This is a genomic window from Paenibacillus sp. FSL F4-0087, assembly GCF_038020215.1.
GTDB lineage: Bacteria > Bacillota > Bacilli > Paenibacillales > Paenibacillaceae > Paenibacillus > Paenibacillus taichungensis.
In genome coordinates this window covers 115,343-346,028 of sequence record NZ_JBBODJ010000001.1, presented here as the reverse complement: position 1 = coordinate 346,028, position 230,686 = coordinate 115,343, and the positions used below count along the sequence as shown (strand labels likewise).

Annotated in this window: 240 protein-coding genes and 2 pseudogenes (2 of these 242 cut by a window edge); 227 read left to right on the top strand and 15 right to left on the bottom strand. The window is 44.3% G+C overall.

Annotation, left to right across the window (positions count from 1 at the left end; translation table 11 throughout):
• The 11 genes from rnc to MHB84_RS01655 all read left to right on the top strand — a co-directional run.
• Positions 1–349: the 3' end of a ribonuclease III gene (gene rnc / locus MHB84_RS01705; protein WP_024630178.1), read on the top strand. Its footprint begins 350 nt before the window's first position; the window shows 349 of its 699 coding nt (coding positions 351–699); the start codon falls outside the window, past its left edge; its stop codon occupies positions 347–349.
• A gap of 376 nt (positions 350–725) precedes the next feature.
• Positions 726–4,295: a chromosome segregation protein SMC gene (smc, locus tag MHB84_RS01700; protein ID WP_076289480.1), complete on the top strand. Its 3,570-nt coding sequence runs from the start codon at positions 726–728 to the stop codon at positions 4,293–4,295.
• A gap of 75 nt (positions 4,296–4,370) precedes the next feature.
• Positions 4,371–5,384: a signal recognition particle-docking protein FtsY gene (ftsY, locus tag MHB84_RS01695; protein WP_076289481.1), complete on the top strand. Its 1,014-nt coding sequence runs from the start codon at positions 4,371–4,373 to the stop codon at positions 5,382–5,384.
• 144 nt (positions 5,385–5,528) lie between these two features.
• On the top strand, positions 5,529–6,176 hold the full coding sequence (gene trhA, locus MHB84_RS01690) for a PAQR family membrane homeostasis protein TrhA (protein ID WP_076289482.1): 648 nt from the start codon (positions 5,529–5,531) through the stop codon (positions 6,174–6,176).
• Between the two features lie 259 nt (positions 6,177–6,435).
• On the top strand, positions 6,436–6,786 hold the full coding sequence (locus MHB84_RS01685; RefSeq protein WP_076289483.1) for a putative DNA-binding protein: 351 nt from the start codon (positions 6,436–6,438) through the stop codon (positions 6,784–6,786).
• A gap of 65 nt (positions 6,787–6,851) precedes the next feature.
• Positions 6,852–8,228 carry a signal recognition particle protein gene (ffh, locus tag MHB84_RS01680; RefSeq protein ID WP_024630183.1) on the top strand — a complete coding sequence of 459 codons (1,377 nt, stop codon included), beginning with the start codon at positions 6,852–6,854 and terminating at the stop codon, positions 8,226–8,228.
• A gap of 54 nt (positions 8,229–8,282) precedes the next feature.
• Positions 8,283–8,555: a 30S ribosomal protein S16 gene (gene rpsP, locus MHB84_RS01675; RefSeq protein ID WP_024630184.1), complete on the top strand. Its 273-nt coding sequence runs from the start codon at positions 8,283–8,285 to the stop codon at positions 8,553–8,555.
• Positions 8,556–8,578: 23 nt separating this feature from the next.
• The gene (locus tag MHB84_RS01670; RefSeq protein WP_024630185.1) at positions 8,579–8,809 is read left to right on the top strand and encodes a KH domain-containing protein; all 231 of its coding nucleotides are present in this window, start codon (positions 8,579–8,581) and stop codon (positions 8,807–8,809) included.
• A 239-nt stretch (positions 8,810–9,048) separates the two neighbouring features.
• The gene (rimM, locus tag MHB84_RS01665) at positions 9,049–9,561 is read left to right on the top strand and encodes a ribosome maturation factor RimM (protein WP_076289484.1); all 513 of its coding nucleotides are present in this window, start codon (positions 9,049–9,051) and stop codon (positions 9,559–9,561) included.
• Between the two features lies 1 nt (position 9,562).
• Positions 9,563–10,330 carry a tRNA (guanosine(37)-N1)-methyltransferase TrmD gene (trmD, locus tag MHB84_RS01660; protein WP_076289485.1) on the top strand — a complete coding sequence of 256 codons (768 nt, stop codon included), beginning with the start codon at positions 9,563–9,565 and terminating at the stop codon, positions 10,328–10,330.
• 216 nt (positions 10,331–10,546) lie between these two features.
• Positions 10,547–11,803 (top strand): hypothetical protein, encoded by a 1,257-nt coding sequence (locus MHB84_RS01655; protein WP_076289486.1) that lies wholly within the window; start codon positions 10,547–10,549, stop codon positions 11,801–11,803.
• A gap of 1 nt (position 11,804) precedes the next feature.
• Here the strand turns inward: MHB84_RS01655 and MHB84_RS01650 are convergent, their stop codons facing one another.
• Positions 11,805–12,773, bottom strand: coding sequence for a polysaccharide deacetylase family protein (locus MHB84_RS01650; protein WP_076289487.1), 969 nt, complete (start codon positions 12,771–12,773; stop codon positions 11,805–11,807).
• Positions 12,774–13,291: 518 nt separating this feature from the next.
• Between MHB84_RS01650 and rplS the strand changes: the two genes are divergently transcribed.
• From rplS to MHB84_RS01600, 10 genes are all read left to right on the top strand, one after another.
• Positions 13,292–13,633 carry a 50S ribosomal protein L19 gene (gene rplS, locus MHB84_RS01645; RefSeq protein ID WP_024630190.1) on the top strand — a complete coding sequence of 114 codons (342 nt, stop codon included), beginning with the start codon at positions 13,292–13,294 and terminating at the stop codon, positions 13,631–13,633.
• Between the two features lie 256 nt (positions 13,634–13,889).
• A complete protein-coding gene (lepB, locus tag MHB84_RS01640; RefSeq protein WP_076289488.1) occupies positions 13,890–14,510 on the top strand; it encodes a signal peptidase I in 621 nt (206 codons plus the stop codon).
• A gap of 166 nt (positions 14,511–14,676) precedes the next feature.
• On the top strand, positions 14,677–15,540 hold the full coding sequence (gene ylqF, locus MHB84_RS01635) for a ribosome biogenesis GTPase YlqF (protein ID WP_076289489.1): 864 nt from the start codon (positions 14,677–14,679) through the stop codon (positions 15,538–15,540).
• Positions 15,541–15,939: 399 nt separating this feature from the next.
• Positions 15,940–16,644: a ribonuclease HII gene (locus MHB84_RS01630; RefSeq protein WP_083678918.1), complete on the top strand. Its 705-nt coding sequence runs from the start codon at positions 15,940–15,942 to the stop codon at positions 16,642–16,644.
• Between the two features lie 30 nt (positions 16,645–16,674).
• Complete coding sequence (locus MHB84_RS01625) at positions 16,675–18,720, top strand: hypothetical protein (protein ID WP_076289490.1); 2,046 nt, start codon at positions 16,675–16,677, stop codon at positions 18,718–18,720.
• Entirely contained in the window at positions 18,717–19,025 is a 309-nt protein-coding gene (locus tag MHB84_RS01620) for an EscU/YscU/HrcU family type III secretion system export apparatus switch protein (protein WP_076289491.1), read from the top strand. Before MHB84_RS01625 ends, MHB84_RS01620 begins: the two co-directional genes overlap by 4 nt.
• Positions 19,019–19,417, top strand: coding sequence for a YraN family protein (locus MHB84_RS01615; RefSeq protein WP_076289492.1), 399 nt, complete (start codon positions 19,019–19,021; stop codon positions 19,415–19,417). The genes MHB84_RS01620 and MHB84_RS01615 overlap by 7 nt, the downstream gene beginning before the upstream one ends.
• A gap of 502 nt (positions 19,418–19,919) precedes the next feature.
• A complete protein-coding gene (locus MHB84_RS01610; RefSeq protein ID WP_143764704.1) occupies positions 19,920–20,081 on the top strand; it encodes a paeninodin family lasso peptide in 162 nt (53 codons plus the stop codon).
• A 71-nt stretch (positions 20,082–20,152) separates the two neighbouring features.
• The gene (locus tag MHB84_RS01605; RefSeq protein ID WP_076289493.1) at positions 20,153–21,367 is read left to right on the top strand and encodes a carboxypeptidase-like regulatory domain-containing protein; all 1,215 of its coding nucleotides are present in this window, start codon (positions 20,153–20,155) and stop codon (positions 21,365–21,367) included.
• A gap of 268 nt (positions 21,368–21,635) precedes the next feature.
• A complete protein-coding gene (locus MHB84_RS01600) occupies positions 21,636–22,187 on the top strand; it encodes a nitroreductase family protein (RefSeq protein ID WP_076289494.1) in 552 nt (183 codons plus the stop codon).
• A 224-nt stretch (positions 22,188–22,411) separates the two neighbouring features.
• On the opposite strand, the gene MHB84_RS01595 is transcribed toward MHB84_RS01600, so the two are convergent.
• Positions 22,412–24,016 (bottom strand): YifB family Mg chelatase-like AAA ATPase, encoded by a 1,605-nt coding sequence (locus tag MHB84_RS01595; protein ID WP_076289495.1) that lies wholly within the window; start codon positions 24,014–24,016, stop codon positions 22,412–22,414.
• 525 nt (positions 24,017–24,541) lie between these two features.
• Here MHB84_RS01595 and MHB84_RS01590 point away from each other — a divergent pair.
• The 104 genes from MHB84_RS01590 (at position 24,542) to MHB84_RS01075 (ending at position 132,060) form a co-directional block, all read left to right on the top strand.
• Complete coding sequence (locus tag MHB84_RS01590; protein ID WP_076289496.1) at positions 24,542–24,997, top strand: MarR family winged helix-turn-helix transcriptional regulator; 456 nt, start codon at positions 24,542–24,544, stop codon at positions 24,995–24,997.
• A gap of 250 nt (positions 24,998–25,247) precedes the next feature.
• Positions 25,248–26,408: an ADP-forming succinate--CoA ligase subunit beta gene (gene sucC, locus MHB84_RS01585; RefSeq protein ID WP_053783785.1), complete on the top strand. Its 1,161-nt coding sequence runs from the start codon at positions 25,248–25,250 to the stop codon at positions 26,406–26,408.
• Between the two features lie 79 nt (positions 26,409–26,487).
• A complete protein-coding gene (gene sucD / locus MHB84_RS01580; protein ID WP_076289497.1) occupies positions 26,488–27,417 on the top strand; it encodes a succinate--CoA ligase subunit alpha in 930 nt (309 codons plus the stop codon).
• A gap of 246 nt (positions 27,418–27,663) precedes the next feature.
• Complete coding sequence (gene dprA / locus MHB84_RS01575; protein ID WP_076289498.1) at positions 27,664–28,794, top strand: DNA-processing protein DprA; 1,131 nt, start codon at positions 27,664–27,666, stop codon at positions 28,792–28,794.
• Between the two features lie 120 nt (positions 28,795–28,914).
• Positions 28,915–31,005 carry a type I DNA topoisomerase gene (gene topA, locus MHB84_RS01570; RefSeq protein WP_076289499.1) on the top strand — a complete coding sequence of 697 codons (2,091 nt, stop codon included), beginning with the start codon at positions 28,915–28,917 and terminating at the stop codon, positions 31,003–31,005.
• A gap of 23 nt (positions 31,006–31,028) precedes the next feature.
• Entirely contained in the window at positions 31,029–32,372 is a 1,344-nt protein-coding gene (trmFO, locus tag MHB84_RS01565; protein WP_373561667.1) for an FADH(2)-oxidizing methylenetetrahydrofolate--tRNA-(uracil(54)-C(5))-methyltransferase TrmFO, read from the top strand.
• A 26-nt stretch (positions 32,373–32,398) separates the two neighbouring features.
• A complete protein-coding gene (gene hslV / locus MHB84_RS01560; protein WP_076289501.1) occupies positions 32,399–32,941 on the top strand; it encodes an ATP-dependent protease subunit HslV in 543 nt (180 codons plus the stop codon).
• A 136-nt stretch (positions 32,942–33,077) separates the two neighbouring features.
• A complete protein-coding gene (hslU, locus tag MHB84_RS01555) occupies positions 33,078–34,478 on the top strand; it encodes an ATP-dependent protease ATPase subunit HslU (protein WP_076289502.1) in 1,401 nt (466 codons plus the stop codon).
• A 986-nt stretch (positions 34,479–35,464) separates the two neighbouring features.
• A complete protein-coding gene (gene flgB, locus MHB84_RS01550; RefSeq protein WP_053783790.1) occupies positions 35,465–35,872 on the top strand; it encodes a flagellar basal body rod protein FlgB in 408 nt (135 codons plus the stop codon).
• 5 nt (positions 35,873–35,877) lie between these two features.
• On the top strand, positions 35,878–36,330 hold the full coding sequence (gene flgC / locus MHB84_RS01545) for a flagellar basal body rod protein FlgC (protein ID WP_063566414.1): 453 nt from the start codon (positions 35,878–35,880) through the stop codon (positions 36,328–36,330).
• Positions 36,331–36,394: 64 nt separating this feature from the next.
• Positions 36,395–36,706 (top strand): flagellar hook-basal body complex protein FliE, encoded by a 312-nt coding sequence (fliE, locus tag MHB84_RS01540; RefSeq protein ID WP_024630209.1) that lies wholly within the window; start codon positions 36,395–36,397, stop codon positions 36,704–36,706.
• Positions 36,707–36,843: 137 nt separating this feature from the next.
• Entirely contained in the window at positions 36,844–38,427 is a 1,584-nt protein-coding gene (gene fliF / locus MHB84_RS01535) for a flagellar basal-body MS-ring/collar protein FliF (protein WP_076289503.1), read from the top strand.
• Between the two features lie 11 nt (positions 38,428–38,438).
• The gene (gene fliG, locus MHB84_RS01530; protein ID WP_063566412.1) at positions 38,439–39,455 is read left to right on the top strand and encodes a flagellar motor switch protein FliG; all 1,017 of its coding nucleotides are present in this window, start codon (positions 38,439–38,441) and stop codon (positions 39,453–39,455) included.
• A complete protein-coding gene (locus MHB84_RS01525; protein ID WP_076289504.1) occupies positions 39,448–40,308 on the top strand; it encodes a FliH/SctL family protein in 861 nt (286 codons plus the stop codon). Before fliG ends, MHB84_RS01525 begins: the two co-directional genes overlap by 8 nt.
• The gene (fliI, locus tag MHB84_RS01520; RefSeq protein WP_076289505.1) at positions 40,295–41,614 is read left to right on the top strand and encodes a flagellar protein export ATPase FliI; all 1,320 of its coding nucleotides are present in this window, start codon (positions 40,295–40,297) and stop codon (positions 41,612–41,614) included. Before MHB84_RS01525 ends, fliI begins: the two co-directional genes overlap by 14 nt.
• 11 nt (positions 41,615–41,625) lie before the next feature.
• Complete coding sequence (fliJ, locus tag MHB84_RS01515; protein ID WP_072732398.1) at positions 41,626–42,078, top strand: flagellar export protein FliJ; 453 nt, start codon at positions 41,626–41,628, stop codon at positions 42,076–42,078.
• 42 nt (positions 42,079–42,120) lie between these two features.
• The gene (locus tag MHB84_RS01510) at positions 42,121–43,056 is read left to right on the top strand and encodes a MotE family protein (protein WP_076289506.1); all 936 of its coding nucleotides are present in this window, start codon (positions 42,121–42,123) and stop codon (positions 43,054–43,056) included.
• A gap of 41 nt (positions 43,057–43,097) precedes the next feature.
• Entirely contained in the window at positions 43,098–44,468 is a 1,371-nt protein-coding gene (locus tag MHB84_RS01505; protein ID WP_076289507.1) for a flagellar hook-length control protein FliK, read from the top strand.
• Positions 44,469–44,487: 19 nt separating this feature from the next.
• Positions 44,488–45,033 carry a flagellar hook capping FlgD N-terminal domain-containing protein gene (locus MHB84_RS01500; RefSeq protein ID WP_076289508.1) on the top strand — a complete coding sequence of 182 codons (546 nt, stop codon included), beginning with the start codon at positions 44,488–44,490 and terminating at the stop codon, positions 45,031–45,033.
• Positions 45,030–45,413: a TIGR02530 family flagellar biosynthesis protein gene (locus MHB84_RS01495; protein WP_076289509.1), complete on the top strand. Its 384-nt coding sequence runs from the start codon at positions 45,030–45,032 to the stop codon at positions 45,411–45,413. Before MHB84_RS01500 ends, MHB84_RS01495 begins: the two co-directional genes overlap by 4 nt.
• A gap of 82 nt (positions 45,414–45,495) precedes the next feature.
• On the top strand, positions 45,496–46,311 hold the full coding sequence (gene flgG / locus MHB84_RS01490) for a flagellar basal body rod protein FlgG (RefSeq protein WP_076289510.1): 816 nt from the start codon (positions 45,496–45,498) through the stop codon (positions 46,309–46,311).
• Between the two features lie 65 nt (positions 46,312–46,376).
• Positions 46,377–46,598, top strand: a complete 222-nt coding sequence (locus MHB84_RS01485) for a flagellar FlbD family protein (protein WP_024630220.1) — start codon at positions 46,377–46,379, stop codon at positions 46,596–46,598.
• Positions 46,598–47,056, top strand: a complete 459-nt coding sequence (locus MHB84_RS01480) for a flagellar basal body-associated FliL family protein (RefSeq protein WP_076289511.1) — start codon at positions 46,598–46,600, stop codon at positions 47,054–47,056. Before MHB84_RS01485 ends, MHB84_RS01480 begins: the two co-directional genes overlap by 1 nt.
• A 39-nt stretch (positions 47,057–47,095) precedes the next feature.
• On the top strand, positions 47,096–48,094 hold the full coding sequence (gene fliM / locus MHB84_RS01475) for a flagellar motor switch protein FliM (protein WP_024630222.1): 999 nt from the start codon (positions 47,096–47,098) through the stop codon (positions 48,092–48,094).
• Positions 48,084–49,352, top strand: a complete 1,269-nt coding sequence (fliY, locus tag MHB84_RS01470; RefSeq protein WP_076289512.1) for a flagellar motor switch phosphatase FliY — start codon at positions 48,084–48,086, stop codon at positions 49,350–49,352. Before fliM ends, fliY begins: the two co-directional genes overlap by 11 nt.
• Positions 49,353–49,380: 28 nt before the next feature.
• Positions 49,381–49,746 (top strand): response regulator, encoded by a 366-nt coding sequence (locus MHB84_RS01465; protein WP_017689175.1) that lies wholly within the window; start codon positions 49,381–49,383, stop codon positions 49,744–49,746.
• Positions 49,747–49,754: 8 nt separating this feature from the next.
• Positions 49,755–50,294 (top strand): flagellar biosynthetic protein FliO, encoded by a 540-nt coding sequence (locus MHB84_RS01460; RefSeq protein WP_371121409.1) that lies wholly within the window; start codon positions 49,755–49,757, stop codon positions 50,292–50,294.
• Entirely contained in the window at positions 50,291–51,046 is a 756-nt protein-coding gene (fliP, locus tag MHB84_RS01455; RefSeq protein ID WP_063566400.1) for a flagellar type III secretion system pore protein FliP, read from the top strand. Before MHB84_RS01460 ends, fliP begins: the two co-directional genes overlap by 4 nt.
• Positions 51,047–51,071: 25 nt before the next feature.
• Positions 51,072–51,341 carry a flagellar biosynthesis protein FliQ gene (gene fliQ / locus MHB84_RS01450; RefSeq protein ID WP_024630226.1) on the top strand — a complete coding sequence of 90 codons (270 nt, stop codon included), beginning with the start codon at positions 51,072–51,074 and terminating at the stop codon, positions 51,339–51,341.
• 10 nt (positions 51,342–51,351) lie between these two features.
• Positions 51,352–52,140, top strand: coding sequence for a flagellar biosynthetic protein FliR (fliR, locus tag MHB84_RS01445; RefSeq protein WP_063566399.1), 789 nt, complete (start codon positions 51,352–51,354; stop codon positions 52,138–52,140).
• A gap of 23 nt (positions 52,141–52,163) precedes the next feature.
• Positions 52,164–53,246 (top strand): flagellar biosynthesis protein FlhB, encoded by a 1,083-nt coding sequence (flhB, locus tag MHB84_RS01440; protein ID WP_076289513.1) that lies wholly within the window; start codon positions 52,164–52,166, stop codon positions 53,244–53,246.
• 25 nt (positions 53,247–53,271) lie between these two features.
• Positions 53,272–55,305, top strand: coding sequence for a flagellar biosynthesis protein FlhA (gene flhA / locus MHB84_RS01435; RefSeq protein WP_076289514.1), 2,034 nt, complete (start codon positions 53,272–53,274; stop codon positions 55,303–55,305).
• On the top strand, positions 55,302–56,657 hold the full coding sequence (flhF, locus tag MHB84_RS01430; protein WP_076289515.1) for a flagellar biosynthesis protein FlhF: 1,356 nt from the start codon (positions 55,302–55,304) through the stop codon (positions 56,655–56,657). The genes flhA and flhF overlap by 4 nt, the downstream gene beginning before the upstream one ends.
• Positions 56,654–57,541, top strand: a complete 888-nt coding sequence (locus MHB84_RS01425; RefSeq protein ID WP_076289516.1) for a MinD/ParA family protein — start codon at positions 56,654–56,656, stop codon at positions 57,539–57,541. Before flhF ends, MHB84_RS01425 begins: the two co-directional genes overlap by 4 nt.
• Before the next feature lie 33 nt (positions 57,542–57,574).
• Positions 57,575–59,011 (top strand): protein-glutamate methylesterase/protein-glutamine glutaminase, encoded by a 1,437-nt coding sequence (locus tag MHB84_RS01420; protein ID WP_076289517.1) that lies wholly within the window; start codon positions 57,575–57,577, stop codon positions 59,009–59,011.
• Positions 59,012–59,043: 32 nt separating this feature from the next.
• The gene (locus MHB84_RS01415) at positions 59,044–61,116 is read left to right on the top strand and encodes a chemotaxis protein CheA (protein ID WP_076289518.1); all 2,073 of its coding nucleotides are present in this window, start codon (positions 59,044–59,046) and stop codon (positions 61,114–61,116) included.
• A 42-nt stretch (positions 61,117–61,158) separates the two neighbouring features.
• Positions 61,159–61,620 (top strand): chemotaxis protein CheW, encoded by a 462-nt coding sequence (locus MHB84_RS01410; RefSeq protein ID WP_063566392.1) that lies wholly within the window; start codon positions 61,159–61,161, stop codon positions 61,618–61,620.
• A gap of 37 nt (positions 61,621–61,657) precedes the next feature.
• Complete coding sequence (locus MHB84_RS01405; RefSeq protein WP_090807429.1) at positions 61,658–62,251, top strand: chemotaxis protein CheC; 594 nt, start codon at positions 61,658–61,660, stop codon at positions 62,249–62,251.
• Positions 62,244–62,741 carry a chemotaxis protein CheD gene (locus MHB84_RS01400; RefSeq protein ID WP_063566391.1) on the top strand — a complete coding sequence of 166 codons (498 nt, stop codon included), beginning with the start codon at positions 62,244–62,246 and terminating at the stop codon, positions 62,739–62,741. The genes MHB84_RS01405 and MHB84_RS01400 overlap by 8 nt, the downstream gene beginning before the upstream one ends.
• A 3-nt stretch (positions 62,742–62,744) precedes the next feature.
• Complete coding sequence (locus MHB84_RS01395) at positions 62,745–63,188, top strand: hypothetical protein (protein ID WP_076289519.1); 444 nt, start codon at positions 62,745–62,747, stop codon at positions 63,186–63,188.
• Positions 63,189–63,203: 15 nt separating this feature from the next.
• Positions 63,204–63,992, top strand: coding sequence for a FliA/WhiG family RNA polymerase sigma factor (locus MHB84_RS01390; RefSeq protein WP_072732409.1), 789 nt, complete (start codon positions 63,204–63,206; stop codon positions 63,990–63,992).
• Between the two features lie 75 nt (positions 63,993–64,067).
• Complete coding sequence (locus tag MHB84_RS01385; RefSeq protein ID WP_076289520.1) at positions 64,068–65,477, top strand: DUF342 domain-containing protein; 1,410 nt, start codon at positions 64,068–64,070, stop codon at positions 65,475–65,477.
• Positions 65,478–65,529: 52 nt separating this feature from the next.
• Positions 65,530–65,844, top strand: a complete 315-nt coding sequence (locus MHB84_RS01380) for a hypothetical protein (RefSeq protein ID WP_076289521.1) — start codon at positions 65,530–65,532, stop codon at positions 65,842–65,844.
• A gap of 66 nt (positions 65,845–65,910) precedes the next feature.
• Positions 65,911–66,483 (top strand): hypothetical protein, encoded by a 573-nt coding sequence (locus MHB84_RS01375; RefSeq protein ID WP_076289522.1) that lies wholly within the window; start codon positions 65,911–65,913, stop codon positions 66,481–66,483.
• Between the two features lie 3 nt (positions 66,484–66,486).
• Complete coding sequence (locus MHB84_RS01370) at positions 66,487–67,119, top strand: endolytic transglycosylase MltG (protein ID WP_076289523.1); 633 nt, start codon at positions 66,487–66,489, stop codon at positions 67,117–67,119.
• A 240-nt stretch (positions 67,120–67,359) separates the two neighbouring features.
• A complete protein-coding gene (gene rpsB, locus MHB84_RS01365; protein ID WP_024630243.1) occupies positions 67,360–68,058 on the top strand; it encodes a 30S ribosomal protein S2 in 699 nt (232 codons plus the stop codon).
• Between the two features lie 116 nt (positions 68,059–68,174).
• A complete protein-coding gene (tsf, locus tag MHB84_RS01360; RefSeq protein ID WP_062326078.1) occupies positions 68,175–68,825 on the top strand; it encodes a translation elongation factor Ts in 651 nt (216 codons plus the stop codon).
• Between the two features lie 229 nt (positions 68,826–69,054).
• Positions 69,055–69,783 carry a UMP kinase gene (gene pyrH, locus MHB84_RS01355; RefSeq protein ID WP_024630245.1) on the top strand — a complete coding sequence of 243 codons (729 nt, stop codon included), beginning with the start codon at positions 69,055–69,057 and terminating at the stop codon, positions 69,781–69,783.
• Complete coding sequence (gene frr, locus MHB84_RS01350) at positions 69,783–70,337, top strand: ribosome recycling factor (protein WP_024630246.1); 555 nt, start codon at positions 69,783–69,785, stop codon at positions 70,335–70,337. Before pyrH ends, frr begins: the two co-directional genes overlap by 1 nt.
• Before the next feature lie 89 nt (positions 70,338–70,426).
• Positions 70,427–71,194: an isoprenyl transferase gene (locus MHB84_RS01345; protein WP_063566384.1), complete on the top strand. Its 768-nt coding sequence runs from the start codon at positions 70,427–70,429 to the stop codon at positions 71,192–71,194.
• Positions 71,195–71,210: 16 nt separating this feature from the next.
• Entirely contained in the window at positions 71,211–72,005 is a 795-nt protein-coding gene (locus tag MHB84_RS01340; protein ID WP_076289524.1) for a phosphatidate cytidylyltransferase, read from the top strand.
• Between the two features lie 67 nt (positions 72,006–72,072).
• On the top strand, positions 72,073–73,212 hold the full coding sequence (locus MHB84_RS01335; RefSeq protein ID WP_076289525.1) for a 1-deoxy-D-xylulose-5-phosphate reductoisomerase: 1,140 nt from the start codon (positions 72,073–72,075) through the stop codon (positions 73,210–73,212).
• A gap of 113 nt (positions 73,213–73,325) precedes the next feature.
• The gene (rseP, locus tag MHB84_RS01330) at positions 73,326–74,597 is read left to right on the top strand and encodes an RIP metalloprotease RseP (protein ID WP_076289526.1); all 1,272 of its coding nucleotides are present in this window, start codon (positions 73,326–73,328) and stop codon (positions 74,595–74,597) included.
• Between the two features lie 62 nt (positions 74,598–74,659).
• Positions 74,660–76,114 (top strand): proline--tRNA ligase, encoded by a 1,455-nt coding sequence (gene proS, locus MHB84_RS01325; protein WP_076289527.1) that lies wholly within the window; start codon positions 74,660–74,662, stop codon positions 76,112–76,114.
• 152 nt (positions 76,115–76,266) lie between these two features.
• A complete protein-coding gene (locus MHB84_RS01320; protein WP_076289528.1) occupies positions 76,267–80,586 on the top strand; it encodes a PolC-type DNA polymerase III in 4,320 nt (1,439 codons plus the stop codon).
• 259 nt (positions 80,587–80,845) lie between these two features.
• A complete protein-coding gene (gene rimP / locus MHB84_RS01315) occupies positions 80,846–81,307 on the top strand; it encodes a ribosome maturation factor RimP (RefSeq protein WP_062326086.1) in 462 nt (153 codons plus the stop codon).
• Between the two features lie 123 nt (positions 81,308–81,430).
• Positions 81,431–82,528, top strand: a complete 1,098-nt coding sequence (gene nusA / locus MHB84_RS01310) for a transcription termination factor NusA (protein ID WP_062326087.1) — start codon at positions 81,431–81,433, stop codon at positions 82,526–82,528.
• Positions 82,529–82,554: 26 nt separating this feature from the next.
• Complete coding sequence (gene rnpM, locus MHB84_RS01305; RefSeq protein WP_053783828.1) at positions 82,555–82,863, top strand: RNase P modulator RnpM; 309 nt, start codon at positions 82,555–82,557, stop codon at positions 82,861–82,863.
• A complete protein-coding gene (locus tag MHB84_RS01300) occupies positions 82,853–83,182 on the top strand; it encodes a YlxQ family RNA-binding protein (RefSeq protein WP_029880929.1) in 330 nt (109 codons plus the stop codon). Before rnpM ends, MHB84_RS01300 begins: the two co-directional genes overlap by 11 nt.
• On the top strand, positions 83,175–85,757 hold the full coding sequence (infB, locus tag MHB84_RS01295) for a translation initiation factor IF-2 (protein ID WP_076289529.1): 2,583 nt from the start codon (positions 83,175–83,177) through the stop codon (positions 85,755–85,757). The genes MHB84_RS01300 and infB overlap by 8 nt, the downstream gene beginning before the upstream one ends.
• Before the next feature lie 25 nt (positions 85,758–85,782).
• On the top strand, positions 85,783–86,142 hold the full coding sequence (rbfA, locus tag MHB84_RS01290; RefSeq protein WP_062326091.1) for a 30S ribosome-binding factor RbfA: 360 nt from the start codon (positions 85,783–85,785) through the stop codon (positions 86,140–86,142).
• A gap of 19 nt (positions 86,143–86,161) precedes the next feature.
• Positions 86,162–87,139, top strand: coding sequence for a DHH family phosphoesterase (locus MHB84_RS01285; protein ID WP_076289530.1), 978 nt, complete (start codon positions 86,162–86,164; stop codon positions 87,137–87,139).
• Positions 87,133–88,056 (top strand): tRNA pseudouridine(55) synthase TruB, encoded by a 924-nt coding sequence (gene truB / locus MHB84_RS01280; RefSeq protein WP_076289531.1) that lies wholly within the window; start codon positions 87,133–87,135, stop codon positions 88,054–88,056. The genes MHB84_RS01285 and truB overlap by 7 nt, the downstream gene beginning before the upstream one ends.
• A 66-nt stretch (positions 88,057–88,122) precedes the next feature.
• Complete coding sequence (locus MHB84_RS01275; RefSeq protein WP_063566432.1) at positions 88,123–89,061, top strand: bifunctional riboflavin kinase/FAD synthetase; 939 nt, start codon at positions 88,123–88,125, stop codon at positions 89,059–89,061.
• 159 nt (positions 89,062–89,220) lie between these two features.
• Positions 89,221–89,490 carry a 30S ribosomal protein S15 gene (rpsO, locus tag MHB84_RS01270; RefSeq protein WP_056700672.1) on the top strand — a complete coding sequence of 90 codons (270 nt, stop codon included), beginning with the start codon at positions 89,221–89,223 and terminating at the stop codon, positions 89,488–89,490.
• A 252-nt stretch (positions 89,491–89,742) separates the two neighbouring features.
• Entirely contained in the window at positions 89,743–91,845 is a 2,103-nt protein-coding gene (gene pnp, locus MHB84_RS01265) for a polyribonucleotide nucleotidyltransferase (RefSeq protein WP_063566373.1), read from the top strand.
• 222 nt (positions 91,846–92,067) lie between these two features.
• Complete coding sequence (locus MHB84_RS01260; RefSeq protein ID WP_076289532.1) at positions 92,068–93,063, top strand: polysaccharide deacetylase family protein; 996 nt, start codon at positions 92,068–92,070, stop codon at positions 93,061–93,063.
• A gap of 98 nt (positions 93,064–93,161) precedes the next feature.
• Complete coding sequence (locus MHB84_RS01255; RefSeq protein WP_076289533.1) at positions 93,162–94,445, top strand: M16 family metallopeptidase; 1,284 nt, start codon at positions 93,162–93,164, stop codon at positions 94,443–94,445.
• Entirely contained in the window at positions 94,405–94,851 is a 447-nt protein-coding gene (dut, locus tag MHB84_RS01250) for a dUTP diphosphatase (protein WP_170867769.1), read from the top strand. The genes MHB84_RS01255 and dut overlap by 41 nt, the downstream gene beginning before the upstream one ends.
• 227 nt (positions 94,852–95,078) lie before the next feature.
• Positions 95,079–95,978 carry a dipicolinate synthase subunit DpsA gene (gene dpsA / locus MHB84_RS01245; protein WP_063566370.1) on the top strand — a complete coding sequence of 300 codons (900 nt, stop codon included), beginning with the start codon at positions 95,079–95,081 and terminating at the stop codon, positions 95,976–95,978.
• Positions 95,975–96,571, top strand: a complete 597-nt coding sequence (locus MHB84_RS01240; RefSeq protein ID WP_024630269.1) for a dipicolinate synthase subunit B — start codon at positions 95,975–95,977, stop codon at positions 96,569–96,571. Before dpsA ends, MHB84_RS01240 begins: the two co-directional genes overlap by 4 nt.
• 423 nt (positions 96,572–96,994) lie before the next feature.
• Complete coding sequence (dapG, locus tag MHB84_RS01235) at positions 96,995–98,212, top strand: aspartate kinase (RefSeq protein WP_076289534.1); 1,218 nt, start codon at positions 96,995–96,997, stop codon at positions 98,210–98,212.
• Between the two features lie 47 nt (positions 98,213–98,259).
• On the top strand, positions 98,260–99,135 hold the full coding sequence (gene dapA / locus MHB84_RS01230; RefSeq protein ID WP_076289535.1) for a 4-hydroxy-tetrahydrodipicolinate synthase: 876 nt from the start codon (positions 98,260–98,262) through the stop codon (positions 99,133–99,135).
• Between the two features lie 476 nt (positions 99,136–99,611).
• Complete coding sequence (locus MHB84_RS01225) at positions 99,612–101,291, top strand: ribonuclease J (RefSeq protein WP_053783840.1); 1,680 nt, start codon at positions 99,612–99,614, stop codon at positions 101,289–101,291.
• Positions 101,292–101,506: 215 nt separating this feature from the next.
• Positions 101,507–102,280, top strand: a complete 774-nt coding sequence (locus tag MHB84_RS01220; RefSeq protein ID WP_373561665.1) for a ClpP family protease — start codon at positions 101,507–101,509, stop codon at positions 102,278–102,280.
• The gene (locus MHB84_RS01215; RefSeq protein WP_076289536.1) at positions 102,277–102,507 is read left to right on the top strand and encodes a YlzJ-like family protein; all 231 of its coding nucleotides are present in this window, start codon (positions 102,277–102,279) and stop codon (positions 102,505–102,507) included. Before MHB84_RS01220 ends, MHB84_RS01215 begins: the two co-directional genes overlap by 4 nt.
• A gap of 90 nt (positions 102,508–102,597) precedes the next feature.
• On the top strand, positions 102,598–105,339 hold the full coding sequence (locus MHB84_RS01210; RefSeq protein ID WP_076289537.1) for an FtsK/SpoIIIE family DNA translocase: 2,742 nt from the start codon (positions 102,598–102,600) through the stop codon (positions 105,337–105,339).
• Between the two features lie 187 nt (positions 105,340–105,526).
• The gene (gene sleB / locus MHB84_RS01205) at positions 105,527–106,357 is read left to right on the top strand and encodes a spore cortex-lytic enzyme (RefSeq protein WP_076289538.1); all 831 of its coding nucleotides are present in this window, start codon (positions 105,527–105,529) and stop codon (positions 106,355–106,357) included.
• A 126-nt stretch (positions 106,358–106,483) separates the two neighbouring features.
• On the top strand, positions 106,484–107,764 hold the full coding sequence (gene yfmF / locus MHB84_RS01200; RefSeq protein ID WP_076289539.1) for an EF-P 5-aminopentanol modification-associated protein YfmF: 1,281 nt from the start codon (positions 106,484–106,486) through the stop codon (positions 107,762–107,764).
• 3 nt (positions 107,765–107,767) lie between these two features.
• On the top strand, positions 107,768–109,048 hold the full coding sequence (gene yfmH / locus MHB84_RS01195; protein WP_076289540.1) for an EF-P 5-aminopentanol modification-associated protein YfmH: 1,281 nt from the start codon (positions 107,768–107,770) through the stop codon (positions 109,046–109,048).
• 1 nt (position 109,049) lies between these two features.
• A complete protein-coding gene (gene ymfI, locus MHB84_RS01190; RefSeq protein ID WP_076289541.1) occupies positions 109,050–109,820 on the top strand; it encodes an elongation factor P 5-aminopentanone reductase in 771 nt (256 codons plus the stop codon).
• 175 nt (positions 109,821–109,995) lie between these two features.
• Positions 109,996–110,259 (top strand): DUF3243 domain-containing protein, encoded by a 264-nt coding sequence (locus tag MHB84_RS01185; protein ID WP_062833846.1) that lies wholly within the window; start codon positions 109,996–109,998, stop codon positions 110,257–110,259.
• A gap of 197 nt (positions 110,260–110,456) precedes the next feature.
• Positions 110,457–111,224, top strand: coding sequence for a DUF3388 domain-containing protein (locus MHB84_RS01180; protein ID WP_024630282.1), 768 nt, complete (start codon positions 110,457–110,459; stop codon positions 111,222–111,224).
• Positions 111,225–111,290: 66 nt separating this feature from the next.
• Positions 111,291–112,355: a helix-turn-helix domain-containing protein gene (locus tag MHB84_RS01175; RefSeq protein WP_076289542.1), complete on the top strand. Its 1,065-nt coding sequence runs from the start codon at positions 111,291–111,293 to the stop codon at positions 112,353–112,355.
• 38 nt (positions 112,356–112,393) lie between these two features.
• The gene (locus MHB84_RS01170; protein ID WP_143764708.1) at positions 112,394–112,594 is read left to right on the top strand and encodes a hypothetical protein; all 201 of its coding nucleotides are present in this window, start codon (positions 112,394–112,396) and stop codon (positions 112,592–112,594) included.
• Positions 112,595–112,747: 153 nt separating this feature from the next.
• Complete coding sequence (locus MHB84_RS01165; protein WP_017689115.1) at positions 112,748–113,239, top strand: YajQ family cyclic di-GMP-binding protein; 492 nt, start codon at positions 112,748–112,750, stop codon at positions 113,237–113,239.
• A gap of 321 nt (positions 113,240–113,560) precedes the next feature.
• A complete protein-coding gene (gene pgsA, locus MHB84_RS01160) occupies positions 113,561–114,148 on the top strand; it encodes a CDP-diacylglycerol--glycerol-3-phosphate 3-phosphatidyltransferase (RefSeq protein ID WP_063566359.1) in 588 nt (195 codons plus the stop codon).
• Positions 114,149–114,255: 107 nt separating this feature from the next.
• A complete protein-coding gene (locus MHB84_RS01155; RefSeq protein WP_076289543.1) occupies positions 114,256–115,512 on the top strand; it encodes a competence/damage-inducible protein A in 1,257 nt (418 codons plus the stop codon).
• 239 nt (positions 115,513–115,751) lie between these two features.
• Complete coding sequence (recA, locus tag MHB84_RS01150) at positions 115,752–116,816, top strand: recombinase RecA (protein WP_076289544.1); 1,065 nt, start codon at positions 115,752–115,754, stop codon at positions 116,814–116,816.
• A 336-nt stretch (positions 116,817–117,152) separates the two neighbouring features.
• A complete protein-coding gene (locus tag MHB84_RS01145; RefSeq protein WP_076289545.1) occupies positions 117,153–117,890 on the top strand; it encodes a regulatory protein RecX in 738 nt (245 codons plus the stop codon).
• Positions 117,891–118,200: 310 nt separating this feature from the next.
• Positions 118,201–119,742 carry a ribonuclease Y gene (gene rny, locus MHB84_RS01140; protein WP_062326115.1) on the top strand — a complete coding sequence of 514 codons (1,542 nt, stop codon included), beginning with the start codon at positions 118,201–118,203 and terminating at the stop codon, positions 119,740–119,742.
• A 162-nt stretch (positions 119,743–119,904) separates the two neighbouring features.
• Positions 119,905–120,699 (top strand): TIGR00282 family metallophosphoesterase, encoded by a 795-nt coding sequence (locus MHB84_RS01135; RefSeq protein WP_024630289.1) that lies wholly within the window; start codon positions 119,905–119,907, stop codon positions 120,697–120,699.
• Between the two features lie 117 nt (positions 120,700–120,816).
• A complete protein-coding gene (locus MHB84_RS01130; RefSeq protein WP_019005392.1) occupies positions 120,817–121,077 on the top strand; it encodes a stage V sporulation protein S in 261 nt (86 codons plus the stop codon).
• 93 nt (positions 121,078–121,170) lie between these two features.
• Positions 121,171–122,157, top strand: a complete 987-nt coding sequence (locus tag MHB84_RS01125; protein ID WP_076289546.1) for a dipeptidase — start codon at positions 121,171–121,173, stop codon at positions 122,155–122,157.
• A 212-nt stretch (positions 122,158–122,369) separates the two neighbouring features.
• Positions 122,370–122,942 carry a phosphate propanoyltransferase gene (gene pduL, locus MHB84_RS01120; RefSeq protein ID WP_053783855.1) on the top strand — a complete coding sequence of 191 codons (573 nt, stop codon included), beginning with the start codon at positions 122,370–122,372 and terminating at the stop codon, positions 122,940–122,942.
• 307 nt (positions 122,943–123,249) lie between these two features.
• Positions 123,250–124,806, top strand: a complete 1,557-nt coding sequence (miaB, locus tag MHB84_RS01115) for a tRNA (N6-isopentenyl adenosine(37)-C2)-methylthiotransferase MiaB (RefSeq protein WP_076289547.1) — start codon at positions 123,250–123,252, stop codon at positions 124,804–124,806.
• A gap of 302 nt (positions 124,807–125,108) precedes the next feature.
• Positions 125,109–125,522 carry a RicAFT regulatory complex protein RicA family protein gene (locus MHB84_RS01110; protein WP_373561674.1) on the top strand — a complete coding sequence of 138 codons (414 nt, stop codon included), beginning with the start codon at positions 125,109–125,111 and terminating at the stop codon, positions 125,520–125,522.
• A gap of 246 nt (positions 125,523–125,768) precedes the next feature.
• Positions 125,769–126,194 carry a PaaI family thioesterase gene (locus MHB84_RS01105; protein ID WP_076289549.1) on the top strand — a complete coding sequence of 142 codons (426 nt, stop codon included), beginning with the start codon at positions 125,769–125,771 and terminating at the stop codon, positions 126,192–126,194.
• 58 nt (positions 126,195–126,252) lie between these two features.
• Positions 126,253–127,056, top strand: coding sequence for an NUDIX hydrolase (locus MHB84_RS01100; protein WP_062326181.1), 804 nt, complete (start codon positions 126,253–126,255; stop codon positions 127,054–127,056).
• Between the two features lie 64 nt (positions 127,057–127,120).
• On the top strand, positions 127,121–127,690 hold the full coding sequence (locus MHB84_RS01095; RefSeq protein ID WP_076289550.1) for a cysteine hydrolase family protein: 570 nt from the start codon (positions 127,121–127,123) through the stop codon (positions 127,688–127,690).
• A 205-nt stretch (positions 127,691–127,895) separates the two neighbouring features.
• The gene (locus MHB84_RS01090) at positions 127,896–129,350 is read left to right on the top strand and encodes a nicotinate phosphoribosyltransferase (RefSeq protein ID WP_063566350.1); all 1,455 of its coding nucleotides are present in this window, start codon (positions 127,896–127,898) and stop codon (positions 129,348–129,350) included.
• Positions 129,351–129,664: 314 nt separating this feature from the next.
• Positions 129,665–130,312 carry a hypothetical protein gene (locus MHB84_RS01085; RefSeq protein WP_076289551.1) on the top strand — a complete coding sequence of 216 codons (648 nt, stop codon included), beginning with the start codon at positions 129,665–129,667 and terminating at the stop codon, positions 130,310–130,312.
• Between the two features lie 99 nt (positions 130,313–130,411).
• Positions 130,412–131,431 (top strand): acrylyl-CoA reductase family protein, encoded by a 1,020-nt coding sequence (locus tag MHB84_RS01080; RefSeq protein ID WP_076289552.1) that lies wholly within the window; start codon positions 130,412–130,414, stop codon positions 131,429–131,431.
• A 68-nt stretch (positions 131,432–131,499) separates the two neighbouring features.
• Complete coding sequence (locus tag MHB84_RS01075; RefSeq protein ID WP_341142993.1) at positions 131,500–132,060, top strand: hypothetical protein; 561 nt, start codon at positions 131,500–131,502, stop codon at positions 132,058–132,060.
• Positions 132,061–132,101: 41 nt separating this feature from the next.
• Here MHB84_RS01075 and MHB84_RS01070 read toward each other — a convergent pair whose 3' ends face one another.
• Complete coding sequence (locus tag MHB84_RS01070; protein ID WP_099853702.1) at positions 132,102–132,623, bottom strand: MogA/MoaB family molybdenum cofactor biosynthesis protein; 522 nt, start codon at positions 132,621–132,623, stop codon at positions 132,102–132,104.
• Positions 132,624–132,789: 166 nt separating this feature from the next.
• On the opposite strand from MHB84_RS01070, the gene MHB84_RS01065 reads away from it, so the two are divergent.
• From MHB84_RS01065 to MHB84_RS01035, 7 genes are all read left to right on the top strand, one after another.
• Positions 132,790–133,929: a CobW family GTP-binding protein gene (locus MHB84_RS01065; protein ID WP_076289554.1), complete on the top strand. Its 1,140-nt coding sequence runs from the start codon at positions 132,790–132,792 to the stop codon at positions 133,927–133,929.
• Between the two features lie 67 nt (positions 133,930–133,996).
• A complete protein-coding gene (locus MHB84_RS01060; RefSeq protein ID WP_076289555.1) occupies positions 133,997–134,332 on the top strand; it encodes a four-helix bundle copper-binding protein in 336 nt (111 codons plus the stop codon).
• A gap of 641 nt (positions 134,333–134,973) precedes the next feature.
• Positions 134,974–136,713 carry an arginine--tRNA ligase gene (gene argS / locus MHB84_RS01055; protein ID WP_076289556.1) on the top strand — a complete coding sequence of 580 codons (1,740 nt, stop codon included), beginning with the start codon at positions 134,974–134,976 and terminating at the stop codon, positions 136,711–136,713.
• Positions 136,714–136,717: 4 nt separating this feature from the next.
• Complete coding sequence (locus tag MHB84_RS01050; protein WP_076289557.1) at positions 136,718–137,761, top strand: ATP-binding cassette domain-containing protein; 1,044 nt, start codon at positions 136,718–136,720, stop codon at positions 137,759–137,761.
• Entirely contained in the window at positions 137,758–138,468 is a 711-nt protein-coding gene (locus tag MHB84_RS01045) for a hypothetical protein (RefSeq protein ID WP_076289558.1), read from the top strand. The genes MHB84_RS01050 and MHB84_RS01045 overlap by 4 nt, the downstream gene beginning before the upstream one ends.
• Positions 138,469–138,570: 102 nt before the next feature.
• Positions 138,571–139,122: a hypothetical protein gene (locus tag MHB84_RS01040; RefSeq protein ID WP_076289559.1), complete on the top strand. Its 552-nt coding sequence runs from the start codon at positions 138,571–138,573 to the stop codon at positions 139,120–139,122.
• Positions 139,122–139,751: a YdcF family protein gene (locus MHB84_RS01035; protein WP_076289560.1), complete on the top strand. Its 630-nt coding sequence runs from the start codon at positions 139,122–139,124 to the stop codon at positions 139,749–139,751. The genes MHB84_RS01040 and MHB84_RS01035 overlap by 1 nt, the downstream gene beginning before the upstream one ends.
• Positions 139,752–139,822: 71 nt before the next feature.
• On the opposite strand, the gene MHB84_RS01030 is transcribed toward MHB84_RS01035, so the two are convergent.
• From MHB84_RS01030 to MHB84_RS01010, 5 genes are all read right to left on the bottom strand, one after another.
• The gene (locus MHB84_RS01030; protein ID WP_167434745.1) at positions 139,823–139,996 is read right to left on the bottom strand and encodes a hypothetical protein; all 174 of its coding nucleotides are present in this window, start codon (positions 139,994–139,996) and stop codon (positions 139,823–139,825) included.
• A gap of 25 nt (positions 139,997–140,021) precedes the next feature.
• A complete protein-coding gene (locus MHB84_RS01025; RefSeq protein ID WP_076289561.1) occupies positions 140,022–140,801 on the bottom strand; it encodes a DUF4097 family beta strand repeat-containing protein in 780 nt (259 codons plus the stop codon).
• A gap of 5 nt (positions 140,802–140,806) precedes the next feature.
• Positions 140,807–141,490 (bottom strand): TetR/AcrR family transcriptional regulator, encoded by a 684-nt coding sequence (locus MHB84_RS01020; RefSeq protein ID WP_076289562.1) that lies wholly within the window; start codon positions 141,488–141,490, stop codon positions 140,807–140,809.
• 327 nt (positions 141,491–141,817) lie between these two features.
• Positions 141,818–143,908 (bottom strand): ABC transporter ATP-binding protein, encoded by a 2,091-nt coding sequence (locus MHB84_RS01015; RefSeq protein WP_076289563.1) that lies wholly within the window; start codon positions 143,906–143,908, stop codon positions 141,818–141,820.
• 12 nt (positions 143,909–143,920) lie between these two features.
• Positions 143,921–145,666: an ABC transporter ATP-binding protein gene (locus MHB84_RS01010; RefSeq protein ID WP_076289564.1), complete on the bottom strand. Its 1,746-nt coding sequence runs from the start codon at positions 145,664–145,666 to the stop codon at positions 143,921–143,923.
• Between the two features lie 531 nt (positions 145,667–146,197).
• On the opposite strand from MHB84_RS01010, the gene MHB84_RS01005 reads away from it, so the two are divergent.
• Together MHB84_RS01005 and MHB84_RS01000 are read left to right on the top strand one after the other, a co-directional pair.
• On the top strand, positions 146,198–146,494 hold the full coding sequence (locus MHB84_RS01005) for a HesB/YadR/YfhF family protein (protein ID WP_024630313.1): 297 nt from the start codon (positions 146,198–146,200) through the stop codon (positions 146,492–146,494).
• A gap of 71 nt (positions 146,495–146,565) precedes the next feature.
• On the top strand, positions 146,566–147,015 hold the full coding sequence (locus MHB84_RS01000) for an NUDIX domain-containing protein (RefSeq protein ID WP_076289565.1): 450 nt from the start codon (positions 146,566–146,568) through the stop codon (positions 147,013–147,015).
• Positions 147,016–147,140: 125 nt separating this feature from the next.
• On the opposite strand, the gene MHB84_RS00995 is transcribed toward MHB84_RS01000, so the two are convergent.
• From MHB84_RS00995 to MHB84_RS00985, 3 genes are all read right to left on the bottom strand, one after another.
• Positions 147,141–147,656: a hypothetical protein gene (locus MHB84_RS00995; RefSeq protein ID WP_063566333.1), complete on the bottom strand. Its 516-nt coding sequence runs from the start codon at positions 147,654–147,656 to the stop codon at positions 147,141–147,143.
• A gap of 185 nt (positions 147,657–147,841) precedes the next feature.
• Positions 147,842–148,285, bottom strand: a complete 444-nt coding sequence (locus MHB84_RS00990; RefSeq protein ID WP_076289566.1) for a DUF441 domain-containing protein — start codon at positions 148,283–148,285, stop codon at positions 147,842–147,844.
• 5 nt (positions 148,286–148,290) lie between these two features.
• On the bottom strand, positions 148,291–149,289 hold the full coding sequence (locus MHB84_RS00985) for a YpdA family putative bacillithiol disulfide reductase (protein ID WP_076289567.1): 999 nt from the start codon (positions 149,287–149,289) through the stop codon (positions 148,291–148,293).
• Positions 149,290–149,464: 175 nt separating this feature from the next.
• Between MHB84_RS00985 and MHB84_RS00980 the strand changes: the two genes are divergently transcribed.
• The 6 genes from MHB84_RS00980 to MHB84_RS00955 all read left to right on the top strand — a co-directional run bounded on the left by MHB84_RS00980 (position 149,465) and on the right by MHB84_RS00955 (position 154,678).
• Positions 149,465–150,058 carry a DUF2087 domain-containing protein gene (locus MHB84_RS00980; protein WP_076289568.1) on the top strand — a complete coding sequence of 198 codons (594 nt, stop codon included), beginning with the start codon at positions 149,465–149,467 and terminating at the stop codon, positions 150,056–150,058.
• 484 nt (positions 150,059–150,542) lie between these two features.
• A complete protein-coding gene (rsgA, locus tag MHB84_RS00975; RefSeq protein WP_256716830.1) occupies positions 150,543–151,634 on the top strand; it encodes a ribosome small subunit-dependent GTPase A in 1,092 nt (363 codons plus the stop codon).
• Positions 151,635–151,690: 56 nt separating this feature from the next.
• The gene (locus MHB84_RS00970; RefSeq protein ID WP_076289569.1) at positions 151,691–152,029 is read left to right on the top strand and encodes a L,D-transpeptidase; all 339 of its coding nucleotides are present in this window, start codon (positions 151,691–151,693) and stop codon (positions 152,027–152,029) included.
• A 66-nt stretch (positions 152,030–152,095) separates the two neighbouring features.
• Complete coding sequence (locus tag MHB84_RS00965; RefSeq protein ID WP_076289570.1) at positions 152,096–152,629, top strand: GNAT family N-acetyltransferase; 534 nt, start codon at positions 152,096–152,098, stop codon at positions 152,627–152,629.
• 172 nt (positions 152,630–152,801) lie between these two features.
• Positions 152,802–154,277 carry an aldehyde dehydrogenase family protein gene (locus tag MHB84_RS00960; protein WP_076289571.1) on the top strand — a complete coding sequence of 492 codons (1,476 nt, stop codon included), beginning with the start codon at positions 152,802–152,804 and terminating at the stop codon, positions 154,275–154,277.
• 248 nt (positions 154,278–154,525) lie between these two features.
• Positions 154,526–154,678, top strand: a complete 153-nt coding sequence (locus MHB84_RS00955; protein WP_170867771.1) for a hypothetical protein — start codon at positions 154,526–154,528, stop codon at positions 154,676–154,678.
• A 126-nt stretch (positions 154,679–154,804) separates the two neighbouring features.
• Here the strand turns inward: MHB84_RS00955 and MHB84_RS00950 are convergent, their stop codons facing one another.
• Positions 154,805–155,044 carry a hypothetical protein gene (locus MHB84_RS00950; protein ID WP_063566326.1) on the bottom strand — a complete coding sequence of 80 codons (240 nt, stop codon included), beginning with the start codon at positions 155,042–155,044 and terminating at the stop codon, positions 154,805–154,807.
• A 423-nt stretch (positions 155,045–155,467) separates the two neighbouring features.
• On the opposite strand from MHB84_RS00950, the gene MHB84_RS00945 reads away from it, so the two are divergent.
• From MHB84_RS00945 to MHB84_RS31325, 11 genes and pseudogenes are all read left to right on the top strand, one after another.
• A complete protein-coding gene (locus tag MHB84_RS00945; protein WP_053783884.1) occupies positions 155,468–155,788 on the top strand; it encodes a hypothetical protein in 321 nt (106 codons plus the stop codon).
• A 56-nt stretch (positions 155,789–155,844) separates the two neighbouring features.
• Positions 155,845–159,849, top strand: coding sequence for a type VII secretion protein EssC (gene essC, locus MHB84_RS00940; protein WP_076289572.1), 4,005 nt, complete (start codon positions 155,845–155,847; stop codon positions 159,847–159,849).
• A 16-nt stretch (positions 159,850–159,865) separates the two neighbouring features.
• Entirely contained in the window at positions 159,866–160,696 is an 831-nt protein-coding gene (locus MHB84_RS00935; RefSeq protein WP_076289573.1) for a hypothetical protein, read from the top strand.
• Positions 160,697–160,702: 6 nt separating this feature from the next.
• Positions 160,703–161,251 carry a hypothetical protein gene (locus MHB84_RS00930; protein WP_063566322.1) on the top strand — a complete coding sequence of 183 codons (549 nt, stop codon included), beginning with the start codon at positions 160,703–160,705 and terminating at the stop codon, positions 161,249–161,251.
• Positions 161,252–161,445: 194 nt separating this feature from the next.
• Positions 161,446–161,721: a WXG100 family type VII secretion target gene (locus MHB84_RS00925; RefSeq protein ID WP_017689071.1), complete on the top strand. Its 276-nt coding sequence runs from the start codon at positions 161,446–161,448 to the stop codon at positions 161,719–161,721.
• Positions 161,722–161,878: 157 nt separating this feature from the next.
• Positions 161,879–163,969 (top strand): hypothetical protein, encoded by a 2,091-nt coding sequence (locus tag MHB84_RS00920; RefSeq protein WP_076289574.1) that lies wholly within the window; start codon positions 161,879–161,881, stop codon positions 163,967–163,969.
• A gap of 33 nt (positions 163,970–164,002) precedes the next feature.
• Positions 164,003–164,755, top strand: coding sequence for a vWA domain-containing protein (locus MHB84_RS00915; RefSeq protein ID WP_064639011.1), 753 nt, complete (start codon positions 164,003–164,005; stop codon positions 164,753–164,755).
• Between the two features lie 11 nt (positions 164,756–164,766).
• Positions 164,767–165,609: a protein phosphatase 2C domain-containing protein gene (locus MHB84_RS00910; protein WP_076289575.1), complete on the top strand. Its 843-nt coding sequence runs from the start codon at positions 164,767–164,769 to the stop codon at positions 165,607–165,609.
• A gap of 189 nt (positions 165,610–165,798) precedes the next feature.
• Positions 165,799–166,605, top strand: a complete 807-nt coding sequence (locus MHB84_RS00905) for an SDR family oxidoreductase (protein ID WP_076289576.1) — start codon at positions 165,799–165,801, stop codon at positions 166,603–166,605.
• Between the two features lie 179 nt (positions 166,606–166,784).
• Complete coding sequence (gene hrpB, locus MHB84_RS00900; RefSeq protein WP_076289577.1) at positions 166,785–169,301, top strand: ATP-dependent helicase HrpB; 2,517 nt, start codon at positions 166,785–166,787, stop codon at positions 169,299–169,301.
• Positions 169,302–169,557: 256 nt separating this feature from the next.
• Positions 169,558–169,767: pseudogene (locus tag MHB84_RS31325) on the top strand (general stress protein); the annotation flags it as partial.
• A gap of 530 nt (positions 169,768–170,297) precedes the next feature.
• Here MHB84_RS31325 and MHB84_RS00890 read toward each other — a convergent pair.
• The gene (locus MHB84_RS00890; protein ID WP_076289579.1) at positions 170,298–170,708 is read right to left on the bottom strand and encodes a YidH family protein; all 411 of its coding nucleotides are present in this window, start codon (positions 170,706–170,708) and stop codon (positions 170,298–170,300) included.
• 61 nt (positions 170,709–170,769) lie between these two features.
• Between MHB84_RS00890 and MHB84_RS00885 the strand changes: the two genes are divergently transcribed.
• The 7 genes from MHB84_RS00885 to MHB84_RS00855 all read left to right on the top strand — a co-directional run bounded on the left by MHB84_RS00885 (position 170,770) and on the right by MHB84_RS00855 (position 176,910).
• Positions 170,770–171,915 carry an acyltransferase gene (locus MHB84_RS00885; RefSeq protein ID WP_076289580.1) on the top strand — a complete coding sequence of 382 codons (1,146 nt, stop codon included), beginning with the start codon at positions 170,770–170,772 and terminating at the stop codon, positions 171,913–171,915.
• Positions 171,916–172,235: 320 nt separating this feature from the next.
• On the top strand, positions 172,236–172,610 hold the full coding sequence (locus tag MHB84_RS00880) for a helix-turn-helix transcriptional regulator (protein WP_063563231.1): 375 nt from the start codon (positions 172,236–172,238) through the stop codon (positions 172,608–172,610).
• A 2-nt stretch (positions 172,611–172,612) separates the two neighbouring features.
• The gene (locus tag MHB84_RS00875; protein ID WP_076289581.1) at positions 172,613–173,614 is read left to right on the top strand and encodes a Gfo/Idh/MocA family protein; all 1,002 of its coding nucleotides are present in this window, start codon (positions 172,613–172,615) and stop codon (positions 173,612–173,614) included.
• A gap of 292 nt (positions 173,615–173,906) precedes the next feature.
• Positions 173,907–174,347: a ribonuclease gene (locus tag MHB84_RS00870; RefSeq protein WP_076289582.1), complete on the top strand. Its 441-nt coding sequence runs from the start codon at positions 173,907–173,909 to the stop codon at positions 174,345–174,347.
• Positions 174,348–174,364: 17 nt separating this feature from the next.
• Positions 174,365–174,640, top strand: coding sequence for a barstar family protein (locus tag MHB84_RS00865; protein WP_076289583.1), 276 nt, complete (start codon positions 174,365–174,367; stop codon positions 174,638–174,640).
• A 189-nt stretch (positions 174,641–174,829) separates the two neighbouring features.
• Positions 174,830–176,116, top strand: coding sequence for an MFS transporter (locus tag MHB84_RS00860; protein ID WP_076289584.1), 1,287 nt, complete (start codon positions 174,830–174,832; stop codon positions 176,114–176,116).
• A 71-nt stretch (positions 176,117–176,187) separates the two neighbouring features.
• Positions 176,188–176,910: an ArsR/SmtB family transcription factor gene (locus MHB84_RS00855; protein WP_341142992.1), complete on the top strand. Its 723-nt coding sequence runs from the start codon at positions 176,188–176,190 to the stop codon at positions 176,908–176,910.
• Between the two features lie 159 nt (positions 176,911–177,069).
• On the opposite strand, the gene MHB84_RS00850 is transcribed toward MHB84_RS00855, so the two are convergent.
• On the bottom strand, positions 177,070–177,636 hold the full coding sequence (locus MHB84_RS00850; RefSeq protein ID WP_076289586.1) for a TraR/DksA C4-type zinc finger protein: 567 nt from the start codon (positions 177,634–177,636) through the stop codon (positions 177,070–177,072).
• A 205-nt stretch (positions 177,637–177,841) separates the two neighbouring features.
• On the opposite strand from MHB84_RS00850, the gene MHB84_RS00845 reads away from it, so the two are divergent.
• The 53 genes and pseudogenes from MHB84_RS00845 to MHB84_RS00585 all read left to right on the top strand — a co-directional run bounded on the left by MHB84_RS00845 (position 177,842) and on the right by MHB84_RS00585 (position 217,004).
• Positions 177,842–178,219 (top strand): DivIVA domain-containing protein, encoded by a 378-nt coding sequence (locus MHB84_RS00845; RefSeq protein WP_024630343.1) that lies wholly within the window; start codon positions 177,842–177,844, stop codon positions 178,217–178,219.
• A gap of 62 nt (positions 178,220–178,281) precedes the next feature.
• The gene (locus MHB84_RS00840; RefSeq protein ID WP_076289587.1) at positions 178,282–178,716 is read left to right on the top strand and encodes an Rrf2 family transcriptional regulator; all 435 of its coding nucleotides are present in this window, start codon (positions 178,282–178,284) and stop codon (positions 178,714–178,716) included.
• 36 nt (positions 178,717–178,752) lie between these two features.
• Positions 178,753–179,250, top strand: coding sequence for a metallophosphoesterase family protein (locus MHB84_RS00835; RefSeq protein WP_076289588.1), 498 nt, complete (start codon positions 178,753–178,755; stop codon positions 179,248–179,250).
• Between the two features lie 231 nt (positions 179,251–179,481).
• Positions 179,482–180,396 carry a sugar phosphate isomerase/epimerase family protein gene (locus MHB84_RS00830; RefSeq protein ID WP_076289589.1) on the top strand — a complete coding sequence of 305 codons (915 nt, stop codon included), beginning with the start codon at positions 179,482–179,484 and terminating at the stop codon, positions 180,394–180,396.
• Positions 180,393–181,565, top strand: a complete 1,173-nt coding sequence (locus tag MHB84_RS00825; RefSeq protein WP_076289590.1) for a Gfo/Idh/MocA family protein — start codon at positions 180,393–180,395, stop codon at positions 181,563–181,565. Before MHB84_RS00830 ends, MHB84_RS00825 begins: the two co-directional genes overlap by 4 nt.
• A 53-nt stretch (positions 181,566–181,618) precedes the next feature.
• Positions 181,619–182,716, top strand: a complete 1,098-nt coding sequence (locus tag MHB84_RS00820) for a Gfo/Idh/MocA family protein (RefSeq protein WP_076289591.1) — start codon at positions 181,619–181,621, stop codon at positions 182,714–182,716.
• A gap of 218 nt (positions 182,717–182,934) precedes the next feature.
• Complete coding sequence (locus tag MHB84_RS00815; protein ID WP_076289592.1) at positions 182,935–183,462, top strand: hypothetical protein; 528 nt, start codon at positions 182,935–182,937, stop codon at positions 183,460–183,462.
• Between the two features lie 244 nt (positions 183,463–183,706).
• On the top strand, positions 183,707–184,252 hold the full coding sequence (locus MHB84_RS00810) for a GrpB family protein (protein WP_076289593.1): 546 nt from the start codon (positions 183,707–183,709) through the stop codon (positions 184,250–184,252).
• Positions 184,253–184,459: 207 nt separating this feature from the next.
• Positions 184,460–184,846: a hypothetical protein gene (locus MHB84_RS00805; RefSeq protein ID WP_076289594.1), complete on the top strand. Its 387-nt coding sequence runs from the start codon at positions 184,460–184,462 to the stop codon at positions 184,844–184,846.
• Between the two features lie 356 nt (positions 184,847–185,202).
• On the top strand, positions 185,203–185,523 hold the full coding sequence (locus MHB84_RS00800) for a hypothetical protein (protein WP_125477223.1): 321 nt from the start codon (positions 185,203–185,205) through the stop codon (positions 185,521–185,523).
• 205 nt (positions 185,524–185,728) lie between these two features.
• Entirely contained in the window at positions 185,729–186,511 is a 783-nt protein-coding gene (locus MHB84_RS00795; RefSeq protein WP_076289596.1) for a nucleoside phosphorylase, read from the top strand.
• A 224-nt stretch (positions 186,512–186,735) separates the two neighbouring features.
• Positions 186,736–187,389: a lysozyme inhibitor LprI family protein gene (locus MHB84_RS00790; RefSeq protein WP_076289597.1), complete on the top strand. Its 654-nt coding sequence runs from the start codon at positions 186,736–186,738 to the stop codon at positions 187,387–187,389.
• Positions 187,390–187,638: 249 nt separating this feature from the next.
• A complete protein-coding gene (locus MHB84_RS00785; RefSeq protein WP_076289598.1) occupies positions 187,639–188,016 on the top strand; it encodes a VOC family protein in 378 nt (125 codons plus the stop codon).
• 269 nt (positions 188,017–188,285) lie between these two features.
• Positions 188,286–188,714 carry an NUDIX hydrolase gene (locus MHB84_RS00780; protein WP_076289599.1) on the top strand — a complete coding sequence of 143 codons (429 nt, stop codon included), beginning with the start codon at positions 188,286–188,288 and terminating at the stop codon, positions 188,712–188,714.
• Positions 188,715–188,926: 212 nt separating this feature from the next.
• Complete coding sequence (locus MHB84_RS00775) at positions 188,927–189,520, top strand: hypothetical protein (RefSeq protein ID WP_076289600.1); 594 nt, start codon at positions 188,927–188,929, stop codon at positions 189,518–189,520.
• Between the two features lie 5 nt (positions 189,521–189,525).
• Entirely contained in the window at positions 189,526–189,720 is a 195-nt protein-coding gene (locus MHB84_RS00770; protein ID WP_125477222.1) for a hypothetical protein, read from the top strand.
• A gap of 266 nt (positions 189,721–189,986) precedes the next feature.
• Positions 189,987–190,430 (top strand): hypothetical protein, encoded by a 444-nt coding sequence (locus MHB84_RS00765; protein ID WP_076289601.1) that lies wholly within the window; start codon positions 189,987–189,989, stop codon positions 190,428–190,430.
• A gap of 215 nt (positions 190,431–190,645) precedes the next feature.
• Positions 190,646–191,581, top strand: coding sequence for an acetamidase/formamidase family protein (locus tag MHB84_RS00760; protein ID WP_143764711.1), 936 nt, complete (start codon positions 190,646–190,648; stop codon positions 191,579–191,581).
• A gap of 167 nt (positions 191,582–191,748) precedes the next feature.
• Positions 191,749–192,300: a 2'-5' RNA ligase family protein gene (locus MHB84_RS00755; protein WP_076289602.1), complete on the top strand. Its 552-nt coding sequence runs from the start codon at positions 191,749–191,751 to the stop codon at positions 192,298–192,300.
• Positions 192,301–192,475: 175 nt separating this feature from the next.
• Entirely contained in the window at positions 192,476–193,042 is a 567-nt protein-coding gene (locus tag MHB84_RS00750) for a histidine phosphatase family protein (RefSeq protein WP_076289603.1), read from the top strand.
• Between the two features lie 119 nt (positions 193,043–193,161).
• Positions 193,162–193,551, top strand: coding sequence for a hypothetical protein (locus tag MHB84_RS00745; protein WP_076289604.1), 390 nt, complete (start codon positions 193,162–193,164; stop codon positions 193,549–193,551).
• Between the two features lie 285 nt (positions 193,552–193,836).
• Positions 193,837–194,946, top strand: coding sequence for a DUF3626 domain-containing protein (locus MHB84_RS00740; RefSeq protein ID WP_256716831.1), 1,110 nt, complete (start codon positions 193,837–193,839; stop codon positions 194,944–194,946).
• 332 nt (positions 194,947–195,278) lie between these two features.
• Positions 195,279–195,794, top strand: coding sequence for a phosphotransferase-like protein (locus tag MHB84_RS00735; protein WP_076289606.1), 516 nt, complete (start codon positions 195,279–195,281; stop codon positions 195,792–195,794).
• Between the two features lie 80 nt (positions 195,795–195,874).
• Positions 195,875–196,495, top strand: coding sequence for a zinc dependent phospholipase C family protein (locus tag MHB84_RS00730; protein WP_076289607.1), 621 nt, complete (start codon positions 195,875–195,877; stop codon positions 196,493–196,495).
• A gap of 262 nt (positions 196,496–196,757) precedes the next feature.
• Complete coding sequence (locus MHB84_RS00725; RefSeq protein WP_076289749.1) at positions 196,758–197,537, top strand: phosphotransferase family protein; 780 nt, start codon at positions 196,758–196,760, stop codon at positions 197,535–197,537.
• 198 nt (positions 197,538–197,735) lie between these two features.
• On the top strand, positions 197,736–198,482 hold the full coding sequence (locus MHB84_RS00720; protein WP_143764713.1) for a methyltransferase domain-containing protein: 747 nt from the start codon (positions 197,736–197,738) through the stop codon (positions 198,480–198,482).
• Between the two features lie 45 nt (positions 198,483–198,527).
• Positions 198,528–198,929 carry a GNAT family N-acetyltransferase gene (locus MHB84_RS00715; protein ID WP_076289609.1) on the top strand — a complete coding sequence of 134 codons (402 nt, stop codon included), beginning with the start codon at positions 198,528–198,530 and terminating at the stop codon, positions 198,927–198,929.
• A 53-nt stretch (positions 198,930–198,982) separates the two neighbouring features.
• Positions 198,983–199,528, top strand: a complete 546-nt coding sequence (locus tag MHB84_RS00710) for a GNAT family N-acetyltransferase (protein ID WP_076289610.1) — start codon at positions 198,983–198,985, stop codon at positions 199,526–199,528.
• A 166-nt stretch (positions 199,529–199,694) separates the two neighbouring features.
• Positions 199,695–200,780, top strand: coding sequence for a CHAP domain-containing protein (locus MHB84_RS00705; RefSeq protein ID WP_256716832.1), 1,086 nt, complete (start codon positions 199,695–199,697; stop codon positions 200,778–200,780).
• A gap of 25 nt (positions 200,781–200,805) precedes the next feature.
• Entirely contained in the window at positions 200,806–201,276 is a 471-nt protein-coding gene (locus MHB84_RS00700) for a DUF5662 family protein (protein ID WP_143764715.1), read from the top strand.
• 5 nt (positions 201,277–201,281) lie between these two features.
• Positions 201,282–202,298 carry a serine hydrolase domain-containing protein gene (locus tag MHB84_RS00695; protein WP_341142991.1) on the top strand — a complete coding sequence of 339 codons (1,017 nt, stop codon included), beginning with the start codon at positions 201,282–201,284 and terminating at the stop codon, positions 202,296–202,298.
• Positions 202,299–202,454: 156 nt separating this feature from the next.
• A complete protein-coding gene (locus MHB84_RS00690) occupies positions 202,455–202,979 on the top strand; it encodes a GNAT family N-acetyltransferase (RefSeq protein ID WP_076289612.1) in 525 nt (174 codons plus the stop codon).
• Positions 202,980–203,222: 243 nt separating this feature from the next.
• Positions 203,223–203,771: a GNAT family N-acetyltransferase gene (locus tag MHB84_RS00685; protein WP_076289613.1), complete on the top strand. Its 549-nt coding sequence runs from the start codon at positions 203,223–203,225 to the stop codon at positions 203,769–203,771.
• Between the two features lie 24 nt (positions 203,772–203,795).
• On the top strand, positions 203,796–204,314 hold the full coding sequence (locus MHB84_RS00680) for a GNAT family N-acetyltransferase (RefSeq protein ID WP_076289614.1): 519 nt from the start codon (positions 203,796–203,798) through the stop codon (positions 204,312–204,314).
• Positions 204,315–204,839, top strand: coding sequence for an AAA family ATPase (locus tag MHB84_RS00675; RefSeq protein ID WP_076289615.1), 525 nt, complete (start codon positions 204,315–204,317; stop codon positions 204,837–204,839). It abuts the gene before it with no gap.
• 112 nt (positions 204,840–204,951) lie between these two features.
• Positions 204,952–205,553, top strand: a pseudogene (locus tag MHB84_RS00670) (DUF2441 domain-containing protein).
• 60 nt (positions 205,554–205,613) lie between these two features.
• A complete protein-coding gene (locus MHB84_RS00665; protein ID WP_076289616.1) occupies positions 205,614–206,453 on the top strand; it encodes a phosphotransferase family protein in 840 nt (279 codons plus the stop codon).
• 68 nt (positions 206,454–206,521) lie between these two features.
• Positions 206,522–206,929 carry an NUDIX hydrolase gene (locus MHB84_RS00660; RefSeq protein WP_076289617.1) on the top strand — a complete coding sequence of 136 codons (408 nt, stop codon included), beginning with the start codon at positions 206,522–206,524 and terminating at the stop codon, positions 206,927–206,929.
• A 368-nt stretch (positions 206,930–207,297) separates the two neighbouring features.
• Positions 207,298–207,771, top strand: coding sequence for a GNAT family N-acetyltransferase (locus MHB84_RS00655; protein ID WP_076289618.1), 474 nt, complete (start codon positions 207,298–207,300; stop codon positions 207,769–207,771).
• A gap of 207 nt (positions 207,772–207,978) precedes the next feature.
• A complete protein-coding gene (locus tag MHB84_RS00650; RefSeq protein WP_076289619.1) occupies positions 207,979–208,755 on the top strand; it encodes a class I SAM-dependent methyltransferase in 777 nt (258 codons plus the stop codon).
• A 77-nt stretch (positions 208,756–208,832) separates the two neighbouring features.
• Complete coding sequence (locus MHB84_RS00645) at positions 208,833–209,318, top strand: NUDIX hydrolase (RefSeq protein WP_076289620.1); 486 nt, start codon at positions 208,833–208,835, stop codon at positions 209,316–209,318.
• Positions 209,319–209,334: 16 nt separating this feature from the next.
• Positions 209,335–209,757, top strand: a complete 423-nt coding sequence (locus tag MHB84_RS00640; RefSeq protein WP_076289621.1) for a GNAT family N-acetyltransferase — start codon at positions 209,335–209,337, stop codon at positions 209,755–209,757.
• Positions 209,758–210,002: 245 nt separating this feature from the next.
• Positions 210,003–210,425 carry a DUF1801 domain-containing protein gene (locus MHB84_RS00635; protein ID WP_076289623.1) on the top strand — a complete coding sequence of 141 codons (423 nt, stop codon included), beginning with the start codon at positions 210,003–210,005 and terminating at the stop codon, positions 210,423–210,425.
• 33 nt (positions 210,426–210,458) lie between these two features.
• Complete coding sequence (locus tag MHB84_RS00630) at positions 210,459–210,890, top strand: GNAT family N-acetyltransferase (protein WP_076289624.1); 432 nt, start codon at positions 210,459–210,461, stop codon at positions 210,888–210,890.
• Positions 210,891–210,903: 13 nt separating this feature from the next.
• Complete coding sequence (locus MHB84_RS00625; RefSeq protein WP_076289625.1) at positions 210,904–211,788, top strand: class I SAM-dependent methyltransferase; 885 nt, start codon at positions 210,904–210,906, stop codon at positions 211,786–211,788.
• Between the two features lie 127 nt (positions 211,789–211,915).
• The gene (locus MHB84_RS00620; RefSeq protein WP_062324469.1) at positions 211,916–212,317 is read left to right on the top strand and encodes an NUDIX hydrolase; all 402 of its coding nucleotides are present in this window, start codon (positions 211,916–211,918) and stop codon (positions 212,315–212,317) included.
• A gap of 3 nt (positions 212,318–212,320) precedes the next feature.
• Positions 212,321–212,773, top strand: a complete 453-nt coding sequence (locus MHB84_RS00615; RefSeq protein ID WP_179087162.1) for an NUDIX domain-containing protein — start codon at positions 212,321–212,323, stop codon at positions 212,771–212,773.
• A 300-nt stretch (positions 212,774–213,073) separates the two neighbouring features.
• Positions 213,074–213,628: a GNAT family N-acetyltransferase gene (locus MHB84_RS00610; RefSeq protein ID WP_076289627.1), complete on the top strand. Its 555-nt coding sequence runs from the start codon at positions 213,074–213,076 to the stop codon at positions 213,626–213,628.
• 29 nt (positions 213,629–213,657) lie between these two features.
• The gene (locus tag MHB84_RS00605; protein WP_076289628.1) at positions 213,658–214,542 is read left to right on the top strand and encodes a hypothetical protein; all 885 of its coding nucleotides are present in this window, start codon (positions 213,658–213,660) and stop codon (positions 214,540–214,542) included.
• A gap of 47 nt (positions 214,543–214,589) precedes the next feature.
• The gene (locus tag MHB84_RS00600) at positions 214,590–215,396 is read left to right on the top strand and encodes an N-acetyltransferase (RefSeq protein ID WP_076289629.1); all 807 of its coding nucleotides are present in this window, start codon (positions 214,590–214,592) and stop codon (positions 215,394–215,396) included.
• A gap of 27 nt (positions 215,397–215,423) precedes the next feature.
• Positions 215,424–215,702 (top strand): hypothetical protein, encoded by a 279-nt coding sequence (locus tag MHB84_RS00595; RefSeq protein ID WP_063563283.1) that lies wholly within the window; start codon positions 215,424–215,426, stop codon positions 215,700–215,702.
• A 12-nt stretch (positions 215,703–215,714) separates the two neighbouring features.
• The gene (locus MHB84_RS00590) at positions 215,715–216,512 is read left to right on the top strand and encodes an aminoglycoside phosphotransferase family protein (protein WP_076289630.1); all 798 of its coding nucleotides are present in this window, start codon (positions 215,715–215,717) and stop codon (positions 216,510–216,512) included.
• Positions 216,513–216,542: 30 nt separating this feature from the next.
• Positions 216,543–217,004, top strand: coding sequence for a GNAT family N-acetyltransferase (locus tag MHB84_RS00585; RefSeq protein ID WP_076289631.1), 462 nt, complete (start codon positions 216,543–216,545; stop codon positions 217,002–217,004).
• 18 nt (positions 217,005–217,022) lie between these two features.
• Here the strand turns inward: MHB84_RS00585 and MHB84_RS00580 are convergent, their stop codons facing one another.
• The gene (locus MHB84_RS00580) at positions 217,023–217,190 is read right to left on the bottom strand and encodes an EamA family transporter (protein WP_341142990.1); all 168 of its coding nucleotides are present in this window, start codon (positions 217,188–217,190) and stop codon (positions 217,023–217,025) included.
• 485 nt (positions 217,191–217,675) lie between these two features.
• Between MHB84_RS00580 and MHB84_RS00575 the strand changes: the two genes are divergently transcribed.
• The 16 genes from MHB84_RS00575 to MHB84_RS00500 all read left to right on the top strand — a co-directional run.
• A complete protein-coding gene (locus tag MHB84_RS00575) occupies positions 217,676–218,212 on the top strand; it encodes a GNAT family N-acetyltransferase (protein WP_076289633.1) in 537 nt (178 codons plus the stop codon).
• A gap of 213 nt (positions 218,213–218,425) precedes the next feature.
• Complete coding sequence (locus tag MHB84_RS00570) at positions 218,426–218,980, top strand: GNAT family N-acetyltransferase (RefSeq protein ID WP_076289634.1); 555 nt, start codon at positions 218,426–218,428, stop codon at positions 218,978–218,980.
• Between the two features lie 63 nt (positions 218,981–219,043).
• Positions 219,044–219,520, top strand: a complete 477-nt coding sequence (locus MHB84_RS00565) for a GNAT family N-acetyltransferase (RefSeq protein ID WP_076289635.1) — start codon at positions 219,044–219,046, stop codon at positions 219,518–219,520.
• Positions 219,521–219,694: 174 nt separating this feature from the next.
• Positions 219,695–220,630 carry a cysteine synthase A gene (gene cysK, locus MHB84_RS00560; protein WP_076289636.1) on the top strand — a complete coding sequence of 312 codons (936 nt, stop codon included), beginning with the start codon at positions 219,695–219,697 and terminating at the stop codon, positions 220,628–220,630.
• Between the two features lie 135 nt (positions 220,631–220,765).
• On the top strand, positions 220,766–221,233 hold the full coding sequence (locus MHB84_RS00555; RefSeq protein WP_076289637.1) for a hypothetical protein: 468 nt from the start codon (positions 220,766–220,768) through the stop codon (positions 221,231–221,233).
• 73 nt (positions 221,234–221,306) lie between these two features.
• A complete protein-coding gene (locus MHB84_RS00550) occupies positions 221,307–222,365 on the top strand; it encodes an alpha/beta hydrolase (RefSeq protein WP_076289638.1) in 1,059 nt (352 codons plus the stop codon).
• A 60-nt stretch (positions 222,366–222,425) separates the two neighbouring features.
• On the top strand, positions 222,426–223,190 hold the full coding sequence (locus tag MHB84_RS00545) for a Nif3-like dinuclear metal center hexameric protein (RefSeq protein ID WP_076289639.1): 765 nt from the start codon (positions 222,426–222,428) through the stop codon (positions 223,188–223,190).
• A 56-nt stretch (positions 223,191–223,246) separates the two neighbouring features.
• On the top strand, positions 223,247–224,188 hold the full coding sequence (locus MHB84_RS00540) for a GNAT family N-acetyltransferase (protein ID WP_076289640.1): 942 nt from the start codon (positions 223,247–223,249) through the stop codon (positions 224,186–224,188).
• A 273-nt stretch (positions 224,189–224,461) separates the two neighbouring features.
• The gene (locus MHB84_RS00535; RefSeq protein ID WP_076289641.1) at positions 224,462–224,983 is read left to right on the top strand and encodes a DinB family protein; all 522 of its coding nucleotides are present in this window, start codon (positions 224,462–224,464) and stop codon (positions 224,981–224,983) included.
• 56 nt (positions 224,984–225,039) lie between these two features.
• On the top strand, positions 225,040–226,506 hold the full coding sequence (locus MHB84_RS00530; protein ID WP_076289642.1) for an amidase family protein: 1,467 nt from the start codon (positions 225,040–225,042) through the stop codon (positions 226,504–226,506).
• A gap of 168 nt (positions 226,507–226,674) precedes the next feature.
• Positions 226,675–227,532, top strand: coding sequence for an MBL fold metallo-hydrolase (locus tag MHB84_RS00525; RefSeq protein WP_076289643.1), 858 nt, complete (start codon positions 226,675–226,677; stop codon positions 227,530–227,532).
• 265 nt (positions 227,533–227,797) lie between these two features.
• Positions 227,798–228,439, top strand: coding sequence for a FusB/FusC family EF-G-binding protein (locus tag MHB84_RS00520; RefSeq protein WP_076289644.1), 642 nt, complete (start codon positions 227,798–227,800; stop codon positions 228,437–228,439).
• A 151-nt stretch (positions 228,440–228,590) separates the two neighbouring features.
• Positions 228,591–229,034 carry a GNAT family N-acetyltransferase gene (locus MHB84_RS00515; RefSeq protein WP_083678923.1) on the top strand — a complete coding sequence of 148 codons (444 nt, stop codon included), beginning with the start codon at positions 228,591–228,593 and terminating at the stop codon, positions 229,032–229,034.
• 53 nt (positions 229,035–229,087) lie between these two features.
• A complete protein-coding gene (locus MHB84_RS00510; protein ID WP_076289645.1) occupies positions 229,088–229,723 on the top strand; it encodes a hypothetical protein in 636 nt (211 codons plus the stop codon).
• 38 nt (positions 229,724–229,761) lie between these two features.
• Positions 229,762–230,262, top strand: coding sequence for a GNAT family N-acetyltransferase (locus MHB84_RS00505; RefSeq protein ID WP_076289646.1), 501 nt, complete (start codon positions 229,762–229,764; stop codon positions 230,260–230,262).
• A 50-nt stretch (positions 230,263–230,312) separates the two neighbouring features.
• Positions 230,313–230,686, top strand: the 5' portion of a protein-coding gene (locus tag MHB84_RS00500; protein ID WP_076289647.1) for a DUF6886 family protein. 139 nt of this gene lie beyond the right edge of the window; 374 of the gene's 513 nt are visible here — the first part of the coding sequence; its start codon is at positions 230,313–230,315; the stop codon falls past the right edge of the window.

Genomic DNA, 230,686 nt, shown 5'->3' with positions numbered 1-230,686 from the left:
GCTAGCGGATGTGTTTGAATCTTTCATTGGTGCATTATATCTGGATCAGGGATTGGCGCCTGTCCGGACATTTCTGGATCAGCATGTATTTCCGTTGATCGTTCTGGGCAGCAAATTGCAGATGAGCGATTACAAAACGGAATTGCAGGAACTCACTCAGCATCACAATATGGGAGCTCTGGAATACCGTATTGTTGAGGAACGGGGCCCTGCCCATGAACGGGAGTTTGTCTCCGAGGTCCATATGGGTCAAGAACGGCTTGGCAGAGGTACAGGACGTTCCAAAAAGGAAGCCGAACAACAGGCTGCATCTGCAGCGCTGGATCGACTGAAGCTTCCGGAAGCCTGAGCTTTACCGTAAGCGCATAGACAAACGAAGAGCAAAGAGCAGCCCGCGGGTCCGCCTGGCGGAATTTATCGGCCGGACTGCTTTTTGCTCTTTTTTTTGTAAAGAAGACCAGGGGAGGTTGCCTGATCTTAACTAAATAAGTTGGACCTTATTTTTACACAAAACGAAGAGTGCAGAACCAATCTGAAGAAGCGAAGCGTGCGCCTTTATCACCGGATTTTTCCCTCGGACCAATGGAATAAAGAAAATCTGGGGATAAGAGCGATCGAAAGATGGTACTGCAATTGAAGTGACAAGGTGTAACATTTCTAGCCCAACTTATATAGGCGCTGAATGCAACATTTGAAATTTGCAAGAGGAGGTGACGGGAAACCCTATGTTTTTGAAACGGATTGAACTGGGTGGATTCAAGTCATTCGCCGACAAAACGGAAATGGAGTTCGTTCGTGGCATAACCGCGGTTGTGGGCCCGAACGGAAGTGGCAAAAGTAACATTTCAGACGGCATACGCTGGGTTCTTGGGGAACAAAGTGCCAAATCACTGCGTGGTGGCAAGATGGAAGATATCATTTTTGCCGGCAGTGATGCACGGAAGGCTGTTAATTATGGTGAAGTTTCGTTGACGCTGGATAACGAAGATCATGCGCTTGCTTTGGATTTTGGCGAAGTAACGGTAACGCGTCGTGTACATCGCAGCGGAGACAGTGAATATTTTATCAACAAGCAGTCGTGTCGGTTGAAGGATATTACGGAATTGTTTATGGATACCGGAATCGGCAAGGAAGCTTACTCGATTATTGGACAGGGACGAATCGAAGAGATTCTGAGTACCCGTTCAGAGGATCGCAGGGGGATCTTTGAAGAGGCATCAGGTATTGTTAAATATAAATCTCGCAAACGGGATGCTACTCGCAAACTGGATGAGACGGAACAGAATTTATTGCGTATTCATGACCTGGTCACCGAATTGGAAGACCAGATTGGTCCGTTAAAGGAACAATCGGAGAAAGCAATCCACTACAAGGAATTGCGTGGACAGCTGAAGTCACAGGAAATCTCCATGTATGTGTATCAGATTGAACAAATTCATGCTTCCTGGAGCAAGGCGAACCAACGACTTGAATCATTGAAAGAGGAAGAAGTCGGATTGGCGGCAATCGTCTCCACTCATGATGCCAAGCTGGAAAGTGACCGCAATGCACTACGTACGCTGGAAACGGAGACGGAACAGCTGCAATCGGCCTTATTGCAATTCAGTGAAGCAACAGAGAAAAGCGAAGGACTTGGGGAACTGCTCAAGGAGCGTTCGCGTCATCTGCAGACAAATCAGGAACAGCTCAAAGTGACCCTTGCAGCGAGTGAAGAGAGACATCGGGAGCGTGAAGCCGAGTTACTTGCATTACGCGAAAAGTTTGCCAAGCTTGAACTGGAATTGAGTGACGTAAGAAATCGTCTGTCCGAAGAAGAAGCCAAACTTATCGGTGTCACTGGTGGTATTAGCCAACAGCAGGAGGAAAGCCTTAAGGGCAACTTGCTGGAACTGATGAATCAGATGGCTCAGACACGAAATGAAATTCGTTACGCGGACCAACAGAAAGAAACGCTGGAACGGCGAATGAACCGAGCGACTGAGGAATCCGGCAAGTGGGAAGGCCAGAAGGAAACGCTGGAAGCCCGCAAAACGGAGATTGAGAAAAAAGTTGTTCGTTTAGGCAAGGAAATCAGTGATCTGCGCGGTGGTTATATTACGGAAAGTGAACGTCTCCAATCGCTGCAGAAGCTGCTCGAAGAAAGCCGGGGCACTGTCCGTAAATGGGAACAGAAGCGTGAAGCCCAGGTCTCCCGTCGCGATACAATGAAAGAAATGCAGGATGATTTTGACGGTTTCATGTTGGGTGTCAAAGAAGTTCTTAAGGCATCACGCAAAGGTACACTGAACGGGGTTCATGGAGCTGTTGCAGAGCTCGTTAAAGTGCCTGAGAAGATTGAACTTGCGGTAGAGACGGCGATGGGCGCTTCCCTGCAGCATGTCGTCATGGAGAATGAATCGGTTTCCAGACAGGCGATCGCTTTTCTGAAACAACGTCAATTGGGTAGAGCTACGTTCCTCCCGCTGGATGTTATTCGTGCACGTACCATTGGTGCAGGGGAACGTTCGATGATCGAAGGCATGGATGGTTTTGTGGGAATTGGTGCGGATCTTGTACAATACGAATCCCGTTATGCTGCGATCATTGGAAGTCTGCTCGGAAATGTCATTATTGCAGAAAAGCTGGAGGATGCCAATAAGATCGCAGCTCGCTGCCAATATCGTTTCAGGGTCGTAACCCTGGAAGGCGATGTGGTTAATGCGGGTGGTTCGATGACCGGTGGTAGCCAGCATAAGAAAAATGGTAGTCTGCTCAGCCGCAAACGGCAGCTGGATCAGCTGGATCAAGATATTTTGGATACCGAAAATCAGATCGTAAAACTGCATCGCAGTGTGGAGGATGTAAAGACTCAGCTGGAGCAGTGCCAAGATAAGCTGGACGAGCTGCGTCAGTCTGGAGACGACACCCGGAATGCAGAACAGCAGGCTTCAATGGAAATGAAGCAGGTTGAGCATGAACTGCGTCACGTACTGGAACAGGTTGCCGTAGCCGGGCAGGAAAAGAGCGGCTTTACTGAAGAAATCAAAGAAATGGATACAGCCCGCGATGTTGCTGTGAAGAAGCTGGAGCAACTTGAGGAAGAAGAGAAGGCGACTCATCGTGCCATTCATGCCGCAGAATTTGCGCGTAAAGCGAATGAATCCGCGAAGGAGGAATTGCAGACCCAACTCACCGATCTGAAAGTCCGAGAGGGGAAACTGGATCAGGAGCGATTCTCCAACGAGGAGCAGTTACGGCGTCTGGAGCGCGAAGTGGATTCACTGGTGAAGGATCTTCGTCAAAATCGCACGTTGCTGGCCTCCATGGAAGCAGATCTGAAGAAAACAGAGACTGAGAGTGTTAAACAGATTGAAGATCTTAACCAGTACAAGCTGAAAAAAGCGGAATCTGCACAGGAGCTGGACTTCAAACGTGCTGCCCGAAGCGAGCTGTCGAAGAAGCTTGAGCTTGCCGAGAGTGAAACGAAGGAACAGCGCACACAGCTGAAAGCTGTGGAGGAACAGATGCGACAAACGGAAATTTCCGTGAACAGACTTGATGTTGAGTTGGAAAACATTCTGCGCAAACTGATGGATGAGTATGAGCTCGGCTATGAACTTGCCAAGGAGCGTTATCCAGTACCGGAAGATGTGGAGAGCACACAAGCTGAGGTTCAGAAACTGAAGCGCAGCATTGCGGCTCTCGGTGACGTCAATCTGGGAGCCATCGAGGAATTCCAGCGGGTTAACGAGCGGTATGAGTTCCTCAGCACGCAGAAGAATGACCTGGTCGAAGCCAAAACAACGTTGTATCAGGTTATTCGAGAAATGGAAGATGAGATGGCCAAACGATTCAAGGCAACATTTGATGCGATTCGCCGGGAGTTCGGCACGGTCTTCACCAAGCTGTTTGGCGGAGGGCGCGCGGATCTTGTATTGATGGACCCTGAGCGTTTGCTCGATACGGGCATAGATATCGTCGCCCAGCCACCAGGCAAAAAGCTGCAAAACCTGCAGCTATTATCCGGCGGGGAACGAGCGTTGACCGCAATGGCCCTTTTATTCGCTATACTGCATGTTAAGCCTGTACCGTTCTGCGTACTGGATGAAGTGGAAGCGGCACTGGATGAAGCCAACGTGGTGCGTTTTGCCCAGTATTTACGTGAGTTCTCGGAACAAACACAATTCATCGTTGTTACACATCGCAAAGGCACAATGGAAGAAGCGGATGTGCTGTATGGCGTCACGATGGAAGAGGGCGGAGTATCCAAGCTCGTTTCGGTTAAACTGGAAGATGAGGAAGCTGTCATTGCCTAATCTTTGAGTTGGTTGTCACACATGAACTCATCTAATATCATTTAAACTAAGAAATGTACACGATGGAGGGGCTTTATGAGTTTTTTTAAAAAGCTGAGAGACAGCATTGCAAGCAAAACGGAGTCGGTTACCAAACAGTTCAAGGACGGGTTGGAAAAGACACGTAAAGGCCTCGTAGAGAAAGTGTCGGATCTCGTTATCCGCCGCAAAAAAATCGACGAGGAATTCTATGAAGAATTGGAAGAGATTCTGATTGGAGCCGACGTAGGTGTCAATACGGTCATGAAACTGATTGAAGATCTGCGTGAAGAAGTCAAAAAACGCAAAATTGAGGATGCGGCTGAACTTCAGCCTGTATTGTCCGAAAAACTGACGGATTTGCTTCGTGGCGAGCAGAATAATGAACTGAAAATGAATCCGGATGGCATCACGGTCATTTTGTTTGTTGGTGTTAATGGTGTTGGTAAAACAACAACGATTGGCAAGCTGGCCCATCGCTTCAAACAGCAGGGTAAAAAGGTCATCATGGCAGCAGGAGATACGTTCCGTGCCGGAGCAATTGAACAACTTGAAGTATGGGGACAACGTGCCGGTGTGGAAGTGATCAAGCAACAATCAGGTTCTGACCCTGCCGCTGTAATGTATGATGCTGTACAGGCTGCGAAGCAACGGGGTGCTGATGTATTGCTCTGTGATACTGCGGGCCGTCTGCAAAATAAATCCAATCTGATGGACGAACTCAACAAAATCTATCGTGTCATTCAACGCGAAATTCCGGAAGCACCTCATGAAGTATTAATGGTGCTGGATGCAACTACAGGTCAGAATGCACTGAATCAGGCCAAACTCTTCGGAGAGAAGAGCGGGGTAACTGGACTTGTACTGACGAAACTGGATGGTACCGCCAAAGGTGGTATTGTTGTTGCGATTCGTCAGGAGTTGGATCTGCCTGTGAAGCTGGTCGGACTTGGTGAGAAAATTGATGATCTGCAGCCATTCGACTCGGAGCAATTCGTGCATGCGTTGTTTGCGGGACTGATTCAGGAACAGCCAGCTGAAAGTGCTGAAGAAGAGGAAGCTAATTCCTAGAACCATTAATAAATAGCATGAATGAATAGCGTTAACCGTATTGCCAGTGATATACGTGATAAGTGTCACGTGTAATGTCACTGGCAATACGTGTATAATGGGAATAAAGAAGGCAAGGCTAAAGGGCTAGAAAGGACGGTTGATATGGCCAATACCTATACCTATTCCCGTCGTGAGGAAGTCGCCAATGCGGTAACTCATGGAATCGGCGCTGCACTCAGTGTAGCTGCACTGGTGCTATTGATTGTATTTTCGAGTATGAAAGGCACGGCTTGGCATGTGGTCAGTTTCACGATCTACGGGATCACCATGCTGCTGCTCTATACGAGCTCCACACTCGTGCATGCATGGAAAGATGGGAAAGTGAAAGATTTATTTGAGATTTTTGACCATTCATCCATTTATTTGTTTATTGCCGGATCGTACACTCCGCTTTTGTTTATTGCTGTTCGTGGCACACTTGGTTGGACCCTGTTCGGTGTGATCTGGGGAATCGCATTATTCGGCGTGATCTTTAAGGCATTTTTCACGAAAAAGTTTCTATTCATGTCCACGATTTTCTATATTGCAATGGGCTGGCTCATCGTTATTGCTTGGCAACCGCTTATGGCTGCCATTCCTACAGGCGGAATCGTGTTGCTGGTTGCTGGAGGTCTGATGTATACACTGGGGACGCTTTTTTATGTGTGGCGTGGATTTCCATACCACCATGCGATTTGGCATCTCTTTGTGCTAGCAGGCAGTATTCTTCATTTCTTCATGGTACTGTTGTACCTGACACCACTTCGCTAGAACGGTAGATAGCGTTAAACGAATCGGCTCCATCTGTGGAGACCCATTCGTTTTTTTGTTTTATATAATGGTTGCAGCAGGTCGTATTCAGCTGTAGAGGAACGGCTAAGAGTAACCATGTAGGCAGGAAAAATGAGTGTAAAATGAACGTTTTTATTGTGACAAGTATTTTTGCTTGACAACCTGATTTGTTTTAGGTATTATTAGGAACGTTGCAAGAGTGTAAAGTGTTTTTCCTTGACGAAGGGAGTGCCCCGTTATGAGTCAAGAAAACCGGCTTGAGAAGACAAACCGGATTAACTTGCTGTTTGCTTTCTATGAACGGTTGCTTACCGAGAAACAGCAGACGTTTCTAAAGTATTACTTTCATGATGATTTCTCGCTGGGCGAGATTGCAGCCGAGTTCGAGATCAGCCGCCAGGCGGTATACGAGCATATCAAACGTGCCGAACAAGTGTTGGAAAATTACGAAAGCAAGCTAGGCTTGCTGGAGAAGCACGAACGGCGCAACCGTAATCTTGAAGATTTGCAAAATGCATTGGAGCGCGCAGGCGTTTCCATTGATAACAACCAACAAATAAACGATATTATTCAACAGCTCAGAGAGTAGTTTGTAAGAGTTGAACGAAACGTATCGGTCCTGAAAACAGTATTACAGCTTAAGGAGGTGGGATCATGGCATTTGAAGGATTAACGACCCGATTGCAGAATGTGTTCAGCAAGCTGCGCGGCAAAGGCAAGGTGTCTGATGAAGATGTTGCTGAAGCTATGCGCGAGGTACGTCTGGCATTGCTCGAAGCGGATGTAAACTTCAAAGTGGTCAAGGAATTCATCGCCAAGGTGAAAGAGAAGGCTGTCGGCAAAGAAGTGATGGAGAGCTTCACGCCCGGAATGGTCATTATCGACATCGTAAACAAGGAACTGACGGATTTGATGGGTGGAAGCCAGTCGAAACTGGCTAAAGCCAACAAACCGCCTACGGTACTGATGATGGTTGGTTTGCAGGGTGCAGGTAAAACGACTACATCCGGTAAACTGGCTAAGATGCTGCAAAAGCAAAATAGCAGACCGTTACTTGTTGCAGGAGATATTTATCGTCCAGCAGCGATCAAACAGTTGCAAGTTCTCGGCGAGCAGATCAAAGCGCCAGTATTTACACTGGGAGATCAGACAAGCCCTGTAGAGATCGCACGTCAGGGTCTGCAGCACGCCAAGGATAACGGTAATGACTATGTCATTATCGATACAGCTGGACGTCTGCATGTCGATGAAGAACTGATGGAAGAACTTCGTCAGATTCACAGCGTAGTGAACCCGGATGAAGTACTGCTTGTCGTAGATAGCATGACTGGTCAGGATGCAGTTAATGTGGCAGAACACTTTAACCAGCAACTTGATCTGACCGGGGTGGTTCTGACTAAGCTTGATGGAGATACTCGTGGTGGTGCTGCACTGTCTGTTAAAGCAGTCACTGGTTGTCCAATCAAATTTGCTTCCCTTGGAGAGAAACTGGACGCACTTGAGCCTTTCCATCCAGAACGTATGGCTTCACGTATTCTTGGTATGGGTGACATGCTTTCTCTGATTGAGAAGGCGCAGTCCAACATTGATACCGAAAAAGCTAAGGAAATGGAACGGAAGATGCGTAATGCAGAATTCACGTTCGAAGATTTCCTTGAGCAAATGGATCAAGTGAAAAAGCTGGGGCCAATCGATCAGATCATGGACATGATTCCTGGTATGGGCAAGATGAAACAAGCCAAGGACCTGAAGGTTGATGATAAACAGATGGGCCGGATCGAAGCGATTGTGTACTCCATGACGACCGAAGAGAAACGCAACCCGGATATGATCAACCATAGCCGCCGGAAGCGGATTGCTACAGGTAGTGGAACATCCTTGGCCGAAGTAAACCGTCTGATCAAGCAGTTTGATGAGATGCGTCGCATGATGAAACAGTTCTCAGATATGATGGGACCTAAAGGCGGCAAAAATAAAGCGATGAAGCAGCTTAAGGGTCTGGGTAAAGGAATGAAGTTTCCTTTCCGTTGATTCCAATGGCAGCTGAACGATATACAGATTTCATTGAAGGAGGTGAATTTTCAAATGGCAGTTCGTATTCGTCTGAAACGTATGGGTGCTCACAAAGCTCCTTTCTACCGCGTAGTGGTATCGGATTCCCGTTCCCCACGTGACGGTCGTTTTATCGAGGAGATCGGTTACTACAACCCGGTTGAACAACCGGCTGTTGTAAAGATCGATGAAGATAAAGCATTGCAATGGCTTCAAAACGGTGCACAAGCATCCGACACTGTCCGCAACTTGCTGAGCAAAGCGGGCGTGATGAAGAAGTTCCACGAGTCTAAATTGACTAAATAAGGTGCTGATTCGGAGGGTCATCTATGGAAGAATTAGTAAGCATAATTGCTAAGGCTTTGGTCGATCATCCGGAAGATGTGGCGGTTCGGACGGTTGAGAAAGACCGGCTTGTCGTTTATGAGTTAACCGTTCATCCTGACGATGTTGGGAAAGTGATTGGTAAACAGGGACGAATCGCAAAGTCTCTTCGTACGGTCGTCACATCAGCAGCAGTTAAGATGGATAAACGGGTAACCGTTGATATCATATCTTAAAGATATACGAAAGGGGGTTAGGATGCATGTCCTAGCCCCTTTTCGTGCATGCTGAAACTTAAATCATAGGATTGAAATAGCTCGTCAAGTATGATGTTCTGCGGAAGAAGTGAAGAGTACGGAATCGATTCTGAAGGAGCGTTAAGATAACAGCGATCCGAAGAACGATCCGTAACCGGAGGGGCGCAGGAAGATCATCACACATGAGTACCAATATGAATGGAGTGTAGGAGGAAAGTATGGCAGAGTTTATGAATGTAGGTAAAATTGTCAATACGCATGGAATTCGCGGCGAGGTGAGAATCATGCCTCTAACTGATTTCCCGGAAGTGCGTTTTGCGAAAAATGCAGAGTTGTTTTTCTTTACACCAGATAATCATCCAGTCATGGTTAACGTGGAATCTGCACGTTTGCATAAAAATATGTATATTCTTCGTCTGAAAGAGTATGGCAACATTAATGAAGTAGAGAAGTTTAAGGGCGGCATGGCCAAAGTGTTAAAAGAGAATCTGGCAGAGCTGGAGGAAGGTGAGTACTACTTCCATCAAATCGTTGGGTGTTCTGTCATCACCGAAGAGGGTGATACACTTGGAACCATCTCTGAGATTTTGACTCCTGGAGCGAATGATGTATGGGTTGTCAAAACGCCTGCAGGCAAAGAAATTCTGCTTCCGGTTATTGATGATGTTGTTCTTGACGTGGACGTTGCAGAGAAGCAAGTCAAGGTTCACCTGATGGAAGGGCTGCTGTAACATGAAAGTGGATGTATTAACCCTATTCCCGGAAATGTTTGACGGTGTGTTCGGAACCAGCATTCTGGGCAAAGCCCAAACCAAAGGACTTGTATCTTTGGGAGCAACAAACTTTCGAAATTTTGCGACCAACAAACATAATACAGTTGACGATGCACCTTACGGCGGAGGTGGGGGTATGGTATTGAAGCCAGATCCCATCTTTGCTGCTGTCGAGGATGTATTAGAACAACGGGGCGAAGCTGCGGCAACGATGAAACCCCCACGTATCATTCTAATGTGCCCGCAAGGTGAGACGTTCACACAGAAAAAAGCAGAGGAACTTGTACAAGAAGATCATCTGATTTTTATTTGCGGACATTATGAAGGCTACGATGAGCGTATCCGAGAGTTTCTCGTAACGGACGAATTGTCAATTGGTGATTACGTGCTGACGGGTGGCGAACTGCCTGCGATGGTGGCGATTGACAGTATTGTACGCCTTATTCCGGGTGTACTGGGTAATGAGACAAGTGCTGTAACGGATTCATTCAGTACCGGATTGCTTGAATACCCGCACTACACACGTCCTCCGGAATTCAGAGGTATGAAGGTTCCAGATATGCTGTTATCCGGACATCATCTGAATATTGAGGCATGGCGCAGGGAGCAATCCTTGCTTCGTACGCTGGAACGCAGACCGGATATGTTGGAGACGGCGGACTTGACGGACAAAGAACGGATTTGGCTAAATAAACTTCGTTCCGAACGTGAAAAGAATGTAGAGTAATTTGATGATATCTGCGTTTGAGCACGTAAATAATCTCTTTCGAAAGCCTGAAAGACCAGCCTTGTGTTATATAGGTTGGTCTTTTTCTATATTGAACATTTTTGGCCGCTTTGAACATTTTTGCATGTTCCGAAATAGGGTTGTATAAACTGAAAAATTTCTTTATGGTGATCTCAGCTAGAAGCGTATAAAGACGAAATGCTGAGGAGGAAGAATATGAATCATCAGCCGTATGAAGTTGGAAGAGTGAATATTAGCGAAGCTGGAGAGCGCTGCAAGATGCTTCTGGGAGATCTGAATGGAGATGGCAGGCTTGAGATGCTGTTGGTGCAGGCAGATGGTGGCATAGATGACCGTTACGTCCCGCATCAGGTATGCTGCTTGTCGGCATATGATCTGGATGGAGCTTTAATATGGCAGGTCGGGACACCGGACCCGAATGCTGGCGGTCCAGGATCAGACTATCCCGCTCAGATTGCAGATTGGGATGGGGACGGAAATAATGAAGTGCTGTGTGTAATGAACAAACAATTGCTTATCCTGGACGGAAGAACCGGAGAGATAAAGAAGCGTCATGAGTTGCCTGGAGAGCAAGCGCATGACTGTATTATTCTTGCAAATCTGACTGGTGACCAACACACAATGGATATCCTGCTGAAGGATCGGTATAAGACATTATGGGCATTAGATCATGATTTTAATTTGCTGTGGAAGCATGAAGGCAATATAGGTCATTTTCCGTGGGTCTACGATATCGATGGGGATGGTAAAGATGAAGTGATGGCCGGGTATGACATGCTGGATCATGATGGAGCATTATTATGGTCCTGTCAGAATCTTGATGATCACGCAGACTGTATATGGTTTGGCGATGTGGACGAGGACGGGGAGGTTGAAATTGTTATCGGTGGCAGTGTCACGGTGATGATGGATCGGCACGGTAATGAAAAATGGCGTTATGAGGATACGATTGAATCACAGCATATTGCATTGGGGAAATTTTATGGAGAAAGACAAGGATTACAGATTGCTGGCCTGGATCGGATTATTCGTGGAGATGAGAATGGTAAGGATGGAATGTTTATGCTGGATAGCGACGGAAAGGAACTTTGGAAAGAAGATCGTAAAACTCGTGGGTGGTTAACCATTATTGAGCCTGTACGCAACTGGGATGACAGCGGGCTTGACTATATCCTGGCTTATCGTCGAGGTGGAGGTGTCCTACCATCTTTGATTAATGGTAATATGCAAACGGTTGCAGCGTTTGGAAAAGAGGGCTACGCCGTACATGCAGACTTGTGTCAGAGCGGAAGGGAACAGGTCATCATCTATGATGCACATGAGGCGGTGATCTATTCCAACTCAGTGATGGAGGTAACCACTCCAACCTCTTTGGGCATAAAAAGAGCCCAGCTTCAGCCAAAAAGGCTGTATAGCTCGACTCTTTATCCAGGCGGGGAAGTTTCAATCTAGCTTAATGACTGATCTCTACGACAGGAAGGATTTCCTGTTGTTGGTCTGATTCAGGATGGAGCAATGCAGCCAAATCGGTTCCTGTCGTAACCGTTAATCGAGGGAGCTTCATAGGATTATCCCCAGGTCGAACAAATCCTGAACGTACGGAAAAGGCCATGCGATACCCATTTTGCTGCAGCTGATAGATCATCTGCGTGCTGGTATAACCGAAAGGGTAGGCAAGATACGGCGTATCAATACCAGTTTCTTTCATCAGCTTGACGTCATCATTGAGCAAGCTTGTATCGAGTCCGACGGGCACGTTGTCGCCGCAACGCATATATCCCTTGTGATGCAGATTATAGGTATGGCTGTTAAACTCAAAGACGTCTTTAGCGGCCTGCATCTCCTGTTTGGAGATAAACGTATTTTTGGCAGGATCAAAAGGTGAAGGCTGATCCTGAATTTTGCTGCCGATTACAAACAGGGAAGCATGGAAATTATATTTTTTGAGCACAGGGTAGGCTAAAGTATAATTGTTCTGATACCCATCATCAAAGGTGATGACAATCGATTTTTTTGGTAGAGAGATCTGTCCATTCACATATTGTTCAAGTTGCTCCAGTGTAATTGTGTTGTAGCCTTCTTCATGCAAATATTTCATATTTTCTTCGAAGTCTTCCAGATTAATGATCGATTTGTTGTTTGTTTCATGATTATTAATTTTGGGCTGTATGTAATGATACATCAGTACAGGTACTTCAGTAGCCGAATCTTGTGCGATGTGAAAGGTAGCCAGATCAAGTACAGGTTTGCTGGAATAATCGGAGTGAGACATTAGAAATGCCTTACGTTTGACCATATCCCAGGACGTGCATGCTTTGTGAGACATTGCATTGGTAGGATGAGTTACCGCATACGCATACATTGTAATGGTACAAGTGAGTAATGCGAGTGCAGCAAGAGCAATTTTTTTGAAGTATTTCATAATTCGTTTGGTTCTCCTTTTGCCATTTCATTTCTTCGTGGAATTACATTTTTAGATGCATCACCAAGTAATCCAACAAGCTATATCATAGACGATCTTTCTTGACAGAAAGTTACAGTATTTTTTCCGTCTAATACTTGACTTATTCAAGAATACTAATTATGACAATCCATAGGGCGAAGCTTTGATGTCCATAAAGGAATTGTGTAGAAAAGCGCATGGACAGGTGTGTTTTAATGGAATTGTAATGTGACTATAATAAAATTCAGGACGTATTTAAAATGAACGTTATAGCGGATAACGCCTATATTGGAGTAAAGGAAATTAATGAGAATTAAAGGGCATTGAAGAACCGAAGAGTTCTGTCAGCAATTTGTTTATTTTTCCTTGTGTTTTGTTATGGTGCGTGATACAATAAGTCTGTTATGTGGAATACGGCGGTCCTCTATGGATAATGAAGGAGACAAGGTGTTCTCTGGAAGAAGTATGAACGCCTGTACGGAAGGAGGGAGTCATAGATGAATATCGTTCAAGCGATTACACAAGAACAACTTCGTAAAGATATTCCGAGTTTTCGTCCTGGTGACACTTTGAAAGTGCACGTTAAGGTAATCGAGGGAACTCGTGAGCGTATCCAATTGTTCGAAGGTGTTGTGATTAAACGCCGTGGTGGTGGAATCAGTGAGACTTTTACAGTTCGTAAAATTTCTTACGGTGTAGGTGTGGAAAGAGCTTTCCCGCTTCATTCCCCTAAAATCGATAGAATCGAAGTGGCTCGCCGTGGTAAAGTGCGTCGTGCGAAGCTTTATTATCTTCGTGAACTACGCGGTAAAGCAGCGAGAATTAAAGAAATTCGTTAATATAACGGATACCGGGGAGGGCTTGGAGACAAGCCCTTTTCGTTTTTGTCCGGGAAAAGTTGAACCGGAGGTGCACTTCCGAGTAAAATGGTATGGCGGCACACGCGCGAATAGTCCGGGAGGCTTGTGAAATCAGTTATTGAAGGACATTTGAATTGTGGATTAAATGTACTGGTAATGCTTGCGTGTAAGATTACATAACTGATGATGTGTAAAAACTGCTATAACATGTACTGTGAAGAGAGGAAGATCATTAATGGAACAGGAAGTTCAACAGGACCAGGGCAATACTGCCGAAGAGAAAGGCAGTCGATCCAAAAAAGCCAAAAATGAAATTTTCGAATGGCTTAAAGCCATCGTGATCGCACTAGTACTTGTCATTTTAATTCGGTGGTTACTGTTCAAACCGTTTGTTGTGGACGGGCCTTCCATGCAGCCGAATTTTCATACAGGTGAACGTGTAATCGTCAATGAAATTTTATATGATATTAGGGAACCACAGCGCGGAGAAGTAATTGTATTCCACGTTCCTACCGAAGGCCGTGATTTCATTAAACGTGTCATTGCTGTCGCTGGTGATACCGTTGAGGTTCAGGACGATACAGTTCTCGTCAATGGTAAAAAAGTCGATGAGACTTACATTCAGGGAGCCATCGATGCTGCAGAAGCGAACGGTGGAACCTATAACGTGAAGGACTTCCCTAATGAACAATTCCCGGATGGGAAAGTACCTGAAGGTCATGTTTTTGTAATGGGGGATAACCGTCCGAACAGTACGGATAGCCGAATGATCGGTTATGTATCACTGAAGGATATTGTAGGTCGTGCAGATGTGATTTTCTGGCCGATCGGCGATATCAAATGGATTAACCATTAATATGAATGCAGGATATATAAGCAAAATATAAAATGTACACCAAAACGTAGAGGGTTGAACTAATCTGGGGATAATAGAGATCTAAGATGGTTTTACCAGCGAAGTGATGCGGTGTGCATGTTATAGAAAAAGTTTATATATCAACAAATAATGAGGTGAAGACAAGGTGACGATTCAATGGTTTCCAGGTCATATGACCCGAGCCAGACGCCAGATTCAGGATAAGTTAAAGCTGATTGACGTGGTCATCGAACTGCTGGATGCCCGTCTGCCTGTCTCCAGCCGCAACCCGATGATTGACGAGATTTTACAGGGCAAACCCCGGATGATTTTGTTGAATAAGTCCGACTTGGCGGATGCGAAAGTAACGCAAGAATGGATTGAATATTTCAAAAAAGAGGGAATCACTGCTTTCCCTGTAGATGCTTCAACAGGTACCAACGTGAAAGACATTCCAACACAAGCAAAGCTTCTCCTAAAAGAAAAAATTGACCGTCAAATAGCTAAAGGGATTAACCCTAGAGCGGTTCGTGGACTGATTGTTGGTATTCCAAACGTGGGTAAATCCACGCTGATTAACCGACTGGCTGGACGGAACATTGCGGCAACGGGAGATCGTCCTGGTGTGACAAAGGGACAACAGTGGATCAAAGTTGGTAAAGAGATGGAACTGTTGGATACCCCCGGTATTCTGTGGCCGAAATTTGAAGATCAAAACGTGGGTTATCGTCTTGCGGTAACAGGTGCAATTAAGGAAGAGATTCTGAATGCAGAAGACATCGCCTTTTTTGGCATCAGTTATCTAATGCGTTATTACTGGGAATCTCTTGAAGAACGATACGGACTTCAGGAGTTCTCCAAGGATGCGGATGATTCTGACAGCGTTGTTGCGATCATGGAACAGGTTGGTCGTATACGTGGTTGTGTGGTAAGTGGTGGGCGTATCGATTTGGAAAAGGCATCGCGAGCTTTTCTGCGTGAACTGCGTGCGGGCAAAATGGGACGTTTCTCTATGGAAGCTCCTTATTAAATAAGAGACAACTGCCGAAAGAAGCGGCCGTTACCGGATTACCGGGAGCGGTCGCTTTTTGTCGTACTGGAATTAAAGCAGAGGAACCTTGATTGATCTGGAAGGTGATTCTAGAAAATTGCACTTAATGGGATTGTATTGTACGTATATCTGGGTCTCTTAAATCATGCTATGATGAATGATGAAGATTTAGCCTGCTCAGTGCTGAATATCTTCAATTTAAGCCAACAGATACCGATAAAATAATAACTCATCATCGTATTATCATATATGCTTTACAGAAGTTTATTTCTTATTTAATAGGATCTGATAGAACAAAAATCGGGAATCTACGTCTATATAATAAAATGATATAAAGTGATGCGTTAAGCAAGAGTGGGCAGAGGAGATGACACCGTAATGAATGAAATGAATGAGTTAACTGAATTGACGCAACTGGATGCCCTGGTTGAACCGAAAAAGAAGAAAAAAGAATTGGTGGAGCCCAAAGATCTGCTGATCTATGAGCGTGAATATTGGGAAAGCGGATTTGAACATATTGCCGGAATTGATGAAGTGGGACGTGGTTGTTTATTTGGAGATGTAGTAGCGGCAGCCGTTATTTTACCTCGTGAGCTGATTCTGGAAGGCGTTAATGATTCCAAGAAATTAACGGAGAAAAAGCGCGACGCATTATATGACATCATAATGGAAAAGGCGTTGGCAGTGGGAATTGGTTATGCGGATGCGGAAACGATTGATCAACTGAATATTAAACAGGCTGCAAGGCTTGCCATGAAACGTGCGGTAGAGGCCCTTGAGGACGTGCCGGACTACCTGTTGGTGGATGCCGAAAAGGTAGATGTGAATATACCACAGTTATCCATTATTAAAGGTGATGCAAATAGTCAATCCATTGCGGCAGCATCCATTATTGCGAAGGTTACCCGGGATAGGCTTTGCAAGGAGGATTGGGATACGTTATATCCGGAATATGGTTTATCGATACATAAGGGATATGCAACGAAATTTCATCGTGAACAAATTATGGCTCTTGGTGCTACACCCATGCATCGTCGCAGTTTTCTCGGCAATCTGCTCGGAGAACAGCACACTTTATTTTAATTAGACCATACGCGGAGGGAGGGGAAGGTTATGAATATAAGTTCCGTGATTCGTGGGTTACTGGGGGATAGTAAACCGGGAAATGCCAAGCCATTGGAGTTAAAGGAAGGCCAGGTTGTACGTGGTTCTGTGGTTAGTGTATCCGATGATGGAGCAGATGCGGTTCTTCAGATTCAGGGTGTGCAGGTGCGTGCAAAACTAGAAACCCCGCTTCGCCCAGGTGAAACAACTCTGCTTCAGGTTCAGCCTCCAGGTGAAAATGGCGTAACGGTAATGAAACCACTGACGGGTACATTAGCAGAGCTGCCACAGGCATCTCTGAACAATTTGCTTCAGGAGGTAGGCTTGCCGGATACCAAGGGGAATCGGGAACTGTTGTTAGCTATGCAGCGAAGTGGATTACCTTTAACCAAGGATAATGTAGCCATGGTTCAAAATATGATAACAGCAAAACCTGCACAAGTGCCTGTCGAAGAATGGGTTCAGGCGACAGGTATTGCTTTTCAGCGTGGTCTTCCGGTTACAGCGGAAACGGTAAAGGGCTTGCATCAAGCTGTATTTGGCCCGCCACTACATCAGTTGTTGAAGGGTTTGGCTGAACAGCTGGAGTCCATGCTGACCCAAACCGCAGGTAAACCGCTGCCGACTGCTGAACAGGCAGCTACAGTGAAGAATAACATTACGGCTGGAGTGCCTATACCTTCAAACGGAGAGCAGACGGGAGGAAACTTAGCTGCGTCAGGCGGTAACCGTCAGGTAGGAGGAACAACCGGATTGTCCGGGCAACCCGTGCCTGGTGCGACTGCTGGTGGTACTCCAATGGCTGATGGATCTGTGGAAACAGCTGGTGGTGCGGTTAAAGGCAATGGGCAGACTGGAGCAGGGACTGCCGAGAGTGCTGGGATAAAAGCAGGGACTAGCCATGTTGAAACTGCTGGCAAGGTGGGTACAGGTATTCCGGCAGGAACCGGAATACCTGGTGAGAGCCCGCGTGCAGTTGACGCGGGTGTTGCTGGGAGCCGCCCAGGTACGCCGGGTGCTGCTGTGGATGTTACGGCTGGCCGAGTGATAGCGGGCCAGCCTGAGGGGGGCGCGGCCGGGCGAACTGACGGCCACGTTGAAACGCCTGCTGCTGCGGGGTCTACCGCTTCCGCAGCAGGGCAGGCGGCGCCAGCAGCTCCATCGGCAGCGCAGCTGGCGCCCAAGCTACTGGCGCTGCTGGACGCGCTGCGCAGCGCGTCCATAGCCGCACCGGCACAGCCAGGTGCGGCGACACAGGCCGCCCCTGCATCGCAGGGCGGCTCGGTGGCTGCGGCTGCCGGAGGCGTGCCGCAGCCTTTGCCAGCCGGCGCAGACGCGCTGCCGGCTGGCGGTAGTGCATCTGCGCCTGCGGGAGCTGCGGCGGCGCCCGTCACCCACGAGGGGGACCCGTGGGTGGGGCGTGTGCTGAAGCTGCTCGGTGCGGAGCACGAGCAGCAGGCAGTTCACGGCGCGGCTGCGCAGGCGCGCGTGGGGGATGTGGCGAGTCCGGGAACCGCGGACACGCTCAAGGGCTTGCTGCTGCAGCTTGCCAGCAGCGATGGTGCACCGGCGGCACTCAAGGATGTCGCCGGACAGGCTGTGCAATTTCTGACAGGTCAGCAGTTATTGCTGACAACAGATCGCAGTGCTACCTTTGCCCAGATGCACTGGTTTATCCCCATTACCGGACCTGACGGAGAAGAGACGGCTTCCGTTCAGATTCAATCACGCCGTGGGCAACGCGGTGAATTGGATGCATCCAACTGCCGCCTGTGGTTTGATCTGGACATGAAAAGTCTTGGTCCAACGTTGGTGGATGTGCATGTTGTTAATAATATCGTCAGTCTGCGTGTACTAAATGATGGCGAAGGAATGGGACCGCTCTTGGAAAGTGGACGCGAAGAGATCCATAAGGCGCTAGACAAGTTGGGTTATCAGTTGCTGACTTTCAAGGCGGAACCCTGGCCTGTGGGCCAGGAACCGGGTGCCGAACGGAAAATGACTGCCTCGGACTACAGTCCTGAACGATACAAAGGGGTGGACATGCGGGTATGAAAGAGGATTCGCAACCGGACCTAATGTCCAAAAAGGCCGTTGCTTTAAAATATGTACCTGGTGAGAGCGAAGCACCAGTGGTCGTAGCCAAAGGCCGTGGCAAAGTGGCGGAAGCCATTCTGGATAAAGCCAAGGAAAATGGTGTGCCTGTTCAGGAGGATGCCGCACTTGTCGAAGTGCTTTCTAAACTGGATTTGGACGAACAAATCCCGGCGGAACTGTATCAGCTGGTGGCGGAAGTGTTGACCTACATTTATCGTGCTGACCGTCTAGCTTCTGGACGAGAGGAAGAGGAATCATGGTAGAGCACAGATCAGAACAGAGTCCAGCTTCAAAACTGACACGTCAGCAAAAAGGACGATTGGGTGAAGAAGCTGCTTGCGACTGGCTTCGTGAGCATGATTATCGCATTTTGAAGCGCAATTGGCGCTGCAGACGCGGAGAGATTGATATCGTTGCTTCTCGTGAAGACATGATCATTTTTATTGAAGTCCGCAGTAGAAGCGGAACTGCGCAGTTTGGTACACCACAGGAGTCGGTAGATATTCGTAAAATGCAGCAGGTACGTGCAACGGCATCTGTATATTTGCAAATGACGGGAGAGACAAATCATCAAATCCGTTTTGATGTGATCGCAGTCATGCTGGATAAAGCAGGCGAAATTGTTTCAATTGATCATATTATGAATGCATTCTGAGTTTCTGCTACATAAACGATTCTTCTAAATGTGTTAACCCACAAGAAAGACACTTAAAATAGTGACTCTCTTGTGGGTTATTTTTTTGGACAAGTTATTGGTAAGAAAGAAATTAAGAAAACATAACTAATATACATGCGACAAACAACAATACATATTGTATCGTATTATGGATTATTAAAATTATCCTCGTTGTGATTATTTACTTTTTCGATTGTTAATGGACTACATTCTAATTATTAATTCTCTAATAGAAGCTCAAACGAGGTGTGTAAATCCAGTCTAAATTATAGAGTTACCTGTGATAAAATGCCCTTTTTCTCTTTATTATTCATATGTCCTTACTCAAATTCGTTTTAATTCCATAAACAATGAAGCCTTATGTGTTTTCTAACACTGTTGCTTGTCGACAAAAAGACTGGAGCACATAAAAAAGATAGATACAAAATGTATCATTTATAATAAAATGAGAAAAGAAAATATAAAAAAAGAGGTGTGAACTATGAAAGAAATTAAATCTGCTGCAGAAAAAAAAGAAAAACAGGTGTGGGAGACCCCTCGAATGGAAGTGTTGGATATTAGTGAAACCATGAACGGTGGCGAGGGAATTTGGCAATATGTGTGGCAAGGGGACTTCTGGAAGCTCGAAATGCTAGTCAGTTAAATTAATGTAATCTATTTTTTCATGTTTTAAAAGAATTAACTAATATATTTCGATGAGGTGAACTGTTGGTCATGAGTAATCATTGGAAATGGATAGTTCGTGTAAGTTTGTTTTTATTATTTTCTGGCGTATTTAGTTGGATGCATACTGAAACAACATATGCCTCTTCCAAAGGTGTTACTGGAAGAGAAGTCAGCACGAGTCTTGCTCAGGCTTCCAGTATTCTTGGACAAATTACGGATAAAGACGGTTTCCCAGTAAAAGATGCAGAGGTGACCATCACGCAGAAAACTGGTGGAACAATAGTGGAAACGGTAAAGACCGATTCGACGGGGAAGTTTTTGTTTGAAATCACGATAAGTGGAAGTACAAACTTCTCCATTAAAGCAGTTGCCAAGGGTTACTTGGTAGAATCGGGAGGGAATTCTAGTAATATTACCTTGAAGCCAGGGGATAAAAAAGAAGTGAATTTATTACTTTCTGAACCATTTACCCTTGTAGGAAGAATCACTAACGAATCAGGCAACCCTATTGAAGGTGCTTCTATAAAAATCGCGATTGCAAATAAGTTAGTGAAGACAGACAAGGATGGTAATTATGCCATCACAGGTATTGATATTTATCCTCCCAAAGATGTTGCGGTTCAGATTTTTGCAACGGACTATGGTTCTTATTTGCGTTATGTCACGGTGTCTTACGGGAATACAATAAAAATGAATTTAATACTACCAGACGTTTCTGATGTAAATGGCACAGTGGTGGATGAAGACGGGAGAGCGATCTCAGGGGCTAAAGTGACCATAGATAATTTCCAGACAACAACAGACAGTCAAGGCAAGTACTCTATGAAGCAGCTCTACCCGGGAAGGAGTACAATTTCTGTTGAAGCTAAGGACTATTTAAGACAAAGCATTGAGGTAATCTTGGTGAAGGGACCAAATAATAAATTTGATTTCATTCTGAAGAAACATTTAGACAAAACCCCGCCTGTAACCAAATATACTTTAGTTCCTTTGACAGAGGTATCCAACGGAAAGCAATATATTAATGGTTTTAATTTTAAGTTAAAGGCAACGGACGAAGTTAACGGATCAGGTTTGAAAATGACCCAGTACAGAATCAATGGGGGTGAATGGATCACGTTTACCGTACCAATAAAAATCTATGCTCCTGATGTCAAAACAGTGGAGTATTTCAGCACGGATGTCGCCGGCAACCAAGAAAAAATAAACAAAATGGATTTTGTGAATGGGAAATATGAAGGAGCAGGATCATACCCTTATTGATTAAATAGCTATTTATAATGAAGAAAGGCGACGTTGACTCTAAGAATCCCTCCGCGGGGGAAGAGTCGAAGTCGCCTTTTTGCATCCGAAATAATCAGAACGAAATAATGTTATCCGCATTCCTTTGAATCCAATGAACAGATCAGTGTATAATCAAGAGGGTAATCCAGTTTTGCTGCACCGTTTGATTTTTCATAAATGAGTCGATTCACATCGCAGGCTCGAACTGCGGTCACGGATAATTTTTTATAATCTGGGAGGCATGGTCATGAGTAAATCTACCCAAACGGGTAACGCCGTAAGAGAAGCCATTCAAAATCGTCGTACAGTCAAAAAGTTTAAAAAAGAAGCTGTTCCCACACAGCAGATTATTGATTTGTTGGACACAGCCGTATGGGCACCCAATCATAAATTGCGTGAGCCGTGGCGGTTTTTATTGTTTAGCGGAAATGGACTGAACAAGCTGGCAGACGCTATTGATGCAGAGATGGGAGAGGATAACAAGTTCTCTGCCAATATCAAGCAGATCCCTGCCGTCATGCTTGTCGTTATGGAAGAAGATCCACGCCAGAATATCTGGGATGAAGATTTTGCAGCAGTAAGTGCATTGGTGCAAAACTTCCTACTCGCGGCATGGAGTGAAGACATTGGAACGTTCTGGGTAACCAAGCCTTTCCTCTATGGACCCAAATTCCGTAAGACACTTGGGATTCAGGCTGGGGAAAAAATTATAGGCATGGTTTACATGGGGTATCCAGAGGTTATTCCTTCTTCCAAAGAACGTACACCAGCCAAAGACAAGTTGACTATATTTGAATAATTGATATCTTGTTCGCTATTCATTCGAACGTAATGCTCTATGCAAAGCCCCTGCACGTATGTCTCTTCTCTTATAAAGAGGATATATGTGCAGGGGTGTTTGATTTGTAAAATTATTTAGCCATGAATTTGAAATCTACAGATATCTCGATTGAACCTTTCATGAAGCTAAATGGCGAAGGCACGTATTTCACTTTATAGCCTTATTTCCTTGATGACCCTCGCTCAAAATAAATTCAAATCCAACTGCCGATACTGTATCGCTTCAGCCACATGAGCTGTCAAAATGACGCCTTCATGATCCAAGTCTGCGATCGTCTGGGCCATCTTAATAATTCGATCATGTGCACGCATGCTCAGGTTCAGTGCTTGCAGTGTCTGCTGGAGCAGTTGGTCTGCTTCTTCAGGAAGGCGGATTGTTCGACGCAGAAGGGTTCCTGAGAGCTGGCTATTCCAGCGAACTGAACTATTAGCATATCGTGCGGCCTGAATATGATGAGCATGAATGACTTTGGCCTGCATTTCCGCAGATGAAGGAGAAGCGCCAGCCTTGCGCCACTCGCTCGGGGGAGGAACTTCGACCTGAAGGTCGATGCGATCTAGCAGCGGACCCGAGATTTTGGCACGGTAGGCGGCAACACGGGCAGGACTGCATATACAGCGTTGATCCTCCGATTGAGCAGAGAGATATCCGCAAGGACAGGGATTCATAGAACAGGCGAGCATAAATTGTGCTGGAAATGTGAACGCGGCTCTCGCACGGCTAATGGTGACTTTGCGATCCTCCAAGGGTTGTCTCAACACTTCTAGGACTTGCCGCTGAAACTCTGGTAGCTCATCCAGAAACAATATCCCACGGTGAGCAAGACTTACTTCGCCAGGTTTGGGGATGCCGCCGCCTCCAATGAGACCTGATGTGGAGATCGTATGGTGTGGAGAGCGAAAGGGTCTGTCTGCGATGAGACCATTTGAAGTATCTTTAAGCTTGCCTGCGGCACTTAGCACTTTGGTTACTTCCAGCGCTTCGTCTTCGGACAATGGTGGGAGAATCGTAGGCAGCCGTTTAATTAACATGGTTTTCCCTGTGCCCGGAGGTCCGACCAGCAAAATATTGTGCATACCAGCTGCGGCAATCATGAGTGCACGCTTTACGTGATGCTGTCCCAGAACATCACTATAATCATCGTCCAACGACGGAGATCGCATTGGGCCCTCATGGCGCTCCATATCACCGACATTAGGATTCAGAGCAGAGAGATGGGCGTAATCTTTTAAAACAACAGGCCCCGTATTCTGCATCATTCCTTCCCTCTGCTTTGAATTCGTTTCCTGTTCAGGAACGATATCTTGCAAATGACGAATACCATATACCTGAATACCCCGAATCAACGAAGCCTCTTCCAGATTGTCGGCGGGCAGAAGAATGGAGGTAAAGCCTTGCCGTTTTGCCAAATCTACCATAGACAAAATACCAGGCACAGATCTCACTGAACCGTCCAATGCCAGCTCACCTACTACCAATGTCCGTTCCTCTACTGGAAGAACCAGCTGACCACTTGTTGAAAGTAAACCAATAGCGATGGCAAGATCGAAAGAAGATCCTTCCTTGCGCAGATCAGCAGGAGCCAGATTTATCGTAATCCGTTGCAACGGATACTGATAGCCACAGTTTTTTATAGCGGCACGAACGCGTTCAACCGCTTCACGAATAGCTGAATCCGGTAATCCAATAATTGAAGTCTGGGGTAAACCATTCGATAGATCTGTTTCCACTTCAATTAAAACGCCGTCAATTCCATATAAACAAGCACTATGCAGTTTTCCATACATAATAAAAGAAACACCTCACTTCGTCCTTGGCGCGCATAATACAGGCCAGTCTACGAATTAAGGTGCTTCCTCAGCTTCTAACAAGCATTTTATATAAAAGAAATCAGGGCGTCAACCCGTCATCGTCATAGCTGCTGTATATCTATCCCTGACTCCTGAATTGTTTACAGTTTCCGCATGTAGTTTCTAGCAGAAGTATAGAATGTTCAGTTCTGAATCAATGTCGCGCTGTTGTGAAAATGGATGTAGATGCTGGTTGCTGTTATAACATATAAAGAGATCTTTTTATTACGTTGTCATATGATATCGATCGTATATGCTCCAAATTATATTTTATACAATTAAATTTATCACTATTAAATAGAAAAGTAAAATCATTTGTGCTCAATTATTCTGTTTTTTTTATAATTTATGATAAGATAAATGAGGGGCTCCTAATAATTCGCAAATTCTAGCGATTATAACAGTTGTAAGCCTCTATTATTAAGGAATATAGAATGCACAATAGGTAGGTGGGACAGATCTATGCAGAATGAAAGTTTGAAGCTGGATAACCAATTATGCTTTGCCATATACGCTTGTTCACGTGAAATTACGAAGATGTACCAACCCTATCTTGAGGTGCTTGGGGTAACCTACTCTCAATATCTGGTCTTGATGGTATTGTGGGAACGTGAAGAATGTACGGTTAAGGAAATCGGAGAGGCACTTTACCTCGATTCAGGCACTTTGACGCCTCTTCTGAAACGTTTGCAGTCAGCAGGACTTATTCATCGCGAACGTTCAGCTCAGGACGAACGGAAAGTATTGATTACACTTACAGACGCTGGGCGGGAACTTCGCCATAAAGCCTTGTCTATACCTGAAGCGATCCAGGAAGATGCATGTCTGAACAGTACTGAGTTCGAATCTTTACTGGGACAGTTCAAGGGACTGCTGGAGAAAGTACATCAAACCAACACCAAAGAAGCCAAAAAATAAAATGTAACATCGTATTACTATTAAGAAACCTTGGCTTATTAGCTGAGGTTTTTTTCCATTAATATCCAAGCATTCACAATATGGGATCATACCCATATCAAAATACTGTCTATTAACCATTACTTTTTTAAGGAAAGCGTTTTAAAAACATGTTACAATGAATTGGGTTTAAGTGAAAATAGTCAACATTTGTCTTTTGTTAGTCTACCAACCCGCCTTGTTGCAGTCATGTTGATAGGAGGATTCGAGAATGAATATCCATGAATATCAAGGAAAAGAAGTACTGAAACAGTATGGAGTCACCGTTCCAAACGGAAAGGTTGCTTATACAGTCGATGAAGCGGTTGCGGCCGCAGAGGCACTGGGCAGTCCGGTGACTGTAGTCAAAGCGCAAATTCATGCAGGTGGCCGGGGGAAAGCCGGCGGCGTGAAAGTAGCGAAAAGTATCGACGAAGTTCGTGCTTACGCATCCGAAATTTTGGGAAAAGTATTGGTAACACACCAGACTGGACCTGAAGGTAAAGAAGTGAAGCGTCTTCTGATTGAAGAGGGATGCGATATCCGCAAAGAGTATTATGTGGGTGTTGTTGTGGACCGTGCCACAGGCCGCGTCGTAATGATGGCTTCCGAAGAAGGCGGTACAGAGATCGAAGAAGTAGCTGAAGCTACACCTGAGAAAATTTTCAAAGAAATTATTGACCCTGCAATTGGATTGCAAGTGTTCCAGGCGCGTAAACTGGCGTACAGCATTCGTATTCCGAATGAGTTGGTGAACAAAGCGGTTAAGTTTATGCTTGCGTTGTACAAAGCATTTGTCGAAAAAGATTGCTCCATTGCTGAGATCAATCCACTCGTTGTTACCGGAGATGGAAACGTTATCGCGCTGGATGCAAAATTGAATTTTGATTCCAACGCCTTGTTCCGTCACAAAGACATTTTGGAACTTCGTGATCTGGATGAAGAAGACGAAAAAGAAATCGAAGCTTCCAAATACGACCTGAGCTACATAGCACTTGATGGCAACATCGGCTGTATGGTCAATGGCGCGGGACTTGCGATGGCGACGATGGATATCATCAAATACTATGGCGGCGACCCTGCCAACTTCCTCGATGTTGGGGGCGGTGCGACAACAGAGAAAGTGACCGAAGCTTTCAAAATCATTTTGTCTGACGCCAAAGTGGCGGGTATCTTCGTTAACATTTTTGGCGGCATTATGCGTTGTGATGTCATTGCCAATGGTGTTGTTGAAGCCGCGAAGCAGCTTGGCCTGACTAAACCGCTGGTTGTTCGTCTTGAAGGAACTAACGTGGAGCTTGGTAAACGTATTTTGGGTGAATCCGGCCTGAATATCGTTCCTGCTGATTCCATGGCCGATGGTGCACAGAAAATTGTTGCCCTCGTAAAATAAGTTCATTCCTGGGCAAATTGCTGCCTTAGTTCCGGAGCTGTCCGGCACTTGAAAAATAACCGTAAGGATGTGAAGCAACGTGAGTATTTTGATTGATAAAAATACAAAAGTCATTACGCAAGGCATTACGGGTTCAACGGGAATGTTCCACACGAAGGGCGCATTGGACTACGGAACCCAGATGGTAGGCGGCGTTACACCGGGTAAAGGCGGAACCAATGTTGATATTACGCTGGAAGATGGCAAAGTAGTTAGTCTGCCGGTGTTTAATACAGTACAGGAAGCGAAGGAAGCTACTGGCGCAACAGCGAGCGTCATCTACGTTCCTCCGGCATTTGCAGCGGATTCCATCATGGAAGCCGTTGACGCAGAGCTGGATCTCGTGATCTGTATTACAGAAGGTATCCCGGTACTTGATATGGTCAAGGTTGACCGTTTCATGGAAGGCAAAGATACCGTTCTGATCGGACCAAACTGTCCGGGCGTTATTACACCAGGGGAATGCAAAATTGGCATCATGCCGGGTTATATTCATATGCCTGGCCACGTTGGCGTGGTCTCCCGTAGTGGAACACTCACGTATGAAGCCGTTCATCAATTGTCTGCGCGTGGAATTGGACAATCTTCTGCTGTGGGAATCGGGGGAGACCCGGTTAAAGGTTCTGAGTTCATTGATATCCTGAAACGGTTCAATGAAGACCCACAGACACATGCTGTAATCATGATTGGTGAAATCGGTGGTACGGCTGAAGAAGATGCTGCAGAGTGGGTACGCGAAAACATGACCAAACCGGTGGTTGGATTTATCGGTGGTGTTACGGCGCCTCCAGGCAAACGCATGGGTCATGCCGGTGCTATTATCTCTGGTGGTAAAGGTACAGCCAAAGAAAAAATTGCGAAATTGGAATCTTGCGGAATCAAAGTTGCTCCGACGCCAGCTGAAATGGGCTCGACTCTTGTGAGCGTACTTGAAGAACGTGGAATTCTGAATTTGTGCACGACACATTAATTCTTTTCCGTTATAATAGAAGAATCGGTGCAGGAAATTTATTTTTCTGGTGAGCCGACTATTGAAATGCGGAAAAGGTAAGCAACCTTTTGTCCTGAACAGGGCGAAGGGTTGCTTTTTTGCGTTTTTTTACAGGATGTAAAAGGGAGCTGTTGTCTGCCTGTATTGGTAAACGCTTGCAATCCGTTGTCACTTATCACACAATATGAGGGAAGATTTTCTTCCCGTTATGGGAGGTTTCTAATTATGGAAGAGAGATGGATTTTGATTGGACTGCATGAAACGGATGGTATTGGTAAGAAAACGATCTCCAAACTGCTATCAGGACAACATCAACTGACGGATTTTCTGGATTATAAAGAAGGGGATTGGACTGCCGCGGGTTTACGCAAGGATCAGGCTGTGCGTCTAACCAAGCAATTCAATATCGACTGGATTGAGCAGAGACAAGAGAGTGTTTATAAACAGGGCATTGAAGTCGTTACCTATTTGGATCATAATTACCCCATATTAATGAAGGAAACCGTTCAGCCACCCTGGGTGATGTATGGTCGCGGAGATCTGAATCTGTTGCACGCTCAATCCATTGCGATGGTAGGAACACGTATGCCTACGGTATATGGACGTAAAATTGGTGAGAAGCTGGCAGAGCAACTATGCAAGGCAGGGCTGACCATTGTAAGCGGGCTTGCCAGAGGAATAGATAGTGTGTGCCACGATGCGACTCTTCGTGCAAACGGCAAAACTATTGCGGTATTTGGGACAGGAATTGATAACATCTATCCGCCGGAAAATACAAGTCTTGCCGAACGAATTGCCGAAACAGGGCTGCTTTTGTCAGAATATCCTCCGGGTACACGTACACGTCAGGGATTATTCCCGGAACGTAATCGGATCATTGCAGGGTTAACCCTCGGTACGCTAGTTGTAGAGGCTGATATCCGAAGCGGATCACTCATTACAGCAGATGCTGCACTCGAAGCGGGAAGAGACGTGTTTGCAGTCCCAGGACCCATTACTTCTCCCAAAAGCCGAGGCTCGCACAATCTGATTCGTCAGGGGGCAAAATTGGTGACCTGTGCCACAGATTTATTGGAAGAGTTTCGATTGGACTTGCCAAATGCCGAACAACTTCCTTACAATAGAGGACGTTCGGCTGAAAGCAGTGAAACTTCTAATGAAGGAATTTTCCCAGGCGTGAAACTATCTTCAGATGAACAACGTGTTATTTATCTGCTAGAGCAGGAAGAGCAATCACTGGATCAACTTGTGGAACAGCTCAACTGGGATTTTGGACATTTGCATTCAGTTCTGTTATCTTTAATCATAAAAAAGCAGATTAGCCAATTACCTGGAACCAAATACGCAAGGGTATGACGATGCTGCGATCAAGGCAGCATGTGAAAATAGATTATTAGCGGAAGTTAGTCCTGCTGCTAATGAAGTATGAATTATAAAAACAAGCAGCAGTTTCATGACTGAGAGGAGGATGAACCTATGGCGGATGCACTCGTAATCGTGGAGTCGCCCTCAAAGGCGAAGACGATCGGCAAATATTTAGGCAGCAAGTTCATCGTAAAAGCTTCGATGGGACATGTACGCGATTTGCCAAAGAGTCAGATCGGCGTTGAGGTGGAGAATGATTTTAATCCGAAATATATTACGATCCGCGGCAAAGGTTCAATTTTGAAAGAACTGAAGGATGCACGAAAGAAAGTGAAAAAAGTGTATCTCGCAGCTGACCCAGATCGCGAAGGTGAGGCTATTGCTTGGCATTTGGCCCATGCACTTGAACTGGATGAAACTGCGGATTGCCGAGTGGTATTTAATGAAATTACGAAACAGGCTGTCAAAGATGCGTTCAAAACGCCGCGTAAGATCAATATGGATCTGGTTAACGCGCAGCAGGCCAGACGTATTCTGGATAGGCTTGTAGGATATAAAATTAGTCCGTTATTATGGAAGAAAGTCAAAAAAGGATTGTCCGCTGGCCGCGTTCAGTCCGTGGCCGTCAAAATCATTTTGGATCGTGAAAATGAAATTAATGATTTTGAACCGGAAGAGTACTGGAGCATTACTGCCAAACTGACAGCGGACGGAAATCCGTTTGAAGCCAAATTCCATCAGTTGAACGGTACCAAAACCGAACTTGGCAGTGAGGCAGAAGTACAGGCCATTTTAAAACAGATCGAAGGCGCTTCTTTTACAGTCAAAGAAGTTAAAGAGAAGGAACGTAGCCGTAACCCTTCTGCTCCTTTTACAACAAGTTCCTTGCAGCAGGAAGCCGCTCGTAAATTGAATTTCAGAGCTTCCAAGACGATGTCTGTCGCACAACAGCTGTATGAAGGTGTAGACCTCGGAAAAGAAGGCACAGTCGGTCTCATTACGTATATGCGTACAGACTCTACTCGAATTGCAGCATCGGCTCAGGAAGAAGCCAAGGAATATATTATTGGCAAGTACGGTGAGCCATTTGCACCGGAGACGCCTAGAAACTATTCCAAAAAAGCAGCCAATGCTCAAGACGCGCATGAAGCGATTCGTCCAACGTCGATTTTGCGTGATCCGGATTCCATTAAATCGTTTATGAGTCGTGATCAATTCCGGTTGTACAAACTGGTTTGGGAACGTTTTATAGCGAGCCAGATGTCATCTGCCGTTCTGGATACACTCTCCGTTGACATTGCTGCAGGAGATACAATTTTCCGTGCAGCGGGTTCAAAGGTTCGTTTCCAGGGATTCATGAAGGTATATGTAGAAGGTAATGATGACGGTACAACGGAAGAAGATCGTCTTCTGCCTCCGCTGAAAAATGGAGATGTGCTGGAGAATCGGGAGATCGAGCCGAAACAGCACTTTACACAGCCGCCACCACGTTATACGGAAGCAAGGTTAGTTAAAACGCTTGAGGAACTGGGCATAGGGCGTCCGAGTACATATGCGCCAACGCTGGAGACCATTCAGAAGCGCGGATATGTTGCCATTGAAGAGAAGAAATTCATGCCTACAGAACTGGGCGAACTTGTCATCGAACAGATGGAGGAGTTTTTCCCGGAGATCCTGAATGTGGAGTTCACCGCGAACATGGAAGGTGATCTTGACCATGTGGAGGAAGGGTCGGAAGATTGGGTCAAAGTACTCGCAGAATTCTACGAATCTTTTGAGAAGCGGCTTGAGTTTGCAGAAGAAGAAATGAAAGAAATCGAGATTGAAGATGAAGTATCGGATGAAATATGTGAGAAGTGCGGCAAACCGCTCGTTTATAAGCTAGGCCGTTTCGGCAAGTTTCTCGCATGTTCCGGGTTTCCGGATTGCCGGAATACCAAACCGATCATCAAGGATATAGGTGTGACTTGTCCGAAATGTAAAGAAGGGCATGTTGTTGAGCGCCGCAGTAAAAAGGGACGTATTTTCTATGGTTGCGACAAGTATCCTGAATGTGATTTTGTATCATGGGATAGACCGTCAGCGAAACCATGTCCAAGTTGCGGATCACTAATGATTGAGAAACGGAACAAACAGGGAACACGATTACAGTGTACTTCGTGTGATCATCAAGAACCGGTAGAGGAACCGGAAGAAGAATGAGCGGATTAGCTTAATGGGGGTAAATGATTTTGACGAATGAACAACAAGTAACCGTTATTGGCGCCGGGCTCGCAGGAACAGAAGCAGCTTGGCAGATCGCAAGTCGCGGTGTGCGCGTAAAACTATACGAGATGAGACCGGTTGTGAAAACGCCGGCTCACCATACAGATAAATTTGCAGAACTGGTGTGCAGCAACTCGCTTCGTGCCAATGGGTTGACTAACGCAGTTGGTGTTTTGAAGGAAGAAATGAGAATGCTTAATTCTCTGGTCTTGGGTGCAGCGGACCGTCACGCGGTTCCAGCGGGTGGAGCACTTGCAGTAGACCGGGACGGATTCTCAGGCGAGATCACATCTACGCTTCATCAGCATCCACTCATTGAAGTTGTTAACGAAGAGCTGACTTCTTTGCCGGAAGATGGAATCGTTGTAGTTGCAACGGGACCTTTGACTTCACCAGCATTGTCCGAGCAAATCAAAGCCCTTATGGGTGAAGAATACTTCTACTTCTATGATGCGGCTGCGCCAATTATCGAAAAAGATTCTATTGATATGAATAAAGTCTATCTGGCTTCACGTTATGATAAAGGCGAAGCGGCGTACTTGAACTGTCCTATGACAGAAGAGGAATTCGATGTGTTCTATGAAGCGTTGATCACAGCGGAAGTTGCTCAACTGAAAGAGTTTGAGAAAGAAATTTACTTCGAAGGCTGTATGCCGATTGAAGTCATGATGAAACGTGGCAAACAAACGGCTTTGTTTGGTCCGATGAAACCTGTAGGACTCGTCAATCCGCATACTGGGGAACTGCCGCATGCTGTTGTTCAGCTTAGACAGGACAATGCAGCAGGAACGCTGTACAATCTGGTCGGATTCCAGACGCATCTGAAATGGGGAGAACAAAAGCGGGTCTTTTCTTTGATCCCAGGACTTGAAAATGCGGAATTCGTTCGTTATGGCGTAATGCACCGTAACACATTTATCAATTCTCCCAAACTGCTTCGTCCAACGTATCAGTTCAAAGACCGTCCAAACCTGTTCTTTGCAGGTCAAATGACGGGAGTAGAAGGCTATGTAGAATCTGCGGCATCCGGTCTAATCGCGGGTATGAATGCGGCCAAAGCAGCGCTTGGACAGGAACTGGTGGTATTACCGGTGGAGACCACGCTGGGCAGTATGGCACAGTATATTACAACAGCTGATTTCAAACATTTCCAGCCAATGAACGCAAACTTTGGATTGCTGCCGAAGCTGGAAACTAAAATACGCAATAAAAAGGAAAAGAATGAAGCACTTGCGCAACGTGCACTGGATGGCATTGCCCGTTTTGCAGCAACAGAAGGTCTAACCGTTCCGGAACGCGTGTAAATTAATCGTGGGAGGAGGCTGATATCATGGATATGTCATTTCATGCTACAACGATCTGTGCAGTTCGTCATAATGGCAAAGCAGCCATTGCCGGTGATGGTCAGGTGACCATGGGGCAAAGTGTTGTGATGAAAAATACAGCCAAAAAGGTAAGACGTTTATATCGAGGACAGGTAGTGGCAGGTTTTGCAGGTTCCGTAGCGGATGCTATTACCTTGTTTGAGAAATTCGAAGGCAAGCTGGAGGAGCACCATGGTAATCTGCAGCGGGCAGCGGTAGAACTTGCCAAGGATTGGCGTCAGGATCGGATTTTGCGCAAACTCGAAGCACTCCTTATTGTAATGGATAAAACGGGTATGCTGCTGATTTCTGGTGGGGGAGAAATTATCGAGCCGGATGATGATGTTATCGCTATTGGCTCGGGAGGAAACTTCGCGTTGTCTGCTGCACGCGCGTTAAAACGTCATGCGCTGGATCTGGAAGCAAAAGACATTGCTCGTGAATCACTCCAGATTGCTTCAGAGTTATGTGTATATACCAACAATAATATTATTGTTGAAGAGTTGTAAGGAAAGCAATCTCCCGTGATGGGGCATGATGATTAAATCGGCTCCAGTTACTTCGTGGAGATTCTTTGTCCTTGTAGCTAATCTATAATGTTCTATCTCATAATCAAGGTTTGCATACTGTTAGGAGGGAAGCTATATGGATACTCAAGCGTTAACGCCAAGACAAATCGTTGCAGAGCTTGATAAGTACATTGTAGGTCAAAAACAGGCTAAAAAATCGGTAGCGGTCGCCCTTCGCAATCGTTATCGCCGTAGCCTTTTGCCAGAACATACCCAAGATGATATTGTACCAAAAAATATTCTGATGATTGGACCTACTGGTGTAGGTAAAACCGAGATTGCACGCCGACTGGCTAAGTTGGTAGGAGCCCCATTCGTAAAGGTGGAGGCTACGAAGTTCACAGAAGTGGGTTATGTTGGCCGTGACGTGGAATCTATGATTCGTGATTTGATTGAAACATCACTGCGGATGGTCAAGCTGGAACGTACAGAAAAGGTCAAAGACAAAGCGGAAGAGGCTGCCAATGAGCGGATCGTACATATTTTGGCCCCTTCACAATCCAAATCCAAAAATCAGCGGAATCCGTTCGAAATGATTTTTGGTAATAATGGCAACAACACGCCAGAAACCGATGAGCAAGAACCGGATACCGGAGTAGCCGAGCGGCGACGTAAAATCAAATTTGATTTGTTATCAGGCAAGCTGGAAGATGACGTTATCGAAATTGATGTGGAAGATACCACGCCTAACATGATGGACATGTTCGCTGGTCAAGGAAATGATCAGATGGGGATGAACATGCAGGAGATGTTTGGCAGTTTATTACCTCGTCGTACCAAAAAACGTAAACTGGCGATTAAGGAAGCTCGCAAAGTATTAATTCAGGAAGAAGCGGGCAAGTTGATCGATATGGATGATGTTACTCAGGAGTCCATTCGCCGGGCGGAACAAACAGGTATCATATTCATTGACGAAATTGATAAAGTGGCCAGTCAAGGACGCGGTAGCGGCCCAGACGTATCCCGTGAAGGGGTACAGCGTGATATTCTGCCAATCGTGGAAGGATCTACGGTAATGACCAAGTATGGCCCTGTCAAAACGGATTACATCCTGTTTATGGCAGCTGGCGCATTTCACGTAGCAAAGCCCTCAGATCTCATTCCAGAGCTCCAGGGGCGTTTCCCAATCCGTGTAGAACTGAACAGCCTGACGCTTGATGAATTTGTGTCGATTCTCACTGAACCTAAAAATGCGTTAACCAAGCAGTATGTGGATTTGCTGCGTACGGAGAATATTGAGATTGAGTTCTCGGATGATGCCATTCGTGAGATTGCCAATCTGGCTGAGTCCGTGAATCAGAATACCGAAAATATCGGTGCACGGCGCCTGCATACTATTCTGGAGAAACTTCTTGAGGATTTGTCTTTTGAAGCGCCAGAGCTTACGCTGGAGCGTATGGTAATCACTCCGGAATATGTACGTGAGAAATTGAATGACATTGCACTTGATCGTGATTTAAGTCAATATATCCTGTAACATAGGTGTAATGCGCTGTTAGAGCGATTGAAGTATAAATGACGGTATACAATGGATGAATAAAGATCAGACGACTACACGGAAATGGGATATTCGATCCTGGTTCGGACTGTAGTAGACTGTATTCAATCCATCTGTATACCGTTTATTTTTGTTTTAGCCTAATACAATGCTGTTTTTTAACCGATAAAAGAGATGGAGTTGTATAAGACGAAAGATAATCTAGGACTTGTGCCGCAGAGATAATGTATTTAAGCCCTAAAGTTGTGTTTACAACTCATATTTGATACTTCTATAAATACCAATAATAGGATTTTATTTTTCCAAGTCTGGTTATCGGTTTAATTAGAAGCTCGAGAAAAAATTGCATAAATGCGCAAAAAAATGAATGAGGTGGTATTGCGAATGTGACAATTTATTTTTGTGGAATATAAATGAGCTTGCTCAGTTTAAATGTTAAAAAAGTGTTTTAGATATGAAGCTGAAACAAGTAATCCGAAATGGATATTTTGTCAATTAGCAATTTCATTGAATAGAGAAGATTCCATGAAACATTATAAGAAAGCCTATTATATCGGTAAATATTTCTAATGAGAAATCGTTTGAAGCTTTTCGATAGATTCCTTGTTTGTATTATTATGATGTGCTCAAACGAGTTGATGCATAGTATAAATTTTAAGAATGTTTAAGAGCTCAATTCGAGCACTTAAGCTTATTTTTGTTTTGGGCCCCAACATTTACGAAAAAATTCATAATTTGCAGAAAATACACAAAAAGCTCTGTCTTTCAGAAAAGATAGGGCTTTTTTCTTATTGTAATATATCCCAATCTCGAAGAAACTTATGTTATACGACAACATCAGAGTTAATTCTACTTAAGTCCTAGAAAACCGTGTGAAAGTGAATGTTTTTTGTCGAAAAAACATAAGCATCCTGAGGGAAAAGATTGAATCTATTTCCATAATTTCTAAAGAGAGGAGGGCGATTATGAATCTTTTGAATGATATTAGTTTTCAAAGGCTGCAAGGTGCACTCGATGCCTCCAACATTAGACAACGAACAATTGCTGACAACATTGCGAATGCGGACACCCCGTATTTCAAGCGTTCGGACGTTGCTTTTGAAGAAATGCTACAGGAACAAATGAATGGAGATATGCCTGTTCTTAAAGGAAAAGTAACGGATTCAAGGCATTTTGTCATAGGTCCTTCCTCTTCCATACCTACACCAGTAGTTAATATGGACCAGTCAACATCCATGAATAACAACCAGAACAACGTCGATGTAGACAAAGAAATGAGTCTTCTGGCGGAGAATCAGCTGCGTTACAACGCTTATATTCAGCAAGTGAATGAACAGATCAAAATGATGCGTGTTGGAGTCGAAGGGAGATAACTTAGGTGAACATTAGTAACAGTTTCAGTATCAGTGCATCGGCTCTAACAGCTCAGCGTTTGCGGATGGACGTTATATCTTCCAACATTGCAAACGCGGAGACGACGCGCGCGAGTGTGACCAACGGCGAGGCGGTTCCTTACAAGCGCAAGATGGTTGTACTTGAACCCAACAAAACTTCATTTAATAGCTTGCTTCAAAATCAGATGAAAAGCAGTGGGTCTGGAGAGGGAGTTAGAGTATCGGAGATTCGTGAAGATCAGTCCCCTCTGAAGCCAGTCTACGACCCTACACATCCGGATGCCAACGCTGAGGGGTATGTGTATATGCCTAATGTGGATATCGCGAAAGAAATGGTGGACATGATTTCGGCTTCACGCTCATATGAAGCAAACGTCACAGCTTTGAACTCAACCAAAGCAATGATATCCAAGGCATTGGAGATTGGAAGAGCCTAATTAACGGCTTAAAGGTGGAAATATCCATAAAACCAAAGAACAGAAATGAAAGGGAGGGACATTAATGATTCAGAACAACATGTTTAGCACACAGGGGATTCAACCGCTTCAGATGCAAAGTACGGCACAAAGTAAACCATCTACACCAGCCGAAACCATCCAGAGCTTCGGTACATACCTACAGGATGCGCTAGGGTCTGTAGCTGCACAGGAGACCCAGGCACATGAAATGTCAAACCAATTCCTGGTTGGAAAAGTGAACGTTGATCAGGTGATGATCGCTTCTGAACAGGCCCTGTTGAGTCTGCAACTTACGACTCAAGTCCGAAACAAAGTAGTCGAAGCATATCAGGAGATTATGCGTACGCAATTATAAAATGTCTTAAATGCGCTTCGACAACAGCGCTGATTATTACAACAAGCAGCTGCGATGCTGCTCCTGACCGTTAAACTTTAGAACCTATAAAGATTGCGGAAGGACAGACCAAGCAAAGTTTCGGATGGGGTGACAGAGTGAATGAGAGAATTGCCCAATACAGGGATAAGGCATCCCAGTATTGGAATAGTTTTAGCAAAAAGCAAAAAGTATTATTTATTTCCACCTTCCTGTTTTTAATTTTGGCTGCAGTTGTACTAACCATGCAATTGTCAAAGACGGAATATGAAGTTGCTTTCACGGATTTGAATGCAAGTGACTCTGCAGGCGTCATTAATTATCTGGATTCATCAAGTATTCCATACAAATTAAGTGCAGACGGTAAGACCATATCTGTACCGAGCACGGATGTAGCTATTGCAAAAGTAAATATCGGATCACAAGGAATTATTCAAAATGGTTCATTAGGGTATAAGTCATTTGAGGAGTCATCATCTCCGATCGGGATGACGGATAAAGAGTTCGATGTGAAGTATAACAACGCATTGAACGGAGAAGTGGAGCAGTTGCTTCAACGAATGCAAGGCATACAGGGTGCTAAAGTGTTGGTCAATATGCCAAAAGATAATATCTTTGCTGGCCTAGAAGAGCAGGATAAAGCATCAGCATCAGTGGCCCTGCAGTTTAAACCGGGTTATCACCCCAATCAGGCTGCGGTAGATGGATATTTTAATTTGGTCAAGACAGCCATTCCCAATCTACCTATTGAAAATATAACGATTACGAACACGGATGAAGCGGAACTGATTCCGACCGCCCGAGGTGGTAGCGGGGGATTATCTTCTGAAGTCCAAGAAAATATGGCGTTACAGAAGAAATTCGAAAATGATGTTCGCAATAATGTGAAACAATTTCTTTCCCAGATTGTTGGTGACGAGAACGTCAATGTTCTGGTTGCTTCCAAGCTTAATTTTGACAAGGAAACACGGAAAGAAAACCTGGTTCAACCGGTCGATGTAGATAATATGAAAGGCATCGAGATCAGTGTGCAAGAGATTCAAAAAAGTTACACTGGGGCAAGCAATCCGACAGGTGGTGTTGCTGGCACAGGTCAAGAGGAAGTTCCCGGTTATCCATCATCGGATGCATCAGGCAACTCGACCTCGGAGGAAACATCCAGCACCAAAAACTACGATGTTAACCGAATTGTTAAAGATATTGTTTCCAGTCCGTATACTGTAAAAGATTTAACCATTAACGTTGCGGTTGAACCACCGGCAGGACAAACAGAAATACAAGCACCGGTTCAGGATGCGATTGAAAATATTTTGGTTAACATTGTTCGTGCATCATTGGCGGACTCAGGCACTGTAATAAGTGACGCAGACTTGGCCAAAAAAGTTTCGGTAATGTCTCAAGGATTCCAGACTGCAGCGGCAACAAATACAGGCTTCAAGCTTTCCACCGGAATGATGTGGGGCATAGGAGCACTGGTGGCAGCATTGATTGCAACGGTTGTTATTTTGTTAGTGCGCCGTCGTCGCAAACAAAACGAAATAGAAGAAGAGGACATTCCTCTTCCAGTAGCAACAGAGTTTCCGTCCATTACGTTGGACAGTGTAACGAACGAAAGTCAAGTGCGCAAACAATTGGAGAGTTTGGCAAAGAAAAAGCCAGACGAATTCGTCAATCTGCTGCGTACGTGGCTGGCTGACGAATAGAGGTGAACGCATTGGCGAAGGCAAGCAGTCAAGGTCTGACTGGAAGACAAAAAGCAGCAATTTTGTTGATTACATTAGGTCCGGAAGTATCCGCGCAAATCTTCAAACATTTGCGGGACGAGGAGATTGAACAACTAACGTTGGAAATTGCCAATGTTCGTAAAGTGGATGCTTCCGAAAAAGATATGATTATGTCTGAGTTTCACCAGATCTGTTTGGCACAGGAATATATCTCACAGGGCGGTATTACGTACGCGAGAGAAATTCTGGAGAAAGCACTCGGGTCGCAAAAAGCACTTGAAGTTATTAACCGTTTGACGGCTACGCTGCAAGTTAGACCCTTTGACTTTGCGCGTAAGGCGGATCCGAATCAAATATTGAACTTCATTCAGAACGAAAGCCCGCAAACAATTGCTCTGGTATTATCGTATCTGCAATTTGAGCAGGCAGCAGCAATTTTGTCCTCGTTACCACAAGAGAAGCAAGCCGATGTAGCACGCAGAGTTGCTGTTATGGACAGTACGTCTCCAGAAGTCATTTCTCAAGTGGAACGGGTGCTCGAGCAGAAATTATCTTCTACTGTTACGCAGGATTATACAAATGCGGGTGGTATCGAATCCATCGTTCAGATCTTGAACGGCGTCGACCGTGGTACGGAACGTACTATTCTCGACTCGTTAGAAATTCAAGATCCGGAACTTGCAGAAGAAATCAAAAAACGCATGTTTGTATTCGAAGATATCGTCAATGTCGACGATCGTTCGATCCAGCGTATTATCCGGGATATCGACAACGCAGATTTGCAGTTGGCACTCAAAGTGGCAAGCGAAGAAGTACGGGATGCTATATTCCGAAATATGTCGAAACGGATGTCCGAGACATTCAAGGAAGAAATGGAATTCATGGGACCTGTTCGGTTGCGTGATGTTGAGGAAGCTCAGACCCGTATCGTAGGAACGATCCGTAGATTGGAAGAAGCTGGTGAGATCATTATCGCTCGCGGTGGAGGAGATGATATCATTGTCTAATTTGATTAAATCTTTCCAGTATGTACCGGTCGATGACCACAAACGACTCGAAAATCATCATCATTATGGTGGATCGGAGTCTGATGCGGAGTTAGATGGTGAACGTGCTGAAGGTTCTGAAGCTGAGATGCTTCAGGCACGCGTGGACGAAGAAACACAACGTCTTACCGCGGAGATGCTGGAGGATGCCAAGGAGTTTGCAGAAAAGCAGGTACGTGATGCTTCGGAGGAAGCGGAACGATTGCTTCAAGAAGCCCGTGAACAGATAGATAGCTGGTGGCAGGAGCAGCGTCAGCAGGATGAACATCTGACTGAAGCGCTTCGTTCACAAGGTTTCCAGCAGGGTTTTGAAGAAGGCAAAGTACAGGCAGAACTGGATCTCCAGGTGAAGATCGAAGAGATGATGAAGGAAGCACGCGGGGTGCTTGAAGAAGCTTACATTGCCAAAGATCAGATTATACAGGAAGCAGAGCCTTTCCTTGTGGATCTCGCCTGTGGTATCGCTGAGAAGGTGATTGACAAACAACTCTCGGTTGAACCAGAACACACACTTGAACTGATTCGTCAGAGTTTGTCTCGCAAACGTGAACAGGGGATGATCACCTTATGTGTGGCACCTGATCAATTTGCTTTTGTGCAGGCCGCACGGGAAGAGTTGGCTATGGCAATTGACTCTCAGGCAGAATTGCAGATTTTGCCTGATGCTACGGTAAAAGACAAGGGATGTGTTATACGGTCGTCGTTTGGAAGCGTAGATGCCAGAATTGATACCCAGCTCGCTGAAATTAAAAAAGAACTGATCCGCATAGCACTTGAGGATGAGGGGCGAAAAAATCAACATGAAGATTCTTAGCTCACAGCGATACATGGAACATCTTAAGCAATTTGATCCCGTTCGTATTAACGGTAAGGTCACTCAGGTCATTGGTCTTATGGTTGAGTCGGAAGGTCCGGATGCAAGTATTGGCGATGTATGTTACATCTACCCTGGAAAATCTGCCAAGCCACTCCAGGCAGAGGTTGTTGGGTTCCGGGATAACAAAGTATTGCTCATGCCACTCGGTGAACTTCAATCTATTGGTCCTGGATGTGATGTGGTCGGAACGGGTAAACCACTTGGCGTTCAGGTTGGATCAGAATTGCTTGGTAAGGTGTTAGATGGATTGGGACAACCTTTGGACGGTTCCTTGTTACCCTCCAGAATGCCGATGTACTCCACATCCAATACGCCAGTGAATCCGATGGACCGACCACGTGTACTCGAAACGATGAGTGTAGGTGTGAGAGCCATTGACGGTCTGTTGACGGTAGGCAAAGGACAGAGGGTCGGCATATTTGCCGGATCGGGTGTTGGTAAAAGTACGCTGATGGGCATGATCGCCCGCAATACAGCAGCAGACGTCAATGTAATTGCTTTGGTAGGCGAGCGGGGCCGCGAGGTTCGTGACTTTATTGAACGGGATCTGGGTCCGGAAGGACTGGAACGATCTGTCGTTATTGTCGCTACCTCTGATCAACCTGCTCTGATTCGAATCAAGGGCGCGGTCATCGCAACTACGATTGCGGAGTATTTCAGAGACAGAGGCATGAATGTCATGTTGATGATGGACTCCGTTACACGTTATGCCATGGCACAGAGGGAAGTAGGACTTGCCGTGGGGGAACCTCCTGCAATGAGAGGATACACTCCTTCTGTTTTTGCGAGTTTGCCCAAGCTGCTTGAGCGAGCGGGGACTGGACCCACAGGCTCGATTACTGCTTTTTACACCGTCCTTGTCGACGGGGATGATATGAACGAACCGATTGCAGATGCGGTTAGAGGTATATTGGATGGTCATATTGTATTAAATCGGTCCATCGCAAATAAAGGTCATTTCCCTGCCATTGATGTGCTTGCGAGCATTAGTCGGGTTATGAAGGATATTGCTCCTGAAGAGCAGCTGGAAGCCGTTAATAATATGAAGAGACTGATGGCTGTGTACAAGGAATCAGAGGATTTAATCAACATTGGGGCTTATCAAAGAGGTTCAAATGCTGCCATTGATGAATCCATTGACCAGATTGATAGCATCTGGGACTTTACCAGGCAGAAAGTCGATGAAAAAGTAACGTTGAGTGAAGTGCAGGAACGTTTGATTCTTGAATTTGCAAGGAGATGAATGGGTAAACGATGAAATTTCGATATCATTTCCAGAAGGTTGTCGACCTGAAAAGCAATGAAAAAACGCAAGCGGAGTGGATGTTATCCACAGCCATCGGGAAACTTCAGACTGAGGAAGAGCATCTTTTACAACTATTGAATGATAAAAAGGAACTGATAGATGTCATTCAATCCGCTACGGAAAGTACGGCTTCCGTATCCAGCTTGCAAGAGATGCAGCGGTATGTCCATCACCTTGACGAGTGCATTTCACGCAAAAGTAGTGATGTCAGACATGCTGAGGTCAATGTGCAACGGAATCAGACGTTTCTGAACGGCAAAATGATGGACGAAAAAGTATGGCTTGGGGCGAGAGACAAGGCCAAAATCAAATTTCAGCAGGAGATGCTCCTCCGGGAACAGAACGATCTGGACGAGATGGCTACTGTACGCTTCGCTGCCAAAGCCGGACGCGCGAATTGATGTGGCCGGACGCGAAGTTGTCTCGTGAAGGAGGAAAGAACAATGGCTGTTAAAGACACAGATATGGAAAAAGAGTCGAGCGGCGGTTGGGAAAAGTTCTTGATGATTTCAATCCCAATTGTGTTCACTGTGGTTTTGTTAGGTGTATTGCTTACTCTATTTAATGTAGATATTCGCAACAACCTGCTTGATGTAGCTAACAAAATACCTGTCGTGAAGGACTGGGTACCTGATCCTGTGCTAGATCCAGAGAAAAAGAAACTGGAGAAGAGTGAGCAGCAGGTCGAGAGTGCAGAAGCGACAATAGATAAACTGAAGGCACAAGTAAGCGAGAAAGAAACAGAACTCAAAGCAGCGAAAGATGCCACGACCACAGAGGCGAAGAAAGCAAGCGATTTACAAAAGAAATTAGATGATGCGGAAAAAGCGGCTGAAACCGCTGCGCAGAATCCAGAGACAGAGTCTGATTATCAGAAACAAATTAAAGATTTGGCGAAGATGTATGCGGACATGAGTCCCAGTAAGGCCGCACCGATTTTGCAAAATATGACGAATGAAGAGATGGTGCTGCTTCTGAGTGCGATGCAATCAACTGCACGAACCAAGGTGCTGGAAAAGATGGACCCAAAAACAGCGGCTGATGTCACGATGATGATGAAGGATGCAAAACCATCCGGTGATCTGGCCCTGGATGCACTGCAATCCCGCTTAAAGAAAGAAACTGCATCGACATCAACGGCGACTACAACTAACTCCAAAAACTTGGATAAAAATCAGCTTAGTCAAACGTTTGCTTCCATGTCGGCCTCTAGTGGAGCTAAACTATTGCTCGAAACATATAAGCTGAGTCCGGATAAAACCTTGACCATTTTAAATTCTGTCGACGATGCTACACGGTCTCAATTGCTTGAAAATATGTCGACTGAAAATTCAGTTGAAACTGCAAAAATATTAAATAAACTAATGGGTAACAAGTAGAATAGTAGCGTCTGTTTACTCCGGAGAGGAGGTGAAAATAAATGTCGATTGTATATCAAATGACAACCACATCATCCGCTAAGACAACAGCAGCGCAGACAACTGGAACAGGATCCAAAGGTGCAACTGCTGGAAGCGGTGATTTTCTGCAAACTCTTGCCCAATCATTGAATGGTGGTGCAACGGCGGAGAATGACTCGGCTACAGCAACGAGCTTAACAGCGAATCCGCTGATGTTTACCTTTGCAGCTAGTGAAGATGGGGAACAAACATCGATCACCGATATCTTAAGTTCGTTATTCGCAGATTTGGATTCGCTAGATGAAGCTTTGGAAAATGATCCGTCACTACTTGCTGATTTACAAAGTCTGATTCAGCAGATGTACGCTCAATTAGATGCTAATCCTGGTATTCAAGCCGAAGGTTCTGATGAGCCTACAAGTGAAGCGGGAAATGCAGCATCAGCAATTGATTTGGCGGAACATCCAGCAGCAGTGCGCTTTGTATTACAGGATGTGCTTACACAGTTAATTGCGGGTATGAATGAGCCTAATAGTACTGTTGTCAAGAACGCTCCAGAATTCAAGCACCTGCTACAATCTCTTCAAAGTCAGTTGCAAGATGCTGGCGTTGACACCAGTCTTAACAAAGGGTGGACTGAACTTAAATCCATTCTGGATACATTAGCAGTGGCTAAGGATCAGTCTGTGCAAGTGGCTCCAACAAATCAAACGTCCAAGCAAGACTCAGTGGCATCACAAGTTCTTGTTGCGGCCGCTTCAAATACTGGACCTAAAGTTTCAGTTGAAACGGATTCAGCACCTACAGCGAATGAAGTAGGAGAAGTGGACCATTCAAGTATCATTACGGCAGGAGAGTTGTCCTTACGTTCATCAGGTACATCAGCAGGCAAACCGGCGGAACCTGTCATGCAAGCCTCCCAGTTTGCAAAAGAGATGACACAATTTGTTGTGAACAAGCTGGATATCGTGCAGCAAAAGGGATTTTCGGAGGCAACTATCTCACTACGTCCGGAGCATCTAGGTAAGCTGGATGTACAAATTACTTTGCAAAACGGACAATTGGTTGCACGGTTTATGACAGAGCATACGATGGCGAAAGACATGCTAGAACAGCAAATGATGCAACTGCGTAGCTCGCTTCAAGCTCAAGGCATTCAAGTGGAACGACTTGAAGTTACTCAGAACAGCTCACTTGGTTCACAAATGTACCAGGATGGGGGACGCCAACCAGGAAGCAATTCTCAGCAGCAACGTCGCTCACGTGAACGTGAAGAACAATCGGATGATGCTGTAACTACAGCAACTCTCCAGGAAGAGTTGCGCAACTGGCGTAGTGAGCATGAGGAAGGCAGCGACCTGCGGAGAGACACGTTTACAGCAGAAGCTTAAACAGAAATGAGGTGAAAATATGGCTAATGAAGCGATTTCTACCAATAATACCTGGCCTAACTATTCGGCAGCGAATAAAGCCACAACAAGCGCTGCAACAAAAGAGCTGGGCAAGGATCAGTTTCTTAAAATATTGATCACTCAGCTACAAAACCAGGATCCGATGCAGCCAATGGAAGATAAGGAATTTATCGCTCAGATGGCTCAGTTCAGTTCGGTAGAACAACTGGTGAATATCTCTTCTCAGCTAAAGACTTTGAATCAGTCTCTTGGGACAGTTTCGGGCATGATTGGCCGCGAGATTAGTTGGCTTTCTTCTAATAAAGAGGATAACGGAACCCTCCGTCAGGGTATTGTGGATTCCATTATTGTACGAGATGGTGTTCAGTACGCAAAAGTGGGCAATGACGAAATCAAGCTGGATGAAATTATTCAAGTAACTAATCCAACACAGGCTGAGGAAAATGAAACTCCAGTTCAGGACGCTGCAGATTCAGCTGTAACGAACGAAACCAAGGAACCAGAACCATCAGCACAGCCTGAAGACAATGGAAACCTGTTATGAGTGACCGCATAACAGTAGGCCAATTGTACACAGGTCCAATTACACCTAATTTGCTTAACCGTTCCAAAGCGGGAGAAGCATCCAATGTACCTGAACGCCCTTTTGCACAGGTATTGGAAGACAACCTCCTGAAATTGAGTAATCATGCTGCCAAAAGGTTGGAACAGCGCGGTATTGAACTCAAGACTGAGCAGATGCAGCAGATTGGAAATGCACTGGATAAGGCTGCTGCCAAAGGAGCCAAGGAATCCTTGATTTTGATGAAAGATATGGCTTTTATCGTTAATGTCAAAAATCGTACTGTTGTTACAGCCATGGATAGTGAAAGCATGAAGGATAATGTATTCACCCAGATTGATAGTGCTGTAATCATTTCTTGACCGGCTGGCCCTTCTCGGGAGCCGGAATGCCGCTGACCGACTGACGCGGTAACCAAACTAAGGCTGGGAGGATTTTTAAAAAATGTTGAAATCAATGTACTCAGGCGTTTCCGGGATGCGGGGTTTTCAAACGAAACTTGATGTAATCGGTAATAATATTGCGAACGTGAATACGGTTGGCTTTAAAGGTAGCCGTGTCATGTTCAAAGATATTATGAGCCAAACAACGGCGGGGGTAACAGCGCCAGGAGATGAAAACGGTGGTGTAAATGCAAAGCAGATTGGTTTGGGTGTATCGGTGGGATCGATTGATACGCTGCATCTCGCAGGCAGCCCAATGACAACTAATAATCCAACCGACCTGCGTCTAAATGGTGATGGTTTCTTCCTAGTTACCCTTGGTGGGGAACAAGAAGTTCCTTTTTTAACCCGTGCAGGAGATTTCCATGTGGATGCTAACCGTAACCTCGTGACATCCGATGGTTTGTTCGTTGTTGATAGTGGTGGAGAACCTATCACACTGGACGAAACAGTCGTTTCTTTCACGATTGGTCAAGATGGAATTATCAACCAAACGATGGATGATGGAACAACTGAAGCTGGAGCACAACTCGGCATAGGGAAAGTAACAAATCCGGAAGGCCTGGAAAAAATCGGTGGCAACTTGTATCGCATTACTGCAAATGCCAATGCTGATGGGGAATTTGAAATTGTCACTGCCAATAGTACTGAATTTGGTACAGGATCCGTTATTGCAGGACAACTTGAAATGTCCAACGTGGATCTAACTGGTGAATTCACAGAGATGATCGTTGCTCAGCGTGGATTCCAGGCGAACTCACGTATTATTACAACGTCCGATGAAGTGCTTCAGGAAGTTGTTAACCTGAAACGTTAATAACTGATTAGTAATTTTTAATGCGTGGGGGGCTTGCTCCTCCACTCTGATCGAGGGGGCTTAGCATGATTTCGGTTACGCGGTTAAACGGTTCTCCCATGTGGTTAAATGCGCTGATGGTTGAAATTGTGGAAGAGACACCAGACACGTATATTACTCTGGTAACCGGAAAGAGACTTATTGTGCTTGAGAAAGCCGATGAGGTTATTTCCAAAATTAAAGATTACAACCGTGAAATCGGGGTTCAGGCAGCCACTATTAAAGTGCAGCAAACGGAGGAGTCCTGATGAAAAAGATGTTGCCATGGCTTGCAACAAGCTTGCTAGCTATAACACTCATTGTGGTGGTTGTGTTTGTATTTATGCAAGGACAGAACGGGAATAAGGTTGACACACATACGGCAGCCGCGGCAGAGAAGAAGATGACTGCGGATGAGATTGTTGCAGTTTCCTCAGAGCTTGGAGAAATTAAAACCAATTTGGCTGATATAGACCATGTTGTAGTTGTAAGTTTTTCTTTCAAATTATCCGACAAAAAGGCTAAAGAAGATTTTGAGAAAATCAAGGAAATCACGGTGAAGCCTATTATCATCCAGACTTTTGCGGATACCAAGTCTGATGAGCTGGCTACAGCGAAAGGTCGCATTCAATTTAATAAAAAATTGACTGAGCTTATTAATGAAGCTTTACCAGAAGGTAAGCTGGCCAGCACTAGTTTTTCTGCTTTTGTGATGGCGCCAATGTAATGAACAGGACACGCTGTAAATCTGTAAGGGGGTGAGAACATGGTGGATGTATTATCACAAAATGAGATTGACGCCCTATTAGCTGCCCTTTCCTCTGGTGAGATGGATGCTGAGGAATTGAAAAAGGAAGAAACTCAAAAGAAAATTAGGTCGTACGATTTTAAGCGGGCAGTTCGTTTTTCCAAAGATCATATTCGAAGCTTGACCCGTATTCACGAAAATTTTGCACGCTTTCTCACCACTTATTTTTCAGCCCAACTGCGGACGTTCGTTCAGATCAATGTCGTTCAGGTTGAACAGTTGCCTTATGACGAGTTTATCCGTTCTATTCCGAAGATGACGATATTGAACATATTTGAGGCGGAGCCATTACAGGGACGGATGGTGATGGAGGTTCATCCCAACGTGGGTTATGCAATGCTGGATCGTCTGCTTGGCGGAACAGGAAATGCACCGACAAAGATCGCATCGATGACGGAAATTGAGACGACGATTATGGAGCGGATTTTCAGCCGTGCGTTTGAAAGTTTGCAGGAAGCATGGAAGACTGTGTTGGATATTTCTCCAAGGATGGAAGCACTGGAGACCAATCCGCAATTTATGCAGATTGTATCACCTAACGAGACCATCGCTTTGATCTCACTGAGTACCAAAATCGGTGACACCACAGGCATGATCAATTTGTGTATCCCACATGTCGTTCTTGAACCAATTATGTCCCGGTTGTCGACTCATCAGTGGTTTGTTTCGGAGAAAAAGACGAGAGCTCCTGAAGAATATGATGCTCTCAAAGAGCGTGTGAACAAAGCCAAATTGCCCGTCGTTGCGGAGTTGGGCGAATCCAGAATTTCAATTGCTGAATTTTTGGGTCTGTCTGTTGGCGATGTCATTACGTTGAACAAACCCGTTGATGAGGGACTGTCCATTAAAGTTGGAGACAGGCTGAAGTATATGGGTAGCCCGGGAACGATCAAGGATCGTGTGGCTGTGCAAATAGACAAGATTGTCACCGAAGGAGTTGAAGAATTTGACGAGTAAGGATTATTTATCCCAAGAAGAAATCGATGCTTTGCTCAGACAATCGGAATCGATGAACAGTTCGGAACCGGCTGTGAAAACAGTTGATGATTTTTTGACCGAGCTGGAACAGGATGCCTTGGGGGAGATTGGTAACATTACATTTGGTAGCGCGGCGACAGCTTTGTCCACGCTATTAGGCCTAAAAGTAGATATTACAACACCTAAAGTATCCATCATCAGCCGGACACAGTTTGATGAAGCATTTCCTAAGCCTCATGTTGCTGTTCATGTGAATTACGTAGATGGATTTGAAGGGATTAACTCACTAGTCATCAAAAAACGGGATGCTCAAGTCATAGCGGATCTGATGCTTGGCGGCGAAGGTAATCCGGTCGATGAAGAACTGAATGAAATCCATATCAGTGCAGTACAAGAAGCGATGAATCAGATGATGGGTTCGTCTGCTACTTCCATGTCTACCATCTTTAACCGTTTTGTGAATATTTCTCCTCCGGGGATTGATATTCTCAATATGGAAAGTGGCGAGGGAGTCAGCAATCTGCCAGAAGATGAGACGTTGATCCAAGTATCATTCCGTCTGTTGATTGGCGATCTGATTGATTCCAATCTCATGCAGCTGCTTCCAGTCCATTTTGCCAAAGAAATGGTAGAGATGTTGATTGGAGGAGCTCAAGAGTCTACTGCTAGTGCACCAGTTGCGTCAACACCTGAGCCAGCACCAGCACCGGTAGCAGCACCAGTTGCCCCTGAGCAACCTCCGGTTCAGCAACAGATACCACCACAGGCGCAGCAGCCGCCTGTTCAAGATTATAATGGCTATGGGCAGGGCCCGATGGGAATGCCTCAAGGAATGCCGCCACAGCAGCCGTATGGCATGCCTCCGCAGCAACCTTATGGTGTACCGCAGCATTACGGCGGTGTGCCGAATAGGAATGTAAACGTACAACCGGTTCAATTCGCCAATTTGCAAAATGGGGCGTTCGGCCAGGTAGACGAAAACAATTTGAATTTATTGATGGACATTCCCCTTAAAGTCACCGTAGAATTAGGAAGGACCCAGAAGCAAATTAAGGATATTTTAGAACTGTCACAAGGTTCAATTGTCGAGCTGGACAAACTGGCCGGTGAACCTGTCGATATTTTGGTAAATAACAAGTTGATTGCCAAAGGTGAGGTTGTCGTAATCGACGAAAACTTTGGTGTTCGTGTTATAGATATCGTAAGCCAATGGGACCGAATACAGAAATTACAATAAGCACAATTTAGGGAGGACTTGAATCAAGATGGCAAACCGAATTTTAGTCGTGGACGACGCTGCATTTATGAGAATGATGATCCGGGACATTTTGTCCAAAAACGGATACGAGGTCGTTGGCGAAGCACAGGATGGATCACAAGCAATTGAGAAGTTTAAGGAGCTTCGTCCTGATCTGATCACAATGGATATTACCATGCCTGAGATGGATGGTATTGCAGCTTTGAAAGAAATCAAAAAAATTGATGCTAACGCAAAAGTGATTATGTGCTCTGCGATGGGTCAACAAGCGATGGTTATTGATGCAATCCAAGCTGGAGCTAAAGATTTCATTGTGAAGCCGTTCCAATCTGACCGGGTTATCGAAGCAATCAGCAAAACGCTGGGCGTTTAAGAGACATGATGATGGCTCAGGATAAGATTCCAGATGATGTTGGCACGGGAGTCAATTATTATTTTCAGCTTGTATGGGTGATTGTTGTCCTGGCCGTCATTCTGGTTCTTATAGTCTATCTGATTCGTTTTCTAAACAAACGGAATCAGCGATGGTTCCGGAACGGCACAATTCGTATTTTGGGTGGAGTCGGACTGGGACCAAACAAGTCGCTGCAAATTATAGAAATTGGCGGTAGCGTTTATCTACTCGGTGTGGGTGATGACATACAGCTGGTGGATAAGGTTTCGGATCTTGAAGAGGCACAGCGAATCATTGATTCATTTGAACGGGATGCTTCAGCACAACAGGGAAGCCTTTCGCCTCTCATTGCAAAGCTGGCAGCCCGATTGCGCAAAGATGAACCGCCGCGGGAAATGGAACTCGAGGATACAACCTCTTTTCACGAACTGTTTGAATCTAAACTTCGGCAGATGCCTAACCGTAAAGAGAAGATGGAGAAGGTTCTGGAAGAAGACAATACTACAGATCGGTCGAGGGATTCATGAAGAAAAAGATTTGGTTAGCGTGTTTTTTCATAGGACTCATCAGTCTGGCATCCGTCACTGTTGCCTTTGCCGAACCGATTCCGAATATTGATATTCAAATTGGAAACGGGGATGGGGGCACACCAAGCACGAGTTCACTGTCCATTATCCTGCTGATCACGGTACTTAGTATCGCACCAGCTTTGCTTGTACTGATGACCAGCTTTACCCGAATTGTTATCGTTCTCGGTTTTGTGCGGACATCCTTGGGTACGCAGCAAATGCCACCCAATCAGGTGCTGGTCGGTTTGGCACTTTTTCTAACACTGTTCATCATGTCACCGACGTTGTCATCCATCAATCAGGTAGCGCTTCAGCCCTATCTCAAGGGTGACATCACACAAACCGAAGCGTTGGAAAAAGCTGCGGATCCCATGAAGAAGTTTATGTTCTCCCACACTAGGGAGAAAGACCTGCTGCTGTTTATGAAGTACAATCAAACCGAAAAGCCAAGCACATACCAGGATATTCCGATTACTGTGATGGTACCGGCATATGCAATCAGTGAGTTGAAGACAGCGTTCCAGATGGGATTCATGATCTTTATTCCATTCTTGGTTATAGACATTGTAGTTGCGAGTACACTCATGGCTATGGGCATGATGATGCTTCCACCTGTCATGATCTCATTACCTTTCAAAATACTGCTATTTGTACTTGTCGATGGCTGGTATCTGGTCGTGAAGTCACTGTTGCTGAGTTTTAACACTTGAGCCGGCATATTAAAGGAGGACGGTCATGACTTCGGAGTTTATTATCGGTCTGGCCGGGAAAGCGGTTTATACTTCACTGCTGGCCAGCGCACCTATGCTTATTCTAGCTCTGGTTGTAGGACTCATTATCAGTGTGTTTCAGGCAACCACTCAAATTCAGGAGCAAACCCTGGCCTTTGTGCCTAAAATCATTGCTGTACTTCTGGCAGTACTTTTGTTTGGTCCTTGGATATTGAATATACTGGTCGATTTCACGTATAACATTCTCGATAATTTATACAGATACATAGGGTAGGCTGTTGCAGATGGAGACATTGTTGCAAAGTTTTCCTGTCGCTCTGCTTATGTTTTGTCGAATAGCATCATTTTTTGTAACTGCACCAGTCTTCTCGGCTCGGAATGTGCCGAATTCTCTTAAAATTGGCTTATCGGCATTTGTAACCTTTACTGTGTATATGGTATACGGCATAGACCAGGTTGTACCTACAGATCTGAGTTATATCTTGCTGGTCATCCGAGAGATATTGATTGGCTTGCTCCTAGGCTTTGTTGCTTATCTGTTAATGACGGCTATACAGACCGCAGGAACATTTATTGATCTTCAGATTGGTTTTGGTATGGCCAACGTATATGATCCAATGACAGGTGCTTCTGCTCCGCTTACAGGTAACTTCAAATATGCTTTTGCGGTATTGCTTTTTCTGACAATGAACGGACATCATTATCTGCTCGATGCCATTGTATACAGCTATCGTTGGATTCCCTTGTCGAATGTATTCTTTCTACGATTGGCAGACGGAAGTATTGCTGAATTTTTGGTGCGTACCTTAGGTCAATCATTTATGTTGGCTTTTCAGATGTCTGCGCCGATTGTAGTCGCTCTGTTTTTGACAGATGTAGGATTGGGATTCTTAGCGAAGACGGCTCCTCAATTCAACGTATTTGCCGTCGGAATGCCACTTAAGGTACTCGTAGGGCTTGCTATTTTGCTTTTGCTGGTTCCCAGTTTTGCCTTTGTGTTTAGTCAATTGTTCGAAGTAATGTTCAGATCCATGGAAAACTTGCTTGGGACCATTGGACAGAGGCCGGGCTGAGTGAAACGGAGGACAAGATTCGAATGAAATATCAACTCGACCTCCAAATGTTTGCGGGGGAAAAAACAGAGAAGGCTACCCCGAAAAAAAGACAGGATACGCGAAAAAAAGGACAGGTTGTCAAAAGTATGGAGCTGTCCGGCGCATCCATTCTCCTATTCACGTTTTTGATTATGATGATGTTCAGTAACTTTTATAAAGAACGAATAGTTCGACTGTTTACGGACATCTTCATAAATCGACTGAGTATGGAGATCACCGGGGAGAATGTTGTCGCTCTGATGATGCGATATGGTATCGAGGTAATGCTGTTGCTTGCTCCTGCTTTGCTAGGTGCGGTACTTGTTGCGTTAATCGTTAATTACATGCAGGTTGGTTTTCTTCTTGTAGGGGAAGGTTTGAAGCCAAAACTTGAGAAATTGGATCCGATAAAAGGGTTCAAAAATATTTTTTCTCTACGTTCTTTGGTTGAATTCGCTAAATCGATTCTGAAAATGTCAATTATCGGTTTTCTCGTTTACAGTGCAATCACAAGTTACCAATCAGACATTGCTTCACTGTCACATTTTTCACTGGATGCGATTCTTCATTTTGCTGCTTCGATTACCTTAAGCTTAGGGATTAAAATTGCCGTAGCGCTCTTGGTGCTTGCAGTATTCGATTACATGTATCAGAAGTACGATTATGAGAAGAACATACGTATGTCCAAGCAAGATATCAAGGACGAATACAAAAAAATGGAAGGTGACCCACTGATCAAGGGGAAAATCAGGGAGCGTCAGCGTCGTATGGCTGTTCAGCGCATGATGCAGGAAGTTCCCAAAGCGGATGTAATTATCACCAACCCGACTCACTTTGCCGTTGCGCTTAAGTATGAAGGCTCGGAGATGGAAGCGCCGCAGATAATAGCCAAAGGTCAGGATTACGTTGCCTTGCGTATTAAGGAAATTGCCAAAGAGCACGGTGTCATTACTATGGAAAACAAGCCGCTGGCACGGGCATTGTTCCAGAGAGCCGAGATTGGTGACGCCATACCGGCTGATTTGTTTCAAGCGGTAGCCGAAGTGCTGGCTTATGTATATAAATTAAAGGGCAGAACGAAATAACAAGGGATCGGAGGCCGTACATTCATTGAAAACAAAAGATATAGCTGTCCTTGCGGGTATCATCGGCATCGTGTTGATGATGATTCTCCCGATCCCAACCTGGTTGTTGGACATGTTGCTTGTCATCAATATCTCAATTGCACTGATGATACTGCTTGTTGCAATGAACAGCAAAGAGGCACTGCAATTTTCTATCTTTCCTGCATTGTTGCTAATCACGACGTTGTTTCGATTGGCACTCAATATATCGACAACGAAACTGATTCTGGGAGAAGGAGACGCTGGTTCGGTAGTTGCTACCTTTGGTAGCTGGATAGCTGGTGGACAGATTGCAATTGGATTCATTGTGTTTCTGATTCTCGTCGTTGTTCAATTTATCGTTATTACGAAGGGTTCGGAGCGTGTAGCTGAAGTAGCAGCGCGATTTACCCTCGATGCGATGCCTGGTAAACAGATGAGTATCGACGCAGATTTGAATGCTGGTCTGATCAACGAGCAGCAAGCACGTGAACGTCGTTCCAAAATTGAACGCGAAGCTGACTTCTACGGAGCCATGGATGGAGCGAGTAAATTTGTAAAAGGAGACGCTATAGCGAGTATCATTATTCTCCTGATTAATCTCATTGGTGGATTTATCATCGGAATGACGGTTCATGGTCTCGATTTTGCAGAATCGCTTTCTACCTATTCTGTGTTAACGATCGGGGATGGACTGGTAAGCCAGATTCCTGCACTCCTGATATCTACAGCAGCAGGTCTTATCGTAACAAGAGCCTCATCGGAAGGGAATTTGGCCGATGACATTACGGGACAATTGTTTACATACCCGACGCTCCTTTATATTGTAGCTTTTGTAATAGCAATGCTCGGTTTTTTCACACCGATTCATGTTATTACAACGTTGCCGCTTGCAGGTTTGCTGGCTTTTGCCGGATGGAGGATGCAGAATAATCTGAATCAGAAGCAAGAGGCAGAGGAGCAAATGGAAGAGGAGCAGCAGATTGAAGAAGTTAGAAGTCCGGAGAGCGTAATCAACCTTCTTCAGGTTGACCCAATTGAGTTTGAATTTGGTTACGGTTTGATTCCTCTGGCTGACAATCAGCAGGGTGGAGACTTATTGGATCGGATCATTATGATTCGTAGGCAATGTGCTCTTGAACTGGGGTTAGTCGTTCCGGTTATCCGGATTCGGGATAATATCCAATTAAGACCGAATGAATATGTCATCAAAATTAAGGGTAATGTTGTTGGCGGCGGAGAACTGTTGTTGAATCATTATCTGGCCATGAGTCCGGGTTATGAAGAAGAATCTGTTACAGGGATCGAAACGACAGAACCAGCTTTTGGTCTTCCAGCGTTATGGATTGATGAAGTAACCAAAGATAGAGCTGAACTTGCAGGATATACGGTTGTAGATCCTCCTTCAGTTGTAGCTACACATCTGACTGAATTGATTAAGAAGCATGCGCATGAGTTACTTGGAAGACAAGAAACAAAAGCACTCGTGGATAATCTCAGAGAGAATTATGCTGCGCTGGTGGATGAACTCATCCCATCCGTCCTGTCCATCGGAGATGTACAGAAAGTGCTCGCCAAGTTGTTGCGTGAGAAAGTTTCCATTCGTGATATGGTTACAATTTTCGAGACACTGGCGGACTACGGAACGTACACCAAAGACCCGGATGTACTGACAGAATATGTGAGACAATCCCTTTCTCGTCAGATTACCCAGCAATTCTCCCAAAAAGGAGAGACGCTTAGAGTTATCACTGTTGGACCTGGCCTGGAGAAGAAAATTGCTGAGAGTGTACAGCAATCCGATCAAGGCAGTTATCTTGCACTGGATCCGGCTTCAACACAAAGTGTATATCAAAAGTTGACTGAACAAGTCAATCGATTGATCCAGTCGGGCCAGCAGCCTGTTGTATTAACTTCTCCAACTATTCGTATGTATCTGCGTCAGGTGATTGAGCGTACCATGCAGGATATACCAGTGCTTTCCTATAGTGAGTTGGAGCCGAATGTTGAAATTCAAAGTGTCGGGGTGGTGAACTTATGAGAGTAAAACAATACGTCGTTGAAACCATGCCCGAAGCTATGCTTCAAATTCGCAAAGACCTGGGAAGTGATGCCGTCATTCTGTCCACCAAGGAAATCAAGGTGGGGGGGGTGCTGGGGATGTTCCGTAAGAAAAGGATTGAAGTTGTAGCTGCTGTAGATAAGGAAGAAAAAAAACAGACTACAAATCAAGTTCAAAATCAATTTTCACCCGTACCTCGCGCATTTGTACCTGAAGCATATCGACAAACGGCTCGCTCGTTTGTCGTTGCTTCTGACGAATCAGCTGCGAGTATCGCTGAAAAAAATGTGCAAGAGAAAGCTACGGATGCCACAGCTGTATCTGAATCGAGTAAACTCGGTTCAGACATGAGCAACGGCAGATCTTCTTTGAGTATCGAGCATAAACCGCGACCGCAAGGGGCGGATTTTTCGGGTTTAACATCAGCCAGTGGGCAGCAGGAGCAGGCGAACGATCTGCAGCAGGGCCAACTAATGTCTGAATTGCAGGAGCTCAAACTGATGATGACCAAGTTGTCTAAGCAAGGAGCAACGGCAGATCCGTTATCAGAGAAGTTTCATGCTCTTCGAGAAAGGTTGATGGAGCAAGACATTTGGCCAGAAGTATGGGAATCTTGGTTTGAGGTTGTTCAGACAAATCTCTCTGAAAAAGAATTAGATGAAGTAGAAGCTGTTCAAGCAGTGCAATTGGAAATATCACATTTTTTGGAGAAACGTATCGACGTGGGCATTTTGCCAACCACACGCATTGTGTATGTAGCTGGGCCAACTGGCGTTGGTAAAACAACGACCATTGCCAAGCTGGCTGCTGAACAGATGTTCAACAAACAGCGAAAGGTAGGGTTCATCACTTCCGATACCTATCGTATCTCAGCTGTAGAACAACTTAGAACGTACGCATCCATTTTAAATGTCCCGCTTGAGGTCGTACAATCCCCAGGTGATACACAACGTGCGATCTCCCGTCTTGAGGAATGTGATCTGATCTTCATGGATACAGCCGGAAGAAACTACAGAAATGAGCTGCTTGTTTCAGAACTGCAAAGTTTACTCGCACCTGTGGAAAATAGTGAAACTTTTTTGGTTTTGAGCATGACTTCCAAAAGTTCCGATATGGTTCAAATAACCGAGCATTTCAGTAAATATGGGCTGGATAAGGTTATTTTTACGAAGATGGATGAGACCGGAAGCTGCGGCCCTATGTTTAACCTACTGCATCGTTTTCCACTTAAACTTGCTTATGTGGCGAACGGACAAAATGTGCCTGATGATCTACTCAAACCTGATGCGGATTCTCTGACCAAACAATTGTTAGGAGAGCTTGTACGATGAAGGACCAGGCAGCCTCACTCAGAAGTATGGTCTCCATGCCTAACGGAGTGGAGGGAAGAGGTCGTGATTCACGCTCCTCCAAAATCATAACCGTTGCCAGTGGAAAAGGAGGGGTTGGTAAATCCAACTTCACACTTAATTTTGCACTGAGCTTACAGGCAATGGGGCAGAAGGTATTGGTGTTTGATGCAGATATAGGGATGGCTAATATCGATGTCCTAATGGGAACCTCATCTCCCTATAATCTGTACCATCTGTTATACCGACAGAAATCCATACAGGAAATCATACAGCTTGGTGCAAGCGGGTTGCCTTATATCGCCGGAGGTTCGGGGATGAAAGAATTGTTCTCATTGTCAGATCGAGATCTGGAGTTTTTTGCTGGACAAGTTGAAGAAATTGCACAGGAGATGGACTATGTCATTTTTGATACTGGGGCAGGACTTTCCAGAGAAAATATGAAATTTATCTGTGCAGCCGATGAATGCCTGATCATCACCACACCTGAACCAACTTCAATAACCGATGCTTACGCTTTAGTTAAAGTTATGCATGGCCAGGAAAATGCCACACCCTTTCGGATGATCGTTAACCGGGTTGAAGACCAGCAAGAGGCGGAAAGGGTGGCGGATAAAATAGCTGGAGTGGCTAAGAGATTTTTACAGATCGATATCCCCCTGCTTGGATATATTTCCGAAGATGCCCAGGTTGTAAAGGCAGTTAAAAGGCAAGTGCCATACAGTCTGGCATATCCGAATGCAAAAGCTTCCAGGGATATATTGAAACTCGCACATCACTATTTAGCTGCACCTGCTGCTCCGGGATCCGAAACCTTGACAGGAATCAGAGGATTTATGAAAAAGTGGCTAAAGCGGACAACATGATTTCTGAATAAAGGAAACAGGGGTGGAAACAACATGGCGGTGTATCAAGTATTGGTTGTCGATGATTCCGCTTTTATGCGTAAAATTGTTTCAGATTTAATCGAAGCAGATTCGGAGTTTAAGGTTACGGCAACAGCGTCAAATGGTAAGGAAGCTATTCAAAAAGCAAAAGATTTGAAGCCCGATGTCATCACAATGGATGTTGAGATGCCTGAAATGAATGGGTTGGACGCATTAAAATCGATCATGAAGCAATCTTTCGTCCCGGTGATTATGCTTTCAGGTATCAATGAACAAGGTATGAAAGAGACCATCATGGCGCTTGAGGCCGGTGCGTTTGACTTCATTCGTAAGCCATCGATTGTGCATGATCAGGATATTGCCCAAGTCGGTAAAGCACTGGTTGAGCGGATGCGAGCAGCTATGGATGAAATCAAGCGAAAAGCCGATCGTGAAGCATCCATGAAGAAACGGGATGAAGCACAGAGCAAACTGCTGCAACAGTCTCAGCGAGTTCAGGTTGATCCTTCTTTACCAGATCGTAAAGGTCTTTTGAAGAAAACGATAGAACCTGCTCAGCCAGGAACACGTCTAGGTAGCGGACAAACTGAATCCTTACGAGCAAAACCGAAGCATCCCACTATTCCACTGACGAAGCAGAATACAGGACGCCTGGACAAAAAGCAGGAGCCTTTGCGAGATTCAAATCGAGCTTCGGATGCCAGCAATGACAAATTAGCAAAGCTAAACAAGCCAACGCAATCTCCTAAGGAAAAACGTTTGTCCAATATATCTCGATTGGCAGAACAGGAAACTGCTGCAGCTTCAGCTGATCCATCCAAAGATATTTCGAAGGTAATTCCTTCTCATAAGGGAGCAGGACCGGAAGGATCATTCAACAAACTTGTGGCTATCGGTTGTTCAACTGGTGGACCGAGAGCCCTCAAGACTTTGCTGGAGCAACTGCCAGGTGATTTACCTGCTCCAGTCATTATTGTACAGCATATGCCCCCTAACTTTACTCGATCCCTTGCCCAGCGATTGAATACGTTCAGTGAACTGCATGTGGTTGAAGCTGAGGAAGGCATGGTTTTACGAAAAGGAACGGCCTATATTGCTCCTGGCGGCTTCCATGTCAAAGTCAACAAAACTGCTGATGGAAGGTTCACCATAAAGCTGACAGAGGAAGAACCAGTCAATGGACACCGGCCCTCAGTAGATACGATGTTTGAGTCGCTGCTGCCGTACACGTCATTGCAACGACATTTGGTTTTGCTGACAGGGATGGGCAGTGATGGTGCTCGTATGATGAAAAAATTGTATGAAGCGGGTGTCACATCAACCTTTGCAGAGAATGAAGAAACTTGTGTTGTTTATGGTATGCCGCGTTCTGCTGTAGAGCTGCAATGCGTGCGTCATCTTCTACCCTTGCAGGAGATTGCGCCTAAACTTGTTCAAGCTGTGAAATAAACGGAGTAAACTCATGGAGGAGGTGCCTCACAATGGACATGAATCAATATTTATCTATGTTTATTGATGAGTCTAATGATCATCTGCAGTCCCTTAACGAAAATATGCTTCAACTCGAAGGCAGTCCGGAGGATCTGGGAATTGTTCAGGTCATATTCCGCTCTGCTCATACATTGAAGGGTATGGCTGCTACAATGGGGTTTGAGGATTTGGCATCATTGACGCACAAAATGGAAAATGTGCTGGATCTGGTGCGTAACGAAAAGTTGAAAATGCAGGATTTCATTTTTGATACCCTGTTCAAAAGTTTGGATGCCTTGGAGAATATGGTTCAGGATATTACCGGAGGTGGAGAGGGGAAAGCAGATGTCTCCTCCATCGTAGCTTCTCTCCAAGCCATTGAGAGTGGTGAATGGACGGGAGGTACTGCTCCAGTAGCCGAAGTAAATCAATCATCAAGTACAGTAACACCAAGTGCGGTTGAACTGGACGAATTCCAGTACTCCGTATTGGATCAGTCCATAGCTGAAGGTCACCGTGTGCTCTATATTGAAGTTCTTGTCAGCGAGCAGAGCCAGCTGAAGGGCGTACGTGCATATATGGTCTTCGATCTGTTAGAACGCTCGGGTGAAATTGTTAAATCGTTTCCAACCGTTCAGGATATTGAGCAAGAGAAGTTTGAGCGCAGTTTTTCGTTGTATTACATAACGACCAAAGAGGCGCAGGAACTTGAAAAAGGCATTATGAGCATCTCTGAAATTGAAAGTGCCAAGGTCATTCAGCTGGATCAAGAGACTCTTCAGCAAATGACCAATCAGGCAGCGGCAACAGCTGAAGTGGAAGCTGCACCTGTTCCTGCTCCAGTAGATGCATCCACGGAATCGGATTCTTCATCGAAAGAAGAACCAAAGAAACTGGCGGCCACTAAAACTGCACCTAAACAAGCTGCTGCACCTTCACGTACCATCCGTGTGGATATAGAACGTCTGGATGTACTGATGAATTTGTTCAGCGAGTTATTGATTGACCGTTCACGCCTGGAGCAGTTGGCCAGTGAGACGGGTAATAATGATTTATCGGATACTGTAGCTCATCTGAGCAGAGTCAGTACAGATTTGCAAAATATTGTACTGAAGTTGCGTATGGTCCCTGTAGATACCGTATTCAACCGTTTCCCGCGTATGATTCGTGACCTTGCTAAATCACTGGACAAAAAAATCGATCTGGTCATTACGGGTGCCGAAACGGAACTTGATCGGACGGTAATCGATGAGATCGGCGATCCGTTGGTACATTTGCTGCGTAACGCAGTTGACCATGGTGTTGAATCGATCGCAGAGCGTGTAGCAGCAGGTAAACCTGAATTGGGAACAGTTAACCTTCGGGCCTTCCATAGCGGGAATCATGTATTTATTGAGATCGAAGATGATGGTAAAGGTATTTACCGGGACAACCTTTTGAGAACAGCAGTCAAGCGTGGAGTTGTTACCGAAGAACAAGGTGCCAAGATGAGCGATGATGAAGTGAACCAGCTGCTGTTTGCACCAGGCTTCAGTACCGCTGATAAAATCTCGGATATCTCCGGCCGTGGAGTAGGCTTGGATGTTGTAAAATCCAAAATCACTTCTCTGGGTGGTAATGTAACCATTCATTCGACACCGGGTAAAGGGACCAACTTCTCTGTTCAATTACCATTGACCCTGTCCATTATCGCTGCGATGCTTGTTCGACTGGGATCCGAGAAATATGCCGTTCCTTTGTCTTCCATTGTGGAGACAGCCATTGTACAGCGTGAACAGGTTCGCAACATTCATGGTAATAAAATGATCACATTCCGTGAGTCTCTAATTCCGTACCTGTCGTTGAGCGAAGTTTTTGGAGTGCCTGATTTCAATGACGTGGATGAACAAGAAACTGAAATCGTGGTCATTCGCAAAGGTGAACGTCTTGCAGCTGTAGCCGTTGAAGAATTTATTGGACAGAGTGAGATTGTTCTTAAATCGATGGGTACTTATCTTCCTGCCATTGAAGGAATCTCTGGTGCAACGATTCTGGGAGACGGACAAGTAGCTCTGATTCTTGATCCTAATGCATTTATTAAATAAGCACACAAGATAAGTCTTACATTTAATAGGGAGGTTTTTTACATGGAAGAAGAGTTGAAAGTCATTGTCTTTAAATTAGGATCCGAAGAGTATGGTATCGAGGTAGACAAGGTTCAGACGATAGAGCGTATGATGCCTATTACCCGTGTTCCGAAGACCTTCTCTTTTGTAAAAGGAGTTATTAACTTACGCGGTGTTGTTATTCCCGTCATTGATCTGCGTGGTCGATTCTCTTTGCCGGAAACAGAATATACCGATCAAACACGTATTGTCATTGTAGGTGTAGACGACATGCAAGTTGGCTTTATCGTTGACTCTGCCAATGATGTTATTGACATCAAACGTGATGCAATTGATAGTCCGCCTGAAGTGGTTGGTGGAGTTAAAGCAAGATACCTGCGTGGTGTAGCCAAGCTGGAGGATGCTCGCTTGTTGATTATGCTTAACCTGAACGAAGTATTAAATAAAAGCGAGGTTGTACAGCTGGAAAGTATTGAGGGCTAACACCGTGGAACTGTTCAACCGATTTGAGGGATTCCAAATGGATGTGCTCAAAGAGGTCGGTAACATTGGAGCAGGCAACGCCGCAACGGCGTTGTCTCAGCTTCTTAATAGACCGATTGACATGGGTGTACCTACAGTGCAGATGCTTCCTTTTGAAGAAGTTGCTGAAAAAGTGGGCGGGGATGAACGTATTGTTGTTACTGTATTTCTTCGTGTTGAAGGCGAAGCGCCAGGCAATCTGTTCTTTATGATGGCACCTGAGGCTGCCAAAATGCTGTTGAACCGTCTTGCTGGTTTTGATCTGAAGGAAGGTCTTGCATTCACGGAAATGGAACAATCGGCTCTATCCGAAATCGGAAATATTTTGGCGGGTTCATACCTTTCTTCATTGGCAGATTTCACTAAACTATCTATGTATCCGACTGTTCCTGGACTTGCTATTGATATGGCAGGAGCCATTTTGAGTTATGGTTTGTTGCAGTTTGGTGAAATGGGCGACGATGCATTATTGATTGACACTTCTTTCTTTGAAGGCGAAGATCAGGTAGAGGGTCAATTTTTCCTGATTCCGGATCCGCCATCTTTTGCTAAGATATTTGAATCTCTAGGGGTGCCACTGGATCATGATTGAGGACAAAAGCGTCGTTAAAGTCGGTATGGCGGATTTGAACATTGCTCATCTTCCCGGCGTAATCCGTACGACTGGCTTGGGCTCTTGTGTAGGATTAACAATGTATGATCCGCATTTGAAGCTTGCCGGAATGGCGCATGTCATGCTCCCCACTTCAGAGATTGCTCGTGAAGGAACTTTGAACAAAGCCAAATATGCGGATACGGCATTGCCGGAATTGTTACAAAGAATGATACAACTCGGTGCATCTCGTTCACGTATTGTGTCCAAAATGGCTGGAGGGTCTCAGATGTTTGCCTTCGCGGGAGCAGGGGATACGATGCGTATCGGACCGAGGAATGCGGATTCTTGTCGTGAATGGTTAGAAAAGCTTGGGATTCCACTTCTTGCCGAAGACACCGGTGGGAATTACGGACGAACGATTGAAATGGACTGTGAAACTGGACTTTTGACTATTCGAAGTGTCCAAATGGGTGTAAAGGAACTATAAGACATGATAGGAAACTACCGTATTAATCTTGGAGCAGGCATAGTCGGATTTATTCTGACTTTTTTTGTAGCATACAGCAGCAATGTGTTGATGACCAGCTTAATACGCGGGTTGATCGGCTTTGTAGCCTGGTTTGTCCTTGCTTATGGTTTACGCTGGGGACTGGGATTGCTGCTGAACCCTTCAGTAGAGGGGAATGGGTATGGTTATGATTCACCGGGCGCTCAAGAACTAAGAGGTTCACAGGTGGACATTAAACTCGAAGACGATGGACAAGAACTGAATGACTTGCTCAAACATGGACAGAACGCCTCCTCTGGGGAGAACCTTCCACCATCTGAGACGAAAGCTCCAACGGGATTTGCCCCTTTGGATCCGCCTAAACTTGTCCGGACCAAAGAGCCGGAGGAGTTGGCGCAGGCCGTTCGTCACCTGACAGACAAATAAGGAGGGTGAAAGCAATTGAACGAGCGTAAAGCTTCACATTTGAACCACGCTGACTTGTGGGAAAAGTGGAAAGAACAAGGCGATCTTGAAGCCAAGAAAAGTTTGATCGAAAAGTATCTTCATATTGTAAACTATGTATCCGGGCGTTTGGCTGTTGGTCTGCCCAAAAATGTCCCGAAAGATGATCTGGAGAGCAATGGAGTTATGGGATTGATTGATGCGTTGGAGAAATTTGACTATGAACGTGGTCTGCAATTTGAGACGTACGCATCATGGCGTGTGCGCGGTGCAATTCTTGATGGTTTGCGTCAAGGAGATTGGGTTCCTCGTTCCGTGCGGGAGAAAGCAAAACGGATTGAAGATGCTTACCAGCAGCTAGAGCAAACATACTTGCGTTCTGTTAGTGATGAAGAAATGAGCCAGTATCTCGACGTGTCTACGAAAGACTTTCAACATATGCTTCAAGAAGTGGCAGTTATGTCGCTTTGCTCTCTGGAAGACCCAATCCGGGAAGAAGAGTCCGAGACTCGACTTTCATTAATGGTCGATGAAAAAGCCAAAAACCCGGATTACAAAGTAAATGAATTCTACTTAAAAGAAGCTTTAGTGCAGGGGCTTGAAAAATTGACGGTCAAAGAGAGAACGGTTGTTTCACTTTTATATTATGAAGATCTCTCTCTTAGTGAAATTGCTGAAGTAATGTCTCTTTCTCCGTCACGTATCTCGCAATTGCACTCAAAGGCCATTTTACGATTACGTGGAACACTGGATAAACAGAAAGACTTGCTTATGCGTAAAGATTAATATAGTAATATATGAATAGAGAGCATTAACATTGGATATTGGGGAGTGGAAAGTCTAAAAGGGGGAAGAAATGCATTGACACAGCAGACTGTTTTGGAACAGTGTTTGAGCATTGTTTTATCAGATGATAAAAGTACGGCCTACCTTGAATTTTCCAAACAGGAAGAAGGTTTTGCCTGTACACCGGATGAGCTCGAAAAATTTATAGCGAGTCAGGGTATTAAGTATGGTGTGCTGCGCGAAGCGTTGCTTGTTTTTGTGAGTCATCCTGAGACGTACGTGAAGGATCGATATAAGATTGCCGAAGGTATTAAACCAGTACCTGGAACTAATGGCTTTATTAAAGTGCTGGTGGGCATGGACGATTCCAATGAACGGCGACCTTTGGAAGCAGAGAACGGAACAGTCGATTACAAAGAAGTGACTCGCTTAAACAATGTTCGAACAGGTCAAATCATTGCCGAACGAATTCCTCCTGTGGATGGCACGATGGGAAGGGCTGTAACAGGTGAAGAAATACCGTTTCGTCCAGGGAAAGAAGCACGCTTCAAAGTGGGAAAAAATGTTGTCGTTAATCCTGATGGATCCGCGATGTATGCCGCTCTGGATGGATTGGTTACCAAAACAGAAGGCAACAAATTGAATGTGTTTCCGGTGTACGAGATCAATGGAGATGTGGATTATAACACTGGTAACATCGATTTTGTAGGTACAGTTGTCATCCGCGGCAATGTGCTTACCGGATTTAAAGTAAAAGCTGCGGGGGATATACGTGTCGTCGGAGGTGTCGAGGGGGCGGAGTTGGAAGCTGGTGGCTCAGTCGAAATTACCGGCGGTATTATTGGTTATAACAAAGGGCTTATACAAGCAGGGCATAACGTGAAATGTACCTTTATTCAAGAAGGCAACGTCGATGCGGCTGAAAATGTACTGGTATCCCAAAGTATTATGCATTCCACGATTCGTGCAGGTCATGCGGTAATCTGTGAAGGTACCAAAGGACTTATCGTCGGCGGGTCGATCCAGGCTGGAGAAAAGGTCTCAGCACGCGTCGTCGGCAACAGTATGTCTACTGTGACTTCCATTGAAGTAGGGGTACTGCCTAAGCTCCGTAATGAGTTGAGTGACTTACGTAAGGAAGTCAAAGAGCAGATGGATGCTTTGGATAAAACGAAAAAAGCTTTGACATTATTGGATCAGTTAGCTGCTGCAGGCCAACTGACCCCGGATAGAATGTCCATGCGAATCAAACTGAGTGCGACTCAAAAATCTGCCCTTCGTCTTAGCGAGGAAACGAAAACACGTATCTTTGAAATTGAGAAGGTTCTTGAAGATACAAGTAGGGCTCGCGTCGATATCCATAAGATGATTTATGGAGGCTCTAGAATAGTTATCGGCAGATACACCAAATTTATTAAAGATCCGGTAAGTCGAATATCTTTTTATTATCATGATGGGGATATAACGATGGTTCCATTCGTTTAAGTACAGCATTCAAGCACATAAAGAAATCCATTCGATACCGTGAGGTGAGCGTATGAGTTTCAAAGCAGTTGAGTTGCAGATTGCCGTACCTAGAACAAGTGAGGCGGGGCGTTATCAGAATGAAGCCCAGCAGAGACCGGTCATTGACCAGAACCTGCTAGCGGAACAAACGGCCAAAGAAGCAAATGAAGCAAGGCAACGAAGCGAGGCGCTGGATGAAACAGCGCACACAGATGTACGCGATGGTCAATCTAGAAACAAAGAGCAGCAGAGCGGCTCCAACGAACCTGAAGTTACTTCAGCGCTGGAAACTGTCAAACCTGCTGAGCATCCCTACAAAGGAAAACATATTGACCTGTCGTTGTAATGGATGACATGTGACTCACATGTAGTCTTAAACACCGATGGCTGCATTAAAAGGAGAGAACCCAAATTGTCACCATGGATCATTATTGTCATATTAGGAGCCTGCGCAATTGCATATGCGCTTATCATGCCCAAGAAAAACAAAGTGCAGGAGCCTGGGCATCACCTGGTGCAAGAGATGGAATCTACGCTTGAACATTATATGGCTGAGATAGAGAACGATAATGATGCTCTCATTCAGCGTGTTGCTGAAATGAAGGGTGAGGCGACGGCGGCAGATCAGCGTATGCAGTCACAGCTTCAGGAATTACAGCGGAGACTGGATCAACTGGAAGAAAGTAAAACGATAAAAACTGACATACCCTCCAATATAATTCCGGTACATAGCACAAGCGGATTGCAAGCACAGGCGCTTGTAGACAGTGTGCGAGCAGATTCGGCCCAACAGGTGTCAGAAGCAGAACAGCAGGCCGCTGTACAAGAACCTAAACCTGTACGTGAATCCATTAAGGACCGATATGCAGAGCTGTTTAATCTATATGCTGAAGGAAAGTCAGTGGATGCCATTGCCAAGCAGACGGGCATACAACGTGGAGAAGTTCAGCTGATTTTACAGCTGGCAGAACGGGAGGAGAGCTAACAGATGGACAAGCGCTCCTTATGGATTGGACTTGGAAGTGGCATGATTGTTGGTGCAGTATTGCTGCAGCTTGCAACGGTTGGACAAAACGCACTGTCTGAGAGTAATCTCGACCCTGAGTTGGCTACGGCCAATCTGACAATGGAACAGCTAGAAGCAGCTGCAAAGAGCATGGACATGAAGCTTGTAGCTTCTGATGATGAGTTGTTTACAGAAGCTGAGTGGGTAGCGAAGAAGAAACAAGAAGGCAGTGAACTACAGGGGAAAACGGCAACGGCACCTGAAGCGGCAGAATCAGCTGTGAAACCGGAGCAACCTGACGATCCAAAGCAACCTGTCACTAATGAAAGCGACAAACAGGACGAAGTCGATCAGCCAAAAACGACCGAACCGTCAAGTCCTAACAGTCCCGAAGCTGCGGCTACTGTATCGTTCAAAGTACGTTCAGGCAATAGTCTGGCCATCGTGGCCGGGAATCTGGAGAAAGCCGGGATTGTCGATAGTGCACAAGCTTTCATAAAGGCAGGCAGAGCAGAGCGAATTAACACTAAAATACAAGTTGGTACCTATGACTTGGAAAAAGGCGAAAGTTTCAAATCCATTATTGCCAAGATTACAAAAGAACCGTCAAACTGAGTGCGCTCAGGCAGGGCGGTTTTTTTGTATAAATAATGACAAGTTCTGTATCGCTATGAAGGAACGGAAATTTGCTTTGAAAGACTGTTGCATCAGGCAATCAGTTATGATATATTAGATAACGGTGTTAAAACACACGCATGTGCTAATTTTGTTGAGGGTGCTTTCCTGATGGAGAGTCTTGGCGAAAAATGATGCCGGCGGAGGACACAATAAAACCATATTAGGAGGTGTGTGAAGATGGCAGTAATCTCCATGAAGCAGCTTCTCGAAGCTGGGGTACACTTCGGTCACCAAACTCGTCGTTGGAACCCAAAAATGGATCGTTATATCTTCACTGAAAGAAACGGAATTTATATCATTGACTTGCAAAAGACAGTGAAAAAAGTCGAAGAGGCTTACAACTTCGTTAAAGGAATCGCAGGAGAGAATGGTACAATTCTTTTCGTGGGTACTAAGAAACAAGCTCAAGATTCAGTTAAAGAAGAAGCTGAACGCGCTGGTCAATTCTACATTAACCAACGTTGGCTCGGCGGTACCCTGACTAACTTCTCAACTATTCAAAAACGTATTGATCGTTTGAAACAGTTGGAAGCTTGGGAAGAAGACGGTACTTTCGCTGTATTGCCTAAAAAAGAAGTAATCTTGCTTCGCAAAGAGAAAGATCGTCTGGAGAAATTCCTCGGCGGTATTAAAAATATGAAAGGCCTGCCAAGCGCCCTGTTCATCATCGATCCACGCAAAGAGCGTATCGCTGTTGCGGAAGCTCGCAAATTGGGTATTCCAATTGTAGGTATCGTTGATACTAACTGCGATCCGGACGAGATCGATTATGTTATCCCGGGTAATGACGACGCAATCCGCGCCGTTAAGCTGTTGACAGGTAAAATGGCTGATGCCGTTATCGAAGCTAACCAAGGCGAAGAAACTTCCGCTTAATAGATTCGAACATATCTAATGAATTAAATGAAAAGGGTGGTTGGTAGGTGGATAACCTCTCACTGCCCTTTTTTTAGAGTGTACGTACAATTACTTATTTTTGGAGGGAATTAATAATGGCAGTTAATGCGAGTGCAGTAAAAGAACTCCGTGAAAAAACGGGCGCAGGTATGCTCGATTGCAAAAAAGCACTGGAAGAAGCAAACGGTGACATCACGAAAGCAGCTGAATTGCTGCGTGAAAAAGGGCTTTCAGCAGCAGCAAGCAAAGCTGGCCGTGCAGCAACTGAAGGCGTTGTAGAATCTTATATCCACGCTGGTGGCCGTATTGGTGTACTGGTAGAAGTGAACTGTGAAACTGACTTTGTTGGTAAAACAGATCAATTCAAAGATTTCGTTAAGGACATCGCTATGCAAATCGCAGCAGCGAGCCCGAAATTTGTTACTCGTGAAGAAGTTCCTACAGAAGAGCTGGAAAAAGAGAAAGAAATTCTGAAAGCTCAAGCTCTGAACGAAGGCAAACCAGAAAAAATCGTTGAGAAAATGGTTGAAGGCCGTATCGGTAAATATTACGAAGAATTCTGCCTGTTGGAGCAAACCTTTGTTAAAGATCCTGACAAAACGATCTCCCAACTGCTGAACGAAAAAATCAGCCAAATCGGTGAAAATATCTCCATCCGTCGTTTCGTTCGTTATGAACTGGGTGAAGGTCTTGAGAAAAAAGTAGACAACTTCGTAGAAGAAGTTATGTCCCAAGTGAACAAATAAGACGGTTTTCAAACCGGCAAGCAGGAATGATTTTCGAAGATATAAGAATGATGAAACTTCGAAGCGCTACTCCCTTATATCCCAGGAAAACTATGCCTTACCGGTTGAATGTTTTTCCTAAAAGAGCGGAACACAACTGTGTTCCTTTCTTTTTAAGCAGGAGGCCATGCGCGAGAAGTTTTGTTGGTTGAACGCCGAGGGTGTTCAATTCAAAGTGGAGGGTGAATAATTGGAACAGCCAGTATTTAAACGTGTTGTCTTAAAGGTCAGCGGAGAGTCTCTTTCCGGTCAAAATGGCTACGGTATTGATGCAGAGACGATCTCGTCGATTGCCCAGCAAGTAAAAGAAGTAGTTGAACTAGGTGTACAGGTTGCTATCGTGTGCGGCGGCGGAAACATCTGGCGCGGAATTGCCGGTAGCGAAAACGGCATCGACAGAGCAACTGCCGATTATATGGGGATGCTTGCGACGGTTATGAACTCGCTCGCCCTGCAAGATGCACTGGAACAGATTGAAGTGCCTACTCGCGTACAGACATCGATTGCCATGCAACAAATTGCGGAGCCTTATATTCGTCGTAGAGCTATCCGTCATCTGGAGAAAGGCCGGGTCGTTATTTTTGCAGCAGGTACAGGTAACCCGTTCTTCTCCACCGATACAACAGCAGCACTGCGCGCAGCAGAGATCGAAGCAGAAGTCATCTTAATGGCCAAAAATAAAGTTGATGGTGTATACTCAGCAGATCCGTTTAAAGACAGCACAGCTGTCAAGTTTGATCAGTTGACTTACATGGATATACTTAACAAAGATCTTGGTGTAATGGACTCAACGGCGTCCTCGCTGTGTAAGGACAACAACATTCCGTTGATCGTATTTGCCATTACGGAACAAGGTAACATCAAACGTGTTGTTCTTGGTGAACGCATCGGGACAATCGTTAAAGGGAGTGTAGATTAATGCCACAAGCGGTTAAAAAACATGCCGAAGAACGTATGGATAAAGCGATTCAAGCGTTACGACGTGATCTTGCCACTTTGCGTGCAGGTCGTGCAACTCCGGCTCTTCTCGACCGGATTCAAGTAGAGTATTACGGTGCAATGACTCCGCTCAACCAATTGGCTAATATCAGTACACCGGATTCCCGGACACTGATGATCCAGCCGTGGGATAAATCCTCCATGGGGGATATTGAGCGTGCAATTATGAAATCGGATCTTGGCCTTACGCCAGCGAACGACGGAACTATGATTCGTCTGTCCATTCCGGCACTTACGGAAGAACGCAGACAAGAACTTGTGAAGTTGACGAAAAAGTTCGGTGAAGAAGGCAAAGTAGCCATTCGTAATATTCGCCGTGATGCGAATGATGATATTAAAAAAATGGAGAAGTCAGACATTTCCGAGGACGAGTCCCGGAGACATCAAGACGACATCCAAAAATCGACCGATAAGTTTATTGCTGAAGTCGATAAGGTACTCGCTGCCAAAGAAAAAGAAATCATGGAAGTGTAAGACAAGCGCAGCCCCTCCAATACGGTGGGGTTTTGTCTCTTTTTCCAAGCTTCAGGTGAAGAAACTTCAGGGATTTTGGAGGAACAGGAATGATCAAACGGGTTCGGTCGTGGTGGAATGGGGCTGACAAGCAGGAAACGCTGACTATATCCGAGGATAATATCCCGCAGCACGTCGCCATCATTATGGACGGCAATGGACGATGGGCGAAACGTTTGGGTCTCCCACGAATAGCTGGCCACCAGAATGGGATGAAGGCGGTCAAACGTGCGACCATCGCGGCGGATGAACTGGGCATCAAATATCTGACGATGTACGCTTTTTCGACAGAAAACTGGACGCGTCCAAAAGAAGAAGTGGATTTTCTGATGCGGCTTCCGCAAGAATTTTTGGCGATAGAGCTGGATGAGCTTATAGAAAAAAATGTACGCATCCGTATGATGGGCCAGGAAGAACATTTGCCTTCCCATACCATTAATGCTTTGCGTGAAGCTATTCGTCTTACGGAACATAACACAGGGCTTGTTTTGAATTTTGCAATGAACTACGGAAGTCGTCGCGAAATGACGGACTGTGTCAAACAGATCGCTCTGCAGGTAAAGTCGGGGGAACTATCGGCAGACGACATTACGCCTGAACTCATTGACAGACATATGCTCACTGGGGATATGCCTGATCCGGATTTGCTGATCCGGACGAGCGGAGAGTTGAGATTAAGCAATTTCATGCTTTGGCAGCTCGCATATAGCGAACTATGGTTTACGGATATATACTGGCCCGAATTTGGCAAAAAGCATTTGCTTGAAGCAGTAGCCGAATATCAGCGCAGAACAAGGCGTTACGGCGGTTTGAAATAGATGGAGGATGAAGCCGTTGAAACAGCGATTAACGACAGGAATCATAGCAGGTGTGTTGTTTTTGGGTTTTTGCATGCTGGGCGGACCCTGGTACCATGGCTTGGTATTGCTCATGGCTCTCATCGGTTATTATGAATTTGTTAAAATGACCGGGGTACAGCCTTTTTCGGGTGTAGCCCTAATTGGTTATGCAGGTATCTTTGCGATTGTGTTTCCTTGGGAAATGATTTGGGAAGTTAGACCACTAACGTTATTCCAGATCGGATGGCTTGTGATGCTTGTATTAATGACTGCCTCTGTGGTAACTAAAAACAAGATTCCTGTAAACACTGTTGCCATGCTCTTTCTGGGAGTAATGTATATTGGAATCGGTTTTTATTACATCGCGGAATCCAGACATTTGCATCATGGGTTGTTCTGGACGTTTCTGCTTCTGGGCTCCATATGGGCAAGTGATGCAGGTGCCTATTTTGTAGGGAAACTTATCGGGAAGAACAAACTTTGGCCGTCGATCAGTCCTAATAAAACGGTGGAAGGTGCACTGGGTGGTATTGTGATCGCTGTAATCACTTCTGTTGTTTTTGCATTGGTGTCAGACGGCTTGTTGTCTTGGCAAAGAGCGGTATGGATTGGGATTGCATGTGCGGTTGTAGGACAAATGGGAGATCTGATTCAATCTGCTTACAAACGTGTGTATAACATCAAAGATTCCGGCACTTTGCTCCCGGGGCATGGCGGTATTCTGGATCGATGCGACAGCTGGATTGTCGTTTTTCCATTCGTACATATACTAATGCTTCTGCCCTATTAAAAATGAGCACAAGCCATATGACGAACTATTCGTCATAGGCTTTGGATAAATAAAGATGAGGTGCAGCATGAAAAAAATTGCGATTCTTGGGTCAACCGGTTCCATTGGAACTCAGACACTGGATGTAGTCGATATGCATCCCGAACGCTTTCAAGTAGAGGGACTGGCTGCTGGGAGCAATATAGAGTTGCTGATTGAGCAAGCGAAGCGTTATCGACCCAAAAAGGTATCAGTTGGCTCAAAGGAGCTAGCAGAGACAGTGGCACCGCACTTACCTATCGAAACACAGCTTTTTTATGGCAAAGAAGGACTGGTGGAAGTCGCTGCCGGAACGGAAGCAGATACGGTTGTCACTGCTGTAATGGGGAGTGTTGGGCTTGAGTCGACCCTGGCTGCTATTGATGCAGGCAAACAGATTGGGCTGGCTAACAAAGAGACGCTAATTACAGCGGGACATATTGTTACTGCCAGAGCGGCTGCGAAAGGGGTACCGATTCTGCCTGTGGATAGTGAGCACTCGGCTATCTTCCAATGCTTGAATGGAGAACCTCGTGAACGCGTGATGGGAATTACACTTACGGCTTCTGGAGGATCATTCCGTGATTTGACTCGTGAACAGCTGAAGGAAGTTACCGTAGAAGATGCACTCAAACATCCCAACTGGTCGATGGGGTCGAAGATTACGATAGACTCGGCGACGATGGTGAATAAAGGGCTGGAAGTTATTGAAGCGCATTGGCTGTTTGGACTAAGTTATGATCAGATTGATGTGTTGCTTCACCCGGAGAGCATCATTCATTCCTACGTGGAGTTTAATGATACAAGCATTATTGCCCAGCTTGGCAATCCGGACATGCGTGTTCCCATTCAGTATGCACTGACCTATCCTGACCGCTTACCATCGCCTTCACAACGTCTATCCCTAACACAAGTGGGCAAGCTGCATTTCCGTGAGATGGATATGGAACGGTTCCCTTGTTTAAGAATGGCATACGAGTGTGGTAAAATGGGAGGAACCGCAGCAACGGCGTTTAATGCAGCCAACGAGGTTGCTGTAGCACGTTTCTTGCGTAAAGAGATTTCGTTCCTTAAAATAGAGGATATTATTGCTTCTGTGCTGGAGGCACACCGCAATGTGGACGAGCCTGATCTGGAGGAAATCGCAAGATGTGATCAGGAGAGCCGTCAACTTGCGTTCAGTCTGTAATCTCTTTTTTCAAGATAAAATGGAAGAAGTGATTCTCTTGTGCGGCATCAGAGAATAATGATAATCTAAAGGGACAGACTGCGGTTCGTGCCGTGAAGGAGGATGGATAGGGATTGGAAACCATACAAGTGGTATTTCTAACGGTGCTCATGTTCTTTGTCATCGTGACGGTTCATGAATGGGGACATTATTATTTTGCCAAACGCGCCGGTATTCTTGTACGGGAATTTGCGATCGGTTTTGGTCCCAAATTGTTCTCATATAAAAGAAACGAGACCCAGTTCACACTGCGTCTGCTGCCTTTTGGCGGGTATGCACGTATGGCTGGGGAAGATCCGGAACTGGTAGAAATTCAAGAAGGTCAGACCATTGCGGTAAGATCAGCTGATGACCAAGTCAAAATGATCTACCTCGATCAATTGGATAATCGCAAAAATGTAATTCGAGGTGAAGTCATCTCCATTGATATGGAGAATGCACTGAAATTGCAACTCGATGTGGATGGCGAAATTCAGCAGTACCGGATTCATCCGCAAGCGATGTTGGTGAGTCGGGGCAAACAAACCCAAATTGCACCTAAAGATCGTCAATTCGGCAGTAAAACGGTTGGTCAGCGGGCAATGGCGATTTTTGCCGGACCACTCATGAATTTCATCCTGGCATTTGTTTTATTTGCAGTCTATGCACAAATGGCTGGGGTTCCAGTTGAGAATCCGAAAAATCTGGAAATTGGCGAAGTGCTTGAAGGTGGAGCTGCCTACCAAGCGAACCTGCAAAAGGGAGATATCATTGAGACAATCAATGGTACGGCCATCGGCACGGATTCGCAAAAAATGGTGAGCATGATAGCTGATTCCAAAGACAAGCCGATGGAATGGACACTGCGCCGGGGGAATGAAACGTTTAATATTACGATCACACCTCGCGCGGTAGAAGGCCAGGAAGGCGGTAAAGTTGGTATTGTACCTACCCTGCCAACTCGTTCTGTTGGATTCGTGGAAACATTTAAAGTGTCCGGAGTAGCTATGGTAGATACGACCAGAGTAATCTTTGAAGGATTCAGACATCTCATTAATCAATTTAACATGGACGATATCGGTGGTCCGGTGCGTACGTTTGAGGTTACGGGCCAGATTGCAAAACAGGGTATTGAGCAATTAACCAGATGGGCTGCCATTTTGAGCCTTTATCTCGGTATCTTCAACCTGTTGCCTATCCCTGCGCTTGACGGTAGCCGTTTGGTTTTCCTGGGGATTGAGGCGCTTCGTGGCAGACCTGTTGACCCGAACCGGGAAGGTATGGTTCATTTTGTCGGCTTCGCCATGTTGTTTGTACTGATGCTAGCAGTAACATATAATGATATATTACGATTAATTAACGGATAATTATGGTTTGACTACGCTCTGTTTATTCAGAGATAGTCGTAATGGGAGGACGCTGGAGTCTTATGTCAAAGGAAAATGATAAACAGTTCGTGACTGAAATTACACCTCAGGGCGAGGATTTCTCACGCTGGTACATTGATGTTATTAAAAAAGCTGATCTCATGGACTATGCACCCGTACGCGGTTGTATTGTTTTCAAACCAGACGGATTTGAGATCTGGGAACATATTAAGGATGAGTTGGATCGTCGTTTCCGTGAAACGGGCCATCGCAATGCTTACTTCCCGATGTTCATTCCTGAGAGCTTTTTCCAAAAAGAAAAAGAACATGTTGAAGGCTTCAATCCCGAATTGCCTTGGGTTACGGAAGCTGGGGGAGAGAAGCTGGAAGAACGTCTGGCAATCCGTCCTACATCCGAAACGATTATTGGTCACATGTATTCCAAGTGGATTCAGTCTTATCGGGATCTTCCGGTATTGATCAACCAGTGGGCTAACGTAGTCCGTTGGGAAAAAAGAACGTTGCCTTTCCTTCGCACAAGTGAGTTCCTGTGGCAGGAAGGTCACACTGCGCATGAGACCGAAGAAGAAGCACGTGAAGAAACAATGAAAATGCTTCAGATTTATCGTGAAGTGGTTGAAGAGTATTTGGCTATTCCGGTAATTGTGGGTCAGAAAACCAAATCCGAGAAGTTTGCGGGTGCGGTGGATACGTACTCGATCGAAGCCATGATGAAGGATGGACGTGCTGTACAAGCAGGTACATCACACTACATGGGAACTAACTTTGCAAAAGCATTTGAAATTCAGTATCTTAGCAGGAATAATGTGCTGGAGCTGGCTTACACCACTTCATGGGGGGTAAGCACACGTTTAATCGGTGCGTTAATTATGGTTCACGGAGATGACCGTGGTCTGGTTCTTCCTCCTAAAGTTGCACCAACGCAAGTGGTTATGATTCCAATTGGACCGCCAAAAACACGTGATGCCGTTGTAGGCCGTGCGGACGAGTTGTTCGCTGAACTGAAACAAGCGGGAATTCGTGTGAAAATGGATGATCGCAGTGATGTTCGTCCAGGCTGGAAATTCAACGAATATGAGATGCGTGGTGTTCCGATTCGTCTCGAAATTGGTCCGCGTGATATGGAGAACGGTGTATGTGTTCTCGTTTCCCGGATTACTGGAGAGAAGAAAGTCGTTGAACAAGCAAATCTGGTGGAAGAAATCCAGACTATGCTGACTCAAGTGCAAGCCGATATGCTACAACGTGCTCGCACGTTTATGTCGGACAACTTCTACTCTGTAGATACGCTTGATGAGATGAAGGAATTGATGGAAAACAAACGCGGGTTCACACTGGCTGGATGGTGCGGTTCTGAAGCTTGCGAAGATAAAGTAAGAGAAGTAACAGGTGCAACAAGCCGGAACATTCCGTTCCAGCCTGCGGAAGAAAAGCATACGTGCCTGGCTTGTGGTGAAGAGGCGAAACACACGGTAGTGTTTGCAAGAGCGTACTAAGTCAGGATAACCTGACTAACGGCACTTATTCACCGTAAGAGTAAGGAATGGAGAGCTTCTGTCGGATAAAATGAGTCGGTGCGGGTTCGGATCGGGGACATTTTTGAATGCAGAGGCTTTTCCTGTTTTAAGGGGGTACGAGGAGGAACACGATGAGTGGATTCGAGGAGAAGAGAAAACGGTTTGAGTTGTTGATGAAACAGACGGAACTTCCGGCTGGTCTAATAGAGCCCTACTTTTTGGATGGATGGATTGAACGGGTGGAGACAAGCCGTAGCAACCGCGACTGGACTATTGTGATTGCTAAAGATACCTTGGTTCCTGCTCCAATCTATCGAACATTTTGCCTGCACATCCAGGAGAAAATGAATCACATTTCCAAGATCACGTTTGGTTTCAAATATAGTGATCAGGTCGAGATTGGTGATATTGTCAGTGAATATTGGAACTTGTTCCTTGAATGGGTTACAAGGGAAATTCCATCTGTTAATGGTTGGATGAACCGCACCAAGTTCGAATGTGAAGCAGATCTGCTGCAATTGACCATGAGTGATGCCATGTCGATGGAGCTTGCGAAGAAGAAACAGATCGATCAAGCTATAACTACTTTTTATGATAAGTATTTTCAACTGCCCTTGCGGGTCAAATTGCTGGTTGGTGAGGTTGAAAGCAACAAAGAGGCGATGGAACAATTCCAGCTCAAGAAGCGGGAAGAAGAGCTTCAAGTTATTGAGCAGATGATGAGTGAAGTTGACTCGGAAATGCCTGAAGAGGAAGAACAGGGCGATGTTCGTTTACAGATGGGATATGATATCAAGGAACCACCTGTACCTATGCAGGAAATTCAGGATGAAGAGAAAAAGGTTACGTTGCAGGGAACGGTCTTCGGTCTGGATCGCAAGGAGTTGCGGAACGGGAATACGTTGTTTACTTTTTATCTGACGGATTTCACGGATTCCATGCAAATGAAGATGTTTGCCAAAACAAAAGAGGATGTCAAAATCCTGAGCTTGCTGGCCAATGGGAAATGGGTGAAAGTGCGTGGCCGTGTAGAATACGACCGGTTTATGCAAATTCCGGAACTTGCCATGATTCCTTCAGATTTGGTTGAAGTAAAGGCACCGCCATCCCGTAAGGACAATGCAGCTGAGAAACGGGTTGAGTTCCATCTGCACTCCACAATGAGTACAATGGATGCCGTAACTTCGATCGACAAATACGTAAAGACTGCAGCGGAATGGGGACACAAGGCAATCGCCGTAAGTGATCATGGCGGTGTGCAGGTGTATCCGGAGGCGTCCAAAGCGGCCAAGAAAAACGGAATTAAAATGATCTACGGCCTTGAGGCCAATGTGGTGAATGATTCGGTTGCTGTTGTTATGGCACCACAGCCGTTGGAACTCAAATCAGCGACATATATCGTGTTTGATATTGAGACCACAGGTCTGTCTGTAACCCAGAACAAGATCATCGAAATTGCGGCAGTGAAGGTAGAGGACGGTAAAGAAATTGACCGCTTTGCTACGTTTGTAAATCCGCATGAGCGCATCCCATATAACATTCAGCAGTTGACTAATATTAACGATGAAATGGTGAAGGATGCACCTGAGCTAGAACCGGTTATTCATGATTTTGTGAAGTTTGCCGGAGATGGCGTACTGGTTGCACATAATGCACGATTCGATATGGGCTTTATTCAGGCTTCGCTGAAACAGCTTGGCATGCCTGAGCTTCAGAACCCTGTACTCGATACTTTGGAACTGGCACGGTTGTTATATCCAAAAATGAAGAACCACCGTCTGAATACGCTGGCGGATAAATATAAAGTAGCACTGGAAAGTCATCACCGGGCGATTGATGATACGATTGCGCTCGCTGGTATACTGAATGGATTGGTTAATGATGCCGCTCAGATGAAAGGCCTGACCATGCTTGATCGGCTTAATGATTATGTCGGAGTTGATCTTTCGAATACGCGTCCATTCCATTGCGGCATCTATGCTTTGAATGATGTCGGCAAAAAGAATCTCTATAAACTGGTATCACTTTCTCATACAGAGCATTTCAAACGGGTGCCTTGTATTCCAAAATCGAAGCTGATCAATTTGCGTGAAGGTCTCATTATTTTATCGGGTTGTGAAAAAGGTGAGTTTTTCGAGGCTGTGTTGAACAAATCGCTTGAAGAGGCGGAAGAGATAGCGCATTTCTATGACATTCTGGAGATCCAGCCTTTGACAATGTATATGCATTTGGTGGACAAAGGGCTCGTGGCTACGCCAGAGGAATTGAAGCTCGCTGTTCGTAAAGTTGTTGACATTGGTCAAAAATTGGGGAAACCGGTAATAGCCACAGGTAACGTGCATTATCTCGAGCCGCGCGACAAGCTATATCGGGATATCACGATTCACGGAATTACGGGGTTCAGCCCGCTCAAAGATCAACGTAAACCGGATGCTCATCTAAGAACGACGGATGAAATGCTGGAAGAGTTCCAGTACCTGGGCCAAGATAAAGCCTACGAAGTCGTTGTTACGAATACGGTTGAATTGGCAGATCGGTTCGAGGAAATCAAGCTGTTCCCGGACAAGCTGTTCACTCCGATTTTGGAAGGCGCAGACGATGAGATCCGTAATACCTGCTATAATACCGCCAAGTCGATTTATGGTGAGGAACTGCCGGAAGTGATTGTGGCACGACTGGAGAAAGAATTGAATCCAATTATCAAATACGGTTTTTCTGCCAACTATCTGATCTCGGAACGTTTGGTTAAAAAATCGAATCAGGACGGGTACCTTGTCGGATCACGGGGATCAGTTGGTTCTTCTGTAGTTGCTACTTTCCTGGGGATTTCCGAGGTTAATCCGTTGCCAGCGCACTATATTTGTGTAAATCCGGAGTGTAAGCACAGTGAGTGGTTCCTCGACGGAAGTGTGCCGAGTGGATTTGACCTTCCTGAGAAAGAATGCCCTGATTGTGGAGGCCGGTTAAAAGGCGAAGGGCAAGATATTCCGTTTGAGACGTTCCTTGGTTTTAAAGGGGACAAGGTTCCCGATATTGACTTGAACTTCTCGGGTGATTATCAGCCGCATGCCCATAACTATACGAAGGTGCTTTTCAGCGAAAAGAGTGTGTTCCGTGCGGGCACAATTGGTACGGTAGCTGAAAAAACAGCATTTGGTTTTGCCAAGAAATATGAGGAGGAACATCATAAGAAATGGCGAGGAGCAGAACTGAACCGTTTGGCCTCCGGTTGTACCGGGGTTAAACGTAGTACAGGACAGCATCCCGGTGGTATTGTTGTTGTACCGGATTATATTGAAGTGGAAGATGTAACGCCTGTGCAATTCCCGGCGGATGACGTTAATGCGGAGTGGAAAACAACACACTTTGACTATCACGCCTTCGAAGAGAACTTGCTAAAACTCGATATTCTGGGGCACGATGATCCAACTATGATGCGGATGCTGCAGGATTTGACAGGTATCGATCCAACGACCATTCCGATGAATGATCCTAAGGTCATGAGCATGTTCAACTCTACCGAAGCACTCGGCGTTACGCCAGAGCAGATTCGTTCACCAGTTGCCACTTTTGGTGTACCAGAGATGGGGACTAAGTTTGTACGTCAGATGCTTATTGAATCCCAGCCTTCGTCTTTTGCCGATCTACTCCAAATCTCCGGATTGTCTCATGGTACGGGGGTATGGCTTGGTAATGCACAAGATCTAATCAAAAATGGAACTTGTAACATCAAAACGGTGATTGGTTGCCGGGATGATATCATGTTGTTCCTGATCTATAAGGCGGGCATGGACGCCAGTCTTGCCTTTAAAATTACGGAGAGTGTGCGTAAGGGACGTGGTTTGCCGCAAGAATGGATTGATGAGATGAAAAATTGCAAGGTGCCGCAATGGTACATTGATTCCTGTCTTAAAATCCAGTACATGTTTCCAAAGGCCCACGCGGCCGCTTATGTTATCTCAGCAGTGCGTACAGCTTTCTTTAAGCTGTACCACCCAATTGAATACTACGCGACATACTTCACAGTTCGTGCCGATGAGTTTGACATTGAACTGGTATGTCAGGGCTATGAGCCCATCTATCGGAAGATCGTAGAAATTGAACAATTAGGTTTCCAGGCACCGCCAAAAGAAAAAAACATGCTGCCTGTCCTTGAGATGGCATTGGAAATGGCAGCACGCGGATTCTCACTCAAGCCGATTGATCTGTATCGCTCGGAAGCAACGAAGTTTATTGTTGACGGAAATTCTCTTATTCCTCCGTTTTCGGCACTGGGAGGAATCGGGGATAATGCTGCACGCAATATCGCTGCGGCAAGAGAGCATGGAGAATTCCTTTCGATTGAAGATTTTCAGCAAAAGTCTAAAGCAAGTAAAACAATTGTTGAGTTGCTGACGGGCATGGGATGCTTCCGCGGTTTGCCGGAAAGCAATCAATTATCCTTGTTCTAAAATGGCATTTTGAGTATCTATTTATGGTCTGTAATGTGATTACGTAAATTTTTCTTCATTAGTGGTTAAAATGGCTGAGTGATCGCTTACTTGTCACTATTACCAGACTATGTTATAATTTTTGAAGTGAACGAGATAGTACGAATTTCTAAAGAGTGGGGAAACCCACTCTTTAGTCTTTGGTATACAAGAATCTTGGGTAATGAAGAAATTGCCAGCCATTATTTGCTGGTGTAACCTAAGTTGGAGGTTATCGGTTTTGAGCACAACGAACATTAAATCTACCGTGGAAGAAATGATCCAACCCTACTTGAACGAACAAGGCTTCGAGCTGGTTGACATCGAATACGTCAAAGAAGGCAGCAACTGGTTTTTACGGGTGTATGTCGACAAAGAGGGTGGCATCGACATCGATGATTGTGTCTTGATCAGCGAAAAGCTAAGCGCCAAGCTGGATGAGAACGATCCGATTCCGACCATCTATTTCCTTGAAGTGTCTTCTCCCGGTGCGGAGCGTCCACTGAAAAAACCGGAGGACGTTGCCAAATCCGTAGGTAAAAACGTATTTGTTACAACCTACGAGCCGGTAAATGGTATAAAGGAATTTGAAGGCAAGCTGCTTTCCTTTGATGACGGGGAACTTGTGATCGAAGCAGGCAAGAAACAGCATGCCATTCTTTATGACAAGGTTGCGAGTGCGCGCCTGGCCATTCTGTTTTAAGTGCCTTGTTCACTTATTAATGAAAAAAGACACATCTCACGATAACGGCAAGGTGCTCATGAGTTTAGAGCCTTTCGCCGTTTTACGTATGAGATGCCATGTTTGAAAGGGGGATCAACATTCATGAGTATGGATTTTATTGAAGCAATGAATGAATTGGAGCGGGAAAAAGGGATCAGCAAGGATGTGCTGTTTGAAGCGATCGAGGCAGCACTCATCTCCAGCTACAAGCGTAATTTCAACACCGCCCAGAATGTGCGTGTTGACATGAACCGTAATACGGGTGTTATCCGGGTGTATGCCCGCAAATTGATCGTGGAAGAAGTCCTGGATTCACGTACCGAAATTTCATTGCCTGCTGCACGAGAGATCAACCCACACTTCCAGCTGGAAGATATTGCGGAGATTGAAGTTACGCCGCGTGATTTCGGACGTATCGCCGCACAAACTGCCAAACAGGTAGTGACCCAGCGGATTCGTGAAGCCGAACGCGGCCTGATCTACAACGCTTTCGTTGATAAGGAAGAAGATATCGTTACGGGAGTGGTGCAGCGTCAGGATTTGCGCAATATCTACATCGATCTGGGCAAAATCGAAGCGGCATTGCCGCTGACCGAATTGATGCCGAACGAGAAGTTTGTTCATGGTGACCGTATTAAAGCGTACATCACCAAGGTCGAGAATACGACCAAAGGGCCGCAAATCATTTTGTCCCGTACACATCCGGGCTTGTTGAAACGTCTCTTTGAACTGGAAGTACCTGAAATTTTTGACGGTGTAGTCGAGATCCGCTCCGTCGCACGTGAAGCGGGCTTCCGCTCCAAAATTGCTGTTCATTCCCGCAATGAGGAAGTTGATCCAGTTGGATCATGTGTAGGTCCTAAGGGAATGCGCGTGCAGACCATTGTGGGTGAGCTGCGCGGTGAAAAAATTGACATCGTTCGTTTCTCCGACCAGGTAGACGAATATGTGGCAAATGCACTTAGTCCTTCCAAAGTATTGGAAGTTCAAGTATTCGAGGAAGAAAAGATGGCTCGGGTTATTGTTCCTGACTATCAGCTGTCCCTCGCCATTGGGATCAAAGGCCAAAATGCCCGATTGGCAGCCAAACTGACCGGCTGGAAAATCGACATTAAGAGCGAGAGCCAGGCGGAACAGGAATTCGGCAGAGAGAAAGATTCTTCTTCGGAAATGCACCAAGATTCCGTCTCCGTCGACTAAAGTAAAGCACGGGGGGGCGCTAACGTATGAAAACTAAAAAAGTACCGCTGCGCAAATGTGTGGCGTGTCAGGAAATGATGCCCAAAAAGCAGCTGATCCGTATCGTTAAAACGCCAGAGGATGAAGTGCTGATCGATTTGACTGGCAAAAAGTCCGGACGTGGTGCTTATTTATGCGGCAAAGAGTCCTGTTTTAAGCTTGCACTCAAAAACCGGTCTTTGGATCGGGCGCTCAAGGGCAAAGTCTCACCGGAAATTTATGAGCAATTGGCAGCTGATTTCGTTGCGGTAGAGGACGAATTCATAGCAGCACAGGAGCGTGAACATGATGAATAATAAAACATTGTCTTATCTGGGACTCTCCATGCGTGCAGGCAAACTTGTAACAGGTGAAGAAATTGTACTTAAAGCGATCCGTTCTTCCGAAGCTAAAATGGTTATTGTTGCGGGTGACGCCTCGGCCAATACACAAAAGAAATTTCGCGACAAATGCGGGACATATAAAGTTCCACTGGTGATCGGATTTGACCGGGATAGTCTGGGTTCAAGTATCGGTAAAGAAACGCGGGTTGTTCTTGCAGTAACGGATCGAGGGTTTGCAAAAATGATCTCCAAGCAAGTCGGTATAATGTCGGAGGTGGAGTATATTGAGTAAACAGGAAAACAAGGATAAATTGCGAGTTTATGAATATGCGAAGTCCCTTAATATGAGTAGTAAAGAAATTATAACCATTCTTAAAAAGCTGGATATTCCCGTAAACAATCATATGAGTGTCATGGAGAATGGTTCAGTCGGTAAGGTGGAACAATTTTTTAAAGATATAAAATCCACTGCCGCTTCCAAACAAAGTAACGAAGCAAAATCCGTTGCTACTTCGTCAGTGCGCAGTGACAAAACAGTGGACAGCAACAAGCCGGCCGGCGGAGTGAACACGCCGAATAGCAGCAACCCATCCGGTAGTCCCGTACAAACAAAAATACAACAGGAAAAGCAGGTAGGTATGAACAATAGACCAAATTCCAACAATAACAATGGCTCCCAAAGACCTAGCGGCCAAGACAGCCGCAACAGAACGAACTCTTCCCAAGGCTCAAGCCAAGGAGGACAATCAAGTAATCGTCCAAGACCAGCTCAAGGTGGACAAAGCAGTACAGCATCCCGTCCGCAAAGTACGGGTCAACGTCCAGCGAATAGTGGTGGCGGTCAAACAAGAAGCGCAGGACCGAACAGCGGTGGCAATACTGGCACTGGCGGCAACCGTACTGGTGGCCAAGGACAGAGCTCAGGACAAGGCCAACGCAGAGGCGGCCAAGGTAATTCCGGCAATAACAACAATAGCGGCAACCGTTCAAACAGCGGTGGCGGTGGACGTCGTTATGACGACAACCGTGGCGGCAACTTCCGCGGTAATCGTGGTGGCAAGAACAATCGCAACAGAAATCAACAACAGTACCAACAACGTGAGAAAATTGATAACACACCTAAGAAAATCATCGTACGTGGTGACATGACTGTTGGTGAAACAGCGAAGTTGCTCCATAAAGATGCTTCTGAAGTTATCAAAAAACTCATTGCAATGGGTGTAATGGCAACGATTAACCAAGAGCTTGATATCGAAACAATCCTGCTGCTTGCTGGAGAATTCGGTGTTGAGGTTGAAGTGAAAATTGTCCTTGAAGATGACCGCTTCGAAACACTTGAAGAGAATGATGATCCTGCTGACTTGCAGTCCCGTCCTCCGGTAGTTACGATCATGGGTCACGTTGACCATGGTAAAACAACATTGCTTGATGCGATTCGTTCAACGAATGTAACGGGTGGAGAAGCAGGCGGTATCACGCAGCATATCGGTGCTTATCAAGTTGAAATTAACAACAAAAAAATCACGTTCTTGGATACACCAGGTCACGAAGCGTTTACTGCTATGCGTGCACGTGGAGCACAGGTTACGGATATTACAATTATTGTTGTAGCTGCAGATGACGGTGTTATGCCACAAACGGTTGAGGCGATTAACCATGCCAAAGCTGCTGGACTGCCAATTATCGTAGCTGTCAACAAAATTGACAAGCCGGGTGCAGATGCGGATAAAGTAAAACAAGAATTGACCAACTATGAACTCGTTCCGGAAGAGTGGGGCGGTGACACCATCTTTGTTAACGTTTCGGCGAAACAAAGAATTGGTCTAGAAGGTCTGCTTGAAATGATCCTGCTCGTTGCAGAAGTGAACGAGTACAAAGCGAACCCGGACAAACGTGCCCGTGGTACAGTGATCGAAGCCGAGCTGGATAAAGGACGTGGCCCAGTTGCCCGTATTCTCGTGCAGCACGGTACATTGAAAGTCGGAGATGCTTTTGTTGCAGGTAACTGCTTCGGTCGTGTACGTGCGATGGTGAATGACAAAGGTCGCCGTTTAAAAGAAGCTGGACCTTCAACACCTGTAGAAATTACGGGTCTGACTGAAGTTCCAGGTGCGGGAGATCCGTTCATGGTGTTTGAAGATGAGCGTAAAGCGCGTTCTATCGCCGACAAACGTGCCATTACACAACGTGAATCCGATCTGGGTACAAACACACGTGTGACATTGGATGATTTGTTCCAACACATCAAAGACGGTGAAATCAAAGACTTGAACGTAATTATCAAAGGTGACGTACAAGGTTCGGTTGAAGCATTGAAAGGTTCCCTTGCGAAGATCGAAGTTGAAGGTGTACGCGTGAAGATTATTCATAGCGGCGCTGGTGCAATCACAGAGTCTGACATCATTTTGGCTGCAGCATCCAATGCCATCGTGATTGGTTTCAACGTTCGTCCTGATAATCAGGCGAAAGCGACTGCAGATCAAGAGCAAGTAGACATTCGTCTGCATCGCGTTATCTACAGCGTTATCGAAGAAATTGAACAAGCAATGAAAGGCATGCTTGATCCGATTTACAAAGAAAAAGTAATCGGTCATGCTGAAGTTCGGAGCACGTTCTCCATCAGTAAAGTCGGCACCATTGCTGGATGTATGGTTACCTCGGGTAAAATTACGCGTTCCGCGGAAGCACGCCTGATTCGTGATGGCATCGTCCTTTACGAAGGCAAGCTGGATTCCCTGAAACGTTACAAAGATGATGCCAAAGAAGTAGCCCAAGGTTACGAGTGCGGTATCACGCTGGATAAATACAATGATCTCAAAGAAGGCGACGTTATCGAAGCCTTCATTATGGAGACAGTACAACGATAAGCAAGGAAGCATGAGGTGAACAACGATGGCTAAGATTCGTACAGGTAGAGTGGGCGAGCAGATCAAGAAAGAATTAAGTCTACTCATCCAGTCTGAACTGAAAGATCCTCGTATCGGCTTTATTACCGTAACGGGAGTCGAAGTGACAGGCGACTTGTCGCAAGCCAAAGTTTATCTGAGTGTCTTTGGTGAACAGGAACAAAAGGATAACTCGCTTAAAGCGCTGGCAAAAGCAAATGGATTTTTGCGTTCAGAACTGGGCAAGCGTATCCGTTTTAGACACGTTCCCGAGTTGATATTCAAGATTGACGAATCTATTGCATATGGCAGCCGAATTGAGAAGCTGCTTGGTGATATCGGTACCGACAAGAACGAATCCGAGTAACAGAATAAAGGAGACGGCAATGCACACTTATGAACAGGCGCTTCAGGACGGAAAGCAATTTCTGCTGGAGCATGATGATTACCTGGTCGTGTCGCATGTACAGCCGGACGGTGACGCAGTCAGCTCGACGGTAACGGTGGGCTGGCTGCTGTCATGTCTGGGCAAGACATTCACGATGATTAATGAAGGTGAAATTCCACAACGCATGAACTTTCTGTGGGAAGCTGGCAAGATCGTGAACATGACCGAACAACCACCGGCGCGGAAATATAAAGCGATTATCTGTGTGGATTGTGCAGACTTTTCCAGAGTAGGCCTGACTCGTCATTATTTTGAAGATGATGCTGTTATTTTAAATATTGATCATCATCCAACCAATGACGCGTATGGAAAAGTAAACATCATTAAGCCAGACGCAGCAGCAACGGCTGAAATTCTGTTTGATTTCCTCAATCTTTTCCCAGTGAATTGGAATAAAGATGTGGCTACAGCAGTCTATACAGGATTGTTAACAGATACAGGTGGATTCCGCTATGCGAATACGAGTCCTAATGTGATGACCACTGCATCCAAATTGCTTGAACATGGTGTGAATGGACCTTATCTTGCACAGATTTTGCTTGAGCAGGTTACGCTCCCACAAGTCCGTATATTGAATCAGGCACTCTCAAGCCTGCAAATGACTGACGATGGCAAGATTGCCTGGGTGGTCATTACGCCTGAAGACATGATTGCTTGTGGAGCGGCTAATGAAGATCTTGAAGGGGTAGTCAATTACCCGCGTAACATTCAAGGTGTGGAAGTGGGCATCTTTTTTAAAGTAATCAATGACAATGCGGTGAAAGTATCTCTTCGGTCAGCTGGGAAGGTTGATGTCGCCTCGCTTGCACAGAACTTTGGTGGAGGCGGACATGTACTTGCAGCTGGATGTCGCGTAGAGGGCAAGTTGGAAGATATCGTCGAACTAGTGCTGAAGCAGGTGAATGCTCAATGGTAAAACCATTTGAAGGTGTACTTCCAGTGTATAAACCAGCGGGATTTACTTCTCATGATGTTGTGGCTAAAATGCGTCGCATTCTCAAAATGAAACGTATTGGTCATACAGGCACATTGGACCCGCAAGTTACTGGCGTACTACCGCTTTGCCTAGGACGGGCAACACGTGTGGTGGAGTACATGCAGGAGCTTCCCAAGGAATACCTGGCAACGCTACGACTGGGTCTGTCTACTGACACGGAGGATATGACAGGTGAAGTTATTGAACGGTCGGAGACAGCTGTTGAGGTGACACAGGAGCAGGTTCAGCAGGTGCTGGAGCAATTCCTGGGCACCATCTCACAGGTTCCACCTATGTATTCCGCGGTCAAAGTGGATGGGAAACGTCTCTACGAGCTTGCTCGTGAAGGAAAAACGGTAGAGCGTAAGAGTCGTGAAGTTACGATCTATGAACTGGAATTGACAGGAATTGAGAATCAAGGCGACACTACGGATATATCGTTCCGTGCTTTATGTTCCAAAGGAACCTATATTCGAACGTTATGCGTGGATATCGGCAAAAAATTGGGCTATCCGTCCACCATGCTACATCTGGAGCGTACGATATCGGCTGGAATCTCTGCTGATCATTGCCTTCATTTTGAAGAAGTGGAACAACGCATGATCGATGGAACGTTAGCCGAGGTGCTGATTCCGGTTGATGAAGCTATCTCTTCCATTCCAGCACATACGGTGGGTGCGGATCAGGCCAAGGGAGCCCTTCAGGGCCAGAAATTATCGGCGCGTTTGCTCGAACCGCCTGCAGAGCAACCTGGTCTACTGCGGTTATATGATCAGGATGGGACGTTTCTGGGGATATTTGAGCGGGATGAATTGAAAGCAACGGTGAGAGCTGTTAAAGTCTTTTTACCGGAATAAAGAGGTTCCTGGTTTGAGTGGTGGTACTCAAGCCTGGCCTATCAAGTGAAATGCAGGTGAATGATTGTGAAAACCGTAATGCTAACCTATCCGCAGACGTTACAATCGGCTGTTCAGGGCACACATCCCCAAGTGCTTGCGATCGGTCAATTTGACGGGCTGCATCTCGGACATGCAAGTGTCATTTTGTCAGCTGTCCGCATTGCACGCGAAACGGGCATGCAGGCAGCGGTGATGACCTTTCATCCTCATCCGAAGGAAGTTATGCGCAAAGGGGATTACGAGGGTTATTTAACTCCCTTGAGAGATAAAGAAGACATCCTGGCAGGGATGGGTGTAGACGTACTCTATGTGGTCGAATTCAATGAGGAGTTCTCAAGATTGACGCCACAGCAATTTGCACATGATCTGCTGCTTCCGCTTCAGACTCGAACAGCGGTAGTTGGTTTTGACTTCCGCTTCGGTCACAAGGGAGCAGGGGATGAGCAGCTTCTTCGCACATTGGGAGAAGGTGAAATGACGGTCGAAACTGTGCCTCCATTCCTGTTAAATGGTGAGAAGGTAAGCAGTTCTCTCATTCGTGGCCTGTTGAAGCGTGGAGAAATGGACGAAGCCAGCCAATGGCTCGGACGACCTTATAGTATCAGGGGAATTGTAATTCATGGAGAGAAACGTGGGCGAACCATTGGTTTTCCTACCGCTAACCTTGAACTTACGGATCATTATGTTACGCCAGCGAAAGGTGTTTACGCTGTTCGTGTGCAGTATGGGGAGCAGGAACTGCGCGGCGTCATGAACCTTGGTGTGAAACCTACCTTTCACGAAAACGGGATGAAACCTACGTTTGAGGTGCACTTGCTTGATTTTGATGGGCAGATATATGACCAGGAATTAAAGGTTGATCTCGTTCATTACATTCGTGCAGAGCGAAAATTTGACTCGATTGATGCCTTGATCAGTCAGATTCGTGAAGATGCATTAACCGCCGCCCGTCTGTTATCCTAAGGTCCAGGACAAAATACATGTTTACATTTACTTTGTCTTGGCAACTATGATATAATGTACTACGTTGTCGTTTGAGACAACACATAACCTTGGCTTGGTTACTTGCTCTCACCGGCGGTGACGAGGCTAATGGCGATTATAATGAAGGAGGTGAATAGGATGGCATTGACTCAAGAACGTAAACAACAACTGATCGACGAGCACAAAACTCATGAGTCCGATACTGGATCACCTGAGGTGCAAGTTGCTATCCTTACGGAAAACATCAGAAGTTTGACAGACCACTTGCGTACGCACAAGAAAGACCACCACTCACGTCGTGGACTTTTGAAAATGGTAGGTCAACGTCGTAAGCTTTTGGCTTACGTGAAAAACAAAGATGTTAAACGTTACAGCGCACTGATCGAAAAACTCGGATTGCGTCGTTAATTATCGTACATGTTTTCAAAATCAACCTGGCTGTTATCCGTCATTCCTTTGTCTAAAAGGACAAGCGGAGCTTACAGCCGGGTTGTTTTGTAGATGAACATGTTGCCATATATTTGTAGCTGATGGCTCCGCAAGGAGCTTTTGTTTTGCAAGTGAGCATGTTGCTGTGGAGTTAATGAATGCAGGACAAGCAGGAAATACTGTGAAAATGCAGAATCCATTGTGTTAGGAACGAATAAAAGGAGGGATTTCATGGAACAGCGTGTTGAAATGCAGCTTGGTGGAAGAACGCTTACGCTTGAAACAGGGCGTTTGGCCAAGCAGGCTAATGCTGCCGTTAAGGTAACATACGGGGATACCGTTGTATTGTGTACCGTGACAGCATCAAGTGAGCCTAAAGATCTGGACTTTTTCCCATTAACGGTAAACTATGAAGAAAGATTGTATGCCGTAGGTAAAATCCCAGGTGGATTTATTAAACGTGAAGGCAGACCAAGTGAGAAAGCGATTCTTTCGAGCCGTTTGACAGACCGTCCGATTCGTCCTTTGTTCCCTGAAGGTTTCCGGAATGATGTACAAGTTCTGAATATCGTTATGAGTGTGGATCAGGACTGCGAACCGCAAATTGCTGCCATGATCGGTACATCGGCTGCACTGAGCATTTCAGATGTTCCATTCAGCGGACCGATTGGTGGCGTAAAAGTTGGACGTATTAATGGTGAGTTCATCATCAACCCAACGATTGCACAGCTTGAGGTAAGTGAGATTGAACTCGTTGTTGCAGGAACCAAAGATGCCATTATGATGGTTGAAGCGGAAGCGAACGAAGTTCCGGAAGAAGTAATGCTGGAAGCAATCATGTTCGGACATGACGAGATCAAGAACATTGTTGCAGTCATTGAACAACTCGTACAAGTGGCCGGTAAAGAAAAAATGGCAGTTAAATTGCATGCCGTTAATGCTGAAGTTAACAGCAGTGTACGTGAGTTCGCCAGTGCTCGTCTGGTTGAAGCTGTTAAAATTGCTGAAAAACATGCACGTCAGGATGCAATCGATCTTGTGAATGACGAAACCGTTGCTCACTTCGAAGAGAAGTATATTGAGACTCCAGAACTGCTCAAAGATGTGAAAGAAGTGCTGCACGATATCGTTAAAGAAGAAGTGCGTCGCCTTATCACACATGATAAAGTTCGTCCGGATGGACGTGGACTCGCTGAGATCCGTCCAATTGAATGTGATACTTCCCTGCTGCCACGTACTCACGGTTCAGGTTTGTTCACTCGTGGTCAAACACAGGCGCTCAGCATTTGTACACTTGGTGCACTGGGTGATGTTCAAATTTTGGATGGAATCAGTCTTGAAGAAACGAAACGTTTCATGCATCACTATAACTTCCCACCGTTCAGCGTAGGTGAAGCTCGTCCATTGCGTGCTCCAGGCCGTCGTGAAATCGGACATGGTGCACTGGGTGAACGTGCTCTTTCTAAAGTAATTCCTTCCGAAACAGACTTCCCTTACACGATTCGTTTGGTATCCGAAGTATTGGAATCTAACGGTTCGACTTCACAGGCAAGTATCTGTGCCAGCACATTGGCTATGATGGATGCAGGTGTACCAATCAAAGCTCCGGTTGCGGGTGTAGCTATGGGTCTGATTAAAGACGGAGATCATGTATCCATCCTGAGTGACATTCAAGGTATGGAAGATCACCTCGGTGACATGGACTTCAAAGTAGCAGGAACACCTGATGGTGTAACAGCAATTCAAATGGACATCAAAATTGATGGAATTGATCGTCAAATTTTGTCTGAAGCATTGGCTCAAGCCAAAGAAGGTCGTATGCACATCTTGAGCAAAATGACCGAAGTGATGAAAACTCCACGTGAGCAGTTGTCACAATATGCTCCTAAAATTACAACCATGCATATCAATCCGGACAAAATCCGTGATGTTATCGGTGCAGGTGGTAAAATTATCAATAAAATCATCGAGGAAACCGGTGTTAAAATTGATATTGAACAGGATGGACGTGTCTTTATCGCCTCTTCTAACCAAGAGATGAATGATAAAGCTAAATCGATCATCGAAGGCATTGTACGTGAAGTACTGGTCGGCGAGATTTATGTAGGTAAAGTAAAACGTGTTGAGAAGTTTGGTGCATTCGTTGAAGTGCTGCCGAACAAAGAAGGTCTGGTACACATCTCACAATTGTCCACAGAGCGTGTTGCTAAAGTGGAAGATGTTGTTGCTATCGGTGATTCCATTACGGTAAAAGTAACGGAAATTGACCCACAAGGCCGTATCAACTTGTCCCGCAAAGCCGTATTGACTGCTGAAGCTCCAGCTCAATCATAGGCTGCGTGCCATCGTTTTTTTGAAAAGATAGATTGAATGAAGAGACAGAATGTGAATTTCTGGCTCTTTTTTTAACGTTTAAATATCTTTATGACATCGATTGTCTACTCATAAGGCCTTTGAATCCAGCTTTGAAGATACTTTACATGAACAGCTTGTTTTATTCATATTCTTGCACTTGTCCTCATAAGATGGGGACAAAGACGGCGGGAGGATGGAGCTGTGGGAAACCAATCCAAAAAGCTGGCGGCTGTTCTGGTAGGTATGGCAGCTGTCATACTGGTCGGACAAGTGGGCAGTGTACGTACATACATTACGGAAATTCGTGATGGACCAGGCACGCAAAATGCATTTGATATGTTCAAAGAGGCAACCGGAGAAGATCAGCTGTTGTCGGCGATCCGGGATAAAGCGGCCGAAACGAAAATCGCTCCGGTAAATGCCAGAGTGGATCGGGTCTGGAAAGCGATACCCGGGTATAACGGAATAGAAATTGATGTGGAAGCCACGTATCGCAAAGCACTTGGTGGCACGCTGAATACCAAGATAGCGTATGTCTATCGGCAGACTGTACCTGAAATCCAGCTTAAAGATTTGGGTGCACACCCGATTTACCGGGGGAATGCCGAGAAACCAATGGTATCTTTCATGATTAATGTAGCGTGGGGCAATGAATTCATTATCCCAATGCTAGATACGCTTGACGCCGAAAAAGTCAAAGCTACTTTTTTTCTGGATGGAAGCTGGTTGAGCAAAAACGAGGAACTGGCCAAGGAAATCCAAAAGCGTGGACATGAGTTATCGAATCATGCATACTCACATCCGAATATGAGTCGGTTGAGTACGGAGCGAGCCAAGCTGGAAATCAGTAAAACCCAGGACCTGCTCAAAGAAAAATTGGGTGTGGAGAACCACTGGTTTGCTCCACCTTCCGGTGATTTTAATCAACAAACAGTCGACATTGCTTCTGGCATGGGACTTCAAACGGTACTTTGGACACTGGATACGGTGGATTGGCGCAAACCAAGTTCTGCTTCTGTTGTAGCCAAGATCGCCAAAAACGTAGAAGCCGGTACATTAATTCTGATGCACCCCACGGCTGCTTCTTCAGGAGCTTTAAAAGGAATGATTGATTCCATACGGGCCAAGGGTTTGACGCTTGGAACCGTTAGCGAAACGTTGTCATCCGAGCGCGTGAAGGGATCAGCGGTTGAGTGAATGATGTTTTTTTGTTACTATCAAACAGTTGGAACCAAATGTCGATTTCAATTTCGCGTTGAAATCCAGGCAATTATAGAGATGTAGGAGGGCCAACCGTGAAAAAAATTCAGCTGGGCAATGGCCTCAGAGTTGTCATGGAACAGATTCCGACCTGTCGTTCCGTGTCATTTGGAATATGGGTCAAGACGGGTTCTCGCAATGAGCAGCCTGCAAGCAACGGAGTGTCCCATTTTATTGAGCACATGCTGTTCAAAGGAACGGATCGTTATGATGCCAAAGCGATTGCGGAGCAATTTGATGCCATTGGTGGTAACGTGAATGCGTTCACTTCGAAAGAATACACTTGTTATTACGCCAAAGTACTGGATGAACATCTGCCAATAGCTGTCGATGTGTTGTCCGATATGTTCTTCCGCTCTAAAATGGATGATGGTGAACTGCTCAAGGAGAAAAACGTCATTCTGGAAGAAATATCGATGTATGAGGATACGCCGGATGACATGGTCCATGATCTTATGGCTTTGGCCGCCTATGGTGAGCATCCGCTCGCTTATCCGATTCTGGGTACAGAAGAGCGTCTCAAGGCGATGGACTCCAGCCATTTGCGTGCATATATGAAGGAGCACTACACGATTGAGAATACCGTTATTAGTATCGCAGGTAACATTGATGACAGTGTGATCGATTTGATGGAAAAGCATTTTGGTGCTTTTGATGTCAACGGTGTAGCTGAACAAGTCACACTGCCTGCATTCCAGAGCGGACAACTCTTTCACAAAAAGAAAACGGAACAGAATCATATCTGCATCTCGTTCCCGGGATGTAAGATCGGAGATCCGCTCCAATTCGCCATGGTCGTGTTGAATAATGCGATTGGCGGAGGCATGAGCTCCAGACTCTTCCAGGAAATTCGGGAGAAACGCGGCCTTGCTTATTCCGTTTACTCGTATCATAGTTCCCATGCGGATAGTGGACTCTTCACCATCTATGCAGGTACAGCGCCGAAACAGACGAAAGAAGTTCTGGATCTGACCAAAGAGGTTCTACACGATCTGGCTGTAAATGGATTGTCTGAAGATGAACTTCGTAAAGGAAAAGAACAGCTGAAAGGAAGTCTGATCCTCAGTTTGGAAAGCACGGGCAGCCGGATGAACCGTCTGGGTAAAAACGAGCTGATGCTGGGCAGACATCACACGCTGGACGAAATGATTGCCAAAATTGAAGAAGTAACGATGGACGATGTTGATGCTGTGCTGGACCTGATGTTTGCAGAGCCATTTGCGCTTGCTATGGTCGGTGCTTCGGATCGTACGATCGCTGGATTAAGAAGGGATGATTTTGTTGCATTACGTTCAAATTCAAAAGTTACCGGGCAATGAAGATATTAAGTTGCCTCAAAAAATGTCAGAGCTGGCCTCCGGCTTTGATGTAGTTGCGGCATTACAAGAAGAGGTTGTATTGCAGCCGGGACAGCGTACGTTGATTCCTACGGGACTCGCGATGGCAATGCCTGCTGGATTGGAGGCACAGGTTCGCCCTCGCAGTGGTCTGGCTTTCAAACATGGGATTACGTGTCTGAACACACCTGGCACCATTGATGCTGATTATCGTGGTGAAGTTAAGGTACTTCTGATTAATCTGGGTCAGGAGCCATTCACCATTGTACGTGGGGAGCGAATTGCCCAAATCGTCTTTCAAACCGTTCCTGCAGTTGAATTAACCGAAGTCGCTGAACTGTCGGAAACTGTGCGTGGAGAAGGCGGATTCGGTCATACCGGAAAATAAATGCTCTGAAACTAAGTTGTAAATAGGAGCATCTTCTGTAATTAGAGCTTCACAGTTTAATTTACTGAGCATGTTCTCGAAGAGTCGTCCCCGAGGGGCGGCTCTTTTTTCTTTTTCTGAACGATAGAGACAATGTTTTCTTTGCATGCTTCAATTTTAATGTTTCACCCCCCTGTGGGCCACTGCATACGATAAGGCATACATGTGGTGAAAGGAGTGACGTCCCGATGCTGACCGGTGTCCGGATTATAGTCCTGGGCGGAGATGCGCGGCAGCTTGAAGTCATTCAAAAATGCGCAGAGCTGGATGCTACGGTAAGTGTGGTGGGCTTCGACAAGCTGGAGCGTTCCATACCGGGTATCGAACACCAGGAATTGGAGGACGATGTATTTGCTTCGGCAGATGTGCTGGTGCTTCCTGTGGTCGGGTGTGATGATCAGGGGAAAGTGAGCACTTCGTTCAGTGATACACCGATTTTTCTGAAAAAGGAACATGTTGCGGCATTGCCGGAGCATTGTATTGTGTTCACAGGTATGGCGAAGCCTTTTTTACGTGATTTGTGCCGGGAAAATGGTCTACGGCTTGTTGAAGTACTCGATCGTGATGACATCGCGCTCTACAACTCCATCCCGACTGCTGAAGGCGCAATTGCTATGGCGATTCGGGAGACGGACTTCACGATCCACGGCTCGGAATGCATTGTGCTTGGCTTGGGTCGAACAGGTTTCACAATGGCCAAAACGCTTCAGGGACTTGGGGCAAATGTACGGGTGGGAATCAGGCGCGAAGAGGATGCTGCTCGAGCAGCCATAATGGGCTGGAAGCCTTTCATGACAACGGATTTGGCCGCTCAAACCGGGGAAGTTGACTTGCTTTTTAATACGATACCGACTATGATAATCACAGCACAAATCCTGTCCAAAATGCCGCAAAAAGCAGTCATTATCGACCTCGCATCCGCTCCTGGCGGCTGTGATTTCCGATATGCCGAAAAACGCGGTATCAAAGCGCTACTTGCGCCTGGCCTCCCCGGCATTGTTGCTCCCAAAACGGCTGGCGGCATTATTGCCGACGTGTTAATCCGTTTGCTTTTGGAAGAACAAAACGCACGGGAGGTTGAACAATGAACTGGCAGGGAAAAACGGTAGGTTACGCAATTACAGGTTCTCATTGTACGTTTGAAGAGGTTATGCCGGTGATTAGCCGCTTCGTGGCCGAAGGTGCCAATGTTGTCCCGATTATTTCCAATTCGGTTCTGACTACGGATACACGCTTTGGGACCGCGCAAAATTGGCAAAAACAGTTGAAAGATATAACGGGGAATGATATCATTTCTACAATTGTTGAGGCAGAGCCGTTAGGGCCTTCCAAGTTGCTCGATGTGCTCGTAATTGCTCCATGCACAGGCAACACGACGAGTAAACTGGCTAACGCCATGACGGACAGTCCGGTTTTAATGGCAGCCAAAGCCCAGATGCGAAATCAGCGTCCGCTGGTACTCGCCATTTCCACCAATGATGGCCTTGGGTTGAATGCTGCGAACATCGCCAAACTGCTGGTGGCCAAATATCTGTATTTTGTGCCGTTTGGGCAGGATGATCCGGTGAAAAAACCAAACTCGTTAGTGGCCAAAATGGAGCTCATTCCGGAGGCATGCTGGAGTGCGCTTGAAGGCAAACAGTTACAGCCAATGATTGTGCAGCGTTCTGCACAGGCTTGATAGTTCTTGGGTCCGCCGTAACATTAGTTTGTTTATAGACATGGTTCTATACAGACTTAGTTAAGGGGATAACGGTTATTCGCTTGAAGAAATGAAGATGGTTCGAGAGACAAAGAAAATCATGAGGGACGTTATGCTGGCATAAACAGCTACCTGTGTCCACGTTCCTTTCATTAAAAGGGAATTCCTGCTTGCAACGATTAGGTTAGGCAAGCGGGATCAGTGCACGGGGAACGTGTGCGACATGATCTCGATAACAACCGCGGCCTTTATATGGGATTGTTTCACTAATCTTTGATGAGGAGCGGCATGAAATGCCGTATAAAATGCTGAAATTATCGCATCGGAACGCTCCCTAGGGTGATCCATTTGTTGATTTGACCCGTGTCCAGTCTTCTTGCGTACACAAATGGAGGAATAAAGATGCGCATCATGGTACAGAAATTCGGAGGTACATCTCTCTCTACCGTTCAGGCGAGAGAGCATGTGCTCCGTCATGTTAAACGTGAACTTGAAGCAGGATTTAGTCTGGTCATTGTTGTGTCAGCGATGGGTCGCCGTGGTGAGCCTTATGCGACTGATACGTTACTGGACTGGGCTGCACAGAACGGAAATGCACTCTCCGCACGCGAAAAGGATTTACTGCTGTGCTGTGGTGAAATTATTTCTGCGACGACTTTAAGCAGTCTGCTCGAACATGAAGGCATTCCAACTACAGTGCTGACCGGTGCACAAGCAGGTTTTGTGACGGACGACAATTTCGGGAATGCCCGAATTTTGGATGTCCGTCCTGTTCGTGTGCTGGAGCAGCTACAGAGTGGGCGTGTTGTCATTGTTACAGGGTTTCAGGGGCAGACCGAAAATGGTGACTTTACGACCCTTGGTCGTGGAGGAAGTGATACGTCAGCCACAGCTCTTGGTGCAGCATTACACGCTGAGATGGTGGACATATACACGGATGTAAATGGAATACTGACAGCAGATCCACGTATCGTGGAGGACGCTCGTCCGTTGACTGTTGTGAGTTATGCAGAGATTTGTAATATGGCCCATCAGGGAGCCAAAGTAATTCACCCACGTGCAGTCGAGATTGCGATGCAATCCCAGATTCCAGTGCGTGTGAGATCTACCTTTGCAGATAGTGAAGGGACGCTGGTAACGCATCCAGAAGGATTCCAGGATGTGCAGACAGGCATTGTCGACCGATATGTAACAGGGATTGCCTATGTAAGTAATGTTACGCAAATAACGGTGGAAGTGCCGGGTGGTGCAGATCGTTTGCAGCTGAAAGTGTTTAAAACGATGGCTGAAAATTCGATCAGCGTAGATTTTATTAATGTTACCCCTCTAGGGGTTGTCTATACCGTTTTCGATAGTGATTCCGAGAAAGCTATACAGGTACTGCAGGAAATTGGTCTTAAACCGCAAAGTCTCTCCGGTTGTGCCAAAGTTTCCGTCATCGGCGGAGGTATCAACGGAGTGCCAGGCATTATGGCACGGATCGTGGAATCCTTGACTCTTGCGGACATCCAGATCCTGCAATCTGCAGATTCCAATACAACGATTTGGGTACTTGTGAAAAAAGAAGATATGGTTCAAGCTCTGAGGGCACTTCACGCCTCATTCGAACTTCACTTGTAGTACTTTGAAGTCAGCGGAGCCGGACCTGTTTTGAAGGAGGAATCGAATTGGACTTTGGAAGATTGATTACAGCAATGGTCACTCCGTTCAACGAACAAGGGGAGATCCATTGGGAGGAAACTGCACGTCTGATTGATTATTTGATTGATGATCAAAAGTCAGAGACGCTCGTTATTTCAGGAACAACTGGAGAATCTCCCACGCTTAGCGACAAAGAAAAAGTAGAACTATTCGAATTCGCGGTAAAACATGCGGCTGGCCGGTGCAAAATCATTGCTGGAACGGGTAGCAATAACACCGCTCATTCAATCCATCTGACTCAGGACGCTGAACGTGCTGGTGTAGATGGTGTTTTGCTGGTTGTTCCTTATTACAACAAACCAAGTCAAGAGGGAATGTTTAGACATTTTGAAGCGATCGCGAACGCGACGAAACTGCCAATTATGTTGTATAACGTTCCTGGACGTACAGCAGCTAGTCTTTCGGCTGCAACAACGATTCGTTTGGCACAGATTCCTAACATAGTAGCTACGAAGGAATGTGTATCGTTGGAGCAAGTCACGCAGATTGCTGCGGGTGCACCGGGACGTTTCAGGGTGTATTCTGGTGACGATGCTGCTGGCTTGCCAGCCATTGCTGTTGGTGCTTACGGGATCGTTAGCGTTGCTAGCCATGTGGTAGGCGCTGAGATGAAACAAATGATTGATTCCTACTTCGGTGGTGCACCTGTACAGGCAGCTCAGATACATCAGAAGCTGTTTCCGGTGTTCAAAGGTCTATTTGAGTGCCCACAGCCTTTACCGAACCCTGTAGCGGTGAAATACGCTCTGACATTACGTGGTCTGAACGTAGGGTCTGTACGCCTGCCGCTTATAGCTGCAACAGAGGATGAGCAAGGCTTTATTCGTACCTTGTTCAACTAGCAATAATACGATATTGAACTGATTCGTTAACTTTTATAGACCCATAGAAATTGCAGAAGAACCGCTCCTCATTTAAGAGGAGGCGGTTCTTTTTTTTGACGATGATGGTTAGGTTTCTTTTCACAACTGGAGGCAAACCTAGAGGTTAACGAGAGAGTGACTTGTTTTTTTTGTTTTTAATCATGTATAATGATGTCAAGTGACTGGGTGCGGTATTTTTTTGAAATTGAAAGCGACATCGTTTCTTGGTGTAGCTTTGTGGTGAAAAGGAAGGAACGGCTAAGAAGGATCATTTCAAAATCCATCTTGTTGGTGAAGGGGAATAACTTCGAAGAACTTCTTCCAAATATCGTGAATAAAGGTGCTCTTTTGCATTCATCCCTATTTACGGGCATGGGTGTGATGGACTGCTTTTCTTAACTTACAATAAAATAATAAGGTACGACGTCCAACTACCATAGGAGGTTTAGATTCATTTGTCTAAGAAAAATAACAACGATAAACTGATGATTTTTGCTTTGGGCGGCGTAGGCGAGATTGGTAAAAATATGTACGTCATCCAATACGCGAACGACATTGTAGTCGTAGATGCTGGTCTTAAATTCCCGGAAGAAGATATGCTTGGAATCGACATTGTCATTCCTGACATCTCTTATCTAACTGAAAACCGTGACAAAGTAAGAGGTATTATTTTGACTCACGGACATGAGGATCATATTGGTGGTCTGCCATATGTTCTGAAACACTTGAATGTTCCTGTATACGGAACAAAGCTTACTCTCGGACTTGTGGAGAACAAGCTGAAAGAAGCCAATTTGCTGGGTGAAACAAAACGCATTCTGATTGATGCGGATTCCGAGATTCAACTCGGCTCTGTATTGAAAGCAACGTTCTTCGCTACTAACCATAGTATTCCGGATTCCGTCGGCGTATGTGTCGAAACACCGGAAGGCGCTGTTGTTCATACAGGTGACTTCAAATTTGATCACACTCCAGTAAATGGTCAATATGCAGATCTCCAGCGTATGGCACAGATCGGAACCAATGGCGTACTCGCCCTCTTGTCCGATAGTACCAACGCAGAGAAACCTGGATTTACACCTTCGGAGAAAAATGTGGGTATCGTTCTGGAAGATATCTTCCGTAAAGCAAGCCAACGTGTCGTTGTAGCAACATTTGCTTCCAACGTACACCGGATTCAACAGGTTATCAATGCAGCTGAAGTAACTGGACGTAAAGTCGCAGTTATTGGACGCAGTATGGTAAATGTGGTGGGTATTGCTTCTGAACTGGGTTACCTTGAGATTCCAGACGGCATGATCATTGAGCCTGAAGAAGTAGGGAAAATGGCTGCTGACCGTGTAGTAATTCTCTGCACAGGTAGCCAAGGCGAGCCAATGTCAGCATTGACACGTATGGCTCGTTCCACTCATCGTAAAGTAGATATTTTGCCTGGGGATACAGTAATTATTGCTGCAACTCCAGTTCCAGGTAATGAGAAATATGTAGGCCGTACGATTGACGAACTGTTCCGTCTGGGTGCCAACGTGCATTACAGCGGTGCAAACAGTGGCGTTCACGTATCCGGTCACGGTAGTCAGGAAGAGCTGAAACTGATGCTTAACCTGATGAAACCGAAATATTTCCTGCCGATTCACGGTGAATTCCGTATGCAGCGCCGTCACGCGGTATTGGCTGAATCTGTAGGAATTGATCCAGACAACATTTTCATTACGGATATCGGTGAAGTGGTTGAAATTCAAGGCGGAGCAGCACGCAAGGCAGGTAAAGTTACTGCAGGTAACGTGTTGATCGACGGCTTGGGTGTAGGCGATGTAGGTAACATCGTATTGCGTGACCGTAAATTGCTGTCACAGGATGGCATTCTGGTTGTCGTGGTAACACTGAGCAAACAGGATGGCAAAATTGTTTCCGGTCCGGACATCATCTCCCGTGGATTTGTCTATGTACGCGAATCGGAAGGACTGCTTGATGAAGCCAATCGCATTGTCAGCAGCACACTGCAGAAGTTGATGAGTGAGAACGTTAACGAATGGGCTTCACTCAAAACGAATGTTAAAGATGCACTCGGACGCTTCTTGTATGAGCAAACTCGTCGTAGACCGATGATTTTGCCAATCATTATGGAAGTTTAAAATAAATCAAACAAAAACATAAATTCAGGCACACAGTCGCCCCTTCTCTACGAGTAATATTGGACGGTTCCTCGTAGAGAAGGGGCTTTTTTTGTTGTTTTCTGGCCCTACACCAGATTGTGGAGAAATTGATGAATAATCGGGTATAAGTCAGCTGGAACATTCCCCATACTAAGGAAATACATTACATGTTTCTGGAGAAGGGGAGTAATCGAATGAGCGAATACATGAAAAACAAGCAAACACCGAAATCGGAACAACCGGGCACCGAGGCACCGGAAGTGCCTGCACAAGAGGAAAAGGGTATGTCACCTGTAACGGAGGCTATTCAGCAATTTGGACAGACGCAGTCACCTGCAGCTGAATCGAACATTTTCTGTATGACCATTATCGGTCAGGTGGAAGGGCATTTAATTTTACCTCCGCAAAACAAAACAACAAAGTATGAACACCTCATTCCTCAGCTGGTTGCAGCAGAGCAGAATCAGCGAATCGAAGGCATTTTGATCATTTTAAATACGGTAGGAGGAGATGTGGAGGCGGGCCTGGCTATTGCCGAAATGATTGCTTCACTTAGTAAACCTACGGTTACCGTCGTCATTGGAGGAGGGCACAGCATTGGGGTTCCGATCGCGGTTGCCTCAACCTATTCCCTGATTGCGGGTAGTGCAACAATGACCATTCATCCGATCCGTATGAACGGACTCGTGATAGGCGTGCCTCAGACGTTTGAGTACATGGAGAAGATGCAGGAACGTGTCGTAAGATTTGTTACATCGCACTCCAATATCTCTGAAGAAATGTTCAAGGAACTGATGTTTAAAACGGGTGAACTCAACCGCGATATCGGAACAGCTGTGGGTAGCGCTGATGCGGTTAAATATGGATTGATGGATGCCGTAGGCGGGATCGGGCAGGCCATCGCTCAGTTGAATCAACTCATAGGAGACAAAAGACAGACGCTGCAGGCAGGAGGCTATACCCAATGACACTTTACACAGTGATGCCACCTGAACTGCTGTGGTCAGGGATGTGGAATGAAGGAGAAGACACCCGTGAGATCAAGATGAACGGATTATTGATGCAGGTCAGACCTGTTAATGAAAATGAGGCTGTTATAGTACGTTTACTTGAATGCCCCTTGGAAGCTTATCTGAATCCCGCTAATATGCCCGGAACTATCGTTCCACTTTCGGGTAACCCGGGACCAACATAACGCGACCAAATAAGACAAATTGAGCAGAAAAAGAACATATGTACGGATTATATTTGTATGGTATAATATTCTTCTGGGGGTGACCTGATTTTGGCCAGAAGAAAAAAGAGGAAAAAAAAGGCCGCAGCTTTTAGCGGCGTTTTAAAATATGAAATTTACGGCATTGTGCTTATAACCCTTGCCGTCATTGCTTTGTCGGGTGAAGCAACCGTAGGGCGCTCGCTTTCCAAGATGTTTGGGTTGATGCTTGGCAAGTTCTATTTTGCGATTCCGCTTATAGGGATCTATTATGGCTTAATGGTGATGATTCATCGAAAATGGCCGAGCGGCTGGACAACGCGCAAGACAGGGCTCGTATTGCTGGTGTTTGCTTTAACACTGATGAGTACCGTCTCTGCCATGCACCAGAAACTTATACCAGTTGGAGCCCTGGAGCCAGGTGCTGTACTTACACAGATACATAATGATATGCAAACCGAGTTGCTCACGCCTGCTGCGCCAGGCGAACGGGATTCGATGCTCAATAAGGACATTAGCGGCGGTTATATAGGAGCGGCGCAGTTTGCCTTGTTCTTGTGGTTGTTTGGCAGCTTGGGAGCCCGATTGATTATGATCGTGATGTTCGTTATCAGTTTCATGTTGATTACCAATCTTTCTTATGTCGATCTGATTCGCATTTTCAGAACGAAGATATGGGATGCAGGTAGTGCGATGTACAAAAAGCTGGAGGCTAGACCAGCAGCACGTGCTACTTCAAGCTCTGCGAGCAAGAAAAACGGGAATGTTCGCAAAGCGGTACCTGTTCCAGTAGACGACGAGGAAGATGATGACGATTACGATGATCTGCAGAATCAACAGCTACCGAAACGAAAAGCACCGATTTTTTTCCAACTCTTTGGAAAATGGGGTTCTGATCGGGAACGGACGAAGGCTGAGCGTGGAGTGGACGAGGATGATTCTTTAGACGCGGAACATGTCGTCTACCGTGCGGAGCAGGAAACTCCTGCGGATTCATGGCATGATGAGCCAATCATCGCATCCGATGTAATAGCTCCTGCAGCAGTTCCTGTGCAATCAAGACCTAATTCGGCACCAATCATTCGTGACTTCTTTGAACATGTCAGATCCGAGGATGCTGGTAAAGATGATGATCTGGATGATGCGTATCCTTTCCCAGATGATCTAACGGATAACATGCAGGCAGAAGAGCCTCCAATCAAGATCTCAGATGAACTTGTGGATAACAATGAGTGGCCTGAAGCGGCGGATGCTGCAATAGCTACGATGGATGCTGTTGAGGGTAGTTCGGACGTTGGGTCTACGTTGAGTAATGGGGCTCAAGGTTCGGTTGTTTCAGATACGGAGGGGCAGGAAGTGCAGCCAGTTAAGCCACCACCACCTCCTCCGAAACCTTATAAACTTCCGTCATTCAGACTTCTTTCCAAGCCTAACAATGGAGGTAAGGGTGGCGACCAGAAGGATTACATGCAGACTGCACGCAAGCTGGAAGCAACGCTGGAAAGCTTCGGTGTTCGTGCCAAAGTACTTGAAGTAGTCAGAGGCCCTGCTGTTACACGGTATGAGATCCAACCGGATATTGGTGTGAAGGTTAGCAGAATTGTAAGTCTGACAGACGATATTGCTTTAGCCCTGGCGGCTAAGGATATCCGAATGGAAGCACCAATTCCCGGCAAATCCGCAATTGGTATTGAAGTACCTAATGGAGAGGTATCCGTAGTAACAATGCGGGAGGTTATGGAGACTGCCACATTCCAGGAAGCCGAATCCAAAGTGACCATTGCATTTGGACGAGATATCTCTGGACAGACGATCATCGGTAATCTGGCTCGTATGCCCCATCTGCTGGTGGCTGGTGCGACGGGTTCAGGTAAATCAGTATGTATCAATGGTATTATTACGAGCATCCTGTACAAAGCGAAGCCAGATGAAGTGAAATTTTTGATGGTCGATCCCAAAATGGTCGAGCTAAACGTATATAACGGTATTCCGCATCTGATGGCACCGGTCGTAACGGATCCTAAAAGGGCCTCACTTGCTCTCAAGAAGATCGTTGTTGAGATGGAGAAAAGATATGAGTTGTTCTCCAAATCCGGTACACGTAACGTTGAAGGTTATAACAATCTGATGAAAGACAACCCAGCGGCGGTTTTGCCTTACATCGTTGTTATTGTGGACGAGCTGGCTGACCTCATGATGGTTGCCGCCGGTGACGTGGAAGATGCGATTGCTCGATTGGCTCAGATGGCGCGTGCAGCGGGTATCCATCTGATCATTGCCACACAGCGCCCTTCTGTGGATGTTATCACTGGTGTAATCAAAGCCAACATTCCGTCCCGGATTGCCTTTGGTGTATCCTCTCAGGTGGATTCTCGAACCATTCTGGATATGGGTGGGGCCGAGAAGTTGTTGGGCCGAGGAGATATGCTGTTTATGCCTATGGGAGCTTCGAAGCCGGTTCGTGTACAAGGCGCTTTCATGAGTGATGAGGAAGTTGAAAATATCGTGAATTACGTGCGTGGTCAAGGTGAAGCGCAGTATGACGAATCCATTGTTCCTGAGGTGGATGATTCCGTTCAGGCAGCAGATGAAGTGCAGGATGAGTTATATGAACAAGCAGTACAGATTATTTTGGAGGCGAAGCAAGCTTCCGTTTCTCTATTGCAGCGCCGAATGCGAGTGGGTTACACCCGCGCAGCACGTTTGATTGACTCCATGGAGGCCCGAGGTGTGATTGGTCCTTACGAGGGCAGTAAACCAAGGGAAGTATTGATCTCACTGGAACAGTATCAACAGAATAAAATAAGCTCGTAATACACAGCATGTGTAAACGATCCAAGCCCTTAACCTTACTGGTTGAGGGCTTTTTGCATGCCATTTGACTGAAGATTTGCCATGATGTCCAATGATCGGAGGATTTGGTGCATAGGAACGAAGTATGCTTGTCATAATAACCTTAGCGATTCTGTTAATCCCACAAGAGAAAGGTAGAGCACAGTCGATGCGAAAAATGAACATATGGCTTTTCACTGCTATTTTGCTGATGTCCGCATTGGGAATTCGTTATTTGCTTCCTGGGAATACAGCAACCGAAAGTCCAAACCCAAGTACCCCGCAAGTCGAAGAGCAGTCGTTACCCACCTTTAGCACCAATGCTGTGAAATATGGAAGTTACGGTCAGGATGTATACGAGCTTCAAGGCCGGCTAAAATATTTGGGATTTTACAATGGTAAAATTGACAGTAATTTCGGCAGCACCACATTGAAATCAGTAAAATGGTTTCAATCGGAATTCGGCATGAAGGCAGATGGTGTGGTTGGAGCGAAAACCAAGTTGAAACTTTACAATGCTTCAAAACAATGGTCGCCAACAGAAACACCGTTGCATAAGGATCAAACCTCAGGAGATAGTGGCAACAATAACAATACTGCGGATAAAGAGCAGGACAATATGGGCTCTGCCAATTCCATGGGATTGTCAGAGAACGAAATCAAAATTATGGCTAACGCGGTATATGGTGAATCTCGCGGAGAGCCATTTGAAGGTCAAGTGGCAGTAGCGGCAGTTATCCTGAATCGTGTGAAATCGCCGAGTTTCCCGAACACACCATCAGGAGTGATTTTCCAGCCGGGTGCGTTTACTGCCGTTGCAGACGGCCAGATTTATCTGGAACCGAATGCTCAAGCTAAAAAAGCAGTTGAACAGGCGATGAATGGTTGGGACCCATCCGGTGGATGCCTCTATTATTTTAATCCGAAGACAGCTACATCCAAATGGATCTGGACACGTCCTCAGGTAAAAACAATTGGGCAGCATATATTCTGTATGTGATGATCTTGGAAGCAACCAGAAGGCGTGACTTCGGTTGCTTCTTGCCTTTTGAATGGGTTAAAATGGTTGTTACGTTTAAGCTTCACTTATTGCATGATAAATGACGCCGTAAAGGGGTTTTGACATTTGAATACATCAGGATTTGAACGAGGAAACCGGAAAGAATTCCGCATACATGTTCTTCCTACGAAACGTTTTAAGACATTTGCGATCTCGCTTTACGCAGGGGTTCCCCTGCAGGAAGATACGGTTACCAAAGTAGCCTTAACACCTTTCGTACTTCGGCGCGGGACCGAATCCTATCCGGAAACAACGCAATTTCGTGAACAATTGGAACATTTGTATGGAGCGGGTTTTGGCTTTGATGTCTATAAACGTGGCGATTACCAGATCGTACAGTTCCGTATGGATACCATTAATGATTCCTTTGTTGGCGGAGACGAGCAGCTGTTGGATCGTTCTTTTGCTTTTCTAGGTGAGGTCCTCACACGCCCTGCACAGGAAAATGGACATTTCAGAACCTCTTATGTACAAGCTGAGCGGGAGACTGTTCGCAAAATGCTGGAGTCCATCGTCAATGACAAGATGCGTTATGCTGCGGAACGTAGTATTGAGGAGATGTGTAAAAACGAACCTTACCGCTTGCACCCGCTTGGTGAACGCAAGGATTTGCCGGGCATTGATCCAGATATATTGACAGCTTCGTATCAGGAATGGTTGCAGCAGGCAAGTATGGACTTGTATGTGGTGGGCGACACCACGCTGGAAGAGGTAGAGAATCTGGTTCAGCGTTATTTCAATGTAGAACGAGCGACCTCTTCTGACTATCATACACAGGAAGCTATTCGTGGAGATAAAGAAGTAGAAACCGTTGTAGAACGGCTTAATGTTAATCAGGGTAAGCTCAATATGGGGCTTCGCACGTCTATCACTTATGGTGACCCTCAGTATGCAGCTGCTTTGATGTATAACGGCATTCTCGGAGGATATCCTCATTCCAAGCTGTTTGTTAATGTTCGTGAAAAAGAAAGTCTGGCGTACTATGCCTCTTCCCGTTATGACGGGCATAAAGGGATTGCAACGATCCAATCCGGGATAGAAATCCCCAATTACGAAAAAGCCGTCATGATTATCAAGCAGCAGCTGGATGAAATGAAGAATGGGAATATCACTGACCTGGAGATGTCCCAGACCAAGGCGATGATCCGTAATTTGCTCAAGGAAATGCAGGATTCTGCATTTGAGCTGATTGCTTATGATTTTAATCGACAATTATCCGGCAAAGAACGAACCGCCGAGGAACTGCTGGCCCAGGTAGAACAGATCAGCAAAGAAAATGTTCGTGAGGCGGCAGAGAAATTCCGTCTGGATACGATTTATTTCTTGCGTGATGAGAAGGGGGAATAGTCGGTGGAGAGCATAACATACGATCGTTTGCAGGAAACGCTATATTACGAAGTGATGGATAACGGGCTGCATGTTTATATTCTGCCTAAACCGGGTTTCCAGAAAACATATGCCACATTTGCAACCAAATACGGCTCGGTGGACAATCATTTTAAGGTTGAAGGACAAGAGGAAGTGAAGGTTCCGGACGGAATTGCCCATTTTCTGGAACACAAAATGTTTGAAGAACCAACAGGAGATATTTTCGCTACATTTGCTTCTCATGGAGCTTCTGCCAATGCTTTTACCAGTTTCGATCAGACGGTTTATTTGTTTTCGGCAACGGAACATGTCAATGAAAATATACAAACATTAGTTGATTTTGTGCAAAATCCTTACTTCACCGATCAGAATGTGGAAAAGGAAAAAGGGATCATCGCACAGGAAATTAATATGTATGCGGATAATCCGGATTGGCGCGTTTATTTTGGCCTGATTGAGGCGATGTATCAGAAACATCCTGTGCATATTGATATCGCCGGAACCGTTGAATCCATTGGTACTATAACCAAAGAAACGTTGTACACGTGTTACAACTCTTTTTATCATCCAAGCAATATGCTTCTGTTTGTCGTGGGTGGAGTAGATCCGCAGGAAGTGATCGATATGGTTCGTTCGAACCAGGCGAAGAAAAATTACAAGCCTCAAGGGAAAATCGAGCGGATTTTCGAACAAGAACCTAAGCAAGTGGGCGAAGCTAGACGTGAATCCAAATTGGCCGTTTCCCTGCCCAAATGTTTGTTTGGTTTTAAGGAAACTGAAGTGGGACTTACTGGAGAAGACCTGCTGCGCCGGGATATGACAACTAAACTAATGATGGATCTGTTATTTGGTTCCAGTACCCCGCTATTTCAAAAATTGTACGATGAAGACCTGATTTCGGACAGTTTTGGGCATGAATATAACAGTTCGCCGCAATATGCTTTTTCTGCTATTGGCGGGGATACCAAAGACCCGGATCAACTGCTTGCGCGTATTCGTGAAGAAGTCGATGCTATTGTGGAAAAGGGATTTGATGCAACCGACTTTGAGCGCGCACGCAAAAAGAAAATAGGTGGATATTTGCGTATGCTCAATTCACCAGAAAACATTGCGAATGAATTCACGCGTCAGCAATTCCGTGGTGGTAATTTTTTCAACATGCTCTCGATGTATGAATCGCTCACACTGGAAGAGGTAAACCGCAGATTGAAAGAGCATATTCGTTGGGATCAACTGGCGATATCGCTTGTCGTGAGTCCTTAATATGGAGAGGGGAACAGGACAATTGAAGCCAATTGGAGAAATGACAGTACTTGTAACAGGCGCGAGCGGAGGCATTGGAGCAGCTATCGCAGAGCGTTTTGCCAAGGTGGGCATGAATGTAGTGATTCACTATATGAAATCGCATGAAGCAGCTAATGAAGCGGCGAGAAGGTGCATGGAACAAGGCAGTGGTAAAGTCATGACGGTGTCTGCTGATCTACGCAGTCGGGAGCAAATTGAACGTATGCGTGAGAAGCTGGAATCACATGGGCTGATGCCGGATATTCTGGTGAATAATGCAGGGATATCTCATTATGGAATGCTGTCCGATGTTACTGAAGAAATCTGGGACGAAGTGATGGCGATCAATCTGAAGGGCACGTTCTTGTGCACACAGGAAATGATGCCTCACATGATCTCCCAAAGATATGGTCGAATTATTAACGTGTCGTCTATCTGGGGACTGTCGGGTGCCTCTTGTGAGGTGTTGTATTCTACAACCAAAGGCGGTGTAAATGCTTTCACCAAGGCTCTTGCCAAAGAGCTGGCTCCATCTGGCGTAACGGTGAATGCTGTAGCTCCTGGTGCAGTTCAAACATCCATGTTGAACCATCTGGACCAGGATGAACTAAAAATGCTGGAAGAGGAAATTCCGGCAGGAAGACTTGCCCAGCCAGATGAAATCTCATCACTGGTCTACTTCCTTGCACTTCCCGAGTCTGGATACATTAATGGGCAGATTATAAGTCCAAATGGTGGCTGGCTCACGTAATATATGGGGGCGCGCAATCAATTTTGTTTTAAATACGGGGTAGTTTCTTGATGGAAATTAATGATTTGTAGATGATCTTCGATTAATTCAAAAATGCTCGTATATAAAATGTCCGGGAAGCACATATTACAACTGTTGATTTTAAATCTCATGCGTCAGCTAAGGAGGATTTATCATGTCAACAGAAAAAACAGTGCTCTCAAGTTTTGACACATGGAAGAAGTTTTTGGGTGACCGCGTGCTGCAAGCAGAGAAGATGGGGATGAGTGAAGATACCATCAACAAACTTGCATACGAAATCGGTGACTTCCTGGATGAGAAAGTCGATCCGGCGAACCATTCCAACCGGGCATTGAAAGAATTATGGGATGTCGGCGATGCAGATGAGCGTCGTACGATCGCGTGCCTGATGGTCAAATTGGCCAAACAAAACGCATAAGATTACAGATGGAAAGCTCCCGCAAGGGGGCTTTTCTCTAATGATTACACATTGATTACAGACCTGTTCTTGTAATTCATTTTCATTTTATATATCATTAACGTGACCCATTTTTAGAAGATATCTCAGATTGTCGTCCAATGGACGCGTTCTGTTACTGTCGAATAATGTGGAATAATGCTTTACGGGGTGTTTAAATGGAATCTAAACAATGGTATATGGAGTATAAAATACATAAGAACAGACCCGGCCTTTTGGGGGATATTGCCTCTATGCTGGGAATGCTTGAAGTAAATATATTGACCATCAACGGTGTTGAAGGCAAAACCCGGGGGATGCTTTTGGAATCGGACGATGATGAGAAGATCCGTCTGCTGGGTGAAATGCTTGGCAAAGTGAACAGCATAACTGTGTCTGCTTTGCGTCAACCGAAACTGGTAGATATTCTCGCTGTCCGTCATGGTCGTTATATTGATCGTGATTCGGATGATCGCAAAACATTTCGTTTTACGCGGGACGAACTTGGGTTACTTGTGGACTTTTTGGGTGAAGTATTTAAGAGGGAAGGCAATCAAGTCATTGGTTTGCGTGGAATGCCACGTGTAGGCAAAACGGAATCCATTATTGCAGGCAGCGTATGTGCGATGAAGCGCTGGACGTTTGTTTCCTCCACACTTCTTCGTCAGACCATAAGAAGCCAGATGTCAGAAGACGAATTGAATCCAAACAATGTGTTTATCATTGACGGAATTGTCAGTACGATTCGTTCAAGCGAACGGCATTATAATCTGTTACAGGACATCATGACGATGCCAAGCACCAAGGTTATTGAACATCCGGATATTTTTGTGCAGGAGTCTGAATATGATTTTAATGATTTTGACATTATTATTGAACTGCGCAACAATCCGAATGAAGAAATTATTTATGATACGTTTACGGCCAGCTACACCGACGAATTGTAACGCTCCGTACGGGATCATGAAATAGATAAGCAACAACCATAGAGATAAACATAAGGAGGAGATGGCATGTCTGAACTGGGTCAGCAGTTAAGGGAGGCCCGGCTGCAAAAAGGGATGAGTCTTGACGATGTACAGGAAATGACTAAAATTCGCAAGAGGTATTTGGAGGCAATAGAGGCAGGAGACTACAAAGTGCTGCCTGGCAGCTTCTATGTGCGTGCATTTATCAAAACCTATGCGGAAACGGTGGGACTAAATCCTGATGAGCTGCTGGAGGGACATAAGAAAGATGTACCTGCAGAAGAAACGGAAGCAACCATGGAGCCAGTTATTCAAAAGCGTTCAAGCCGCCCGGTAGAGCGCAGTAACCGCTGGATGTCTGTTGCGCTGATGTGGACTTTTCCGGTATTAATTCTTGTGCTGTTGTACGTGTATGTAGTGATGAACAAAGATGATTCGGATACACAAGGGCTGGATCAGACGAAGATCACAGACAGCCAGCAGCAACCTCAAGATAAACCGGATGAGCCTACAGATAATGGCCAAGCTTCTAATCCTCCAGCTAATGAACCAGGTAGCGGAGAAACGAATGAAGGCGAAGCAGGCGGTAACGGTGGCGGAACAGCAGAGGGGCAGCCTGACGGACAAACTGACGGACAAACTGACGGACAGACGGATGGTCAAACAACGGGTGAAAATGAAGAGAACCCAACAGACAATCAGCCAGCTTCTGTAACTGTTGCTGAAGACGGAAAATCAGGCAATATTACGAACTTCAAAGTGAACGGCAGTGCAGGGCAGCCTGTGACGGTTACAATTAAAGCAACGGGGCATAGTTGGCTGGAAGTATACAAGGGCGAGAACTCTAGTGGCGAGAAGTTGGAATACGGCAACACCGCTGAGGGAGACAGTTATACTTTTGAATTGGACAGTGCAGGAATGTACATTAAGTCCGGTTACGCTGCAGCGACCACAATTGAGGTTGCAGGGCAGGTTGTGACAGACGGGAAAGCGACGAACCGCATTCGGTTAAGACTTGGTGAGGATACGTCCTCCACTGGTACTGAAGGCACAACGACGAATGAAACAGGAAGCAATACGGAAGGAAGCACCGGCACTAGCGGCGAATAACCAAAGTTTCTGCGGGAGACACTAACCTTGTCTTCAACTTGCAGTCAACTTTTGGTGAAGTGAGGTGGATGGCTGTGACAGTCAGCTGGATCGTAACAGGTTTGGGGATCATTGTCAGCCTCCTGGGTTATTACTTGACTCCAACTGCTTGGGGTTACGGAATTTTGGGTTTTGGACTTGCACATGTACTTCTGGGTGTGCTTGACATGTTCAGACAACCTAATCGCAGCCGTTATTAGAAGGACAGCCGCACAAAAAGCATTTTTGGCAACCATCATAAGTGGCAGCCAAAAATGCTTTTTTATTTTGAAAAACCTCATAAAATTAGACTTTTGCTTGGCGTATCCTCTATAATGTTACAGAACATATGATTAACTGAAAGGGTGACTGGTTTGAGTTCAGAAAATTCATTTGATATCGTGTCCAAAATGGACTTGCAGGAATTGACAAATGCCGTTACACAAACGGAAAAGGAAATTGGCACGCGTTATGACTTCAAGGGCAGCAAGAGCAGTCTGAAACTGGATAAGGATGCGTTAACGATCGTATCTGATGATGAGACCAAACTCAAGGCTGTTATCGATGTATTACAATCCAAGATGGCTAAGCGGGGTTTACCTCTAAAAAACATTGATTATGCAAAAGTAGAACCAGCTTCTTCAGGTACAGTCCGCCAGCGTTTGAATTTCAAGCAGGGGATTGATCAGGATATCGCTAAAAAAATTAATATTCTGATTCGTGACTCTAAGATGAAGGTGAAGAGTCAGATTCAGGGAGATCAGCTCCGGGTAACAGGTAAAAGTAAGAATGATTTGCAAGCAGTTATGCAGTTGTTGAACGGTGCCAATCTACCTCTGGATCTGCAATATACAAACTTTAAGTAATATCTCCTCTTTGTAGCAAGGTATGTTTTTTGACACTACAATTGGCGTATATTATACTAAGTGTGCATTGCTGGCAGATAAGCATCAAAGCCCAGTCATCATCGTTTGCTGACTTTGTGAAAAGCAGTACATCTTCTGAAAGTCACCGGAACGTTAAAACGGTTTTGCGTTTGAACGGTTGACTTTATTTTTTGCGTTTTTACATAGTGAGAGCACTTTAGTGCTGATTGACAGTGAAACTGTACATTTCATGTTCCGGATGATGAATACGGGATTAAGATGAATGTTTGGAGTAATGGAGGATAAGAGGGAGGGCGTCTTGTGAATTTACCCAACCGGATTACGCTTGCACGAATTTGCTTAATCCCTTTTTTGATGGTGTTCCTGCTCGTAGATTTTCCGTTTTATCCAGAGCCGTTGCAATTGGGAAGTTTATCACTTCCGTATAATCAGTTGATTGCTGCTGTCATTTTTATCATTGCAGCAAGCACGGATGGAATTGATGGCTATCTGGCGCGGAAAAATAATATGGTCACCAACCTAGGGAAATTGCTTGATCCGCTGGCTGACAAGTTGTTGGTTACTGCGGTGCTGATTTCACTTGTGGAAATGGGCAAGTTGGATTCCTGGATTGCTGTGGTCATTATTAGTCGTGAGTTTGCGGTTACCGGCTTGCGTCAGATTGCATTATTGGATGGTTCGGTTGTTGCAGCAAGTGCCTGGGGCAAACTGAAAACCGTCGTGCAAATTGTGGCGATTGTGCTGCTGTTGTTGAATAATTTCCCGTTCTCATTTACGGGTATTCACATGGACGTTATTGCCGTTTGGGCTGCAGCGATCATTACAATTTGGTCAGGTATTGATTACTTTATCAAAAACAAAAATTTGCTTCATTTATCAAAAGCGTAACGTTTGAGGTTAAATGGGTAAGCATGAAGAAATCATTTGTACGAAGGGCAATAGGAAATTATCCTATTGCCCTTTGATCACTCACCACGTGTACAGGAGGATGCTGAATGAAGGCAGAAATCATTGCAGTTGGCACAGAATTGTTGCTTGGACAAATTGTGAATACCAATGCCCGATATCTATCCCGTGAATTGGCTGCGATCGGGATTGATGTATATTTCCAAACGGTGGTTGGTGATAACCTTAATCGACTAAGTGACGCTATTCGCATCGCCCAGGGTCGTGCAGACGTCATTTTATTTTCCGGGGGCATCGGTCCCACACAGGATGATCTGACCAAGGATGCGATCGCGGCGGTCTTGAACCGCAAGCTGCATATAGATCGAATGGCTATGGACAAAATCGAGAGCTTCTTCAGAGATCGTAATGTGGACATGACCGAAAATAATCGCCGTCAGGCGATCGTTATAGAAGGTGGGACACCGCTGGCGAACGAAACAGGCCTTGCCGCAGGAAATGCGATTTCCGACAATGGCAAACATTATGTAGTGATGCCTGGACCGCCGAAAGAGCTGATTCCAATGTTTGAACAGGAAGTTAAACCTTGGCTGTTCCAGCATGTACTAACAGAAGAAATGCCGATTTACTCAAAAATGCTGAAGTTTGCAGGGATCGGAGAATCGGCATTGGAAGACCGACTCCTGGATCTGATTGATACGCAGACAGATCCAACGATTGCTCCTTATGCCAGTGAGGGAGAAGTTACGGTACGTGTATCTACAAAGGCTCCAAGTGAGAGTGAGGCGAAGCTGAAGCTGGACGCAATGGAAGTTCAGATCCGGGAACGATTGCCAGAGCATCTCTACGCGAACGAGGATGTGCCTATAGAGTACACAATTGTAACGATGATGTCTGATATGGGTCTGACCCTTAGCGCGGCTGAGAGCTGCACAGGAGGGCTCGTCATGCAAAGTCTGACGTCAGTCCCTGGCAGTGCTTCGATGCTTAAGGGTGGAATAGTATGTTACTCCAATGAAATTAAGGAGAAGCTGCTCCATGTGCCACATGCCTACCTAGAAGGTGAAGATGCACCGGGCGCAGTGAGTCCGGAAGTCGCCAAAGTGCTGGCAGAACAGATTCGCATGATTGGGGATGCCGACTTCGGTCTGTCGGTTACAGGTGTAGCGGGACCTGGTTATTCTGAACGCAAACCACCAGGACTTGTTTTCATCGCTCTGGCTCAACGTGGTAAAGAGACAGAAATTCATGAACTGCGCATTAATGGCAATCGGGAGACGGTGCGGATCCGTTCAGCGAAGGCGATTCTTTACCGTTTGTGGCGCAAACTTGTGGAGATGGACTAGTTCATAGCTCGGATTGCATTTGCTAAGGCAAGCAAGTATAATAAAGGAAGACGGAAGAACCGTAGAATCAGGCTTTACAGCCTTGTTTACGGTTCTTTTTTCTGTTTAATGGAAAGTTTGCTTGAGGAAGAGGCGCCTCGGCCTTCACAAAAAAAACGAATGTATGTTCGAAAAAAAGCTTGGCAAACGTGTTAAAACAAGGTATCATTATCTTATAAACAGTAAAGGGTGTGAGCTTATTGTCAGACCGTCGTGCCGCGCTTGATATGGCGCTCCGTCAAATAGAGAAGCAATTTGGTAAAGGATCCATCATGAAACTGGGTGAGTCGACTCATATGCAAGTGGAAATCATACCCAGCGGTTCCTTAGCTCTGGATATTGCATTAGGAACAGGCGGCTTGCCTAAAGGCCGTATTGTTGAAATATATGGACCAGAATCTTCCGGTAAAACAACTGTAGCATTGCATGCGATTGCTGAAGTACAACGGGTGGGTGGACAAGCTGCATTTATCGATGCAGAGCATGCTCTTGACCCGCAATACGCAAGCAAACTGGGTGTTAACATTGATGAGTTGCTTCTGTCTCAGCCAGATACGGGTGAGCAAGGGCTTGAAATTGCAGAAGCGCTTGTACGTAGTGGAGCTGTAGATATTGTCGTTATTGACTCGGTTGCTGCATTGGTACCAAAAGCGGAAATTGAAGGCGAAATGGGTGATTCCCATGTCGGTTTGCAAGCACGTCTGATGTCTCAGGCGCTGCGTAAACTGTCTGGTGCAATCAGCAAATCCAAAACCATCGCAATCTTCATCAACCAGCTTCGTGAAAAAGTCGGTGTTATGTTTGGTAACCCGGAGACAACACCTGGTGGTCGTGCCCTGAAATTCTACTCTACAGTACGTCTGGATGTACGTCGTATTGAGAGTATTAAATCAGGCAATGACATCATCGGTAACCGTACTCGTATCAAAGTTGTAAAAAACAAAGTGGCACCACCGTTTAAACAAGCGGAAGTGGACATTATGTACGGTGAAGGTATTTCGAGAGAAGGCAGTATCATTGATATTGGTACAGAGCTGGACATCGTGAACAAAAGTGGTGCGTGGTACTCTTACGAAGGCGAGCGTTTAGGTCAAGGACGTGAGAACGCCAAGCAGTTCATGAAAGAGCATCAAGATATTGCTCAAGTAATCGAGCAAAAAATCCGTGTAGCCAGCAACTTGACTACTGCAGTTCCTGTGCCTACGACTGAAGATCAACAAAAAGAAGCGGCAGAAGAACAAGAATTGTTTGAAATTAACGAGTAATGCTCTGAATCCCCGAAACTTGTCTGAGTGATCTTGGCTCGATCTAGATCTAGGCTAATGGGGTAAGGTGTGCGCTCGCGCTGTCCAACAGCCTCTGTCCGAATGGGCAGGGGCTGTTAGTACGTTTTCTGTTAGGGAGAGGCCGGACATTGTTTCCGGCCTTTTGTATTACATCTGGTGTCTCTGTGAAATTACGCTCTAAACGTATGCAGTTTATCTGTGTTATCTCCGTCGGAGATCTGCTAATCGGATTCAAGAAAGTCTTTTGTTTTGTTCTGTGCTATCAGTAGACACCAGGTGATACAAGTATCAAATGATGTGGAAGGGGAGACCGAAATGGATCAACATGAAGATGATTTATATGAAGAAGCCAAGCTGGAGGGAATCTCCCAATTCCCGGATAACGAAGAACTTATCATTACACGAGTTGAACGAACGAAGAGCAGGGAAGCTCGTTACCGAATTACCTTTGGTTTATATTCAATTACGGTGCTTGAAGATGTAATGATTAAATATCGGATGACCCGGGGAAATACGTTTCTGAAAAAGGACTTGGAAGATATCATTATTGCTGACGAGCGACAGCGGACGTATGTGCAGTCTTTGCGATATCTGGAGCATAAACCCCGCACACGCCACGAATTAAGTCAGAAGCTGCGTCAGAAAGAGTTTGCTGCATCGTTGATTGAAGAGGCCCTGGATCGGCTTGAGCGGGAGAACTTGGTCGATGACGAACTGTTTGCGAAGGAATGGACTCGTCAGCGTATGGAGGGCCAGCGGAAGGGAAAACTGTGGATAAGGCAAGAGCTGCGTCAGAAGGGCATTGCCAATGAGCTAATTGCTGAAGCGCTGGAAGGTGTAAGTACAGATGCGGAATATGAGACGGCTCTAACCGCCGGACGCAAAAAATGGAATCAGGTCAAAGGAGACATCCAGGAGAAGAAACGTAAAACGCTTCCCTTCTTGATGCGACGAGGTTTTTCCATGGATATGGTGCGTCGGGTCGTGAATTGTTTAATTGAAGAAGACGAGGCTAAAGACCTCGAAGATGACGAAGCGTTGTTATGGGATTAGCAGACTGGACCCACTATACTGCATTCTCTTGACAATTTCTTTCGTCAAATACTAAAATGGACATGAGTCTGTAAGAAATGGACAACCCTTTTTCCTTCCAAAAAAGCGGTTTCTGTTTTTTAAGATTTATACCATTCATGATTATGGGTTCGCTGGAAACGGTGAATAGTACATGGAAGCATGTACATGTGAAATGAAAATCGGCGGGGGATCGCCGTGAGTATTCGTTATTCCCAAAAATATGTAAGGCTTGAAAACAACAAATTGACCCAAGGAGTGCCTTGGAGGAACCAACGAGGAGGTGAACAGTATGGACATCGTAATCACGATCGTTCTCGTTGTGGCCGCGCTCGTTATTGGGTTCGGAGTAGGGTATTTTATTCGCAAATCTCTTGCAGAGGCTAAAATCTCCAGTGCGGAACAAGCTGCCGTGCAAATCGTGGAGAACGCGAAGAAAGAGGCAGAGGCACTGAAGAAAGAAACGGTGCTGGAAGCGAAGGACGAAATCCATCGCATTCGCGCCGAAGCTGAAAAAGACACTCGTGAACGTCGGAACGAAATTCAACGACAAGAAAGACGATTGTTGCAAAAAGAAGAGTCGCTGGATAAAAAATTGGAATCACTCGAACGTAAAGAAGAGCAAGTGGCTAACAAAGAGAAACGAATTGATGAGACACAGCAGCAGATCGAGATGATCTACAAAAACCAGGTGACGGAGCTGGAGCGCATATCCAACCTCACTATGGAAGACGCACGCAGTATCATACTGTCCAACGTAGAACAGGAAGTTCGTCATGAGACGGCTCAAATGATCAAGGACATTGAACAGCAAGCGAAGGAAGAAGCGGACAAAAAGTCCCGCGAGATTATTACACTCGCTATCCAACGCTGTGCGGCTGACCACGTGGCCGAAACAACGGTATCCGTTGTTACTTTGCCAAATGAAGAAATGAAAGGCCGGATTATCGGTCGTGAAGGACGTAACATCCGTGCGCTTGAAACCCTTACAGGGATTGACCTCATTATCGATGATACGCCAGAAGCTGTTATTCTGTCGGGCTTTGACCCGATTCGCCGTGAAATCGCCCGTACTGCCCTCGAAAAACTGGTGGCTGATGGACGTATTCACCCGGCACGGATTGAAGAGATGGTGGAGAAATCCCGCAAAGAAGTGGATGAGCGTATCCGTGAATACGGTGAGCAAGCTACCTTTGAAGTGGGCGTGCATGGTCTGCATCCGGACTTGATTAAAATTCTGGGCCGGTTGAAGTTCCGTACAAGCTACGGTCAAAACGTCTTGAAACATTCGATGGAAGTCGCTTATCTGGCTGGATTGATGGCTGGCGAACTCGGAGAAGACGTAACCCTAGCAAGACGTGCAGGTCTATTGCATGACATTGGTAAAGCGCTGGATCACGAAGTGGAAGGATCACACGTCGAAATCGGCGTGGAACTAGCGAAGAAATACAAAGAACATCCGGTTGTAATCAACAGTATCGCGTCCCATCACGGGGATTGCGAAGCGACTTCGGTTATTGCCATGTTGGTTGGCGCAGCAGATGCGCTCTCCGCAGCAAGACCAGGCGCACGCCGCGAAACGCTGGAAACGTATATCAAACGACTGGAGAAGCTGGAAGAAATTTCGGAATCGTTCGAAGGTGTCGAGAAATCGTATGCCATTCAGGCCGGACGCGAAGTTCGCGTCATGGTACAGCCTGAGAAAATCGACGATGCTGAAGCCTTCCGCCTCGCACGTGACATCACGAAGATGATCGAGAACGAACTCGATTATCCGGGTCACATCAAGGTCACCGTCATCCGGGAAACCCGTGCGGTTGAATACGCAAAATAGAGCATTACGGAAAAGTGGCCGCAGTAGTGGGCCACTTTTCCTGTTGATAGCCTGTTAAAAGGCATTTTTATAATAAAATTGATGAGCAAGAGATAGAGGTCCTGCGAAGTTTCGGATGCTTTGAAGAAGGCTGCGCTTGGTAGGGATTAAGGAGGCAGTAAAATGAAAGTTTTGTTTATTGGTGATATTGTGGGGAATGTGGGGCGTAAGGCACTGAAGGAGAACTTGCCCTACCTCAAAACGAAGTATAAGCCACATGTGGTCATTGTAAATGGGGAAAATGCAGCGGCAGGCCGGGGAATTACTGGGGCCATTGCGAATGAATTTTTCAACTGGGGTGTGCATGGCATCACCCTTGGTAACCATACCTGGGACAATAAGGACATATTTGATTTTATAGATGATGAGCCACGTATGATTCGTCCTGCGAACTTCCCTCCGGGAACGCCAGGCAGAGGGTACACGGTAGTCAAAGGAGAAGGCAAGGAGCTGGCGATTGTCAACCTGCAGGGCCGGACGTTCCTGCCTGCTCTGGATTGTCCATTCCGCGTTGCCGATGAGATTGTGGATGAACTGCGTCAAGACCATAAATGCATACTAGTCGATATGCATGCTGAAGCCACGTCAGAGAAGATTGCCATGGGCTGGCATCTGGATGGACGTGCATCGCTGGTCGTAGGTACACATACACATGTGCAGAGCAACGATGATCGTATTTTGCCTGGAGGAACAGCTTATTTAACCGACGCGGGTATGGTGGGGCCGCGTGACGGCATATTGGGCATGGAGCGTGAAGCGGTGCTTCGCAAGTTCTACACTCAGCTTCCGGTACGATTTGTTGTTGATGATGGCAAATGGCATTTCCACGGTGTATTTGTGGAGATTGATGAAGCCACAGGTGCTGCAACACGCATTGAGAAAATTCGTCTGATGGAGGACGAGTGGCGCATGGAATAGGGGTATTGTCCCATTTTGCAGGGAAACCCGTCTAAAAAGAAGGAATTTTTTTGCCTCCCGCGAATAACATCTAGTAAGTGGAAACAAACATTCAACATTCCCAGGGAGGTACTTACCATGGAAGTATTAAAAGTTTCAGCAAAGTCCAATCCCAATTCCGTAGCCGGCGCTCTTGCAGGTGTTCTTCGTGAACGTGGAAATGCTGAACTGCAGGCAATTGGAGCGGGAGCACTGAACCAAGCCATTAAAGCGGTAGCGATAGCCCGGGGATTTGTAGCACCAAGCGGAGTTGACTTGATTTGTATTCCAGCTTTTACAGACATTGTGATCGACGGCGAGGACCGAACGGCCATTAAGCTGATTGTGGAGCCCAGATAATACATGCGTTTATGCATTGAACCTGTTTACGAAGTAGACAGGTTTTTTTGCGTTTTAATTCCATAACATAACCGTGTAGAAGGAGAGATTGTGATGCACAACTGGCGAGTAGCCGATTTTCATTGTGATGCTTTGAGTAAAATGCTGATGAACCCTAGCCATTCATTTGAAAATGCTTCACAGCTGGATGTGAATCTGGAACGTATGAGGGAAGGTAACATTGGTTTACAGGCCTTTGCAATCTATTTGCCCGAAGTGCTTGGCAGAGGCAAGTTTGAACATGTGATGGGACAGTTGGACATCTACCGCAAGCGAGTGGAGATAACCAAAGAACGAACTGAAGGCACACATACATTATTATGGCGAGAACAGCTTACGCAGATCGGGCAGACGGACAGACCATGGGGGCTACTCACACTTGAGGGTGTAGATGGACTGGAAGGCAATCTCTTTTATCTGGAGTTATGTTATCAAATGGGTGTACGGATCGTTGGGCTTACCTGGAACTATGCCAATTGGGCAGCTGATGGTGTACTAGAGAAGCGTGGAGCGGGACTTACGGAGAAGGGCAGGGAGCTGGTTCAACTGTGTAACCAAATCGGCATGCTGCTGGATGTTTCGCATCTGACCGAAAAAGGCTTTTGGGAACTTGCTGACCTTAGTGAACGTCCTTTTATCGCTTCGCATTCCAACAGTTATGCCATCTGCCCGCATGTGCGTAATTTGAAGGATGATCAGATTCGAGCTATTATTGCCCGGGAAGGGCGCATCGGACTGACGTTTGTGCCGTGGTTTGTGAAGCAAGAAGGCGAAGTATGTATTGAGAATCTACTGCCTCATATTGAACGGATATGTTCCCTGGGTGGGGAGCATCATCTGATGATGGGGTCTGATTTTGACGGAATTGCTACGTATATCCATGAGCTTGAACATACCGGGCAGTATCCAAAGCTGATAAATACGCTGCTCAAGCACTACGACGAATCAATCGTTCGAGGTTGGATGTGGGGCAATGCGATGAGTTATTTAGGAGAAAACTTGCCGGAGAAAAATTTGAAGATGGAACATGGGAAATCATGATACTGTTGGCCATCTGAATTAAACGAGCTGAAAGCAAAAGTCGTACATCTTAGACGGATTTACCAAATGTTAGGGATTAATGATTGCAAAATAAGTGTATTTCATGAATTTTCAGCAGTTCGTTTTCATTTCACCTCAAAAAGGGGTATAATACCATAGGATTGTTAAGAGCCTGGCTACAGGCCATAGATAAACAAGGAGTGAAATTCACAATGAGCAAAACAGTACCTGTGGGCGTGTCTGCCCGTCACATTCATGTATCTCAAGAGCACGTTGAAATTTTGTTTGGTAAAGGCTACGAATTGACTGAGTTTAAACCTCTGTCCCAACCAGGACAATATGCTGCTAACGAAACAGTAGCGGTTATTGGTTCAAAAGGACAGTTTGATAAAGTGCGTATCCTTGGACCTGTTCGTCCGGAAACGCAACTGGAAATCTCGATGACAGACTCTTTCGCTATTGGTGTTAAGGCACCTGTACGTGAATCCGGAAGCATCGAAGGTACTCCAGGTATCACAATTAAAGGACCTGCTGGCGAAGTTACAATCGATAAAGGTGTTATCGTTGCTGCTCGTCACATCCACTTCCATACTTCTGATGCTGCTAAATGGGGTATTGAGGACAAACAATTGCTGAAAGTTCGTCTGGGTGGAGATCGTGGTCTGGTACTGGAAAATGTACTGGCTCGTGTATCGGATTCCTTTGCACTGGACATGCATATTGATACGGATGAAGCTAATGCAGCTGGCGCTCGTAACGGCGATACTGCTGAAATCATCGACTAATCACATGGAACCAATCTTCAGCCGTGATCCTGGCGGTTTGAATGAACTTATAAACCTGAGTATATCCACAGCGTCGCTACATTCGACCTGAGGATAGCTCAGGTTTTTGTGTTTTCGGGCTGTTTAGCACACCGGCGGGGATTTCGAATGAGGCGAAGAGGCAGCGGCTTTGGATGTGGAACTACAGCCCAATTCATGTTATAATTTGCTGTAATGCTCTTTTGATGTATAAAGCGTGCAAATCACGTGAAACAAGATGAAATAACGATTTTTTATTAATAGAGGCTGTAAGGAGTGACCGAAGGAAATGGCTAAAGACTCAAAAAAGGATTACTCCCAATATTTTGATTTCTCCGATGCCAAAGTAATTTCGCAAGATGAATTCAGCAAAAAGATAAGAATCCGGGGCCGGGAGATTAACATCAAGTCGGAACCCAATCATCGTCAGGAGAAACAACGGGGCAAGGAAGACGTCCAGGTGCTTTATGAAACGGCCGTACCCGATGAACTGAAAAACGTGGGGAAAGGCAAACACTATATCGTATATACGTATGGATGCCAGATGAACGAGCATGATTCGGAGACCATTAAAGGGTTACTTGAATCAATGGGGTATCAGGCTACCGAGGATCGCAAAGAGGCAGATATCATTCTGTTAAACACATGTGCGATTCGGGAAAATGCGGAAGATAAAGTGTTTGGTGAGCTGGGCCATCTGAAAACCTTGAAAACCGAACGTCCAGGCTTATTGCTTGGTGTGTGTGGTTGTATGTCGCAGGAAGAAGGCGTCGTGAACCGGATCATGCAGAAGCATGGCTTTGTGGATATGATTTTTGGTACACACAACGTGCATCGGCTGCCACATCTGATTCAGGAAGCACTGTTCAGTAAAGAAATGGTTGTTGAGGTATGGTCCAAGGAAGGCGACATCATTGAGAACCTACCGAAAAAACGTGAGGGCATGCGCGGCTGGGTGAACATTATGTATGGTTGCGACAAGTTCTGTACATATTGCATCGTCCCGTTCACACGGGGAAAAGAGCGCAGTCGACGTCCGGAAGATGTCATTGCTGAAGTTCGCGAACTGGCAAGACAAGGCTTCAAGGAAATCACGCTCCTCGGCCAGAACGTCAATGCTTATGGCAAGGATTTCACGGATCTGAAATACAGTTTCGGTGACCTGATGGATGATATCCGCAAAATCGATATTCCACGGGTTCGGTTTACAACCAGTCATCCACGTGACTTCGATGATCATCTGATTGAGGTGCTTGCGAAGGGCGGGAACCTGGTGGAACATATCCATCTGCCTGTGCAGTCTGGCAGCACGGAAGTGCTGAAACGTATGAGCCGCAAGTACAGTCGGGAACACTACCTGAAGCTTGCTGACAAAATTAAAACTGCAATTCCAGATGTCGTGTTAACCACTGATATTATCGTAGGTTTTCCGGGGGAGACGGAAGAGCAGTTCGAAGATACGCTGTCACTAGTCAAGGAAGTTGGCTATGACTTTGCTTATACATTTATCTACTCTCCGCGCGAAGGTACACCTGCTGCAGTGATGGAGGATAACGTGCCCATGGACGTGAAGAAGGAACGTTTGAAACGTTTGAACGAGACGATCAACGCATACAGCCATAGCAGCAATGAGAAGCAGCGCGGCAAGGTTGTTGAGGTACTGGTCGAAGGTGAGAGCAAACGGAATTCCAATGTTCTGGCAGGACGTACACGCAGCAACAAGCTGGTGCACTTTGAAGGACCTAAAGAATTGATCGGTACTTTTGTACATGTAGAAATCACCGATCCAATGACTTTCTATATTCGGGGTAACCTGCTCACAGAGCCAGTAGCCGCCAATCAGTAATACACAAACCTAATAAGATGAAATTCTTTTTGCACTTGGCGGGTTACGGCCTAGCGTAGCGAAGGTGACGGAATCGATTCTGTAGAAGCGAAGCGTTCGCCTTTGTCTCCAAATTTTAAGCACGGACATTACAATCAGAAAAATTTGGAGACAACAGCGATCGAAAGAACGATCCGTAACCGTAGCGGTCACTCGAGCAGTCACTAAGCTTAGTGCAACATTGAGTAGTTCATCTTATATCATCTCATAGAATGGAGCGATTTCGAGTGGCGCAGGAAGAAGTGCAGTACAACCATTATGGAATGCCTACCTACGATACGCGCAATCTGGTCATACGCGACGACATTATGGGAAAAGCCAAAGAATTGGCTGATATGCTTGGAACGAGCGAAGAAGTTAAACAGTTCCAACAGGCTGAGTCCAAAATTCGTGATCATGAACGCATCCAGCAATTGATTGCAACGATTAAGAAGAAACAAAAGGAAATTGTTGCTTTTGAAAGCTTCAAAAATGCAGACATGGTCAGCAAAATTGAACAGGAAATTGAAGATCTGCAGGCAGAGTTGGACGGCATTCCACTCGTTACAGAATTCCAGCAAAGTCAAAGCGATATCAATTATTTGCTGCAGCTTGTTATTTCTGTAATCCGGGATACCGTCTCCGAGAAAGTGAATGTGGAGGCAGGTACGGATTCACCTCCGACTAGCTGCGGGTAAGTGAACGGAAGGGTGCGGACGCAGTCCGCGCCTTTTTTGATCATCTCAGACTCCACGTGGTGGGGTTATTTTGTGTGGCGGGCTTGATCAAGACAACTTCACTGGATAAGACCTGTTCCGTAAGAGCAGGCTTAATATAATAACCAAGCACTTTAGATCAACTACGAAAAGAATCAATGCTGGTAAAATCATCAACAACATACATCATGGGCTTTATACTTAAAGTGCACTAAAGGGGAAATCAATATGGGTATTTTGGACAAAATGGTTGCAGAAGGAAACGGAAGATTTTGGGGCTTCCTCGGTTGTCAGTTTATTAAAGGTGACGGAGAAGAAGTACAGATCGCGCTGACAGCGGGTGAACACCACACTAACTCCATGGGGATTATTCATGGTGGAGTGCTGACGTCTCTGATGGATCAGGCGATGGGCATGGTAGCTACAGCCGCAATGGCAGTAGACAGTTGTGTGACCACCAATCTGAATGTTCATTTCTTGGCACCCATGAAACAAGGGGAATTAATTGTGACATCAACGATCCTGCATCAAGCGGGGCGCAGTGTGACGGCGCAATCCGAGGTCCGGGATGCATCTGGCACGTTGGGGTGTATGGCAACAGCTACATTCCGTATAGCGCGAGTAAAAGCGCAAAACACGGAATCCCAAGGTTGACAAAAGATATTATTATGTCATAATGAAAATATCAAAATGAGAATAGTCGGTGGTGCCCATGAGCGAAAACTACGAACAATTCAATGCTGAAAGCGATGAACAGGCAGCACGTGCCTATAGTTCCAAGAAATATCGTACACCCGATGGAGTTCCCGCGGATATCGTCATGTTCACCTTGACCAAGCGGGAGCGTAAGACGGTAACCAAGACACTTCCCATCCGGGAGTTGAAGGTCATGCTGATCAAACGCAAAGGATGGCCTTTTGCGGGAAGATGGGCGTTGCCAGGTGGATTTTGTCAGGAAAATGAATCCATCTATGGTGCTGCAAAGCGCGAGTTGATGGAAGAGACAGGTGTGGACGGCGGACATCTGGAGTATTTGAATGTATATAGTCAGCCTGGGCGTGACCCCAGAGGATGGATTATCTCACATGCGTTTTTTGCGCTGGTAGAGGAATGGATGCTGGAGCACCGTCAGGCGGCAGATGATGCTGAGGATGTTGGATTATTTACGATTCAGGAAGCTTTGCAAGAACTCGAGCTTGCCTTTGATCACCGGACGATTATAGAAGATGCGTACCGGCGTATTCAACAGCAAATGCTGGAAACGACGATTGCACGACAGTTCCTGCCTCGGGATTTTACACTAAGCGAGTTATACCAAGTGATTCAGAGTGTTGTACCTGACTTTGAAGAACCGAATTTCATTCGGAAGATCACTTCAACTCGCAGCCGCAAAGGCATTGTGGAAGAGGTTCGGGATGAAGAGGGCAACCTGCTAAGCTCCAATCAATACTCACAGCGTCCAGCGCAGCTATACCGTTTTACCGAGCTTGTACCTCGTCTTTCCATCTATACTTAATTCGCAAGCGAATCATGATGGATTGAATCAGGATCAACCTATTCTCAAAAAGGGAGTGTGGACGATGAAAGCACTGATTGTAATCGATTTTACACGTGATTTTGTGACAGGTTCGTTGCCTGTAGGCCAGCCTGCTGTGGAGATTGAGGAGACGATTGCAGCGATAACGGAGGTTTATTGCAATAACAAGCATGAGGTTGTTATGGCTGTGGATTTACATGAAGAGAATGATCCTTACCATCCGGAAACGGCTCTTTTTCCGCACCATAACATCAGGGGTACGGAGGGAAGACAACTTTACGGTCGTCTGGCTCAGGTTATGGAAGAACGGGAATCCCAGATTCGCTGGATGGATAAAACAAGATACAGCGCATTCTGCGGTACAGATCTGGAACTGCGGCTGCGTGAACGTGGAATAACAGACATTGCACTGATCGGTGTATGTACAGATATTTGCGTACTGCACACAGCAGTGGATGCTTATAATAAAGGTTTTCACATAACGGTATATGAAGACGCCGTGGCGAGCTTCAATCAAGCAGGACATGATTGGGCGCTTGGACATTTTCGTGCAAGCCTTGGGGCTCAGGTGGTCAAAGCGAGCGATACCGTTCTCGCAGGCTTGAACCTATAAACGAACCTGTGATTATATCCATCATATTCTGTTGGTTGAACAAGTGTTATGTTGCAGGGGAATATGGTGAATAGGAATAAACCGGAGACTTATGCAATGGTACGTAACCATAATCATGAATCATGTGCAATAAGTCTCCACATGTTGACCCGTGTAAGCAGGCAGAGCCTGCCGGCACAAGCGGAAGTCAGAGAGGATGAGACAAATGCAGACGACTAGCCTGGCTTTACATACGGATAAATATCAAATCAATATGATGTACGCCCATTGGGTGAATGGAACTCACAAACGGAAAGCGGTGTTTGAAGCCTATTTCCGCAAGCTTCCTTTTGGCAATGGATATGCCGTTTTTGCCGGATTGGAACGTATTGTGAATTATATCAGCCAGCTTCGTTTTACGATGGAGGACATCAAATATTTATCCAAACAAGAGGAAAATTACGATCCGGTTTTTCTGGAAGAGTTGCTCCAGTTTTCATTTCAGGGGACGATTCATTCCATGAAGGAAGGCGCGCTTGTTTTCCCTGATGAACCGCTCATTCGGGTAGAAGGCTCCATTATGGAGACACAACTGGTGGAGACGGCGATACTTAACTTCATGAATTATCAGACGTTAATTGCAACCAAGGCTTCCCGGATCAAACAGGTGGCAAGTCAGGACACTCTGCTCGAATTCGGAACACGGCGTGCACAGGAAGCGGATGCGGCCATTTGGGGGGCGCGTGCCTCTTATGTGGCAGGATTCCATGCAACGTCTAATATGCTGGCTGGAGAACGCTTTGGAATTCCGACAGCAGGGACACATGCCCATTCTTGGGTGCAGAGTTTTATGAGTGAGCAGGAGGCGTTTGACGTCTATGCAAAGGTGCTGCCAGATCAAGTGACACTACTGGTGGATACCTTTGATACATTGAACAGTGGTGTTCCTCATGCAATCAAGACCGCCAAGAAGCTGGAGAGCCAAGGCAAAAAGATGAACGCCATTCGTCTGGATAGCGGGGACCTTGCGTATCTATCTATTCAAGCTCGGCAGATGCTGGATGACGCCGGACTGGATTACGTGAAGATTGTAGCTTCCAACGACTTGGATGAAAATACGATTTTCAACCTTAAGGCGCAAGGAGCTCGCATCGATACATGGGGGGTAGGTACACAGCTAATTACCGCTTCCGACCAGCCTTCTTTGGGTGGCGTGTACAAATTGGTGGAGCGCGAAGTGGATGGTGCCATGCTGCCTACGATCAAAATTTCAGCGAATCCCGAAAAAGTCTCCACACCAGGTAAAAAAGAAGTCTTCCGGATCATTGATCCGAAACATGGCAAGGCGATTGCAGATTATATCTGCTATCCAGGAGAAGAGCAGCCGCTACAGGGAGGGCCGCTCAAGCTGTTCAACCCGCTACACCCTTATCTGAAAAAGACGGTAACCCGCTACGAAGCAGTGAACATGCTGGAACCGATCTTTGTGAATGGGCGCAAAGTGTATGAATTGCCTACTCTGGATGAGATTCGCAGTTATCACCGTGAGCAGATGGATCTCTTCTGGCCGGAATATCTGCGTAAACTCAATCCTGAGATTTACCGCGTAAATATCAGTCCTGCGGCCTGGAATATGAAGCAGAAGCTCATTGCTGAACACGTGCAATCCACCGAAGAATAAATCAAATAAAAGGGCATAACCGGAAGCAAGTAGGCCGGGTTATGCCTTTTTGGTTTCCTTTTTACTGCTAATTGTCCCACATGACGAATGACTGTGTGTGAAATATCATGGACGCACAGTCCATGAACTGAGGTATACTGTACCTTCAAAGGACACAGGTTCATAAGGGAAATAAACCAATTATTTCTCGGGAAAGCGCAGGAGACGTCAAATGCTGCATCTTTCCGAGCCTGCCTTTCGACAGGATCCGTTTCAGTGGCTGTTTCAATTGCACATTAGCCGGGGATGAATGAAAGAGGAGGTGCAACGCAACCATGAGATGGATTTTGGCACTGACCTGGCTGGCCTTCATTGCGTATGCCTGGATTTGGGCACCTGGGCAGCCTCTTGGGAGTGACCCTGTGTTTAAAGAGCTGGTTACACTGCAAAGCAAGGAACCCTGGCTGCTAACCGTATTTTCGTGGCTTGGGATTTTTCCGGCCATTTTTGCTTGCCTGCTGTTAAGGAGGTCAGGGAAAGCGAGAGGATCTCGTGTACCTGCTTGGCCCTTTGTATTGCTGTCTTTTGGATTGGGAGCCTTTGCGCTGCTGCCTTATTTTGCGTGGTTCTCGCAAACACACAGAGGTTCGGGGTACGAACAACTGTCTTTTGCCAGGCAGCGTGAATCAGGTATCGGACGTGTGGCAGCTCATAAGCTGACCCATATGGTTCTTTTGCTGCTTACACTGGGAACAGGCTTCTATGCAGTGACTCAAGGTAATCCTGATGTATATATGGAAGCGTTCAGAGAGTCTTCCTTTGTACATATTATGACGATTGATTTCGTCATCCTGACTTTGCTTTCCGTGATCGCATTGTTCAGGGATGCTTCTCTCAATCGTCGTTCTTGTGGGTGGGCCGTTGCAGGGTTGATCCCATTGATAGGCCCTCTCATTTATTTAATGACAGCCCGGAGAGATTGAGTTTGACGGAGGCCGCCCTTATACTTGTTTAACTGAAGGCGAACAATTCATGATATGAATAGAAAAATATGTAAATCTTAATTAAGGAGAGGGTAACGAATGAAGAATACTTTTCCAGCCTATGTCGTGCGTAAAGAAGAACAGGGCGGCGTGAAGGCTGCTATGGAGCAGTTGACGAAAGAAGACTTGCCTAATGGTGACGTAACCCTACAGGTTCAATACTCAAGCGTCAATTTTAAAGATGGACTCGCCACAACAGAAAAGGGCGGTGTGGTTCGTGAATATCCGATCGTACCGGGAATTGATCTCGCAGGGATTGTAGAGGAATCCGTGAGTGGCCGATTTGCACCGGGGGATCGGGTGATCAGCACAGGCTTCGAGCCAGGCGTGTCTCATTTTGGAGGGTATAGTCAATATGCGCGTCTGCGCAGCGAATGGCTTGTTCCTCTGCCGCATGGACTGAGTGAGAAGGAAGCGATGGCGATTGGAACGGCAGGGTTCACGGCAGCACTTTCGGTAGATGCTTTGTTGCGGGCTGGAGTGACTCCGGAGATGGGCAATATTCTGGTGACGGGAGCTACCGGAGGAGTAGGCAGTATGGCGGTGGCTATTTTGTCGAAGTTGGGATTTGAAGTGACAGCAAGTACAGGCAAAAAAGATCAACAAGAGCAGCTGCTTCGGAATCTGGGTGCCTCACATGTCATTTCACGCGAAGAAGCGGACGCGCCAGCCAAAGGAGCAATGGGCAAACAGCTCTGGTCAGGTGTAATTGATCCTGCAGCAGGTCCGGCACTGGCCGAGCGTCTGAAACAGATTCAATACGGAGGCGCTGTTGCCGTATCAGGCTTAACCGGAGGGGCTGCGTTCGAGTCCACCGTATTTCCGTTTATTTTGCGGGGGATTCAATTGATTGGGATTGATTCTGTCTATTGCCCGATGGAACGGCGGGAACGGATATGGAAACTACTTGGCGGAGAATGGAAGCCTGATCGGGCACTGGAACTGGGGATTCAGGAGATCTCATGGGCACAACTGCCTCAGACACTGGAAACGATCCTCAAGGGCGGTGCTGTAGGTCGTACTGTAGTTAATACGATGTCGGTTACGCCTGCCGAATAAGATTCTTTTCTCCTAGACATGCTAACTCTACCTGAGAGCGTCACCGTGCATGTGGCGGGAAAGGAAGGATGAGTATGCGTGTTAACGGAAAAGGATTGCATTATAGATCTGGACGTGTAAAGTCTGTGCTGGTCAGTATGGTCGTGGTGCTATGTACAATATCGGTAGTAGCGTGTTCAGCATCGAATGTTGAGCAGGAACGAAAAATATATACTCGACAGGCGACGGATGAGGGAATTGTTCGGGCAAAGAGTCAAGGTCACGGGTTAAATGGTCCATTAATTCAGGAGCTGGATGAAGCTTTTGCTGCAAAAGGCATAAAGTTGATGAATAATATGTCTGCGGATGATGGTGAGGACGGCATATCTTACATGTACTTGCTGAATGGAAGTGGCAGACATATTGTAAAAGTCCACATTTTCAGTGATGCCCCTACAAGAGTAGCCCGGATGAACGAAATGTACGGTAATGATGGCAATGAGGCTGTGATGGAAAATGTACTTGGCAAAACAACGATTCGCAGCAAAGACTACGTGTCACTGGTCTATACGGCTTCAGGTGGAGAAAAGGACGATTATGAAGAAGACGTTATGCAAGTATTCCAGCATGTGCTTGAGCAACTGAAGTAATCGACTCCACTAAAATAAATCCGATAAACCCGTCTGATTATTCAGACGGGTTTATATATTTCACGCATGACATGCCTCAGCTCAGGCAAAATAAGTTTTTCCATTGCCAGTTTGACAGCTCCCTTGGAACCTGGCATGGAGAATACGGCTGTACGCCCAATCGTTCCGGCTACCGCTCGGCTTAGAATGGCAGCAGAACCGATATCCTCGGTATAGCTGAGGAAGCGGAAGATTTCTCCAAACCCCGGCAGCTCCTTATCGAGTAGTGAAGACACTGCCTCGTATGTTGTATCTCGGGGTGCAATTCCGGTCCCTCCGCTGAGCAGCACCGCTTCGATATCGTCACGAACGGCTGCATCCTGCAGGATGCTTCGAATGGTTTCAGTTTCATCCGGTGTAATGATATATTCGACGATCTGGTAGCCTGAATCGGTCAGCAGCTTATGCATAAGTTGTCCGCTTGTATCAGTGTCCTTCGTGCGGGTATCTGATACGGTTACAATCATACAGGATACCGTGTCAGGGGCTTCCTGACGATGTTGTTCCACTGAATTGGTCATAATACATCCTCCTCCAATCAACATGTTCTCATAGCATAGACCATTCAGTAGAATGAGGCAATGGACTTGCAAATAGAAGGCCAGGATTGCGCAAAGATTGCAGGATAGTGTACACTCGCTAGGATAGAGATAGATCAGTTCCATTGGACAAATAGAGAGGTGAACAACGATGAGTGAATTAAAAACAAATGAATCATCCATACCTGTATATATATTGTCAGGCTTCTTGGGCAGTGGTAAAACGACACTGCTTGTTCAACTGATTGAACATTGGCAGCAACAAGGTCTCCGGCCCGCAGTGGTCATGAATGAATTGGGTGAAGTCAATCTGGATGGTCAGATTGTGGATGCATCCGTGCCCATGACGGAAATGTTAGGAGGATGCATTTGCTGTACCGTACGCGGTGACTTGGGGCTGCAGCTTGCTGATCTTGTGCAGGAGGAATCGCCTGATGTCATTATCATCGAAGCAACGGGAGCAGCAAACCCGATGGAGATTCTGGATGCAGTAACGGAAACATCCCTCTATATGCGACTGGAATTGAGAAGCCTGATTACTGTAGTAGATGCCGCGCATCTGTCAGGGCTGTACCAGGAGCAGAAGGGACAAACCTTCAAGCTGATGCAGGAGCAGATTCGCTGTGCGTCTGTACTTCTCCTGAACAAAACGGACCGGGTGAATCAGCAGCAGCTTGCAGATCTGCAGGATCTGTTGGCACGCTGGAACGGTTTCGCTCCGGTACTGCCTACGGTGAAGTGTGAAGTCGATATGGATGTGCTGCTTCGTAGTGGAGACAATGTGCATGCCTATCAATCTGTTGAGGAAACGAGTAAACACGCGGAGAAGCAACATCACGTGCATTCCGAGGCTTGCGTAGAGCATGGATGCAGCCATGATCATGGACATGAACATCATGAGCATGTGGATCATGATCACGAAGAACATCAACATTCTCAGGGAAATGACCATGAACATCCTCATGATCACAACCATAGACATAATCATCCCCATGCTTCGCATGAGCATGTCATGGTATATACACACTATTTCACCCAGCCGGTGAACAGTGAGGCCTTCGAGCGTTTGATAGCTGAGTTACCACGCGATGTGTATCGGGCAAAAGGGATTTTATCCTTTAGCGATACGTCCAGCCGGTTTTGGTTCCAATATGCTTACCGGGAATCGGATTATATGAAGATTACGCCTCAGGGGGATGTGCCTAACGTAGCTGTGTTTATAGGAGAACATTTCGATCAGTCGGTTATTCGCAACCAGTTGCTGGAATTAGAGGCAGCAAATCAGGTTTAATGATTCAAGGTTCCTCCAGACGGGGTATTAAGAAGCATAGCAAACTTAGTCTGGGAGGTAACTTTAAATGACACAACAACAATATCAACAATGTATCGATGCTTGCCTGGAGTGTATGAATGCTTGCAACGTATGTTACATATCGAGCTTGAAAGAATATGATCTGGCAATGCTGCGTGATTGCATTCGTTTGGATCGGGAATGTGCAGAAATCTGCAGTTTTGCTGCTCAAGCCATGACACGCGGAAGTGATTTCATCGCCGAAATTTGCGCACTGTGTGTGAAAGCATGTGAAGCTTGTGCTGCTGAGTGTGGCAAACATCAACATGATCACTGCCAGGCTTGCGCAGAAGCTTGCCGCAAATGTGCAGAGGCTTGCCGCATGATGGCCGCAGTAGCGTAAATATAACTCCATTGAATTAAATTGAATTGAAAAATAAAAAGCCTGGGCAATCTGCAAAGATGCTTGGCTAATCCCCTCACAAAAGAGAACGTAATAAGACATCCGATAAGATGTACTTCAACGTTTTCTGCTGGAGGGGATTTTTTATCGATACAGTATAGTAACGTCTTTCTCAACCAGATGGCGAGAACCTCTATCGCAAGCAGGCCCTCCATTGGGAAATGCATGTAACAGGTTGCCAAAGCAGAGCTTGATCTGTATAATGATGGCAATGAATTGAAACGATGAATATCCGTGATCGGGAGAGTAGCCAGAATCCATGCATGACAGCGAGCCGGGGCAGGTGGAAGCCGGTATGACATGACCTGAGTGAAGCGCACCCGTGAGATGGTTGTCCGAAGGCATGTTTACATCCTTGAGAGGGTGCAGAGCATGGACTAGAGGGCAATCCGGTAGGCGGCCGTTAATCGCACCGAGCGGAGCGGGCAGTGAACGTACTATAGATGTACATTTACAACCTGCTCACCTAGAGTGGTACCGCGGGAACTGTGAAGATCAGCTCTCGTCTCTGATATAGAGACGAGGGCTTTTTTTGTTTTCTATAGCATGTCTAAATTCGATAATGACTAGGAGTGTTCGAGATGTTGATGAATCAGGCAGCAGCACATATTGCTCCGTTAACGGGATTGAAGCAAGACGAGGTGTTGAGATTACTGGAGGTTCCACCACAGGCGGTGATGGGAGATGCAGCGTTTCCCTGCTTTATTCTGGCCAAGTCGTTGAAAAAAGCACCCGCGGTTATCGCCATGGATATCGCTGCTGAATTACAGACCGTTGGGCTGGATGCTTCAGCAGCAGGACCTTATGTGAATATACGCTTCAATCGGGAAGATTTGGCGCCGAAGCTGCTGCATGAACTGGGACTTAAAACATTTGGCAAGCTGCAGCTGGGGGCAGGTGCACGTGTGGTGATCGACATGTCATCGCCTAACATTGCCAAGCCATTCGGAATTGGTCATCTGCGCTCCACTGTAATTGGGGCAGCATTGTATCGTTTATATAATGAGGCAGGCTATACTTCGGTCAGTGTGAATCATCTGGGGGATTGGGGAACACAATTCGGTAAACAGATTGCAGCCTACAAACGTTGGGGTAATGATAAAGCGCTACAGGCTGAGCCGATTCGTACATCTTTGGAGCTGTATGTGCGTTTTCACGATGAGGCGGAGAGCGATCCATCTCTGGAGATCGAGGCACGAAATTGGTTCCGCAAGCTGGAGCAAGGGGATGAAGAGGCACAGCGGTTGTGGACCTTTTTTGTAGAAGTGAGCATGAAAGAATTCAACCGGATGTATGAGCGTCTGAATGTACAGTTTGACCATACGCTGGGTGAGAGCTTTTATAACGACAAGATGGGTGCAATAGTTGAAGAACTGAAAGCCAAAGGATTGCTCGAAGAGAGCGAAGGCGCATTGGTGGTACGTTTGGAGGAGGAGAATATGCCACCTTGCCTGATTATCAAAACCGATGGAACAACCATCTACCCAACACGGGATCTGGCAACAGCCGTTTATCGTCATGATGTGATGAAGGCGGATAAAATGCTGTATGTAGTCGGGGGGGAGCAGAAGCTTCATTTCCGTCAGGTATTTGCGGTATTATCCCGGATGGGGTATGCGTGGTCTGAGATTTGTGAACATATTCCGTTTGGCTTGATGCGTTTCGAAGGACGGAAGATGTCTACCCGCCGGGGGAAAGTTGTCTTTTTGCAGGAGGTACTGGACGAGGCGGTCGCTCGGGCATTACAGATAATTCAGGAGAAAAATCCGGATCTGCCGAATTCGCAAGAGGTTGCGGAAGCGGTTGGTGTAGGTGCGATTGTATTCGGAGATCTGCGCAATAACCGGTTGAATGACGTCGATTTCTCGCTCGAAGATGCGGTGAGCTTTGAAGGCGAGACAGGGCCCTATGTGCAATACACACATGCTCGGATTAACAGTGTGCTTGCGAAGGCAGTAGAGGCAGAAAGCGTGGAAAAAGAAAATCAATTAGAGAATGTTCGTAGCAGTAGTAGTAACAATGCTGGGGCAAACTCAGATAACAAGTCGGTCAGGGTCGGTGACACTTCATGGGCATTGCTGAAACTGCTGGCGGATTATCCGCAGTATCTGGAAAAAGCAATTCATCGTAACGAGCCTTCGATCATTGCCAAGTATGCGATAGATGTTGCCCAAGCGTTCAACCGCTTTTACCATGCGGAACGGATTGCGGATGCGCCGGCTGACGTCAAACCCTTCCGGGTGGCGTTAACAGAGCGTACGGCGGAGCGTCTTGCCTACAGCCTATATTTACTGGGCGTTCAGGCTCCTGAACGGATGTGATTCTATGGGATGGAGGACAAGTAGATTCTTCGATAAAGCAGGAAAAACAGCAGCAGGCTCAAACGGACGAATCATATCGCTACAACAGGTGAACAAACGACTTGGGGATGTGCAGGTATTGAATGATATCAATCTGGAAGTAGGTCAGGGGGAGTGCATCGTCCTGGTAGGCAGGAATGGCTCAGGCAAAAGCACATTGCTGCGTGTGCTGGCGGGTATGTTACTGCCTGACTCAGGCTCGCTGTGCAAGTCCAGGCATGGGCGGATTATGTATGCACTGGATGGACTGTCACGCCTGCCCTTCACATCAAGAGAGTACCTGTGGGAAATGGGACGTATTCGTGGCATGCGACCTGAGGTATTGCGTCAACGGATAGGCGAATTAAGTGAGCTGTTATTCGTGGGCGCGGCGCTGGATCAGAACCTGCCTCAGTTATCCAAAGGTACTTTGCAGAAGGTGAATTTGATTCAGGCTTTGCTGCCTGGACCTGATGGGTTATTGCTGCTTGATGAACCATTGTCCGGTCTGGACGTTCCGGCACAGGAAGCAATTGTAGCTTTGCTCAGACAGTGGAAACAGGAAGGAAGCCGGATTGTTACAGCTTGCCATGAGCCATTGCTAATTGAACGTCTCGCGGATCAGGTCATCGTGTTACAGAAGGGAACGGTGCTGCGTCGCTGGAGTCAGGAAGATTTGCAGCAAGTTGCTGAACCCACTGTGAGTATTCTAAGTATGATGGAAGGGCTGGAACAATCCGTTATCGATGCGCTGCTTGTTGAACAACCAGGAATTATTACATGCCATCGCAGCATGGTTCATCAGAACTATGGTCGAGAAGTGTGGGATTGGAAGGTGTCACGCAGTTCGGCAGATCGGATTATTGGAATGATTCTGGCAGCTGGCGGTTCGATTGTGTCTGTTCAGCCGGAAGAGAGCCGATTAAATATGGAAGGGTTGATGGAGGGGCGGCACCCAGGTGAGGCTATAAGCAGGGAAGTTGCTGAGAACCTTTCCTCCATATCTACGGCAGGAGGCGACCTCCAATGATCTACTTGACTCGTTATTTGTTAAAACATTACATACGTTCACAGAAATATGTTGCGCCGGTCATCTTTTATATCATTACGATGCTGCTTATCTATTCCTACAAACCTAATCCGGTTGCGGACAGTTATAGCGTTACGGCCATGCTGCTCTTTTTTGGTGCGGCCTGGCTGGGCTTGACGGTAATGAATACGGAACCTGCGGGGCAGTATCAATTGCTTGTTCTGCATGCAGGAAGCAAACGCAAGGTTGTCTTCGCACAATTAATTTGTGCGTTGATCATGCAGTTCGGCCTGACTGCAATTACCGTGTTATATCCGGTTGTTACGGGCATGTTTGGAAGGATACCGAGTGCTGGGGAGTGGATCATGGCTTGGGCCGGACATTTGGCGTTGTCGATCCTGGGTCTGGGGCTCAGTGTGTTCTTCCAAAAATCATACATTCCCATGCTGAGCCGCAGCATGCCGCCTTTCATTGTGGTGATGTTATTATCGTTTGTTCAAGGTTCATTAAGCGGACATTTGCCTGAATCCATACAGTGGGTTGTCAAGATTCTTCCTCCGGCCTTTTATCTGGTTCGTGAGATGATGTTATTTGAAGAATCGGAGTTGGGGGCTGTGGTTTTGACGACAGTGTGGGCTGTTCTCTATGCCATAGTTCTACTTATCATTCATGTATGGTTATCGGGAAGAAGGGATATACGGAGTTAGAGGCTATTATTCCGCTTAACTTGAATGTTGGTCCATGTTTCGTTACCATAGAGGGACGTTAGAATGGAATGTATTGTACGGAGATAAAGGGGGCGCTCGCTTATGCAAAATTCAGACATGCAGCAGGGTGACATGCTGGACAGCGAACACTCCAGGGAATTGTTTGCATATTACGGATTGGCTGTATATTATGGACAGGCGCTTGAACAGCAACTGGTCAATCTGATTTTATTAATGAAAATGTCCCAGGGCAAAGTTGTTTCCGAAGAAGATCTGGAAGATCTGTACGAACGGAAGATGAGCAGTTCACTCGGGCAACTCATTCATGAGGTGCGTCATCATTTTACTTTTTCGGAGGAAGAGACTCGTCAGTTGAATGAACTATGGAAGCAGCGTAATAGCATTGTACATCACTATTTCAAGGAACGAATTCATGAGACATTCAGTCCTGAAGGACGATCACGCATGATCAAGGAGCTGGAAGATTTCAAAGACCGTGCACAGGAACTGGAGATTAGTCTTCAGCAGTACACAGGTGCCTGGATTGCAGAGCTGGGGTTGGATGCTGAATCCGCGGCGGCGTTGCAGACACTCGAACGTATGCATGCAGAGAGCATGCACGCCCGGGCACTGGAAGAGGATGAATCACTGTGATGGAAGGCAAGTCCCGGATACGTAAAATAAAAAGCAGACGCTGGCTTGTAATATCCATTACATTGCTCGTGTTGCTTGGGGGTATATGGACGTTAACTACGGCCTCGCTCATCTGGACCTACACCGATGAGGAATCATCCAGACAAAGTGATGTGGCTATAATCCTCGGTGCAGCCGTAGAAGGGGATAACCCTTCACCCGTATTTCGCGAACGTATTGAGCATGCCATTTTATTATATCGCCAGGGGACGATCAGCCATCTGCTCTTTACTGGTGGTTCTGGCAGTGCAGGAGAACGAGCCGAAGCCGAAGTAGGACGAGATTATGCTGTTGCACATGGTGTAGATCCTGCAGATATTCAAATGGAAACAGAGTCAAGAATTACGGAGGAGAATCTGGTGAACTCGCTTAGCGTTGGGAAACAGGCGGGGTTTCACACCTACACCATTGTAAGTGACCCGCTGCACATGAAACGGGCGATGAAGCTCGCTAGTGGACTCGGCATGGATGCTGTTCCGTCCCCAACACGAACGACGGCTTACCAGACCTGGCGAAGCCAATTTCCTTTTCTGGCAAGAGAAACGATATTATATATGGGATATACGGTCAAAGAATGGATAGATGGATAGACAATCCGCAGCAGCACGGAAAGTGACTGGTCTGCGCGATTGTCTTTTTTGCACATGGTGATGAGGCGTTTCTAAGTTCCGGGATAATTAATCGCTGCACTAACCAGTGCGGCTACCCCAAAACCGATGAACCACCAAGGCCAGCGCCGATGATTGCTTTTGCGTATACCGATGAACAAACTGATGATCCCCGCAAGTAATACAACGGTAGCCAAGCTGCTGCCAACGATCCAGCCAATGCTCATATGTTTACCTCCTCTATATGGAATGTTAAGAAAAGCTCCCTATGGAGAGCTTCCCACCTCTGACCTCTGCTTGAAATGGATAAGTACCGTTACGATACGTATGTTGATTATGATTGGATTGAAGCGGGAGATCACTTCTGAATCGGCCCCCGGCTTGCTTGAAGTCTAACTTGAATCCTTCGTTATCTGCTGGGATTCGCACTTCAACGTTACAACCTGTGGAGCGACTATCCAGAGATTGAAGCATCGTTGAGGAGTGAATGGTGAGTTGGCTGCCTGTCACTTTGGATTGAATATGGGTGAACTGGCCGGATAACTGAACAGGTGAAGAAGTAGCTTGCAATTGCATATGTTCTGCATGGAGGTCTGTTGATGTAACCCGACTGCCCACTGATCGTAGGCGGATATGCTGGGCATGGCCAGTTAAGGTGAGCTTGCCGGATGTACAATCACAATCCCATTGTTCCGAAGAAACGTTATCTACAAGAAAGTGGGAACCAACTCCGTTGATCGACAGCCTTTTCAATGCCGCAGGCGGCAGTATAATGTGGAGCGATGTGCGATGGAAGTTAATGCCCAGCGGAAAAGCTTGTTTTCGTCCATCGATCAGATGTAATAAACCGTGGCTGACGTTAGCTTCAAAATATCTAGTTTTTGGAAAACGAGCCGAGCCCCATTGAATAACACGGATAACCGCTTCTGTGCCCTGGCTAATATGCACTTCGCCTTGCATCCATTCCAGAGAAAGGGCGAGAAGGGGTTCTTCAGACAACCATTCTTTGCAAATCATATGATTAGGTTTCAAAATGGTTATCCCTCATTTCTGTCATCGTCTTCATCCAGAATAGGATAAGCATCCATCGCAGCATGTTGGTCTAGAATACGTTTAATTAGTGATTCACTCACAATATCGGCACCAAGCATGTTCATCAACCGCTGTAAAAAATAAAGACGTTGCTTTGTTTCGCTTGAATTGCGGCCGAACAGTGTTGGATTAATCCATATATTGACCAGCATCATGAATACTTCTGCACAAGCTTCGGGATCTTCGGTTTGAATAGATCCATCTGTAATGCCTTCACGCAAAATCGCTGCAATCACCGGGGCATCAATCCGCACCGCCTGTTGAATCCCTCGTACAATGAACACTGGATTTTTGATCTGGGTTCGAAGTACGTGATCCAGGGAATGGGCCTGTTGATCAGAAACGACATACTCCAAAATCTGAATTAACTTCTCTCGTGCTGGTGTGGTCGTTGTATTTGTAACTAATTGATCCAGCATTTGAGCGGAATAGTTGAACTGTTGTTCCATGACCGCGTCCAGTATTTCCTCTTTGGATCTAAAGTGATGGTACACAGCACCCTTGGACATGCCGAGGGTAACAATGATGTCCTGAATACTTGTTTTTTCAAATCCTTTATCTGTGAACAACTGCGCAGCGACGTTCAGAATCTGTTGTACCGTCTGTTCAGGGTGCTTGTTTCTGGCCATAATAACCTCCTTATATTTTAGATACCGACCGTTGGTATGTATAATACAGAGAGATGTTTCCATTGTCAATAAGAGGAAATCAGAAGGAGTGATACACGTAGGAAGTTTATATGGATCAAATCTGAGTTAATTGAGAAAAGGTAAGATCAAGAAAAAATAAATAAGAGCGGAGAAAAGTGAAGTGGGACCAGAAAAGTAGATAGAGCAACCAACCTTCTTTCGGATTTTGGGTCATGGACAAAATAAAACCGATATGCCTACAGACCAAGAGGTCCGCGGGCATATCGGTTATTTGTTGAAGTATATCTGCATTTATTCCCGGTTTACTTACACGCCGCCTCCAGCAAAGGAGGAAGTGGTTCGAATGGCCTCGCCTATTGGGTTGTTTCCATTCGTATCCGGTGCTGTTTGAGCACCTTGCTGTAGCTGATACATCTGATAATAGCGACCTTTCAGTTCCATCAATTCATCATGTGCACCTTGTTCAACGATCCGTCCGCGATGCAGGACCAGAATCTGGTCTGCTGAACGAATGGTGGACAGACGGTGGGCGATGATGAAAGTGGTCCGTCCTTTTTTGAGGACTTCGAGCGCATTTTGAATTAATGCTTCCGTTTCCGTATCAATGTTCGCCGTAGCTTCATCGAGAATCAGAATGGCTGGATCGAATGCCAGTGCACGAGCAAAGGAGATCAATTGCCGTTGTCCGGCAGATAATGTGCTTCCTTTTTCGATAACCGGCTCGTCGAATCCTTGCGGTAGATGGGCGAGGATTCGCTCAGCACCTACATCGCGCAGCGCCTGTTCAATCTGTGCACGAGTAATCTGCTCATCCCCGAGACTGACATTGGAAGCAACGGTACCCGTGAATAGGTACGGATCTTGCAGTACAATGCCCATATGTTCGCGAATCCACTGTTTAGGCAGATCCTTCACGTTCTGACCGTCAATCGTGATCTTGCCCTTCTGTGGATCATAGAACCGGAACAGCAGGTTGATGATCGAGCTTTTACCGGAACCGGTATGGCCCACCAGGGCGACCGTTTGACCTTGTGAGGCTTTAAACGAGATGTTGTTTAGCACATAATCTTTTTTATAGGCAAAAGATACATCGTCAAACACAACATTTCCTTTGTACCTCGGCATCGAGCCATCGGTTACCGGTTCACCTTTCTCATCCATCAGTTCAAATACACGTCCGGCGGATACCATAGAGGAGTCCAGGTTCGCGAGTTGGTTCACCATACCTGTAATTGGCTGGAACAAACGTCCGAGAACGTCAACGAATGCATACAGTACACCAAGCGAGATGATACTCGTGCCGTCCAGCACACTAGAGCCGAAGTACCACAGGACAACCGCAAAAGCCATATTCCGCAGCACGTTAACCAGGTTGTGTGAGGTGAAAGCGTTCAGGTTGAGCATTTTGTTCTGGTGTTTCATATAATCATCATTCAGATCCTCGAATTCCTGCTTGGTCTGTTTCTGATGACGGAATACCCGGATAATGGACATCCCCTGAATGGACTCGTTAATAATCGCATTAATTTCACTCAGACGTGAACGAATGATCGTGTTGTACCGAGTTGCAATTTTACGATAAAGCACAATCCACAGAACCAGCATCGGTACAACGAACAGCGAGATCAATCCGAGGCGGAAATCCAGCAGGAAGAGCGCAACGTACACTCCAGTAATCGTAATGATGCCAGAGAAAAAGTTCGACAGAACGGCAACGAACAGATCCTTGACGGCTTCGGTATCGTTGGTGACCCGGGAGACCACTTTACCTGCGGGCAGGTTGTCGAAAAAATGTACGGGCAATCGCTGGATGTGTGCATACACATCGTTACGGAGTCTTTGAATGACTTTGTTGGCAGATGATTGTAACCAGTATGTTTTACCAAACTCCATAATGACTGAGATGACAAGGAAGATCATGTAATACACAATCAGCTGATAGATGCTTGGCATTTCCGGTTTGTAAAAGGCAAAGAGTTCACCAGCGGATAAAGGCACCGCCGCATATTGACCCGTCACTTCGCCTGCGCGTGTAACCGTCAGTGTTCCGTCCGCGTATGTTCGATCCCCATCGGGGGCACTAACGGGTTCATTTACAAAATAAAAACTTCTACCGGCTTGCAGTACGCGTACTTCGGTACCTTTCGTTTCTTCCGGTTCAAACCGGCCTTCACGTTTGTAGTTCTTTCCATTGTAGACCGCTGCTTCGCTAGAAGCAGTAGTCTCATAGAAAGGCTGCTCAATAGCAAGCAAATGATTGTCGATCATGGACTTGGCGATGAAAGGGCCGGCAAGCTCGGCGGCAACTCCAATCGTAAGCATAATTAAAGCGGCAATAAACGTGCCTTTGGCTTTTAGGGCATATTGAAGCAGCCGTTTGCCTGTATTAGACTTCAAAGCGTTAACCTCCTACGTGGACAAATTAGACTCCACCTGCTGCCGTTCATACTGTTCACGGTACCAGCCGTTCATAGCAAGCAGTTCCTGATGGGTTCCTTCTTCCGTTATTTTCCCGTGCTCCAGTACGATGATTCGGTCTGCGTGTTCAATAGCGGACAGGCGGTGAGTCGAGATCAGCGTAGTTTTGCCCGAGCGTTTGTTGCGTATATTTTCGATAATTTTAGCTTCGGTTCTTGCATCGACGGCGGATAAAGCATCATCCAAAATCAAAATGTCTGGATCGGCGATAAAGGCACGCGCCAGCGATACACGCTGTTTCTGTCCACCGGACAGCGCAATTCCTTTTTCACCAACGAGTGTGTCCAGACCATCGGATAAAGTGCCCAGATCTCCGTCAAAGGCTGCGGTCCGAATCGCTTCCATAATTACATTATCATCAGCACCAGGCTTACCGAATTGAATGTTCTGACGGACTGATTTGGAGAACAGCACCTGTTCCTGTGGAACATATCCAATCCAGCTGTGCAGGTCATCTTTGGCGATATCCTGAATCGGATGACCGGAGATGCTTAACTTACCCGATCCGGCCGGGTATTCATGAAGCAATTGTTTGAGCAGGGTGGATTTCCCGCTACCTGTACGTCCCACGATCCCCAGTGTCTGCCCGCGTCGAAGTGAAAAGCTGACATGACTTAGATTGTCTACAGTAGAACTAGGATAACGGAAGGTAACATCCTGCATGGCGATTTCTTCAGGATTAGTAATATGAGCAGGCTGCTCAACATCTTTCACGGCAGGTTCTACAGATAGCGTCTCGTTAACACGATCGAGTGAGGCACTACCACGCTGCATCAGGTTAATCAACTCGCCAATCGCAAACATTGGCCAGATCATCATCCCCAGGTACATATTGAACGATACGAGATCCCCAAGGGTAATTTCATTATGAAAAACAAGATAAATGCCGTAGGCAAGTGCAATCACATAACTGAGTCCGACACATAACCGGATGGTAGGTTCGAACAGTGCATCCATCTTGGCAACGGCCAGATTTTTGCGGTACACATCTTCAGTGACATCAGCGAACCTTTTCTCGTCCAGACGTTCCTGAACATAGGCACGCACAACTCGAATGCCGGCAATAGACTCAAGCACCTGATCGTTCATATCCCCGAATGCATCCTGTGCCAGTGTGTATCGTTGATGGACAGCTTTACCATAGATCATCATGGCGATGGCGATAAAAGGCAGAGGCAGAATTGCGGCCAGGGTCAGTTTCCAGCTAACCAGAAAACCCATGGCGAATAATACGGTTGCCAGAAAAGCAGTGGAGTCGGTTAACGTCAGCATGCCGAAGCCTGCTGTGGTAGCAATGGAACGAAGATCATTTGTGGCACGCGCCATCAGATCGCCGGTTCTGTTTTTCTCAAAAAAGGGCGGGGTCATTCGCAGCAAATGGTCCATAAAGCGTGACCGCAGCAAGCGTTCAACCAGATTGGCACCGCCAAACAGTTTGTGCATCCATATGTACGTTGTCAAATAGATAATGATGACCGATCCTAGAATAAGTAAAATGTAACGTGTGAGTGAGGCGCCGGTGATGGAACCGCGTACAATCTCGTCAATGGCATTGCCCAGAAGACGAGGTGGCAGCAGTTCAATGATGCCCACCATAATAAGCAAGGTGACACCAATGAGGTATCGTTTGCGTTCCAGCCGGAAAAACCAGGCCAGATTTTTAAGTACAGAGAACAAGTGGTATCCCTTCCTTTCGAGTTCGTGAAATGCATGTTCCGTTCATGTTCAGCCATTTGAGCCCACAAAAAAAGACATACCGCACGCAGGCGGTATGTCTTGGGTATCATTCATACGGCAGCATGGCTCCGAGAGCAGAGCCACCACCGTAGATAAAGTTCAATTGTGAGAGTACAAAACAGCAAACCTGAGTAGAGGCTTCTGTGATGCGGTCTTATGAACGGAATAACGATTTCATGGGTGCTCCGGTATTTAGTTGTATGCTGAATTGATGTAGATCGTCATTGTTAAACACCGTAACCACCCTTTCTTTTTTGGTAATAAATTGCATGTAGATCTCGTATGTTTGCATCTTAACACCGAGTTTTACAATCTGTCAAACGTTTTTCCAAAACAGAAGATGCAGCGCAATGTGATGGAATTATGACAAGTAAATGAACTTTTTTTGCGTATTTGGGGTGGTTGAGGTTTGTAATCAGGCCACTGTAGCGATATGATGGAACATATATATAGAGAAGGAGCTGACACCAAATGAGTACCATACATGTATCTGACCGCGCTGCTCGCTGGTATAAGGAAGAACTGAATTTGAACGAAGGAGACAGCATTCGATTCTTCGCCCGTTATAGCTCCGGCGGAGGTCTTCATCCTGGCTTCTCCCTCGGAATCGCCGTGGAGGAACCGAGACATCCTGCTGATCAAACGAAGGTATCGGGTATCCAATTTTTTATGGAAGATCATGATTACTGGTATCTGAAAGGTCATCAACTTCATGTAGATGTTGTTGAAGAAGGACAGGATATCGAATATCGCTACACCGAGATTTAACGTAATATCTCTGCGTATATAGAATGGCTCATCACCGGTCGCACCGATTTTCGAACAGGAGGAGATACGACATGAATCCGCCAGCCCGAGATTTGGCCCAGTATATCGCGAATCGCTCTCATATTGTTGTTAAGGCGGCGGTTCGGGCCGAGAATGAACAAGGTGAATTATTGCTGATCCAGCATGCTGAACACGGACATTGGCGTATTCCTGCGGGACAGATGCGCCCGGGAGAAGCCATTGAGGACACCGCGCACAGGGAACTGTGGGAAGAGACGGGGTGGACCACCAATCATATGATACTTGAAGGTTTGCATTCCGGTCCGAATCTGAGACATTTGCATGCCAGTGGGGATGAAGAATATTTTGTGATTGCCATGTTCAGGGCACAAATTGTTCAGGATTCGCTCGTAGAATCACGAGTAAATAGCGAGGCCGGGCTGAAGTTTTTTGATCTCAAGTCATTGCCCAGGCTGAATGATCTTAGCCGCTTGCTGCTGAGGTCTTTCGAAATAGAATAAACGGAACAAAGAAGAAGCCTTTCCTGCCCGGAAGGCTTCTTCTTTGTTGTGGAAATCACAATCTAAATGGACCAATGTCCATGAGTAGGATAATCACTCTCGTGAATCAGCAGTTCCTGGCCTAACTAGACTTGATCAAGCGGTTCTTCATCATCCATCGCAAAATCAAAATCGTCAATATCGAAGACCTGCACGGGAGATGCCGATTCAATAATACGTGCGATCAATTCGACCTGATCGGTAAGTATAGGGGTATCCAGGCGCTGTGAAGTGAGAAGCAGCTCGGTCTCAATGGGATCAAAATATTCACCATATTGTGCGGTATCAACCGCATTAATAATGGCGATGGAGACCTGGTCACCGAACAAAATGGACGGACTTTTGGCCCAGGGAACAGCCAGGGCACGCTCTATTTTTTTCTTATTCAACGGTTCTTCAAAATAAGAAATCATTTCATTAATCTTGGATTTCACATGCTGGTCATCCGCCGGATTATCCATCAAAGGGTCAGGGCTGGTCTGAAATTCATATAACTCCAGGATGGTGGTGTAAGGAACAATATATTCAACAGGCGCCGGCGGCGCGAGTAATTGACCGTAAATTGCCACCATCACGGCTTCTGTAACAAACTGACGTGACATGGGTTCCTGAATCCTCCTGCGGCCATTAATAGTTGCGAGATGAATCAATTTCCTTTTGTATGATGGATCATCAAATTGATTTCTCTGCTATGGACTTGGGTGCTTGAATTGCATGAATAGAAGTATATCATACAACGGTGGGAAAAACAGCCAGTCCGCAGAAGGATGTCAAGTCCCAACTTTGATCATGATTTTCCGAGCAGTAAGGATAAAATTCCTGCTGCAATCAGGGGACCAACCGGTACACCTTTGAACAAGGCAACCCCAAGCACCGTACCAATAAGCAGCCCTGCAACGACGGTTGGCTGTGTACTCATTAGCGTAGCTCCTCGTCCTCCCAGATGGGCGACAAGTAATCCTACACCAATGGCGAGCAGCGATTTCCAGTGCAGAAAAGACTCTCCAATCGTCTGCAAACTGATTTTGCCGCTGGCGAGTGGTGCCATAACACCAATGGTCAGGACGATGATACCGATTGTAAGTCCATACTTTTCCAGCCACGGAAAAGCCTGATTAAGGTTCAGCACCCGCAGCAGCAACAGAAATACCATGGCTACGGTTACGGGTGTATTACTGCTGATAATACCTAGCGCGGCAAACACGAGCAACAGCAGTGAGGTCATATCCATCGATTTCATTCCCCTTCGGTCTGCCCGCGATGACGACCTACAATATGTTCTGCAATATATCTTCCATGCCAGCGCCCGGATTCAATAAACACTTCATTGGCATTACGGCCTGAAGCGATTACTCCACCAACGTATACGCCAGGTACACTACTCTCCATTGTCTGTGGGTCATATACGGGTTTATCCATATCCTCAGACATCTCCACACCTACCGAAGAAAGCAGCTTGCGATCAGGACGGAAACCGGTCAAGGCCAGCACAAAGTCATTGTCGAGTTCACTTGTGGAGCCATCAGAATGGAGCAAACGAATGGAATCATCCAAAATTTCATTTACACGTGAGCCAAGGTGCAGTGAAATTTTGCCTTTTTGCACCATGCTTTCGAACAATGGACGAACCCATGGTTTAATATGTTCCGAAACACCGCTCCCACGATAAACCATGTCAATATGTGCACCGACACGAACCAGTTCCATGGCAGCATCGACAGCTGAATTACTGCCTCCAATAATGGCGACACGTGTGCGTGTGTAAGGATGAGCTTCACGGAAATAATGAGTGACTTTATCCTTGTCTTCGCCAGGGATGCCAAGATAGTTAGGGTGGTCAAAATAACCTGTAGCAACAACGACATTTCGTCCTTTATGAACGATTGTCTGCCCACGACGATTGACCGTATGTACCTCGAACGTGCCATCGTCTTTACGTTTGATTTCTTGGGCTTCTTCATAGTTATGAACACGCAGGCCGAAATGTTCGGCTACCTTGCGATAATAGGCGAGTGCCTCGTAACGAAAAGGTTTGTCGTTCGGTGTGCTGAATGGAACATTCCCGATCTCAAGCAATTCCGCTGTACTGAAAAACTGCATATGGGTTGGATACAGATAAATAGATTGGACGATATTGTACTTCTCAACAATTACAGCGGACAGTCCCAGCCGCTCGCATTCAATGGCAGCAGATAGACCGCATGGGCCTCCGCCGATAATAATGACATCTTCCATGTTCTTAATCCTCCTTATTTCAAGCACTATAATCCTACCGTAAATATGGGTTTAATGCCAGTTCAAGAAGGATACGGACGTAAAGAATTGATCTTGATCCTGGGGAATTGACTTAAGAAAGGGAAAAGATTAATATCAAATTAGATGATCATCTAATGAAAGTGGGTTGAACGAAATGCAACTGGAGAAGATTGTGGCTTACCATAAAGCCTTGGCTGATCCGACTCGACTTCGGATGCTGCTGCTGTTATCCCAGGGAGAACTGCATGGTCAAGCGCTTGCCGAGAAGCTTAACTTGTCTCAGCCAACCGTTACACATCATGCATCCAAGCTAAGAGAAGCAGCGCTAATCAAGGAACGCAGAGAGAAAAATACGGTGTTTTTCTCGCTCAATCCCTATTTTATCCGGGAGCACGCGCAGGCTTCAGTTGATTTTATTTTTAGACAAGAGGAGGTTGCCGATATGAGTGATGTGAATGAGACGCTGAAGGCATCTGTAATGCGGAATTTCTTCTCGAAGGATGGACGATTGCGTCAGATCCCGGCTCAATATAAGAAAAAGCTGATTGTACTGGGTCATTTGGTGGAGCAGCTGGAATTCGGACGGAAATATACGGAGAAAGAGATCAATGCATTCATTCAAAACTATCATGAGGATTTTGCCACTATTCGTCGGGAGTTTATCATGCACCAGTTCATGTACCGGGAAGATGGGATCTATGAATTGAATCCGAAGGAAATGTGGACAAAATGGGATCAAGTGAAATAATTGAAAAATAATTAAACTTGACAAAAGCGGTTGAAGCTGTGTAACATGATGGATAATTCTACAAGGGAGGCGATGTTAAATGACAAATCTAATGGCAGTATACGTTAATTTGAATATGAACAGCGTCTCCGGAACGGATCAATGCATGTAATTTTTTACGGCAGTTGGGCAGTATTGTTCGCAATATTGTCCATATGTACGTAACACAGAATAACATGCACAGATGAAGCCACGGGTGACGTACCCGTGGCTTTTTGTATGCCAAAAATGGGTTGTTTCTGGATAACGAGTATCGGATTGGCGTAAAGATGCTTCTGATATGAATGCCATGAAAACAATCATGTATTCGGCTAACTTCTTGTTTCCGCGGGTGTATTGCCGATCGTGGCTTATTTGGTTTTGATGCCGGACCGGAGCGTTCATTGTTGATTGTTGTCAATGTCAATGAAGGATAACACACCATTTATCGGGAGGAATTTTTATTTTGAATAACACGATGGAGAAATACGGCTGGTCTACAAAGTGGCAGGAGTTGTGGCAGCAGACGGGTATGGAAGAACAATTAAGAAAACCAGCAAGAATTATTGCGGATCACGGGCAATTGCTTCGCCTGATTACGGCTGAGGGAGAATGCTGGGGGCGGGTATCGGGACGAATGCGTCATGATCATGAGGAGACTGGCATTGTACCAGCCGTTGGGGATTGGGTCGCTGTTACAGGGCAAGCTGGAGAAGAAGCCATCATTCACAGCATTGTGCCACGTCAGAGCAGGGTATCCAGACAAGCCGCTGGTCCAGTGACCAAAGAGCAATTGATTGCGGCGAATGTGGATACATTGCTGATTGTTGCCGCTCTTAATCATGATTTTAATCTGAGACGGCTCGAAAGATACATTATGATGGCCTGGAATGGTGGAGTCAGACCTGTCATCATTCTAAGCAAAAGTGATCTGAGCGAGAATGTGGAAGAACAAATTTCGCTGGTGGAAGGCATTGCTCCTGGAATAGAAGTGTTGGCAATATCGGCTGTTCAGGGTCATGGCAAAGCTTTACTTGAAAAATTTCTGTCTCCAGGCACAACGGTTGCCTTGACGGGTTCTTCCGGTAGTGGCAAGTCTACCCTGGTCAACTGGATGATGGGCGAAAGTGTACAGCTCACGCAGGCCGTTCGTGAGGACGACAGCCGCGGACGACATACGACCACTCATCGGGAAATATTTGTACTGCCGCAGGGAGCAGTATTGATTGACACGCCGGGAATGCGTGAACTCAATCTGTGGGATGAAGGTCAGGATGGTTTGTCACATGCCTTTGGTGAAATTGAGCAGCTTGCAACGGAATGCAGGTTTCAGGATTGCACGCATACCCGGGAAGCCGGTTGCGCCGTGAAGGAGGCTATTCAGGAAGGTTCGTTGGATGAAAAAAGGCTGGGCAACTACTTGAAAATGCAAAAGGAACTGAAATTTCAGCAGCGCAAGGAAGAGGCCGCATCCAAAAGACGGACCGCTTCAAGCAAACCCGTCAGTTCACGCAAACCGAAACATGTCCGCAGTACAAAAGACTGGGAAGAGGCCTGAGACCGGGTGGGCATCCCTCTATATCCTGCATAGGATAGATCAGGAGGGATGCCATCATGCCAGATTACAGCATCATCGTGGACCTGTCGGATCATATGTTATATCTTTTGGATGGCTCACAGGTGGTTAAGGGCTATCCTGTCGCTATAGGCAAGGTGCTCACGCAGACGCCTAACGGCGTGTTTACGATTATTAACAAACAAGAGAACCCTGGAGGTCCATTTGGCGTTCTTTGGATGGGGTTGTCCGCGCCGCATTATGGGATTCATGGAACCAATGATCCTTCATCCATTGGCAAGTCCGTTTCTCATGGATGCATACGCATGTATAACTCGGATGTGCTGGACCTTTCTTCCAAAGTGTCAGTCGGCACACAAGTAACGATCCGGCCCTAGGGCCGGATTTATCTGATGAAGGGGATTGTAAAGTCACGGCTAGGCCGAGAGAAAGGGAGTAATAACATGCAAATCAGACCAGCGCGTGAAGGGGATGCGGAAGCCGTAGCCCATGTACATACAGAGAGTTGGAAGACAACATATCGAGGGATCGTGCCGGATGATTTTTTGGACAATCTGACTACAGAATCAAGGTTGTCCCAATGGGAACGAAATATCCGTTCTGGCGAAAAGGATCAGATTCTGGTGGTGGCTGAGCAGGAAGATGGGAAAATTGTCGGATTCGCCTGCGGTGGAAAGGAACGTGAAGGCAAATTGCCTTACGATGCTGAGTTGTTTGCTATTTATTTACTGAAAGAAGTACAACAAACGGGTATCGGCCAGCAGCTGGCGAAACACGTCGTTCGTTATCTCCATTCCCTGGACATGAGAAACTTGTTGATCTGGGCACTGGAGCAAAATTCAGCCTGTCGTTTCTATGAAAAAATGGGCGGAATCCCTGTCCAAACACAGCAAATCCGAATTGGGGGTCAAGATCTGTTAGAGGTTGCTTATGGTTGGGAGGACTTGACTCTATTTGGAGAGAACGGTTCCCAGTAGTTGAATAAATGCAAATTTAGATTAATCTATTAGGCTTTGAGAAGCATCTTCCCTTCTGAGGATGCAAGGATTTCATCTGTTCTTCACGTTTGCGCAATCCTTAACAAGGTTAATGAACTACTACACCGTTTTGAGGTGAGATATTCAATCTTGATTGGGAGGCGTTATTCAGATGACTTTAATGGAGACAGAACATACAACATGGACGAAACAATTTATTAATGGCGAATGGGTAGAAGGCTCCGGCGAGAAAACAGTGGAAAATAAAAATCCGTATACGGGAGAGGTCATCGCAACCTGGCGATCCTCGAACAAGGAAGATATAGATCAGGCATATGAGGCGGCTCAAAAGAGTTTGATGGAATGGAAGAAATCCCTGCCAGCGGTAAAAGAAGGTGTACTCCGCAAAGTTTCGGCTCTAATGGTAGAGCGCAAAGAGGAAATTGTAAAACTGCTTATTACGGAGTCCGGGAGCACACGCATCAAGGCGGAGGCGGAGTTTGCTTCTGCGAAACGGATTGTGGATGAAGCAGCTTCGTTCCCTTATCGGATGAAGGGGGAGATTCTGCCCTCAAATACACCTGGGAAAGAGAATCGAGTTTTGTGTGAGCCCAAGGGAGTTATCGGCGTGATCGGCCCTTGGAATTTTCCTTTGCACCTGTGTCTGCGTTCCGTAGCTCCGGCTATTGCTCTGGGTAATGGAGTCGTTATTAAGCCTGCGTCCGATACGCCGATTACGGCTGGTTGGCTTATTGCTGATCTTTTTGAGCAGGCTGGATTGCCTGAAGGTGTACTGAATGTGGTTGCTGGAAGCGGGAGTGAGATTGGGGATTATTTTGTAGCGCATCCGGTACCCAAAGTCATTTCCTTTACTGGCTCCACAGAGGTGGGGCAGGGCATCGGTAAACTCGCAGGTGAGCATTTGAAAGAAACTGCGCTTGAACTTGGTGGGAACAATGCGATGGTTGTCCTGGAAGATGCGGATATCGAACGTGCTGCAGAGTCTGCGGTGTTCGGTAAATTCCTGCATCAGGGGCAAATCTGTATGGCACTTAATCGTATTATTGTGCATGCTGATATTTACGATAAGTTTGTGGAATCCTTTGTCGCCAAAACGAAAAAAATTCAGGCAGGTGATCCTTCGGATTCCCAAACGCTGGTAGGTCCGCTCATTCGTGAGAAGGAAGTGGAGCGCCTGCTGGACTTGATTAAGGGAGCCAAGGCAGAAGGAGCAAGATTGCTGCTGGGCGGTACTAGCAAAGGCAGTGTGCTGGAGCCGACCATACTCGCAGATGTGAAACCGGAGCAGCATATTGTGCAACAGGAACTGTTTGGACCTGTCGCGGTATTAATGAAAGCGAAGGATGAGCAGGAGGCCGTGCGTTTGGCGAATGATACGCCTTATGGATTGAGCGGCTCCGTATTCACCGGAAATCTGGAGAGAGGGTATCAAGTTGCCCAGCAGATTGAATCGGGCATGGTGCATGTAAATGATCAATCCGTGAACGATGAGGCGCATGTGATGTTTGGTGGTGAGAAATCATCGGGTATTGGTCGTTTCGGTGGCGATTGGGCGATTGAAAAGTTCACACGGACTCGCTGGATCAGCATTCAGCATCAATATCGGGAATATCCCGGAGTTCAATAATTCGACAGTGAACATGGATTAGAAAACGTTCTGTTTTATAATCAGCTAGGGTTCGAGAAAGAGTGACAAAGATTGCGCAGAGTCCGCCACATACTTGATGAGGCGGCCTTTTGCATGTTTTTACACGTTTGAAAAACAGGCGAGGAAATGGTGTGAATAAGCTGTTTGGTATACCTGTAATCTGGTTATTTATGGATACACGGGCAGAACAGATCCGTAAATCCAATAGGTAAAGGGGCCTGAACTTCATGTCCATTGACCGTTTCATTCTGAGAAAGCTGAATACTTGTCAGGAAGAAAATACGCGTGATAATCTGGTTCGGTTGTTTGTCATTCGAATCCAAAAGGCCGAGATGGAAGAAGAACATGAAAATGCTTATGTCGTCAGCCGATTGCATTAGAAATAGATAAAAGAGATGAGGTACACAAAAAAAGGAAGCTTGTCCTTAGCGGCAAGCTTCCTTTTCCTTATGTTCGCGAATGAATGAATTCGCAGTTTCCATGTTGAATTAAACAACTGACTCATCTTAATAAAGCGATAAGGCGAGGGAGTCATTTTCGCTACGGCTGTGAAGAATGGCTTCACCACCGACAATCTCGATACTAATCAAAGATTGCAGACATTTCTGTAAAGCACGTTTACCATTGCTAATCTTGTTCTCAAGTGCACTGCTAAGCAATCGTAGTGTCTTTTGTACAGGTTGTTTGTTTTCTTGATTGAAATATACAGGGATTGATTTGTTTTGAAAAGTTATTAGTGTTCTCACTAGAAATCACCTCACGAGAGTTATTTCTTACTGGTTATATTAAATTCCAATGCTTAAAATTACCTTAAAATCAGCTTATGAAAACATAAAGGTGAGCAATGTTTGAAAAGTGTTCACAATTCAATTGTGGGCGAAGCATTAAAAAGTCCCGAAAAATCAATTCGCAGCTCCCATTTATATGGAAGAAACACGCATTGTTTCGCATCCTTGCAATAATTAACGTGACTACTGCCTCGAAAGTTCTGAGTCGAATGGACGATATTTTAATATATACGTGGGTCATATGTAACAAAATTACAGGTTGCACATTGCAAACAGGGTGTTTATGTAAGAAAATAGGGATGGAATAGCGTTTCATCTGCATTATTTTGATTTAATTTGACACTAGGACAATTTACATATGAGACCATGGGAGGGATTATTTTGATTCTTACCGTGTATTCCGGCCGGGAGGAAGGCGAGTGGTTCGACATCGAGGTCCCGGATGAATGTACTATTGAACATCTGAAGACATTGCTGGGGGTCCGTATTTTCGGTCAGGCACCGGGAGAGGGCATTCAGTACATCCTTGAAGCCAAATTTCCGGAAGGGTTGTGGTTCTCGCCACAGAACACACAACAGTTAATGGAAACAGGGCTGCGTCAAGGAAGTTGTGTACGGGTCCAGCGGGCGTTTTCCACCACTTCTGAAGAAGCGCCGGTGTATGGAAGACGTTCATTGTTTCAGCAGGACAGCAACGAATGAACAATCTGAACGTATATATTGTTTACGGCAATGAAATATAAGGAGGTCTTCTCTTCGTGAATGTGTTATATCAGCGTTCTCCAAGAATGACACCGGTTCTCAAGGAAGAAAGGCTGGAAATTCTAAGGCCTCCTGCAGAACCAAACAAACCTACATTTTCAATGATTTCTATTATTGTACCGATCATGATGACGATGGTCAGCATCGGTTTCTACGTATATATCAATATGAGCGGCAAAATGAACAATCCGAATTATATGATGTTTCAGATGATGACGGTTATGATGATGCTTACTTCATACACGATTCCGTTTTTTGTATATCTGAGCAACAAGAAGTCCTATCGCAAAAAGTTGGAAGAGCGTACTACCATGTATCGTGCACAACTGGAGAAACATCGTGAAGAGCTGAAGGAAGCTCAAGCGGAGCAAGTGAAGAGTCTGTATGAAATTCATGGGGATCCCAATGTATGTCTTCAGTTGGTGAAGAATCGCAACAGTTCGTTATGGGAACGTTCCCCGGAAGATGATGACTTCTTGCAGGTGCGAATCGGCACAGGCGAAATTCCGTTTCGAATCAAACTTCAGGTTCCTCGTGTGGACGGTTATGAAAAGGATGAGTTAATTGAAGCGGCTCATGAATTGGCAGCTGAGTTCGAGACGGTGCCCGAAGCATCGATTACACTGCCCTTATTTCAGTCGAAAGTGATGGGGTTGGTCGGCAATCGTGAGGAAGTACTCGCTTCATTGCGCGTAATTATTTCACAACTGACCGTCCGTCATTCACCGGATGAATTAAAGATTGCTGCCTTTTATGAAGAAAAGGAATCCAAGGAATGGGATTGGCTGCGCTGGTTGCCCCACATTTGGGATGAAGATCAGGGACAACGCTATATGGCCGACAGGCACAGCGGTGCGCATCAATTGGCGGACAGCTTGTTTTCCGTGTTGAACCGACGGCGCAATAATAAGGAAGATCGCTACAAGAAAACCGTGCAAACTCCTTGTTATGTGGTGGTTCTCTCGGATACGCAATTAATAGAAGAAGAGCCGTTGCTTCCCCTGCTGCTGGAATCAGCTCAGGAGATCGATGTATGTACCATCATATTGGCAAACCGTAAGGAATCGCTACCCATGCATTGTCAGTTAATTATGGAGGCTTCCAAAGGCAAGGGGCTTTATATCAAAAAAACCGAGGATGCTGACGTGATCAGGCAAACATACACGCCAGATGTGATTTCCAGAGAGTCCGCAGAGGCGCTCTCGCGTTATATGTCACCGATTCGTCTGAAACGTTCATCCGCTTCGGATATACCTCAGGTGCTTCCGTTGTTCGACATGTTAAGCACATCACGAGTAGAGGATCTGGATGTGGTCACACGCTGGAGCCAGACACGATATCCGGACACACTTCCCGTACCTATGGGCGTGCGAGCTGGCGGCAAGAAAATTGCGATTAACTTACATGATAAAATCGAACGTCAGGGGCACGGCCCACATGGTCTGATCGCAGGGACAACGGGTTCGGGCAAAAGTGAAGTCATCCAGTCAATTGTGGCTTCTCTGGCTGCCGAGTTCCATCCACATGATCTGGCTTTTATGTTAATTGACTATAAGGGCGGAGGCATGTCGAATACATTTGTGGGCTTGCCTCACGTCGTCGGCACGATCACCAATCTGGATGGGAATTTGATTGAACGAGCCAATATCTCACTGCGGGCCGAACTGGTCAGAAGGCAAAAAATATTAAATGATGCAGGAAATCTCCAGCACATTGATGAGTATTACAAAATTCTGCGTTCCAGACATGAACAGCCGTTGCCGCACTTAGTTATCATCATTGATGAGTTTGCGCAATTGAAGCGGGATCAGCCGGAGTTCATGGATGAATTAATCAGCATAGCGGCCATCGGTCGGACACTGGGTGTACATCTTATATTGGCAACTCAGAAGCCTGCAGGTGTGGTCGATGATAAAATCTGGAGCAATTCGCGTTTCCGTATCTGTCTTCGCGTTCAAAGCGAAGGGGATAGTCGGGATATGATCAAAATTCCGAATGCGGCCTGGATCACCAAGCCTGGTCGTGGATATTTCCAGGTAGGCAGTGATGAAGTATTTGAGGAAATGCAATTCGCCTGGAGCGGTGCGCCGTATAATCAGCAGGAAGATACAACGACGGTACTGCCTGTTATGGAAGTTCGTTTGAATGGGAAACGGGAACCACTATTGACTGGAGAGCGCAGGGCTGTGCTCAAAGGGGAGGATGCGCCCAAGCAGCTTCAGGTATTTATTGATTATGTGGCAGAAGCGGCAGCAGAGGCGGGGATTACCCGATTACCTGGGCCCTGGTTGCCACCCTTGCCTGAGACACTGGAATGGGAAAGCCTCAATGACTGGCAGGAAGAAGAGAATCGTGAAGTATTGCTTGACGGCGGTGCCGCTGGCCTGAAACCTATAGTTGGCTTGCTGGATGATCTGCCTAATCAACGACAGCAGCCGCTCGCACTTCCGGTGGATCAGGGACATCTGGTTGTATACGGTATGCCAGGTCTGGGGAAAACGACGTTTGTGCAAACCTTGTTGATGTCACTGGCCCGTTCTAAACGGACTGAACCTTGGCATGGCTATATTATTGATATGGGGCGGATGATGAAGGATTTCGCAGGTTTGCCTCAGATCGGTGCGGTAATGATGTCTGAAGAGGAAGATCGGATCAAGCGGTTATTCCGATACATCCTGAAACTGTGTGCACAACGCAAGGACATGATCTCGGAAGCTGGGGTTAAGACAATATCAGCTTATCGTCGTACAGCTCATGCAGCCGTGCCGCAGATTGTAGTTGTTATCGATGGTTATCTTTCTTTCCGAAATGCGTATCCCGAGGAGAATGAACTTCTGGAAACGATTCTTCGTGAAGGCGGCAGTTTGGGAATCACGTTTATTCTCACGGCCAACCGTGTTACGGATGTATTTGAGAAATTCAGAAGTAATATTCCTAATGCGGTTTCGTTTGAATTATCTGATCCAAGCGACTATTATTACGCAGTGGGTCGGCCGTCCAAGGCACCTAGCCAGCTTCCACCTGGAAGAGGACTAGTCAAAGGACAGGTTCCTCCATTGATGTTCCAGGCGGCTTTGCCGTCATCCGGAGCAGATGAAGGCAAGCGTTCTTCCGCTCTGCGCCGCATGATTGCAGAGATCAGAGAAAGCTGGAACGGAGAAGAAGCGCCGCAGATTGCGCCGCTCCCGGAAGAGGTTAAGCTCAAAGATGTGCTTATCCGTACAGGAACCTTCGGGCAAGTCGGAGACGTATCATCCTTAACAGTACCCGTAGGTTTGCTGACTGATGATCTTGAACCCTTCCAGCTGAATTTGCGTGAAGGGCCACATTTCATGGTTACGAGTCCGATGGAAGGTGGAAAAACGACATTTTTGCTGACCTGGATGTTATCACTTGCCTATCATGCGTCTCCTGAAGATGTGCAAATATACACGGTAGATATGCGGTATGGTTCCGGAGGACTGGGGGAAATCAGCAGTTTGCCCCATGTCCGCGGACATGTATCCCGTGAAGAACAGCTTGCACCTGTGATCCAACAGTTGTACGATGAAGTTCTAAAAAGAGGCGAGTTAACCGGTGGACCGGAGATCGTTCTTGTTATTGACGATGCGGATACGTTATCCAAGCAATTAAATGATTTTAACGTGAAGGATCAATTGGGAGCGATCGTTCGTCAAGGACGGGATCGAGGTATACATGTGATTCTGTCAGGAGTTCCGGCAGACTTTCCAACCTTTGGTTCTGACTGGGTGAACGATGTGAAGGCTTCCCAGAGCGGATTGTTGTTCGGGACTTTAGACCCTAATGATCTCTCGTTCTTCCGTATTCCTTATTCGGAATCCGGTGGTAGTTCAAATGGGCTGAAGGTACTGCCTCCGGGTCAAGGTTATTATGTTAAACGTAAATATTCCAGGGTTAAAGGTGCAATTCCATGTGATGGCACCTGGAAAATGACTGATTGGATTTCTGAAATTCGTGACCGATGGCATGTTGTAGTTTGAGGGGAGGTGGCTCATAATGTTGACGGTTCATGATTCCAAGCAAAAGGTAGTCACTTTGCAAATAAAAGAGCTTTTTTTCCTGGCCGGGATTCTCGGTTCAGACCGATTGCTTGGCGTGGAAGATCCGTTCCGCGGATATATGGCGGAAGACATTGCTTTGGAGTGGGAACGTGTAAAAACATCCCTGCTTGACAAAGGATATCTGATTCAGGATCAGGACAGCAATGAGCTGATCATGACACCGACCGTTTTCTCCAGGGTAGCCATTGCGGGACTGTCCGACAGGGCTTGCTGGATTCGCTACACGCACAGCGGCAAGTCGTATGAAAGTTATGTGCACTGCACGGATGAACGGGTCGTTGAAGTATCTCGTGTTGCAGACGAACCGGATTCGTTCCGGCTGAGTGATTTGGGGAATGTTCGTGAAGCGATTGATTTTCTGATTCAACGGATGAATTGGAGTGGTCATTCTCCGGCGGAAAAGCCGGCTCTGATGTGCTCCAAGAAAAAATTCTATGATGTGATGAATGATCTGAAGAACAAAGAATTACAGGCAGTGGCTGATGAGTTGGTACAAGAGACGAGCGATCCCGAGGGGTCACTTGCGCTTGCGCGCTGTCTGGTGAACAAGGAATCAGAAGGAGAACTGCGGTTGCTTGTATGGAACGGAGAAGGATGGAATTCACAGTCTGCGGCTTTTGCTGCAAGTACGGTATCCAACTGGCTGTTTCGCATGAGTACTGCGGCTTCGGATGATTGGCTTGTTGCAGCACTGACGACGAGAGAACAGTTTCACGAGATGCTGCTGGACTGGCTTAAACAGCCTGCAGGGGAAGAGGAAAGGTGATGGTAAATGCGCATTCGTGTGGAACCGGATGTGCTTCGGGCACTGAGCAGGCAGATTCAGTATGCGGCGGAGCAAATACAACAAAAGATGACAGTATTGGATCAGGCCATTCATTCGTTGGAGTGGGATCTTGAAGCCCGCGCCGCGATCATGAATGAATGGAATCACAGCAAGCGACTCTGCGAAGCGGCAGTACGTCGTTTTATGGACTTGAGCGTACAGCTGGGACGCAAGGCCTTGTTATTCCAGCAGGTGGACATGGAGTATCGTACAGTGTTGAGTCATGTGAACACAGCCTATGGCAATGCGGTCAATATGTTGAATGTTCTTCAGACAGAGCGTGCAGGGGAGATTATGCCTGCGCATTCGGCAACTGCTGCTGTTGTATCCGATCCATTTTCCGCGGTAGCGGCAGTGTACCGTGTACAGGATGCCGCACCGCCTGATGGCTCACCGGCGACCCTGATTCAGGCTATGCAGCCTGAACCTGTGGCGTGGAGATTCACAGATCCCTCCTTTCGTGGGAGAAGAGGAACCGAACCTGTGGTTTCCTGAGCTCACGGAGGACAAGGTTGAATAAGCAAGACAGCAGAAAGTGAATTTTTTTATAAATAGGCTGTTAGGGGAAGTTTCGAATGCCAAAAATGGGGTAAATAGGATTAGGTCCTTCGGCTTTTGTCCGATCGATCCTTGTATAGTACAATTTGAACAAGCGAATTTAATTGCACAAACCAAGGAGGAATTTACAAATGGCAGGACGTATTTTAGTTACCCCAGAACAGCTTGATCAGGTTTCCAACCAATTTAAACAAAGCGGTGAGCAAAGTCAGCAAATCGTTTCTACATTGACTCAATCCATCACAAGCATGGAAGGACAATGGGAAGGTATGACGAAACAACGCTTCTTCCAAGAATTCCAGGAAGCTAGCAAACAAATGCAATCTTTCGTTCAGACGCTGAATAGCATCAGCGCGGAACTGACGGCTATTGCCAACAAATTCCGTACGGCTGACCAAGCTCGCTAATCTGCGATACATAGTTCGGGCAGGTTCCATATCCGAATTCGCCCAGAATCATATGCAGGAAGCAAGCTGAAGATTTACAACTACAGCAAAAACCGGGCGTTTTCACAACACCCGGTTTTTGTTGCACTATGACAGAATGACAGAGAGAGGGATGAGCATGTCTTTTCAACCAAATCCCGGGGATGAAGTGGTGATTAACGACATTGCCTATATCATTGGGCAGCATCCGGCTGCACCTGGCCTGGCTTACGCCCAAGCTGGAAGGCAGGGTATCGTCTATCAGTTGTTACCCCGTAACGGTTCCATAAGTGGGGCTAAAGCACTAAAAGTATTTTTTCCTAAATTCCGTATCCCGGCTATGGTATATCAGTCTGAGCATATGGAGTCTTATAGTGAACTGCCAGGTTTGCAGGTATGCAAGCGTGATGTGCTCACTCCGGAAAGAAACGGAGCGCTCATTGGAGAACATCCTGATCTGTTGTATGCGGTATTGATGCCGTGGGTGCATGGTCTGACCTGGTTCGATGTAATCAGCGATCAGAAGCAGCTGACAGCAGAGGAAAGTCTGAAGCTGGCGAGAGCTCTGGCCGGGACCGGTTCAGCCATGGAACAGCGTGGGCTGGCTCATTGTGATTTGTCCGCACCCAATGTGATGATTCCGTTTTTTTCCGAAGTGGAGAACCTGCGAGGGGTTTCAGCAGTAGAACTGGTAGACGTTGAACAGATGTACGGTTCCAGAATGGATCGTCCGGATGCTTTGCTTGCCGGCTCACCGGGCTATGCGGCCCATCGGACAGTGAACAGCGGTTTGTGGAGTGCGTATGCCGATCGTTTTGCCGGAGCAGTTATCATTGCTGAGATGTTAAGTTGGTCTGATGCAGTGATTGTGGAAAAAGCATGGGGAGAAAGTTATTTTGACCAGCACGAAATGCAGACGGTAAATGAACGTTATTATGCCATGAGAGAATCGCTCCAGAAGCGCTGGGGCTCCAAGGTGTCAGATCTGTTTATTCGTGCCTGGGAGAGTCATGATCTCAGCAGCTGCCCTACGTTTGGCGAATGGTTTGTGGCGCTGGCTGCTGTGGATATCCATCTGGCAAGCGCAGCATCTGTTGAAGAATCTGAAGTTAAGGTTTCAGACCAGACAAATGCAGTCGAGACGAACCCGATTAAAGGGACAGGAGCAGGAAACGGTATATCGGATAAACAGGGAATTATGGATCAGAACGTGCCCGCCACGGAACCTTCACCTGGTCAGGAAGCGGTAGTCAATCGTCTCTTCCTTCAGGCGAGAGCATTGGAGGATGAAGGCAAACCGGCTGCGGCGCTCGAAGTGTATCGTTCACTACATCATTTCATTCCGGATAACAGTGCGATGCAGGTGGAAGTTGAGGCTGCGATTCAAGAGCTGGACGCGAAGCTAAATCCCAAGCATGATGATGCAGCTCAGCCAGCCAAGATACCTTTTTACCGATCCAAAAAGTTTATGATTTCTTCGGCGGTGCTGATTGTTCTGCTAGCTGGAACCGTACCAACGGTTAAAATATTGGCCGATCAGGCTGAGGTTAAACAGAAGGAGCAGGCGGCGGCTGCCAAGCAGGCCGAACAAAAGGCTGCGGAAGAGGCCGAAGCTGCGAGGCTGACTGCTCTAAAGCAGCAGGAAGAAGAAAAGAAACAAAAAGCGGCAGATGCGGCGAAACTGGATGCAGAGGAAAAGAAAAAGCTGGCTGAAGCGGAGAAAAAGAAGGCAGAGGCCAAGAAGAAAGAAGAAGAGCGTAAAGCACTTCAGGCCAAGTATGATAAGCAAGCGAAATATGAGGCTTATCTGGCCAAGCAGAAACAACAGAAGCTTGAAGCAGCCAAGAAGGCTGAACAGGAAAAGTACGACAAACAGGCGAAATATGAGGCTTATCTAGTCTGGAAAAAAGAAAATGACGCCAAAATTGCGAAGCAGGAAGCGGAGCGTAAGGCAGCAGCCGAGGCTCAGCGCAAACAGGAGGCGGCTCAGAAAGCTGCGCTCAAGAAAAAACGTGCCCAGAATGTCGTCACACTGATTGCCCATTACAATAAAGCGTATAATGCGCAAAAAGGCAGAAAAATTGAGAATGCCGAATCCTACGCGCGTGATTTTAAAAATCTGTACAATACCGATGCTACCTATTTCAAAGGTGTAGGTAAAGTGGCAGCACGAATGAATGCAATCAATAAATTCCTAAGCAATACGGATTATACATTACCCAACTTGTAAAATAACGTCAACGACGGAGGTGACACATCCCAGATGAACTATACTATTCAAGCATCCCAGCGCACACCCGCACTGATTATCTATCTAATTGATATTAGCGCCTCCATGAACATGGTTCTGGACAACCGTCGGCGGATTGATGTCGTCTATGATGCCTTATCTTTGGCTATTCGCCAAATGGTGTTTCGTTCGACCAAGGGCAACCGACTGACACCCCGTTACAGGATCGCGATTCTGGCATACAGCGACGATGTGTACGATCTGTTGAACGGGATAAAAGGAATTGACGAGATCGCTGCTGTAGGTTCCTTACCCGACTTAACACCGAAAAGATTCTCGGATTCAGCGAAAGCTTTCTTGCAGGCCGAGAAAATTCTGCAGGCTGAAATTCCAAATATGCAGGATTGTCCTGCACCGCTTGTATGTCATATGACCGATGGGGTAGCTACAGGCGAAGATCCGGAGCCCATTGCCAAAAGAATCATGGGTATGAGCGTGCCTGATGGCAATGTACTCGTCGAGAATATTTTTATATCCGATCATCTGCTGGAGGGCCCCATTCCGGAGCCGCGAAGATGGAAGGGAATATCCCAGGAGACAGTCCTCCAGGATGAACATGGGGAAAAGCTGCGCAATATGTCCTCGGTTCTGCCGGAAAGTTATCGTGAAATGCTGGTTGAGGCGGATTATTTGCTTTCACCTGGTGCATTGATGATGCTTCCTGGTACTTGTGCAGAACTGGTATCCATCGGGTTTCAGATGTCCGCTGCTACGCCTGTGAGATAGGAGGGGAAATCATGAGAGCGATGCGTTTGGCAACATTGTCTGCTGGAGATAAGGGAAGCCGTGCGGACCATTATCAGGGCAACTTTCGCTATGTGAGTGCCCAGACCAGGGAACAGCCGTTGACCCGATATCAAGGTACTTTCAAGTGCAGGTACGGTTATGGAAGAGCGGCGGAGACTGTTAATCAAGGAGACACCGGACAGGATTTTGCTGCTGTTCGCATGAATGGTAATGTATGTACTTTCGTATTATGTGATGGGGTAGGCATGAGTTACCTTGGTGATTTTGCTGCACGCTTTCTGGGGAACGCCTTGTTGGAATGGCTGGAAACGACACAGCATCCTTCTTTGGATACTATGGAGCGTCTGCTTCATGATTTGACCAGTCCGGCATCCGAACAGCTGGAGAAGTTGCAGCCTTTGGAAAATTCACCTGTACTGCTGCGGGAAGTGCTGATGGAGAAGCGGAGCAAGGGAAGTCAGGCCATGTATGTGTGTGGACGCATCGAGCTCTCGGCGGGCAATCGAAAAAGCAAAGTGTGGTTAGCCTGGCAAGGGGACTCCCGCATCCGTCTCTGGCGTAACGGTCAAGAACAATCGGCAGCATTTCAGGTGAACTGCCGTACGAATGAACGTTGGTCTACACTGGAGGGTCCGGTTGGTGGCCAACCGCATATCTATGAGGCTAAACTGTCTGCCAATGAAGTAGTTCGTCTTCAACTGTACACGGATGGCCTGAATGACCTGGATGCGATTCAGGCTTATATACCAGATGAGCACATCCAGGTACTGCTGGATGCCAGACATACCGGTGGGCTTGAAGATGATGCCGCTTTCATTGAGCTGGAATGGTAAGGTCGGGTGAAGCATTACGGGATGATCTGATTATGCTGCTAAAAATGGTGAGCCTTAACTGCGAAAAAACTTATCCGTATTGATTTAAAAGACACTCTTTTTGGGTAATCTTGTGAAGAATCTACTTACAGATATTGCATGAACGTACATTCTTACATAATTACTGAGCGAGAAGGAGTGGAATGGATAATGACACAACATAACGGCAAACCAAGATTCGAAGGCAAAGTCGCCATTATTACAGGTGCTGGTTCGGGGATTGGCAAAGCGGCAGCACTCAAACTGGCGAGTGAGGGAGCACATGTTGCACTGCTCGATCTGGTTAATGATCGGATTTCGGAGACGGAAGCCGAAATTAATAAGCTGCGTGCAGGTGCGGCAAGAGCATTCGATGTAGATATTTCCGATCCTGCCCGAGTGGAAAAAGCAGTTCTGGAGACCATTGAATTGTTCGGCGGTCTGGATATCGTTTTTGCCAACGCAGGTATTAATGGTGTATCGGCACCGATTGAGGAAATTCAGGTTGAGGATTGGCAGCAGATTATTACGACCAATCTGAACGGTACTTTTTTTACGATCAAGTATGCACTGCCTCATATGAAGAAACGTGGTGGCGGTAGTATCATTATCACGAGCTCCATTAATGGTAATCAGCGCTTCTCCAGCTTTGGCATGTCGGCGTACAGTACATCTAAGGCGGGGCAGGTTGCTTTTGCGAAGATGGCTGCGCTGGAATTGGCGAAGTTCAAGATTCGTGTCAATGTCATCTGTCCTGGAGCGATTGCCACAAATATTGACCAAAGTACGGTCAAAACGGATGAGTTGCATCAAATCGTCATTCCGATGGAATTTCCGGAAGGCCAGCAACCGCTTGCGGACGGACCGGGTCAGCCAGAGCATGTCGCTGATCTCGTAGCTTTCCTGGCTTCTGCGGAGTCCAGACACATTACAGGTGCGGAAATTGTCATTGACGGTGCAGAATCTCTGCTGAGCTAAATGAGCATTTTGTATCCATCCATAGAGCGACTTTCAATCAGCGTCGTGAACAAATTAAATGGAAGGATGTAAAATGTTGAAAATGGATGTATCTATGAAGTCGTTCCTCTGGAACGGCTTTTTTTGTTATAATGCTAACATTCGAATAGACACGTGGAACATTAATTAGGAGAGATGAGATGAAGACGGATTTACCGATACAACAGATTATTCCTGAGCTGAGGTTGTTATTTCAGGAGAAGGATACAGGTGTGTTAATTGCGGAGCCGGGTGCGGGTAAAACGACCGTAGTCCCGCTGGCACTTCTGGAGGAGCCATGGGTTGCTGGACGGAAAATCATTATGCTGGAGCCCCGCAGGCTCGCCGCTCGCTCGGCAGCTGCACGAATGGCAGCTTCACTAGGTGAAAAAGCAGGACAGACCGTAGGGTATCGGGTGCGGATGGATACGCGTGTAAGTCAGTCCACTCGCATAGAAGTGGTGACGGAGGGTGTATTGACCCGGATGCTTCAACAGGACCAGGGCCTGGAAGACACGGCGATGATTATCTTTGATGAATTTCATGAGCGGCATCTACATGGTGACCTTGGTTTAGCGCTTGCGCTTGAATCCCGGGCCATGCTGCGTCCAGATCTGAAACTGCTGGTGATGTCGGCCACACTGGACCCGGCTCCTGTCTGTACGCTGCTTGGTGAGGGGACCCAATGGATTGACTGTCCTGGACGAACATTTCCGGTGGAGACCCGATATGTATCCAAACCGGCATCCGAGCAGATCGAAACTTTTACGGCTGAGGCCGTCGTTAAGGCATTGGCAGAACAGGAAGGGGATGTGCTGGTTTTCCTACCGGGTGCAAAAGAAATCCATCGCACAGAGCGAGAGCTGTCCAACCGTATGATTCCTGCTTATGTTGAGGTACATGCTCTATATGGCAGCATGCCTGTAGAACGGCAGGATGAAGCTGTGCGACCCGCAGATGAAGGTAAACGGAAGGTTGTGCTGTCCACGTCGATTGCCGAATCCAGTCTTACCTTGGCTGGAGTCAAAGTCGTGGTGGACGCAGGGCTGAGCCGTGCGTCTGTATTTTCGCCGCGGACCGGCATGAGTCGGCTCGTTACCCTGCCGGTATCCAAGGCGTCAGCCGATCAGCGGCGAGGGCGCGCGGGGCGGATTGCACCGGGCGTGTGTTACCGGCTATGGAGCGAAGAGGCCCATGGCGCGCTGCCTGAGGCAGCAAAGCCGGAGATTGCCTCCGCGGACCTTGCGCCGCTGGCGCTGGAGCTTGCCGCCTGGGGTGTCCAGTCCCCTGCAGAGCTGCAGTGGCTGGACACTCCGCCTGCCGCAGCCTACGGCCAGGCACAGGCGCTGCTGCGCCAGCTGGGCGGCCTGGACGAAGCAGGCCGCATCACGCCCTTCGGGCGGCGGATGAACACGCTTGGCGTGCATCCGCGACTGGCCAGCATGCTGCTCCGCGCGGCGGAGCTTGGGCTGGCCAGCTACGCCAGCATGCTGGCGGCACTGCTGCAGGAGCCTGCGGGCCTCCGCAGCAGTGGCGGTGCAGGCGCGGGCACCGATCTGCGCCCGCGCGTGGAAGCGCTGCTGACTGCGGACAGCAGCGGCATGCCGCAAGCGGCAGCGTCTGTCGCAGACGTCGCTGCCGTGCGGCGCATGCTCCAGGAGAGCCGCCAGCTGCGCTCGGCGCTCGGCCCGGCGGCCGATCCGGTACGGCCGGATGAGGACAGCTGCGGATGGCTGCTGTCCTTCGCTTATCCGGACCGGATCGGGCAACGCCGGGAGGACGGCCGCTATCTGCTGAGCAGCGGCCGTGGGGTACGGCTCGCAGCGACAGAATCGCTGAGCCGTTCAGCCTATCTGGTCGCAGCCGAAGCCGACGACCAGGGCGCGGATGCGCGCATCCTGCTGGCTGCGCCAGTGCAGGAGAAGAAATTGCTGGACTTTGGTCCACATCTGTTGCATGAAGAAGTTCAAGTGGCCTGGGACCGAAACACCCGCAGTGTGCGAGCACATAGAAGGCTGCAAATTGGAGCCATTACGTTGAAAGAGAGCAGCATTGCACAGCCACCCGAAGACCAGGTGCTCGAAGCATTACTCTCAGGAATACGTATCGAGGGGCTGGATTGCCTGCCCTGGACAAAATCATCACGACAGCTGGCGGACAGGATGCGCTTTTTGCATCATCATGTGCCGGAATGGCCTGATCTCATCGAAGATCATCTGACCGAAGAACTGGCAGAACATCTCAGCCCTTTTCTGACAGGCATGCGATCTGCTGCGGATCTCAAGAGATTGTCGATGCAGGATGTGCTGCTCGGCGGACTGAGCTGGGAACAGCGACAGCAATTGGATCGTGAAGCTCCTACACATATACAAGTGCCTAGTGGTTCACGCATTCCTGTGGACTATAGCCGATCTGAAGATCCTACGCTCGCGGTGAGACTGCAGGAGATGTTTGGACAGCAGGAGACCCCGCGTATTGGTGGTGGTCGAGTACCACTGACCATACATTTGCTTTCCCCGGCGCAGCGGCCTGTACAGGTCACACGAGATCTGGCCAACTTTTGGCGGGAGACTTATTTTGAGGTGAAGAAAGACTTGAAAGGTCGTTATCCCAAACATTATTGGCCGGATGATCCGCTCGAAGCGATAGCGACTAACCGGGCTAAACCACGAATTTAGCTAGAATGTGTTTTCCAGCCTCGGTCTGAGAGTTGGGTCTGAACGTGCTCTGAGTGGGCGAGTATGCGATCGGCGGATTTGTGTCTTGAGTACTAACGAACCACGTGCAGGCCCTAGCGCGGTGACCCGCTGCATATCAATGGTCGGTCATTCTCCTAGTCCTTTAAGGATATGATATTGCGGTGGAAGGGTTTGAAAGAAAACAAGGCGGGTAATAACATAGCGAACCACTCAATTAGATGAGGAGGGATTCACTATGCAAAAGAAAATCGTAGGTGTGTTTAATACAGAACGTGAGGCATCATCCGCAATCGAGGGACTGAAAGCGCAAGGGTTCACTTCAGATGAAATCTCGGTCGTTACACAGGATCGGGATGAAATGAAAGCTATTCGCGAAGAAACGGGTACAAAAGCGCCCGAAGGTGTAGCTGCAGGTGCGGCAACAGGCGGAGTGCTAGGTGGAGTAGCTGGATTGCTCGCTGGCATTGGCGCATTGGCGATTCCGGGCATCGGTCCTATTCTGGCCGCAGGCCCTATTGCCGCAGCCTTTACGGGTGCAGCTGTAGGTGCAGGAGCAGGCGGACTTGTAGGTGGACTCGTGGGTCTCGGCATTCCGGAAGAGGATGCAAGACAGTATGAGGAATACGTGCAAAGTGGTAAAATCCTGCTACTCGTGGACTCTACGGATCGGGACACGGATGTTTATGACGTGTTTAGCAGTAACAGTTATGTGAACCGAGACAGAATCGATGTCAATCGGGATGATGTTACGGTTGAGCGCACGGATCTCGATATGGAAAATCAAAGATTGGAAGCTCGGGATAAGGCCGCTCGACTTGGCAACAATACTTTTCTATAATAAATCGGTTCAGTAAAGACAGGAATCTTCAACTGGAATGACATAAGTGAGCCACCAGGTGGTCATCAGCCGGTTTCCTTTAGAGGAAGCCGGCTTTTGTCCCTGTTTTAACTTCCTGCTGTAGCAAGGTTCAGGTGTTAAACCTGCCAGGCAGGGAATAACAATACATACAGTAATACGGCCAGGGCCAGTCCGATCACCAGCAGCATCAGCGTCAGGAACCGAATCAATTTCGTGGATGCCTGGAATGTTTGTGAATTAATCTGATTGCGTTTTCGGTGATAAGCGGAAGCAGAGCACAGGATGATCAGAATACCACTGACCAAGGAAGTAATACCAATGATGATTGCTGCGATATGGGCCATCCGATCATAGGCCGTTGAACTGAAGCCGAAGCCGGCTGCAAGAAAGCCAATGCCAACCATGGCAATGCCGGTACGAACCCAGGCCAAAAAGGTCCGCTCGTTGGCCAGATGCTGTTGTACATATTTGGAGTCAATGGTAGTTATGCTTTGGTCTGTATCTGAGATGTGAATCACCCCGTTCATCAATATATGGCTTCATTGTACGTCGTTTTCATGGCAAAACCAAGAAAGGAGGCTGTCTGTTATGCCTCGTAAAGAACGAATTACAGAAATCGAGAGTCTGAGGGGAATTGCTTTTGCGGCGGTCGTCCTTCAGCACTCCATAGCACATTATTCCGTGGTCCCAGAAGCGGGACTGGAAGACGGCGTATTGCTCGCGATCCTGCTAATGCTGTCCAAATTTGCAGTACCCCTGTTTATTTTCATCACAGGTATGGTGCTTTTCTATAATACAGGAGACAAGTTGCATTATGGACGTTTCATGCAAAAGCGTTTAACCGATGTCATCGTCCCCTATATGATCTGGTCCCTGATCTACTTCACACTCGGGCCTCGTGGCTGGAACGGATTTGGTTGGCAGGATATCCCTGACCTTGGTTTGAAATTAATCACGGGTAAAACGACCTCGCATTTTTGGTACATTATTATGCTTATTCAGTTTTATCTGTTGTTTCCCCTGTTTTTGCGAGCAATCCGTTATGTCTATAACCGATATGAGGCGAAGGGGCGCACAATAGCTCTTCTGATCTCCGGTGTGGTGTACCTTGTGCTCGCGGATCAATTGCGAAATATCGCCAGGTTTATGGAATGGTTGAATGTCCCCGTGCTGACCGATGCCTTTACAATCTATGCCGATCGAAATTTTCTGTATTTCTTTTTTTATTTTGTGCTTGGTGCGGCGGCCGGGCTATCGGTTCAACGCTGGAATGAGTGGATTCAACGTTTGCGCTGGGGATATTGGACCGTGTTTATAGTCCTTGGTCTTCGGTTTATATATAAGTTAATGCTGGAGTTCCAGAAGCCGGAGGGTATACAGATTACGTTCTATACCGTCAGTCTCATTCGACCGGATATGATCTTATTCCTCATTGCTTCCATCCTGGTGATGTACCAGCTGGCTGGCAAGCTCCACAATATCAGAGTAACACGATTGCTGGCGTGGATTGGCGGGGTGTCATACGGGGGCTACCTGATGCACATGCTGATGTTGCGCTACAGCTACATTCCGGATGAACAGTTTTATGTGGCATGGGGATTAAACCCCGTAGTGCGCATGATCATCACCTGGCTGCTTGCGCTTACGTTATCCTGTGTACTCACATGGCTCATCTCCCGTGCAAGCTGGGGCAAGTGGATTGTGGGAACCGTACCGAAGTCCAAACCTGATTAACAGGTGAATACATCATCATATGAAAAATTCAGAACAACAGTGAGTTTAGGGCAAAAAAAATGAAGGCAACAACCTGAAAAAAAGTGACGCCAATAACACGACGAACACTTTTGAAATAAATTTTAAAATTTCATTGCATGAAAAATTCATAATAGAAAACCCAAATTCTCGCTCTACCTTACGTTCCTGCCTATCCATCATTTCTCCTTCTTGCTTTCCAATTTCCATGGACTAAAGGAAGAAAGACGGATAAAGATGGCAGAAGGGGAACGTAAGTTTTATAATACTAGATATATAGAGCTGACAGGAGGGGAATGAACGTGGCTTTTATGATTGCGCAGCGGGCATTTATTAAGCTGTATCTGATTACCATGGTTGAACAGCATAGGGGATACGGCTATGAAATGCTGGAGGCAATGAAGCAGGAATTCAAAGCCTACGGTTATGTACCACCCCAGAGCGAGATATACCGGGCGCTGCATGAATTGGTTCAACAGGGTGTCTTTTATCGTACGAAGAAGCTGAAGGGCAGTGATCCCAAAGTCGATTTTCAGGAAATCGTTTTATATCACTTCACGGATGATGGTGCGGAGAAAGCTGAATTATATAAAAAACAGGTTAAGGCCGATCTCGATCGTTGTCTCGGCATGTTACACAAGGCAGAAGAGGACAATTACGGAGTGAAAGGAAGATAAGCATGGACAGACACTTACAGTGGGGTGTACTTGGTACATCTACAATCGCGAAAAATGCAGTCATTCCGGCGATTCAACAATCCGAACGTGGTGAAGTCTTGGCGATTGCCAGCCGCAGCAAGGAGAAGGCGGAAGCTCTTGCGAATGAACTCGACATTGCCAGAGCGTATGGTAGTTATGATGAACTCATTGCGGACCCGGATATTGAAGCTGTGTATATTCCTCTGCCGAACCACATGCACAAGGAATGGACAATTAAGGCTGCTCAGGCTGGAAAACATGTATTATGTGAGAAACCAGCTGCTCTGAATTCAGAGGAAGCGGCGGAAATGATTGAGGTATGTCAACAGCACGGCGTGCTGTTTGCAGAAGCCATTATGTATCGATACCATCCCAAGCATAGACGTGTGCAAGAGATTATAGCCAGTGGGGAGATTGGTACGGTCAGAGCCCTCCATGGCAATTTCACATGTAATACTGCTGACGATAAAGATAATGTAAGGTTCAAAAGGGAGATGGGCGGAGGATCATTATTTGATCTTGGCGTATATCCTATCTCGGCAGCTCGTATGTATCTTGGGCAGGAGCCGGAAGCTGTAACGGTACACGCTCTATTTTCGGAAGAGCATGATGGCGTCGATATGATGGCTTCTGGACTTGTGGAGTTTCCCAATTCAGTAGCATTAACGTTTGACTGCGGCATGTGGGCCTCTGGACGAGCCGAGATGGAGATTCTCGGTACCGATGGGCGGATTGAACTTCCTAAGGTGTTCGGCTGGGAGAATAGTGATATTCCACCACAGATTATCGTGCACACCGATTCCGTCAGCCGTGAGGAACGTGTATCGGTGTCCAACTCCTACGTTTTGCAGGTGGAGACCTTTGCAGCCGCAGTGCTTGAAGGAAAAGAGTTACCGTTTAGTCCGCAAAATACCATTCAGAATATGCGTGTTATTGATGCATGTCTGGAATCGGCAAGAACCCGTCAACGGGTGCAATTATAGATTAAAGCAAGAGCTAACATGATAGCATGATAGATGATAAGAAATGATCGAAATGGTAGACTCCATCCGCGGGATGTGAGTCTTTTGTTATATTTAAATGTTATATTTATATATTTTTACAATAATAACGGTTAAATTTGATATTTCCTCCAAAATGATGTGATATAAATAGTAAATAGATGGCTTGTTCACTATAATCTAGCAGAACGTACATCCTGGCAGAATTCACATCTCATATCACTTACATAGTGGCAACGTTCATCCATTTTAGAGTCATTGGGAGGCTGGATTTATGAAAAAGTTTTTGTCTTCAGCTCTGCTAGCGGTTATGTTAACGATTGTTTTCTTCACAGGTTCACAGATCGCTCCGGTTGGACAACAGAAGGCTTCAGCTGCAACGTGTACCATTATCAATACGTTTACTGGTGTGGCCAACTATCTCAGCGCTAACGGACAACTGCCATGTAACTACATTACCAAAGCACAGGCAACGGCACTAGGCTGGGTATCGTCGCAAGGTAATCTCGCTACGGTCGCTCCAGGCAAAAGTATCGGTGGAGACGTATTTAGCAACCGGGAAGGCTTGCTTCCAGCAGCGAGTGGCCGCACTTGGCGTGAAGCGGATATCAACTACACTTCCGGTTTCCGTAATTCTGACCGTATCCTGTACTCCAATGACGGCTTGATTTACAAAACGACAGACCACTATGCATCCTTTACTCGCTTGAAATAAGGAAGGACAAGACAGACATGAAGAGGGTAGTACTTAACGGTGAGGACTTTTACAGCACGACAGAGTTACATGAGCTATTGAAGCAAAAGCTTGAACTGCAAGACTTTTACGGTGCAAATCTGGACGCCTTGTGGGACTGCCTTACAGGCATGATTGAGCTGCCGCTTGAATTAATCTGGACGAACTACCAGATCAGCAAGGAACGGCTGGGTAGTGAGGCAGAGAAGGTGTACCAGTTGATGCTGGAGGCGGATGAAGAGAGTATTGGATTTCAATTCAAGACTGAGGACTAGTACATGAATTACGAATCATAGCAGCAAATATTGGTACAAAGAGAACAGACCCTTCGGTCTGTTTTTTTGTATTTTATAGGGATATACACAACGTTAAAAATATTTTCACGAAAGGGTTGATTTTCGCATATCATACGTTAAAATAAAATTAACATTAAAAATATTTTCACGTTGAGAGGCGGAGTAATCATGAGCGAAGGTACAGTCGCACACAAACAAGGGATCGGGGAATTAATTCGGATTAAACCATATGTGCAGTTTATGGTGAGCAAGGTAGTATCCAGATTCGGCGATTCGATTGATTCCATTGCCTATAGCTGGATGGTGTACATTCTTACAGGTTCAAAGCTGCTAATGGGAACACTGCTGGCTGTTAACTTTTTGCCGAGTATCTTTCTGGGGCTGTTTGTCGGCGCACTGGTTGATCGCATGTCGCCCAAAAAGGTGATTGTGCTCACGAATACTGGTCGAGGATTATTTGTTGGCATTACAGCACTATTGTTTGGTCTGGGTGAACTGCAAGTCTGGCATCTGTTCGTCATCACCATTTTGAATTCCCTTTTGGAATGTTTTGCGTCACCCGCAGAGGTATCCAGTGTACCGCGATTACTTCCCAAATCAATGCTGCTGTCTGGTAATGCCATGGCCTCATCTGCAACCCGGGTTGCAGAACTCGCAGGACTTGCAGTGGCGGGAACGTTAATTGCAACGGCAGGGATTACATGGACGATATTAATCGATGCGGGCTTGTTTGCTTTAAGTGCACTCCTGATGAGCCGTGTGGGGTACCCGAAAACTAAAACATCATCTAACAATGAAAATAAAACATTAGAATCATCTGATTCTCCTCCAGCAAGAAAAAGTATATTTTCTGAAATGACAGAAGCCTTTCATTTTATGCGTAAACATGTGTTGTTACTGATCGTTTCCATTCTGTTTGCCTTCGTTAACTTCTGTCTGATGCCATTCAATGTTCTTCGCACGCCATATGTCATTGAAACGTTGCACGCCGGAGCAGGAGGGTTAAGTCTACTCAGTGGGCTGATTGTGGCAGGCATGGTACTGAGTGGCTTGTGGCTGTCTCACCGAGGATCGAATTACCGTAAAAGTGTGCTGGTCATCGTCGGCATTGTCATGTTGGGGCTCAGTTATGCCATGACTGCAATCCCGGCTTACATGACGTCCTACCAGCTGCCTGTTGCTGCTGCCTTTTGTTTGATGATGGGCATGGGGATTCCACTCGCTACAACACCCCTTGCGTCCTATCTGATGGAAGTTACGCCTTCCGATATGCTTGGCAGAGTGTATGCCCTTCAAAGTATGCTCGTTGTGAGTGTTGCTCCATTAGGCAGCTTGGTTTCAGGAGCCCTTGCCGATTGTGTGGCATTGCCGATTCTGTTTATCGTGTTTGGTGTTTTGCTTGCTATGTCAGCCGCTTTGGTACTTCTGAGCAAGACTTTCCGCACCGTTCTATAAAAAGGCTTCAGGAAGCCTGTTATCTTCAGCCTGTTTTGACCGAAACCCTGTTCGGACGGTATAATATACACATGATGGGCAACAGGTACCCCGGAAATGAGGATACAGGTATGCAGCGCAAAGTACTTTCAACGATTGAAGAAATCAAGGTCTACTCCGATCCGTATCGGATACAGATCATGAATATGTTTAATAAACAGGGTAGACCCTCTACGGTTAAAGAGATCGCAGACCAGATGGGCGAAGTGCCAGCCAAGGTACATTATCATGTGAAAAAACTGGAGAAAATCGGTCTGCTCACCATCGTATCCACTCGTGAAATTAATGGAATCATCGCCAAATATTATGAGCCCTTCAAGGGAGAAATTCAGCTCCGTAACGAAGATGAAGAGAATTCACCTTTGAAGGAGGTATTTCGTTCCGAAACCTTCAAATTGTTAAATGAAATGTTTGAGCAGAGCCGTCGGCGATTCATGAATCAGGCGGAAAACGGGGACCGTATGTTTATCTCAGATATGACGTTGTATGCTAGCCGGGAAGAAGTAGAGCAGTTGTACAACAACATTACGAAGATGTGTGAACCCTATTTAACGAAAGACAGGCATGATGCGGACCAAGAGGTCTTTCATTTATTCAGTTCCCTATCCAAAGATACGGTGAATAAGCCTGCTTCGGGAACCACTGGGAAATTGAAAAAGAAAGCTTCACCCGATAAGGGCAAGTCTGTTGCGAAAACGTCAAGACCTGCTAAAAAGCAGAAGGAATCCTCGTCTGGTGGTCAGGCGGAAGATTAACCGAAGCATATTCATCGGCTTTATTGAAGTTCCGTCTGTGTAAAGATGATATGCTGGACCAAGAAAAAAAGCCGCCATTGGCGGCTTTTTCATGCGTAATTTGGCATGGTGAAAGACATGTACCTATCTAAGCGTAAACGACCTTAATTCGTTCATAAACTACATGTTTTCATCATAATCTTTCACGTCACGTTTGGCTGCAGTTGCGGGGGAGTTCGATGTGCCATATTCCTCGACGGCTTCCCAGGCGTCAGCGTTATCGAACTTGCCAGCATTGCGCTGTCTTACTTCACCGGCACCGCTTGGCGGCATCGTCATGACTTCCTCCTCAACGGGCCGTTCGTTGCTTAACTCGCGGTTAGGCGTATCATCGATACAGTAGGCTGTGTAAGGGATCGCTTCGAGTCGTTCAAAGGGAATATCTTTACCACAGGTCACACATGAGCCATACGTTCCCTGTTCGATTCGCTCCAACGCTTCATTCACCTGGTTGAACTCGTCGGTTAACGTATCATCTATCGCCAAGTCACGGCTTCGCTCAAACGTCTCCGTACCAGCATCTGCTGGGTGATTATCGTATGATGACAGCTCGCCAGTTGAATCTTTCAGGGACTCGGCTGGAGCACCGTCTTCCATGCTGGATTCAAAATGACGCTGTAGGTTTTCACGTTGTTCCAAAAGAGCGTTTTTCAGCTCTTGAAGTTGATCTTTGGTTAATGTACTCATAAGGACATGCTCCTTTCCCGCAATGGGGTTGTAGTCAGTCCTTACCCGAATTTCATAAGAAGCAATCAGTTTCATGTGTAAAGAGGGTCGTTCGATTTTATATCTGACGGATAATGTGTTATAAAAAATATAGAGAGAAAATGCGGCGGTATCAAAGATCTTCTTGTGCTTACCGCGGCGCGTTTGATAATGGAGGGTTGTCAATATGGATGAGCATATGAAACGAAGATTGGACAAACAAAGACAATTGTTCAAGCAATTGGGCGTGCAGCTCGACGCTTTATCGATTCATGAAAAACAATTCAATTATAAACTTCGTGGTTATGATCCGGATGAGGTTGATGCCTATCTAGATTTGGTTATTAAAGATTACGAACGTTTCTATGCCAATATAGCGGATCTGATGGACAAGTGGCAAGAGCAGCAGTTAACGATTAGGGATCTGAAGTCATCGGCGAAGCCAGTGGAAGATCCAACGAAGATTGATCGCAAACAACTGGATGATATTGTGAAACAATTGGAGTACAGCGTTCGGCAGTTAAAAATCCGGGCACGCCCTGAACAGGACCTGTTCTCCGAGTAAGTCTACACATCTGGGATGATATAAAATCAGCATTATAATGCTCAAATAAAAGGTGGTTAATCATGAGTACTCATTTTTCGGTCAGTGTGCATTGTTTGTTGTTGTTGTCTTTCAGCGCGCCTGAACGAATCACTTCGGCACTGATTGCAGGTAGCGTGAATACCAACCCTGTTGTGGTCAGACGTATTCTGGGCGGGTTGAAAAAGGCAGGACTTGTGGACTCCTCACCAGGAACGAGAGGATTTTACCTCGCCAAGCCCTCAAGCGAAATCACATTAGCCATGATCTATCAGGCTGCCAAGGATGAAGGCCCATTGTTTCCGATTCATGGTAACTGTAATCCGAATTGTGATGTTGGCCTTCGTATTGATAGCCTTCTGACCAATTTGTATCAGGTTGCTGAAGCAAAGGTGGAACAGTTTTTCGCATCCATTACCCTTGAAGATATGGAGCGTTCCTGTTCCCAGCTTGAAGTTCTTCCAACACATGCCGAATAAAGCGTAATGTAAGGGAAAGGGAAGGTGTGCTGTACTATGAAAATTATTGTCATCTCGGACACTCATTTACCTCGAAGAGCACGTAAATTACCCGATCCCTTGGTTGAGGCGCTATCAGATGCTGATCTGATTCTCCATGCGGGGGATTGGTCGGACTGGAGTGTACACAAGCTGCTCAGCGCTTATGCACCCGTTGAAGGTGTTGCCGGTAATACGGACCCGCCTGAAATAGGTCAAAAACTCGGGTTCTCCCGCATCGTTGAAGCGGACGGTTTACGTCTTGGTCTTGTACATGGTCATCTGGGATCGAAGTCTACAGAGCAGAATGCGATCCACACCTTTGCAGGACAGCAGATGGATGCTGTGATTTTTGGACATTCGCACATTCCAGTGATGCATACGGTCAATGATGTGCTGATATTTAATCCGGGCTCTCCTACGGATCGGCGCTTTCAGCCCCAATATTCTTTTGGTATCATGACGACACATTTAGGGAAGTTGCAGGCGGAACATGTTTTTTTTGATGTAAAATAGAAGTTGCAAACCAGGCATCTCGAATCAGAAGGATCTTCTGTTATTCGGGGTGCTTTTTGCTATGTATGCAATCAAAAGGGAACTTGCAAGTTATCTCTGAATGGGGAATATGGTCTGCTGTTTATCTGTCATTCATCTCTTCTCGTTGCCCCCTATGGAGGCCTTCGTATGAATGATACAATGCGTTTACAACAATAAATTGAATACGTTTACATAAGGAGATGAATGTTGATGAAATTGTCTGTATTCACTGTTGCCACACCGGACTTGACCGCAGAAGAATTGGCTTCTGCTGCAGCCGCAGCAGGCATTGAAGGGATCGAATGGAGATATCGTGGAATACCGGCGGATGCTTTGTCCGAAGAACCTTCTTATTGGAGACATAATCGTTGCTCGATAGATCCGGATCAATGGGAGGAACAGGTACCTGCATTTCGTGAAGCGGCAAAAAAGCATGGCAGACAGTCGATTGCATTAGTGCCCTATCTGAGCTGTGGAGATCTGCTTGCCACGGAGCAAGCATTTCAAACGGCACAAGCCTTAGGAGCATCCATGATGCGTGTTGGAGTTCCTGGTTATGATCGCAAAACCAGTTATCCTGAATTATACAAACAAGCTGTACATTATCTGAATGAGGTTCAAGAGATGGCCCAACAGTATAAGGTAAAAGCTGTAGTAGAGACCCATCACCAAACGATTGCCCCCACTGCATCACTGGCTTATCGGCTCGTGCAATTGCTGGATTCACAGCATGTAGGAGTATTGTACGATCCAGGTAACATGGTCCATGAAGGATATGAGAACCATCGTATGGGACTGGAATTACTGGGACCTTATCTGGCACATGTGCATGTGAAGAATGCGGCCTGGTTCAAGGATGCATCTAACATGAATTCGAATTCCAGTGTGAATGAAAAAAATACAGAAATCTCGTTAACATCAAACTGGCATTGTCAGTGGGCCCCCTTGACTGAAGGCGTGGTGAACTGGTTGCAAGTATTCCGTGACCTCAAATCCGTTGGATATGATGGATATTACGGGATTGAGGATTTTAGCGGAGTCTTGGAATCGAAGGCGATGTTACAGCATTTTGCAGATGTTTTTGCCGAAATTGAACGTCGTGTGGACGAGGAGGTACAGGTATGAGTTTGGTTCGAGTAGCCGTCATTGGAATTGGGAATATGGGTGCAGCCCATGCCAGAACGTTGGTAGCAGGTGAAGTACCTGGTGCAGAACTGGTGGCTGTGTGTGATGTGAGACAAGAAATGGAGAGCTGGGTATCCAGCAACCTTCCGGCTTCAGTCACCTATTGGCAGGATGCGGAGCAGATGATGTCATCAGGGACGATTGATGCGGTAATTATAGCAACTCCGCATTATGACCATCCCGAAAAGGCCATTCAGGCTTTTCAGTATGGCCTGCATGTCATGATCGAGAAACCTGCCGGTGTATACACCAAACAGGTACGCAAGATGAATGAAGCGGCGGCTGCCAGCGGCAAAGTGTTTTCCATGATGTATAACCAGCGAACTAACCCTTTATATATCAAACTAAAAGATCTGATTGCCTCGGGAGAACTGGGCGAGGTACGACGCACCAACTGGATTATTACGAACTGGTATCGCTCTCAGAGCTATTATGATTCAGGCGGATGGCGGGCAACGTGGGCTGGTGAAGGAGGCGGTGTCCTGATCAACCAGGACCCTCATCAACTGGACTTGTGGCAATGGACCATCGGCATGATGCCGGTGCGTATGCGTGCCTTCTGTTCATTCGGCAAATACCGGAACATTGAAGTGGAAGATGATGTAACGGCATATGTCGAGTATGAAAATGGAGCAACAGGTGTATTCGTGACCACAACGGGTGAAGCACCAGGCACCAACCGATTTGAAGTCAATGGCGATCGAGGCAAAATTGTCATTGAAGATGGTCAGTTGACCTTCTGGCGTCTTCGTGAACCCGAACCTGAATTCAATCAGAGATTTACCGGAGGATTTGGACAGCCAGAATGCTGGAAATGCGAGGTGCCAATTACGGGTGTGGAAACCGGACATCCTGGCCTGATTCGCAACTGGATCGATGCCATCCTGAACGGGACTCCGCTTATTGCTCCCGGTGAAGAGGGTATCCATGGTTTGACTTTGTCTAATGCTATGCTGCTGTCAACCTGGACGGATAACTGGGTAGATCTGCCGATCGATGAGGATTTGTTCTATGAGCATTTGCAGCAGCGGATTGCCAGTTCAAATACAAAGAAAGACAAGGCAGAGAGTGGTAGTCAACCTGCCGATCTGTCACAGACATTTAAGTAAGGTAATTGTGTAGCTGGTTATTCACGAATCCCAGACGGAAGGACGGAGAAGACATGGCAAAAGACGGAATGTTCTATGCTCCAAAGAGTCTGAAAAAAGAGGTCGTATGCGGTCCAGGGGAGTTTACCATTGCTGCTGTTGCGTTGGACCATGGACATATCTACGGTATGGTTGGTGGGCTGGTGGAGGCTGGGGCAACGCTCAAATGGGTATATGATCCTGACCCGGCTAAAGTCGAGGCCTTTCGGAAACAGTTCCCACAGGCACAGATCGCGGCATCTGAAGCGGAGGTACTTGCTGACGATGAAGTGCAGCTCGTAGCCGGAGCAGCCATTACATCGGAACGTGCGCCACTCGGCATGAGAGTCATGGCCGCAGGCAAAGATTATTTTACGGACAAAGCCCCCTTTACCACACTGGATCAACTGGCCCTTGCGCGTGAAGAGGTTAAACGCACTGGGAAGAAGTATATGGTCTATTACAGTGAGCGTCTGCACGTGGAAAGTGCGATCTATGCCGGACAACTGATCGAACAGGGGGCCATCGGCAAGGTTGTACAGGTTATGGGGACGGGGCCGCATCGATTGAATGCGGGTGGTCGGCCTGAATGGTTCTTCCAGCATGAAAAGTATGGCGGCATCCTCTGTGACATTGGAAGTCATCAGATCGAGCAGTTTCTGACCTTTGCTTCATGTACGGATGCAGAAGTGGCGTTCAGTCGGGTGAACAACTTCAATCATCCACAATTCCCGGAACTGGAGGACTTTGGCGAAGCATCACTCATCGGCAACAACGGGGCTTCCGGTTACTTCCGCGTAGACTGGTTTACACCGGATGGTTTGGGTACCTGGGGCGATGGGAGAACGGTTATTTTGGGAACGGATGGTTACATTGAGCTGCGTAAGTATATCGACGTGGCGAGAGAGCCAGAAGGCGATCAGGTGTACCTGGTTAACCATGAAGGGGAATACCGTTATAGCGTCAAAGGACAGGTAGGTTATCCATTCTTCGGTGAACTGATCCGGGACTGTCTCGATCGAACAGAAATCGCGATGACACAAGAGCATGCGTTTAAGGCGGCAGAACTCTGCTTGATTGCGCAGCATAAGGCAATGAGTGAGAGAGTGGTATGGAGTAGTGGTGCGAAGTAAATGCATTATTTAAGATAGTAATAGATTATGTAGGTGGAGAGCGGCCTGATGTATAGGCTGCTCTTTTGTTTGTTGTAGTACCTTCTGTAGTACCTTCGCAAATGGAACAATATGGTTTATTATGTATGTAGTTCAGAAAGTGAGTTAAATGTGGTGTTTACGAAGTGCATAAATTAGATGTTAGATGAAATTTCCGATATGAAAGGATATCTAATTCTATGGGAAACACAATAGTTTTGAATAGAAATAGAGAAAATATTAAACCACTCTCAATGACTAATACTTTGACAGAGGTGTTCTTAGAAGTATTAGTGTTAAGTGGTTCTATGACTGCAAAAACAAATCGTGAAAAAGAACTTATTATTTGGCTGGCTCAGCGAGATCAGGAAGTTGTTGGAATGGGTACAGTAGGTTTTGATATAGATGAACTACCATGGACAATAGATGACTTCACAAAAGAGAAAGAGTTCCTAATAGAAGTATTAGAAAATGCAATAGGTGGGCAAGTTTGGATTAAGTTAAATTATGAACCAAATAAAGAAATGGTCGTTACGTGTCTAGAACATTTCAAAAAAATGATTTTATCATTTGAAGTAAATGATGTAGATGAGCAACAGTATTTTGAATGGACAGAAGGCAATGATCAAGATGAGACACCAACAGTACCAGTAGGTTATCCAAAATGCGACAGACATAATATCTTTTTGTCATGTCACGGATGCTTGATATGTAACAAAGAATATTGAGAGTGTTATATCAAGAAGTCGGCAACATCATCTAACATTATATCCACGCATCGGAGCCTGACGGCTCCTCGGTCCGCCCGAAGGGGATTAGCAGGGAAGTGGAATCAGGCGGACACATCCGCACCGACTAACCGCATCGCGTCCGGCTGCTTGCGGAGCCTTAAGTCGGTGGGACGTCGTGGATACAGGAACGTTATCGGAAATCTTCGTAAATATAAATCAAATAAACTCAAGGGGGATTGCGATGAAGAATCAAAAACCAGTAGCTATTGAAGAATACAATGAAGAATGGCCAAAAGCATTCAATATAATAGAATCAATTTTATCAAATAAACTTGGTGGTCTAGCATTACTAATCGAGCATGTTGGAAGTACATCGGTACCGAATCTTGCAGCCAAGCCAATAATTGATATTGATGTAGTAATTGAATCTATGAAGTACCTACCAGGGGTGATCAAGAAGCTAGACGAACTAGGATATGTACACGTGGGTGATTTAGGAATTAAGAACAGAGAGGCATTTGCAAGAAAGGACGTTTATGTACCTTACAGTAGTGAAGGCTACGTGAAGCATGAACATCATCTATACGTATGCAATAGAGAAAGTGACGAACTAAAAAGACATATAATGTTTCGAGCCATATTAAGAAAGTATCCCTTGTTGGTATCTGAGTACACAAATTTGAAGATCCAACTGTCAAGGGAATTCAGAAACAATCGCAAAGCCTATACTGAAGGAAAGACAGAATTTGTTACGAGGATAATGAATGAGTATAAAGATGTTTTGTAGAGTATTTCAGTAAGACGAAGACATCCGATAACAAAGTGTTCCAACTTCGCGACTGTCGTCGCTCGGTCTGCCTGAGGAATTTTCATTGATGCAGATTCAGGCAGACACATCGTTTTCCTAAGATAAGGGAAATCGACGTCAGGAACACAAAAACGTTACACGAAATCATCGGAACAACATTCAACACTAACTAAAGGAGTGACCTGAATGATAAAGTCGCCTGGAGGTTCACTTTTTCCATATTATTATAAGGGTGGAGAAATCCATTGCCTTAAATATGGAAGTAAGTATAAAAAACATGATGAACTTTTTGAATTAATGAGACTGGAAGAAGAATTTATTTTTAAAGCGAATAAAAAACTGAAGATATGGATTGATCTGTATGAAACATCTACAACAGAAATAGTTCTTCAAGAACTTGTGAACAATCTAAATAACTTGAATGGCTATGTAAAGAAAATCTCATTTGTTGGACTTTCAAGTATAAGTAAATGGAAGTTAAAGCGCAAAATAAAGAATTTAAAGCTAGAATACCCTGTTACATATTTCTCAGATCCGGAGGAAGCAAAGACTTGGTTGATAAGTGAAAGATAGTGAATGTAGCTCAAGAAGGCGATGAATCTGATAACACATCATTCACGCATCGGGCATACGGCCCTTGGTGCGCAGAGACATTTCGAGGAAGCATGTTCAGCGGACAACCTTCTACGGAGGTTCGTGATTGCAAAAACGTTAAGTGAAATTACTGAAGAGAGGGAAAGTACTTGATTTTAGAATATTTAGATAAATATGCTCAGAAGGCTTAACGAGAGGTTACTTCAATAATAACTTGTCCAACTTTTTTGTTTTCTAATGACCCTAATCTAACCAGAAATGAAGCAAATTATAATTACGTGTACATCCATGGATTCAATAGACTTTTAAAGAATAATAGAATATCATCAGATCAATTGATTGAAGTGTTTTCTTTTCTTGAGAAAGAAATTGAGATATACCTTATGAAGCACTACACAGGTAAAAATTTTATGTATTACTTGAAGGCGGATGCTCTAGTCCCGGCATTTACAATAACAATTGTATCGCATTATGAAGATAAAGAGGTGCAAGAAAGTGTATCTTTATTTGAATTAATTGATTGGTACAAAGAAAATGCATGTTTTGATGGATTGGAGATAATTGCGAGAAAGATAAGTGATGAAAGTAAAGAAGCAGAGTCTAAAGGAGCTTTTCCGGATTCAGTAAAAACATATACAAAGACAATTAATACCTAGATAGCAATTCAAAGAGGTTCTTAACTCCACTTAACATAATATTCACACATCGGGCATACGCCCTCGGTGCGGCAGAGGGATTTCAGGGAAGCAGAAGCAGCGGACACTTCCGACTCCGTCGGACGTCGTGAATACAGGAACGTTATATGTAATAGCTGCAAAGAAATAATAAAAAAAAATTAAATTACTTTGGAGGTAAGTCGAGATGGAGAGCAAAAAAATCGATAGTAATGAATTCCCGATATTGGAATTTGATGAATCGCGAGTTGCAATAATAGAGGCAACTAATTTTATTAAGCCAAAAGAAGAATTTGAATACTGTGTCATAACATTTTTTCGAGATGTAATTGAAAAAATGAAAACGGAGGGAAAGTTGAAAGAAGTTGCATCTCTACATTGCGAGACTGTAGATTTGCCAATATATGAAACATATTATCAAGGAAAAAAAGTACATATTACTTTGGGGTATTTAGGAGCTGCAGGTTCAGCAGGATTCTTAGAAGAACTGATAGCCTATGGTTTTCAGAAATTTATAGTTTGTGGTGGTGCAGGTGTATTACAAAAAGACATTGCTGTTGGACATGTAATAGTACCAGTTTCGGCAGTGAGAGATGAAGGAGTATCATACCATTACATTAAGCCATCAAGAGAAGTTGAATGTAATCTAGAGGTATTAAAATTCATAGAGGACGATTTTAATATACATAACATAAGGTATATTAAGGCCAAAACTTGGACGACAGATTCATTTTATAGAGAGACTAAAGAAAAGGTTGAGTTGCGGAAAGCAGAAGGGTGTATAACTGTAGAAATGGAAGCAGCAGCATTTATGGCTGTCTCACAATTTAGAAATGTAAAATTAGGTGTTATCTTGTATGGCGGTGATGATTTAAGTGGTGTCGAATGGGATAGTCGAAGTTGGAATAGCAGAACAGAAATAAGAGAAAACCTTGTTCAAATATCAATGCGGATATGCAGTTCCTTATAACTGAAATAGCTATAATCTATTTACATATAAACACCGTATTCACGCTGCGGGGCTTTGGTCTGAAAGGGGCATTTCGGAGAAATGGATTCAGGAGACAATCCTGCGAGGCTAAGTGGCGGAGCCACCCGGTCTTAGCGGACCTTAAGCCTCTCGGGTTCGTGAATACAACAACGTTATGCGCCATTACCGGTAAATATTAAAGATAATATTTAAGGAGATAATTTATGAAAGGTAAGATACTCTTCTTATTTTTTATCACGATAATGTTTTCATCTTGTCAAAATATTAGTCAATCGACTACTTTGAATAGCGAAACTAAATCAATAATGAATTCTGAACTGCATCCTGACTTAGAGAGTAAAGGTAATGGAACAGAATCGAAAGAAATAACTGAAGGTCGATCAGAGCCTTCTAACAATGAAGTGTTATCCATGAGAATTGGGAACTACGATTTAAAAGGAGAATTTTATGATGAAATGCTTCGAAATCCTATAGATCATGATTATGAAGTAGAATTTAATGAATTTCAAAATTCCAAAGAGATTATTAAAACAATGGCATGGGGAGCGTTGGAAAGCAAATATACAGAAATTTGGGATAAAGAGTTGAACCAAATATATAAAAAGCTTCTTTCTAAGTTGGATAGAGAACCAAGAGAAGCACTAATCGAATCGCAGAAAGAATGGTTACAGTATCACTTAAGGGAAACAACATTTGTAGAGAAGACATTTATTAATAATGGTTACCTTGGATCAAAAGGATCGGTAAGCCTAGGCACGGTTATACGGGAGAGAATTAGGGAAAGAACGATGCAATTATTTGAATATCGATATTTGCTAGATAGTGAAGTTGAGTTTTTATACCAAAGTGAAAAATAGAGTTGGAATCTTGATCAAAGGTTTCTAGGTGATGCTGCTTCGAAGACAGTAACGTCGCTTAACAATGTATTCATGTTGTGGGGCTAGCACCCCTTGCTTGTCAGATGTATAATCATGGAAGAACAATCAGACAACAAACGAGCCAGTCTAAGATAATTGCTATCTAAGGCTGGCTCGTTTCGTGAATACGAGAATGTATATGAAACTGGCTAAACCCTGATAAAACACAAAACCCGGGAGGGAAGTTTTTTGAATAACTTGATTGAGAATGTTGATCATGTTCAAATACCTGTTAAAGATGTTGATCAGGCAGTAGGATGGTATAGTGAAGTGTTAGGACTAGAACCACTGACAGTTTATCCTCATGCAGCATGGCTGAAATTCAATTCAGGCCCGGTACTGATGCTTCACTTCAGTTCGAAAAATGATAAGACATTATGGTTATCCAATGATGGTTTTCCTATGCCATCATTTATGTTTCTAACAAAGGACATTGAATTATTACACACAACGTTACAAACACATGATGTAAAGATAAGACTATATGAAGATCATGGGTTTGGATGGGTAATTAAGTTTACAGACCCATTTGGAAATGAGTTAGGAGTATATCAACCAAAGAAATGACCGCAATATAAAGAGAATCTGTAAGTATATCAAGAAAGAGCCAGCATTATATAACACCGCATTCACGCGGTGGGTCGTATAGGCGCCCTTGGTCCGCCCGAGGATTTTCAACCCTGCACCACCTAACCGCATCGCGGCCTTATGATCTGGGAGGCTAAGATAAGATCTATCTAATCCTTTCAGATTTACTTAAGGTGGTGAGGATTCGTGAATGAAGTAAAGTTATATGAAAGATAATCAGATCTAAATCAGAAGGGAACCCAAACATAATGATCAGAGTTGATGTAGCTTATTCCTTAATTACTGACCCAACCAATTCCAAAATATTAATGGTAAGGAATGTAGATGATTCTAGTGACCGATGGTCACTTCCAGGTGGCGCTGTTGAAAGAGAAGAATCATTAGACCAAGCAGCAATAAGGGAAGCTAAAGAAGAAACTGGACTAGATATTAAAGTCCATGGAATACTGGCGGTAAATGAATGTAAATTTCCGGAAAAAGAAGAACATGTAATATTTATAACATTTAAAGGTGAGGTAATCGGTGGGAATGAAGAAATAGTTAGACCTAATGAAATTTCTGAAATAGCTTGGATTGATATAGAGAAGGCTGAACAATTAATGCCTTACTATAAAGATGGATTAAGAAGACTAATAGATGGACATGAAATCACATATTTTAACGAAGGCAATAAGTGATTTTGTGAGTTGTTCGAGACGGCATATCCTTCATATAACATAATATTCGCACTGCAGGCCACTCGTCCCTTGATCTGCCAGGAGTGTTTTCGAGGAAGAAGAATCGGTCAGATACATCATTCCGCTAAGATAAGAGATATCTAAGGGGTCATGAATACAGAAACATTAGCTGGAATTCCAGCAATTATTTATTTAGAGGTGTAAATTCAGAGATGTCTTATACAAAACCGGTTATTAGAGAACCATATTATGATTGTCCAAAATGGTTTGACAATGATGTGCATCGTTCAGAGTTACTAACGCTTTCGGGCAAGTGCACATCTTCTGAAGTTGAACTCTTTATAATACATTTATTTGGATATTGCAATATAAATATAGATCAATCAATGGAAGACACTTTCAATGAACTATTTGCGAATGACTCTGTAGCTATTTTGGGTGGTGTTGCTTTTTATGAAAGTGAAGAAAAATTTATTATGCCAAGTTGTTGCTGTGGTCTAGAACAATTTAGGGAGATTTATAATTCTATTCTTAATAGAGAGAGTCCCTGGCTTGGACATGATCCCTCACCGGGAATAACTTATAAGGATAACATGGCCATCGTCTGGTCTGATGATCCTAATTCTAGTGATAGATCGGACGTTTTCCATATTGATTTTGAGTTTGAAGAAATTTTATCTTGTCTTGAGAAATCCAAATATGATTTGAAAGATTTCATTGATAAGCCACTCTTTGAATGGATTTATCGAAGAGATCGAGATACAGCTAAAAAAATGAAAGATAGAATGTATGAGTGGTTTCTTTAGGAAATGTGATTATTAGTATTTCTAAGAAGGCAGGAACATCAGCTAACATTATATTCATGCTGCGGCTCGGCTGTAGCCGAACCTTGATCCGTCTGATGCTTTTGACAGAGAAGCAGAATCAGGCGGATAACCCTGCGAACCTTAAGGCAGCTGAAGCTGCCTTAAGGTTCGCAGGGTTCATGAATACAGAAACGTTATAAGAAAGATACGCAAATCTATAATTTAATATCTAAGAAGGCTAATCCATCTAATAACACCATATTCAAGCTTCGGGCATTTGCCCCTCGGTCCGGGAGAAGTTAGAGGAATATTCGGGGCTAGATTTTCAGTAGCGAGGAAGTGGAATCAGCCGGACACATCCAATCGATTAAGTGCGCTGATGTGTACCCGGCAGCTTCCTGCCTTAAGTCGATAGGACGTCGTGAATACCCGAACGTTATTGAAACACTTCGAAAGCAGGAAAAACATGAAAACAAATAAGGCAATGAAGAATTTATTGGATGAGTTATCTCAATCAAATAAATTCATAAATTCGGATTTATTAAATCCCAATTTTATTGAATGGGATAATTGTATCTTTATTGATACTTCAAGTTTAAGTAATACAGATTCTATTGGGGAAATAATTTATCAAGATAGGACAGATCTGGAAGTATCAATTAATCATTATCATGTAGACGATTTATGGACTGGATTCAAACTAGTCTCTAACTGGGAAGAGAATCTAAAATCAAACTACCCTAAAAGAGAATTTATCTTGATTCTAAGTTCTACAATCGAAGGAGAAGATGTGGTAATTAGATTCTATCAATCTAGGGATAATGAACCTGAATGGATTAATCTAAACGATCTTGAAGGATATAAAGAAGAAGCGATTTTAGTAATTGAGGTTCTGAATGTAGTTCAATGATGAGAAGTGCTTCGTATAACAAAATATTAAAGCGTCGCGACATACGGCTTTGGGTCCGGCAGATGTTTATCGGGGATATGAAAGCAGTCGGACAAATCTTCACCGACTAACTGCATCGCGGCCAGCTCCTGACGGAGACTTAAGTCGGTGACGTCGCGAATACGAAACGTTATACAAAATTGGCATAAAGATAATACCGCATTGGAGGCGATATTATGGTGGTACACAAAATTGAATTATCCCAAGAAATATTAATTGGTTCATTTACTAAAGAAGTAACTCCAATCATTTCAGTGTCATCTGGTGATTCCATATGTTTTGAAACATTAGACGCAGGTTGGGGTACTGGGAGAAGTAATAGTGAGAGAAGGAAACCATTTTCAAGAAAAGAAAAAATTGATGGAGGCCACGCCTTGGTGGGACCTATTTATATTGAAGGTGCTAAGAAAGGCATGACTTTAGAGATTGAGTTTAATGATATTATACCTGGGCAATATGGTTTTACTGCTGCAGGTCAATATCCTAATTGGCAAAACCAGAAGTTACATTTGACCGAATTTAAGGAAATTAGCCTTGATTGGAAACTCGATAATAAATCCATGGTGGGAGTATGTGAAATCAACGGCAACTCCTTCTCGGTTTCATTACGACCTTTCATGGGCGTTATTGGAATGCCTCCAGATGACATAGGAATTCACTCTACTTGGCCACCACGATATTGTGGTGGAAATATTGATTGTAAAGAGCTTGTGAAAGGCAGCAAATTGTATCTTCCTATTTCTGTCGATGGGGGTTACCTTGCTATTGGAGATGGTCATGCTTTGCAAGGGGATGGAGAAATCAGTTGCCAGGCTATTGAATGTCCGATGGAAGTTGTTGATATAACTTTAAATTTGATTGAAGGCATAGATTTGTTAAACCCCCGAGCTAATACTCCCGCAGGGTGGATTACTTTTGGGTTTCATGAAGATCTTAATGAAGCAACCGTTCAAGCTTTAGATGGAATGCTTACCTTGATGGGTGAGTTGTATGGTTTAAATCGTGTTGAAGCTATTGCTTTAGGGAGTTCTGTTGTTGATCTACGTATAACGCAAATTGTAAATGGGGTTAAAGGGGTACATGCCTGTCTCCCACATGGAATTTTGAAGTGATTCGAATGTAGCTCAGTACCTGAAATAAAGAAAACACATATGAATATCTTTCATGATTTTAATGTTTAGTGGTCTCAACTCATCATTAAGGAGAACCAAGCAAAAATGTAAGATTAGTCATACGATTTTCCAATGAATAAGAATACAAAAGAAAGGATGTGGTTCGTTTGTTTGCTGTAGAATTATTCTTCAACAAAGAATTCGATGAGTACGTCAGAAAAGTATGGATGCACTTTGACAAAAAGGGAATCAGTTATTTTATGAATAGATTTGAGAACTTAAGTCCTCATATAACACTTGCCGTATATACGGATATTTCCGATTTGAAAGGATTTAAAGAACAACTGGAAATCTATTTTGATAATGTTTCTCCTCTTCGTTTACGATTTGATATCGTAGCTACCTTTCCAACCTCGGGAACGATATTTTTAGCCCCAACCATGACGGAGGAACTTCAACGTTTACATAAGGATTATTATAATAAGTTAGACAAATATAATAATCAAGCGAGTATATATTATAGCCCAGATCAATGGAATCCACATTGTACCCTGGGAACACAATTAAGTAGAGAAGCGATAGCTAAAGGAATTCATGATGTAGTAAAGGGATTTGAACCTATGGATGGGATCATAGAAAGAATGAGTTTAGTGAAGATTGAATTGTCAGAAGAAGGGAACAGGAATATAACTATATTTGAACAATTTTTTGTAAGTTAATTCAAAGAGGCAGATACTGCGTATAACATAATATTCACGCTGTGGGCATTCGCCATGGTCCGACAGAAATCGGAGCATACGTTGGTAGTGAACAAAGGGGAATGGCGTGGAGAATATATCAACTTTATGTGAAATCATAGTGCGACATTCATGAAAGCATCTAAAGGAGGCTTGTATGAAGACAATTATCTATATGGTTAGGCATGGAGAATCACCATACAACGAAGGAAATGAAAGAACAAGAGGGCTTACCCCAAAAGGAAAGATCGATATTGAAAAAGTAACGAAGTTACTTATAGGTGAAGGAATAGACATGATTATATCAAGTCCTTATACTCGAGCAATTCTGAGTGTTGAAGGATTGGCCAAGCACTTAAAGTTAGATATTAAAGCATTTGAAGATCTTAGAGAACGACATTTTGCATCTTATAATATTGAAAATGCAGAGTTAATGTCTAGTATCAGAGAGAGTTTTAATGATTTTGATTATACCTTGCCGGGTGGAGAGTCCAATGCTGATTGTCAGAAAAGAGCAATCTCAGTTCTAAAACCCTTACTAAAAGAGAATAGAGGGAAGAAAATAGCAATCGGGACTCATGGTCTTGTGATGACTTTGATGATGAATCATTTTGATTCAGCTTTTGGTTTGGAGTTTTTGAATCAATTAAAGAAACCAGATATTTATAAAATGCAATTCGAGGACTTAGAATTAGAAGAAGTAACAAGAATGTGGAATGATTAGAATTCCTGAGGTATATAAAGAAAACTGTGACATTACATGTCAGAGTATTCACGCTGCCTTGGTCTTGCTGGAAGAAATTCGGTGAAGTGTAAAACATCTAAGAAGGATGAAAAGAAAAAATGATAAAATCTATTAGTATTGATGAATGGTATGGGACCACATTTAAGGAAGAAGTCATTGTGAATCCTACATGGACGGACACTTTAAGTTTTTTAAGAAAACTCGATGGAGATAAATTTACATTAGTATTTTTTGAGGTATCAGACGCCGATTCAGCATTAGTTGGGGGCGGACCTGAATATTTCAATGTGTCTATTACAATTGATGATACTATATATACTCTTATGAACGATAAACAGGGTAACTGTGAAATTCCTCTGGTTGTTGGTGGTCAGTTAGGCAATTATTGTGATAACATTTGTATAGAATTAATTCCCATGCTTGAAGCCATAAAGTATTTTTATGAGACCGGAAAACTACTCGAAATACATAAATGGAAACAAGAATAAAATTACTCTGAATGTAACTCGAAGAAATGAGTGACATCATCTAATGGGCAGCAGGGTTCGTGGTCCGGAAGAGCAGATTCACCGGACACTTTCAACCTGCTAATTGGCAAAGCCACCTGTCACTAAGTGCCTAAAGCCACTTAAACATTGTGACTTAAAAAAACTGCGAACGCTTACATAAAGGCTATGAAATTATGCGTTACTTCAGGGAGTGATGATGCTCCTAATAGCCTTGTTTTTAAAAGTAGGTTGAAGTCTCAATTTTAGAAAAGGATGGTGTTTCTTGTGTCGAACAACAGACAACTTACAAGATCTCAGAACGCAGCGATTGAATATATAAGTAATGACGCAAGATCCCAAAAAAGAGAAGCTCAAGCATCACTCAAAGAAATTTTTCATTTTTCGAATATTCCTTGGAATACCTATGAAGAAGCAGTTCATAAGATTAAATCCCATGCAAGGGTGGCTTTGCATTTTCATCCGGATCGTCCGGTTTTAGATATGAAAAGTGTAGCTCAATCTTTATTAGCGCAGGGGATCTATAAAAGTCAGTTCGAGACTTTCATATCCAATGGGAGCGTATCGGCTTATTCAGGTGGTGCACGGGATCTTTGGGAGGAAAAACTATTTGGCGGAGCTTATCAGATAGAGGGGGTAACCAACTTTGAAAGGCCAAGGTATGGAGCTCTTCATTTGTTGTTACATCCGGATGGACCGTCTCCACGATTCGGCTCTTGTTATTTTCTTTTAAAACCGAATGCTTCACATCGCTGTACGTTCACTTACGGTGGCTCTCAAGATGCTCCAAAGGAAAAGGGGACATATGAGGAATTAGACGATATTTTATCTGCGCTTTTTTCGGATGCTTTCTTTCGGGATTATGCTATTGGAGAAAAAGATCTTACTCCTAAAAAATTGATAGATCAGCTATTGTACAATCTGGAACGCCCGTTAGAGGATCCGTCAAAACTGGCCCCACATCGGAATCTTAACCATTTTATCGAAACTCAAATTCATGGAGATATATATCTTGAAGATGATGTGGAAATTTTAGTAGCTGACCCATCGTTCAAAGGAACGGAAATAGGGAATTATTTAGAGCAAATCTGCATCAAATATTCCATTGAACTATTTTGGCATATGGGTTTTGCGATGCGTGCAGAGGAAGTGCCCTCTGATTTTAGGGGTCCAACCATGCCATCATTAGCGAAGCGAATTGCAAGCAACGGTAATATTGACGCAAGTGTGATTGGGAATGCTGTCAACAATTTGAAGCACAATCCTGATCTCTGGTCTGACAGAGGTAATTACGAAGAAGTGCTTCAGGAATTAAAATACATGTGGCATATACTTGTTAGATATGGTAAATCGATTGATAAGCTGTATAAAGGATGATTCTACTGAAGAAATCATTATTAATAAAACTAACAAGTGCTGTATTATCAACGATTATTATGTCTTTTATGTGTGCAACGATATTCTTTCCTGATGAGTTCGGAAGTACATTTTTATTGGGGATAATAATGTTCATGCTGTTATATGGTATTGGAGGCATTCCATTTTCATAGCATCAGCGATAATAAAAACCTCAAGAGTTTCTTATAAATTCAACTTAATTGAACAGTTTATAAAAAAAATGAAAATTAAAAGAGTACAGTTTTAGATATTTAGCAATTCGAAGAAGTCGTAGTCACTCAAACATAACCGATGCAAAGGAAGATGAGAAAATGGATAAAGGGAAAATTATATTTTTGAATGGGGTAACCAGTTCAGGTAAAACTTCCATCGTAGAAGCGATGCAAAATTACGATGAACCCTTTTTTTATGTTGTAGCCAATGATCTTTTTGAAAATACGATTGGTGATAAACATTTGCAAACAGACTACTGGAAGTATTTAAGTGAAGCGATCATGATAATGTATCATACAGCAAAATTATTTTCGGATCATGGAAAGAATGTTTTAATCGATGGGATACTTGTTGAAAGACCGGAATTGAAGCCGCATTATGATAAAGTCCAAGATATATTCGATGGATATCCTTTGGATATCGTTGAGGTTTACTGCCCGTTAGATCTTTGTCGTAAGCGAAATATAGAACGTGGTGACAGAAGAGAAGATCAATCCGATGAGCAAAATAAAATAATATCGCAACACATTCGCTATAGCTTTTCAGTCGATACGAGTTTGAATACGCCGGAAGAATGTGCAGAAATGATTATCACATCAGTATTCAAAAAATAATTTAATGATTGAAAATATCAGTTCAAGGAAGCAGAATCAGACAAACACACTTCAAACTTTCATTGAGGGGAGGAAGAAGTATGGGTTCAAGAATAATGCATCTGATTGTGGCAAATAGAATCGCGGATTCCTTATCTATTGTAGATAAGACGCCGTTTTTACTTGGAAATATTGCACCGGATGCTGTTACAACAAAAGATTCATCACATTTTTTTGCTGGTGAAATTCAGGATTATTCAAGGAACGTAGACTATAAAGGATTTTTACATAAGTATCGATCACAGGCAGAAGACCTTTATGTTCTAGGTTATTTCACACATTTAATTGCAGATGACATATGGTTGAAAGGTTTTAATTTACCTTGGTTAAGGAACAGAATGGAAGCTAATGAGGGACTATATAAACAGTATCATAACGACTTTAGATTATTGAATGGGAAGTTGCTTGAACATTATGGATATAAAGAGGAATTAAGAAACCGGCTCAATCACATTCCAACAATACCGCATTTAGAGGAAGTTAAATCTACAGATGTCGAAAAGTTTGTGCCATATATATTTGACGATTTGAATTATGACAAAGGAATTTTAAATGAAACCCTTAATGTTTTTACTTTTGAGCAGATCATTGGATACATAGAGACATCAGTCGATATGGGAATATTGAATATGAAGTATATAAAGATAAAGTACAATTTGTAAATAATTTTGTGAAGTCTGAGGTGTCCCTTAACAATGCATCCACGTATCGCACCCGCATGGTAGCTGTTCGATCTAAAGACATAAGATAAAGTCAATCGCAATGTCATGTAGCTCGAAGTTGTAAATATAATAATTTATGTTGAACCTGTATGTACAATTCCGGAGTATCGGCATAAGATATGATACTTTCTTAACCCTCACGGATTCGTGAATGTAGGAAACGCTATTTAAAAGGGGAAGAATTGTGAGAAAGGATGAATGCATGAATATTCAGGACCTCCCAATTGAAATAATAGAACAAATCGGAAAAGTTCAGAGAATTACTTTTCCCAGGCAAGGTCATACTTCTATCGTAGCTATTTTGGATACGCCCGATAAAAAGTATGTGATCAAAAAGACAGAAAACGATCTCTATAATGAGTGGTTGTCAGAAGAATACAAGGTGCTTCAATCTCTTTACCATACGGGACTACCAGTTCCGCGCGCACATTCATATCATGTCGAGAATAAATCGAGATGGCTTTTAATGGATTATATTGATGGAATAAGTTTGAGAGAATTTCTATCTAAAGAGCCCGATCTCAAAGATAAAGAAAAAGCTATTTTTAACTTTGGACTTTGTTTAAAGAAAATACATGAATGTTCTTGTCCTATTGAATTATTGAAGAATGATAATCCTTGGTTAGATACAATGCTAAATAAAGCAGAACATAATCTGACTCACTTTGCAGTAGACGGAACAGAAGAACTACTTAAACGATTGAAAGAAGTAAGACCTAAACCAATAGATAACACTTTGATTCATGGCGATTTTACAATAGATAATGTATTAGTTAATGAAGGCAATATAGTTGGAGTTATCGATTGGTCAGGAGCTGCAAACGGGGATCCAAGATATGATTTAGCATTGGCAATTAGACCAAAATATAATGCTTTCGATAATAATAGAGATAAAGAAATATTTTTTAACGCATATGGCAAGTTAAGAATAACGGATGAAGAGTATAACTACTTTGAAGACGGGGTATATAGCTTCTTTTAGTATCCTTTCGCAATGTGTACAGCAGATAACAACATGTTCAGGCATCGAACCATTTGGCCTTTAAGTTGGTGAAGTTTATGAATTCAGTAACGTTGTTGGAGGTGAACCATTATAGATCAACAAGAGCAAGAGCGATTACGAAGAGGCATTAGTTAAATGAATGAGCAACGAACAAAAGTTATTTTGAGGGGGATCAGGATGAACAAACACCGTGTTTATGAAACAAACAGATCCTATTGGGATACAAAAGGAAATGACTTTTTAAGAGCAATCGTGCTTCCTTTTTATGGAGCATTTGTAACAGAGGGAAAATGCCAACTTTTTGGCGATGTCTCAGGAAAAAAGATGTTAGAAATAGGCTGTGGAGATGGCCAATCATTGCAATATCAGGGAGAGCGTAAGGCTGCTGAACTATGGGGGATGGATATATCAGAAAATCAAATTAAAAAGGCGAAGCAACATCTGACAACGTGTGGTCTTTCAGCAAAATTGATTTGTTCTCCTATGGAAGAAGGATCTAACATCCCTGTGGATTATTTTGATTTTGTTTATTCGATTTACGCCATAGGCTGGACAACCGATCTTGAAGGAACTTTTCGTCGAATCGCTTCTTATTTGAAAAAGGACGGCATATTTATTTTCAGTTGGTCTCATCCAATTCACAAATGTGTTGTTGATGAAAATAATAGATTGGTTTTTAACAAGTCTTATTTTGATGAATCTTGGTATTCGGTCGCTCCTGATTTTGTTCAAGGCGAGCTAACTTTGTCTGATCGTAAACTATCAACCTATATAAATGCGTTAGCGAAAGCAGGGTTTGTTATTGAACAAATGATTGAAGAAACCGATCAGGAAATAATCCAACTGTATGATGAAAATAATGATCTTGTAAAAAGAGCAAAAATGTTTCCTGTAACCTTTGTTATCAAAGCAAGAAAACTTTGAAATTACTGAATTGATCCAAAAAAATATTATCTATGGGGGTTACTCATGGTAACGTTAAAATTACATACAGAGAAACCGATTCTACAATCTGAACTAATGGGTCTTTATCAAGATGCTGGTTGGTGGCCTAACCGAGATGAGAATGGAATATTACAGTTACTTGTAAGTGGTGTTGCAGTAGGAGCTTGGAAAGATGATATATTAGTTGGTTTCTGTAGGTCTATTTCAGACGGAATATATCGGGCTTATGTAGAAGATGTTGTTGTATTAAGTACGTACAGAAATAATGGGATAGGAGAACTAATGGTCAAAAGACTTTTAGATGAACTGAAAGATATTGACGTTATTAGTTTGTTTTGTACAGAGGATTTGGATGGTTTTTACGAATTGTCAGGATTTAAACGGACAAAGCAAATTATAATGCATTATAAGAATCAAGGAATTTAAAAAAATATTCAAAGAAGATGGGTATTTACTTAGGAATAAGGGAGAATGCGACAATGTTTAAATACGAAATTGATGATTCTTCTTATTTATCGCTATTGAAAATTAAAGATGCAGAACAATTATATAATTTGATTAACAGTAATAGGGAGCATATAGGTGAGTGGCTGAAGTTTCCTAGTATTACTGTAGAAGCGGATGATTCAAAAACCTTTATAGAAAGAACACGGATAAGATATGCCATGGAAGAGGGTTACTGGTTAGGAATATGGAGTGAGGATAAACTTGTGGGTTCTATTGGTTACTTATTTCTAGATCAAGAGAACAAAAAAACTGAAATTGGATATTGGCTAGGTAAAGAATATGAGGGTAAGGGATTAGTTACTAAATCTATTAAAGTATTAATAAAGCATGCTTTTGACGAACTGAAATTAAATAAAATTGAAATAGGAGTAGCTACAAACAATTTAAAGAGCCGTGCAATTCCTGAGAAATTAGGGTTTAAACGTGAAGGTGAACTAAGAGATTACGAGTATATCAATGGAAGGTTTCTAGATAGAATAATCTATGGATTGAAAGCCAATGAATGGATATTGGAATAGTACTTTTTATAGAAAGTATATGATATCATCCGAGATTAAACTTTTTACAGCGGTGCTTATGCCCCTTTTCATTCAATGGACAATCAGGAATGTTGACTCTGACGACATGCGAGCCGACCTTAGATAGTAGCCATCTAAATCTAATATAGTGACAGGAGGCGAAAGTTTGATTTCACAGAAAAAACTTAAACGGGTTGAATTTGTTCGTACTCTTGTTCTTGAAACGCTACTTACTATAGAGAATACCTCCAAGAAAGAGGAAGCATTGGTTAATCTTTTCGGGGTTTCTAGCTTCGCTTCTTTACTTGCCATACGAAGAGAACAAAATTCGGAAATTGCTGCGATCGCAGGGTTGCTCCATGATTTTTATTTCTATAAAACCGGCATAAAATACTTCCCTGGCCTTAACAGTGCGGATTCGGTAAGACCGATTTTGCGTAGCACCCAAATCTTTACCGACGAAGAGCTATCTGTCATTCTTCGATCGATCCTTTATCAAAACGATAAACATCAGGTCCATGGACCATATGAAGAAATTATTAAAGACGCCATACTTATACAGATGTATGTTCAGAATCCGGAGGAGTTTTTTTCTGATATTGAGATAAATAGATTACAAAAAGGACTTGTTGAATTAGGGATTCCAATAGAACACGTAGAGGCAAAGCACAAGATTAACAGAGAAACGATAATCAAAGGAACTGAAGATAGACGTCTTAAGTTGGCTGAAATTGCGGAAGCGCTTGCAGTTCAAAGGATTATGGGAATTCCGGAGGATGAAGACTATCGGGAAATATGCAAGTACTGGCCGGACTCGGATATCTATAAAGTACTGGAAGCAAATTGGTGTGCCGCATTCGTCTATCATTGCTGCATGCAGGCTGGCATCATACTCCCTATTCGATACCCGAATCACAGTTATCGATTAGCTGGGGTTGGCGCCTGGTTAGATTGGGCTCAGCTACCTGAAACAAATTTTTTATATCAAGATGGATACCAGGGTTTTAAACCAAAGCGTGGTGATATTGTCATTTTTGAAAAGCTTCTATCCGATAATTCTCATGATCATATTGGAATTGTTTTGGCATGTGAGGGAAACCGATTATTGGTTGCAGAAGGTAACAAAGACAATAAAAACTTCTCCAGCGTTGTTTATAGGAATAGAGAACATTGTATTTACGGATATATACGTATAGACAACAGCTATCAATTTCATTTTGAAGGGGATATATACCAATTGTTTCTAAATTGAGTAAGAAACTATAAAGCCGAAGGAGATGGTCACTATCCTCCTAGTATATTGGCGGTATTTTCTTTATGTTTTGGATCATAAATTAAACGTCCTTATCGAATGTTGGAAAGAAGGATTATATCTTCAAGGGATAATCCATGACATGTCTAAATTCTCTCCTCACGAATTTTTTCCTTATGCACGTAAATTCTATTCAAATCAGAAGGACGAGGATACCGAGCTGAGATGGAAGAATGCGTGGCTGCACCATCAAAATCATAATAAACACCACTGGGAGTATTGGATAGTAAATAAAAATACTAGAGAAGCCTTACCAATGCCAAAGAAATATTTGATAGAAATGGTATGTGACTGGCGGGCTTTCTCAAGAAAATGGGGGCGTAAAGTTAAAGAAACTAATTTACCAGAAAGAATGATGACATCTGAAAGTATAATATTACACCCAAAGACAAGGGAAGAACTTGAAAATTTCATGAAGAAAAAACAACAACAATAAACATAGTGAAGAAGGTGCATCTTTCATTGTTTAACCTGAAAATATCAAATAATAAAGCATTCATTGAACTGAATGATTATGTCTTACAGGTAAAGAATAAAATATCTGCTACCGCTGCTGCGACATATATTATTCATAATGATCGTATCGTAAATGAATGGTACTCAGGAGTACATGACAATTCTAAACATAGTCGATTAGTTGATGAGGAATCACAATTTAATGTTGCTTCAGTTCGAAAAACATTTTTAGGATATGCTATTAGTCTTGCATTACATGAAGGTAAGGTCAGAAGTATAGATGATCTTGTTGTGGACTACTTGAATGAGTTAGATAGGGAAGTACTAAGGCATATAACAATACGACATTTGTTAACCCACACTCATGGTTTAGGTGATCTGCATAATAGATTGTTTCTTCAAGGAACCGACTGGAAGTACAATAATACTGGTGTTAATCTGCTAATTGAGATTGTTCGGAAATTATATAAAATCCCTGTATCACAATTACTCGAAGAGCGTTTATTCTCACCTATGGGCTTTAACCAAACAGGATGGAGGAAGGAAAATAATGAAAAATTAGTATGGCTAAATGAACAATATAAGGATGATCAAGGTAACCAGGCCAACTTATTTATGAGCACAAAGGAAGTGGCATATTGGGGTTATCTGCATTTGAATAAGGGAGCTATAAACGGGAATCAGATACTTCCTAAAGAAATATTTGAGCAAACAACCACTATTATTAGTCCTCCTGATCTGGAACAACAATTGCCGAGAAACGGTTTTTTTTGGTTTGTGCAAGATGAACCGCGGTCTTTTACAGAATTAGGTGATAAACTTCCACACGGTTCTTTTCAGTCTCTGGGCGCCACTGGATGTGCCTGTCTTGTCGTTCCTAAGTGTAAAACTGTAGCGGTAAGAATGTATAATCAGACTGGACAAAACCCGTTAGGGTACGACTATCTTGAGGATATCAAAACATTTGGAGATTTGGTCTGTAAGTACATAGAAGATCTATAAACCGTGAACTTGGCTTAAAAGATATCAGGCATTCCATTTAAATGATAATGATAAATTTTTACTCCATAAGAATATATGTTCTGATATAATTGAACTGAGAATAGCAAATATTTTCCTCTAAATTTGATTACAAATATAAACAGTGAGGTGAGTGAGATGGAACAAAGGAATGCGTCAGAGGTAAGAATTGAACTATGGGACGAAGGAGATTTAGGTTTGCTTCGCCAATTAAATTCGCCTGAGATGACAGTACACTTCGGAGGACCAGAGACTGAGGAGAAAATCCTAGCTCGCCATAAGCGCTATTATGAAATCGCCCAAAATGAAACAGGGAAAATGTTTAAGATTCTCTTACTTCCGCATCTTGAAGTCGTGGGTAGTGTAGGGTATTGGGATCAGACGTGGAAAGCAGAATCTATTTTCGAGATAGGTTGGAGTGTTTTATCGGAATATCAAGGTAGAGGAATAGCGACAGAAGCAACAGCAAAAGCCATAGCTTCTATCCGTTCTGAAAAGAAGAAACATAAATTCATTCACGCTTTTCCTAAAACCAAGAATCCCGCTTCAAATGCCATTTGTCGCAAGCTGGGCTTTTCGTATATTGGCGAGTGTGATTTTGAATACCCTATTGGGACTACCATACGATGTAATGACTGGAGATTGGCAGTCGAGGAAAATTAAGATCAAGAGCATGGAGGGGGATTTTAAATCAGCTGCATGGCTTTCTCCATATTTCAGGGCAGATGAGAGACCATCTGTTTTTTTTTGCTTGATTTACTTCATATATGTAATAATATGGTTAGCGCTTAGTGCATATAATTTCCTCATTAAAGGACATAAAAGATCCCAGTTTCTATAGATTTATTTTTATTTGAATCCTAGAGATGCTGAGTGAAACAACTTAAACCATTAAGGAGAACTAAAATGTCGCAGTTTCCCAAGTTAGAAACAAAAAGACTTGTATTAAGAGAGCTAACAAAGAATGATTCCAAAGATATATTTCAATGTTTTTCATTGGATGAAGTTACGAAGTTTTATGATGTGGAGAGTTTCACAAACATTAAACAAGCAGAAGAATTAATTCAAAGGTGGAATGAAAGATTTGAATCAGGTCAAGCTATTCGTTGGGGAATCACTTTGAAGTCGGAAAACAAAGTCATCGGAACATGTGGCTTTCATGGCTGGATGAAAAATCATTATAAGGCTGTCATTGGATATGAACTATCACCAGAATATTGGCATCAAGGTTTTATGACCGAGGTGGTTGAAAAGGTAATTGAATATGGATTTAACACGCTTGGTTTAAACCGAATTGAAGCATTTGTAGAACCGGAGAATGTGGGATCAAGAAAGGTTCTTGAGAAAATCGGCTTCAGAGAAGAAGGCATATTGAAGGGGAATTTTTATTGGAAGAATCGATTTGTTGATAATGCTATTTATGCATTTCTTAAGAAAGACTATAAAGGTCATTAACAACTAAGAAAGAAGGATAACCAGATGATTACAATTAGATTTGTTTCAAATAAGGATATCCCACACATTCAATCCATAGCTCAAGAAACATGGAATTATACTTATAAAGGCATATACTCCGAAGGCTACATACAAGATTTTCTAAGTAGAGCATATTCAGATGAGAATTTAAGTCGATCTGTCGAGAGAGATCTTCAAAGTGCCCAACGGAGTTTTTTAATAGCTGAATTCAATGACAAAGTCGTTGGATATGCTCAAACAAGACAAGTGAAAGAAGAAGAACACGAATTACTAAGAATCTATATACGACCTGAATATCACAAAATGGGAATAGGAAAAGAATTTATTCAGAGATTCACTCAAGATTTAAAGCCAATAAATAAAATGTTTGCCTGGGTAGGGAAAGAGAATCATAGAGGAAGGACATTTTATGAGAAAAGTGGATTTAAAGAAATAGAAGAAATGATCGAAACCATAGAAGGGCATAGTAAAACGCAAGTTAAATATGAATTGGAAATCTCCAAGGGAAAGGTGGTTTCATAGATGTTTTTTCTTCAAATGTCGGGATTTCCTGGTTCCGGTAAGTCGACTCTTTCAAGAAGGATCGCTAAAATTACGGGTGCCATAATTATTGATCATGATATCTCAAAGTCTTCCATATTAAAATCCATTGGGGATAGTAATTTAGAATTAAAAGTTTTAGGTATGACTTCATATAATATTGATTGGGCCCTGATAGAGTTTTATCTTTCCCAAAGCTATGACGTAATATTCGATAGTCCATGCTTTTATCCTGAGATGATTGAAAGAGGTTCGTCATTAAGTAAAAAGTATAATGCTAAATATAAGTACGTTGAATGTTACCTGAATGACTATCAGGAAATAAGTAAAAGATTACAAAATCGAGAACGGATGATAAGTCAGATTTCGGATACATCTGAAGAAGAGTTTGAAAATAATGTTAATGAAAGTAAGAGACCTAATGATATTCAATGTTTGCGTGTTGATTCGTCACAACCTATAGAGAAGTATTTAAATAACGTTTTAAATTATATTGATGAAGAATAAGGGATGTCTCGTGAAATCGAAGATCCAATGAGAAAAAAATGCAAACGCTTTAAAACATTTAATACAACGAGTTATGAGATTTTTCCCCTTCTGGGGAAGGAGGAGAGGTACTTTGAGAGAGAATGCATTTTATGTTTTTCATATTGTAACAAGGGAAAAAATGAAAATCGGGCAGATAATTAATTTTGACAAAGACCAAAGGAATACTTTATATAATTTCTTTTTTGAGAGGGAATTCCAAAACACAAATGGTGAAGATTTTTTTTTCAGATTCTAAACGGTCATTATTCAAATGAAGGATTGCATTTGAATAAAGAAAATGCAGATGTGGCTATTAAGTATACAGGACAGACAATTAGAGCAATTAGAGAAGTGATCGTGGAATTGGTAAGACTGCAAGAGTATCCTGATTACCCATCAAGAATGTCTTGCTTATATGCTGCGAAGAGCTATGACGAAGTTTTGAAATGGAAAGCAATATTCGACTCTTATAACAGGAATGTTTTACAAATTGTTAAACTTCGAGTTTATGGAAAGTCATTTGAAGGAGATGGAGCACTATTACCAAAGGAAGATGGAGCATCATTTTCACGTAAAATTGAACAAGCCAAAGCGTATTGGAAAGGTAATGTAGAGAATGAACTACCAGAGCTTTTGATTAACGGAAAAATCGAAGTAGTAGAGATTATTGAGGACTTTTCACCTTTGACATGATGAATTAGGAGTACCTCCGACAGTTGTAACTCTAAAAATAAGGAAAGAAGGCTGAATTTGATGTTGCATGACATCTTATTACATAAATTTCAATATCGTAAATTGACTGAGCTCACCGGAGGTTACACCAACAGCAGTATTTTACTTGAGGGATCAGACCCCCTGGTCATAGCAAAGATTTTCAATGCTCATAATCGTGATGCGATAGCAGAAATTAATTGTTTAACTCTATTGAATCATACAGGTGTGTCGCCAAAAATTCATGACTATTTTGAAGACAACGGTTCACAGTACATTATTATGGACTATGTGCACGGAATTAACAGCCAGAGATTTCTTGATGATGGAGACATTCATAGAGCTAAGGAAATCTACGAGTTGCTTGGAAATCATCTTGCAAAAGATATTCACTCATTAAAATGGAGAGATGGTGACCCTGACCTGCCAATCATAGAACTAATAAATATTGATATTGATGATCTTAACTATGTACCGAATAATCAAAAGGAAAAAGTAAAACAGATACTTAATGTATCAGTTATAGGGGAGAAAACCTTAATCCATGGAGATTATGGACCGCATAATGCAATTTTATCTAATAAATTAATATCTATTATTGATTGGGAGTGGGCAGGCTGGGGGAATCCACTGCAAGATGTCGCATGGGTAATATGGTTTGTGCATTTACATTATCCAAACTTCTCTCGTGAGTTGTCTGAAATTTTTATTAATGCGTATAGTAAATTTTCAGATCTTAAGATTACCAATGAATTAGTGAAGGTATACTCAGTTTCAAGAGTAATTAATGTTTTAGATCGGATAAAGTACACAAATGAAGAAGTGAAAAATGAATGGCTACGAAGATTGGATTGGACATTGGAAACCAATTTAGTAGGATGATTTGTGGATAAGGCACCCCTTACATAACATTTTAAAACTAATATCCCCTGAGAGGACTAGATATATCTATGAATCCACCTAAGCATATCGTTTCAGCGGCAGCGATTGTAATGAATGAGAACAATGAAATTTTACTAGTCCGGGGACCTAGAAGAGGATGGGAAATGCCTGGAGGGCAAGTGGAAGAAGGAGAATCCTTACAGGATGCCGCAGTCAGGGAGACAAAAGAAGAATCAGGGATTGATATAGAGATTATTCGATTTTGTGGAATATTCCAGAATGTGAAGGGTTCAATCGTGAATACATTATTTTTAGCAAGACCGATTGGGGGAGAACCCATAGTAACTAGTGAAAGCCTAGAAACAGGATATTTTCCAATAGAAGAAGCATTAAATAAGGTGACTTGGAAGAATTTCAAACAACGAATTGAATATTGTTTAAGGCCAGATTTGCAACCATTTTATATTGAATTCTAAACCGTCTAACCCAAAAAAAGGAGATGGTACCTATCTATTCTTATAGATCTCTAATGAATGAAGACTTGAAAAGTATAAGTTCTTTTCCTCAGTCAAAGGAAGAATTGTTTCATATTAGTCCTCGGTTTAATTATCCTTTAACACCAGACCAGATATCAAGGCTCTAGCATTTTATCACAAGCAAGGATTTGAACCCATCGATATGCGAATAACGAATTTAGATGAACAAAAAATAATAACTATACAAATGAAGTTAAAGATTTAGAATGCATTCAAGAAGAACGAAACCGCATATTATACGTGTATGGTTGGGAACTAACATAGAAGCAAAACACTAAATTAGCTTTAATAACGGAGGATGATATGAAATGGAAATCTCATTATCCAAAGCAGGACTTAAAGAAGCTTCAATTATTCACGAAATGCAAATAAAAGCATTCATGCCTCTATTAAATAAATATAAAGACTATGAAACAAGCCCAGCAAATCAAACGGTAGAACAAATAGAAGATCGAATAAATCAAAGCTATACAGATTATTACCTAATAAGAGAAGCAAATATTCCTGTGGGGGCCATTAGAGTAGTAAAAAAGGAGAATAAAATCTATCGAGTAAGCCCTGTATTTATTTTACCCGACTACCAAGGGAGAGGGATTGCACAAAAAGTATTTTCAATGATTGAAGATAGATATAGCGATGCAACAATATGGGAGTTGGCTACAATCTTAGAAGAGCAGAGGAATTGTTACCTTTATGAGAAATTAGGATATAGACAGAAGGGAGATACGAAACAAATTAACGACAAGATGACGATTGTGATTTATGAAAAATGCATGATTTAGGTAATCAAGAAAAAATCAAAGACTATATCGATGCGCGTGAAGGCTAACAAAATTGTATAACGTAATATTCAAGCTTTGGTCCTGACGGAAGTTTGATCTGAGGGATGGAGATTGGAGAAGCATCTCAATTGAGACCCCTTTTTAGGGTTCATAGATACAGAAACGTTATTGGAAATAACCAAAATCATAATAAAGGGAGTATGACCAGTGGAGAGTAAAGAGACGTTTAATTGTATTGCTAGTGAATATGAAAAATATAGACCCACCTATCCAGATGAAATGTTTGACGATATTTTTAATTATTCAAATGCAGGAAAAGAAGATAAAATCCTTGAAATCGGTTGCGGAACTGGACAAGCAACAAGTGGATTAGTTAATAGAAAATATAAAAATATTACATGTATTGAATTGGGGGACAAATTAGCCCAGCTCACTGCAGAAAAATTCAAATCCTATACATCTCTTAAAGTGATAAATACATCTTTCGAAGAGTGGGAAGGTGAAGGTAGTCCTTTTAAATTAGCAGTTTCGGGTACTGCATTTCATTTTATTGATCCCCAGTTTGGTTATCCCAGGGTGTGGGAGTTACTTGAGGATTCAGGTGCAATTGGTTTCTTCTGGACCATTCATGTGCCAATGTACGATGAGATCCATAATGAAATACGATCTCACTATAAAGAGTTTGCACCACATTTGGACGATTCAACATTACAAACACCTGAAGAAACCATAAATGAAAGAAAAGCGATCACTGAAGGAACAGGTAATTTTAAAAGAATAGAAGTCAAAGAATATAGCCAAATCCTTTCATATACAAGCAGCGATTATATTTCTTTGCTTAATACCAATTCAAAGCATAGACAACTATCTGAACCGGACAGAAACAATTTGTTAAATAGAATCAAAAATTCTATTGATAGATCAGGTGGATATATTTTTAAAGACCATAGAGTTGCTTTGTTTTTAGGAAAGAAGATGAAGTAACTAAAAGTATTCATTTCGAATGTGACAACGATATAAACACAATAAAGAAAATTTGAAACTACTAAAGGACTGGTTGCATGTTCTATGTTAATTCAAGAGCTATCATTGAAAGATCTGGTAACGAAGCAACTGAGATTGTCATACAAAGAAGAACAAAGACGGACTCTTCTTTTCAGTTTGAACTTCCTGGAGGTAGAATTGAACCGTTTGAATCGTTGATCCAAGCTCTGGTAAGAGAGGTTAAAGAAGAAACCGGATTAGATGTTTATGAAATTGAAGGTACTGAAACAAGAATTGATACAACTGGAATTAATCCTGAATTTGAAGTGGAATGTCTTAGACCATTCGCTGCTTATCAAACCATTAAGGGACCAATTGATTCTGTTGGATATTATTTTAGATGTAAGGCAAGTGGAGATTTGCTAGAAGCTGGTGACGAAACAATAGATATTCAATGGATTGACATTAAGAAACTAAATAAATTATTTATGGAGAATTCATTAGATTTTTCTGATGTTGATCGTGCCGGAATTAAGTATTACTTGAATCATCAAGGATTTTGAGAGGAGCTGGGATTGAATGGATTTTATATATGGAGAATATCTTATCAGTGATAACAAAGAACTTATGGACATCCATGCGGTAAAGGGTTTCTTATCTAGAAGCTATTGGGCCAATAAGAGATCCGATGAAAAAATTGAAAAGTCCATCCATTCTTCAATATGTTTTGGGATATATAAAGAGGCAATTCAAGTTGGTTTTGCAAGGGTTGTCACAGATGATGCGACAATGTATTGGCTTTGTGATGTTTTTATTCATGAGGAATATAGGGGCCAAGGACTTGGTAAGAAACTAATTGAAGTGATAACACAATCGGATCGCTTTAAAGATTTAATGGGGTTACTCGGAACATTGGATGCACATGAATTATATGAACAATATCAATTTAATAGAAATAGTGAACGCTTCATGATAAGACTTCCTGATTATTTGAGGGCGTGATGGCATTGAAGAGAGCTGTTTATTTTCTTTCTTTGATCATTGGAATCGTTTTTACAGCCCTAGGAGTACTACCAGCTATTTTTGACCATCCATACAATGATGAACCAAACTCCGGGCCGGCAAGTTTTTGGGAACTGATACTAATCATTAGTTACGAACAATGGATATTGTTTCTGATTGTTGGTCTGATATTAAGTCTGTTTAGCGTGTTACAACTACGAAAGAAATAAAGGGAGATTTTATCAATGTATAAACTTAAAACAAAAGAAACAGACAACAGTGTCATTGAATTTATTGAAAGTGTTGAGAATCCCAAAAAGCGTGAAGACGCGTATCAACTATTGGATATTTTCACTGAAACAACAGGGTATACAGCAAAGATGTGGGGACCGAGTATTATTGGATTCGGCTCCTATCATTATAAATATGAATCTGGTCATGAAGGTGACGCACCCCTGGTGGGCTTTTCTCCTCGAAAAGCAAAAATCAGTTTGTATTTTGCGACAGGTGATGCAGAGCGAGAGAATCTGTTAAAAGACTTTGGAAAACATACGACAGGAAAAGCATGTGTATACGTCAATAAAGTTGCAGATATCAATCTAGATGTATTACAAGCGTTGATCAACCAATCCATCAAGTTCTTGAAAGAAACCTATCCGGATCATTAATTTCTGTACACTGTTATTATTGGAGGTCACGTGATGAAAGAAGAGAACATTCATATACGTTGGGCGAACGAAAATGATGCAGAGGACCTTCTTAAGCTCAATGATGCTTTTAATGGCATAGGTACATCCGTAGAAGAAGTAATAGATAGCCTTGCTTTATCTAATGAGTTGATTGCTCTAGCTGTGATTGACGATCAGGCAGTTGGATTCGCTTGTGCTCAATATTTTAAATCTTTTTGTTATCGTGCACTCCAGGGAGAAATCACAGAAATGTATATTGCCGAAGTTGCCCGGAGAAGAGGATTAGCTACGTTGCTAATTGCTTTTATAGAGGAGGAACTCAAAGCACGAGGTGTTACCAGTGTAAAAATTCTGACAGGCCAAAGTAATGAAAGGGCTATAAAGACATACGAAAAATCAAACTATGCCAGAACGGAAGAAGTATTGCTACAAAAGAAACTATAAGGAGCATAATCGAATGTCTGAATATTATTGGGATAATAAAATTGAATACCTTAAAAATACGAGATGGCTGTACTACAATGACGATTACCTTCAATTTTTAGTGCAATTTGTTTGGAAGATAGATAAACCTGTAAGCGTTATCGATTATGGGTGTGGGTTTGGTTATTTGGGTCTTAAACTGCTGCCTTTTTTACCAAAAGGGTCAACCTACACTGGAGTAGATAAGGGTGAAATTTTAATCAATGAAGCTAAGACGATTTTCTCCCAACTTCCTTATGATACAGAATTTATTACTTGTGATATAGAAGACGTTGTATTGGAGAGGAAGTATGACATTGCATTGAGTCATGCTTTTTTATTACATATGGATGACTCTGTGAAAATACTCCAAAGGATGATTGAAAGTGTGCTGGAGGGTGGAAGAATCATTTGTTTTGAACCTCATTGGATTGGAAATATGGCGAACTATCATGTGGAGGGCGTTGAACAAAGTGAAATCATTAAACTAGGCGTTTTACAGAGATTATTTGAAAAAGATCATATACGTACAGGTAAAGATGGAAATATTGGAATGCGATTGCCCATATTAATGAGTCAATTAGGATTAACGAATGTGGAATGTAGAATGAGTGATAAGGTCAACTTTCTAGATCAAAACATGGACTCTACCACAAAAAACATTCTCTATCACTCAATTAAAGAAGATGGTATAGGACAGGATCCTGGCAATTCAGTAGAGGTAACCAAACGATTATCAACTCGGGGCTTAACCCAAAATGAAGCAAAGGCGCAGTATGAAGCGGAATTAACATTTTCCAAGGTATTTGATGAGGAATCTTGGTTGACTTATGCAGCCAGCATGAAGATTTCATTTGGAACGGTCCGAAGGGAAGAGTGATAAGAACTGTGGGTTCCCGGATTGCACTTTATTATTTCTAATTGAATGCAGAGGACCTTTTGATTAAAGGGAGCTTATTATTTTTAATTGGATGTATTGAATCTAAAACATAAAAGGAGGGATTTAAGTGAAATTTATTGTGTCTGCAAGTGTGATTGTCCTTAATGAGAACGATGAAATCTTACTTATGAAGGGACGGAGAGGCTGGGAAATGCCTCAAGGCTGTGTGGAAGAAGGCGAGACCATCACACAAGCTGCTATTCGAGAGGTGAAGGAAGAGACTGGCATTGATATTGAACTTATTAAGTTTTGTGGCCTATATCAGAATACTACGCGGGGAGTATGTAACAATATATTCACTGGGAAACCGATTGGAGGAACTCTAACTACAAGTATTGAAAGTGATGAGGTTGGTTTCTTTACATTAGAACAAGCCAATGAAATGATAACCTGGGGGAATTTCAAGGAGAGAATTCACAAAGCATTGGATGAGAGCACTCATCCCATTTTAGTTGAGTTCTCTGAATAACATATGGGTGAAGGTATCTTGAAAAACAACATCGTTGTTGTGGTTAAGGGAGTCATTGAAAATAAAGGCAGGGTATTGATATTAAAACGTTCTGGTGCAGATGAAGTTGCCGCTGGGAGCTGGGAAACCGTTGGTGGAAAGATCGATTTTGGAGAAGAATTAGAAGAAGCTTTGGCTCGTGAAGTGAAAGAAGAAGCTGGGCTTAAAGTGAGTGTTGAGAAGTTACTATTTGCTACTACTTTTTTTACGGATCCGCATAGACAGATCGTATTACTGACATATTTGTGCAGAGCGACAGATGACCGAGTGATACTTTCAGAAGAACATAGCGAGTATATGTGGGCAACCCGATCAGAGTTATATGACTATTTACCACAGACTATTTTAAATGATTTTAAAAAATATAACGTAAACGATACAGTTGAAATCATAGCTAAACAATATGGACTCAAGTAACTCATTAATCTACTCCAATGAAATATAATTCGGCAAACGAAAGGGATATTTGAATGAACCCAATTACTATAGAACCAATCGATAAAACGAATTGGGAAGAGGCGATCGCGATATCTTTACTTGAAACACCCTAGAAAAAGTAATGCACATGCAAGAGCCTTATATGAGAAGATAGGATTTATTAATCAGGAATTGGAAAATCAGGATGGTGAAGTGATATATAAAATGAAATTGAAATAAATAGAAATCGGTCATTATGAAGGTACAATGATCCATTTTCATGTAAAAGGCGGGGATAGTATGGTGTACAACGATCTCACTAAAACGATGACCACAGAAAGGCTGCTGTTAAGATTATTTACGCAAGCAGATGCTGATACCGTTACTAGATTATGTAATGACTACAACATTTATAAGAGCACACTCACATTACCCTACCCATATACATTAGATTGTGCATTGTCTTGGATAGAGCACCATAACGAAAATTTTAATGCGGATAAATGTTATGAATTTGCTATTTGTGATAGGGAAACAGGTGGTTTGTACGGGGCAATAGCATTATCTAATCAACAACGTTACGATAACGGGGAGGTATCTTATTGGGTAGGTCAGCCGTTTTGGGGAAAAGGTTATGCAACGGAAGCAGCTAAAGCCATGTTAGACTTCGCTTTTGATGTAAAAAAATATCATAAGGTATATGCGCGACACTTTGCTTCTAACCCGGCATCCGGACAAGTTATACAGAAGATTGGCATGATACAAGAAGGAGTACTGGTGGATCATGTCAAGAAAGAAGACTGGTATGAGGATCTGATTTACTACGGAGTAGTGAGAAATAAAGTGAAAGAATAAATTTCAGACCCAACGCGGAGGAATACATATTGAAAATTAAACCGGGTAAAAAAGTTTTACTTTCATGGATGGATTGTTATGTACCGGAAAAAGATTTGTTTTTCCTATCAAAAGAACATCTTGATTATGAATTTGACTTTACCGATGTACTATTAATGCCAAAAGAGGAGTTCTATAACCACAGCACTTATAGGCAAGTGAATTATGTGAATGGTTATGAGTACTGGAATATTAAGAACGTTGATTATGTAATCATTGCGAATAAAGAATGGATAGAAACCATTCCTGAAGAACAGAAACGATTTTTATTAAATGCACAAGTGCAAAGTGGAAGAGGGCTTGTTTTCCCAGTTTCATTTGTACATGATATGGCGGAAATACCTGCAAGCTATTTGATGGAGGGGCATGTTATCCTTCAGCGCTTCATGTGGGAGAAGCTGAACAAATCATGTAAAGAACAGATACTTACGACATTGGTTTACGAATGGTGGGATAAAGGGGAATGTGAGAAGCCGCCTGAGTCACTACCTGGTTTTCTAAAACCATATGCCAATTCGTTTGCTAGTTCCCAAGGTGCAAATTGCCTTGGAGCTGTTTTGTTTGCAATCTCCAAAGGGAAACAGGAATGGTTTATCTATGAATGGGTACATCAAAAAACGTTTCTTGAGAAATTAAAACAGTATCAATACGAGGAGTTATTAACTCACGAACTACATCAAGGGGACGTTGTCATATGGACAGATGAAAATGGGATCATTCAACATGCAGCATATCATCTGGGAGAAGAACTATATTTCAATAAAGATGGGCAAACGATATTCAACCCGTGGAAGATACTCTCTAAAGAGCAACTGTATAAGGAGTGGGAGCATCTAACTAATGTAAAGTTCAGGCAATGTAATAAAGTATTTTAATGGAAATTAAAAACGGAGTTCCCGTACTTTTATTTGGAGGTAAAGACATGAATCGACTGATTCCATCCATAGATTTAATTAAAGAAATTGAACTCTCTGAAATCGATTATATGACAGATCGCATGCTTGCTATACAGAGTCGGGACAACAATCCGGAAGGAATTGAGATTCAGCAATTTGGAAATGCCATCTGTTTCTACAGTAAGACAATGGCATGGCCCACTTTCAATACGGTGAAGGGTTTAACGAATAATGATCTGGAACATCTGGATGCTATCATTGATTTTTATAGACAGCGCGATCGGAAGGTTCAGTTCGAAGTTATTCCATCTGTGGTGGATCAGAACTTCTTGAAACGTTTAACCGACTTAGGCATGAATGCATCGGGATTTCATTCATCTCTGATCATCAAACCGGAAGAAAAAAAGAATCACTCAGATCATATCCAAATTCAGGAACTTGAAGAGGATCAATTCGAGCTATACGCGACCATTCATTGCAGGGGGACCGGTTTGTCGGATGATGGTATCCCTTATGTCGCCCAGAATAATAAGGTTCTTTATCACCGTCCAGGTTGGAAATTTTACATCGCATATGTCAATGACATTCCTGCGGCGGTAAGTGTTCTGTTTATTAAAAATCAAAAGGCATCCTTAACCTTTGCAGCAACATTACCTGAGTTTAGAAATCAGGGTGTACATCAGCAGCTTTTGAATAGAAGAATAACGGAAGCCTTGAATAAGGAATGTAATCTGGTGGTAGGGCAATGTTCTTTTTTATCTCAAAGCCATCGAAATATGGAGCATGTGGGCATGAAGTTGGGATATATCCGAACAGCATGGACGGAAAGATAAAAACTGGATTGAATTAGGAGGTAGCTCATGAACAATACAAATAAAATCCTGGGTGCGGTTCTCATGATTAGCAGTATTTTTATTTCAACCTTAGATAGAATTTCCGTGAGAATATCTACAGCAATAGTGGAAGCGGGATACGCTTCAGGTGGGAAAACACGCGAGATAATCCCAGCAAGTGATAATGGTTTCACAGGTTTTCTCGTATATTTCTTATTTTTCGTCGGATTTGTGTTATTGATTGCTGGATTCCCTGGGAATCCCAGAAAGGATAAAACAAATAGGTACACACAAAACCGATCTTAGGAGGGGTTCATTTTGCCTGAGTACGAAGAAGCCCTAACCGGAGGCAATGTGAATAAGGTTGTAAAAGTAGGTAGCACAGTTAGGCGTGACGCTATACTGAATCCGTATGTATATGAATTGCTTAAGCACCTTGAAACGTTGGGCTATGCGCATTCCCCTAGATATTTGGGAGTAGATGAGCAGGACAGAGAAATCCTTTCTTACCTGGATGGTGTGGTTTCGGGAAATGACTATCCTGAGATTGAAAGTTATATGTGGTCTGATGAGATCTTAGACAAAGTAGCGAAACTTATAAAAAGCTATCATGATGCTACAGTGGATTTTGTTACATCTACGGTTTCTTTAAATAATTGCCCATTGATATCTTCAGAGGAAGAAGTAGTCTGCCATAACGATTTTGCATTGTATAACGTTGTATTTAAAGATCGGCTGCCTGTAGGAATCATCGATTTTGACATGGCAGGGCCTGGTCCGCCTCTATGGGATATCGTTTACAGCTTGTATACCTCTGTCCCATTAGCAGGTTTTTCACCGGGTAAAGATGAAAGAGAAGTCGTTCCATATAATAAACAGGATCATGCATCTGAGCGGAAAAGACGTATAGCGTTATTTTTTAACGCTTATGGTATAGATGTGCCGACAGATCTGAAGGAATGGGTGATTTCTCGAATTCATTTCATGTGTACCACACTATCTGATCGGGCGGCGTCTGGAGAAACAGCTTTTATCAAAATGGTTGAAGAGGGTCATCTGGCTCATTATGAGAACGAAATAAGGTTCCTTGAGAAACATTTCGGTGACTGGAGTTAATTGAAATAAAAAAAACGAAACGAGTGATATATTGTGATCAGATTAATACCTACTACAAGAGAGAACTGGAAAGATGCATTAAACTTACAAGTTCAAGCCAATCAAAATCATTATGTTCCATCAGTAGCCGTGTCCCTAGCGAAGGTGCACATTCGTCCAGATGGGGATGAGTACAAGTATCTACCATTTTGCATATATAACACGGAGGATACCTTAGTGGGTTTTGTTATGATCACAGTCGATGAAACAACAGCTTGGTCCTATTGGTTAAATGGTTTTATGATCGATGTAAGCTACCAAGGTAAAGGATATGGAAGAGCAACGCTAGATGCAGCACTTAGCTATATAAAAGAGAACTATGTCCATAGCAAGTGTCTGAGTTTAACGGTATGTGCAGAGAATGAAATTGCCAGAAAGCTTTATGAAAAAATGGGGTTTTCAGAGACCGGTGACGTATATGATGATGAAATTGTATATCGATTCGTTTTTTAAAAGCATTTTAACTTACTCCTACTTCTGTTTAACCAGTACAACACCGATGATGATGACCACAAGCCCAATCCACGTTTTCCAAGAAGGTACTTCCTTCATAAACCAATATCCCATCCATATGGAGATGAGAACTTCTATGCATTTGGCAATGACCAGAACATAGCCCAGTTGGCTGACAGTTTTCATTCCAAACTTGACGCCGTATCCTACGCTCAGATTAGCGGCGAGAAATAAAGGCAGCATCCAAAGATGGAATTTAAATGTGGACCAGAACTGAGTGTCAATATGCTTGCTTTGATATGAAAAAATAATGTTGATACAGGCTAAGCCAGCAAACATGAGCACAAAGCTGATAAGGTACAGCATAACATCACTCCCAAGGATAAGTAGTATGATTAATGTTTCCTTGAACCAAAAATTTTATCCATGGGCATGAAATGATGTTAGCGAAGATGAGTGAACCAGCTAAACCGATGATAGTGAGGTTGTTTCGACGGGTCAATGATTCCAAAAATCAGACGATATTCGTTACGTTCAGTCAAGTAATCTGGAAAACATTTCTATGATGAATTTTACATAAAAGCAATATAGAATTCATTAAATTCCACACGTCCTTTTATATACTTAGTTTGTTTGACTCAGCGAACTAAAAGGACTAGGTGGTCGTTTAAATGTTAAAAAAACGAGACTTGCACGAATGCCACTCACTGCATGATTTAATGGTCGACCCCGCTGTTTTTCCATACGTTCGTCATAAGTGCCGATCTTATGAAGAATATTTATTTGCTACTAAACAGGTGATTGATGAAGAAGAGCAAAACACATGTATTTCCAGAACGATCCTTAATGAGCTGGGACATCCCATCGGAACCATTGATTTATATCACATGGAACATAATACAGGTTTTCTTGCAACATGGATTGGAGCCCCTTATTTCGGAAAAGGTTACAATCAACGAGCAAAGGAAGCCTTCTTCGCTGAGTTGTTTCTTCAACATGAAATTGAAACAGTCTTTCTTAAAATTCGAAAACAAAACATTCGATCCAAGAAAGCGGTTGGAAAATTGCCTTATGTCAAATTAGTCATTGATATTCACCACGAAGTGTATAAGTTGATAAACAATACGGAACAAATCTATGATTTGTATTATGTGAATCGTTCTGACTTTATGGCAAATGAAGAGATGAACCATGTAGTTGCTACGTAACAACTAATTTCGATATCTATTCAAACGAAATCCCGCCAGGTTTGTCCTGTCGGGATTATTATTATTTTCTTTTGAGAATTATTAATTTTGCAGATAGGAAACAATAAGTAGGGATGCAGGAATATGGAAATTAAGGTCGAAAGAAGAGATATAAGCAAGAATGAAACAACGTTATAAGCAAATCGTAAAGTATTTTAATTCTGAGGTGATGTAATGGAGATCAAAAAAATAGAGAAACTATCCAATGAAGATTGGCTTCAACTTGGAAGCTTTGGATATAAATCAACTCAAAAATATGAGCTTACCAGAAAAGAGACACAAGATTCCTTTAGTATGAATTTAACGTTGATAAATTTGGATGACATCTACGAAAAAGAAGAATTGAACAGCACAGATGATTTGGAACGATATGAAGAAATCATACAACTGGGATTTTCTTATGGAATATATATAGATGGGAAAATCATAGCGCTCGCCATTTCTGAACCACAAACTTGGAATAATACGCTGATGATATGGCATCTTCAGGTGAATGAAAAATACATAAGAAAAGGATATGGGAGACTGTTGATCAATAAAGTGAATGAGATTGCCCAGGAACAAGGTTTCAGAGCGATCACGTTAGAAACCCAGAATACGAATGTTCCAGCCATTCATTTTTACAAGCAATGTGGTTATCAAATTGAAGGAATTGATGTATCACTATATTCAAATAATCATAGTCAAAACGAAGAAATAGCTTTGTATATGAGAAAGAAGATCCAATAAGAGTAACTGGGTATTACCTTGAAACCGCTTAAATCTATAATGTTTGGTGAGGAGAGAGTCTGCATGATTACGCTCAGAAAAATAACACTAGATAACCGACGATCTATATTTAACTTGGAAGTTTCAGAAGAGCAGCGACAATATGTTGCATCAAACCTATCAAGTGTAGCATCGTGTTATGTTCTTGCAACCAATGGCGGCTCCCCATTCCCACTTGCAATTTACGCAGATGAGCAACCTGTAGGTTTTGTAATGATAACTTACGGAATCACGGGTTATGATCTTCCTGTCATTGCTGACAATAGCTATTGTATTTTGCGACTGATGATTGACAAGCAGTACCAGAGCATGGGCTATGGCCGGGAAGCATTAAAGAAAATATTGGAGTTTATTCGAACTTTCCCAGCTGGACCTGCACGTTATTGTTGGATTCCATATAGTCCTGATAACTTGGCTGCCAAAAAGCTATATGAGAGCTTTGGATTCCATGAAAATGGTGAGGTGTGCCATGATGAGCTCATAACAGTATTGGATTTGTGATCTCAATTTTTAGATGGGGATTTTATAACAAAGGTTCACGCTCAGTTTAATAACTCTTGCTTTCCTATGTTATAAAGTAGAAGTTCAATAGTTGTATTATTTTACCATACATGATAATGTGATGTTAAAACCAACTAATTTAGTTGGAAATGTATTTTGGAGGTATGATCATTCATGACTAATATTGCGAAGAATCTCACAGATCTGATTGGAAATACACCGCTATTGGAGCTTTCTAATTTTGCGAGAAAGTATCAAGTCGAGGCGAGGATCATTGCTAAATTGGAATACTTTAATCCAGCAGGTAGTGTAAAAGATAGAATCGGATATGGAATGATTAAAGATGCTGAAGAGAAGGGGTTAATTAACCAAAATTCAGTGATCATAGAACCGACTAGCGGAAATACAGGTGTAGGACTTGCTTTTGCAGCTGCTGCATTAGGATACAGATTAATCATAACGCTTCCTGAGAGTTTCAGTGTAGAACGTAGGAAGCTGTTGATCGCTCTGGGAGCAGAACTAGTTCTTACACCTGCCACAGAAGGAATGTCTGGAGCCATCAAAAAGGCTGAAGAAATTGCGGCTACAATCCCTAATTCATTTATACCTCAACAGTTTAAAAATCCAGCAAATCCACAAGTACATAAGGTAACAACCGCAGAGGAGATTTGGAGAGATACCGAAGGCAAAGTGGATATTTTTATTGGTGGAGTTGGTACAGGCGGAACCATATCAGGAGTTGGCGAAGCACTTAAACAAAGAAAAGAAGATGTGAAGATTATAGCTGTAGAGCCTTCGGATTCCCCGGTGCTTTCTGGAGGTACTAAAGGAGTGCATACCATTCAAGGAATTGGTGCCGGTTTTGTTCCCGACAATTTTAATAGATCTGTAGTTGATGAGATCGTACAGGTAAGCAATGAAGATGCATTTGGAACAGCACGTTTTTTAGCTAAATCCGAAGGGTTATTAGTTGGTATTTCGTCTGGTGCTGCTGCATATGCAGCAGTGCAAATTGCCAAAAGGCCAGAGAATAAAAATAAAAGTATAGTTGTTCTATTTCCGGATACAGGTGAACGATATTTATCAACAGACCTTTATCCAGAAGCATAAGACGGAAATGTTAAGCTGCCCTCACCGCTTAAAAGCATCGTTGCCGTTTCTTTGAAGAATTTAAACTGGTGAGGGCATGGATTCACAAACGTAATATGCAACCTCGGAAATCGATAAGTTTTGGAGGTAGTTTCGGTGAAGAGAAGGTGGAAAATAGTAGTTGCTTTATCACTCATTGTATCTGGAATCATTGGTGTATATTTAATATTGAATCAATATATAGTGCTTGATCGAACGAGTCAAGAATTGGGCATTTATGAAATCGTTTCATCCCAAGCTGATGTGGAGGTTGTAGTTGAAGGAACAGGTAAACAAAATATACTAGGAGACAGAGTCTCTACCAAGATAAAAATTGTAAACATCTTATTTAATAATACCTCCAATAATCTTGTTGAGGGAAATGAAATTGAAGCTAATGAGTATTTAGTAGTGCATCATAATAGACAAGTGAGTGGACTGCAATGGACCCCAGGAAGAAGTATCTTCAGTATGGGCACAAGCTACAAACGCTTGAAGAAAGGTGAACAACAAACAATTCACTTAAAACTTAATAAAGAAACAAATCAATTTTGGATAATGCCTGAAGAGTTAATTATAAAATGAATTTAAGGCTAATCAATGAAGTTATGGAATCATACATTCAAGTCAATCTACAAATATTATAAGGGTGAATGCAATGACTGTTGGAAAAAAGGTTTTTGTTTTAAAGGATGAATCACGTATTGATCCGATAAGTAAGGAAACCAGAGAAGTGCTCATTAGTATATACTATCCTTCCAATCCAGTGGAGCATGAGTCGAAGTATATTTCGTTATTTGAACCTAATATCTCTTCCGCTGTTGATATGCTCTCTAGTATGGGAGTGGATAAGGATTATATATGTAATCTGGATACAAAAATACATAATGATGAGAGTGTTGATATTACGGCTAAAAACTGTCCCATTATTTTTGTAGCTCCGGCTTTTGGTGTCGTTAGAGATATGTATTCCTTTTGTGTAGAACATTTAGTCGGGTGCGGATTTGTTGTCATTACTATAGGAGCCACTCATGAATCTATATTTTCCATTTTTCCTGACGGTCGCTTTGTCCAGCAATCCAAAGAGATATCCGAAATAGAAAGTTTAGATATTCATTCTTGGAAACAATTATTGAAGCTTAGAGTTGAAGATATCAGTTGGGTTTTGAAAAATGTAGATAAAGTCTTGGATTCAGATAAGGGTCTTAAGGCCATAGTGGATGTGAATGAAATGGGGATCATTGGTCATTCATTAGGTGGGGCTGCTGCTTATGAATTGCTTAAAAGAGAAAAGAGAATTAAGGCTAGCATTCTATTAGATCCTAGTTTCCATTTAATGACGACGAGTAAGGAAGAGAGAGTAACTATTCCGTTATTGGTAGCTCGGCAAGAGAAATGCTCGTTTGAAGAACTGGAAAATGAAATCTCTCCAGACCTATTGCCTTTGTTACTAGGTGGGTATGAGTCTTTGTTTAACTCGAGTGATCTGAATAGTTCATTTATTAAATTAAACGGTACTCATCATATGACTTTTAGCGATATTCCGATACATTACAACGAAGATGGGATAGAACACAAGCATTCCACTATTAATAAGTATATCTCTGCTTTCCTTGAGGAGCATTTAAAGAAGGAAGAAAGTAAATTTCATGAGCTGCTGAAAAATAAGATTAATGACGGAATTGATCAAGTAAATAGCAAAGGACATGTTATTTAAGGGTATTCAAGATAATATTGAAATCGTTCACAACAATTATGTTTAATTGGGGGCACTTTAATGAATGTTCAACAATTCAAATCGCAAATCGAAGAATTATTTGGCCCATTACTTTTAGAGTTTAAAGAAGATGAAGAGTATGGTTTCTGTAATTTTTCATTAAATAATTACGAGAGAATTGGTTTTGCAACAAACATTACTCCTGAGATTGTTATGCAGGCTGCTGAGATGAATGTTGATTTAATAGTGACCCATCATGATGCATGGGATTTTGTTTATGGGATGAAGGAACGTTGCATAGAGCTATTAGAAGAATATAATATTGCACATTTCTATATTCATTTACCTTTAGATTATGTTAATTTCGGTACATGTGTTTCTTTGCTTAATCTACTAGGAATTAGTAAAATTGTTCAGCAACCTTATCAGTTAGATAGTAAAACTGTAATAGGTATTGGGGAGTTTGCATCTCCAATAACATTGAAACAACTAGTCGGGGATATGAACAGATTATTGGGTGAAAGAGTCTACTTTCAAAATAATAATAATAAAGAAATTAAAAGAATAGGTATGATTACAGGAGCAGGAAATGGGACTGACCAGTTGAGAGATGCTATGAAAAGTAATTGCGACGTTTACATTACTGGCGAAAAAACATTATATACAGTGCAATATGCTAAGTTCATAAAAATGAATATCATTGTGGGAAGTCACACCTATACTGAAATTTTCGGAGTAAAGTCTTTAGCTCAAAAACTTCAGGAGAAATTTAAAGGTATAGAAATATTGCAATTATATGAAGAACATTTTGAAGTAATGGAGTAGTTAACAGTCACAGGGTAGAAATTAAATGGGTTAGTTTGAACGAGGAGGAATGACGCATGGAATTAAATAATTGGTCTGAGGAACTTTATTCTTATGATTTATCAAATGAGTATTCCATTCAAAAGGCTGAGCCCGAAGAATGGGGACTGTATTGTTCCGTCTATTATAATATGGCCTATACTGGATTTTTTAGAGAGGAAGACTACTTCAATGTTTCGCGGAACAACTCTTTCTGGATTTATAAAGGAGAGTCAAAAATCGGTGGGGTAAGGATGGCACCCAATACGTTATACCATCTATTCTTTATGCCCCCATTCAATGATTCATTTGAGGTACTGAAGCTTCTTAAAAGAATACTCATAAAATGGTCTGATGCAACTCAACGTATCAAGATATATGAAATTCTCCCCGATCAAGTACATTTATTTACGAGGGCTGGATTCTGGCCAGATGATTTCAGATGTCGCTGGATGCAGCGCCCGACAGATCATTTCAATGTGCGTTGGGATCATGATTTTATAGTTAAGAGCCCCGAAATTATTGAGAATGAAACGGGTGCTAAGCAATACATTAATGAAGATGAAATCGCTCAGTGTGACTTTGACAGCTTTGTAGGAGGTTTTGAAGCCTTACGCAGAAAGAAAACATCCCTTGAAGACTTTATCCCGAACGAAGAAATCTATTTTACCAATGAGAACCTAACTCAAGCTTCTACACTTGTATATGATAAGGTTACTGGACAACTCATAGCCAACTGTCGCCTATGTTTGCAGGATAATCAAGCAGCAGTATATAGCATCGGAGTCAACCCCGCTTTTAGAGGAAAAGGACTTGCTACACGCATGCTGCAAAGAGCCCTGACTTCTCTTAAAGACAAGTATCCAGTTCTAAGGTTATATGTCATGGAAGGCAATGATGCCGAATCAGTTTATTTTAATCTTGGATTTATTCCTGGCGTTCAAGAGATACAAACGATGTATGTTCCAGTACATGAGTAGTCACAGTTAAACTATTAACCCGAGTGGATCTTTTTGAATGGGCAGCATCGCTGTTTCTAATCTCTCGGGTTTCTGTTGCTTGAGGAAAGGATGGTTATTATTGGGACTATATTAATGTTGGTAGTGTCTTTGTTTTTTGGTATTTTTGTTGTGAAAATCGGAATGGATAATTCCAAGAGTAATCAGTACACCAAAGAAATATTGCAAGAATTAAGAGAAATCAAGGAGATTCTAAGGGAAGAACGATGAAGACAACCTCAAGGAGGCGTTAGGGTGGTTTATGATTTAAAAGGCGATGCCAATATGTCACCTGTTGTTGGGTTGTTATTTGCTGCGGTTATAGAAAACAGCCAACGACTCCAACGAATCACGGAAGGTATGTCGCAAGAAGAAATAGATTATAAAGGACCTAATAACAACTTCAATAGTACCGCTCAATTAATAAAACATATCACCTACGTCGATCTGAATTGGGCTTATCGAATAAAGGGACGACCACTTCCTCAAAACTTAAGAGAGCAACATGGTCCTATGATTGATGAAAATGGCAGACTTCCGATGGTTCAGGATATATCTTTGAGTACACTTATGTCGACATATGTAGGTGTCATAACCATGTTAAAGGACGCGTGTACACAATTAACGGATGATGATCTAGCGAGGATTGTCACTTTTGGACATGAGAATGAGAAGCAAGCGACCATACGCTGGGGTATATGGCATATCGCTGATCACAGTCGTTATCATCAAGCCCACATTAATCAACTTCGAAGATGGTATCATGAGGCTCACTAAAGAACGTTGAAAAAGCGTTGTGGTGATAAGTTGAGGCACAAAGAAGAGGTGAGGGCATGGAAAATTTATCTGAACTGAGCCATGTTAATGTTGAAGAAAACACGATTTTTGAAATACAGGCTGCCCTGGAAAAGGGAGAGCTTTGCTCAAGAGACCTGATTCTGTATTACTTATATCGTATTGCACAATATGATCAAAATGGACCAAAGATCAATTCTGTTTTGGAAATAAACCCGGATTCGATTTTTATTGCAGAGGCCTTGGATGCTGAAAGGAAATCAGTGGGACCCAGAGGACTTCTACACGGGATTCCGGTTCTGTTGAAAGATAACATAGAAACCAACGACAGAATGCATACAACTGCTGGAGCACTGGCTTTGGAAACCCATATTAGTTCTAAGGATTCTTTCCTTGTTGGTAAACTGAGGGAAGCTGGGGCAATCATACTTGGAAAAACTAATATGACAGAATGGGCAAATGGCATGTCTTCGGATATGTGGGCAGGATACAGTGCTAGAGGTGGACAAGTTTTGAATCCTTATGGCGATTTTTTTCCAGGGGGTTCAAGCACAGGTTCCGCTGCTGCGGTAGCTGCTAACTTTACGATGGTTTCTGTAGGAACGGAAACATCTGGTTCCATATTAAGTCCATCCATTCAGAACTCTATTGTTGGTATCAAGCCAACTGTAGGTTTAATAAGTCGTGCTGGTATAATACCGTTCTCACACTCGCAAGATACTGCTGGTCCAATGGCAAGGACTGTGACAGATGCAGCAATCCTACTAGGGATACTTTCTGGAAAAGACGAAGATGACCCTGCTACTTGGAAAAATTCGTATTCTACAATAGACTATACAACATGTTTAGACCTTAATGGGTTGAAAAATGCAAACATAGGCATCTTCCGTAAAGCCCCCCTTACACGATATCGTGATAACGAAGAATATGATGAAGTTCTATTTGAGAACGCTGTAATTCAGATCAAAGAAGCTGGGGCTAATATTATTGAAGATATTGACATCCCATCGTTTGACCGGAAGTGGGAGTGGAACAAGTTGAATAATGAATTTAAGCATAGCGTTGAACATTATCTGCAAAGTCTTCCATCGCATTTACCTGTGAATACCCTCAGTGAATTAATCGCATGGAACAAGAAAAATGCAGAAAGGGCTTTAAAATATGGGCAAAACCATCTCGAATATAGAGAACAGTTGAATAATCCATTGAATAATTCGAGTTACATCTTAGAGTTAATAACGGATCTATATCATTCGCAAAATAACGGCATAGATTATGCTTTACATAACTTTGGACTGGACGCCATTGTTTTCCCCTCTTATGTTGGTGCTGATCTTTGTGCAAGAGCTGGGTATCCATCGATCGCTGTACCTGCGGGATATAAGGAAAGTGGAAGGCCATTTGGTATCACATTTGCAGGTAAAGCCTTTAGTGAATTAGTGTTGATTCGTATTGCATTTGCTTTTGAACAGCTAACAGCTCATAGAAAAAAGCCGAACTTATAACATTGGAAGAGCATCTGGTGAGATGAGGAACATTCAGTTCATGTGAAAAACAAAAGGGGGTGATTCCATTGGTAAACAAATAAAATGAGAAAATCTAAATGTTGATTTAAATAAGCATGCAGATTTTCTCTCTTATGGATCAAGAATTTATTATAGAGGAGAATGAACATGCTAAAACAAATAAGTGAATCCATCTATTATCTATCTAACCAAAATGATAAAGAAAGACCGACATTGGGGTTAGTTTGCGGTGATAAATACAGCCTCGTCGTTGACGCTGGAAATTCGGTTCAACATGCAAGGGATTTCTTACATGAGATAGAGAAGTTAAACGTTCCGCCCGTTAAATATGTGGTCATCACTCATGCCCATTGGGATCATTTTTTAGGAATGAATGAATACGGAGCTACGATTATTATGAATAGTCTAACTAACCAAAAGATGAATGATTGGCGGAACTATTCTTACGATGACCACTCTCTACAGGAGTATGTGGATTCCAAGAAGATGACCACACTGTGCATGGAAACGATACAACATGAAATACCGGACAGAGACACATTTCAATTAAGCCACCCGGATATCATTTTTGAAGAATCACTTCATGTGGATTTAGGTAATAAAGTGTGTATTCTGGAAACCATTCGCAGCACCCATACCGATGATTCAACCATTGTATATATTCCGGATGAAAAGGTCATTTTTCTGGGCGACAGTGCTTACAACACAACTACAAATTCCCTATATCATATCAAGCAAGACAAGTTAATGCCTATGATTGAGGACATTCGGCAATATGATGCCGTTCATTTTTTGCTTGGTCATGAGTCGATCTGTGACGTGGAGGAGATGGCTACGTATTGGAGAGAGCTCATCTCCGCCAATAATGCTGTGAAATCCACATCCTTAGAGGAAGCGATTGAGCGATTTGAGGTAGCCAATGATCGGAAAGCAAATGACAATGAGCTTTTCTTCTTACAAGGATTTGTGAATGATCAGATATTACAATCAAAAACAACGGCATAAAAGAACATCCATGAAAACTCATTTCAATTGATCCATATGAAGTTCTCTGATATACTTTTCGCATGATATTTGATTGGGGGTTACTCAGATGGCAATGCTGAATTGCTCGTTAGCTAGAAATAACTCATGCAAAGCCTGATCGGGGGCGATACTTTGCGTGGGGCGCGATAGCTTAAATTCTTTCGCCCATACTTAATATTATCGTTTCTAATAACAGGCTTTGCCCTTATTGATTTTTTCTACAAAAAATAAGGAGCTGAAAGCTATGAGTACACCATTTATTAGAAACCACCAATATAATTTGATTAAAAGACAAGCGGAATTTGTTCGCAAAACCGTGCAATCCGCCGCGGATCGCAGGGTTCTGGAGACTGTAAGATACAGTGCTGCAACAAACATCATTGATGCATTTACGGATCTGACAGAGAATCAGCAGCAAATGCTGGAGCAAATCTCGTCGCTGGAGACAACAGACGATTTTCAACGGTATATGAAAGCACTAGAACCATACCTGGAGTTGTATCCACCGATTACGTTGAAACAAATTCAGAAGTTATTTCCGAAGAACAAAAAGATGAAAATGCCTGATTTAACATCCATTGATTTTCGATATGTAACATATCTGAGCTGGGTAGATATTGCAACGAATAAATTATTCGTTGTGTATCCGTTCGAAGGACAGTTTATCGGTATTGAGGGAAGAATAACGCCGACACACAAGAAGGGGTACTGCCTATTCTGTAATCGGCATCAAGAGCTTGCATTCTTCACGGTCAAGACCAAGAACGCTTTACCGGATAATTATTCTGCGATTGGTCAATACGTTTGTATGGAGAACCAAGGATGTAATCACAGCATTACCAATACAGAATCGCTGGAGAAGTTCATTCTCTCCGTTCGTAAATAAGGTTATATTAAGTAAAGGGCTGCCTGCAAAGGCGGCCTTTATTGCTTATGATTTCATTCCTAAAGGGTGTACAGAAATCATTGGAAAAAGAGGTTGAACATTGTTAACATGTAATCATAGACAAATACTATGAAATCGTGAGGACGTTAAAATGAATAACCCTGCTGTTAACGATGAATTGAAAATTGTATTTGAAGATCATGAGGAGGATTACCATGCTGTCTGTAGTAATCTGTATCAATACAATCTAAGAGAAACAAATGGTCTGTTAAAGAAACCTGGCAAAAGCATCAATTTGTTTTTAAGGGATAAGACAGGCAAAGCAGTAGGTGGAATCTTCTGTGCTACGTACTGCTATACTTTATATATTGATAACTTTTGGATTGATGAAGAATACAGGGAAAATGGGTATGGGAAATCATTAATCATGCAAGCAGAGAGCATTGCTGTTAGTGAGGGTTGCAAACTTTCACATACAAGTACATTTTCTTATCAGTCTCCTGAATTTTACAAGAAGATGGGTTACGACGTGTTTGGAATGATCGATGAATACCCGGAAGGAATTATTCAGTACTTCTTGAAGAAAAGATTATAGACCTACATAGGAATCTCAGCAACATTATATAACATCTACAAAGGAGAAATGATATGACGGTCGTTGGAATCTTGGGGACAATTCATAATCAAGAATTAAGAGAGAAATATAATAGTTCACTTACCCTGTATGAGGATCTGATTACAGAATTCAACCCGGATATGATCTGCGGTGAAGTGCATCCCCAGAGTTGGAAGAAGTATATCAAGGATAAACAGGATAAGGGATACTGGGGGGAGCCAGCCAGTGAGTATTGGGAGCTTATCTTTCCATTATGCGAAGAACGAAATATAGAGTTTGTGCCTATTGACTGGTTTGAGTTAGATGTCTGGAATGCTTTTGATCCATTTAACGGCTTCTCAGAAGAGCAGCGTGCAGCGTTGGAGAAGATCGATGATGAATGGTTTGCTAAACAAATGAATACACATGACGTTGGGTCGATTCCCTTTAACTCGGATGCATTTGATACTATGACGAAACAAAAATATGAATGGTTGGATCAGATTAATCCAAAAGCAAATAACTTTAGATGGATCGTACGAAATCAGATCATGATTCAACGTGTGAAGAACACGTATCATTCGAATCCGGGTAAGAAAATTCTATGTGTTGTGGGAGCAGATCATAATTATATTTTCAAAGAGGAATTGATCAATGAACCTATTGAATTAGTATATCCATTAAGATAGTTCAATGAATAGATTATAACCTTCAGGAGGTATATTCCATGATCAGATTGTGCAACAGCATGGACGCAGATACAATGGTTGAGATCATTAATGATGCAGCAAAGGCATACCAGGGTGTAATTCCCGAGGACCGCTATCACGAACCCTACATGCCATTGCAAGAATTGAATCAGGAAATCCGTGATGGCGTTGTATTCTGGGGCTTTGAAGAAAATAATAGATTATGGGGCGTTATGGGAATTCAGGATAAAGGTGATGTTGCTTTAATCAGGCACGCATATGTAAGAACTCACCAACGGGGGAGCGGAATAGGCACAAAGCTGTTGGCTCATCTGGTGACATCCACCGATAAACCGATATTAATAGGAACCTGGGATTCAGCAGAATGGGCTATAAAATTCTATTTGAAGAATGGCTTTACCCTAGTTTCGTCCGATGAGAAGAAGCAGTTATTAACTCAATACTGGAACGTTCCCGAAAGACAAATCGAGACCTCTGTCGTTTTATGTGACGAGAAGTGGAGCAGTGTTGGAATGTAAGAGTATTTTTCCTGAGGCTTAAGAATCACTAAATGATGTGAGGTGCTTGAATGCTTTATCATTTTAGCGAGGTTTCAGATATCCAAGTTTTTATTCCAAGAGAGAAACAAAACAGAGCTGAATTTCCAGCAGTGGTGTGGGCTATTGATGAAGAGCATGAATATTCATATTACTTTCCAAGAGATTGCCCAAGAATTATCTGTAAAATGACAGACACTTTAAGTGATGAGAATAACGAGAAGTTTTTCAAACATTCTAATGCGGATATCATCATTACGGTTGAAAGTTCATGGTATCCGAGGATTATGAATCAGGTTATATATAGGTACCATTTCGATGACACCAATTTTGAACTCTTTGATGCAACGGCTGGATATTACATTTCATATGAGGTTACAAAGCCTCTACATATAGACCGCATGGA

Coding starts and splice junctions, on each gene's coding strand:
- smc (WP_076289480.1), top strand. CDS start 726: ATGTTTTTGAAACGGATTGAACTGGGTGGATTCAAGTCATTCGCCGAC.
- ftsY (WP_076289481.1), top strand. CDS start 4,371: ATGAGTTTTTTTAAAAAGCTGAGAGACAGCATTGCAAGCAAAACGGAG.
- trhA (WP_076289482.1), top strand. CDS start 5,529: ATGGCCAATACCTATACCTATTCCCGTCGTGAGGAAGTCGCCAATGCG.
- MHB84_RS01685 (WP_076289483.1), top strand. CDS start 6,436: ATGAGTCAAGAAAACCGGCTTGAGAAGACAAACCGGATTAACTTGCTG.
- ffh (WP_024630183.1), top strand. CDS start 6,852: ATGGCATTTGAAGGATTAACGACCCGATTGCAGAATGTGTTCAGCAAG.
- rpsP (WP_024630184.1), top strand. CDS start 8,283: ATGGCAGTTCGTATTCGTCTGAAACGTATGGGTGCTCACAAAGCTCCT.
- MHB84_RS01670 (WP_024630185.1), top strand. CDS start 8,579: ATGGAAGAATTAGTAAGCATAATTGCTAAGGCTTTGGTCGATCATCCG.
- rimM (WP_076289484.1), top strand. CDS start 9,049: ATGGCAGAGTTTATGAATGTAGGTAAAATTGTCAATACGCATGGAATT.
- trmD (WP_076289485.1), top strand. CDS start 9,563: ATGAAAGTGGATGTATTAACCCTATTCCCGGAAATGTTTGACGGTGTG.
- MHB84_RS01655 (WP_076289486.1), top strand. CDS start 10,547: ATGAATCATCAGCCGTATGAAGTTGGAAGAGTGAATATTAGCGAAGCT.
- MHB84_RS01650 (WP_076289487.1), bottom strand. CDS start 12,773: ATGAAATACTTCAAAAAAATTGCTCTTGCTGCACTCGCATTACTCACT.
- rplS (WP_024630190.1), top strand. CDS start 13,292: ATGAATATCGTTCAAGCGATTACACAAGAACAACTTCGTAAAGATATT.
- lepB (WP_076289488.1), top strand. CDS start 13,890: ATGGAACAGGAAGTTCAACAGGACCAGGGCAATACTGCCGAAGAGAAA.
- MHB84_RS01630 (WP_083678918.1), top strand. CDS start 15,940: ATGAATGAAATGAATGAGTTAACTGAATTGACGCAACTGGATGCCCTG.
- MHB84_RS01625 (WP_076289490.1), top strand. CDS start 16,675: ATGAATATAAGTTCCGTGATTCGTGGGTTACTGGGGGATAGTAAACCG.
- MHB84_RS01620 (WP_076289491.1), top strand. CDS start 18,717: ATGAAAGAGGATTCGCAACCGGACCTAATGTCCAAAAAGGCCGTTGCT.
- MHB84_RS01615 (WP_076289492.1), top strand. CDS start 19,019: ATGGTAGAGCACAGATCAGAACAGAGTCCAGCTTCAAAACTGACACGT.
- MHB84_RS01610 (WP_143764704.1), top strand. CDS start 19,920: ATGAAAGAAATTAAATCTGCTGCAGAAAAAAAAGAAAAACAGGTGTGG.
- MHB84_RS01605 (WP_076289493.1), top strand. CDS start 20,153: ATGAGTAATCATTGGAAATGGATAGTTCGTGTAAGTTTGTTTTTATTA.
- MHB84_RS01600 (WP_076289494.1), top strand. CDS start 21,636: ATGAGTAAATCTACCCAAACGGGTAACGCCGTAAGAGAAGCCATTCAA.
- MHB84_RS01595 (WP_076289495.1), bottom strand. CDS start 24,016: ATGTATGGAAAACTGCATAGTGCTTGTTTATATGGAATTGACGGCGTT.
- MHB84_RS01590 (WP_076289496.1), top strand. CDS start 24,542: ATGCAGAATGAAAGTTTGAAGCTGGATAACCAATTATGCTTTGCCATA.
- sucC (WP_053783785.1), top strand. CDS start 25,248: ATGAATATCCATGAATATCAAGGAAAAGAAGTACTGAAACAGTATGGA.
- dprA (WP_076289498.1), top strand. CDS start 27,664: ATGGAAGAGAGATGGATTTTGATTGGACTGCATGAAACGGATGGTATT.
- topA (WP_076289499.1), top strand. CDS start 28,915: ATGGCGGATGCACTCGTAATCGTGGAGTCGCCCTCAAAGGCGAAGACG.
- trmFO (WP_373561667.1), top strand. CDS start 31,029: ATGATTTTGACGAATGAACAACAAGTAACCGTTATTGGCGCCGGGCTC.
- hslV (WP_076289501.1), top strand. CDS start 32,399: ATGGATATGTCATTTCATGCTACAACGATCTGTGCAGTTCGTCATAAT.
- hslU (WP_076289502.1), top strand. CDS start 33,078: ATGGATACTCAAGCGTTAACGCCAAGACAAATCGTTGCAGAGCTTGAT.
- flgB (WP_053783790.1), top strand. CDS start 35,465: ATGAATCTTTTGAATGATATTAGTTTTCAAAGGCTGCAAGGTGCACTC.
- fliE (WP_024630209.1), top strand. CDS start 36,395: ATGATTCAGAACAACATGTTTAGCACACAGGGGATTCAACCGCTTCAG.
- fliI (WP_076289505.1), top strand. CDS start 40,295: ATGAAGATTCTTAGCTCACAGCGATACATGGAACATCTTAAGCAATTT.
- fliJ (WP_072732398.1), top strand. CDS start 41,626: ATGAAATTTCGATATCATTTCCAGAAGGTTGTCGACCTGAAAAGCAAT.
- MHB84_RS01510 (WP_076289506.1), top strand. CDS start 42,121: ATGGCTGTTAAAGACACAGATATGGAAAAAGAGTCGAGCGGCGGTTGG.
- MHB84_RS01505 (WP_076289507.1), top strand. CDS start 43,098: ATGTCGATTGTATATCAAATGACAACCACATCATCCGCTAAGACAACA.
- MHB84_RS01500 (WP_076289508.1), top strand. CDS start 44,488: ATGGCTAATGAAGCGATTTCTACCAATAATACCTGGCCTAACTATTCG.
- MHB84_RS01495 (WP_076289509.1), top strand. CDS start 45,030: ATGAGTGACCGCATAACAGTAGGCCAATTGTACACAGGTCCAATTACA.
- flgG (WP_076289510.1), top strand. CDS start 45,496: ATGTTGAAATCAATGTACTCAGGCGTTTCCGGGATGCGGGGTTTTCAA.
- MHB84_RS01485 (WP_024630220.1), top strand. CDS start 46,377: ATGATTTCGGTTACGCGGTTAAACGGTTCTCCCATGTGGTTAAATGCG.
- MHB84_RS01480 (WP_076289511.1), top strand. CDS start 46,598: ATGAAAAAGATGTTGCCATGGCTTGCAACAAGCTTGCTAGCTATAACA.
- fliM (WP_024630222.1), top strand. CDS start 47,096: ATGGTGGATGTATTATCACAAAATGAGATTGACGCCCTATTAGCTGCC.
- MHB84_RS01465 (WP_017689175.1), top strand. CDS start 49,381: ATGGCAAACCGAATTTTAGTCGTGGACGACGCTGCATTTATGAGAATG.
- MHB84_RS01460 (WP_371121409.1), top strand. CDS start 49,755: ATGATGGCTCAGGATAAGATTCCAGATGATGTTGGCACGGGAGTCAAT.
- fliP (WP_063566400.1), top strand. CDS start 50,291: ATGAAGAAAAAGATTTGGTTAGCGTGTTTTTTCATAGGACTCATCAGT.
- fliQ (WP_024630226.1), top strand. CDS start 51,072: ATGACTTCGGAGTTTATTATCGGTCTGGCCGGGAAAGCGGTTTATACT.
- fliR (WP_063566399.1), top strand. CDS start 51,352: ATGGAGACATTGTTGCAAAGTTTTCCTGTCGCTCTGCTTATGTTTTGT.
- flhB (WP_076289513.1), top strand. CDS start 52,164: ATGAAATATCAACTCGACCTCCAAATGTTTGCGGGGGAAAAAACAGAG.
- flhF (WP_076289515.1), top strand. CDS start 55,302: ATGAGAGTAAAACAATACGTCGTTGAAACCATGCCCGAAGCTATGCTT.
- MHB84_RS01425 (WP_076289516.1), top strand. CDS start 56,654: ATGAAGGACCAGGCAGCCTCACTCAGAAGTATGGTCTCCATGCCTAAC.
- MHB84_RS01420 (WP_076289517.1), top strand. CDS start 57,575: ATGGCGGTGTATCAAGTATTGGTTGTCGATGATTCCGCTTTTATGCGT.
- MHB84_RS01415 (WP_076289518.1), top strand. CDS start 59,044: ATGGACATGAATCAATATTTATCTATGTTTATTGATGAGTCTAATGAT.
- MHB84_RS01410 (WP_063566392.1), top strand. CDS start 61,159: ATGGAAGAAGAGTTGAAAGTCATTGTCTTTAAATTAGGATCCGAAGAG.
- MHB84_RS01405 (WP_090807429.1), top strand. CDS start 61,658: ATGGATGTGCTCAAAGAGGTCGGTAACATTGGAGCAGGCAACGCCGCA.
- MHB84_RS01400 (WP_063566391.1), top strand. CDS start 62,244: ATGATTGAGGACAAAAGCGTCGTTAAAGTCGGTATGGCGGATTTGAAC.
- MHB84_RS01395 (WP_076289519.1), top strand. CDS start 62,745: ATGATAGGAAACTACCGTATTAATCTTGGAGCAGGCATAGTCGGATTT.
- MHB84_RS01380 (WP_076289521.1), top strand. CDS start 65,530: ATGAGTTTCAAAGCAGTTGAGTTGCAGATTGCCGTACCTAGAACAAGT.
- MHB84_RS01370 (WP_076289523.1), top strand. CDS start 66,487: ATGGACAAGCGCTCCTTATGGATTGGACTTGGAAGTGGCATGATTGTT.
- rpsB (WP_024630243.1), top strand. CDS start 67,360: ATGGCAGTAATCTCCATGAAGCAGCTTCTCGAAGCTGGGGTACACTTC.
- tsf (WP_062326078.1), top strand. CDS start 68,175: ATGGCAGTTAATGCGAGTGCAGTAAAAGAACTCCGTGAAAAAACGGGC.
- frr (WP_024630246.1), top strand. CDS start 69,783: ATGCCACAAGCGGTTAAAAAACATGCCGAAGAACGTATGGATAAAGCG.
- MHB84_RS01345 (WP_063566384.1), top strand. CDS start 70,427: ATGATCAAACGGGTTCGGTCGTGGTGGAATGGGGCTGACAAGCAGGAA.
- MHB84_RS01335 (WP_076289525.1), top strand. CDS start 72,073: ATGAAAAAAATTGCGATTCTTGGGTCAACCGGTTCCATTGGAACTCAG.
- proS (WP_076289527.1), top strand. CDS start 74,660: ATGTCAAAGGAAAATGATAAACAGTTCGTGACTGAAATTACACCTCAG.
- MHB84_RS01320 (WP_076289528.1), top strand. CDS start 76,267: ATGAGTGGATTCGAGGAGAAGAGAAAACGGTTTGAGTTGTTGATGAAA.
- nusA (WP_062326087.1), top strand. CDS start 81,431: ATGAGTATGGATTTTATTGAAGCAATGAATGAATTGGAGCGGGAAAAA.
- rnpM (WP_053783828.1), top strand. CDS start 82,555: ATGAAAACTAAAAAAGTACCGCTGCGCAAATGTGTGGCGTGTCAGGAA.
- MHB84_RS01300 (WP_029880929.1), top strand. CDS start 82,853: ATGATGAATAATAAAACATTGTCTTATCTGGGACTCTCCATGCGTGCA.
- rbfA (WP_062326091.1), top strand. CDS start 85,783: ATGGCTAAGATTCGTACAGGTAGAGTGGGCGAGCAGATCAAGAAAGAA.
- MHB84_RS01285 (WP_076289530.1), top strand. CDS start 86,162: ATGCACACTTATGAACAGGCGCTTCAGGACGGAAAGCAATTTCTGCTG.
- truB (WP_076289531.1), top strand. CDS start 87,133: ATGGTAAAACCATTTGAAGGTGTACTTCCAGTGTATAAACCAGCGGGA.
- rpsO (WP_056700672.1), top strand. CDS start 89,221: ATGGCATTGACTCAAGAACGTAAACAACAACTGATCGACGAGCACAAA.
- pnp (WP_063566373.1), top strand. CDS start 89,743: ATGGAACAGCGTGTTGAAATGCAGCTTGGTGGAAGAACGCTTACGCTT.
- dpsA (WP_063566370.1), top strand. CDS start 95,079: ATGCTGACCGGTGTCCGGATTATAGTCCTGGGCGGAGATGCGCGGCAG.
- MHB84_RS01240 (WP_024630269.1), top strand. CDS start 95,975: ATGAACTGGCAGGGAAAAACGGTAGGTTACGCAATTACAGGTTCTCAT.
- dapG (WP_076289534.1), top strand. CDS start 96,995: ATGCGCATCATGGTACAGAAATTCGGAGGTACATCTCTCTCTACCGTT.
- MHB84_RS01220 (WP_373561665.1), top strand. CDS start 101,507: ATGAGCGAATACATGAAAAACAAGCAAACACCGAAATCGGAACAACCG.
- MHB84_RS01215 (WP_076289536.1), top strand. CDS start 102,277: ATGACACTTTACACAGTGATGCCACCTGAACTGCTGTGGTCAGGGATG.
- sleB (WP_076289538.1), top strand. CDS start 105,527: ATGCGAAAAATGAACATATGGCTTTTCACTGCTATTTTGCTGATGTCC.
- ymfI (WP_076289541.1), top strand. CDS start 109,050: ATGGAGAGGGGAACAGGACAATTGAAGCCAATTGGAGAAATGACAGTA.
- MHB84_RS01185 (WP_062833846.1), top strand. CDS start 109,996: ATGTCAACAGAAAAAACAGTGCTCTCAAGTTTTGACACATGGAAGAAG.
- MHB84_RS01180 (WP_024630282.1), top strand. CDS start 110,457: ATGGAATCTAAACAATGGTATATGGAGTATAAAATACATAAGAACAGA.
- MHB84_RS01175 (WP_076289542.1), top strand. CDS start 111,291: ATGTCTGAACTGGGTCAGCAGTTAAGGGAGGCCCGGCTGCAAAAAGGG.
- MHB84_RS01155 (WP_076289543.1), top strand. CDS start 114,256: ATGAAGGCAGAAATCATTGCAGTTGGCACAGAATTGTTGCTTGGACAA.
- MHB84_RS01145 (WP_076289545.1), top strand. CDS start 117,153: ATGGATCAACATGAAGATGATTTATATGAAGAAGCCAAGCTGGAGGGA.
- rny (WP_062326115.1), top strand. CDS start 118,201: ATGGACATCGTAATCACGATCGTTCTCGTTGTGGCCGCGCTCGTTATT.
- MHB84_RS01135 (WP_024630289.1), top strand. CDS start 119,905: ATGAAAGTTTTGTTTATTGGTGATATTGTGGGGAATGTGGGGCGTAAG.
- MHB84_RS01130 (WP_019005392.1), top strand. CDS start 120,817: ATGGAAGTATTAAAAGTTTCAGCAAAGTCCAATCCCAATTCCGTAGCC.
- MHB84_RS01125 (WP_076289546.1), top strand. CDS start 121,171: ATGCACAACTGGCGAGTAGCCGATTTTCATTGTGATGCTTTGAGTAAA.
- pduL (WP_053783855.1), top strand. CDS start 122,370: ATGAGCAAAACAGTACCTGTGGGCGTGTCTGCCCGTCACATTCATGTA.
- miaB (WP_076289547.1), top strand. CDS start 123,250: ATGGCTAAAGACTCAAAAAAGGATTACTCCCAATATTTTGATTTCTCC.
- MHB84_RS01110 (WP_373561674.1), top strand. CDS start 125,109: ATGCCTACCTACGATACGCGCAATCTGGTCATACGCGACGACATTATG.
- MHB84_RS01105 (WP_076289549.1), top strand. CDS start 125,769: ATGGGTATTTTGGACAAAATGGTTGCAGAAGGAAACGGAAGATTTTGG.
- MHB84_RS01100 (WP_062326181.1), top strand. CDS start 126,253: ATGAGCGAAAACTACGAACAATTCAATGCTGAAAGCGATGAACAGGCA.
- MHB84_RS01095 (WP_076289550.1), top strand. CDS start 127,121: ATGAAAGCACTGATTGTAATCGATTTTACACGTGATTTTGTGACAGGT.
- MHB84_RS01090 (WP_063566350.1), top strand. CDS start 127,896: ATGCAGACGACTAGCCTGGCTTTACATACGGATAAATATCAAATCAAT.
- MHB84_RS01085 (WP_076289551.1), top strand. CDS start 129,665: ATGAGATGGATTTTGGCACTGACCTGGCTGGCCTTCATTGCGTATGCC.
- MHB84_RS01080 (WP_076289552.1), top strand. CDS start 130,412: ATGAAGAATACTTTTCCAGCCTATGTCGTGCGTAAAGAAGAACAGGGC.
- MHB84_RS01075 (WP_341142993.1), top strand. CDS start 131,500: ATGAGTATGCGTGTTAACGGAAAAGGATTGCATTATAGATCTGGACGT.
- MHB84_RS01065 (WP_076289554.1), top strand. CDS start 132,790: ATGAGTGAATTAAAAACAAATGAATCATCCATACCTGTATATATATTG.
- MHB84_RS01060 (WP_076289555.1), top strand. CDS start 133,997: ATGACACAACAACAATATCAACAATGTATCGATGCTTGCCTGGAGTGT.
- argS (WP_076289556.1), top strand. CDS start 134,974: ATGTTGATGAATCAGGCAGCAGCACATATTGCTCCGTTAACGGGATTG.
- MHB84_RS01050 (WP_076289557.1), top strand. CDS start 136,718: ATGGGATGGAGGACAAGTAGATTCTTCGATAAAGCAGGAAAAACAGCA.
- MHB84_RS01045 (WP_076289558.1), top strand. CDS start 137,758: ATGATCTACTTGACTCGTTATTTGTTAAAACATTACATACGTTCACAG.
- MHB84_RS01040 (WP_076289559.1), top strand. CDS start 138,571: ATGCAAAATTCAGACATGCAGCAGGGTGACATGCTGGACAGCGAACAC.
- MHB84_RS01035 (WP_076289560.1), top strand. CDS start 139,122: ATGGAAGGCAAGTCCCGGATACGTAAAATAAAAAGCAGACGCTGGCTT.
- MHB84_RS01030 (WP_167434745.1), bottom strand. CDS start 139,996: ATGAGCATTGGCTGGATCGTTGGCAGCAGCTTGGCTACCGTTGTATTA.
- MHB84_RS01020 (WP_076289562.1), bottom strand. CDS start 141,490: ATGGCCAGAAACAAGCACCCTGAACAGACGGTACAACAGATTCTGAAC.
- MHB84_RS01005 (WP_024630313.1), top strand. CDS start 146,198: ATGAGTACCATACATGTATCTGACCGCGCTGCTCGCTGGTATAAGGAA.
- MHB84_RS01000 (WP_076289565.1), top strand. CDS start 146,566: ATGAATCCGCCAGCCCGAGATTTGGCCCAGTATATCGCGAATCGCTCT.
- MHB84_RS00995 (WP_063566333.1), bottom strand. CDS start 147,656: ATGTCACGTCAGTTTGTTACAGAAGCCGTGATGGTGGCAATTTACGGT.
- MHB84_RS00990 (WP_076289566.1), bottom strand. CDS start 148,285: ATGGATATGACCTCACTGCTGTTGCTCGTGTTTGCCGCGCTAGGTATT.
- MHB84_RS00985 (WP_076289567.1), bottom strand. CDS start 149,289: ATGGAAGATGTCATTATTATCGGCGGAGGCCCATGCGGTCTATCTGCT.
- MHB84_RS00980 (WP_076289568.1), top strand. CDS start 149,465: ATGCAACTGGAGAAGATTGTGGCTTACCATAAAGCCTTGGCTGATCCG.
- MHB84_RS00970 (WP_076289569.1), top strand. CDS start 151,691: ATGCCAGATTACAGCATCATCGTGGACCTGTCGGATCATATGTTATAT.
- MHB84_RS00965 (WP_076289570.1), top strand. CDS start 152,096: ATGCAAATCAGACCAGCGCGTGAAGGGGATGCGGAAGCCGTAGCCCAT.
- MHB84_RS00960 (WP_076289571.1), top strand. CDS start 152,802: ATGACTTTAATGGAGACAGAACATACAACATGGACGAAACAATTTATT.
- MHB84_RS00955 (WP_170867771.1), top strand. CDS start 154,526: ATGTCCATTGACCGTTTCATTCTGAGAAAGCTGAATACTTGTCAGGAA.
- MHB84_RS00935 (WP_076289573.1), top strand. CDS start 159,866: ATGTTGACGGTTCATGATTCCAAGCAAAAGGTAGTCACTTTGCAAATA.
- MHB84_RS00930 (WP_063566322.1), top strand. CDS start 160,703: ATGCGCATTCGTGTGGAACCGGATGTGCTTCGGGCACTGAGCAGGCAG.
- MHB84_RS00925 (WP_017689071.1), top strand. CDS start 161,446: ATGGCAGGACGTATTTTAGTTACCCCAGAACAGCTTGATCAGGTTTCC.
- MHB84_RS00920 (WP_076289574.1), top strand. CDS start 161,879: ATGTCTTTTCAACCAAATCCCGGGGATGAAGTGGTGATTAACGACATT.
- MHB84_RS00915 (WP_064639011.1), top strand. CDS start 164,003: ATGAACTATACTATTCAAGCATCCCAGCGCACACCCGCACTGATTATC.
- MHB84_RS00910 (WP_076289575.1), top strand. CDS start 164,767: ATGAGAGCGATGCGTTTGGCAACATTGTCTGCTGGAGATAAGGGAAGC.
- MHB84_RS00905 (WP_076289576.1), top strand. CDS start 165,799: ATGACACAACATAACGGCAAACCAAGATTCGAAGGCAAAGTCGCCATT.
- hrpB (WP_076289577.1), top strand. CDS start 166,785: ATGAAGACGGATTTACCGATACAACAGATTATTCCTGAGCTGAGGTTG.
- MHB84_RS00890 (WP_076289579.1), bottom strand. CDS start 170,708: ATGAACGGGGTGATTCACATCTCAGATACAGACCAAAGCATAACTACC.
- MHB84_RS00885 (WP_076289580.1), top strand. CDS start 170,770: ATGCCTCGTAAAGAACGAATTACAGAAATCGAGAGTCTGAGGGGAATT.
- MHB84_RS00875 (WP_076289581.1), top strand. CDS start 172,613: ATGGACAGACACTTACAGTGGGGTGTACTTGGTACATCTACAATCGCG.
- MHB84_RS00870 (WP_076289582.1), top strand. CDS start 173,907: ATGAAAAAGTTTTTGTCTTCAGCTCTGCTAGCGGTTATGTTAACGATT.
- MHB84_RS00865 (WP_076289583.1), top strand. CDS start 174,365: ATGAAGAGGGTAGTACTTAACGGTGAGGACTTTTACAGCACGACAGAG.
- MHB84_RS00860 (WP_076289584.1), top strand. CDS start 174,830: ATGAGCGAAGGTACAGTCGCACACAAACAAGGGATCGGGGAATTAATT.
- MHB84_RS00855 (WP_341142992.1), top strand. CDS start 176,188: ATGATGGGCAACAGGTACCCCGGAAATGAGGATACAGGTATGCAGCGC.
- MHB84_RS00850 (WP_076289586.1), bottom strand. CDS start 177,636: ATGAGTACATTAACCAAAGATCAACTTCAAGAGCTGAAAAACGCTCTT.
- MHB84_RS00845 (WP_024630343.1), top strand. CDS start 177,842: ATGGATGAGCATATGAAACGAAGATTGGACAAACAAAGACAATTGTTC.
- MHB84_RS00840 (WP_076289587.1), top strand. CDS start 178,282: ATGAGTACTCATTTTTCGGTCAGTGTGCATTGTTTGTTGTTGTTGTCT.
- MHB84_RS00835 (WP_076289588.1), top strand. CDS start 178,753: ATGAAAATTATTGTCATCTCGGACACTCATTTACCTCGAAGAGCACGT.
- MHB84_RS00830 (WP_076289589.1), top strand. CDS start 179,482: ATGAAATTGTCTGTATTCACTGTTGCCACACCGGACTTGACCGCAGAA.
- MHB84_RS00825 (WP_076289590.1), top strand. CDS start 180,393: ATGAGTTTGGTTCGAGTAGCCGTCATTGGAATTGGGAATATGGGTGCA.
- MHB84_RS00820 (WP_076289591.1), top strand. CDS start 181,619: ATGGCAAAAGACGGAATGTTCTATGCTCCAAAGAGTCTGAAAAAAGAG.
- MHB84_RS00815 (WP_076289592.1), top strand. CDS start 182,935: ATGGGAAACACAATAGTTTTGAATAGAAATAGAGAAAATATTAAACCA.
- MHB84_RS00810 (WP_076289593.1), top strand. CDS start 183,707: ATGAAGAATCAAAAACCAGTAGCTATTGAAGAATACAATGAAGAATGG.
- MHB84_RS00805 (WP_076289594.1), top strand. CDS start 184,460: ATGATAAAGTCGCCTGGAGGTTCACTTTTTCCATATTATTATAAGGGT.
- MHB84_RS00795 (WP_076289596.1), top strand. CDS start 185,729: ATGGAGAGCAAAAAAATCGATAGTAATGAATTCCCGATATTGGAATTT.
- MHB84_RS00790 (WP_076289597.1), top strand. CDS start 186,736: ATGAAAGGTAAGATACTCTTCTTATTTTTTATCACGATAATGTTTTCA.
- MHB84_RS00780 (WP_076289599.1), top strand. CDS start 188,286: ATGATCAGAGTTGATGTAGCTTATTCCTTAATTACTGACCCAACCAAT.
- MHB84_RS00775 (WP_076289600.1), top strand. CDS start 188,927: ATGTCTTATACAAAACCGGTTATTAGAGAACCATATTATGATTGTCCA.
- MHB84_RS00765 (WP_076289601.1), top strand. CDS start 189,987: ATGAAAACAAATAAGGCAATGAAGAATTTATTGGATGAGTTATCTCAA.
- MHB84_RS00760 (WP_143764711.1), top strand. CDS start 190,646: ATGGTGGTACACAAAATTGAATTATCCCAAGAAATATTAATTGGTTCA.
- MHB84_RS00750 (WP_076289603.1), top strand. CDS start 192,476: ATGAAGACAATTATCTATATGGTTAGGCATGGAGAATCACCATACAAC.
- MHB84_RS00745 (WP_076289604.1), top strand. CDS start 193,162: ATGATAAAATCTATTAGTATTGATGAATGGTATGGGACCACATTTAAG.
- MHB84_RS00735 (WP_076289606.1), top strand. CDS start 195,279: ATGGATAAAGGGAAAATTATATTTTTGAATGGGGTAACCAGTTCAGGT.
- MHB84_RS00730 (WP_076289607.1), top strand. CDS start 195,875: ATGGGTTCAAGAATAATGCATCTGATTGTGGCAAATAGAATCGCGGAT.
- MHB84_RS00725 (WP_076289749.1), top strand. CDS start 196,758: ATGAATATTCAGGACCTCCCAATTGAAATAATAGAACAAATCGGAAAA.
- MHB84_RS00720 (WP_143764713.1), top strand. CDS start 197,736: ATGAACAAACACCGTGTTTATGAAACAAACAGATCCTATTGGGATACA.
- MHB84_RS00715 (WP_076289609.1), top strand. CDS start 198,528: ATGGTAACGTTAAAATTACATACAGAGAAACCGATTCTACAATCTGAA.
- MHB84_RS00710 (WP_076289610.1), top strand. CDS start 198,983: ATGTTTAAATACGAAATTGATGATTCTTCTTATTTATCGCTATTGAAA.
- MHB84_RS00700 (WP_143764715.1), top strand. CDS start 200,806: ATGGTCACTATCCTCCTAGTATATTGGCGGTATTTTCTTTATGTTTTG.
- MHB84_RS00690 (WP_076289612.1), top strand. CDS start 202,455: ATGGAACAAAGGAATGCGTCAGAGGTAAGAATTGAACTATGGGACGAA.
- MHB84_RS00685 (WP_076289613.1), top strand. CDS start 203,223: ATGTCGCAGTTTCCCAAGTTAGAAACAAAAAGACTTGTATTAAGAGAG.
- MHB84_RS00680 (WP_076289614.1), top strand. CDS start 203,796: ATGATTACAATTAGATTTGTTTCAAATAAGGATATCCCACACATTCAA.
- MHB84_RS00675 (WP_076289615.1), top strand. CDS start 204,315: ATGTTTTTTCTTCAAATGTCGGGATTTCCTGGTTCCGGTAAGTCGACT.
- MHB84_RS00665 (WP_076289616.1), top strand. CDS start 205,614: ATGTTGCATGACATCTTATTACATAAATTTCAATATCGTAAATTGACT.
- MHB84_RS00660 (WP_076289617.1), top strand. CDS start 206,522: ATGAATCCACCTAAGCATATCGTTTCAGCGGCAGCGATTGTAATGAAT.
- MHB84_RS00655 (WP_076289618.1), top strand. CDS start 207,298: ATGGAAATCTCATTATCCAAAGCAGGACTTAAAGAAGCTTCAATTATT.
- MHB84_RS00645 (WP_076289620.1), top strand. CDS start 208,833: ATGTTCTATGTTAATTCAAGAGCTATCATTGAAAGATCTGGTAACGAA.
- MHB84_RS00640 (WP_076289621.1), top strand. CDS start 209,335: ATGGATTTTATATATGGAGAATATCTTATCAGTGATAACAAAGAACTT.
- MHB84_RS00635 (WP_076289623.1), top strand. CDS start 210,003: ATGTATAAACTTAAAACAAAAGAAACAGACAACAGTGTCATTGAATTT.
- MHB84_RS00630 (WP_076289624.1), top strand. CDS start 210,459: ATGAAAGAAGAGAACATTCATATACGTTGGGCGAACGAAAATGATGCA.
- MHB84_RS00625 (WP_076289625.1), top strand. CDS start 210,904: ATGTCTGAATATTATTGGGATAATAAAATTGAATACCTTAAAAATACG.
- MHB84_RS00615 (WP_179087162.1), top strand. CDS start 212,321: ATGGGTGAAGGTATCTTGAAAAACAACATCGTTGTTGTGGTTAAGGGA.
- MHB84_RS00610 (WP_076289627.1), top strand. CDS start 213,074: ATGGTGTACAACGATCTCACTAAAACGATGACCACAGAAAGGCTGCTG.
- MHB84_RS00600 (WP_076289629.1), top strand. CDS start 214,590: ATGAATCGACTGATTCCATCCATAGATTTAATTAAAGAAATTGAACTC.
- MHB84_RS00595 (WP_063563283.1), top strand. CDS start 215,424: ATGAACAATACAAATAAAATCCTGGGTGCGGTTCTCATGATTAGCAGT.
- MHB84_RS00580 (WP_341142990.1), bottom strand. CDS start 217,190: ATGAAAACTGTCAGCCAACTGGGCTATGTTCTGGTCATTGCCAAATGC.
- MHB84_RS00575 (WP_076289633.1), top strand. CDS start 217,676: ATGTTAAAAAAACGAGACTTGCACGAATGCCACTCACTGCATGATTTA.
- MHB84_RS00570 (WP_076289634.1), top strand. CDS start 218,426: ATGGAGATCAAAAAAATAGAGAAACTATCCAATGAAGATTGGCTTCAA.
- MHB84_RS00565 (WP_076289635.1), top strand. CDS start 219,044: ATGATTACGCTCAGAAAAATAACACTAGATAACCGACGATCTATATTT.
- cysK (WP_076289636.1), top strand. CDS start 219,695: ATGACTAATATTGCGAAGAATCTCACAGATCTGATTGGAAATACACCG.
- MHB84_RS00550 (WP_076289638.1), top strand. CDS start 221,307: ATGACTGTTGGAAAAAAGGTTTTTGTTTTAAAGGATGAATCACGTATT.
- MHB84_RS00545 (WP_076289639.1), top strand. CDS start 222,426: ATGAATGTTCAACAATTCAAATCGCAAATCGAAGAATTATTTGGCCCA.
- MHB84_RS00540 (WP_076289640.1), top strand. CDS start 223,247: ATGGAATTAAATAATTGGTCTGAGGAACTTTATTCTTATGATTTATCA.
- MHB84_RS00530 (WP_076289642.1), top strand. CDS start 225,040: ATGGAAAATTTATCTGAACTGAGCCATGTTAATGTTGAAGAAAACACG.
- MHB84_RS00525 (WP_076289643.1), top strand. CDS start 226,675: ATGCTAAAACAAATAAGTGAATCCATCTATTATCTATCTAACCAAAAT.
- MHB84_RS00520 (WP_076289644.1), top strand. CDS start 227,798: ATGAGTACACCATTTATTAGAAACCACCAATATAATTTGATTAAAAGA.
- MHB84_RS00515 (WP_083678923.1), top strand. CDS start 228,591: ATGAATAACCCTGCTGTTAACGATGAATTGAAAATTGTATTTGAAGAT.
- MHB84_RS00510 (WP_076289645.1), top strand. CDS start 229,088: ATGACGGTCGTTGGAATCTTGGGGACAATTCATAATCAAGAATTAAGA.
- MHB84_RS00505 (WP_076289646.1), top strand. CDS start 229,762: ATGATCAGATTGTGCAACAGCATGGACGCAGATACAATGGTTGAGATC.